This is a genomic window from Antiquaquibacter soli, from assembly GCF_030580675.1.
In the GTDB taxonomy this organism is placed as follows: domain Bacteria; phylum Actinomycetota; class Actinomycetes; order Actinomycetales; family Microbacteriaceae; genus Rhodoglobus; species Rhodoglobus soli.
In genome coordinates this window covers 504,149-728,908 of the sequence record NZ_JAUQUB010000001.1, presented here as the reverse complement: position 1 = coordinate 728,908, position 224,760 = coordinate 504,149, and the positions used below count along the sequence as shown (strand labels likewise).

Genomic DNA, 224,760 nt, shown 5'->3' with positions numbered 1-224,760 from the left:
ATGTGCGAGATGTCGAAGATGCCTGCCGCGGTGCGCACCGCGGCGTGCTCGGCGAGATCGGAGCTGTACCGCACCGGCATCTGCCAGCCTGCGAAGTCGGTGAAGCTCGCGCCGGCATCCACGTGGAGCTGGTGCAGCGGGGTCGAAGAAGCGGGCACGGAGTTCTCCTGGCTTGGGCGGCGGTAGAACTCCCCCTCTGTCATGGAGCCTGAGAGCTTCGCGCGTTGTTCGCGCTTTCACCATCGGCGGCGCTGCACGCAGCGCGCTTTCCAGAGTGGCCTTCTCGATGCGGTACGTAGACCTGAGAGATTGGCGGGGAGGCTTGCTCCTTCGGTGCCCCCTCCAGGAGGGAGCTCTCCCGCATCGTGTTTGCGGCCCGGTGTTCGGTTGTGCGGCCCAGCCTACATCGCCCGTGTTACCGGACGATGACGAATCCGCTTATGCGGCGCGGCGGCGACGGGATGCGACGAGCACGAGACCGGCGAGCGCGAGCATCCCGCCCGCGACGGCGATCGGCGTGGCGTCGAATCCGGTCGCGGCGAGCGCCGGCGGGGCAGCCGCGGGAACGAGGGCCACCCACCAACCGCTGAAGTCCTCACCGGTCGCTGCGTCGACGATGTTTCCGGAAAGCTGCGGGTCGACGCCGAAGGTGGCGAGCGGGGTGCTCCAGAGCGCGGTGTAGTTGTCGTCGCCCGGGTACTCGACCACCCAGGCGGTGCCGGCGCTGTCGATCGCCAGTCCCCAGGTGTTGGTGCCCTCGGTCGAGAATGTCCACGACGCGACGTAGGTCGCCGTCACGGCGACGGGGTCGACGAGGAAGAGGTCGCCGTTCTCCTGCAGCAGGTACAGGTCACCGGTGCTCGGGTCCACCGAGAAGCCGTAGCCATCGTCGGTGAGCGCGGCGAGCGGGCCGAGAAGAGTCGCGGCGCCGGTCGCGAGATCGAGGGAGTAGAGGTTCACGCCGCTGTTGAAGTACGCGTTGCCCTCGAGGTCGATCACAAGAGCATAGGGGTTGACCGGGGCGTCGCCCACGAGGATGTCGGCGACCTTGGTCGGAACACCCGTCTCGAGGTTCCACGTCACGAGTTCGGAGGTGCCGCTGTCCCAGACGCTTCCGTAGTAGGTGCTCGTCGTGCGGTCCCACGCGCCCTGATAGCTGCACACGAAGTCGAAGCTACCGGTGCCGATCGCGGTGCTCACCCCGGTCGCCGGGTCAACTCGGAAGACCTCAGCCGCGGGATAATCCTCCGTGCAGCTGGCGGCGAGCAGCGACTCGCCTGCCGGGAGCGCCGGGGCAGCGGCGTGCGCGGGCGCTGCGGCAAACGTCAGGGCGGCGGCAACGCCAAGGGCGGCGAGAATTCGGGCGGTCTTCACGGGGATGCGGCTCCTCGGACGGCGGAAGGGGTTGGGTCGAGCGTACAGGTATTTTTCAGGTTCCCGGAACGCCGCTCTCACGCGATCGTTCGGGCGACGAGCGTGCGTGCCGACGGGAGGGAGGCGACGGGGGCGAACCCGTGTCGCTCGAACATCGAGAGGGTTCCGGTCGAGAAGCCGGCCGGGAGCCGACCTCCGCGCTTCGATGCGTCGATCGGGTAGCCCTCGATCCCTGTGGCGCCATGAGCCTCGGCGTGGTCGATCGCGGCGGCGAGCATCCCGTCGGCCACGCCCTGTCGGCGGGCGGCGCGGGGAACCAGCATGCAGTACACGGACCAAACGCCTGGATCGTCGAGCGCGAACGGGCTCTCCTTGACGACGAGCCTGCTGGATGTCACGTGCCGGAGACGCACCCGCGGCTCGACGCCGCACCACCCCACCGGCTCGCCCTCACGCAGCGCGACGAGACCGCGAGGCGGATCGAGGGACTCGACCTGCTCGACGAGCAGTTCGCGGCGCGACTCGCGCGTCGTGTCGCGCCACTGCGCGTTCGACAGCACGTGGAACTGGCACCAGCAGTCGCGCGAGGTGGCCTCGTCCCGCAGCACGGCCTCGACCGCGGCGCGACCGGCGACGGCCGCGGGAACGATGTCGATGTCCATGGGGAGGAGCATCCCACAACCTGCCGACCATCGAGCCGTCAGCGGGTGGGGCCGTTGGCCGGCCCGGCTCTCAGCAGAGCTCGAAGCCGAAATCCCCCGTCGTGTTCGTCAGGGGAGGACTTCTCGACCGAGTGGTGCGAGCATGAAGGGCATGTCGATTCTCCGAACCATCCCCGAGGACGAGGCGACCGGGCTCGTCGCCGAACTCTACGCCGAGGACATCGCCGACCTCGGCTACGTGCCGACCTACACGAAGGCCATGGCGCTCAACCCGGAGGCGGTGAAGGCCTTCAGCGCTCTTGCGGGAGCGATCGCGCGGCCTCTCGGTATGCGCAACTACGAGCTCGTCACGCTCGCTGCGGCCGAGGCGCTCGGCTCCGACATGTGCCGGCTCGCCCACAGCCGCAAGTCGCTCAAGTACATGAGCGCCGACGAGGTCGTCGCGATCGCCCGCGACTACCGCGCTGCCGGACTCAGCGAGGCCGAAGTAGCGATGATGGACTACGCCGCGAAGCTGAGCCGCGACGCCGAGACAATGTCCGACGCGGACAGCGAACGGCTTCGTGAGCTTGGTTTCGACGACGCGCAGATCGTCAACATCACCCTCGCCGCGGGGCTGCGCAACCTCTACAGCCGCTCGCTGCACGCGCTCGCCGTCGAACTCGACGTGCCTCCCGGCCTCCCGGCGGGCGTACTTGAGGCGGTGCGCTCCTAGCGCCGCTTGACCGCCTTGCCGAAGCCCACGTAGCGCCAGTCCTGAGGCACTCGGTTGAAGACGGCATCGTCGGCCGCCGCGAGCGCCCCGCGCTGCGCCTCCGTCACACCGAAGAGCGAGAGGAAACCCGTCGAGCGGAACTCGTGGCGGTCGAAGACCGCGAGCATCCCGCGCAGTTCCTTCGGCGAGACGAAGCGCCAGGATGCCCGTCGGACGCGGTAGGCGACCGCCCGGGCCGCGCGATGAAGCCACGTGCCGCGAAGGTTCTCCGCGTAGAGGAGGGTTCCGCCGGGCTTGAGCGCGGCGTGGATCTGCCGGATGACTCCCGCCTGCGCCTCGACCGTGGACGCGGCCCCGCCGAGCACCGATTTGAAGATCACGATGTCGAACTCGCCCTCGTAGGGGATGTCGTTCGCATCGATGTCCTCGTAGGCGATCGAGCGGATGCCGAACCGCTCGTGCAGCGGGGACGCCTGCTCGCGCGTGTTCTGGAAGTTGGAGCACGTCACCTCGTGCCCCTGCAGCGCGAGCCACAGCGACGGGCCGCCCGGACCGGCGCCGATCTCGAGGCAGCGGAGCGGGGCGGCGGACGCCGGCAGCTCGGCGCGCCAGTAGTCGACTGCCTTCGACCAGGTGCGCACGTCCCACCCGACGATGTCCGCGGCGGTGATATCGACGACGGACTCCCCCATGCCTCCCAGGCTACCGGGGGTCGGTCTGGGCGGCTACCGGGTCAGTCGGTGAGCCCGGCGCTGTAGATCGCCGCGGCCCAGATGTTCGTGGCGATGACCGCGAAGCCGAGCACGACCGCGGCGAAGCCGAGCACCTTCGAGATCAGTGCGGGCGAACGCACGGAGATCGCCCCCATGACGATGCCGGTCGCCCAGAGGAAGCCGGTGCCGAAGGCTGGGCCGCTCAGGTTGCTGTAGCGGAGCCGGATGCCCGTGGCGCCGCTCTCGATGATCTGGCCGGGAAGCGCGACCACGCACACGAGGACGGCGACGACCGACACCGCGACAGCGGCGATCGCGAGGGGGCTGACGGGCCCGCGGGTGAGCGGGAGGCTTCGCGCGGTGCCAGCCGTGACGGCGAAGACCAGCAGGATGATCCCCGCGACGACCGCGGTCGCGGTGATCGCGAAGTTGATGAACATCTCAACGGGGGCATTGCTCGGGAAGCCCGCTCCGGCGACCTGACCGCCGATCCCCGCCGCGATCAGGGCGATGCCGATGACGCCGCGCCAGACCGCCTGCGGGATGCTCCGCGCGGCGAACAGCACGGGTGCGTCCGGCACGACGGGGATCGGCCCGTAGGCAGGGGGCGGCGGAACGGCGGAGGAGTCGGTCACGCTGTCAGGGTAGCCTGTGCATCCGTCGCCGTCGTGTCCGGCAGCACGACCCACACGCGCGCGCCTCCGAGCGGCGAGTCCTCGACCCCGATTCGGCCGCCGTGGGACTCCGCGATCCGACGGCACGTCGCGAGGCCGATGCCGAGTCCGGTGCCCTCGGTCGTGCTGCCCCGCTCGAGCAGCCCGAAGACGCGCTCGCGGTCATCGACGGGGATGCCCGGGCCGTTGTCGTCCACGGTGAGCCGCACCGCGTCCCCCACGTGCTCGGCGCGGATCGCGATGCGGGGAGAAACCCCGGCCGCGCTCGAGAACTTGATCGCGTTGGCGACGAGGTTCTGCAGGAGAGCGCGCAGGAGTGTGGGGTCGCCGACGACGACGGGGTCGGCCGCCTCGACGGCGACACTCGCCCCGGTGGATTCGATCGCGGCATCCAGATCTTCGATGACGGACGAGGCGAGCTCGGCGACGTCGGTCTCGACGCGGCGCGGCTGCACCCCCTCCGCTCTCGCGTACGCGAGGAGGTCCACGACCATGTCGGTCATGCGGGCGGCGACCGAGCGCGCGCGGGCGACCGACTCCGCAGCCATCGGGGCGTCGGTGAGTCCCGGGTCGTCCTCGGCGAGTTCGAGGAACCCGCCGAGCGCGGTCAGCGGGTTGCGCAGATCGTGACTCACCTGGCTCGCGAACTGGGCGAGCTGCTCGTTCGAGCGCCGCAACTCGGCGGCGACCCGGCGCAGTTCGAGGATCTCGACGACCTGCCGCGCGATCGTGTCGAGGGCCTCGCTCTGCTGAGCCGTCAGCTCGCCGACCTCGTCGTCGAACACGCACAGGGTGCCGATAGTGATGCCCGCCGGCGTCACGATCGGGCTCGAGGCGTAGAAGCGCACGGTCGCGATCTGTCCCGTGACGAAGGGGTTCTGCGCGAACCGCGGGTCCTCGCGGGCGTCGGTGACCCAGATGTGCCGCGATTCGTGCAGCACCGCGGCGCACATGGAATCCTCGCGAGCGCAGACGGCGGGCTCCAACCCGATGGCCGCGATCTGGTGCTGGTGGGTGTCATCGATGATGTTGACGACAGCGGTCGGTACTCCGCACACGGCCGCGGCGAGGGCGACGAGGCGCTCCAGGTGCGGCAGACGCTCGGCCCCGACAATGCGATAATCGGCAATCGCGTCGCGTCGCGCGACGTGTGCGTCAGTGCTCACGTTCTCCCCCAGGACAGTGTCTCCTCGGAAGTCTGGCATGGATGGCCGCTCCCCCGTGAGTGGCAAGGGCGGAAGCATCGCGGTCACAAGTCCCGCCCTGCCGACCAGAGCTCCTCGGCCGCGAGAGTCAGATCGATGGTCTGACGCAGCAGTCCGCCAAGCGTCGTCGACCTCAGCAGGGTGTACTTGTCGTACTCGCCCAGCGGGGCAATGGCCGCGAGCTGCCACGCGGCAGCGACGGGATCGTCGGACAGCTCGACGCCGGCATCCGTGTCGGGTTCCGCGACCCGGGCGACCACCCGCCGGACGATCGCTTTGGCCTCCGCGAGCAGGGGCGCGAGCGATTCGGACCACTCCAGATCCGGCAGCAGCGACAGTTCGGCCTGGGGGTAAGGATCGTCGTCGAGCCAGCGCTCTACCGTGAACCTCCGGGTGCCGACGCCGACGATGAGCAGGTTCTCGGCGCCCGCGGCGACGCTCACCAGTCGCGCCAACGTCCCGACCGATGCGCGCTGGTCGCCTCCGCCCGCCTCGGATCCACGCTCGATGAGGACGACACCGAACTCGAAGCCCGGTTCGTCCTCGTCCAGCAGCCGTCCGACCATCGTGAGATACCGGGGCTCGAACACCCGGAGCGGAAGCGGGACTGAGGGGAACAGCACGGACTGGAGGGGGAACATCGGCGAGCTGGCCATGACTCAGTGAATCACCGCTGACGTAGAGTGACCAGGTGCCCCGCCCCCGCCCCGAGAAGCCAGGACCCGGACAGGAGTCCGTGTGGGACTACCCGAGGCCGCCGCGCGTCGAGCAGGTCACGCCGCTCGTCACGATCCGCCTGGGTGGACAGGTCATCGTCGAGACCCGCGACGTGGTCCGGGTGCTGGAGACGAGTCATCCACCCGTCTACTACCTTCCGATCGGGGACTTCGTGGTCGGCGCGCTGATCGATGCCGACGGGTCGTCGTTCTGCGAGTTCAAGGGCACCGCTCGGTACCTCGACGTGCTCGGTGGTGGCGAGGTGCGGCGGGCCAGCGCGTGGAACTACCCCCAGCCGTCGCGCGGCTTCGAGCTGCTGCGAGACCGCGTCGCCGTCTACGCCCAGGCGATGGATGAGTGCACCGTCGACGGAGAGGTCGTCACCCCTCAGCCCGGCGGCTTCTACGGCGGCTGGATCACGAGCGCCGTCGCCGGGCCCTTCAAGGGGGTCCCGGGGTCGCTGGGCTGGTGAGGACGGCGAAGCGGAAGTTCACTAACTCCAGGGATTGACGAGATCGATCATTCGAACTCCGCCGACCGCGCGATATCGTCTCGATCCATCACGCCGAGTTCGTCCATGCCGCCCACTGCCTGGGCAGCGCGCAAGAGTTCCGCACCGATGTGCGGTGCACTTGTTGGGTTGGCCAGAATGTCGCTAATTCCGCCCTCCAGCACATCCTTGGCGATCCCAGGGAGGACCGATGCGAGTCGATGCCGGACGCTAGTGCGGCAGCAGCTGATCCAAGCGCGGGAGAGAACCCGGCATATCGTCAGTGAACCAAGCGTATTCGAAGGCACTGAGTCGCCCATCTTGGAGCCAGAAGAATGCGTGGCCGATGACGTTCTCGAGACGATCTAATGACGAGGGATCGCTGAGCACCAGGGCGCCCGGCCCAATCTGCCGACCCCCGCCCTGCGATAGCCCAGAAAAGTACTGGGGCGCCGCTGTGGGCGTGGCGATGTGACAGCTCTGCGATCCCTCGAACCACCAACCGTCGTGCTCGGCGACGTCGATCTGATCGAAGAGTACAGGAGCGTCCGGTCCGAACGAGGCAAGCCGCCGCAGCAGCTCCCTCTCAGCCTGGGTGAATGGTCGGGTCATACCGACGGTTCTTCCGTCGCGACGGAAAGCGTCGCCAGCCGCTGGCTCAGCAGCTCCGGCGTAGGCACACCGATCATCCAGCTCGCTCCCCGAGGTCACACGTTGAAGCGGAACTCCACCACGTCGCCGTCCTGCATGACGTAGTCCTTGCCCTCGATTCGGGCCTTGCCCTTCGCCCGGGCTTCGGCGATCGAGCCGGCCGCGACGAGGTCGTCGAAGCCGATGACCTCCGCCTTGATGAAGCCCTTTTCGAAGTCGGTGTGGATGACTCCCGCCGCCTGCGGGGCCTTCCAGCCCTTGCCGATGGTCCACGCGCGCGACTCCTTCGGGCCGGCCGTGAGGTACGTCTGAAGGCCGAGGGTGTCGAAGCCGATCCGGGCGAGCTGGTCGAGCCCGGACTCGGTCTGGCCGGTGGAGGCGAGCAGCTCGGCGGCGTCGTCCGGCTCGAGGTCGATGAGCTCGGACTCGAGCTTCGCGTCGAGGAAGACGGCCTGAGCGGGGGCGACGAGGGCGGCGAGCTTCGCCTTGGCGACGTCATCCTGGAGAACTGAGTCGTCCACGTTGAACACGTAGATGAAGGGCTTCGCGGTGAGCAGTCCCAGCTCGCGAATCGGTGCGAGGTCGAGGCCGGATGCCGAGAGCGGGGTGCCGTCGTTGAGCACCTTCTGCGCGGCGAAGGCCGTCTCAAGAACCGCGGGCTCGAGCTTCTTGGCCTTGACCTCCTTCTCGTAGCGGGAGATCGACTTCTCGAGGGTCTGCAGGTCGGCGAGGATGAGCTCGGTGTTGATGGTCTCCATGTCGCTCGCGGCATCCACCCGACCGTCGACGTGCACGACGTCGGGGTCGACGAACCCGCGGATGACCTGGGCGATCGCGTCGGCCTCGCGGATGTTCGCGAGGAACTTGTTGCCGAGGCCCTCGCCCTCGCTCGCCCCCTTCACGATGCCCGCGATGTCGACGAACGAGACCGGGGCGGGCAGGATGCGCTCGCTCCCGAAGAGCTCCGCGAGCACGGTCAGGCGCGGGTCGGGAAGGTTCACCACGCCCACGTTCGGCTCGATCGTCGCGAACGGGTAGTTCGCGGCGAGGACCGTGTTGCGCGTGAGCGCGTTGAAGAGCGTCGACTTGCCGACGTTGGGAAGACCGACGATCGCGATAGTGAGAGCCACGGTCGTCTAGCGTACCGGCGGCCGCGCGCTAGGCGGCGCGGTGTCGAGAGCGCATGCCGGAAAAAGTATGATGTAACCCTCAGCGAGGAGAGGATCTGCGTGAGCGAGACGACCCAGGCGAGCCGTGCGGATTTCCACTACGTCGAGCCGGCATCGGGCGGCCGGGTGGTCGCCGAACTTCGGTTCCCCCTGCACGACGCGAGCGTCCGCGTGTTGCACCCCTTCAGTTGGGATGCGAAGTTTCGAGGCCTCACGATCGACGAACTGGATACGGACGGCGGTCGCACGCTCGTCTCCGGTCCCTATGCTGCGGCCGACGCCGCGGCTCTCGGTGCGGGCGCCGACTTCGATCTCCGGCCGGACGACGGCACCGATATGACCCGGTACCTCGCGCACGGCCGGGTCTCCGAGCCCGGGGACCGGATCCAGGATGCCGCGGGCTGGTGCACCCTCGCCGGCGTCACCGACGACGGCTCGCCCCTCGCCGCCGCCCTCGCGCTCGACTACAGCGGCACAGCACTGACGGAGATCGAGCAGTACGACGACGGACTGCGCGTGCGGCTCGCCCTGCCGGCGCAGACATTCTCCCCCGTGGGCTCCGTCGAGCTTCCCGGCGCCTGGGTTCGCGTGGGCCCCGGCGGTCACGACGACGCGGAGGACTGGCTTCGGGAGCTCATCCGCCTCACTATCCCCGAGCGCGCGACCGGGCCGTTGCTGCCTCCCGTCATCGCCGACACCTGGGGGTTCGGCGAGGAGATCGACCCGAGGCGCGTCGAGGCCTTCTTCAATGCCGCGGCCGGGCTCGGCGTCGAAGTCGTCACCGTTGACAAGGGGTGGGAGCTCCACGTGGGCGACTGGGTCGCCCGGCCCGGATACGTCGACGGCGTGGCGGGCCTCGCGCGGCTCGCCCACGACCGCGGAATGGCGCTGGGCCTCTGGGTGGGGGCGGGCAACGCCTCGCCCGAGTCGACAGTCGCGCTCGAGCATCCCGACTGGCTGACGACCTGGCGCGGGCAGCGCCCCCTACTGTCGTTCCGGAACCACGCGCTCTGCCTGGGCCACGCCCCTGTCCGCGACTACGTTTTCGAACGGCTGGACTCGCTCGTGCGTGACGGGGTCGACTGGCTGCTCCACGACTTCGAGACGATCCCGCGCTGCGACGCGACCCTGCATACCCACGACCCCGGGGCGGGTGAGGATGCTGCGGTACGCGGGTGGTACTCGATCCTCGCCGAGCTGCGGCGCGAGCATCCCGCGCTCGTGATCGAGAACTGTTGGAACGGCGGTCGTCCGCTGGATCTGCAGATGATCGCCCACCACGACACGACCATCGGCGACGACTGGTGCCAGTCCGGCTTCAACCGGGTCGCGAAGCTCGGTCTGGGGCGCTACCTGCCCTCGAGCTGGTGCACCGCCTACATGTCCGACGAAGACCTCTCCGCCCGGGCGCAGCTCGCGACCTACGCCGTCGGCGGCCCGTGGGTCCTCATGGGCGACCTCCCCGGCTGGACCGCGGAGCACCGCGCACTCGTCTCGACCGCGATCGACGTGTACCGGCGCTGGCGGACGGCCGACATCGAGGCGCGGGCGATCGAGCCGCGCACGGTCGGGGAGGTGAGCGCCGTCGCCACGAGTCCGCGCTCGGACGGCTCGCAACTGCTCGCGGCGACCATCAGTGTCGACCAGGTCGGCGGTCCGGCCCGCTGGTACCCGGACGCGGCCGGCCCGGTGATGCTCACCGATGAGTGGACCGGGAGCCAGCGGCGCCTCACCGCCGACGAGGTCGCGGCGGGCATCCCGCTCGACACGTCGGAGCCGACCGGGCTTCTCTTGAGCGTCCGGCCGATAGCGACTCTCTAGCGCGACCACCCGACATCACAGCGGTGCGGCGTGCCCTCCGCGGCAGCGTCGGTGCCCCGTGTGACGATCGGCGTGTGCCGCTGAACTTCACCGCGATCGACTTCGAGACCGCCAACAACTCCGCTGCGAGCGCGTGCTCGGTCGGCATGGTGAAGGTCCGAGACGGCGAGGTCGTCGACTCGGCGTACTGGCTCATCAAGCCGCCGATCGGCTACGACTCGTTCCTCGAGTGGAACGTGCGCATCCACGGCATCATGGCCGCGGATGTCGTCGACGCGCCGTTCTGGAGCGAGCAGCTGCACGACTTCACGTCGTTCACGGAGAACGACGTCCTCGTCGCCCACAACGCGAGCTTCGACATGGGCGTGATCGACTCCGTGAGCCGCGCGAGCTTCGTCCCGACCCCCGTGCACGACTACCTGTGCAGCCTGCAGATCGCGCGCAAGACCTATCACCTCGACTCCTACCGCCTGCCGTCGGCGGCGATGGCCGCCGGCTTCGAGGACTTCGAGCACCACAACGCCCTCGCCGATGCCCAGGCGTGCGCGGCGATCATCGTCCACGCCGCGCGTCGCCACGGAGCCGACTCCATGCATGAGCTCGCCGAGCTCACCGGGGCGCGGATGAAGCGGCTCGGCGCCCTGGCAGCCGACGTGCCGCTCTCGGCGTAAGCGCCCCGGAGGGCTACCCGTTCTGCGGGAAGCCCAGGTTGATGCCGCCGTGGCTCGGGTCGAGCCAGCGGCTCGTGACCGCCTTCTCGCGGGTGAAGAAGTTGACCGAGTGCGGGCCATAAGCCTTGGCGTCACCGAACAGCGAGTCCTTCCAGCCACCGAACGAGAAGTAGCCGACGGGAACGGGGATCGGCACGTTGATGCCGACCATCCCGACGGTCACCTCGCGCTGGAAGCGGCGGGCCGCTCCCCCGTCGTTGGTGAAGATCGCCGTTCCGTTGCCGTACTGCGACCCGTTGATGAGCGCGAGCCCTTCCTCGTAGGTCTTCACTCGCACGACGGAGAGCACCGGGCCGAAGATCTCGTGGGTGTAGACGTCGGACGTCGTCGGCACCTTGTCGATGAGGGTGGGGCCGAGCCAGAAGCCGTTCGCTCCGCCGTCGGCCTTCACGCCGCGGCCGTCGACGACGACCTCGGCGCCGTCCGCGATCGCGACGTCGATGTAGCCCGCTACCTTGTCGCGGTGCTCCTTCGTGATGAGCGGGCCCATGTCGCAGCCCTTCGTGCCGTCGCCGACGGTCAGCCCCGACATGCGCTCGGTGATCTTCGCGATGAGGTCGTCCGCGACGGGCTCGACGGCGACGACGACGGAGATCGCCATGCAGCGCTCGCCCGCCGAGCCGAAGCCCGCGTTGACGGCGGAATCCGCGACGAGGTCGAGGTCGGCATCCGGCAGCACGAGCATGTGGTTCTTCGCGCCGCCGAGGGCCTGCACCCGCTTGCCGTTCTTCGACGCGGTCTCGTAGATGTACTTGGCGATCGGGGTGGAGCCCACGAACGAGATGGACGCGACATCGGGGTGCTCGAGCAGGGCATCCACCGACTCCTTGTCGCCGTGGACGACGTTGAAGACGCCGTCGGGCAGGCCCGCCTCCTTGAGGAGCTGAGCCATCCAGATCGCCGCCGACGGGTCCTTCTCGGAGGGCTTCAGGACGACCGTGTTGCCCGCCGCGATCGCGACCGGGAAGAACCACAGCGGCACCATCGCCGGGAAGTTGAAGGGGCTGATGATGCCCACCACTCCGAGCGCCTGCTTGACGGAGTAGACGTCAACGCCGGTCGAGACGTTCTGAACGATCTCGCCCTTGAGGAGATGCGGGATGCCCGTCGCGAACTCCACGACCTCCATGCCGCGCGCCACCTCGCCGAGGGCGTCGGAGGTCACCTTGCCGTGCTCGTTGGTGAGGATCGCCGCGACCTCGTCCTTGCGCGCGTTGAGCAGCTCGCGGAACGCGAACATCACCGCCTGGCGCTTCGCGACGGATGCCTCGGACCACTCCGGGAACGCGGCCTTCGCCGCCTGCACGGCGGTATCGACGTCGGCGACGGTCGCGAGGCGCACCTCGCGCGACACCGACCCCTCGGCGGGGTTGTACACGGGGGCGGTGCGGGTGGATGCTCCGGCGAACGACGCGCCGCTCACCCAGTGGTCGAGGATGTCAGTCATGGGCCCAGTCTGACCGGGTGTCGATCTGCGATCAAGGGCTGAACACGCACATGCAATCTGCGATTCTGCAGATTCTCAATCGCCGGGCACGAGCTCATGCCGGCGGGCGGCAACCTCCTCGACGAGCGCGTCGCGGACGAGGCGCACGGCATCCACGGCGAGAGCGTCGCGCCGCACCGACAGCGAGAACTGCACCCGGAAGTCCACGAGCTCGGGCAGCACCGGCACGAGGTCCGAGTCGCGGTCGGCCATGAACGCGTGCAGCAGGCCGATACCCGCACCCGCCTTCGTCGCCTCGAGCTGCGCGAACGCGTTCGTGGAGCCGAAGCGCACGTGCATCCCGCCGAGCACCGGCGCGAGATCCAGCTCGCGCACCGTGAGCAGCGCGTCGACGTAGAAGACGAGCGGGTGCCGCTCGAGGTCGCCGAGCGAGGAGATGGGCGGATGCTCGGCCACGTAGCCGCGAGACGCGTAGAGCCGCACCGAGTACGGCGCGAGGGACTCGCTCGCGAGCCGCGAGCTCGCGGCCGACCCGACCGTGACCGCGAGGTCGAACCCCGAGCCCCGCAGGCTCAGCGGACGGGTGGACGTCACGAGCTCGACGGTGACGCCGGGATGCTCCCGCTGAACCCGCGCGAGGGCGGGCACCGCGAAGAGCGTGCCGAACGCCTCCGGGGCGACCAGTCGCACCGTGCCGCGAACGGTGTCGCTGCCGCCGGACGCTGCGCCGAGCACCTCCTCGACGAGGTGCTCGAGCGGAGCCGCGCGCGCCGCGACGTCGCGACCGATCGCGGTGAGCTCCCAGCCGTCGGCGCCGCGATCGAGGAGCCGGACGCCGAGGGCCGCCTCCAGGCGGTCGAGCCGCCGGCGGACGGTGGTGTGATCGACGCCCAGGAGGGTCGCCGCGGAGACGAGACGGCCGGAGCGCGCCACGGCCAGGAGGTAGCGGAGGTCGTCCGTGCTGACGTCGAGCGGATCGGGAGCCGGGGTCGCCATGGGTTCACCCTATGCCGGGGTTGCGGCCCGACGATGTCCGAGGCTGCTGGCACACTGTCGGCATGGACCCTCTCCTCGCTCTCCTGGTCGGGCTGGCCGTCGGCGTCGCGCTCGGCGGGGTCATCGGCGTACTCGTGGCTCGCTCGCGCCGCGCCGACGGTGTGGATCCGGCAGTGCTCGAGGCCCGCCACGCCGCTGTCGTCGCCGAGGTGCGCGCTCAGGAGGCAGAAGCGCGGTCGGAGGTGCACGCTCGCCTGTCCGCAGCGCTCGCGAGCCTCGAAACGGTCCAGCAGCAGCTCGTCGACACGCAGGAGCAGTACCGCGGCCTGATCGACCGCCAGCGCGCGGATGCTCAGGCGCAAGCCGATCGCGAGCAGCGGGACTCGAAGGTGCTGCAGGCCCTCACGCCCGTGCAGGAGACCCTCCGGGCGATGCAGCTCAAAGTGGCCGATCTGGAGCAGCAGCGCAGCCAGCAGCACGGCGAGCTCACCCAGCAGCTTCGCGCGGCGACCGAGTCGGAGGAGCGGCTCCGGGCGACCGCCGAGTCGCTCGCGTCGGCTCTGCGCAACAACGCGACGCGCGGCGTGTGGGGCGAGACCCAGCTGCGCACGCTCGTCGAGTCGGCGGGCCTCATCAACCGCGTCGACTTCACGGAGCAGTCGACGATCCTGTCAGAGTCGGGCTCCCGCCGCCCCGACATGGTGCTGAACCTTCCCGGCGGCAAGTCGATCGCCGTCGACTCGAAGGTGCCGTACAACTCCTACATCGACGCGAGCGCGATCCCGGCTACGGCGACCGGCGAGGAGGCCGCACGACGCGCGACCCTGCTGTCCCAGCACGCCAAGCAGGTGCGCGCCCACGTCGACGCGCTCTCGGCCAAGAACTACTGGACCGGCCTCGAGGCGAGCCCCGAGTTCACCATGGCGTTCATCCCCAACGAGTCGCTCCTCTCGGTCGCACTCGAGCAGGATCCGTCGCTGCTCGAGCACGCGTTCTCCAAGCGAGTGCTGCTCGCCTCCCCGGTGAGCTTCTGGGCCGCGCTCAAGACAGTCGCCTTCACCTGGCAGCAGGACGTACTCACTGAGGACGCCAAGCGGCTCTTCGACCTCGGCAAGGAGCTGTTCGGTCGACTCGCGACTCTCGGCGAGCACGCGGAGAAGCTGCGCCGGTCGCTCGACTCGACCGTGTCGAGCTACAACCAGTTCGCGACATCCCTCGAATCGCGGGTCTTCGTGACGGCGCGCAAGCTCGACGCCCTCGACGAGTCGAAGGTCATCCCCGCCCCCGGCATCATCGAGAACCGGCCGAAGCAGCTCACCGCCGTCGAGCTCGAGCTCGCCGCGCTCGACGAGATCGAGGGCGTCGCTCGCCCCGAGCTCGACATCCCCGACCTGCCGGTCGCTCAGCCGAAGAAGTCGAGCAAGACGGCCTAGTCGCGGAGGTCCTCCGGGCGCGCCCTCACTCGAGTTGCGACTTACGCATCTTCCCGGCCCGATTCATGGTCACGGAAGATGCTTAAGTCGCAACTCGGCGGCTAGAGCGCTACTCCCCCAGCCACTTCTCGGCCTGGTGGTCGGCCGTCACGCGGCGGATCGTGCCCGAGTGCGAGCGCAGCACGATCGACTCGGTCCGGATGATCGGCCCCAGGCGCTTCACGCCCTGCACGAGCCCGCCGTCGGTGACCCCCGTCGCGACGAAGAACGTGTTGTCGCTGCGCACGAGGGTATCGGCGTCGTAGACGTGGTCGAACAGGAGCCCGGCATCCTGCCCTCGCCCGCGCTCGTCGTCGTCCTTGGGGTGCAGAACGGTCTGGATGACTCCGCCGAGAGCCTTGATCGCGCACGCCGTCGCCACACCCTCCGGGCTGCCGCCGATGCCCGCGCAGATGTCGATGCGCGTGCCGTACAGCGCGGCATTGATGCCTCCCGCCACATCGCCGTCAAGCATGAGGCGGGTGCCGGCGCCGGTGGCCCGGATGTCCTCGATGAGCTGGGCGTGGCGGGGGCGGTCGAGCACCGCGACGACGATCTCGTCCACGGGCTTGCCCTTCGCCTTCGCGAAGGCGCGGATGTTCTCGCCGATCGGCTTGCGGATGTCGATGACGCCGTGGCCCTCGGCGCCCGTGACGATCTTGTTCATGTAGAACACGCTCGAGGCATCCAGCATCGTCCCGCGGTCGGAGACGGCGATCATCGACAGCGCGTTCTGGCGGCCCGCCGCCGTGAGCGACGTTCCGTCGATCGGGTCGACGGCGATGTCGCACGCCGGGCCACGACCGGTGCCGACCCGCTCGCCGTTGAAGAGCATGGGCGCCTGGTCCTTCTCGCCCTCGCCGATGACCACGGTGCCCTCGAAGTCGACCGTGCCGAGGAACTTGCGCATGGCGTCGACGGCGGCACCGTCGGCGCCGAGCTTGTCGCCCTTGCCGATGAACGGCACGGCACGGATGGCCGCGGCCTCCGTCGCTCGGACGAGCTCGAGGGCGAGGTTGCGGTCGGGGTGGAGGAACAGCGTTCCCGTTTCGGTGGACAGCATGAGGACTTCCTGCGTGGAGGGTCGAAACGCTGTGGTGGCAGTTCGTTCGGTGAACCAGCCCGCCCAGCCTACCGGTCGGCGCCCGCCCGAATCCCGGATCGCTAGACTTTCACCGCCACCACCTGACTTCTTCGAGGAGACGCTCGCATGCCCGTTGCCACCCCAGACCAGTACGCCGAGATGCTCGACAAGGCGAAGTCGCGCGGCTTCGCCTACCCCGCCATCAATGTCTCGTCGTCGTCGACGATCAACTCGGTGCTCCAGGGCCTCACCGAGGCGGGCTCCGACGGGATCATCCAGGTCACGACGGGCGGCGCGGACTACTTCGCCGGCCAGAGCGTCAAGGCACGGGCATCCGGCGCTCTCGCGTTCGCCGCGTTCGTCACCGAGGTCGCCAAGAACTACCCGATCACGGTGGCCCTCCACACCGACCACTGCCCGAAGGACGCCCTCGATGGCTTCGTCATGCCGCTCATCGCGGCCTCGGAAGCCGAGGTCAAGGCGGGCCGCAACCCGATCTTCCAGTCGCACATGTGGGATGGCTCGGCCGTGCCGCTCGCCGAGAACCTCGAGATCGCGAAGGAGATCCTGCCTCGCATGAAGGCGATCAACGCGATCCTCGAGGTCGAGATCGGCGTCGTCGGCGGCGAGGAGGACGGCGTCAGCCACGAGATCAACGAGCACCTGTACACGACGCTGGATGACGCGATCCAGACCGTCGAGGCGCTCGGCCTCGGTGACAACGGCCGCTATATGGCGGCCCTGACATTCGGCAACGTGCACGGCGTCTACAAGCCCGGCAATGTGAAGCTTCGACCCGAGCTCCTGAAGGAGATCCAGGACGGAATCGCGGCGAAGTACGGCACGGGCCCGAAGCCGCTCGACCTCGTTTTCCACGGCGGCTCCGGCTCGACGGACGAGGAGATCGCGACGGCGGTGGCGAACGGCGTCGTCAAGATGAACATCGACACCGACACTCAGTACGCCTACAGCCGGTCCATCGCCGACACCGTGCTGCGCAACTACGACGGCTTCCTCAAAGTCGACGGCGAGGTCGGCAACAAGAAGATCTACGACCCGCGCGCGTGGGGCAAGCTCGCCGAGACCGCGATGGCGGCCCGTGTGGTCGAGGCCACGCAGCAGCTCGGCTCGGCCGGGCACTCCGGAAAGTAGCGGCCCCTCTCCCGCCGCGCACGGGTCAGTTGCGCGGCGGGATTCGGAACGTCAGCCGGTCCCGGTCGAACTCGAGGTCGTCGACGGCGGTCTTCAGCGTCAAGTAGTACGGGGCGAAGTGCATGATGCGCCTTCCCTCCGGGAGGGCGAGGTCCATGCTGATGGCTGCCGCCGTCGAGCCGTCCGGTGCTCGGCGCAACTCGATCATGAGCGAGTCGCTGTCCGCCTCGGGCGACTCGAGGATCGCGCGCAGCATCGCCAGCACCGCGGTGCGCTGCGCGTTCGTCATGAGTCGGGCGAGTCGATCCGGGTCCACCACGACGAGCCGTGAAGTCGATGCGATGGAGTCGAGCCAGCTTTCACTGGCCTGGGTGATCAGGTCGTCCCGCAGCCGCCGGGCCAGCTGCCCAGCGAGAGCGCGGTCCTCCGGGGTGACGCGTCCGGCGTCGGCGACGGATTCGAGGAAGGGTCGCGCTCGGCCGATAAGCCGCGCGACGGTCTTGTGTTCGAGCTCGGCCACCGCCTCGTCCCGCGCCTGCTGGCCGACGACCATGATGCGCGACGGACTCTCGAGCATCGGCAGCATGGTGCTCACCAGCGAGTAGGCGAACAGCGTGGAGGCCGCCGTCGCCATGACGACGGGGAAGCCGATCATCACCGCCGTCATCACCGGGCCGACATAGTCGTTGACCGGGTAGAGGATCGCCATGCTCGCCCCGACGGTGACGATCGTGGTCGCACTGCCGAGCACCCACATCGTGCGGGCGGGCAGATACGGTGACAGGCACAGCAGGATGATCGCGGGAGCCGCCGGCCCCCACCACAGGTTCAGGTTGAGCTCGGTACCGCGGTAGTCGAGCGCCGAGAGCACGAGGCCGAGGATCGAGGTCGCGAGGGCGAGGGTCCCCGTGCCCCAGCCGATCGGCCTCTGCAGGGGTCGCGTCCGCACGTGGATGAGCAGGGCGGCGATGACGTTGAGCAGCAGTCCGGCGAGCTGGAGCCAGGGATGCTCGCTCGTCGACCACGACGTCGCGGTGATGACCGCCCCGCTCACGAAGATGAGCCCGGAGAGCGCGAGCGGGAGGTACGGCCCGGTGAACCAGCTCAACGGGTCGACCTGCTGCGCCGAGAGCACCACGTAGCGGCTACGCGCCATGGCCGGCCTCCTCGTGCCGGGTGACCTGGTCGATGACGGGCACGCGGACGACGATCGAGGTGCCGGCGCCCGGGGCAGACCAGATGCGCGTCGACCCGCCGATGGCGCGGACCCGCTCGACGACGGAGTGCGTGAGGCCGAGCCGGTCCTCGGCGATCGTCTCGGGGTCGAAGCCGCGCCCCTGGTCGCTCACGACGAACGTGATCTCGCGATCGGTGCCCCCGAGGTCGACCTCGGCAACGGTCGCACCGGAGTGCTGCAGCACATTCTCGAGGCAGGCGCGGAGCACGTCGATGAGTACGTCGGGCACTCCGGCCGCGAGCCGATAGATTCCGCTGCCGCTGCCAGTGACGTGCACGGTGAGGCCGCGCCACTGCAGGTCGTTGAGGAGGGTGCTGATGCGGTTACGCAATTCGGAGTCCTGCGCGTCGACGACGATGTCGGCCGATTCGCGGAGCCAGTCGGGGCTCGAGAGAGTCGCGAGGTCCTCGCGAAGCCGCGAGCGCATCCGGTCGTCGAGCTCGTCGGGCGCGTTCATGACGAGGGCGAGGTCGTTGAGGAGGGTGTCGTGGACCGTCGCCGTCACGCGGTCCCGCAGCCCCTCCGTGTACGCACCACGGCGGGTCTGCTCCTCGAGCTGGTCGAGGTCGGGGACGCGCCGACGCAAGCTCACCTGGATGAGACCGAAGGCACCGTACACGACGACGACGAGAACGAGGGTGAGCACCGGACCGTAGCCGGAGGTGAACGGCGTGCCGGTGAGGACGGCCGTCGTCGCGGTCACGCCGGTGGAGAGTCCGAACCCCACGACCGCCCACAGGATGCCCGCCCGCACGGTCGAGGCTGTGACCCCGGCCAGCACGAGCGCGGTCGCGGGCCTGTTGAACAGGTACAGCGCCTCGTGCAGCACGTCCGGCCGGGCCTCGACGAGGGTGACCTGGAACACGATGGCGCCGGCCGTGCCGAGCACGAGGAACACGGCGAGCCCGACTCGCGATGGGCGGATGACCATCCCCACAGTGACAGCGAGCAGTACGACGAGCACGAGGTAGGGGATGACGGCGATCGCCCCGATGTCGTGCGTGGTCGCATACTCCGCGAGCATCGGGATGCTGAGTGCGAACAGCACGGCGTTGACCGCGCTGAACGAGCGCGCGGCCGCTCCGGTGATGACGCGCGCCGCGACATCCCGGGGCAGGACGGCGACGCGCACGTCAGCCTCCCGCGGTCCGCTGCGCGTACTCGAGGAACGCCGGGTCCTGCAGGATGATCGCGAAAAGGAAGCCGATGGCGACGATGCCGGCAAGGACCCCGCCCGCGAGCGGCACCCAGAAGGCGCGCTTGCGGCGCCCGATCCGCACGAGCGACCACGCGACGACGACCGCAAGGAGGCCCGCCCTGACGATGTTCAGCACCACGCCCATCGAATCAGCGAGTCCGATCGAGGTGAACTCGCCGATCCCCTGTACTCGATACGCCTCCTGCAACGCGGAGCCGAGGGAGGCGTAGAGGGGCCACTGCGCGACGACGTCGTACACGCCGACGAGCAGGAGCACCGTGGTGAGGACGATGTCGCCCGTGCGGCGCCGCTCCGGCTCGGGCGCGGGCTCCGGGATGCTCGGCGGCGGGTACTGCGGAGCCGGGGGCGGCACGTCCGCGTACTGCCCCCAGCGCGGCTGAGGCCGCGGGTCCGGAGTGGGCTCAGTCATCCTTCTGCCAGTCGAGGCGGCGCCTGCCTCCGAGGGCGCGCTCGTCGGGGTTGCCCTGCGCATCGGTGCGGAGCTCCTTCGGGAGCGAGAACATGAGGTCCTCCTCCGCGGTGACGACGGTCGAGACATCCGCGAATCCCGCGTCCGCGAGGTCGTCGAGCACCTGCTGCACGAGAACCTCCGGCACGGATGCCCCGCTCGTGACGCCGATCGTGGAGACCCCGTCGAGCCATTCCTGCTGGATCTCGCTCGCGTAGTCGACGCGGTGCGCGGCGCGCGCTCCGTTCTCGAGGGCGACGTCGACGAGGCGCACGGTGTTCGAGCTGTTGGCGCTGCCGACGACGATCACCAGCTCGGCCTCTTCGGCGACCTTCTTGATGGCGACCTGTCGGTTCTGGGTCGCGTAGCAGATGTCGTCGCTCGGCGGGTCCTGGAGAGTGGGGAATCGCTCGCGCAGCAGGCGGACGGTCTCCATCGTCTCGTCGACGCTGAGCGTGGTCTGCGAGAGCCATACGAGCCGGTCGCGGTTGTCGACCTCGATTGTCGCGACATCCGCGGGGCTGTTGACGAGAGTCGTGCGCTCGGGCGCGTGCCCCATCGTGCCCTCGACCTCCTCGTGTCCCGCGTGGCCGACCAGGAGGATCTGGTAGTCGTCGCGGGCGAAGCGGGTCGCTTCGCGGTGCACTTTGGTGACGAGCGGGCAGGTCGCGTCGATCGCCTGCAGGTTGCGGTCCTTGGCGCCCTGGACGACGGCGGGCGACACGCCGTGCGCACTGAACACGACGTGGGCGCCCTCGGGCACCTCGGCGACGTCGTCGACGAAGATCGCGCCCTTCTTCTCCAGGGTGGAGACGACGTGGATGTTGTGCACGATCTGCTTGCGCACGTAGACGGGCGCGCCGAAGTTCGTCAGCGCCTTCTCGACGGCGATGACGGCGCGATCCACACCCGCGCAGTATCCCCGAGGCGCTGCGAGGATCACCCTCTTGGGTCGGGGGGCCGGGGTATCCTTGAGCCGCTCGCGGCGGGAGGGAATCGTCGGCACGTCGAGCGACGTGACCGCTCCGTTGGAAATGGTGCCCACCCGTCAATTCTAGGAGACACAAGCGAAAGGTCCGGTGGCCGTGGCTGCAGACGACGCCCCGTCGACCGTCGACTCCCCGTGGCCGGTCGCGCTGCTCTCCAGCAAGATCAAGGGCTGGATCGACCGGCTCGGCACCGCGTGGGTCGAGGGGGAGATCACGCAGTGGGGCGTGTCGGGCGGCAACGTCTACGGCAAGCTGAAAGACCTCGAGGCCGACGCCACCATCTCCTTCACGATCTGGTCGTCGGTGAGGGCGAAGATCCCCGCCGACCTCAAGCAGGGCGACCGCGTCGTCGCGGCCGTCAAGCCCAACTACTGGGTCAAGGGCGGCACGCTCACGATGCAGGTGTTCGAGATGCGCCACGTCGGCCTCGGCGACCTGCTCGAGCGGCTCGAGCGGCTGCGCCAGACGCTGCGCGCCGAGGGGCTCTTCGACCGCAAGCGGCCGCTGCCGTTCCTCCCCCGCTGCATCGGCCTCATCACCGGCAAGGACAGCGACGCCGAGAAGGACGTGCTGCGCAACGCGCAGCTGCGCTGGCCCGCCGTGAGGTTCCGCGTCGTCCACGCCGCCGTGCAGGGCGATCGCGCGGCGGGCGAGGTGACCTCCGCCATCCGACTACTCGACGCGGACCCCGAGGTCGACGTCATGATCGTCGCGCGCGGCGGGGGCGACTTCCAGAACCTCCTCGTCTTCAGCGACGAGACCCTCGTGCGGGCGGCCGCCGCGAGCGGAACCCCGATCGTGAGCGCTATCGGCCACGAGGCCGATCGGCCTCTCCTCGACGAGGTGGCCGACCTCCGGGCATCCACCCCCACCGACGCCGCCAAGCGCGTCGTGCCCGACGTCGCCGAGGAACTCGCTCGAGTACAGCAGGCACGGGCATCCGTGCGACTGCGGGTCACCCAGCGGATCTCGACCGAGATCGACCGAATCGAGGCGCTCCGCTCGAGGCCGGCGCTCTCGAGCGCGACGTGGATCGTCGACTCCCGCGCCGAGGAGCTCGGCCGCTATGTGTCGCGCAGCCGCGACCTCGTGGAGCGCGTGCTCGAGCGATCGACGACGCGGGTCGGCGAGCTCGCCGGCCACTTGCGCGCGCTCTCTCCGCAGCGCACCCTCGCGCGCGGCTACGCCATCGCCCAGCTCCCGGATGGCCGTGCCCTGCGTTCGACGGCGGATGCGACCCCCGGCACCTCCCTCCTGCTCACCGTGAGCGACGGCAAGGTCGCGACCACGGTCGACCCCCGCCCCGCCAGTTAGGATCGAATCGTGGCCCCGGAATCGACCCCCGACGTCAGCGCCCTCAGCTACGAGCAGGCGCGCGACGAGCTCATCCGCGTGGTCAACGAGCTCGAGCAGGGGTCGGCGACCCTCGAGGATTCGCTGGCCCTGTGGGAGCGCGGCGAGGCCCTCGCCGCGCGCTGCGAGGAGTGGCTGAAGGGCGCGAAGGAGCGCCTCGACGCCGCCCGGGCCGCGGCGGAGTGATGGCCGAGAAGCAGCCCGCGGTCGTCGCCGAGCTCGGCCGACCGGAGACCCCCCAGGAGACCGCGGACCGTCGCGCGGCGGCCTCCGCCAAGCGGCGCGCCAACCAGACGCTCTTCAACCTCGTCGTCGCGACGATCGCCTCCCTCGGCATCGTGCTCTTCCTCGTCGTCGTCGTGGTGCGCCCCGACCCGGGACCCCGCCCGGCTGTGGACGTCTCGTCGACCGCCGCGGAGGCGCAAGCCGGAGCGGATGCCCCGCTCCTCGTCCCCGCCCTGCCCGACGGCTGGTCGGCCAATGCCGCTCGATTCGGCACCACGGAGCAGGTGCCCACGTGGTACGTGGGCTACCTGACCCCCGGCGAGGAGTTCATCGCCCTCAACCAGGGCATCGGCGCCAACGCCACCTGGCTCGCCTCGGTCGTCGACGACCTCGAGCCCACCGGGTCGACGACCATCGACGGGATCGAGTGGACGCTCTACGACAACCGAACCTCACCCGACCCCGGCAACCACGCCTTCGCGATGTCGACGACCGCCGGCGACTCGACGATCGTGCTGCACGGCACCGCCGCCGACGCCGAGTTCGACCTCATCGCCACCTCCCTCTCGACAGAACTGGCAGGACAATGACGACGACCCCCGCCCAGGCTTGGGCCGACATGCTCCGCGGCAACGAGCGCTTCGTCGCGGGAACCCCCGCGCACCCCCGGCAGGACGTCGAGCGCCGCACCGAGGTCGCCCCGGCCCAGTTCCCGGATGCCGCCCTGTTCGGGTGCAGCGACTCGCGGCTCGCGGCCGAGATCATCTTCGACAAGGGGCTCGGCGATCTCTTCGTCGTCCGCAACGCGGGTCAGGTCATCTCGGAATCGGTCGTCGGCTCGCTCGAGTACGCCGTCGGGGTGCTGCACGTGCCGCTCATCGTCGTCCTCGGGCACGACGAGTGCGGTGCGGTTCGCGCCGCCATCGACTCGCAGGGCCCCCAGGCACCCGAGCTGACGCCGCACATCACCAACCTGATCGCCCCGATCCTGCCCGCCGTGCGCCGTGTCGCGCAGTACCGGCGCGTTGACCCGGCCGCGATCGACGCCCACGCCGTCGGCCGCGAGCACCTCCGGGACACGATCACCGAGCTGCTCGAGGCATCCGAGCTCATCCGCGAGGCGGTCGCCGCCGGTACGCTGGGCATCGTCGGCGCCAACTACCGCCTCCTGGAGGGCCGCGCCGAGCCCGACGTGACCGTCGGCCTCGCGGACGCCCCCACCGGACTCTAGAACCCCGTCCCCACCCCTCAGCGAAAGATGCACAGCGAAGTGACCGAACCGCAGTACCGAATCGAGCACGACACCATGGGCGAGGTGCGGGTTCCCGCGAGCGCCCTCTACGGCGCGCAGACGCAGCGGGCGGTGGAGAACTTCCCGATCTCCGGCTCGGGGCTCGAGCCGGCGCAGATCATCGCGCTCGCGCGAATCAAGCGCGCCGCCGCCATCGTCAACGGCGAGTTCGGCATCATCGACGCCGGTATCGCGCAGGCGATCGTCGGAGCCGCGGACCGCATCATCGCCGGCGAGTTCCACGACCAGTTCCCGATCGACACGTACCAGACGGGCTCGGGCACGTCGTCGAACATGAACATGAACGAGGTGCTCGCGCACCTCGCGAGCGAGTCGCTCGGTTCAGCCGTGCATCCCAACGACCACGTCAACGCGTCGCAGTCGTCCAATGACGTCTTCCCCACCTCGGTCCACATCGCCGTCACGAGCGCCCTGCTCAACGACCTCATCCCCTCGCTCGAGCACCTCGCCGTCGCCCTCGAGGCCAAGGCGGAGCTGTGGAAGACGGCGGTCAAGTCTGGCCGCACACACCTCATGGATGCCACGCCCGTCACCCTCGGCCAGGAGTTCGCAGGCTACGCGCGCCAGATCCGCCTCGGCATCGAGCGCATCCGCTCCTCCGTCCCCCGCGTCGCCGAGGTGCCGCTCGGCGGAACCGCGACCGGCACCGGCATCAACACCCCGCTCGGCTTCCCTCAGCGCGTCATCGAGGTGCTCGCCGCCGACTCGGAGCTGCCGATCACCGAAGCACTCGACCACTTCGAGGCCCAGGGCGCGCGCGACGGCCTCGTCGAGGCCTCCGGCGCGCTGCGCGTCATCGCCGTCTCCCTCATCAAGATCTGCAACGATCTGCGCTGGATGGGCTCGGGACCCAACACGGGGCTCGGAGAGCTGCACATCCCCGACCTGCAGCCCGGCTCCTCGATCATGCCCGGCAAGGTCAACCCCGTCGTGCCCGAGGCCGTCCTGATGGTGTGCTTCCGAGTGATCGGCAACGACGCGACCATCGCGTGGGGCGGCGCCTCCGGTAGCTTCGAGCTCAACGTCGCGATCCCCGTCATGGGCACCGCTCTGCTGGAGTCGATCCGGTTGCTCGCGAGCTCCACTGTCGTGCTCGCCGACAAGACGGTCGTGGGTCTCGAGGCGAATCTCGAACGGGCCAAAGCTTTCGCCGAGTCGTCGCCCTCGATCGTGACGCCGCTCAACAAGATCATCGGCTACGAGTCGGCGGCGAAGATCGCCAAGCACTCCGTCGCGAAGGGAATCACCGTGCGCGAGGCCGTCATCGACCTCGGGTTCGTGGAGCGGGGCGAGGTCACCCTCGAGCAGCTCGACACCGCCCTCGACGTCATGTCGATGACGCACCCCGGCTGATCACGAGCGCGATCCAGTACCCCGCCAGCAGGTAGGGCCCGAACGGGATGCCCGCCCGGCGGCCACCCCGCAGCGCGGCCACGGCGCCCACTCCCCCGATCAGGAACGCGGTCACCGGCGCGACGACCGCCGCATCAACCGAGACCAGCCCGGCGGAGAGGCCGAGGACTCCGGCGAGTTTGACGTCGCCCATGCCCATGCCGCCGAGGACGGCGAGCAGCAGGAGCGCCGCACCATAGCCCGCACCCGCGATGAGCGCGACGAGGGGAAACACGCCGGAGACCGCCCACTGCCCCGCCGCGCCGACGAGTCCGACGGCGAAACCGGGGAGAACGAGTCGGTTCGGGAGACGGTGCTCGCGCACATCGATCGCGGCGAGAGCGGGCGACACCACGGCGAGATACAGGGCCGGGAGCGCGCGCGGCTCGATGCCCGTCGATGCGACCGCGAGCACCGCGAGCGTCGCGGCGGCGGGCAGTCCCCAGCCTGCGGTGGCGGTGCGCCAGGACACGGTCGATGTGGTGGCGTCGGCGGAGCGCATGAGCGCGAGGCTAGCCGGGGTCGCCGGATGCCGGGGGGCGGGCATCCACAGGCCTACTCCTCGATAACGGGGACCTCGGAGATCGGCGTCCCGTCGAGGGCGACGACGGGTCGCTCACCGAGCGGTGCCGCGAGCTGCAGCGGGATGAGGATCGAGCCGGTCACGGTCGAGTCGACGGGGCATCCCGCGACGCTGTCTCGCTCGGTGCCGTCGTCGGCCGTCGGCAGTCCGTAGTAGACGCCGACTCGCACCTCGGTGTCGGTCTGCACGAGCACGACCGCGCGCGGGATGCACAGGATGGGACCGCGCACGTTGATGACGATGTCGGCGAAGTCGAGGGCCCCATTGCCGACGGGCGGGAGATCACCCACCAGTCCGTTGGGGTCGGCATCACCGAGGAGCTCGAATTCGCGCAGGCGCGTGACGTAGCCGGGGATGTCGTCCTCGAAGTCCTGGTAGGCGGCGACCGGGATCTCCACGAGTCCGGGAGGCGCTCCCGGCGCCGAGGTGACGATGCGGTTGACGACCGTCGGGGCGACGGTGCCCCACATGGCCTGGAGGGGCGTCTCGGGCCGCTCCTGGGTGGGCGTGCGGGCGATCGCGCTCGAGGCCGACACTCCGACGACGGCGAGGAGACTCACGAGGGCCAGCCCCGAGACGAGGCGGCGCACACCGTAGGCGGTGCCGCCGGGCTCCGCGTCGTGCTCGTCGGCGACGCTCCAGCCGACCAGCGAGCGCCACTGACCACGCGGCGCGACGAGCCCCCACAGGAACAGCAGTCCCAGCGAGAACGCGACGATACCGAAGACCCACCCCACGACGTAGACCCTACGCGGTCAGCGCCGCGGGGTGGGAATCGACTCGATGCGAGCTGACGTATTGTCAGCGAGTTGTTATGCGAGCTCGTTGCCTTCGAGCATCTCGGTGACGAGAGCGGCGATGGCGGACCGCTCCGAGCGCGACAACGTGATGTGGCCGAAGAGCGCGTGGCCCTTGAGCGTTTCGATGACGGATGCGACGCCGTCGTGACGACCGACGCGGAGGTTGTCCCGCTGGGCCACGTCGTGCGTGAGCACGACGCGGGAGTTCTGACCGATGCGGCTGAGGACGGTCAGGAGCACGTTCCGCTCGAGCGACTGCGCCTCGTCGACGATCACGAACGCGTCGTGCAGGGAGCGACCCCGGATATGCGTGAGCGGCAGCACCTCGAGCATCCCGCGCTCGAGAACCTCGTCGAGGACGTTCTGCGAGACCACCGAGCCGAGGGTGTCGAACACCGCTTGGGCCCAGGGGTTCATCTTCTCGGCGGCGTCGCCCGGCAGGAATCCGAGCTCCTGGCCGCCGACCGCGTACAGCGGGCGGAACACCATGATCTTGCGGTGCTGCTGCTTCTCGAGCACGGCTTCGAGCCCCGCGCACAGCGCGAGGGCGGACTTGCCGGTTCCCGCGCGACCGCCGAGCGACACAATGCCGACCTCCGGGTCGAGGAGCAGGTCGATCGCGAGGCGCTGCTCCGCCGAGCGGCCGTGCAGCCCGAAGATGTCCCGGTCCCCGCGCACGAGCTTGAACTCGCCGCGTCCCGTCACCCGCCCGAGCGCCGAGCCGCGGTCGGAGTGCACGACGAGTCCGGTGTTGACGGGCAGATCCTGGACGAGTCGCGAGTGGAGCACCTCCTCGTCGTAGAGCTTGGCCATCTGCTCGGAGCTCAAGTCGATGTCGGCCTGCCCGGTCCAGCCGGAGTCGACGGCGAGCTCGGCCCGGTACTCCTCGGCGGCGAGGCCGATCGAGGCGGCCTTGACGCGGAGCGGGAGGTCCTTGGACACGACGGTGACGTCGAGCCCGTCGGCGGCGAGGTTCATCGCCACCGCGAGAATCCGCGAGTCGTTGTCGCCGAGCTGCAGGCCCGACGGGAGCACCGACATGTTGGAGTGGTTGAGCTCGACCCGCAGCGACCCGCCGTCACCCACCGCGATCGGGAAGTCGAGGCGCTCGTGCTGAACCCTCAGCTCGTCGAGGTTGCGCAGGGCCTGCCGCGCGAAGTAGCCGATCTCGGGATCGTTGCGCTTGGCCTCGAGCTCCGTGATGACGACGACCGGCAGCACGACGTGGTGCTCGGCGAAGCGGAAGACCGCCTTCGGATCCGACAGGAGAACCGAGGTATCGAGGACGTAGGTGCGCTCGGCTGTCGCCGCGCCTCCCGTCCGATCCTGCGTCTGCTTCGGCTGGGCTAGCTCGGCCACGTGCGCTCCTCACACCCGGGGTGACCCCCGGATCCACTCCGCGAGACGGCCGCTGTGGGTTAGCACAGATCGCGAGACGAACTTACGTGGCCGTCCCGATCAGGCGCCATACCTGATGAGTTGACGCTAGGCGCGATTGCCGACGGGATCGGCGCGACACGCCCGCGCGGCGTGTGTCGGGCAGGTTAACTATGCGGCGGTCGCGAACGAGATGAGGGCGGCACGGAGCATCCCGATCGTCTCGTCGTCCGTGGTCGCGTGAGGAGCGAGCCGAACGGCGCCGCCGCGGGTGGTCGCGGTGATGCCGTGGTTGTGCAGGGATGCCGTGAGGATCGTCAGCCGGTCGAGCCGGGGCTGCAGCACCACGATGCCGGCCCGCTCGCGCTCGTCGCGCGGCGAGACCACCTCGACACCGAACTCGTCGGCCAGATCGATGATCTGGGAGACGCGCTCGGCGACCCGCTCGAGAACGGCAGCGGAGCCGACCATCGCGAGCTCCTCGAGCGCGGCCGCGAGCCGGGCCTGGGCGACGGGGTCGGGATGGCTGATCTGGAACGCCGCGGCACCGCGCGTGGGCGGCAGGACCTCGTCGAGGGGCGTCTCTTCGGCGTCGGTGGCTGAGAACCCCGACAGGAGGGGCGACAGCCGCTCCGCCGCGCGATCGCTGAGGGCGAGGAATCCGGTGCCCCAGCCGGCGCGGACCCACTTCTGCCCGCCGGAGACGACGACGTCTGCGAGGTGCCACGGAGCGTCGACGAGCCCGAAGCCCTGCATCGCGTCGAGGACGAGGAAGCGGTCTCCCACGACCTCCCGCACTCCCTCGAGGTCGAGCAGGTAGCCGGTGCGGAAGTCCACGAGGCTCACGCCCACGGCGGTGATGTCGTCGGTGAGGCGCTCGCGGAGGGCGCCCGGGGTGACGCGTCCGTGATCGGGCTCCAGCCATACGGGCTCAAGCCTCCCCACAGCATCGTGGGCGCGCTGCGCTGCGAACGTGAGACTCGGGAACTCCGCGGGCGAGATCGCGATGCGGCCGTCGAGACCGAACAGCGCGTGCATGAGACCCTGGCTCGTGTTGGGCTGGAACACGACCTGCTCGTCGCGGGAGCGCAGAGTTGTCGCGACCGCCGCCCGCGCCCGCGCATCCTGCTCGGCGAGGGTCGCGAGGGTGCCGAACCGCGCCCGTCCCAGCAGGCTCGACTGCGCGCTCTCCTCGTCACGCACTGTGCGCCCGACCGGCCCGACGCGCGCGAAGTCGAGGTAGCCGGGCTCGTCGGTGAACCGTTCGAGGTAGTCGTCCAGGGATAGTTGCGCCGTCATTGGCCGAACCTCCGATGCCGTCGTCCGAAGTCGCGCAGGGCGCGGAGGAAGTCCACCTCGCGCAAGTCGGGGCCGAGGGCCTCGACGAAGTAGAGCTCGCTGTGCGCGCTCTGCCACAGCATGAAGTCGCTGATGCGCTGCTCGCCCGAGGTGCGGATGATGAGGTCGGGGTCCGGCTGTCCCCCGGTGTAGAGGTGCTCGCTGATGAGCTCGGGGGTGAGCAGATCGGCGAGGTCGTCGAGCGTGCCGCCCTTCTCCTGGTGCTTCTCCACGATGCTGCGCATCGCGTCGGCGATCTCGCGCCGGCCGCCGTAGCCGATGGCGAGGTTGACGTGGAGGCCGGTGTTCTCGGCAGTGCGCTTCTCGGCCTCGGCGAGCCTCTCCCGCAGCCCCGCCGGGAGACCCTCGACCGAGCCGACGTGCTGGATCCGCCAGTCGCGGAAGTGCGAGAGGTCCTCGGCGAGGTCTCCGATGATCTCGAACAGTCCCTCGAGCTCATCGCTCCCCCGCCCCGTGAGGTTGTCGGTCGAGAGCAGGTACAGCGTCGCGACCCGAATCCCGAGGTCGTCGCACCACTCGAGGAACTCGCGGTACTTCGCCGCTCCCGCGCGGTGCCCGTGCGCAGCGGTCTCGAGCTCCCTGAGCCGAGCCCATCGGCGGTTGCCGTCGATGATCATGGCGACGTGGTGCGGCAGGTCCCGAGCGGCCAGCTGTCGCCGAAGCCGGTTCTGGTAGAGGCCGTAGAGCAGTCCCCTGCCGAACGGAACCTGGCGCTCACTCACACGCCAACGTTAGTCCACCGGGCGCGCACAGCTTGCTGTAACAAAGCGGGCCTACAGTGGCGGGATGACCGTCGAGACGGAACCCGGTGCCGACCTGCCCAACGTCCCGCTGCTCGACGACGCGATCGCGTACCAGGCTGTCGACAAGAAGCCGACGTGGCGTGGCTGGATCCACGCGGGCACGTTCCCCGCGGCGATCGCGCTCGGCGTCATCCTCGTCGTGCTCGCCGACGGAGTCGCCGCCAAGGCGAGCTCGGCGGTGTTCTTCGCGAGCTCGCTCCTGCTCTTCGGCACGTCGGCCCTGTACCACCGCATCAATTGGAGCCCGAGGGTGAAGGCGGTCTTCAAGCGCATCGACCACGCCAACATCTTCCTGCTCATCGCGGGTTCCTACACCCCGCTGTCGGTGCTGTGCCTGCCCACCGACAAGGCGATCATCCTGCTCTCGCTCGTCTGGGGCGGGGCGCTGCTCGGCATCGGCTTCCGCGTCTTCTGGATCGGCGCCCCCCGCTGGCTCTACGTGCCTCTCTACGTGCTCCTCGGCTGGGCGGCGATGATGTTCATCGTCGACTTCTTCCAGGCCGCGTGGGTCTCGATGATCCTCATCCTCGTCGGAGGACTGCTCTACACCGTCGGCGCCGTCTTCTACGGCTTGAAGCGGCCCAACCCGTTCCCGGGACGGTTCGGCTTCCACGAGCTCTTCCACACGTGCACGCTGCTCGCGTTCCTGTGCCACTGGACCGCGATCTTCCTGATCGCGATCCACCCGCCGATCCTCGGCTAGTCTCCCGTCGCATCCTTCGGCTCGGATGCGGAGCGCTCGGCCTCGAGCTGCTCGGTCACCTCGGCGCGATACCGGATGCGGCGGACGCGCCGGGTCATGTCGATCACGAGCAGCACGGTCGCGACCGCGATGATGAAGGTGACGGCGAAGCCGACGACGCCGGGGGTGACGAGGTTCGGGTCGCCCTCGTACGCGGGCAGCGGGCTCGGGGTGGGGTCGAGCATCCAGAGAATGAGCATGTGCCGTCGATCTTCTTCCTGCTCGCGTAGCCTAGGTGTAAAGCCTAACGAAAGCCCGCCGTGACCAGCCCCCTCGACCCCGCCGACCGCGTGACCGACGCCCTCGCGGCACGCTACGGACGCACACCCCGCGACGCTCGGCGCACCCGGGTGGTTGTCGTGATCGCCGCCATCGCGTTCGCGGTGGTCTTCGTCCTCTGGCTGTGGTGGGGAGGGCTGCTCGGGGCGCCCGCGCAGTTCGAGGTGAAGGACACCGGCCACGACATCGTCGACGACTCGACGGTGACCGTCGAGTGGCAGTTCTCGGTCGACCCCGGCACCGATGCGCGGTGCGCGGTGCAAGCGCTCAACTCGACCTTCGCGATCGTCGGCTGGACGGTCGTCGATGTGCCGGCCTCGGATGCCCGCACCCGTGACTTCTCGCAGGAGCTGCGCACCACGGAGCGCGCCGTCACCGGGTTGATCTACCGCTGCTGGCTCACCTAGGCTGGTCGGAATCATTCCAGGAACCGGCCATGCGTGGCCGGTTTCGTTCTTGTAAGGAGACACCGTGGCTACCGACAACTCGGTCACGTGGCTGACCCAGGAGGCCTTCGACCGCCTGAGCGCCGAGCTCGAGCAGCTCTCGGGCGAGGGGCGCACCGAGATCGCGAAGAAGATCGAGGCGGCCCGCGAGGAGGGCGACCTCAAGGAGAACGGCGGCTACCACGCGGCCCGCGAGGAGCAGGGCAAGATCGAGGCGCGCATCCGTCAGCTCACCGAGCTCCTGCGCACCGCCACGGTCGGCGAGGCCCCGGAGTCCGACGGCAGCGTCCAGCCGGGCACTCTCGTCACCGCGACGATCCTCGGCGACGAGTCGACGTTCCTCATCGGCAGCCGCGAGATCGCGGGCGACACCGACCTCGACGTGTACAGCGAGCAGAGCCCCCTGGGCACGGCGATCATCGGTCTCAAGGCCGGTGACGAGACGAGCTACACGGCCCCCAACGGCCGTTCCATCGCCGTCAAGGTCCTGAAGGTGGAGACGTACGTCCCGTAGTCGGGGCTAGAAGTCGACGCGCGGCTCGAAGCCCTCGTCCCGGAGCCGCGCGAGCACCTGCTCGGCGTGCTCGGGGCCGCGGGTCTCGATGTGGAGTTCCAGCTCGACCTGGCTGATCGTCAGGCCGCCGTTGTGCCGGGTGTGCAGCACTTCCACCACGTTGGCGTTGCAGTCGGCGACGAGCGCGGACACCGTCGCGAGCTGGCCGGGCCGGTCGGGCAGCGGGATGCGCAGCTTGAGGTAGCGCTCGGATGCCGCGAGGCCGTGGCTGATGACCCGCTCCATGACCATCGGGTCGATGTTGCCGCCGGAGAGCACGACGACGGTCGTTCCCGAGGCGCTGATCTTGCCCGCGAGGATCGCGGCGACGCCCACCGCTCCCGCGGGCTCCACGACGAGCTTGGCCCGCTCGAGAAGCACGAGGAGGGCGCGCGCCATCTCGTCCTCGCTGACGGTGACGACTTCGTCGACGGTGCCCGCGATGATCTCGAAGTTGAGTGCACCCGGCCGGGACACCGCGATGCCGTCGGCGATCGTGGGCAAGATCGTGACATCTCGCGGCGACCCCGCCGCGAGGGACACGGGGTACGCGGCTGCGTTGGTCGCCTGCACGCCGACGACGCGAACCGTTCGGCCGTCGAGCGCGGCGCGCTGCTTGATGGCGCTCGCGACTCCTGAGATCAGTCCGCCGCCGCCGATCGGCACGACGACCGTTTCGACGTCGGGCCGCTGATCGAGGATGTCGAGCCCGAGCGTTCCCTGGCCGGTCACGACGTCGACGTGGTCGAACGGGTGGATGAACACGGCTCCCGTCTCCGCGGCGAACTCCGCGGCGGCGCGCAACGGCTCGTCCACGGTGTGCCCGCGCAGCACGACATCGGCGCCGTAGTCCTTCGTCGCCTGGAGCTTGGGCAGCGGCACACCCACCGGCATGAAGATCGTCGCCCGGATGCCCAACTCCCGAGCGGCGAGGGCGACGCCCTGCGCGTGGTTGCCCGCGGAGGCGGCGACCACCCCTCGAGCCTTCTCCTCGTCGGACAGCCGGGAGAGCCGGTTGTAGGCCCCGCGGATCTTGTAGGACCCCGTGCGCTGAAGGTTCTCGCACTTGAGGTAGACCGCATCACCGAGGACGTTGCTCAAGTAGTGCGAGCTCTCTAGCGGGGTCTGAGTGACGACGGCGGAGATGCGCTCGCGCGCCTCCTGGAACTCGGCAAGGGAGGGGCCGACGAGAACGGGATCAGGCATTCGGGAGGACATCCTGTGCGGTGGGATGGGGAGTGGTGCGCCACCCGCCGTCGGCGAGGTACTTGACCATGACGTTCAGCACGGCGACGACGGGGACGGCGAACAGGGCGCCTGCGATGCCGGCCGTGAAGCTACCCGCCGCGACGGCGAACACGACCGCGAGCGGGTGGACCTTGACCGCGGTGCCGAGCACGAGCGGCTGCAGTACGTGGCCCTCGACCTGCTGGACGAGCAGCACGATGCCGAGCATGATCACCGCGGGGATCGGCCCCAGGTAGACGAGGGCGACGAACACCGCGAGCGTGCCGGTCACGAGAGCGCCGACGACGGGGATGAACGAGCCGAGGAACACCGCGACGGCGATCGGGATGACGAGGGGGAATCCGCCGTAGAAGAGCCCGAGGATCCATGCCCCGAGCCCGATGCCGACGGCGTCGACGAAGGCGACGAAGATCTGCACCTTCACGAACGTCGTGAGGGTGATCCATCCCGCCTCTCCCGAGCCCGCGACCGCCTGCCGAGCGCGACGCGGGAACAGGCCGACGATCCACGTCCAGATTCGGCGGCCGTCGATGAGGATGAAGAGCGTCGCGAAGAGCGTCAGCAGGAAGCCGGCGAGCACATGACCCGCGGTGGAGCCAGCCTCGAGCGCCCCGGTCCAGAGCACGGAGCCATCGCGCTGCAGCGTCTCCCACAGCTGACCGATGTAGGCGTTGATGTCCGATTCGCTCAGGTGCAGCGGCGACTCCGCGAGCCATGCACGCAAGTCGTCGTACGCCTGCACGGTCTTGTCCTGGAGGTCCGGGTAGCCCGCACGCACCTGGGCTACGACGAGAACGATGAGCCCGGCCACGATGCCGAGCGTGCCGAGCATCGCGACGGCGACGGCGAGCCACTTCGGCCACTTGTGCCGCCGCAAGAAGTTGACGAAGGGCACGAGCAGCGCGCCGAGCAGGATCGCCACGAGGAACGGGATCACGATGTACCGGAACTGGATGACCAGGAACACGAGCACCGCCACCACCCCCAGCACCACGAGGATGCGCCAGGAGAACGCCGCGGCGATCTTCAGGGCGGGGGGCACGCTCTCCTCGGGGGTGAGGGGCGGTTCGGTCTTGCGGCGAAGGGGCACGCGGCCAGTCTAGATTCCCTGGCCGTGAGCCCGCTCAGGCGTGCGCGTCATCCCGCCGATCGCTGCCCGCCCCGGCCTACCGCGGGACGGCGCTCACGGGCGCGCCCTTGAGTCGCACGTGTACCGATTCCCCGGCCTGCGGCTTGAGGTCGACGTCGTGCTGGATCGAGATAAAACTGTCGTCGGCGAGCCGCACCCGAGTGCGGCGCAGGGAGCCGAGGAAACTGGAGGCGATGACCGTCGCGGGGATGCCCTCGCTCGCGAGCGCGACATCCTCGGGCCGGATGTAGACCGTGACGGGACCGTCTGGCTGGGGCTCGCCGAGCAGCTCGAGCGCGACGCCGTGCACGAGCGCCTTGCCCCCGACGACCTCGCCCGCGACTCGATTGCTCAGGCCGACGAAGTCGGCGACGAAGGCCGTCGCCGGAGTGGTGTAGAGCTCTTCCGGAGTGCCGATCTGCTCGATGACGCCCTCCCGCATCACCGCGACGCGGTCCGCGACGGCGAGCGCCTCCTCCTGGTCGTGGGTGACGAACACGGTCGTGATGCCGAGTTCGGTCTGGATGCGGCGGATCTCGTCGCGCAGCTGCACTCGCACCTTCGCGTCGAGCGCACTCAGCGGCTCGTCGAGGAGCAGGACTCGAGGGCGGGTGACGAGGGCTCGAGCGAGCGCGACGCGCTGCTGCTGGCCGCCGGAGAGCTGATGCGCGAAACGCTTGCCGAGGTGCGCGAGTCCGACCATGTCGAGCGCTTCGGCGGCGCGGCCCCGGCGCTCCCCCGGCGCGACGCGTCGCATCCGGAGCCCGAACTCCACGTTCTCCTGCACGGTCATGTGAGGGAAGAGCGAGTAGGACTGGAAGACCATGCCGATGTCGCGCTTATTGGTGGGCACGGCGGCGACGTCCGCGCCGTCGATGAGGATGCTGCCGTCGTCGATGCCCTCGAGACCCGAGAGGGCGCGCAGCGCGGTCGTCTTGCCGCACCCGGACGGGCCGAGCAGCGCGACGAACTCGCCGGGCTTGATCGCGAGGTCGATCGCGTTGAGGGCGCGGTGGCCCGCGAAGGACTTGACGACGCCGACGAGCTCGACGGTGGCACCCGAGCCCTCCGCGGTCGCGATCGCCGGGGCGACGGGGATGGAGTTGGTCACGAGCGGACCTTTCTGGAGACGGAGCCGACGCGGCCGATGACGACCAGCAGGACGAAGGCGAAGAGGAGCGACAGCAGGGCGAAGATCACCGCGATGTACGGGTCCGCCTTGTTGACGATGAGCAAGGCGGTCTGGAGGTTCACGCGATTCAGCAGCGACGCGACCGTGAACTCGCCGAGCACGACGGCGACCGCGATGAAGGATGCTGCGAGGATGCCGCGGCGCAGGTTCGGGATCAGCACTCGGAACAGCACCGTGCCCCACCCCGCACCGAGCGACCGCGCGGCCTCGCTGAGCGTCTTCACGTCGATCGAGTCGAGATTGGCCTGGATGGCACGGTACGCGTACGGCAGCACGAGGACGCCGTACGCGAAGGCGAGGGTCCAGACCCCCGAGCCGAACATCCGCGACACGACGGAGTAGACGGGTGCGAGGCCCACGACGAGCACGATCGCGGGGATCGTGATCGGCAGGAGGCAGATGAACTCGAGGCCGTGACGCAGCCGCGGAAACGACAGCTGCACGAGGATCATGGTCGGCACGAGGAGCACGAGCATGATCGCCACGGTGACCGCCGCGAGCAGCAGGGAGTTGCCGATGGCCAGCCACAGTTGCCGGAACTCGGGGCCGAGCTGGCCGGTGAAGACGGTGACCCAGCGGTCGATCGTGTAGCCGCCCTCGAGCCCGCCGCGCAGGGTGAACTCGACCATGCTGACGAGCGGGAGCGCAAAGAGCAGTCCGACGGCGCCGAGGATGATCCACCGCGTGGCGCGGCTCGGGGCCGGGGAGTGGGTGCGATTGAGCGACCGTGTCATCGTTGCTGCCACCTCGAGGCGCGTCGCTGGAGCCGTGAGTACAGCACCATGACGAGGGTCATGACCACGATCATCCCGAGCGCGAGCGCGCCCGCGAGGTTCTCGCGGCCGAGCACCGTCTCGCTCGTGAGCGCGGCACGGATCTGGAGCGGGACGATCCCCTGCCCCTGGCTGGTGAGCGCCGCCGCGGTCGCGTAGGACGAGAACGCGTTCGCGAACAGCAGCAGGAGGGAGCCGATGAACGACGGCATGAGCACGGGGATGCCGATGCGCCACCAGTAGGTCGCCCGTGTTCCGCCGAGGGTGGCGGATGCCTCGGCCCACTGCGGCTTGAGAGCCTCGAGCGCGGGCAGGAAGACGATGATCATGAGGGGTACCTGGAAGTAGATGTACGGCAGCACGAGCCCCGGCACCTCGTAGAGCCACACCCCGTCGGCGTAGATGTCGATGCCGAAGTTGTTCTGCAGGATGACTCTCAGCAACCCCTGGATGCCGATGAGGCTCACGAAGGCGAACGCGAGCATGACGCCGCCGAACTGGGCCAGGACGCCGCTCGCCGAGTCGACGATCGAGCGCAGTACGCCATCGGGGCGGGTCTCGAGGAGCGCGTAGCAGACGAGGGCCCCGAGGACCGCGCCGGTCACGGCGGTCAGGGCCGACAGCCAGATCGAGTTCCAGAACACGGTCAGGATGACGGGGTCCAGGAGCGCTTCGATGTTCGAGGCAGTGAGCGCACCGTCACCGTCGACGAATCCGGTCCCGACCGCGAGGAGCGTCGGGAGTGCGAGGAACAGCAGAACGTACGCGCCGAAGGGCGCGAGACCGAGGTACCGCATCAGCGGTGCCCCGCGACGCGAACGTCGCGGGGCACCGACTGCGGTGGTGTTACTGGACAGCTGCGGCCCACTTCTCACCGAGGAGCGCACCGGCTGCCTCGCTCTGCTCGGCGGTCGGAACGACCGTCTCGCCGTCGACGACGGGCAGGAGCGCGAAGAGGTCCTCGTCGATCGTGCCGGCCTCGGCCATGGCGTCGGCCAGAACCGGACGGGCGCCTCCCTTCAGCCAGAGGTTCTGCACCTCGTCGCTGTAAAGGAACTCCTGCCACAGGCGCGCGGCGGCGGGGTGCGGAGCATCCTTGTTGATGGCCTGGTTGTAGTAACCCGCGTAGGCGGTACCCGGGAAGACGACGACCTCCCAGTTGCGCTGGCCCTCGAGCGACGCGGCGTAGCCCGCGTTGAGGTAGTCCCAGTCGAAGACGACGGGGGTCTCACCCGAGGCGATGGTCGCGTCGGTCGGGTCGATCTTCAGGAAGTTGCCCGCGGCGTTGAGCTCCGAGAAGAAGTCGATGCCCGCCTGGAAGTCGTCGAGCGTGCCGTCGTTCTGAACCGTCGCCATGCCGACCGCGGCGAACGCGGCACCGGCCTGGGTCGGGTCACCGTTGATGGCGACCTTGCCGACGTAGTCCGGGCCGAGCAGGTCCTGGAGCGACTCGGGAGCGGGAACCGCATCCGGGTCATAGCCGACCGACATGTAGCCGCCGTAGTCGCCGACGAAGAGGCCGCTCGACTCCTTGAGCGCGTCCGGGATGCTGTCCCACGCCTGCACCTTGTACGGCGCGAAGTAGTCCGTGCTGCTGAGGGCGACCGCGAGACCCACGTCGAAGACGTCGGGGGCGGTGTCCTGGCCGGCGAGGTTCTCCGCCGCCTGGATCTCCTCAGCGCTCGACGCGTCGGGCGACGCCTCGGTGATGGTGATCTCCGGGTAGCGCTCGGCGAACAGGTCGAGGATCTCGCCGTAGTTGGCCCAGTCGCGCGGCAGCGCGATGACGTTGAGCGCGCCCTCGGCCTTGGCGGCGGCCTCGAGGCCGGCCAGGTCCCCGAACGCGGAGATGTCGGTCGCGGTGGCCGCGTCGACGTCGCCCGCCGGCGTCTCGGTGCCCGTCGAGCAGGCGGAGAGCGTGATCGCGGCAGCGGCGGCCAGCGCCACACCCGCGAAGATGCGCTTCTTGATCAAGGGGTTTCCTCCATCGGGCCGCCGGCCGTCCGCGCTGTGTGCGGGCAGTGGGTACCGGTGGCCTCGACGGGGAACGCTACGGACGCCCCCGGTCGAGACGGCATCACCTCGGTGAACGGATCGGGAACAGGTCGTGTCGGATGCGGTCACTAGGCTCGACCGCGTGGTGGACAGCTTCTCCGCGGCGCAGGCGAGGCGCATCGCTCTCGCCGCCCAGGGGTTCGGGCGCCCGCGCGGTCCAGTGGGCACGCGCCAGCTCAACCTCGCCCTGCAGCGCTTGGCGGTGCTGCAGCTCGACTCCGTCAACGTCTTCGAGCGCAGCCACTACCTGCCCTTCTTCGCGCGACTCGGTCCCTACGACAAGTCCCTCCTCGACCGCCTCACCTTCCGACCGAAATCGGGCTACACCGAGTACTGGGCGCATCAGGCAGCGGTCATCCCGATCGAGCACCGCCCCTTGTGGCACTGGTCGATGCAGAAGTGGCGCACGCACAAGAGCTTCCTGCCGTGGGCGAGCGAGCATCCGGAGATGCTCGACTTCCTGCGAGCAGAGCTGCGCGACAAGGGCCCCCTCACCTCCGGCCAGGTGGAGCACGACGCGAACAAGCGCAGCGGCCCGTGGTGGGGGTGGTCGGACGTCAAGACCGGCCTCGAGACCCTCTTCTTCTGGGGAGAGGTCGTCGTCGCCGGTCGCACCCGCTTCGAGCGCCGCTACGACGTCGCCGAGCGCCACGTGCCCCCGGAACTCCTCGGCCGTGAGATCCCGAAGGACGACGCTGTGCGCGAGCTCGTGCGACTCGGCTCACGGGCGCTCGGCATCGGCACGGTCTCCGACATCGCCGACTACTACCGACTCCTGCAGGCGCCGACGAAGGCCGCGATCCGCGACCTCGTCGACTCGGGCGAGCTGCTGCCGGTTCACGTACACGGCTGGGATGCTCCGGCCTACCTGCACCGCGACGCGCGCATCCCGCGTCGCATCGAGGCCGCCGCGCTCCTCTCCCCCTTCGACCCGATCGTCTGGGAGCGCGACCGTGCACTGCGCATGTTCGGCTTCCACTACCGGATCGAGATCTACACTCCCGCGCCGAAGCGAGTGTTCGGCTACTACACCCTGCCGCTGCTCATCGACGAGGCACTCGTCGGGCGCATCGACCTCAAGTCCGACCGGCAGGCGGGGGTGCTGCGGGTGCAGTCGGCGTGGCGGGAGGGCGAGGCATCCGTCGACCTCGACCGGGTCGTCGCCCTGCTCGACGAGACGGCGGCCTGGCAGGGCCTGGGGTCGGTGGAGTTCGCCGACCGCGGCGACTTGATCGCCGAACTCGCCGCCCACTACAGCGCCGCGAGGCAGCGCTAGAAGCCGCTGCCGATCTTCCCGAGGCGGGCGATGCGGTCCGGGATCGGCGGGTGGGTCGAGAAGAGGCGGTCCATGAGGCCCGGCTTCGTCGGATCGGCGATCCACATGTGCGCCATCGTCGAGTTCTGGCGCACCATCGGGCGGCCGTAGTCGGCGAGCTTCTGCAGTGCGCTCGCGAGGGCATCCGGATGACGGGTCGTGAGCGCACCCGTCGCATCCGCCAAGTACTCCCGCTGCCGCGACACCGCCGCCTGAACGACCGCGGCGACGAGCGGGGCGACGAGGAAGGCGACGAGCCCGAAGATGAGCACGATCGGGTTGTTGTTGTTGGAGTTGCGGCCTCCGAAGAACGCGAGCCGCAAGAGCATGTCGGCGATGAAGCCGACCGCGACGACCAGACCGAACACGATCATCGAGACACGGATGTCGTAGTTGCGCACGTGACCGATCTCGTGTGCCATGACGCCCTCGAGCTCGGAGTCATCCATGATCTCAAGGAGCCCCGTAGTCGCGGCCACCGACGCGTGCTCGGGGTCGCGCCCCGTCGCGAAGGCGTTCGGCGCCGGGTCATTGATGATGTAGACCTTCGGCATCGGGGTGCCCGTCGTGATCGAGAGGTTCTCGACGATCCGGTACAGCCGCGGGTTGTCCGCCTTCTGGATCTGGCGCGCGCCGCTGAGAGCGAGCGCTTGGCTCCCCGCCGCGAAGTACTGGATGAGCGCATACCCCGTCGCGATGACGAGCGTGATGATGACGATCGTCACATCCTGGTAGATCCACGCCGCGAGGGCCGCGAGGCCGCCGATGATGAGGATGAACAGCAGGATGATGAAGACGGTGTTGCGCTTGTTCTTCGCAATCGCGCGATACATCTAGTCTCCCGTCGCGGGTGACTAGAACTGCACGCGCGGGGGCTCCGCGATGGCCGCCGAGTCGGCGACCTCGAAGAACTCGCGCTCGGTGAAGCCGAGGCCGCGCACGAACAGCGTGTTGGGGAACACCTTGATCTTCGTGTTGAGCTCGCGCACTCCGCCGTTGTAGAAGCGACGGCTCGCCTGGATCTTGTCCTCGGTGTCGACGATCTCGGCCTGCAGCTGGAGGAAGTTCTGGCTCGCCTGCAGCTGCGGGTACGCCTCGGCGACCGCGAAGATCGACTTGAGCGCCTGCTGCATGTGGTTCTCGGCGACCGCCGCATCCGCCGGCGACTGGGCCGCGAGGGTCTCGGCGCGCGCCTTCGTCACGCTCTCGAAGACGCCCTTCTCGTGGGCGGCGTAGCCCTTGACCGACTCGATGAGGTTCGGGAGGAGGTCGGCTCGACGCTTGAGCTGGACGGTGATGTCGCTCCACGCCTCATCGACGCGCACGTTGAGCGTCACGAGGGAGTTGTAGGTCGACCAGAGGTAGATCCCCACGATGACGACCAGCAGGACGATGACGCCGATGATGATGAGCAGTTCCATGCCGACAACTATAGGGCGAGCGAGCATCACGTACGCCGAGAAAACGGCGTGAGGACTATGCTCACCGCCATGAGCAGCGATGCCGTCGTCACTGTCGATGCCCTCCGGGTCAGCCGCGGGCGACACGAAGTCCTGCACGGTCTCGGCCTGAGCATCCCACGCGGATCCCTCACGGGGCTGCTCGGTCCGAGCGGGTCCGGCAAGTCGACCCTCATGCGCTCGATCGTGGGCGTACAGGCCCGAGTGTCCGGAAAGGTGCTGGTACTCGGCTCTCCGGCGGGATCGCGCGCCCTCCGTGGGCGGGTGGGCTATGTGACACAATCAGCGAGCGTCTACGACGACCTCACCGTGCGCCAGAATCTCGCCTACTTCCGCGCCATCATGGGCGCCCCGCGGTCGGACATCGACCGCGCGCTCGAGCAGACCGGCCTCGAGGCGGAGGCCGACCGCCTCGTCGGCTCTCTCTCGGGCGGGCAGCGCAACCGCGCCTCCCTCGCCGCCGCGCTTCTCGGCCAGCCGGAGCTGCTCGTACTCGACGAACCGACCGTCGGTCTCGACCCGGTGCTGCGCAACGACCTCTGGGCGATCTTCCGGGAACTGGCAGCGGCGGGAACGACACTCATCGTCTCCAGCCACGTCATGGACGAGGCATCCCGCTGCGACCGACTGCTGCTGATGCGGGATGGCTCGCTCCTCTCCGATCTCTCCCCCACCGAGCTGCTCGCCTCCACGGGGGCGGCCGATGCCGAGGCCGCGTTCCTCGAGCTCATCCGAAAGTCGGACGCAGCATGAGCCCTCGCCGAACGCTCGCCACCGCCGGCCGCGTGCTCACGCAGATCCGGCACGACCCGCGCACCATCGGCCTCATGCTCGTCGTGCCGAGCCTGCTCATCGGCCTCATCGCCTGGATCTTCGTGGACACCGATGTCTTCGACCAGATCGGGCCGGCGATGCTCGCATTGTTTCCGTTCATCATCATGTTCCTGGTCACGAGCATCACCACGCTCCGCGAGCGGCGCACCGGCACGCTCGAGAGGCTCCTCACGCTGCCCATCGCGAAGCTGGACTTCATCCTCGGCTACACGATCGCCTTCGGACTGCTCGCGATCGCTCAAGCTGCGATCGCGACCGCCTTCGCCGTATGGGTGTGCGGCCTCACGATCGAGGGCTCGATCTGGCTGCTCTTCGCCGTAGCCCTCGCCGACGCCGTGCTCGGCACGACACTCGGACTGCTCGTGAGCGCGTTCGCGGCGACCGAGTTCCAGGTCGTGCAGTTCATGCCCGCGATCGTCTTCCCGCAAGTGCTGCTCGGGGGCATCATCGTGCCGCGGGCGCAGATGCCCGACGTGCTCCAGGCCGTCTCGGACTGGCTGCCGCTCTCCCACGCGATCGACGCCCTCAACGCCGTCGCACGGGACTCGGAGGACGCAGCCTACGTCGGCGGCAAGCTCCTCATTCTCGGCGCATTCGCGTTCGGCGCGGTCGTGCTCGGCTCCATCACGCTTCGTCGGCGTACGCCCTAGCGGCGACGGCCCGAGAGGATGCGGTCGCGGGTGCGGTCGGGGAGTCGGGCGAGGAGCGTCGCGCCGAGGAGCGCATCGGTGCCGACCGTGTACCGGGTGCGGGGCCGGCGCACCGTGAGCGCTTTCTCGATGGCGGCGGCGACCTCGTCGGGCGAGATGCCGGACTCGGCGGCCCGCTTCGCGTACTTGCGGGCGCCGGCGATCGCTCTGCCGTAGAGCTCGTGAGCCCGCCCGGGCATGCGCTCGAGCATCCGGTCGGCGCGGTCCGAGGCGGAGCTCCAGATCGGTGTCGCGATCTGTCCCGGTTCGATCGCGATCGCCTCGATCCCCCACGGCGCGAGCTCGTTGCGCAGGGCGTGGGTGATCGCCTCGAGGGCGAACTTCGACGCGTTGTAGGGGCCGAGCATCCCTCCGGCGATGATGCCGCCGATCGACGTGACGTTGACGATGCGCCCTCGAGCGGAGCGGAGGAGCGGCAAGACCGACTGGGTGACCGCGACCTGGCCGACGACGTTCACCTCGAGCTGGTGCCGGAGCTCGTCGAGGGGCACGAACTCGAGCGGCGCCGCGGCCGCGATCCCCGCGTTGTTCACGAGCCCGTCGAGGCCGGCGTCGCCGACCCGCTCGGCGATGAGCGCGGCGGCCTCGGCGATCTGGGTGTCGACGGTCACGTCGAGCAGGACCGGGACGAGTCGCTCCGAGCCGTCCGCGGCCAGGGCCTCGGCATCCTCGGACCGCCGGACGCCGGCGAACACGGCGAAACCGGCGCGGTCCAGTCGCAGTGCAGTCGCCCGGCCGATTCCCGTAGATGCTCCCGTGACGAGCACGCTCTTCACTTCGGTCACCGCGGCAGCAGCATGATGAGCAGATAGACCACGAGTGACACGACGGGTGCGACCACCGCGAGCACGAGCGCTATCACGCCCTGTCGCCGACCGCGGTTTGCAGCAATCGCGACGATCGACTGCACGATCACCCAGCCGCCTACAAGCGAGCCCAACAAGACATGGAGCGGGCTGAGCAACCCCAGCATCGAAACCACTGGGTCTGGATCGCCGGTTCGGAATTGGAATGACGGGATGCCTGAAGAACGGTCGACGTACGGTGCGCCGATGACGCCCAAGACGATCGAGAGGAGTAGCGACACGGCGAAGAGGACTATGGACGCAGTGAGAGCAACCTTGCCGACACCCTCGCGGGGCGATACCGGCGTTGGTGCCGATGGCGCAGTCGCGTCGACTGGCTCGAGAGTTTCCGTCATGAAGGGATGCTAGCAATGCGCGATAGCCTCGGATCATGCCGAGCACGTTCTCCATGAAGGCCATGCAGGCCGCCAACCGCGTCGCGATCGCCCTGACCGGGGGCCGATTCGGCTGGGACCTGAGGGGGATGCCCGTTCTCGAGGTCACCACGACCGGGCGACGCAGCGGCGAGCCCCGGGTCATCCTGCTCACCTCTCCCCTGCGCGTGAACGGCGACTACGTGGTCGTGGCGTCGCGAGGGGGCGATGACGCGCATCCGGCATGGTTCCTGAACCTCGAGGCCAACCCCGATGTGCTCGTCTCGGTTCGCGGCGGATCGCCCGAACCGAAACGCGCCCGCATCCTTGAGGATGCCGAGCGCCTCGACGTGTGGGAGCGGGTCGTCGAGCGGCACCCGCACTACGGCGGCTACCAGCTCAAGACCGCGCGCGAGATCCCCCTCGTCGTATTCGAGGCGCGATGACGACCTACCCGCCGGAACCCTGGTACCTCGGGGGCGAGCTGCTCGTCTCCGCGTTCCGGGTGCCGACGAAAGAGGTGCCGCACGCCCGACTGCCTGACGGTCGTCGCCCCGTGCGGTGGGGTAGTCATGCCATCGTCGGGGTCGCTTTCGTGCGATACGTCGCGGGCGGAGTCCTGCAGTACGACGAGTTACTCGTCGCCCTGCCCAGCCTCCCGGGCCCCCGCATCACGATCCCGCTTATCTGGGTGGACAGCCCCGAGTCCCGTGCCGGCGGGCGCGAGCTGTGGGGCATCCCGAAAGAGCTCGCCGACTTCACTCGCAGCGAGAGACCGGGCAGAGTGCAGATGTCGATGGGAACCACGGCTTCCATCGACGCAAGCTACGGCCGCCGCATCCTGCCCGGGATGACGCAGCTCCCGCTCACGACACTGCAGACCCTGGAGGGCCGACGGACGGTGTCGCGCAACTACGCCGTCGGTCGGGTGTGCGCGCTCGAGGCATCCTGGACCTTCGACCCCGCCGGGCCGCTGGGCTTTCTCGCGGGGCGCTCCCCCTTCTTCAGCGCCGCCATCCGCGACGCCTCGATCATCTTCGGAATGGACGTGCAGCGATGACCCCTCCTCTCGCCGTCATCACGGGCGCCGCCCGCGGCATCGGACGCCAGCTTGCGCAGGACCTCATCACCGAGGGCTACCGAGTCGTCATCGGCGACCTCGACCTCGCCGCGACGACGGCCACGGCGACGGAACTCGGGCAAGCCGCGACCCCGATCCGGCTGGACGTGACGGATGCTGCACTCCTCGCTGAGGCGATCGAGCGCATCGAGACCGAGATCGGCCCCATCGACCTCTGGATCAACAACGCCGGGATCATGCCGACGGGGCCGTTCGTCGGACAGGCGGGTGACGCGCAGCAGCGCATCATCGCGATCAACTATGCGGCTGTCGTGACGGCGAGCGCCCTCGTCGTTCCGCGCATGGTCGCTCGCGGGCGCGGCACTCTCGTGAACATGGCGAGTGCCACGGGCATCAAGCCTCTCGCCGGCGTCGCCGTCTACTCGGGCACGAAGGCGGCGGTGATCGCCTTCAGCGACGCCCTGCGCCGCGAGCTGCGGAAGACGGGGGTGCGCGTGACAGTCGTCATGCCCAACCTCGTGACGACCGCCATGGGTGCGGGCATCACTCCTCCGCGGCTCACGGGTGCCGTGTCGGCCGCCGACGTGAGCCGCGCAACGGTTCGGGCCATCGAGCGCGGGCGATTCTGGGTCGTCGTGCCGCGCGGGCTGGGTCCGGTGCTGCGCATCTCCAAGCTGCTGCCGTTCTCGTGGCAGGACTGGATTGACGACCGGGCCGGCAGCGACAACATCGGTCTCGGCGGCGACCCCGCCGTCCGCGACGCCTATGCCAAGGACGTACTCGGCGACTGACCCACTAGCGGGAGGTCGCCCGACGCCGAGCGGCGATGAGCGCGCCAGCACCGAGCACGGCGAGCACGAGCGCCGCGAGGGCTCCCGTCGCTGAGTCAGCCCCTGTCGCAGCGAGCTGGGGCGCCGCCGGAGGCTCCTCCGCGTCGCCGGGGATGCTCCCCCAGTTCACGACGTCGAGACCTTCGAGCCCGTCGGTCAGGCGTCCGTCGAACGAGTCGAACTCGCTCATCGCCGTGACGAGCGCGTCAGCGGCCGCCACCTGGCTCAGGTTGTCGTTCTGCGTGTAATCCAGGTCGATGAGGGTCTGCGGATTCCACAGCGCGAAGTAGGCGACGGCCCGCGACTCGCCTCGTGGGATCGAGAACGGCGCCACCGTCACCTCGTAGTCGTCTCCGTCGAGATCGCTGAGCCCGCTCGGCGTGCTCGCGCCTGCAGCCCCCCACGCGATCCCGCCCGGAGCGTCGTACTCCTGGTAGTGGACCGCCCACTGGGCGCCCGCGCCCACCAGCGCGGCTCGACTCGCCTCGTCCTCCGCCGCCGGGACGGGAAGCACCGAGTCGCTCTGACCCTGGTATCCCCAGAGCTCGCCGTCGCTGCCGAAGTTCGTATCGAACGTGACGGCGTCGACCGTGACAGCCGACTCGCCGATGTTGCTCAGGATCGAGGAGACCCGGATGAGGTCGCTGGCCGCGTAGATCCGGATCTGCGCCGTGACGAAGAGGTGCGCCTCGGCGAAGGCGAGCGGGTACACCGAGCACTGGAGCACGAGGTCGCCGGTCTCGGAGTCGACCGAGACATCCATGTCGGCCGCACTGCCGCAGTCCAGCGGTACGTCGTCGATGTTCGAGGCGGTCGCCGTGATGCGCTGGGACCCCATGCCGTCCCACAGGTCGGTGACCTCGAGGGAGCTGTTGGGGTAGCGGAGGTCGACGTCTTCCAGGGCGAAGGGGTTCACCGTGGGGTACCACTTGCCCAGACCGAAGTCGATCGCGTTGCCATCCCACGGGTCGGCCGAGGCCGGCATCGCGGTGACGGAGACGAGAACGACGGCGACCGCGGTAGTCGCGGCGGCGCGGCGGAGGAGATTCGGGCGCATCGGGTCATCCTTCGATCGGGTTCGCTCAGCCTATCGAGCGGGAGCCGGGCCCAAACGACGAAGGGCGCCGGAGCCGAAGCCCCGACGCCCTTCTGACTGGGTCGGACTAGCGAGCGGCCGAGCCGTCGACGTAGTCCTCGTCCTGCTGCTTCCACGCGAAGAGGGCGCGGAGCTCCTTGCCCGTCGCCTCGATCGGGTGCTGCTCGCCCTTGGCGCGCAGGGCCTTGAACTCGGGAGCACCGGCATCCTGGTCGTCGATGAAGCGCTTGGCGAACGCACCCGACTGGATGTCGGCGAGCACGGCCTTCATGTTCTCCTTGACGTGCGGGTCGATGACGCGCGGTCCAGAGACGTAGTCGCCGTACTCGGCCGTGTCGGAGACGCTCCAGCGCTGCTTGGCGATGCCGCCCTCCCACATGAGGTCGACGATGAGCTTGAGCTCGTGCAGCACCTCGAAGTAGGCGATCTCGGGCTGGTAGCCGGCCTCGACGAGCGTCTCGAAGCCGTACTGGACGAGCTGCGACGTGCCGCCGCACAGCACGGACTGCTCGCCGAACAGGTCGGTCTCGGTCTCCTCCGTGAAGGTCGTCTTGATGACTCCCGCGCGCGTACCGCCGATCGCCTTCGCGTACGAGAGGGCGAGGTCCCAGGCGTGGCCCGAGGCGTCGCGCTCGACGGCGATGATGTCCGGGATGCCCCGGCCCGCGACGTACTCGCGGCGCACCGTGTGACCCGGCGCCTTCGGGGCGACGAGGATCACGTCGACACCCTCGGGAGCCTCGATGTAGCCGAAGCGGATGTTGAAGCCGTGCGCGAAGGCGAGGGTCTTGCCCGCGGTGAGGTTCGGCTTGATCGAGTCGTTGTAGATGCCGCGCTGGTGCTGGTCCGGCGCAAGCATCATGATGACGTCGGCCCACTTCGTGGCGTCGGCGACGGAGAGCACCTCGAAGCCGTCCTCCTTGGCCTTCGGGATGGACTTCGAGTCATCCTTGAGCGCGATCGCGACCTCGACGCCCGAGTCCCGCAGGTTCTGCGCATGGGCGTGGCCCTGCGAGCCGTACCCGACGATGGCGACCTTCTTGCCCTGGATGAGCGAGAGGTCGGCGTCCTTGTCATACAGGAGTTCTGCCACTGTTTTCGTTTCCTTTTCTTGAGGGTGTTCTAGTTCTTGAAGACGCGCTCGGTGATCGACTTGGAGCCGCGGCCGATAGCGAGCAGTCCCGACTGCGCGATCTCCTTGATGCCGTACGGCTCGAGGACGCGGAGGAAGGCCTGGATCTTGCCCGAGTCACCGGTGGTCTCGATGACGAGGGCGTCGGTCGCGACATCCACCACGCGCGCGCGGAAGAGGTTCACGGCCTCGAGGATCTGCGATCGGGTGGTGTTGTCGACCTTCACCTTGATGAGCAGGTGCTCGCGGGTGACGGATGTCGCCGGATCGAGCTCGACGATCTTGATCACGTTGATCAGCTTGTTCAGCTGCTTCGTGACCTGCTCGAGCGGGAGCTCCTCCACGTCCACCACGACGGTGATGCGGGAGAGGCCCTCGATCTCGCTCTTGCCGACGGCGAGAGACTCGATGTTGAAACCGCGGCGGGCGAAGAGCCCGGCGACTCGGGTCAGCAGACCGGGCTTGTCCTCGACGAGGAGGGACAGGACGTGGCTCACGGGCTTACTCCTCTTCCCACTCGGGGGCGTGGTCGCGGGCGTACTGGACGCTCGAGTTGCCGACGCCCTGCGGAACCATCGGCCAGACCATCGCGTCGCGGCTCACGACGAAGTCGATGACCACGGGGCGGTCGTTCGTCTCGAGGGCGAGCGTGATCGCGGCATCGACTTCTTCCTCCTTCGTCACGCGGATCGCGAGGCAGCCGTACGCCTCGGCGAGCTTGACGAAGTCGGGGATCATCATCGTGTCGTGGCCCGTGTTGAGGTCGGTGAACGAGTGGCGGCCGTCGTAGAACAGCGTCTGCCACTGGCGCACCATGCCGAGCGACGAGTTGTTGATGATCGCGACCTTGATCGGGATGTTGTTGATCGTGCAGGTGGCGAGCTCCTGATTGGTCATCTGGAAGCAGCCGTCGCCGTCGATCGACCACACCACGCGGTCGGGCTGGGCGACCTTCGCACCCATCGCCGCGGGCACCGAGTAGCCCATGGTCCCGGCGCCGCCGGAGTTCAGCCACGCGTGCGGGCGCTCGTACTTGATGAACTGCGCCGCCCACATCTGGTGCTGACCGACGCCGGCCGCGTAGATCGCCTCGGGGCCGGAGAGCTCGCCGATGCGCTCGATGATCTTCTGCGGCGACAGCAGCCCGTCGTCGGGCATCGTGTAGCCGAGCGGATACTGCTTGCGGAGGGTGTCGAGCCGCTTCCACCATGCCGAGTAGTCCGGCTTGTGGTCGCGGGATGCCTCGGCGAACGCCGCGGTCAGGTCGACGATCACGTCCTTCGCGTCGCCAACGATCGGGACATCCGCGGCCCGGATCTTGCCGATCTCAGCGGGGTCGATGTCGACGTGCACGATCTTCGCGTGCGGGGCGAACTCGCTCGGCTTGCCCGTGACGCGGTCGTCGAAGCGCGCTCCGAGCGAGATGATGAGGTCGGACTCCTGGAGCGAGAGCACCGCGGGAACCGAGCCGTGCATGCCCGGCATGCCGAGGTGCAGCGGGTTCGAGTCGGGGAAGGCACCCCGGGCCATGAGCGTCGTGACGATCGGCGCGCCCACGCGGGTGGCGAGTTCGAGCAGCTCCGCCGACGCCTCGGCACGGATGACTCCGCCACCGACGTAGAACACCGGCTTCTCGGCCTCGACGAGCAACTGGGCCGCCGCCTGAACCTGCTTGCCGTGCGCCTTGATGACGGGTCGGTAGCCGGGCAGATCGACCTTGGGCGGCCAGATGAAGGGCGCCGTCTTCTGCTGGGCGTCCTTGGTGACGTCCACGAGCACCGGACCCGGTCGGCCGGTCGTCGCGATGTGGTACGCCGCGGCGAGCGTGGCCGGGACGTCCTCGGGGCGGCTCACGAGGAACGAGTGCTTCGTGATCGGCATCGTGATGCCGACGATGTCGACCTCCTGGAACGCGTCCGTGCCCATCGACGTCGAGAACACCTGGCCGGTGATCGCCAGCAGCGGTACCGAGTCCATGTGGGCATCGGCGATCGCCGTCACGAGGTTCGTCGCGCCGGGGCCGCTCGTCGCGATGGCGACGCCGACCTTGCCGGAGGCGGCGGCGTAGCCCTCGGCCGCGTGGCCGGCGCCCTGCTCGTGGCGGACGAGGATGTGGCGGATGGCCGTCGAGGCCATGAGCTCGTCGTAGAAGGGCATGATGGCGCCGCCGGGGAGGCCGAAGACGTCAGTGATGCCGAGGTGCTCGAGGGACTTGAGGATCGCGCCCGACCCGGTGAGGATCTCGGGCGCGGTCGACTTGGGCCTCGGGGCCTGGTCGCTTGACATGCAAGTTGTCCTTAGTACTGGAAATGGTGAGGAGAGCGCGGAGCTACCCCGTCACGGCACCCTCTGCGGCGGAGTGCACCAGACGCGAGTACTTCGCGAGAACGCCACGGGTATAGCGCGGAGGAAGCGGAGCCCAGCCGTTGCGGCGGGCTTCCAGCTCTGCTGGCTCGACAAGTAGGTCGAGGGAGCGAGCTGCGATATCGACCCGTATGAGATCACCATCGCGCACGAAGGCGATAGGACCTGCGTCTACCGCTTCGGGAGCTATGTGGCCGATGCACAGGCCGGTTGTGCCGCCTGAGAATCGTCCGTCCGTCAAGAGTAGTACATCTTTACCGAGGCCTGCGCCCTTGATGGCAGCGGTGATGGCCAGCATCTCGCGCATGCCCGGGCCGCCCTTCGGCCCCTCGTAGCGGATGACGACGACCTCTCCCGGGTTGATGGTGCCCTCGGTCAGAGCATCCAGGGCGGCGCGCTCGCGCTCGAAGACGCGGGCCGGGCCCTCGAAGACCTCGGCGTCGAAGCCCGCCGTCTTCACGACCGCGCCCTCGGGGGCGAGGGAGCCGTGGAGGATCGTCAGACCGCCCGTCTTGTGGATCGGGTTGTCGAGCGTGCGGAGCACCTGGCCGTCGAGCGGGTCGGGGTTCAGCTCGGCGAGGTTCTCCGCGACAGTCTTGCCGGTGACCGTGAGGCAGTCGCCGTGGATGAGACCCGCGTCCAGGAGCGCCTTCATGAGCACCGGGATGCCGCCGTGCCGGTCGACGTCGTTCATGACGTACTTGCCGAAGGGCTTCAGGTCGCCGATGTGCGGCACCTTCGAGCCGATGCGGTTGAAGTCGTCGAGGGTGAGCTCGACCTCCGCCTCGTGCGCGATCGCCAGGAGGTGGAGCACGATGTTGGTCGAGCCGCCGAGCGCCATGCCCACGGCAATGGCGTTCTCGAACGCCTCCTTCGTGAGGATGTCGCGCACGGTGTGACCGCGCTCGAGCATCCCGACCACAGCCTCTCCCGATCGGTGGGCGAAGTAGTCGCGGCGGCGGTCGGCGGATGCCGGGCTCGCCGATCCCGGAAGCGACAGCCCGAGCGCCTCCGCGACCGACGCCATCGTGTTGGCGGTGTACATGCCGCCGCAGGCGCCCTCGCCGGGGGCGAACGCGCACTCGATGCGCTTGGCGTCCTCGAGGCTCATCTTGCCGGCCTTCACCGCGCCGACCGCCTCGAACGAGTCGATGATGGTGATGTCCTTCTCCGTGCCGTCGGAGAGCTTCACCCAGCCCGGAGCGATCGAGCCGGCGTAGAGGAACACCGAGGCCAGGTCGAGACGGGCCGCCGCCATGAGCATGCCGGGGATCGACTTGTCGCAGCCGGCGAGGAGCACCGAGCCGTCGAGGCGCTCCGCCTGCATGACGACCTCGACGGAGTCGGCGATGACCTCGCGGGAGACGAGGGAGAAGTGCATCCCCTCGTGGCCCATCGAGATGCCGTCGGAGACGGAGACGGTGCCGAACTGGAGCGGATAGCCGCCGCCGGAGTGGACGCCCTCCTTCGCCGCCTGCGCGAGCCGGTCGAGGCTCAGGTTGCACGGAGTGATCTCGTTCCACGAGCTCGCAATACCGATCTGGGGCTTCTCCCAGTCCGCGTCGCCCATGCCGACGGCACGGAGCATTCCGCGGGAGGTGGTGGCTTCGATTCCATCGGTGACCGTGCGGGAGCGCGGCTTGATATCGGGCGTTTCCGGCATGTTACGAGGGTACCGCTTCCGCGGGAGGCACTCGCGCGGGCGGAAGAGAGGGGTCAACCGGGTCGCCCGTTACGGCCCCGTCTCCTTCGACGCCCGCTCGATGGCCTCGTCGAGCTCATCCGTGACGAGCAGATCCTCGCGGAAGTTGCCGGTGCGGTAGCCCGCCCGACCGACCATGTGCGCCGAGATCGGCGCCGTGAGCATCTGGAAGACGAGCACCGGCGCGAGCACGAGGAGCGTCGACCAGCTCCGCGCCTCAAGGGCGATGGCCGCGAGGATGAAGATGAGACCGAGTACCTGGGGTTTGGTCGCCGCGTGCAGGCGGCTGAGAGCATCCGGGAACCGCAGCAGACCGACGCCGGCCGCGAGCGAGAGGAATCCGCCGAGCACGAGAAGCAGGGCAGCGGCGAGGTCGAGCCAGTCGTCGAGCGTCATGGCTCCTCCCCCGGCGATCGGGCGGAGTCGGTCGAGCCGTCCCCGCGGTCCTGCTTGGAGACGTACCGGGCCACCGCGACGGTCGCGAAGATCGCGACGCCCGAGAGCACGAGCATCAGCGGCACCGTGCGGGTGTGCCCGTTGACGACCATCTCCGCGCCGACGACGAGGATGAGCGTCGTGAGCAGCACATCGGACGCGATCATGCGGTCGAGGATGCTCGGCCCCCGTACGACGCGCACGAGGGCGAGCGCCGCGGCCGCCGTGAACAGGCCTCCCGCCATCCAGTGCAGCACGGACTCGACGATCATGCGCGCGTCCTCTCCACATCGTCGGCCGAGCCGATGGCCCGAACGATCGCACGCTCGACACTGAGCACCTTCGACCGGACCCGCTCGGCCTCCTCGACGCTCTCGACGCCGATCGCGTGAAGGTAGAGGATCGAGCGGTCGCGGTCCACCTCGAGCACGAGCGAACCAGGGATGAGCGAGATGGTGATCGCGGTGAGGGTCGTGATGAAGTCCGACACCGTGACGAGGTCCACCGCGATGACGGCGTTCGATCGCACACCGCGCGGGCGGAACGCTTGGCCCGCGACCTGGAACGAGGCAACGACGACATCGAAGAAGAACCGGCAGAGGAAGACGAGGAGCCAGAACGGGTTGAGTCGGCCCGAGAGCTCCACCGGCGGGAGGTAGAAGACGCGGGTCACGGCGATCGCGACCACGACTCCGCTCAGGACGCTGATCCAGCTGACGGTGCCCCACAGGAGCATCCAGAGCACGACGAGCGCGACGAGCAGGGGGAGCTGCTGCCAGAGGCGCCAGCCGATGCGCTTGCGCACTTCGGAACCGCGGAGCTCAGTCATCGGCTCCCCCGTTCGGGAAGACCAGCTCGACGTACTGCCCCGGCCCCTCGAGGTTGTCGCCGGCGCGGGCGCTCACGTCGTAGAGCGGGCCGGCGAAGACGGTGAGGGCGACCGAGGCGGCGACCATCCCCGCGGTCGCTGCGGTCATGAGCCGCGGGATGGCGCGCTTCTCCTTCACCGCGGTGCGGCCCGGAGCCTCCGACACGTTGTCGAGCATCGTCGACTCGTAGCCCTCCACGTCCTCGGCGGGACGCCAGAAGGCCATGTTCCAGACGCGGATGAGCGCATAGAGCGTGAGGAGCGAGACGAGCGCTCCGGCGCCGATCAGCACGAAGGCGAGCGCCGTGCCCTGCTCCGCACTGGCCTGGAAGAGCGCGACCTTGCCGATGAAGCCAGAGAACGGGGGGATGCCCCCCAGGTTCAGGGCGGGGATGAAGAACAGAACCGCGATCACCGGCGAGGCCTTCAGAAGCCCTCCGAGCTTCGTGATCGACGTCGTGCCGCCCTGGCGCTCGATGAGCCCGGCGGCCAGAAAGAGGGTCGTCTGGACGATGATGTGGTGGACGATGTAGTAGATCGCCGCCGCCGTGCCAATCGCGGAGCCGAGGGAGACGCCCAGGATCATGTAGCCGATGTGGCTCACGAGCGTGAAGGAGAGCATCCGCTTGATGTCGGCTTGCGAGACTGCACCGAGCACGCCGACGACCATGGTCAGGAGCGCGACGATCATCAGCGCCGGATTGAGCTCGGTTCCGGGGAAGATCACCGTCTCGGTGCGGATGATCGCATACACGCCGACCTTGGTGAGCAGGCCCGCGAAGACCGCCGTGACCGGGGCAGGCGCCGTGGGGTAGGAGTCCGGCAGCCAGAACGAGAGCGGGAAGACCGCGGCTTTGATGCCGAAGGCCACGAGCAGCATGATGTGCAGGATGATCTGCACGTCGACGGGAATCTCCGCCATCCGCACCGAGATCTGCGCGATGTTGACCGTGCCCACCGCGCCGTAGATCATGGCGATCGAGGCGAGGAAGATCATCGACGAGACGAGGCTCACGACGATGTACGTCACGCCCGCGCGGATGCGGGGCTCGGTGCCCCCGAGGGTGATGAGCACGTAGCTCGACACCAGCAGGATCTCGAAGCCCACGTAGAGGTTGAAGAGGTCGCCCGCGACGAAGGCCGTGAAGACGCCCGCGGCGAGGATCTGGTAGGTCGGGAAGTAGATCGACACCGGCGTCTCCTCGTCACCATCGGCCAGACCCTGGCCGATCGAGAACACGAGCACGGCGAGCAGCACGAGAGCCGAGACGACGATCATGAGAGCCGAGAGCCGATCGACGACGAGGACGATTCCGAACGGCGCCGCCCAGCCGCCCACCTCCATGACGAGCGCGCCCTGCGTGTCCACAGCCCAGACGAGCACGGCGCCGATGGCGAGCACCACGGTGAGCGACAGCACCGTCACGATCCGCTGCGCGCGGGGCCGACGACCGAGGGTGAGCGCGGTCGCCGCGCCGAGCAGCGGGATGAGGACGACGAGGGGGACGAGGGCGGTCACGACGGGCGCTCCTCGAACTCGGTGTCGCCGGGAAGAGCATCCGTGTCCTCGCCCTGCATCGTGACGGCGCCCCCGCGCATCGCCACGTCGTCGGCGTCGTCGCCGAGGCTGTCCTCCTTGCCGAGCCGCCATGAGCGATAGATGAGGGCGAGGAGGAACGCGGAGACACCGAACGTGATGACGATCGCGGTGAGGATGAGCGCCTCGGGCAGCGGGTCGGTCATCTCCTCCGGCGCGACTCCCTCGGAGACGATCGGCGCGAGCCCCGCCTTCCCGGCCATCGTGATGATCAGGAGGTTCGTCGCGTTGCCGACGAGCAGAAAGCCGAGGAGCACCTTCGTCATGCTGCGCTCGAGCATGAGGTAGACGCCGCACGCGTACAGCACGGCCATGACGATGACGAGGACGAGGGAGACGCTCACGACGACACCCCCGCTTCCTCCTCCTGCTGGCGGTCCACCTCGGCGCCGAGGCTGCGCAGCACGTCGAGCACGAGTCCGATGACGACGAGGTAGACGCCGATGTCGAAGACCGTCGAGGTGACGAAGTCGAGGCTGCCCAGGGGGCCGAGCTCGATCGTGAACCACGTCGACGTCAAGGCGTCGACGCCGAAGAACAGCGGGGTGAGGGCGGTTCCCGCGGCGAGGAGCAGGCCCGCGCCGAGGAGCTTGCCCGCGTCGATCGGCGCGGCGGCGCCGAGCTCGACCCGTCCCCCCGCGAGATACCGGGCGACGAGCGCCATCCCCGCGACGAGTCCGCCGGCGAAACCACCGCCGGGCGCGTTGTGCCCGACGAGGAGCACATACAGCGAGACGACGATGAGCGCGTGGAAGATGAGCCGCACGACGACCTCGAGCAGGATCGAGCGGTTGCGCGCTGCCAGTGTGCGCCCCGCGAGCAGCCACGACGTGCGCTCCTGCTGGTCCCGGTCGGCGGTGAGCCGCGCGCGCAGATCCTTGCGAGCGGCCTTGCGCGGCACCCGCGGCAGGTTGTCGGTGCGCGTGGAGATGAAGATGAGGCTCGCGACGCCCGTGGCCGCGGCGATGATGACCGAGAGCTCCCCCATGGTGTCCCACCCGCGGAGATCGACGAGCGCGACGTTGACCACGTTGAGGCCGTGGGCGCCCTCGTAGGCGAGCTCCGGCCACTCGAGAGAGATCGGCAGGTCGTTTCGCGCACCGAGGGACACGACGGCGACGACCGCCATGAGCACGCCGACGCCGATGCCGATCGCTGCCCGGACGAGACGGTGCGTGCTCCCGTGCTTCTCCCCGAGGCGCGCGGGCAGTCGGCGCAGCACGAGCACGAAGGCGATGAGCGTGACCACCTCGACGAGGATCTGGGTGAGGGCGAGATCGGGGGCGCCCTGGAGGGCGAAGAGCGCGGACATCCCGAACCCGGTGATCCCCACGAGCACGACCGCCTGGAAGCGCTTCGTCGCTCGCACGGCGGCGACCGCCGCGACGACCATGAACGCGCCGATCGCGAGTTGGCCCGGGTAGTCCCACAGCCGCACCTCGCTCGGCCAGGAGCGGTTGAGCACGAGAGCGGCGGTGACCGCGCCTCCGAACACGAGGAAGACGACGCCGAGGTAGAAGGGCAGCGAGCCCCGCTGGGTGAGGCTCGTCGTGCGCGCCGCGAGACGGTCGATCGAGCGCATGGTCAGGCCGTAGCCCTCTGCGGCGGAGAAGCGCAAGGAGAGGGCATCCTGCGTCACGGCGAGCCGGGCGCGCGCCGCGAAGACCACGGCGCCGAGCGCGATCGTGAGTGCGGAGAGGCCGAGAGCGGGCTCCAGCCCGTGCCACAGCGCGAGGTGGTACGGATGCTCGACCTCCCCGAACTCGGCGGCGTACCCGCCGAGCCATCCGTCGACGAGCGGGGCGAGCAAGCCCAGAGCGAGGCCGCTCGCCGCGAGCAGCACGGGCGACACGAGGAAATCGGGATGCTCCCGCTCTCGCCGCACCGGATCGACTCCCGCCTTGGACCAGAACGCGCCCCAGAAGAACCGACCAGCGTAGGCGACCGTCAGCACCGACCCGAGCACGACGCCCCCGAGCGCGACCCACCCGATCGCCCCCAGCTCGAGGGCGCCGTCGAGGAGCGAGGTGAGCACCGCCTCCTTGGCGACGAAGCCCAGCAGGGGCGGGAGCCCGACCATCGAGGCGAGGGCGAGAGCCGTCACCGTCGAGACGACGGGCATCTCCCGACCGAGGCCGGAGAGCCGGCGGAGGTCGCGGGTGCCGGTGCGGTGGTCGATGATTCCCACGACGAGGAACAGGGTCGACTTGTACAGGGCGTGGGCCAGGAGCAGGGCGAGGCCGGCGAGCGCGGCATCCCGAGTCCCGAAGCCCATGACGACGGTGAGGAACCCGAGCTGGCTTACCGTGCCGTAGGCGAGCACGAGCTTGAGATCGTTCTGCTTGAGTGCGGTCCATCCGCCGAGGAGCATCGTCGCAACGCCGAGCACGACGAGCGACTCGCGCCACCCCGGCACATCCGCGAAGCCCGGCGCGAGCCGGGCGATGAGGTACACGCCGGCCTTCACCATCGCCGCCGCGTGCAGGTAGGCGCTCACTGGTGTCGGGGCCGCCATCGCCGCCGGCAGCCAGAAGTGGAACGGGAACACCGCCGACTTGGAGAGCGCCCCGACGAGCACGAGGAAGACGGCCACGACCGTCGCGGGCTGCGCGGCGTCGGCGCCCCCGATGATCGCCGAGAGGCTCGTCGTGCCTGCGTTCACCGACAGGATGACGAGGCCGACGAGCATGACGAGCCCGCCGAACGTCGTCACGAGAAGCGCCTGCAGGGCCGCTCCGCGGCTGGCCTTGCTCGCCGTGCGGTGCCCGATGAGCAGGTAGGAGAAGACGCTCGTCGCCTCCCACAGGATGAACAGGAGGAAGACGTCGTCGGCGACCACGAGGCCGAACATCGATCCGGCGAACGCGAGCAGCACGCCGGCGAATCGACCGAGCGAGGGCTCGTCGTCGCCGAAGTAGCGCACGCAGTAGACCATGACGAGCGCGCCGACGCCCGAGACCACGAGAGCCATCACCCAGGAGAGCGTGTCGAGCCGCACGTCGAGCGTGAGGCCGAGCTGCGGGATCCACGAGAAGGACTCCTCGACGACGCGACCGCCGAGAACCGCGGGCGACTGGGCGAGAGCCCACGCGAAGGACGCCGTGGGCACGATCGCCGCGACGAGGAAGACCCGAGTGCCGAGCCAGCGCGTGAGTGCGGCCACGAGGAGGGAGCCGAGGCCGAACGCGACGAGCAGGAAGATCATCGGTCCTCCCAGCGGTCGGGGCTGGATGCTCCGGCTCGAGTCCGGGGCAACGCAGCGGCGGCGCTACCTATTATACGGGTGCGCTGCCGACCATCGAGGGCTACTGCTCGTGGACGTCGCCCTCCCGGAGGTCCGCGAGCAGGGTGAGCGCGCGAGCGACCTCGGTGGGCCCCGGCAGCCGGTAGTTCGCGAGGGTCGCCCCCTCGCCGCTCTTGAGGCCCACGTCGTCCGCGCCGAGCGCCGCGAACGCATCCTCGTCGGTGACGTCGTCACCCGCGTAGAAGACGGCGTCGGCCTCCGTGTAGCGGCGCAAGTGCTCGACGGCCTCCCCCTTCGTCGTCGAGCGGACGGAGAACTCCAGGACGTTCTTGCCCTCCCGGATCGTCAGGTCCTCGATCTCCGCGCTCGCCTCGCTGCGGGCGACGAGGTGGGCGACACGGCTGTTGTGCTCGGTCGCCAGCCGTGTGTGCAGGGCGAAGCCGGCCGGCTTCGGCTCGAGCCAGACCTGGTCGACCGCGTCGGCGACCTCGCCGAGTACCGTGCTCAGCACGTCGACCTGCCGCAGCTCCGTGGTGTCGAGGCTCACCGCCGGCTCCGCGTCGAGGCGGAGTTCGATGCCGTGGGATCCGACGAGCAGCACGGTGTCCGGCAGGTCGGCGACGGCGGTGAGGCTCGCGAGGCTGCGACCCGAGACGAGGGCAACACGAGTGCGGGGCATCCGGAGCAGGCGCAGCACCGCTTCGCGCGCCTCCGGAAGGGCACGCGCCTGGGCGGGGTCGTCGACCTCCGGCGCGAGGGTGCCGTCGAAGTCGAGCGCGACGAGGAGCCGGCGCGAGCGGGCGAGCTCCCGCAGGGCGCCTACGAGAGGGTCAGGGATCCGGGAGTAGCGCGGCGGGGTGTCGATGTCGACCATGTGGAGCTCAGTCGGCCTTCCTTCTGTCGATGGTCCACTCGAGGTCGTCGGGCAGCTCCATCGGGGCGGTGCGCTCGAACCTGTCGTGCGCCGCCTGCCTCAGCGTATCGATGAACGCTTGCGACCAGCGGGCCACGTCGTGCTCGGTGACACGCTTGCGCAAGGCGCGCATCCGCGATCGGCGCTCCTCCCGCGGCATGCTGATCGCGCGCAGGATCGTGGACTTCAGCCCGTCGATGTCGTGGGGATTGACGAGCAGCGCGCGCTTGAGCTCGTCGGATGCCCCCGTGAACTCGCTCAGCACGAGCACGCCGTCCTCGTCGAAACGGGATGCTACGTACTCCTTCGCGACGAGGTTCATGCCGTCGCGCAGCGCCGTCACGAGCAGCACGTCGGCAGCGAGGTAGAGCGCGGCCATCTCGTCGCGGGGATAGCCCTGATGGTGGTAGCTGATCGGCTGGTGACTCATCGTCGCGAAGTCGCCGTTGATGCGGCCGACCGTGAGCTCGATCTCGTCACGGAGGTTCATGTAGGCCTCGACGCGCTCGCGGCTCGGACTCGCCACCTGCACGAGGGTGACGTCCTCGACCGCGAGCTCGCCGTCGGCGAGCAGCTCGCCGAACGCCTTCAGCCGGTGGCCGATGCCCTTCGTGTAGTCCAGGCGGTCGACACCGAGCATGACCGTCTTCGGGTTGCCGAGCGCCTCACGGATCTCACGGGCGCGACGCTGGATGCGCGGCTCGCGCGCAAGGGACTCGAAGCTCGCAGAGTCGATCGAGATCGGGAACGCCTTCGCGATCACCCGGCGAGTGGGGCTGCGCTCCCACCCGACCTCGATCACCGGGTTGCGGGTGGAGTGCGAGGTGAGCCGGCGCACGGCCCGGGAGAAGTTCGAGGCATCCGCCTGCCGCTGGAATCCGATGACGTCGGCGCCGAGCAGGCCCTCGACGACCTGGGTGCGCCACGGCAGCTGCGAGAAGATCCCGTACGGCGGGAACGGGATGTGGTTGAAGAAGCCGATCGTGAGGTCGGGCCGGATCTCGCGGAGCATGCGCGGCACCAGCTGGAGCTGGTAGTCCTGCACCCAGACGATGCCCTCGCGGGATGCCACGGCCGCGGCCGCCTCGGCGAAGCGCCGGTTGACGTCGACATACGAGTCCCACCACACGCGGTGGTAGCTCGGCGGCGCGATCACGTCGTGGTAGAGCGGCCACAGTGTGTCGTTGCTGAAGCCCTCGTAGTAGTCCTCGATGTCCTGCGCGCTCAGCTCGACGGGGACGATGTGGATGCCCCCGCTCTCGAACGGCGAGAGCTTCAGGTCGGGCTGGCCGGCCCACCCCACCCACGCACCGTCGGCGGCCCGCATGACGGGTTCGAGCGCGGTGACGAGGCCGCCCGGCGAGGTCGCCCAGCTCTCCGTGCCGTCTGCCGCCACCACCCGGTCGACAGGGAGGCGGTTCGACACCACGACGAAGTCGTATTCACGTGTTCCGTTGTTCGACATCTTCGTTCCACGGTATCAGCCGCCCGCGGGCGCCAGCGGCGCTGCCCCGAACGAGACGGCGAACTGGACGCACCACAGGTATACCGCCGGGTAGGCCGAGAGGTCGACGTCCGCGGGGATGTCGTACACCTGGTTGCCGAGGTTGCCCTTGATCGGTCCGAGGTCGACGACCGGGCCGTCGTCACCGAGGAACCAGCCGTCGACGCCTTCGACGACGGGCGTCGACGCGAGCCAGACGTGCACGTCGGGTCCGCTGCTCGTCGCGAGGTTCTCGAGCGCGAGCACGCGCGATCCGTCGGGATTCTCGATGATGCTCACCGTCCCCGTCGTGTCGTGCTCGTGACTGATGAGGGCACCGGTCGAGAGCTCGACCGCCACCGCGGGGGTCGGGGACGCGGAGGGCTCCGCGGGGGAGGTCGAGGTCGGCGCGGGGGCAGTGGCGACCGGGGGCAGCGCGTCATCCACCGCCACATTCACGAACAGCAGCCAGGGCTGGAACACGACCGCTCCCACGATGAGCCCCGCCGCCGCGACAACCGCGACACTCCCGACGATCCACCGGCGCATGATGCCTCCCTGGCGGGAGGATAGCGATCGAGGTCGGGACTCCCCTGAGATCGTCCCGACTCCCACCCGCCAGGAAGGCCGCCATGCCCATCGTCGACAACGCCATCTACCGCGACGGAGTCCGGCAGGCCCGGCCCGTCACGCTCGACCAGACGTTCGAGGAGCTCCGCGACGGGGGCGGATTCGCCTGGATCGGCCTGTACCGACCGACCGAGGAGGAGCTGCGCGCGGTCGCCACGGAGTTCACGCTGCACCCGCTCGCCGTCGAGGACGCCCTCACCGGCCACCAGCGGCCCAAGCTCGAGCGATACGGCGACGTCACCTTCATCGTGCTGCGCTCGGCCCGCTACCTGGATGCCCCGGAGGAGGTCGAGTTCGGCGAGGTCCACCTGTTCATCGGCCCCAACTTCGCGATCACCGTCCGGCACGCCGAATCGCCCGACCTCGGCCGGGTGCGCAAGCGTGTGGAGAACACGCCATCCCTCGTCTCGCTCGGACCTCAAGCGGTGCTCTACGCCGTCTTCGACGAGGTGGTCGACGAGTACGGCCCCGTCATGGCGGGACTCGAGAACGACATCGACGAGATCGAGGACCAGATCTTCCGCGGCGACCCCGCCGTGTCGCGCCGCATCTACGACCTCGCCCGGGAGGCGATGGCCTTCCAGCGCGCCACCCATCCGCTCGTCGGGATGCTCGACTCCCTCGAGCAGGGATTCGAGAAGTACGGCGTCGACCTCGAGCTGCGCCGCGACTTCCGCGACGTCGCCGATCACGCGCTCAAGACCGTCGAGCGTGCGGACGGCTTCCGCGCCGTCCTTCAGAACGCCCTCACCGTGCAGGCGACGCTCGTGACCCAGGCGCAGAACGAGGAGATGCGCACGCTCTCCCGGGCGAGCATTGAGCAGGGCGACCAGGTCAAGAAGATCTCGTCGTGGGCGGCCATCCTGTTCGTGCCCGGCCTCGTCGGCTCGATCTACGGAATGAACTTCGACCACATGCCCGAGCTGCACTGGGCCTTCGGCTACCCCTTCGCTCTCGGACTCATGCTCGTGTCGGGCACCGCGCTGTTCTTCGTCTTCAAGAAGCGCGGCTGGCTCTAAGGGCGGCGTGTCTACCCTCAACCCGTGATCGAGTCCCCCACACTGAGGACATGTCGGAGCGTCACGAGGCAGAACAGCCGGTCAACCCGACCGTCGACCAGCAGGCGGTCTTCGACCTGATCCGCGCGGAGCTCTCCCGCTTGTTCGGCCCCGGAGGCAGCTTCAGGATCACGTTGGGGCACGCCACCGGCGATGACGCCGTCTTCGTCTCGACCATTGCGGACTCGATCGCGTGGCACGTCGCCGCAGCGATGGAGCCGGAGCGCGCCCACGAACCGCAGCACGTCGACGTCACCGCCGCCGACCCCGTGCCGGAGCACGAGGTCTTCTGGAAGCACGTGGAGGCCGAGCTCCTCCGTCAGCGCACCGGCGACGCCGCCATCCCCGTCGCCGTTCGCGCCGCCTAGCGGGATCGCCCCACCTCCCGGCGACTACACGACCGACGGCACCAACCCGAGCGCCGTCGCGCGACGGGTCCGACGGATCGCGACGAGCGCGAGCAGCACGCTGACCACACCGAAGCCCAGCAGGATGGCCGCGGCCGACACGACGGACCCGGGCGAGCCGCCCGCGATGATGCCCTGCATCCCCTGCACCGCGTAGGTGAGCGGGAGGAACGGGCTGATCACCTGGAACGGCGTGGACAGCAGCTGGATCGGGTAGATACCGCCCGTGGATGTCACCTGCACCGCGAGGACGAACAGCGACACCACGAGCCCGCCACGACCGAGCCCGATCGTCAGCAGGTAGTGGAACGCGGTGAACGCGAGCGCGGTGAGCAGTGAGAATCCGAGCGTCGCGGGCAGCAGGTGCCACCCGACACCGAGTGCGCCGTGGAGGAGCGCGACCAGCAGGAGCGCCTGGGCCCCCGTCACGAGGCTTGCGCGACCGATGGCGGATGCCACGAGCCGACCGTTGCGCGCGGTCGACGTCAGGGCGCGCCGAGTGACCGGCCGCAGCACCAGGAACACCGCGAGGGCGCCGACCCAGAGCCCGAGCGGGATGAAGAACGTCGCGACGCCCTGGCCGACGTCGGTGACGGCGTTCTCGGTGCTCACGTTCAGCCCGACGGGGTCGGCCACAACCTCAGCGGCGTCGGCGGCAGCATCCGTGTCCGTCGAGGGGATCTGGTCGGCGCCGGACTGCAGGCCTGTCGCGAGCTGGCTGGCTCCGGTTGCGAGCCCGGTGGCTCCCGAGACGAGGGCGGGCCCGTTGTCGGCGAGGTCGGAGGCGCCCGACGCGGCCTGGGTGATGCCGTCGTGGAGGGCGGGGAGCCCGGCGGCGCCGGAGGCAAGGGCGGGGCCTTGAGCGGCGGTGGTCGCGAGCCCTCCGACGATCGCATCCAACTTCGCCTGCAGCTCGGGCGTCGGCGCTGACAGGTAGGGCGCGATCGCGGAGAGCCCGCTCGACAACTGGGATACCCCCGCCGTGTACTGGCTCACGCCGCTCGACAACTGGCCGAGCGCGGCGGTCTGGTCGCTCATCTGCCACAGCCCGCTCTCGAGGGATGACACGCCGTCCGAGTACTGCTGCAGGCCCGAACTCAGCTGAGTCGCGCCGTTCGACAGCTCGGTCGCGCCATCCGCCGCCTGAGTGAGAGAGGTGCCCAGGTCACCCATCGACGCGTAGATCCCGCCGATGTACTGCGCTGTGATCGCCTTGCCGAAGGTGTCGGTCATCGTCTGACCCACGACCTGGGCGACGGAGCCGGTGAGGTAGCTGTGGGAGTCGTCGGTCTTGATGGAGATGTCCGCCTTGACGGGGTCGCTCGACTGCAGGGACAGGATCGACTCCGAGAAGTCCTCCGGCACCGTGAGGATCGCGTAGACCTGCCCGGAGTCGAGGAGCTCCTGCGCGGACTCCGCGTTGGTGATCGTCCAATCGAAGCCGTCCGCGCCGGTGAGCTCCGTCACGAGCTGGCGGCCGGCGAAGACGATCTGGTCGTCTCCGTTCGCGTCGGTCGTCGTGATCATCGTGTCCTCGTTGACGATCGCAGCGGGGATGCGGTCGATCGCCGAGTCGGACTGGGCGAGCGCGCCGACGAACAGCCCGGCGAACGCGAGGGGCACGAGGACGACGGCGGCGAGGCCGGTCCACTTGAGGATGCGGGAGTTTCGGGGGCTCATCGGAGGAGTCCTTCCTGGCTGGGCGACCCGGCCTGGGAGAGGGAGTAGAGATCGACGTCGAGAATCGGGCGGCCGAGGTCGCCGAGATCGGTGACCCGAGCGGGCACCGGCGTTCCGAGCACGAGCGTCGTCGTGGCGGGAGCGAGCCGGGCCACGATGGTCGCGAACGCGGCCTCGTGGTCGGCGTCGCCGAAGGGGTCGAGCTGGTCGAGCATGACGACGGGGGTTCGCTCCGCGAGAGCGACCACGGAGAGCGCGACGGCGCGTTCGAGCTGAGGCAGCTCGACGAGGGTGCTGTCGAGACGAAGGGGCACGGCATCCCGGCCCACGACCTCGCGAAGGACGTCGTTCGCGCGCTCCAGCCACAGCCGCGCTCGGCGCCTGGCGCGGAAGACCCGGTACCAGGGCAGGGTCATCTCGAGCCGCTCGACGAGGAGCTCGCCGAGGGAGACGACGTGCTCGACGCGCTGGGCTCCCCCGACGTCGGCGAGCGCGACCAGCGAGCGCACGCGCGCCGCCTCCGAGGGAAGCGGATGCCCGCCCACCTGTGCCCGACCCGACACCGGGTCGAGGCGGCCGGAGAGCGTCGCGGCGACGAGCCTGCGGTCGACCACATCACCGCTCGCGAGCACGACCGCCCCGCGCGGCACGGAGAGCGATAGCGGGCCGACCTCGCGATCGGGCGATCCCGCGACGAGGTACTCGGCGCTCAGGGCGATGTCGCCCTCGGAGCGCGCCCAGTCGACGGCGTGACGGTGCTCGCGCAGCTGCTCGCCCTCGATGTCGACGTTCGGCAGAAGCCTGCCGAGCCACGTCGGCATCCACCACGCGGCGCGACCGAAGAGCGTCATGAGGGCGGGCACCAGGGTCATGCGGACGAGGAAGGCATCGAATGCGATGCCGGCGGCGAGCCCGAGGGCGATCGGCTTGATCATCCCGGAGCCTTCGGGCACGAATGCGAAGAAGACGAAGAACATGATGAGCGCCGCCGCGGTCACCACTCGGGCGGCACCCGAGAAGCCCTTCTCGACGGAGTGCCGCGCGTCGCCGGTGTGCACGAACTCCTCGCGCATCCCCGAGACGAGGAACACCTCGTAGTCCATCGCGAGTCCGAAGAGCACCGCCATGAGCAGGATGGGCAGGAAGCTCAGGATGGGGCCGGGGTTGTCGACGTGGAGCAGCTCGGCGAGCCATCCCCACTGGAAGATCGCGACGACGACGCCGAACGACGCGACCACCGACAGGAGGAAGCCGAGGGCGGCCTTGATCGGCACGAGCACCGACCGGAAGACCATCATGAGCAGCACGATCGAGAGGCCGACCACCACGAGCGCGAACGGCAGGAGCGCGTTCGTGAGGCGGTTGGAGATGTCGATCGCGACCGCCGTCGTGCCGGTCACCGAGATGGGGGTGTCGAACTCGTCCTCGATCTCCGGCGCCAGGTCGCGGATCGACTGGACCAGGGCCTTCGTCTCCGCCGAGTCGGGTGCGCTCTCGGGAGTGACCTGGATGATCGCGGTGTCGAGCCCCTCGTCGGGGAAGCCCTGCTGCACGTAGGCGACGTCGTCGAGCTTCTCGAGCTTGCCCCGGATCGCGTCGAGGTCGTCGAGGATGTCCGTGGTCTGGGTGATGTCGACGGCGACGATGAGCGGACCGTTGTAGCCGGGACCGAAGCCGTCGGAGATGAGGTCGTAGGCCTCCCGCTGCGTGGAGCCGGTCGGCTCGGACCCGCCGTCCGGCACATTCAAGTCGAGGCTCAGGGCCGGGATGGCGAGGGTGCCGAGGAGGGCGACGACGCCGAGGGTCGCGAGGACGGGCCGCTTCATGACGCCGCGGACCCAATGCTGCCCCATCGACCTCGGCTTGTCGCCGCCGTCCGTCGAGACTTGCGCGCGCTTCCAGGCTCGGGACCCTTCCTTCGGGATGAGCCGCCCCTTCGCGAGACCGAGGAGCGCGGGTAGGAGCGTCACGGCGACGCCGATCGCCACGAGCACCGCGAACGCGGCTCCGACGCCCATGACCGAGAGGAACGGGATGCCCACCACGAGGAGCCCGAGGAGCGCGATGATCACGGTGACCCCGGCGAACACGACCGCGCTGCCCGCGGTGCCGACGGCCATGGCCGCCGACTCCTCCGGGTCTTCGCCGTTGGCGAGCTGATTCCGGTGGCGCGACAGGATGAACAGGGCGTAGTCGATGCCGACGGCGAGACCGATCATGAGCGCGAGCAGCGGAGCCGTGCTGGAAACCGTCGCGAAGGCGGTGTACGCCGTGATGCCGCCGATCGCGATGCCCACGCCCACGAGTGCCGAGAGCAGGGGCATCCCGGCCGCCAGCAGCGATCCGAAGGTGATGAAGAGGACGATGCCGGCGAAGACCACTCCGAAGACCTCGGTGATCGTGATGCCGAAGCTCGTGTCCTGGAACACCTGGCCGCCGAACTCGATGCGATAGCCCGCGTCCTCGGCGATGGGCGCCGTCGCCTTGAGCTCGTCGAGCGTCTCGTCGGTGACCTCCGTCGAGGGGCCGTCGAACTGCACGCGCACGATCGCCATGTGCTCGTCGTCGGTCACTGCTTCGCCCGCATACTCGGAGAACGGCGAGACGACCGAGTCGACGCCGGGGATGCCCTCGATCTCGGTGACCAGGTCGTCGATCATCGCCTTGCTCGAGTCATCCGTCACGGACTCCCCGTCCGGCGCGACGAGGACGACGGAGGCACTCGCGCCCGCCACCGACGGGAAGACCGCTTCCAGGCGGTCGAGCGCGTTCTGCGACTCGGTACCCGGAATCGCGAACGACTCCTGCGTCTGCCCGCCGAGGGCGAAGCCGCCGCCGAGAATACCGAGGAGGAGCACGGCCCAGACGGCGATGACCCGCCAGGCGTGACGGTAGGAGAATCGGCCGAGCCGGTAGAGAAGGGTTGCCATGAGGGCTCCGAGGGGCTGCTAGGGGATTCGGACGGGGGTGAGCAGTTCGCTCATGATCGTCACGAGAGCAGCCCTGGTCTCGTCGATGGGGGGCGCGTCCAAGCCGCGGGCGTGGACGGTGCACAGCATGTAGGCGGCGCCGCCGAGGGCGATGCCGAAGCGCATCTTCTCCTCGACCGACGCGGTGTTCGCGGTGAGGAATTCCGCGAGGCGCAGGATGAGCGCGTTCGCCCGGTCGATCACCGGCACGTCTTCGAGCGACGGGCCCTGATTGATGAACATGTTGACCTCGAGCCGGTACTGCAGCAGGAAGTCGACGAACTCCTCGAGGAACTCCGTGCGGGACTCGCTGAGGCCGCCCCGCTCGAGCGGGGCGAGGATCTCGTCCATGCGGTCGATGGCCGGGCCGATGGCGGCTTCGAGGAGCTGCTCCTTCGAACCGTAGTGGTAGAGCACGCTCGACTTCGACAGGCCCGCGAGCTCGGCGATGCGCTGCAGGGAGGTCGCGCCATAGCCGGCCGAGGCGAACTCGGCGAGGGCGATGCGGCGGAGGTCTTCCTGGCTCGTGGACACGGACCTCACGCTAACTGACCGATCGGTCAGAAACTAACCGATCGGTCAGTTTGGCGGCGAACTCTCAGGGAGCGAGAGTCAGCACCGCCACAGCGCCGACAACGGTGAGCGGTGCCACCACCGCGCCGAGCGCGGCATACCGCCACCACGAGACCTCCACCCCGAGCCCCACGAGCCGAGAGTGCCAGAGCATCGTCGCGAGCGAGGCCCAGGGTGTGATGAGACTGCCCGCGTTGACACCGATCAGCAGCGCCGCCATCCGGTGGGGGCTCGAGGCCACCCCCTCGAGCGCGAGGTAGGCAGGCAGGTTGTTGATCGCGTTCGCGCCCGCCGCGGAGGTGCCCGCCAGCCGCAGCAGGTCGACGAACCCCTCCCCCGAGCCTGCGACCGCGTCCACCAGCCGGACGAGCCCGAGAGAGTTCGCCGCGTCCACCACGAGGAACAGCCCGGCCGCGAACACCACGAGCTGCCAGGGCACGAGCGAGAAGCGCAGCACCTCGCGGCGGCGCACCGCGAAGAACACCACCAGCACGATCGCGGCGACGACAGCCGGGATCCACACGTCCACGCCGGAGACGAGCGCCGGCAGCAGCAGGGCCAGGACGACGATGCTCGAACGGAACAGCACGGGATCCACGGCTACCGAGGGCTCGTCGGGGTGATACCTCGAGACGAGCATCCGGCGATGGAGCACCGCGATCACCGCACCAGGCACGAGGATCGCGACGAGCGCGGGCAGGGCCATGAGCGCCGCGAACTCGATGGGGCTCGGGCCGCCCAGCCGGTGCTGCGCGAGGAGGTTCGTGAGGTTCGAGACGGGGAGGAGCAAGGATGCCGTGTTCGCGAGCCACACCGTCGTGAGAGCGAAGGGCAGCGGAGGCACGCCGACGTGGCGAGCGAGCACGACGACCACCGGGGTGAGCAGCACCGCAGTGGTGTCGAGCGACAGGAACACCGTCGTGACCACCGCGATCACCACGACCAGCAGCCAGAGCACGAGCGTGCGACCGCGGCCCCACTCGGCGGCGCGATGCGCGATCGCCGCGAAGACCCCCGCCTCCGCGCACAACTCGGAGACGATCGTGATCGCAACGACGAAGAGCAGGATGGGCCACACGCGCTCGCCGACGGCCGCGGCATCCTCGAGGGGCAGCACGCCGGTGGCGATCAGCACTCCGCCGACCGCGAGCAGCACGGCGCCGACGATCGCTGATCTCACCAGGACAGTATTCCCCGTCCCGCGGGTGGGAACTGACAGGGTGAGCGGGTAGCGTGGTCGTGACGGACGACGGGAGCGGAGCATGCGGCGGTTCATCTTCAACACGAGCATCCTCAGTTCCGTCATCGGCGTGTGGGGGGTCGTCCAGGCGACCCGCCGCGGACCTCGGGACTGGCGGCTCGTCGCCATGTGGGTGAGCTGGGCGCTCACCGTCGCGGTCGCCGTCGGCACCGTCGCCAAGGAAGCTCAAGACGGCGACCTGCTGTCGGGCAACGAACTGGAGGATTGAGATGTTCTTTGACGGACCCGGGAACTGGTACGGCAGTGTGATGCACTTCTTCGGTGCGATCGTGTGGGGACTCTTCTCCTTCTTCCTCGTGCTCGCCGTAGTCGCGCTCATCTTCCTGCTCGTGCGCTTCCTGCTCGTCGGCACGCGCGCAGCGCAGATCTACGTCGCGAAGAACACCCCGGCCAAGCCGGCGGCCCCCACGACGGCGGCTCCCACGACCCCCGCGGCGCCGACAGCTCCGACGGCCCCGGCCGCCGCGCCCGCGCCGGCTGCCGCCGCGCCAGCTGCCGCCGCGCCCGCGCCGGCGACGAAGCCCGCCGCCACGACGAAGCCCGCCGCAGCACCGAAGCCGGCGACCGCCCCGAAGCCCGCGACGAAGCCGCGCACCCCGAAGACCCCGCCGACCGCCTGACGATGAGCGTCACGTTCACGACCACGCTCGACACCGGACCGGGGCCGATCGGCATCACCGTGCCCGAAGAGGCGATGGCGGCGCTCGGCCCCGCGAAGCGCTACCCCGTCGTGGTTACGATCGGCGGCTACACGTATCGCAACTCGGTCAGCTGGTACAAGGGCGCCTATCGCATCGCCTTCAGCGGCGAGCACGAGAAGGCCTCCGGAGTGACGCGCGGCGACACGGTCGAGGTGAGCCTCGAGATCGACGACGCTCCGCGGGTCGTCGAGATCCCGGATGCCCTGAAGTCTCGGCTCGCCGACGCGGGCGTGCTCGAGCGCTTCACGGCCCTCTCCTACTCGAAGCAGCGAGCGCTCGTCGACCCCTGGGTCGCGGCGAAGTCGGACGCGACGCGCGACAAGAACCTCGCGAAGATGATCGAGGCGGCAGGCTAGCCGAGGAAGCCGCGCAACAGCGCGGCCGAGCCGGCCAAGTGCTCGCTCATCGCGTCGGCGGCGCGATCGGCATTGCCGGTGAGGATCGCCACGACGATGTCCTCGTGCTGCTGGTTGGAGTGCTCGATGTTCCGCGCCAAGAGCGGGATGCCGTCGAGCAGCGCATTGACGTGGCTGCGGTTGTCCGCGAGCAGCGAGACGAGGGACGGCACGCCGACGACCTCCCCGATCGTGAGGTGGAGTCTCGAGTCCAGTCGACGGTAGTCCTCGACGGATGCTGCAGCCGTCTCCCGGAGCCGCGACCACAGCAGCTCGCGATCGGAGGCCGTGAGGTCCCGACGGGCGGCGGCCCGCGCGGCCCCGACCTCGAGGATCTCCCGCAGGCCCAGGACATCCTCGATCTCCACCGCCGTCGGCTGGGGTGCCTCGAGCGCGCCCGGCGCCGGCAGCGGGTCGCTCACGAAGGTCCCGCCGTAGCGGCCGCGTCGGGCGACGAGGTAGCCGGCGTCGGAGAGCGAGCGGATGGCTTCGCGCACCGTGTCGCGGCTCACCGAGAACCTCGTCGCGAGGTCGCGCTCCGGCGGCAGCGCTCCCCCGGGCTCGACGATGCCGAGGCGGATCGTCTGCAGCAGCCTCGAGACCGTGTCCTCGAACGCATTGCCGGACCGCACGGGACGGAAGATCACCTCGTCGGCGAGCCCGCCATCCCCCTCCGCCACGATCCCGACCCTACAGCGGCGTCACGTACGCCGAGCTGATGCCGCCGTCGACGAGGAACGTCGACGCCGTGATGAAGCTCGCGTCGTCGCTCGCGAGGAACGCGACCGCCGCCGCGAGCTCCTCGGGCTCCGCGAAGCGGCCCTTCGGGATGTGCACGAGCCGGCGTTGGGCGCGCTCAGGGTCCTTCGCGAAGAGCTCCTGCAGCAGAGGGGTGTTGACCGGGCCGGGGCACAGGGCGTTCACCCGGATGCCCTGCCTCGCGAACTGGACGCCGAGCTCCTTCGTCATCGCGAGGACCCCGCCCTTCGATGCGGTGTAGCTGATCTGCGACGTCGCTGAACCCATGACCGCCACGAACGAGGCCGTGTTGATGATGGATCCCGACTGCTGCGCGACCATGTGCCGCAGCGCCGCCCGCGAGCAGAGGTAGACGCTCTTCAGGTTGACGTCCTGCACCTTGTTCCACGCGGGGAGCTCAGTCGTCTCGATCGAGTCGTCATCGGGCGGCGAGATGCCCGCGTTGTTGAAGGCGATGTCCACCGACCCGTAGGTCGACTTCGCCGTGTCGAAGAGGTTGTTGACCTGCTCCTCGTCCGTCACATCCACCTGAACGAACAGTCCGCCGACGAGCTCGGCCGCGGCCTCGCCGGTCTCGGCGTTGAAGTCGCCGATGACGACGGTCGCTCCCTCGGCGGCGAAGCGCTTGGCGGTGGCGAGGCCGATGCCGCTCGCTCCGCCCGTGATGACGGCGACCTTGCCCTTCAGCCGCTGGGTGAGGTCGATCTTCTCGATGGTCATGGTGTCCCTTGATTAGTCGGTGAGGTCTAGTCGGTGCTGATGAAGACGTTCTTGGTCTCGGTGAACGCGTCGAGCGCGTCGGGCCCGAGCTCTCGGCCGAGACCGCTCTGCTTGAAACCGCCGAACGGCGTCGAGTAACGAACACTCGAGTGCGAGTTCACGGAGAGATTGCCGCTCTCCACCCCGCGCGCGACACGGATGGCCCGACCGACGTCGCGCGTCCAGATCGAGCCCGAGAGCCCGTAGATGCTCGAGTTGGCGAGGGCGATCGCATCCGCCTCGTCGTCGAAGGGCAGGACGGCGACGACCGGGCCGAAAATCTCCTCGGTGACCACTCGGTCGGTGCGCGACCCGGGCGTCAGTACCGTTGGCGCGAACCAGTAGCCGGGGCCCTCGGGGGCGGACCCGCGGAAGGCGACGGCCGCGTCATCCGGCACGAAGGCGGCGACCGAGTCGAAGTGCGCCTTCGACACGAGAGGTCCCATCTCGGTCCCCTCGTCGCCGGGATCGCCGACGCGCACCCCCTTCACGGCGGGTTCGAGCAACTCCATGAAGCGGTCGTAGACGCTGCGCTCGACGAGGATGCGGCTGCGCGCGCAGCAGTCCTGGCCGGCGTTCTCGAACACCGAGTACGGCGCGGTCGCCGCCGCCTTCTCGAGGTCCGAGTCGGCGAACACGATGTTGGCACTCTTGCCGCCGAGCTCCAGGGTGACGGGCTTGACCTGGTCCGCGCACCCTGCCATGACCTGCTTGCCGACCTCGGTGGAGCCCGTGAAGACGACCTTGCGCACGTCGCGGTGGGTGACGAAGCGGTTGCCGACCAACGACCCCTTGCCGGGCAGCACCTGGAACAGGCCGACCGGGAGGCCCGCCTCGAGAGCGAGCTCTCCGAGCCTGATCGCGGTCAGCGGCGTCCACTCGGCGGGCTTGAGCACGACGGCGTTGCCCGCGGCGAGCGCGGGCGCGAACCCCCAACTCGCGATCGTCATGGGGAAGTTCCACGGCACGATGACGCCCACGACGCCGATCGGCTCGAGGAAGGTGACATCCAGCCCGCCCGCGACGGGGATCTGCTTGCCGATCATCCGCTCCGGGGCGGCCGAGTAGTAGGTGAGAACGTCGCGCACGTGGCCTGCTTCCCACCGGGCCTGGCCGATCGGATGCCCGGAGTTGAGCACCTCGAGCTGGGCGAGCTCCTCGATGTGCTCCTCGACGACCCGGGCGAAGTCGCGCAGCGCGCCGCCGCGCTGCGCCGGGGTGAGCGCCCGCCACGCCGCTTGAGCGACGAGGGCTCGAGCGATCGCGTCGTCGACCTGCTCGAGGGTCGAGTGCTCGACGTCGCGGATCGGCGTCGCGTCGGCCGGGTTGATGAGGGTGGTGCTGGTCATGCCATCTGCTCCCGGTAGTCGCGGGCGGCCTCGACGAGGCCCTCGAAGAGCCGGGCATCCTCGGCGGCGTCCTCCTCGGGGTGCCACTGCACCGCGACGCCGAAGGGAACGCCCTCGAGCTCGACGGCCTGGACGATCCCGTCGTCGGATCGGGCCGTCACGACGAGACCGTCGCCGAGCTCATCTATGGCCTGGTGGTGGTAGCTCTTCACCTCGAGATCGTCGCCCACGAGCCGCGCGAGGCGGCTGCCGGACTCGACGGCGACCTCGTTCTCGGCGAAGACGCCGTTGCCGAGGTTGTAGCGGGTCGACCCGATCACGTCGGGAAGGTGCTGGATGAGCGTGCCGCCCCGCGCGACGTTGAGGAGCTGCGCTCCGCGGCAGATGCCGAGGAACGGGAGGCCGCGATCGATCGCGGCGGTGAGCAGAGCATCCTCCCAGGCGTCGCGGTCCCGGCGCGGGGCATCCGTCGTCGGATGCGGCTCCTGGCCATAGCGAGCCGGGTCGACGTCCTTGCCGCCGGTGATGATGAGCCCGTCGAGGCCGTCGAGGACGCGGGATGCCACCGCCTCGTCCACCGGCTGCGGCGGAAGCAGCACGGCGATCCCCCCGGCGCGGTTGACCGCGTCGAAGTACACCTTCGGCAGGAAGGATGCGGGCACGTCCCACACGCCGGTCTGCGCCTGCTCGAGGTAGGTCGTCAGGCCGATCACCGGCGCGCTGCGACGAGGCGCCGGCTTGGCCGAAGCCTCGTCGGCCGCGCGCCGGGTGGGGACCGGCGCGCCAGAAAACTCAGAGCCGCTCAAACCCACGCACCCGCTCCCAGTCGGTGATGGCGGCGTCGTACGCCGCCTGTTCGATTCGCGCGTTGTTGAGGTAGTGCGCGACGACGTCCTCCCCGAAGGCCGCCACCGCTACCTCGGACTCCTGGAAGAGCCGCGCCGCCTCGCGCAGCGACGAGGGGACGCGGGGGGCATCCGACGCGTAGGCGTTCCCCTCGAAGATCGGCTCGAGCTCGAGCTCGTGCTCGATGCCGTACAGCCCGCCCGCGATGAGCGCGGCGACCGCGAGGTACTGGTTGACGTCGCCGCCCGGCACGCGGTTCTCGGCTCGCAGCGAGTGGCCCTGCCCGACGACGCGCAGCGCGCACGTGCGGTTGTCGAGCCCCCAGGCCACAGCGGTGGGGGCGAAACTGCCCTCGACATAGCGCTTGTACGAATTGATGTTGGGGGCGAAGAACAGCGAGAGCTCGCGCATCGTGGCGAGCTGACCCGCGAGCCAGTGCTCCATGAGCTTCGAGAATCCGTAGGGGCGGTCCTTGTCGGCCATGACCGCCGAGCCGTCCGTGCCGCGCACCGACAGGTGGATGTGGCACGAGTTGCCCTCGCGCTCGTTGAACTTCGCCATAAACGTGAGCGACTTGCCGTGCTTGTCGGCGATCTCCTTCGCGCCGTTCTTGTAGATCGAGTGGTTGTCGCACGTGCCGAGCGCATCGCGGTACTTGAATGCGATCTCCTGCTGGCCGAGGTTGCACTCGCCCTTGACGCCCTCACAGTACATCCCCGCCCCGTCCATCGAGTTGCGGATGTCGCGCAGCAGCGGCTCCATGCGGGTCGAGGCGAGCAGCGCGTAGTCGATGTTGTAGTCGCTGCCCGGCGTCAGGTCGCGGTAGCCCTTCGCCCACGCCTCGCGGAAGCTGTCCTCGAACACGATGAACTCGAGCTCGGTGCCGACGAACGCCTCGAGGCCGCGCTCGGCGAGCCGCTCGAGCTGGCGCTTGAGGATCTGCCGGGGGTCGGGATTCACCGGGGTGCCGTCGAGCCACGTCAGATCGGCGGTGACGATGGCGGTACCGGGCAGCCACGGCGCGAGCCGCAACGTGTCGAGGTCGGGCATCATCGCCATGTCGCCGTACCCGCGCTCCCAGGAGGAGATGGCGTACCCGGCCACCGTGTTGTTCTCGACGTCGACGGCGAGCAGGTAGTTGCAGCACTCGGCACCGTGCTGCGCGAGCTCCTCGAGGAACAGGCGAGCGGATGCCCGCTTCCCGATCAACCGGCCCTGCATGTCGGTGAACGCGATGATGACCGTGTCGATCTCTTTCGCCGCGACGAGGGCCGACAGCTCCTCGACCGTGAGATTGCCCGTGCGTTCTTTCGCCACTTGCGACTCCTCCCGAGTGCCTGCCGACCATTACATCACGACGACGTAGGGCCGCTCGGGCCTACCGTAACGCGCAATTTACATCCAAAGGTAGACACCGAGTACCAATAGCCGACAAACTCATGGGAATTCCGCAGGCAATGGCGCCTGCACCCGAATCAGGCAACTTGGGCAACTTTGGAGGAAGCATGGCGGAAAGCAAGGACACCACCAAGGTGTCCGGCGTCACGTACACGAAGGCGGGTCAGGAGTACTTCGAGAAGCGGACGCTCAAGCGCTCCGCCGGGGTCTGGGGCCTGTGGGGCCTCGCCGTCGCCGCCGTCATCTCGGGCGACTTCTCCGGGTGGAACTTCGGCATCGACTTCGCCGGCTTCGGCGGGATGCTCATCGCGTTCGTCATCCTCGTCGCGATGTACTACGGCCTCATCTTCTCCATCGGCGAGATGGCGGCCGCGCAGCCCCACACCGGCGGTGCCTACTCGTTCGCGCGATCGGCGATGGGACCGTGGGGCGGTCTCGTCACCGGCCTCGCCGAGACGATCGAGTACGTCGCGACCACGGGCGTCATCGTGTTCTTCTCGGCGCAGTACGCCAACGGCATCACGACCGAGCTCCTCGGCTTCGACCTCTCGGCGAACATGTGGATCTGGTGGGTCGTGCTCTACGTGGTCTTCATCGCCCTCAACTCGGCGGGCGCGAACATCTCGTTCAAGTTCGCGATCGTCGTGTCGATCATCTCCATCGCAATCCTGCTCGTCTTCTCCGCGATGGCGCTCTTCACCGGCGCGTTCAGCTGGGACTCGCTGTGGAACATCCCGCCGGACGAGGGTCAGTCGACGTTCCTCCCCCACGGCGTGCTGCCGATCCTCTTCGCCCTGCCCTTCGCGATGTGGTTCTTCCTGGGCATCGAGGAGCTGCCGCTCGCGGCGGAGGAGTCCCACAACCCCACCCGGGACATCCCGAAGGCGGGTCTGTGGGCACGCGGCACGCTCATCGTGACGGGTCTGCTCATCCTCTTCCTCAACACCGGCGTGCTCGGCGCGGAGGCGACGGGCGTCTCCCTCGAGCCGCTGCTGGACGGGTTCCGCGCTATGGTCGGCGACGGGGCGGCGGCAGTGCTTGCGCTCTTCGCGCTCGTCGGGCTCCTGGCATCCCTGCAGGGCATCATGTTCGCCTACGGACGCAACATGTACTCGCTCTCGCGCGCCGGCTACTACCCGAAGTTCTTCTCCCTCACCGGCAAGCGGCAGACCCCGTGGGTCGCGCTCATCGTCGGGGCCGTGATCGGGTTCGTCGCCCTCGTCGTGCTCGATCTGCTGAGCAAGGCCGACCCGGAGGGCGCGGGTGCCGTCGCCGGGGCGATCATCCTGAACATCGCCGTGTGGGGCGCGGTGCTCGCCTACCTCCTGCAGATGATCTCGTACATCATCCTGCGCCGGAAGTTCCCGAACGCGAACCGCCCCTACAAGTCGCCGTGGGGCATCCCGGGCGCGGTCGTCGCTGCGGTGATCTCGGCCCTCATCTTCGTCGGCTTCCTGCTCAACTCGGCGTTCCAGCCGGCGATCGTCGCGATCGCGATCGTGTACATCGTCATCCTCATCGGCTTCGCCGTCTGGGGTCGCCACCGCCTCGTTCTCTCGCCCGAGGAGGAGTACGCCCTGAGCGGCGGTCTCCACGGCGACCCGCAAGTCGAGGGCTACGACGCGATGGAAGGCGAGGTCTTCGACGGGAAGGCGGAGGACCCGAAGAAGTAGCATCCATCGGCACCACCGGTCGGCCCTCGCCCCTCTCGGGCGGGGGCCGACCGCGTTAACGTTGCCGGTGCGTTGCGGGAGACCCACGGGCGGCGATGCAGCGGATGCCCGACCGTAGCGTCGGAGCATGCCCCGGCCCGTTCGCACTCTCCTTCCCGCGCTCCTCATCGCCGCTCTGCTCACCGGGTGCGTCCCGGCCGACCCGCTCGGCCCCGCCGCTCGCGAGGTGCTGGAGTCTCTCGAGGCGCTCGATCCGGCCGATCGTGAGGCCGCCGTCATCACGATCGCCGCGCGGGAGGAGTTGGCGGCCTGGAGCGAGTGGGGGGTCGACCCGTCGGGGGTGCCCGGTGCACTCGCGACCCTGTCGGACTGGGTCCTCGCGGAGCGAGAAGCGCCGCACGAGATGCAGCTCGCGAGCCTCTCGGCGAGCGCCACCGACATCGGCTCGGCCTTCGGCATCGGCTTCGTCGCGATCGGCTCACTCGGCAAGTCGGGTGTCGAATACAGCAACGAGGGAGCGCGAGGCACCGACACGACGGGCACGCCGGGTGGGTCGGCGACGGTCTCGGTCGGCGCGGACGGCACCGTCTCGACCACCTACACGGCAGGTGGTGCAGAGGGCGGCCTGTCCGTGGACATTTCCGCGGCCTCCGAGATCCAGCCCTGCCCGGATGCGGACGGCGTGGTCGAGCTCTCGGCCGAGGTGTCCGTGCGCGTCGGTGTCGGCAGCGCGGGCGGGTCCATCGAGCTCGAGGTCGAGACCACCGGTCGCCTCGATGAGACGGCGGCTCTCGCATCCAGCGAGTACAGCTACCGGCAGCAGCATTCCTCCACGGCCGACGGAACCGGCGAGTTCCTCGATCACAGCGGCAACTCGGCGGGCCAGGTGACGGTCAACCGCTGGAGCAGCAAGGCGACCGCCGAGTTCGCGAAGGGGGCGGCGGAGATGGCGGCGTCGCTCGCCTATCTCGTCTCGCACGACCTGCTCGCCGCAGCGGAGACCGGCTGGACGTCGGGGCGCTGCGTCGACGTGACCCTCACCCCCTCGGAGGACCCCGGCAGCCTCGAACCGGAGGCGAACATCACCATCGACGCGGATGCCCACGCCCGCCTCGACGGCCAGGCGACGGGGGGCACGCTCTTTCCGACCTTGTCGGGAGAGGGCGACCTCGGCTCGGACGGGAGCCGCGTTCCGGCGCCGGCGACCTTCGACTACCGGGCGGCGGACGAGGAGGGTCGCACCGGCGTGCTCACGGTCGAGTCGCGCTCGATCCGGGGAGTGGGGCGGGCGAGCATCCCGCTCACCACCGGCGGCGGCGCCTACATCGCGGATGTCACGGTCGACGAGTACACCGCCCACGACACCATCTGCAGCCTCACCGAGCCGTTCGAGATCACTGGATCGGGCTTGACGTTCTCCTTCACGCCCGCGGGCGAGGGCAGTGGCACGTTCCGGATGAGCGGGGCACGGTACGACCTCACGTTCGTGGGCGACGGCGACTACTCCGTGTCGCACGACGCGGACGGCGTGGCGACCGCGCTGCACGCGTCGGGAGACAGCACCCTGACCACGCCGGACGGCATCACCGCCGACTCCCCCGTCGACCTGCAGTACACGCTCACACCGACGGAGCCGTGCGAGTAGGTTGGTGCGGTGACCCCCGACGAACGCATCGAAGAACTCGAACGAGAAGTCGCCCGTCTGCGCGAGCAGGTCGGCGTGCTGTACAAGCACCTCGGCATCGGGCAGCTTGCGGCCGCGTCATCCGGGCCGAATCCGGCGATCGTCGATGCGATCCGCTCGGGTCAGATCATCGTGGCGATCAAGCTCTACCGGGAGCAGACCGGCGCGGGTCTCAAGGAGGCGAAGGACGCGGTGGAGGACTTGGCGCGCACGCTGCGCTGACGCGCCATCCGCGACTTCCGGCGGATTCCGGGTGCCCCGGCGTTCGGATTCGGCCGGAATCCACAGGTCGACTTCCTCCACGACCCCGATCGATGCCGCGACCGGCACCGGATGCCGAGCGCATGCTCTCGGGATGACGAACCTCGAGTATTACCTGTCGACTGAAGCAGCCCGGCTGGGTGCGGATCGGGACCTGCGCCGAGCGCACAGCCGGGGAGAGACTGTTCGGATCGCCCGGGGCATCTATGCTCCGCGCGCATCGTGGGAGGCTCTCGATCCCGATGCACGGTACCGGCTGCTGACCCACGCCGCCTTGAGCCGCTTTCCGGCAGGGCAGGCCTCCCACGACTCGGCTGCTGCGCTGTGGCGACTCCCGAGCCTGGGGGCGTGGCCCGCTCGCGCTCATGCGACCGTGTCAGAGAATCGGTCTCAGCGCCCGGCCGGACCACTGACTCGACATGAGTGGGGACTCGATCCTGACGCTGTTGTCATTGAGGGCCTCCCCGTGACGTCTCTCGCTCGGACGGTGGTCGACATGGCCCGGTCGACTTCGTTCGTGCGTGCAGTCGGCATGGCCGACGCCGCGCTTCGCGGACGTGTCGGCGACGAGATCGGATGGGAGCCGATAGATCCATCGGCGCTGCAGCTCCATCTGGCGCGGGCGTCCGGTCGAACCGGTGCCGTGCGAGCAGGGAGGGTGCTCGACTTCGCGGACGCGCGTGCAGAATCGCTAGGGGAATCTCTCTGCCGCGTGCAGTTCCACGCTCTGGGACTGCCTGCCCCGGAATTGCAGCGGGTGTTCGCCGATCGCCGGGGGCAGATCATCCCGGACTTCTACTTCGAACGCTGGGATCTGGCGGTTGAGTTCGACGGCGTCGGCAAGTATCTGAGAGGACGCGCGTTCCACCCAGAGCTATCGGAGGCCGAGCTCGTCCTGCGCGAGAAACGTCGAGAGAATCGATTGAGACGCCTTGTCTCTGACGTCATGCGGGTCGAGTGGGCCGAAGCCCTCGATCGGCGACGTCTGTCCGCACTGCTTCGTGAACACAGGGTCGTCCTCTGACCGACCTGCGGCTTTCGGCGGAATCCGGACGCCTCGGGGTGCGGATTCCGCCGAAACGAGCAGAGAGGCCGCGGGCTCAGTGGAGGGCGAGCATGAGGGCGAACCCGAGCGCGGTGACGGCGCCGGATGCCGCGCTCCCCCGCCACGACGAGCGCGAGCGCAGCGCGAGCGCGACGCGCCCCACCGCCCACGCCGTCACCACGGCGGCGTAGAGCAGGGCGCCGGGGGCACCCGCGCCGTGGTGGCCCGCCGCAGGGTGGACGACGAGGGCGAGCATCCCGAGGGCCATCGCCCACAGGTCGAGGCACTGGGCGCCGAAGTGTCCCGCGCGGCGCGAGAGCAGAGCGCAGACCACGGCGAGGACGATGAGCACTCCCGCGATCGCGAGCATCCAGAACGCCGAGCCGGCGACGAGGGCCGCGCCCATGAGAGCGATCATCAGCGTGTGGACCGGGGCCTCGCGGCGCAGCACTGCAAGACCCCGGTCGGTGGGACGCGCTACGCCGTCCACACCGTCTTCGCGTTGACGAATTCGCGGATGCCGAACTTGCCTAGCTCGCGGCCGTAGCCGGAGTCCTTGACCCCGCCGAAGGGCAGGCCGAAGAACGACGCGGTGTTGCCGTTGGCGAAGACGGCGCCGAACTCGAGCTCGCGCTGGAGCCGGTCGAGCTCGGCCGCGTCGGACGACCAGACGGAGGCGGCGAGACCGAACTCGGAGTCGTTCGAGAGTGCGATGGCCTCGTCGATCGACGCGACCTTGTAGACGCACGCCACGGGTCCGAAGCACTCCTCGCGGTAGATGCGCATCTCGGGGGTGACCCCGGTGAGCACGGTCGCCGGGTAGAACCAGCCGGGGCCGTCGGGCAGCTCGCCGCCGGTGTGGACGGTGACGCCCTTCGCGATGGCGTCGGCGACGAGCTCGTGCGCCTCGGCGCGCACCGACTCGGTAGCCATCGGCCCGAAGGAGGTCTCGGGGTCGAACGGATCGCCCGCCACCGTCGCCGTCATCGCCTGGAGGAACGCCGCGAACCACTCGTCGTAGACGTCCTCGTGCACGTAGAAGCGCTTCGCGCAGATGCACGACTGACCCGAGTTCTGGGTGCGGGAGTTCGCTCCGAACTGCGCCGACTTGGCGATGTCCGCCGACGGGGCGACGACGAACACGTCGGTCCCGCCGAGCTCGAGAACGCTCTTCTTGATGTTGCGCCCCGCCGCCTCGGCGACCGCAGCGCCCGCTCCGACCGAGCCGGTGAGGGTCACGGCGGCGATCCGCCGGTCGTCGATGAGCGCCGAGGCCGCGGCCCCTTCGATGAGCAGCGTCTGGAAGGCTCCCGCCGGGAATCCCGCCCGCTCGAAGAGCTCCCCGAGGTAGAGCGCAACCTGCGGAACGCTCGACGCGTGCTTGAGCAGGCCGGTGTTGCCCGCCATGAGCGCGGGGGCGGCAAAGCGGATCACCTGCCAGAACGGGTAGTTCCACGGCATGACCGCGAGCACGGTGCCGATGGGCTGGAAGATGACGCGAGCGACGGATGCCCCGACGGCGGATGCCTCGACCGGCGTCTCGTCGGCGAGATACTCCTCGGCGTGGTCGGCGTAGTGCCGCATGCCGTTCGCCGATTTCGTCACCTCGTACTTCGCGGTGCCGATCGTCTTGCCCATCTCGGTCGCGGCGAGCGCGGCGAGGTGCTCGAGGTCGGCGTCCATGAGGTCGGCCGCGCGATGCATCCACTCCCGGCGCTGTGCGAAGGTCGTCGCGCGCAGTGCGGCATTGGCGAGCCGCGCGCGCTCGAGGATCTGCTCGACCTGATCCGGCGAGTGCGGCTCGAACGTCTTCTCGACGAGACCGGTGGTGGGGTTGAGGGTGGCGATGGCCATGGTGAACTCCTTCGTTCGATCAGGAAAGCGCCCGGCGGGCGAGACGGACGGCGCCCTCGACGGGGGCGCGGGTCAGCAGGTCGACGGAGAGCGACGGATGCCGCTCCCCCACATATCGCGACAGCGCGTCGAACAGGCGCGGCTGCCGAGTGATCACGCCGCCCGCGGCGACGACCACGGATCCGACCGCTCCGCGGGCGAGGAGCTGGTCGACGAGCCGTGCGAGGTGGAGCGCGGCCCCGTCGATCACGGTCGCGGCCAGCGCCGACCCGGCGTCGGCGGCGGCGAACACCGCCGGGGCGCGCGGACCCCAGTTGTCCATGGTCGGCTCGTCGTTGACGGCGCGGGCGAGGCGTTCGGCGTCGTCCACGCCGAAGGCAGCGAGCAGGGCGCCGAGCAGCCCGTCATCGGGCATCCCGTCGTCGTGGGCGAGCAGGGCGGCCCGACTCGCCTCGCGGACGATGCCCGCGGCACCGGCTTCGTCGCCGATCACCCACCCCCAGCCGCCCGTGATGAGAGGAACGCCGGATGCCGCGCGCCCCACGCCGATCGCCCCGGTGCCCGAAATGAGGCCCATGCCGTCGTCGTGGCCGGCCGCGGGAACGAGCAGCGCGGCATCGTTGACGGCCACCGCCGGGTAGCCCGCCCCGAGTGCGCGCGCGAAATCGTCCGCGATCTCCGGGGTGTCGAGGCCCTGGGCACCGATCCCGACGGCGGCCACCGCGGCGTCGGACGGGAGCACCGCGGCGATGCGGTCGGCGACCCAGCGCACACCGTGGTGGAGGGGTTCGGCATCCCAGCCGTCCGACGGCAGCACGGTGTCGACGAGGCGATCCCCGTCCACGGTCTCGACGACGACGGCGGTCTTGGTGCCGCCGACGTCGAGACCCACGATGACCGAGACCATCAGCCGTCAGCCACCTTCGTGTCGGTGCCGTCGGACACCTTCGTGTCGGTGTGGAAGAACACGAACTCCTCGATCTCGACGCCCGCCTGGGTGGCGACCTCGCCGACGAGGATCTGCATGACGAGAGCCTCCAGGATCGCCCGCTGGTTCGGGGCGACCGAGGGGAGCGCGACGACCTGCAGCCGCTCCGCCTCCGGGACCTCGAGAGAGGTGATGAGGATGACGCTGTGCCCGGCATCCGCGAGCATGCGGGCCGCGTCGAGCTCGCGCTCCTCGCCGAAGAGCACGTGCACTCCGCCGCCCGCCGACTCCATCGACCCGTGGAGGTACTGCCGGGTGCTCATGCCCGCGGCGTGCACCCGGGCGACCTCGCGGAACAGCAGGGCGCCGGCCTCGGCCGATCCGACGGAGGGGCCGGCTCCGACGAAGTCGGCGGTGACGCGGCCGGCGAACGTCGCGGCGAGTTCCGCCGCCCGGGCGCCCACGGTCTGCTCCGTCCAGCGGAAGAGCTCCGGGAGCGACTGCCAGCCCGCGTCGAGCGCGCCGCCGTCCCACGCCTCGGCGAGCATCCCGAGTCCGGTGACCGTCGCCGTGTAGCCGATCGTCGACGCGTAGCTGTCGGGGATGTTGCCGAGCGACAGTGTCGTGGCCGCGAGCGTCGACACGGGCGACGGGTGCGTGTTGACGACGGCGTAGCGCAGCTCGGGGGCAATCGACTCGAACACCGCGAGGGTCTCCGTGCTCTTGCCCGACTGCGAGATGCCGACGATGGGATGCACGCTCAGGGGCCACGGCAGCGGGTAGTCGCCCGCGCCCAGCCGCCAGGAGTGGATGCCGCGCGAACGCAGCGTCCAGACCGGCGCGGATGCCGCGGCGAGGCTCGCTCCGATGCCGACGAAGATCGGCCCGGGGCCGCGGAGCCCGCCCGCGTCCTGCTGGCGAAGCACCTCCTCGGAGATCCGCGCGATGGCGGCCTCGAGCGCATCGGCCTGGGTGGCGCGCGCGCTCGCGTAGGTGATGTAGTCAGCGACCATGAGCCGCCCCCCTCTGTTCAGTTGTCATCAGTGCCCGTGTCCGTGGTGCTCGTGCCCGCCGTGCCCGCCGTGGTCGTGGTCCGCGGCGCCGCCCGGAGCGCAGTGGTCGCTCGTCGACGCAGGAATGTCCATGGCCGGATTCGCGCCGAAGAAGCCGTGCGGCTTGAGCACGAAGCCGCACGTGTCGACGGGCATGATCGGCCAGTCCTCGACGCGCGGGAAGTGCGTCAAGCCGAAGGTGTGCCACAGAACGATGTCGGTGGTGTCGACCGAGCGGTTCGCCGCCGTCCACGCCGGGAGGCCGGCGCCACCCGGGTGCATGTTGACGAAGTCGCCTGCCGGGTACAGCTCCGACGGCTCGTAGGGCGTGACCCACAGGTGCTTCGTGCAGAAGGTGGCGCGCTGGTAGATGTCGGACTCGGCGTCGGCGAGCAGCGTGGGCCGCCCCTCCGGGTAGAGCACCCAGCCGACATCGCGCCCGAGCCGGTTCTTGACGCCGGGGTTGGAGACGAGCCAGACACGGCCGGTCTCGGTGGAGGCCAGGCGCTGGGCATCCTGCTCGGTCCGCAACCGCGTGACGGTCTGGGTGAAGCCGGTGCCTGTCGGGTTCTCGGGTCCGCGGGGCACGAGCACCGCCTCGAGCTCGTCCACCGCGTTGTCGAGCCCGTCGACCATCATGTCGAGGCGGGCGCTGAACAGGTGCTGGTGGTACGGGGCTCCGAGGCCCGGCGCGAGTTCGGAGGCGAACTTGTAGCCCTCCCCCGGGTACGCCGACGTGAAGACGACACCCGTCGCCTTGACCTCGAACTCGATGGTGCCGTCGAGGCCGAAGTACCAGTAGAAGCCGTAGTCGTAGTTGCCGACGGTGACGAAGAACGACACCACGAGCCGGCGGTTGCGGCGGGATTCGCTCGACCCGTTCCAGTTGTCGAAGTGCTTCCAGAGGATTCCGGCGTCCTCCTCGTGGATGCAGATGGCCTGCGGGATGATCTTCGCCGCCCCGTCGTTGCCGGCGACGACCGCATCGAGATAGGTGATGTCGCCCACGCAGTCGCACCCGAGCTCGAGCGAGTTCGCGTAGCCGCCGAGCAGGTACTCGCCGCAGTCGAAGAAGTTCTGGAACCAGCGCTGGGGGCTCGGGTCGCCGTAGGGCACCATCATCTCGGCGATGGAGGCGCGGTAGATCACGGGCCGAGCCACTCCCTTGTCATCGATCGTGACGTTGTGGAACACGAGGCCCTCGCGCTGGTCGAAGCCGACCTGGAGGTTCCAGCCGAGCCACGACAGCGTGCCGTTCTCGTCGATCGTGAAGCTCGGCCCCTCGGGCTGGGTGATCTCGATGGGCTTGAGGCCCTGCCGGTCGGGCCCGCGCCACGACTCGAGGTGGAAGTTGCCGCTCTCGAGGGGAACCGGCAGCTCGACGTAGTCGACGACCTCGAGCACCTCCTTCGTCACGACATCGAACATGACGGTGACTCCGTCGACCGGGTGCGCCCAGCCGAGGTCGTCCGGCGAATCCATGACGAACGTGAAGCAGCGCTGGATGCGACGACCCGACTCGGCATCGCTCAGCACGCCCGCCGACAGGGGGTTGATCACGAGCTTGTCGAAGTCTGTGAGACCGCGCTTGACCATGGCCGCCTGCCACTCGGCGTTCTTCTTGATCTCGGCCACGACGATGAACTCGTCGACGACAACCGGCACCTGTCCGTCGACCGCGTGGTCGAGCACGCGGTCGGAGACGACGCGGTCCTCGGCGATCGAGACGACGACGTCGCGCGAGACATTGGTCGCCATGTCGACGAGCATCGACCGGATGCGCCGGTCCGCAACCCCCGACGCGAGAAGCTCGCGCTTGTCCGGCTCCTGCAGCCCCACGTAGGAGTACTGCACGGTCGGGCTGGCGATTCCCTCCCGCTCGAGGATGGCGCGGTTGGCGGCGATCTCGGCCGCGGTGATCGTCGAGAGGGCGGCGGCGATGCTGGGGCTGGTCATCGGTGGTCTGCTTTCTGTGAGCGGGCGAAGGCGGTGCGCAGGCGGTAGCGCTCGCCCGCGTAGCGGATGGTCGAGGCGAGCACGGGATGCTCGAGCGAGTCGACGACGAGCTGGTGCATGACGAGCACGGGGGTGCCCGGCTGCACGGAGAGGTGGGTCGCGAGGGAGTCGTCTGCGCTGCGCGCCTCGATGGTGGAGTCGGCACGGTGCGGGTCGACGCCCTCGGATGCGAGCCGCTCGTAGAGGGAGGCGAGCCCGAAGTCGATGTGCTCGATACCGGGGACGAGGGCGGCGGGCACGCGCGAGTCATCCATCGCCACCGGCACGTCGTCGAGGAGCCTCACGCGCTCGAGGTGGAAGAGCGGACTTCCCGGGGCCACGGAGAGCTCCTCGGCCTCGTCGATCGTCGCGGGCACGATCTCCTGTCGGAGGATCCGGGATGACGCGCGGAGCCCCATCCGGTCGGCGGTCTCGCTGAACGACTCGAGGCTGTTCGGCCAATCGGTTCCCCCACCGGACGCGACGAACCAGCCGCGGCCGTGCGACGAGCGCAGCACGCCCTCGTCGACGAGCCGGGCGAGCGCCTTGCGCAGGGTGACGCGGCTGATGCTGAGCGCCTCGCACAGCTCGCGCTCGGGCGGCAGCCGCGACCCGACCGGCAGCCGGCCGTCGGCGACATCGCGCCGGATGACGTCGACCGCCTGGAGCCACAACGGGTCCGGGTAGTCGGTTCGGACGAGAAGGGTCATCGCTCGTAGCTGACCTTCTCCCAGACGCCCGACGTCATCGAGGCGTAGCAGGCGTCGAGGATGCAGTTGACGATGAAGCCGTCCTGGAAGGTCTCCACCGGCTGCTCCCCCTTCTCGAAGGAGGTCACGAAGCTGCGGAACTGCTGCGAGAAGCCGTAGGCGCGGGCCTCCTCGGGCACCGGGTAGACCCAGCCGGTCTCCGCGTCCGACTTCTCGACGAGGTAGCCGACGGGATTCTGGATGAACCCCCACACGGGAGTCGCGGAGCTGTCGGTGTAGAGGCGCCCGGCCGTCCCCACGAACTCGTGGCGCAGCTGCATCCCGCCCTTCTCGATCCACGACGACTCGACGGTCGCGACCTGGCCGCCGGCGAACTTGAGGATCGCGGTCGCGACGTCCTCCCCCGTGGTCTTGTCGCCGTGCACGAGGGTCGCGCCCCACGCCCAGACCTCGGTGACGGGGTTGTCCTTGCCGAAGAAGTGGCGGGCCGACTCGACGGTGTGGCAGCCCATGTCGAGCAGCGCCCCGCCCCCGGCGGTCTCGGCGTCCCAGAAGTGGGGGGCGTGCGGACCGGAGTGACCCTCGCGGGCGCGCATGGTCAAGAGGTCGCCGATACCGCCGGCCTGGACCATGTCGTAGGCCTTGACGATGTTGGGCGAGAACACGGAGCACTCCGCGTAGGCGGCCCAGATGCCGCTCGACTCGACGATGTCGAGGATCTGCTTCGCCTCCGCCCCGGTGCGGGCGAGCGGCTTGGTGCAGATGACGCCCTTGCCGTACTTCGCCGCGAGGCCGACGGCCTCGACGTGCACCTCGTTGGGCAGGGCGATGATGACGAGCTCGACGGCGGGGTCGGCGCACAGCGCCTCCATGTCGTCGTACGAGGTCATGCCGCGCGAGAGGGAGACGACCGGCGACCACTTGGCGGCGAACTCTTGTGCCCGGTCGAGGTCGCGGGAGTAGTTGGCGACGATGTCGGCCGCGCGCACATCCTGCAGCCCGTCGACGTACTGGTCACTGATGAATCCAGATCCCAGAATTCCAATGCCAACCATGCGTCCTCCTCGGTGCTGTGCGCCCCGATCGGGCACGCACACCACATGATACTGATTGGTACACCTTTGGTCTACTAGGTTTCGAGTTTGTAAATACCTCTTGCTACCTCTCGATGACATCTATATGCTGACCAGCACACGCGCTCGGCACCCACAGAGCGGTGGCTTCACCCGAAGCACGTGGCTTCACCCGAAGCACAACAGCACGATGTGTACAGAGAGGACACAATGCGTTCACGACTTGCACCACTCGCAGCGCTCGCCGTCACCGCCATGGGCCTGACCCTCGCCGGTTGCGCGACGGGAGGCTCCGACAGCGGCGACACCGTCAAGCTCACCCTCGGCAGCTGGCGCACGGAGGACATCGCGATGTGGGAGGACGAGATCCTCCCCGCGTTCCACGAGAGCCACCCGAACATCGAGGTGGAGTTCGCGGCGACCGACACCAACGACTACAACGCGGCCATCCAGTCGCAGGTCGAGGGCGGCAACGCGCCCGACCTCATCACGTGCCGCCCGTTCGACGTCAACCGCGCGTGGATCGCCGACGGCTACTTCGACGACCTCACCGGTCTCGAGGCGCTCGACTCCTTCACTCCGACGGCCCAGGCCGCGTGGCAGGGCGCCGACGGCGCGACGTACTGCGTGCCCGTGGCATCCGTTCTCGCCGGCTTCTACTACAACAAGGCGATCTTCGACGAGCTCAGCCTCGAGGTCCCGGAGACGCAGGCGGACTTCATCGACGTGCTGCAGGCGATCAAGGACGACGGCACCTACACGCCGCTCGCCCTCGGCTCGGCCGACGGCTGGCAGCTCGCCTACAACGTGCTCTACAACCTGGGCCCGAACTACTGGAAGGGCGAGGAGGGCCGACTCGGCCTCATCGACGGCACCCAGAAGCTCACCGACCCCGGCTTCGTCGACGCGTTCGCGGCCACCGAGGCGCTCGTCCCGTTCCTCCCCGAGGGCTACGAGGCGATCACCTACGACGACATGGGGCAGCTGTTCAGCCTCGGCCAGGCGGCGATCATCCCCGACGGCTCGTGGAACATCAACCAGCTGACGAGCACCGGCCTCGATGTCGGCGTGTTCGGTGCCCCGGTTCCGGCCGCCGGTGACCAGCGCTACCAGCAGGAGATGCCCGACATGGCGATCGGCCTCAACGCGTCGAGCAAGAACAAGGACGCGGCGACCGAGTTCCTCAACTGGCTCGTCACCCCGGAGTTCCTGGAGCTGTACGTCAACAAGCTTCCCGGCTTCTTCGCGATGACGACGGATGCCCCGGCCTACGACAACCCGCTCGCGCAGGCGTTCAGCGACCTCAAGACGGACGCCGAGCTCACCCCGCGACTGGCCCTCGACCGCCTGAGCGCCGGAACCCCGCCGCTTGACGACGAGATCTGGGTCGCCCTGCAGCAGATGTACGCGGGCACCCTCACGCCGGAGTCGGCCACGGCCGAGCTCCAGGCGGGCCTGGACTCCTGGTACGTCCCGGCAGGCTAGTCCGCACACGACCGATGGGCCGCGTCTGGCGCACGCCGGCGCGGCCCATCGCCGTATCATCCGAACACCGCAACCGTAAGGAGCAGGCATGAAGCGCACGGCAGCCAGCTACCGCAACCTCATCCTCTTCGTGCTGCCCGCCCTCGCGATCTATGTGGCGTTCAGCGTGTACCCCCTCATCAGCTCGGTCGTCCTGAGCTTCTTCGACTCCGACGGCCCGGTGGGCAGTGTCTTCGTCGGCTTCGAGAACTACGTCTTCCTGTTCACGAACGAGGCCACGAGCGAGCGCTTCTGGAACGCGCTCGGCAACAACGTGGTGTTCTTCCTCATCCACCTCGTCGTCGAGGTCCCCGTCGGCCTGCTCATGGCGGCGCTGCTGACCTCCGGCGTCCTGCGCCGCTCGACGGGCGTCTACCGCACGCTCTTGTTCATCCCCGCGACCCTGTCGGTCGTCATCGTCGGCTTCATCTGGCGCCTCATCATCAGCCCGCTCTGGGGCATCGTGAGCTTCCCGCTGCTCGGCAACGAGGTGACCGCGCTGCCGACGATCTCCCTCATGTCGGTGTGGCAGTACGTCGGTATCCCGATGATCTTCCTCTACACGGCGCTGCTGGCGATCCCCGGCGACATCCTCGAAGCCGCGCGCATCGACGGCTCCACCGGATGGAGCACGTTCTGGCGCATCAAGTTCCCCCTCATCGCGCCGCAGTTCGGGCTCATCGCGATCCTCACCTACATCTGGACGTTCAACGGCTTCGACATCGTCTACGCGCTCAACGGCTCGGCGCCGGGCCCGAACTACTCGACGGACATCCTCGGCACCCTCTTCTACCGCACGTTCTTCGGATCGAGCGGGCAGGTCGCCAACCTGGACCTCGGCGCGACCGTCGCTTCCGTCATCTTCTTCATCATCCTCGTCACGACCGCCGCGTACTTCTGGGTGCTGCAGCGCCGACTCAAGACGTACGAGCTCTAGGAGCCACCATGACCTCGAATCGAGCCACCTCGGCCGGGCTGCCGAACGTCCTCCTCACGCACGGGCTGCTGATCGTCTTCGTGATCCTCGCGATCGGCCCGATCCTCACCGTCATCATGAACTCGTTCAAGACGACGCAGGGAATCTTCACCGGGCCGTTCGTGCCGCCGACCGCGGAGACCTTCAACCTGCAGGGCTACGAGAACGTCTTCAAGCGCGGCGAGTTCTTCCTCAACTACCAGAACAGCCTCATCGTCACGATCGCCACGACGCTCCTCGTCATCGTGCTCGCGACCGCGGCGGCGTGGGCCCTCACCGAGTACAAGGTGCGGATCGCGCCGCTGCTCGCCGGGTTCTTCATCATCGGGATCATGCTCCCGATCCGCCTCGGCACTGTGCCGATCCTCAAGACGATGATCTCGTGGGGCATCATCGACACGCTGCTCGCCCTCATCCTCGTGTACACCGCGATGACGCTTCCCCTGGCGGTCGCGCTCATGATGACCTACTTCCGCTCGGTGCCGACCGAGCTCAAGGAAGCGGCGCGCATTGACGGGGCCGGCGAGTTTCGCACGCTCGGTATCGCGGTACCGATCGTGCGGCCGGGCATCGCTGCCGTGGCATCCATCACGATGCTGCCGGTGTGGAACGACCTGTGGTTCCCGCTCATCCTCGCGCCGTCGCGCGAGAACCAGACCGTGACGCTCGGCGTGCAGCAGTTCGTGGGGCAGTTCCAGAGCGACTACCCCGCGCTCCTGGCCGCGCTTACGCTCGGGGCCGTGCCGCTCATCCTGCTGTTCACGGTGTTCTCGCGCCAGTTCATCCAGGGCCTCAGCGCGGGCTACGGCAAGTAGCGCGCTGGAGCGCTAGCGGCGGCCACGCGCGAAGAACGTGCGCAACCGGTACCGGTCTCCCGAGTACTGGATCTTGGATGCGAGCAGCGGCCGGTCCGAGGCATCCATCACCCGCTGGTTCATGACGAGCAGCGGCGCGCCGACGGCGAGATCGAGGTGCGTGGCGGCGTAGTCGTCGGCGGCGCGTGCCTCGATCGTCGAGTCGGCGCGCTGGGGTGCGACCCCCGCCGCCTCGAGCTCCTCGTAGAGCGATGCGGTCGTGAAGTCGGTGTCCACGAAGCGCGGCACGTAGTCGGCGGGGATGCGCGTGTAGTCGATCGCGGTCGGCACCCCGTTGAGCGAGCGCACCCGGTCGAGGTGGAAGAGCGGGCTGCCTGGCGCGATGAGGAACTCCTCGGCCTCGTCGATGGTCGCCGGCACGACCTCCGAGCGCAGGATGCTCGAGCTCGCTGTCAGCCCCATGCGGCGGGCCGTCTCGGAGAACGATTCGAGGCTGTTGGGCCAGTCCTTGCTCGTCGGGGTCGACGCGACGTACCAGCCGCGGCCGTGTGACGCGTTGAGCAGCCCCTCGTCGACGAGTTTCGTGAGCGCCTTGCGCAGCGTCACCCGGCTGATGCCGAGTTGCTCGCAGAGCTCGCGCTCGGGCGGCAGCCGCATCCCCGGCTTGAGCGCACCGCTCTCGATCTCCGCGGTGATGAGGTTCGCCGCTTGGATCCACAGCGGCTCGGGGTAGTCAGGCCTGATGGCGGGCGACTCCGACGCGGCTGACACGAGTCATGTATACCACCTAGACCACCTACGCCGATTGGGCACGATGCAGTGTTGCGTAACGTCCCTCGGCCGCGAGCAGCTCCTCGTGCGAGCCGACCTCGACGATGCGCCCGCGCTCGAGCACGACGATGCGGTCCGCCGAGCGAATGGTGGACAGGCGATGCGCCACGACGAGGGCCGTCCGGTCGGCCAGCAGGTGCGCGAGCGCGTCCCGCACGTACGACTCGGACTCCGGGTCGAGCGCCGAGGTCGCCTCGTCGAGGAGCAGCACCGCCGGGTCGCGGACGAGCGCGCGGGCGATCGCGAGGCGCTGCCGCTGACCGCCCGAGAGCCGCGCGCCGCGCTCCCCCACGACCGTGTCCCATCCATCGGCCAGCGACTCGACGATCTCGAGCGCGTTCGCTTCGCGCAGCGCACCGACGACGCGCTCATCGGGAACGCCCTCGAGCCCGTAGGTGACGTTCTCGCGGATCGTCCCCTCGAAGAGCACCGATTCCTGGGGCACCACCGAGACGGAGGAGCGGTAGGTGCGCATGTCGAGAGACTCCATGTCGGAGCCGTCGAGGAGGATGCGACCACTCGTCGGCCTCAGGAACCCGAGCACGAGGTTGAGAAGCGTCGACTTGCCGGAGCCCGACGAGCCGACGAACGCGACAGTCTCCCCCGGGTGGATGCTGAGGCTCACGCCGTCGAGCGCATCGCTGTCGGCACCGGCGTACCGCACGTGCACGTCGACGAGCTCGATCCCGCCCTCGACCGCGGACACCGGCGCCTTGCCCTCGTTGAGCTCGAGGTCCGGCTCGGCCATCACCTCGCCGATCGAGCGGGCCGACTCGAGCCCCTTCGCCACGACGGGCACGAGCATGAGCAGGTTCGTGATCCCGCCGGTGAGGAGGGTGAAGTAGGTCGAGAGCAGCACGACCTCGCCGGCCGTGATCGGGATGACCCCGCCGATGGACGCGAACGCCGCCCCGACGAGGGTGCCGAAGGCGAGGATCTGGAACACCACCCACGTGGCGGAGCCGAAGCGGCTGTTGAGCATGTCGAGCGTGAGCCCGGCATCCCGCACGCCCTCGGCGGCCCGGGCGACGCGGTCCTCGGCGACGCGCTCCAGCCCGTGCGCACGAGTGATCGGCATGAGGGTCGCCATCTCACCGACGCGGGCGGAGAACTGCTCGACCTCGCGGCGGAAGCGCTCGTTGCGACGGTTCGCCCGCACCCGCACGAGAGCGTAGAGCCCGACCGCGAACGGCACGGTGAGGGCGAAGACGAGGATGAACTGCGGTACCCGCAGCGCGGTCATCGTGAGGGCCCCGATGAGCACGAGGAGTGCCGAGAGGGCGGACGGCACGCCCTGCATCAGCATGAGCTCGACGTTCTCGACGTCGCGGACGACTTTCGACTGGATGACGGAAGCGCTCGCGCGCGAGTGGAATCCGATGGAGAGGTTCTGCAAGCGAGAGGCCAGTGCGTTGCGCAAGTCGGCTCCTAGGTGGCGCACGGCGCCGTGGAAGAGCCGTGTCCACAGGACGTGGACGGGGAAGTTCTGCAGGAGTACGACGGCCGCAACGATCACCCAGACCCAGAGCTGGCTCATCGGGCCGCCTGCGACGACGATGTCGATCACGGCCGAGGTGACGATCGGCATGACCCACAGCGGGCTGTCCTTGACAGCGAAGAGCAGCACGGAGGCAGCGACGGACGCTCGATACCGGCCGAGCAGACGACCGATCGAGCGAACGGGATGCTGGCCGTCGATCACCGGGGACACGGGAGTCAATTATCGCGCGCCCGGGACTTCGTTCAGTCGGTCGGGACGGTCTGAACGCCGCGCTCCAGGCAAGCCGTCGGTCGCGGGTCGTTCTTCGCGTCGATCGCGCTACCGACCGCCGAGATGCCGATGGTGAGCGCGAGGCCCGACCCCACGGCGAGGGTGACGAGGCGACGACGCGGCTGGAAGCGCTCCCCCTCGAGCGGCACGCGGCGCACCGGGTTCTCGACGAAGCGGGTGGTCGCCCACGACAGCACCACGGCACCGGCCAGGAGCAGGGCCATCACCCACGTCTCGCTCGGCACCCCCGTGATGTAGGGGGCGAACAGCAGCACGGGCCAGTGCCACAGATACAGCGCATAAGAGATGTCGCCGGTGAACTGGACCGGCCGCCAGGCGACGAGCCACTCGACGGAGGCCGGGACCCGCTCGTTCGCCGCCGCGATCATCGCGAGCGTGCCCGCGACCGGCAGAGTCGACCACGGTCCCGGGTTGTCCGTGAAGAGAGCGATCGAGGCGAGAACGACCACGAGTCCCGCCCAGAAGAGAGCATCCGCCCAGCGCCCCCGCAAGCGCAGGCCCGGGATCAGGGCGAGCATACCGCCGACGGCGAACTCCCACGCGCGGGAGAGGCTCGAGAAGTAGGCGAGCTGGTAGTCCGCGGAGCTCGCGGCGATCCAGTAGATCAGGGATGCCGCGGCGAGCACTCCCCCGCCGGCGAGCAGAACGGCGCGCTGCCGCAGGGCCGCTCGCGCGGCGAGCGCCACCCCGGCGATGATGAGCAGCGGCCAGACGAGGTAGAACTGCTCCTCGACCGACAAAGACCAGAAGTGCCTCACGGGGGTGTCGACGTCGGGGCCGTGCCCGGGGAGCAGAAGCACCCAGTTCTGGACGTAGAGCGCCGAGCCGGCGATCTGCTGGAAGACGGCCCCCCACTGGCGCTCCGGGATGACCGCGATCGTCAGCAGTGACACGGCGACGAGCACGATCGTGGCCGCGGGGAGGAGCCTGCGGGCGCGGCGCAGGTAGAACCGCCGCAACCGAATACGGCCCTCCCGCTCGCTCTCGCGCACGAGCTGCTGCGTGATGAGGAATCCGGAGACGACGAAGAAGATGTCGACGCCGAGGTAGCCGCCGGGGGCGAGGCCGGGCCACGAATGGTTGAGGACGACCGCGATGACGGCGAGGGCACGCAGCGCCTGGAGGTCCAGGCGCTTCCTCGTTCCCACGATCGCGTCAGTCATTCCGTCGTCCCCTCGGTGCAGGCTCGCCTCACCGGCACCGTTGGCGATCCGTCGATGCTTTCGCATCGACCTCCGAGCCGCCTGGGAGTCGTTGACGTGACATCCGTTCAGGGAATGTCGCGCGGACAAGCGGCAGCCCGCTACATTGTCCGCATGACCGCAGAGCAGCCCGACCCGCCGTCGCCCGCCGAGGAGGAGGTGGCGCCCGTCGTCGCGGTCGGGCGCACAGTGCTCGGCGTCGTGCTCGTGCTCGTCGGCCTCGTCCTCGGCATCGCCGGCGCGATCTGGTACTTCGTCATTCCGTGGTTCGGCTGGGCCCGCACCGACATCTGGTACGACCTCTCCGAGTGGGCCGACCTCGGCGGCGCCGTCGTCGGCATCGGCGGCTTCATCATCCTCATCGTCGGCGGAGCGCTCATCCAGCGCGCCCGCAAGAAGAAGCTCGAGATCTTCATGGATGCCTCGGCACTCGTACCCTCGGCCGAGGACCGCCGCACCCCGCCACCCGCGGCGCCCACGCCCCCGCCGATCGTGTGACGGCGACCCAACGACAAAGGCCCTGCATCGCCGGCGAGAGCGATCGGGGCCTTCAGTACACCCCCCGGGACTTGAACCCGGAACCCACTGATTAAGGGACTTCTGGGCCGAGGGACAGCGCGGGACACGTCGGGGGATCCGCGTAACTCGTGGGCGCAGAGTCACGGGAGACGCGCGGCGACCAAGGGACACCGGAGGATGTCGGCGGCTACCCGAAAGTCGGAGGGGTTATGAGGAGGGGTTGCCAGATCGTCGAGCGAGGACCCCCGAGGTGAACCACTGAACGAGCGGCACGGCGAGCAGAACGGCAGACTCGGCTTCCTCCTGAGTCGGCTTGCGGTAACCGTTGCCACCGTGACGACTCTCCTGTCCAGCCCAGAGCGCCTCCACCATCATGTAGGGCGCTGAGGCGGACGGATGCTTCAGGTCTTCCCCGAGCGGCAGGTACCAGTCACCCTGATTCTCCATGTCGCGAGCCATGGTGCCGAGAGTAGCCTTCCGGTTGTTGGGGCACACGGCATCCACTCCCGCTTCTTCGACTGCCTTGATCGCCTTCTCGTATGCCTCTTCATAGTCAGGCGATTGCCCGAAGAGCGCCCGCCATGCCTCCGACAGGAGAACACCCGCTGCACCCGAGGTGGTCATCACGTTCTCGGCAGCTTCGACCACGCCCTCCGGCACGCGTCGTTCCAAACCTGCATTGCCAAGTCGCTGACCGACCCGCCATGCGGATCCTGCATCGGCGAGGATCGTCTCTAGTCGATCATTGACGGCCCCAAGTTCGTTCTCTGCGTTCTTGTAGACGAGGAAGTCAACGAAGTGAATGAGACGGTCTCCGGTGCCCAGGAGCGAGAGCAGTTGTCCCGGCCCATAGGTCGAGAACTGACTGGTGAGCGGGGATTCGCTCCTGGTCCGGGTGTCGAACTCTTGAACCCAATCGGTTCGCTTGTGGCGGGAGTTCCCGGATACGTAGGTGGTGGCGCTTTGGAACCACGCGGCGAACGGGCGTTCCATCCACGCCGGGACACCTTCGTGAAGACTGGCTAGTTGCGCTGGATCTGCATTCGGGGGAATCCAATTCACAGTCGAATCTTGCCCTGTACAGATTAGACGCGACAACTTTTCATAGCGTGTCCGCTTCGCTCGGCTCGGCAGTCTGACGACGTCAGCAGGCTTCCCTAAACTCCACCTATGGCGGACAACAAGCTCTACTACGGCGACAACCTCGAAGTGCTAGCAAAACTCCCGGGCGAGTCCGTAGACCTTGTTTACCTTGACCCGCCGTTCAACTCGGCGCGCAACTACAACGTGATCTTCTCCCGCGCCGGACAGGTCACAAACGACGCCGGTGCCCAGATTCAGGCATTCGAGGACACCTGGACCTGGACCTACGCCACCGAGGAGGAGTACGGACGATACGTCAACGGCGGCTTACCGACTCGAGTCGCTGAAGCGTTGAGTGCATTCCGCTTGCTTCTCGGTGAGAATGACGCTCTCGCCTATCTCGTAAACATGGCTCCGCGCTTAGTGGAGTTGCATCGCACGCTCAAGCCGAGCGGCTCACTCTACCTGCACTGCGACCCGACAATGAGCCACTACTTGAAGGTGCTCCTGGATGCGATTTTCGACCCGAGGCACTTCCGGAACGAGATCGTCTGGAAGAGGGCAACGACAGTCAAAGGCAATCATGGACAGGGACAGAAGGCGTTCGGCAGCAACACCGACGTGATCCTGTACTACGGCAAGACTCGAGAGTCGGAGCACAACCCAATCTTCACCCCCTACTCTCAGGCCTACATCGATAGCGCCTACAAGTACGTGGAGCCCGAGACGGGTCGACGTTATCGCTTGATCTCAATGATCGGGCCGGGCGGTGCGGCGAAAGGCAACCCCTACTACGAAGTGATGGGGGTCAGCCGGCACTGGAGGTACTCCCAGAAGCGTATGCAGGAACTCATCGATGCCGGAATGGTCGTCCAAACGAAGCCGGGCACGGTGCCCAACCGCAAGCAATACCTCGATGAAGGCAAGGGAGTCCCAGTCCAGTCGTTGTGGGACGACATCCCCAACCTGCAAGCGGCGAGTGCAGAAGCGCTGGGCTACCCCACGCAGAAACCCCTCGCGCTCCTAGAGCGAATCATCGAGACCTCCACAAAGCCGGGCGATGTCGTGCTCGACCCGTTTTGCGGTTGCGGAACTACGGTCGATGCGGCTCAGAAGCTCGGGCGACGGTGGGTGGGCATCGACATTACGTACATTGCAATCGACCTGATCGTCAAGCGCCTGCTGCACACATACGGTCCGGGCATCGTCAAGACATTCGATATCGACGGCATCCCGCGCGACACCGCAGGTGCGCAAGCGCTGTTCAATCGCAATCCTTTCGACTTCGAGCGCTGGGCGGTCTCGCAGCTCAACGCCCAGCCGAACGAGAAGCAAGTCGGTGACAAGGGCATCGACGGCGTGGCCCGATTCCTCCTCGGCGGCAAGAATGAGTTTGGTCGCATTCTCGTCAGCGTCAAGGGTGGGAAGCAGCTCAATCCTGCAATGGTGCGTGACCTGCGCGGCACTATCGAGCGACAGAAGGCCGAGCTTGGAGTGCTGATAACCCAAACGGACCCAACCGCCGGAATGATAGATGAAGTCAACCATTCTGGAAGCTACACTCACCCCGCGAGCGGACAGATTTACCCGCGACTGCAGATCATCACAACGGCTGAGCTCATGTCCGGGAAGCGCCCACAGCTACCGCCTACAGTTCTGCCCTACATCGCCGCGTCCCGGTCGGCCGGACCCGACACAAGCGTCGCACTGTTCTAGGCCCGTCGACGCGAGTTGACCTCCTCCAAGGCGGGCACGGCGACGCCCGTAACCGAGTGGACTGGTCGCGCCCTTTCGACGTGTCCTCGGTGTACAGGTACCACTTCAAGCCGACCCTCGCGAAGCTCGGCATCCGCCCGGCGCGGTGGCACGACCTTCCACACTTCTACGCGAGCGCTTGTGCCGCGCAGGGCATCGACATTCGCAAGGTCAGCCGGTGGATGGGCCACGCGAACATCAACACCACGGACTCGATCTACACCCAGCTGTTCAACGGCTCGTCCACGGAGGACATGGACCGTCTCGACAGCCTCGCCGCACGACCGCCAGCGGTACCGATCCCGCGCATCGGCTAGACGAACAACTGTCACTACTCTGGTCCCATGGATGCAAACGAGGTCACGGCTGTAGCGACGGTAGTGGCTGTCGCTGTCTCGGCTCTGTTCGGCTTAGGCGGCCTCGTGGTTGGAATCATCGGGCTTGCGCAGGCACGAAGCGCGAAGAAGACGGCAGGCAAGGCGAACACACTTGCAAAGGGCGCGAACAAACTCGCGAAGCAAGCCAACAAGCTCTCGAAGGAAGCTAACGGCCTCGCAGAATCGGCGAACACGGTCGTGCAAGAGCAAGCGGCGCGCGAGACCGAACGAACCGACGTCGACTGGGAGTGGTTCTGGGACCAGACCTTGCCGAACGTCGTCGTGGTTAAGAACATCGGCAAGGCCTTGGCGAAGGAGGTCGTCGTGCAGTTCTTCTTCGAAGGGCTCACCGAGGCGGCAGGTCCGCTCGACGTCGAAGGCCGACACGAAGTGCGCTTGCAGATTCCGCGGCTGGCCGAGCGCCGCAAGGATGCAATCGATCACGACGAGCTCGATCAGCTCGGTGGGGCAGCCGGATGGGAACTCAGCGACCATGCACTCAAAGCGCGAGTGCGACTGCGTGTGACCTGGACAACGCCGAGGGGCACCCCGAAGCTGCACGACACCGGCTACTTCGAGGGTTCACTCTCGCCGAAGCATCCGTGACCCGAGGGGTTCCGGAGGGGATCGCTCATTGACCCGAGAAGCAGAACGGCCTGGAGTCGCGAGACATCCCACGTTTTCCGGGCCGGAATGAAGTACACCCCCCGGGACTTGAACCCGGAACCCACTGATTAAGAGTCAGTTGCTCTGCCAATTGAGCTAGAGGTGCATGGCCCTGACGGGCCGAGGAACAAGATTAGCATGAGTCGAGACCGAAGGAGAGACCACATGTCCGATCGCCTCGAGGCCGGAGCATCCGCCCCCGATTTCACGCTCGTCGACCAGGACGGCGCACCCGTCTCGCTCCACGACTACCGGGGTCAGAAGGTCATCCTGTACTTCTACCCGGAGGCGCTCACGGAGGGCTGCCAGAAGCAGGCGTGCGACTTCCGCGACAACCTCAACTCGCTGAAGGCGTCCGGCTACACGGTGCTCGGCGTCTCGCGCGATGACCCGGCCAAGCTCACGAAGGCGGTGGAGACCGACCACCTCAACTTCACGCTCCTCAGCGACCCCGACCGCACCGTGCACGAGGCGTACGGCACGTGGGGTGAGAAGAGCATGTACGGCAAGACGGTTGTCGGAGTGCTGCGCTCGACGTTCGTGATCGACGAGCAGGGTGTCATCCAGCAGGCGCTCTACAACGTCAAGGCGACCGGGCACGTCGCGATGCTGCGCAAGAAGCTCGGGCTCGCGGCCTAGACCACAGGCGGGTCATCCCGCCGCGTCGTCGCGGCGAGAACCGGCCGCGTGAAGAGCAGCGCGAGCACCACGAGCGAGGGGATCAGCAGCGCCCAGCCGATGTCGGGCCGCGCGAAGATGCCCTGGAACGCGCCCACCGCGACGGCGATCTGCAGCACCTGCCACGTCACGATGGCGCCGCGGACCCAGGATGCCCCGCGCAGCGTATTGACCCCGGTGACGCCGAGCCACACCGCCGCGATGACGACGAGCACCGTGAGGGCGATCGCACTGGCGAATGACGCCGGGACGTCGATCAGCAATTCGACCACGAGGTAAACGGCGGCGATCGACATGAGTGCGCATTCGGCGAACACCAGGATCGCAAGGATGATCAGAAGCGGGTGCCGGCGAGGCTCGTCCACAGCGTTCTCCCGCAAAAAATCATTGATTTGCATCTAACCGTATGCGATTCTAGTTGAGGTTGATTTCACGCTCCCAGTGTCGCGAGCGGGTCCCCCGGATTTCTTCTCACCCCGATCCAGCAGGTCTACTGCCATGCGCTCTGACCTGTCCGCGGCCCCCTAACCGCGACCACTAAAGGAGTACCACCATGGACTGGCGCGACAAGGCTGCCTGCCTCACTGCCGACCCCGAGCTCTTCTTCCCCGTCGGCAACACCGGCCCCGCCGTCGACCAGATCGACAAGGCGAAGGCCGTCTGCGCGCGCTGCTCCGTCACCGAGATGTGCCTCCAGTACGCCCTCGACACCTCGCAGGACTCCGGCGTGTGGGGCGGACTCTCCGAGGACGAGCGCCGCGCCCTCAAGCGCCGGGCCGCACGCGCCCGCCGCGCCTCCTAAGCCGCTCGGCGCGGCAGTATACGCCGCGCTCCCGGGCTGCCCCAGCCCCGTGCGCTCGCCGCGATCGGCGCCTAGCGTGAGGGGATGACTCAGCCCATCGACCCCACGCGGGTGCGCGATCAGCCGTCCCTCCGCAACTCCAGCGGAACGATCTGGCTCGTGGTCGGCGGCCTCCTCACCGTAGTCTCGGCCATCCTGCTGTCGTTTCTCACGACCCTCGACACCGCCCTCGCGATTACCGGGCTCGTGGTCGTGCTCGCGCTCTCCGTGGCCATGGTCGCGGTTCGAGTACTCGTCCCCGAGGGGCGACGACGGCTCGCCCTCATGGCGGGATGCATGATCGGCATCGCCGCCGCATCCCTCCTCTTCATCGGGATCATCGCGGCGACGCAGTGGGAGGCTCTCGGCCGCTAGCCGGCCGCCCGGCGCCGCTCGCGTCGCACGACAATCACGTACGCGATTCCGGCGAGCACGCCGATAACCGCGCCGAAGATCCACTGACCGAGCCATGCGGTGAGGAGAACGGATACCGCGACGCTCCCGACGACGAGTGCGACGCTCTCCGCCGGTAGCGACGACGTGGCCAGCCTCGTGAGCTGGGCGATTGCGATCGCACCCACGGCGCCAGCAACGCCCATGACAGCGCCGAGTGCGGCGATCATCACCACCGCGGTGAAGAGGCTCCACCCTTGACCACCGGATTGCACGAGCGACCAAGTGAAGAGCGCGACGGCGATCGCGGTCGCACCGAGCGCGCCACCGAAGAAGCCGGTCATGAAGACGGCAGCCCACGGAAGCGGCGCTCGCTTCACGACTAGTCCCGTGTGCCTCGGAGCCAGGTGAGCGGCACCTCGATCGTGACCTCCGTGCCGCTGCCCATGAGGGTGTGCCAGTCGATCGTGCCGCCGAGCTCGCCCTGGATGAGCGTGCGCACGATCTGAGTGCCGAGGCCCGACCCGACCTGGCCCTCGGGCAGCCCGACGCCGTTGTCGCGCACCTTCACCCGCAACTGGTCGTCGGTGCGCTTGGCGACGATCTCGACCTCGCCATCGGCGCGGCCCGCGAGGCCGTGCTCCACGGCGTTGGTGACGAGCTCCGTGAGCGCGAGCGCGAGCGGGGTCGCGTACTCGCTCGGCAGGTGCCCGAAGCTGCCGCTGGACTTCGGATGCACGGTCGTGTTGTGGCTCGAGGCCACCTCGGCGATGAGCATGAGCACGCGGTCGAACACGACGTCGAAGTCGACGTTCTGCGTGAGCCCCTCCGAGAGCGTGTCGTGCACGACGGCAATGGCGGCGACGCGCCGCATCGCCTGCCCGAGGGCCTCGCGCGCGACATCCGAGTGGGTACGACGGGCCTGGATGCGCAGGAGGGAGGCGACGGTCTGGAGGTTGTTCTTGACGCGGTGGTGGATCTCGCGGATCGTCGCATCCTTCGTCAGCAGCTCGCGCTCCTGGTGGCGCACCTCGGTGACGTCGCGGCACAGCACCATCGCGCCCACCCGCTCGCCGCGGTTGCGGATCGGGATGGTGCGCAGCGACACGGTGACGCCTCGGGACTCGATGTCGGTGCGCCACGGCGCCCGACCGGTGACCACGAGCGGGAGCGACTCGTCGACCGTAAGCCTGCCGTGCAGCAGGGCGGTGGTGACTTCCGCGAGGGACTCGCCCTCGAGCTCGCCCGCGAAGCCCATGCGGTTGAACGCGGAGAGCGCGTTCGGGCTCGCGAAGGTCACGATACCGTCCACGTCGAGGCGGATGAGGCCGTCGGATGCTCGGGGCGCGCCACGGCGCGGTCCGCTCGGAGCCCCGAGGTCGGGGAAGTCCCCTGAGGCGATCATCGCGAACAGGTCGTTCGCGCACTCGTTGAACGTGAGCTCCTGGCGGCTCGGCGTACGGGCCTCGCTCAAGTTGGTGTGCCGCGTGATGACGGCGATGGGATGCTCGGTCGTCGCGCTCCCGCTCGGGCTCAAGCGGCGCAGCACGGGCACGGCGCGCACGCGCGTCGGCGTCTCCTCGTACCAGTCCGGGGTGGCGGTATCGACGATGCGGGAGGTCTCGAAGGCCTCAGTGACCTGCGCCTTCCACTCCGGCTTGATCGCTTGGCCGACGAAGTCACGGTAGAAGAGTGTCGCCGAGCTCGACGGGCGGGCGTGGGCGACGGCGACGAAGCTGCCCTCCGCGCTCGGCACCCACAGCACGATGTCGGCGAACGCGAGGTCGGCGAGCAGCTGCCAGTCGCCGACGAGCAAGTGGAGCCACTCGATGTCCTCATCGGTCGAGCGGCCCTGCGCCTGGACGAGGTCACTGAGGGTCGACACCCCTCCAGGCTAGCCGCTGCTCGCCGCTACTTCTTGCGGCGGGAGCGCACCCGGCGGGGAGGAGGGGGCAGGATGCTCGCGGCGAGATCACGGAGCACGACGCGCGCGGGCGACCGGGGCGCGGCATCCGTCACGGTGCGCCCGGCGAGCACTGCGCTGTCGAAGGCGTGTTGGTCGTACGGCACGAGAACCGCGTCGTGGATGCCCCCGAACCGGGCCAGAGCCTGGCGTACTTGGGCCGCGGCGCCGAGGCCCATCGCGCTCGACCGCACGCGGTTCATCACCACGACGGCATCCGTCCGCTCGGCCGCCTCGAGCATGTCGGCGTGACTGCGGAGCAGCCGAGACAGCCCCACGGGGTCGGCCGACCCGACGACGACGAGGTGATCGGCTGAGCGCAACGCGGCGAACGTGGCGGCGTTGCGGCGCGGCGCGAAGAAGTCGCTCGAGATCTCCTCGTCCGCCTCGAGGCTCGACGCCGTGTCCACGACGACGACGTCGGCCCACGATCGCGCCCGCTCGAGGGCGGCTGACACCTTCTCTGCCGACAGCTCGGGCCAGCGGCTCGCGCGCCCGATGCCGGTCAGCACGCGGAACCCGCCCGCGGGCGACTCGTAGAACTGGGCGATCCGATCGAGCTCGTCGTGCGTGAGGCTGTCGGTGCCCGCGAGCCGGCAGGCCGCGGCGAACCCGGGCGCTTCGTCGAGCAGGCCGAGCGCGGGCGCGACCGAGGCGCCGTGCGTGTCGACGTCCGCGAGCACGACGCGATGGCCGAGCGCGGCGAGCTCCGCGGCGATAGAGATGGCGACGGTCGTGCGGCCGGGGGCACCACCGGGCCCCCAGACCGCGATGACCGTTCCGTGTGCGGCGGGCGCCGGGGTATCGGATCGGCCGAACCCCCCGAGGAGTGGCTCGAGGCCCGCCCAGTCCGACTCGGTGTCAGCGGTCTCGCGGACCCCGAGCCGCGCTGCGAGTCCGCGCTCCGACGAGGTCCCGGCGAGCGCGACGAGGCGCACCCCCACCGCGTCGGCCGAGGCGAGCACGTCGGCATCGAGGTAGCGCGGGTCGGCGAGGACGAGGGCGCAGGACGGGCGCAGCAGTTCCATGGCCTCGCGCAGTTCGCCGCCGTCGATGCAGTCGGCGACCACCTCATGACCGTGGCGCGACGCGTCGTGCGCCAGTCGCTGGGCGAGCGCATCGGGGAGCGCGAGGGCAACCCGCGCCACGTCAGCGCCCCGCCGGCATGCTCGTCGGCACGATCGAGAGGGCGGCATCATTCGCGATCGCCTCGAGCAGGCGGGCGATGGATGACCGGGACACGAGCACCTCGACCGCCGTGACCTCGCCGCCCGCGACGATCGTCTCTGTGGAGACGAGCCGCACCACGATCGCCCCGTCGACGAGCACGGTCGGCGTCGCATACTTGCCCGACTCCTCGTCCTCGGCCGCCGACCACACGTCCACCTCGGCACCCGCACCGACCGATTCGGGCAACGCGCCCGACGTGGAGATGACGACGGAGGCGAGAGTCGAACTGCGACGAGAGCCGACCGCCGTCGCGGGCACGAGCTCGCCGTCGGCGACCGCACGGGTCACGATGAGACCGCCTTCGGGGATGTCGCCGGGCACGAGGTAGTGCTCGCCCGCCGACGGCAGACCGACGCCCTGGATGACGAGGTCGGATTCGTCGAGGGGCTGACCGGGGAGGAGAGCACCCTCCGCGACGTACACCGGGGTCGTCTCGTCGGCCGTCGCGACGAGAGCGACCACGCCCGCGGTCGATCCCGCGACGAGGAGCACACCGACGAGGAGACGGGGATCGACAAGCGCGGCCCGCAGTCGGCGGAGAACGGGAGAGGTCGCGGGGGTCGCATCGCGGGAAGCCATGCCGCTATCGTCGGGCACGCTGCGGTACTCACTCCTGGAGTTATCCACATGCGGGCCACGGCTGCGGGAGCGCGCTCATAATCGAGGCATGAAGGAGTCGAATCCGCCCGAGCACCTGGGCAGGTTCCTGACCCTCGCAGATACCGCCGAGCTGCTCAACATCACGCCCCGTCAGGCCTACGCGCTCGTCCGATCGGGCGAGCTGCCCGCCATCAAGGTGGGCGCGAGCGGCCAGTGGCGCATCGAGCGCAGCGTGCTGGAGTCGTACATCGAGGCCATGTACGAGGAGACGCGCCGCATGAGCCTCTGGAACCAGTCCGATCTCGCGAGCGTCACGGAAATCAGCTTCGACCGACGCCGCCCGTAGCGAGGCGACCTCGCTCTAGGCGAGTCGCACGAGTTGAACCTGTTCGAGCGGGATGAGTCGCACCTCGGAGACGGCTGACTCACGACGCGGGGCGTCCGGAGGGTGCACCGCGAGGTCGAGGTGGTCGCGGCCGACCCGGTCGATGGTTCCGGCGAGCATCCCCGATGCCGTCTCGATGCGCACGAAGCGCCGTCGACGAGCGAGATCGCGGAGGACGAAACCGAGTCCCAACCTTTCCGTGAGCGATGGCTGGCCCGAGCCACCACCGTCGGCCAGCGGCCCGCCGCCCAGGGTAGACCGGGCCAGGACGGCCGGCATCCCGACGGAATCGACCGAGCCGAGCGGCACGATCCCCGACCAGGCGGGCGGCCCCTCCGCATCGACGGCCGCCCAGTCGCGCCCGACGTCGGCAATGCGGACGCGGTGGTGCCCCACGCCCAGGTGGAGCACTACGGCATTGCCGCCCGCGGCGAGGAGTCGATCGCGCATCCCAAGCCGCGCCAGACGGAGCCGTTCGTCCTCTCGCTCGAGGTCGAGCTCCTCTGCCGTCAGCTCCCGCTCCAACTGGGACTCGAGATCGTCGAAGAGGCTGTCCCACCGCATGCCGCGAGGTTACTCACAGGGCCGTCCCTGTCGGGAGCGTTCTCCACATGTCCTCGATCGTCATGGATCGACAGCCTCCGACTCTGCTTAGGTGTGGACACCGCAACGTTCACTAGACAGCTGGGTCTACCTGAATCGAGGCGGCTTTGACTCCCACCACGGCACTCTCCCCCGCTCCCCTGCCGACGCACGACGACGTCCCGGAAGGCCTCCGGCTCGACTCCCGAGTGCTGCGTCACCGGTTCGCGAGCGACGACTTCTTCGGCCACCAGCCGACGTCGACCTCGTCGCTGCCCGACCCGCAGCCCCTCATTCAGAACCTCGCGCGCTGCGTGATCGAAATCCTCGCGGGAGCGCGCGACCTCGAGCAGATCTCTCGCTGGGTCACCGACGACGTCTACCGCCACCTGCTCAAGCGGGTCGTGCTCTCAGCCCGAGCCCGTCAGGCGAAGGGGCAGAAGCCGGCGCGACCGGCGTTCGTTATCGGCTCCACAACGATGTGCGAGCCCGCCGACGGAGTGGTCGAGGCTGTCGTCGTCGTCCACGGCAGAGCGCGCACCCGAGCCGTCGCCGTGCGTCTCGAGGGCATGGACCGCCGGTGGCGCGCGAGCGCCATCAACGTGCTCTAGACCTCGATCTCACCGCCGACCGAGCGCAAGTGCTCGCGGAACGTCAGAGTCGGCGTCGCCGCGCGCGACGCGAGGTAGTCGGAGAACCGGACCTGCTCACGCAACGACGTGCCCGCGGCGATGCGTTCCGCTTGTGCGCGCTCGGTGTCGCGGATGCCCTCCGCCGCCGTGAGGACGTCATCGAGCCGATCGAGCGCGACGAAGAGGGCTCCGTCATCGTCGGCGAAGACGGCATCCTCGGCGGTGACCTCCTGCTCGCCGACGGTCGCGGCCTCGAGGGCGTCTGGCGCGCGGGGATCTACTCGCACCGGACCCGGCGGAGTGGATCCCAGGCTGAATACGGGCAGGCCGATCGCGCGAATGTCCGCCGTGTCGCGGTGCAGGCCCCAGATCAGGATGCCGGCGAGCCCGGCCTCCCGAACCTCGAGGGCGACGAGGTCGCCGACGCACGCCTCATCGGTGCGCCCCTCGTTGTCCACGACGAGCACATCCCCCGGGATCGACCCCTCCAACGCCTCGAGGTAGAGGTCGACGCTGCCGACGTGCCGGACCGGCAGCACTCGGCCGGCGAACCTGTCGCCCGGCGACACCGCTCGCAGGCCCGGCGGTGCGACCCTCAGGGGCACGCCGAGCCGAACGCACGCGTCGGCGATGTGCGCCGTCGTGAGGGTCGCGAATCGATCCATCTCAGAGCTCCTTCTCGAACCAGTGGTGGGCGTACGGCTCCGCATTGAACGCGGTGACCTCGTGGTAGCCGGCGGACCGGTACAGGGCGATGGCCTCGACGAGGGCGCGGTTGGTGTCGAGCCGCACGACGGATCGCCCGTGCTCGCGCGCGACGGATTCGAGCTCGGTGAGCATCCGCCTACCCAGACCCAGTCCGCGTGCGGTGGGCGACACCCACACGCGCTTGATCTCGCCCACCCCGTCGCCGAGCAGCTTGACGCCCCCGACCGCTACTGGCTCGCCGTGCAGCCGCGCGAGGAGCATCGCGCCCGACGGGAGCTGAAGTGACTCGTCGCTGAGAGGTAGCGTCGTGCCCGCGTCGAAGCCGCTCTCGAATCGAGTGGCGAGCTCGGCGAAGTAGTGGCCGACTGCGGCTCGCGCGTCGGGATGCGACGGCGCCACCACCTCGACGGTGACGGCCGACACGGCCAGGAGCCGCTCTACCTCGCCCATGGCTTCCACGAGGCGGGCGCGCTGGGTGGCGTCGAGGGGCGCGAGCATCGACTCGGCCTGCGCGTCGGAGAGGCGATCCAGCTCGCGCCGTTCGGCCGCGCCGGCGGGGGTGAGCCTGGCGACGCGCACCCGTGCATCTCCGGGCTCCGAACCGACGCTGGCGAGGCCCGCCGCGTCGAGCGCCTGAAGCATTCGCGTGAGGTAGCCGGAGTCGAGGTCGAGCCGCGCGCGCAGCTCCCTGAGCTCGGCGCCGGACTCCCCGATCTCCCAGAGCAAGCGCGACTGACCGAGGCTGCGGCCCCGAGCAAGGAAGGCGTCGTCCAGAGCGCCGACCCGCTGGGTGACGGCGCGGTTGAATCGGCGCACTCGCGCAACGGCGTCGGGATCCATTCTCTGACTCTAGTCAGAGAATGGATCGAGCGCTAGCGGAGCGGCGGCGTCTCCCAGCCCGCGAGGGCGACATCCAGTGCGGTCGCCAGCGAGACGAGCAAGTCGGCTCCATCGGTGCACGACTCCCCGGGGCTGAAGTCGCAACCCGAGTCGCTGAAGGCCTCGGCCGCAGCGGCCGCCTCCGCCGACCGGCTTGCCGCCTCCGGGAGGTCGGCCACGAGGTCCTCAGAGCCGGGAGCGATGTCCACGACATCGACCAGGTAGGACTGAACTGCCAGCACTTGCTCCTGGATGCCGGCGATGTGGATGCTGCAGTTGAAGTCGCCGTCGATCACCTGCTGGTACGTGCACTTCTGTGTGTTCCACCAGCCGACGTACTCGCCCAGTCCGTTGCGGGCCTCATCGAGACCGGCGAACCATTCCTCGTCGGGAACGAAGTCGCCCGTGCCGACCGGCGTCTCCGCGGTGGGCGTGGCCGACGGCTCGGGAGCGGGGCCCGCCGACGGGGTGGTGCACGCCGCGAGAGCAGCGGCAAGCGCGACGGCGGGCAGGACTGCGGCGAGGCGAATGCGCGAGAACATGTCACTACTGTAGGGCCGCGCGCCTACCCCGGACCGCCGTCTAGCGACCCTTCTCCCGCGCGCGGCGCTGGGCGCGGTTGAGGGGCGCCTGGTCGCCCGAGCCGCCCTCGCGCTGCCCGAAGGCACCGCGCTGTCCGCCCTGCTGCTGCGGCTGAGCCGCCTGCGGCTGCACCCGACCGAGTCCGGCGTTCTGCTGGGCCTGCTGGGCGCGAGCCGTTGCGGCGCGCTCGACCTGCCCCCGCTGGTTGCGCACCTCGACGTCGCCCGACGCGTCCTCGCTCGGTGCGGAGTAGCTGAGCTGGTTGGTCGGAGCTGCCGGAGCCGAGAGGCCGCGAGCCTCGACGGTGGCGCCGCCTCCGGCCGCGCTCGTCACCTCGACCTCGAGGTTGAAGAGGAAGCCCACGGCCTCCTCGCGGATCTGTCCCATCATCGACTGGTAGAGCGCGAAGCCCTCGCGCTGGTACTCGACGAGCGGGTCGCGCTGGGCCATCGCGCGCAGTCCGATGCCGTCCTTCAGGTAGTCCATCTCGTAGAGGTGGTCGCGCCAGCGGCGGTCGATGACCGAGAGCACAACACGGCGCTCGAGCTCGCGCATCGCCTGCTCGCCGAGCTTCTCCTCGCGGCGCTGGTAGGCGATGCGGGCGTCCGACAGCACCTCCTTCTTGATGAAGGAGGGAGTGACCTTGCCCCGCGCCTCCGAGAGCACCTCGTCGACGGTGATCGAGACGGGGTAGAGCGTCTTGAGCTCGGTCCACATGACGTCGAAGTCCCAGTCCTCCGAGCTGCCCTCGGCGGTGTTGACGTCGACGACCTCGCCGATGACATCCTCGAGGAAGCGCTCGACGCGATCCTTGAGGTCGTCGCCCTCGAGGATGTGCCGACGGTCGGAGTAGATCGCCTCGCGCTGGCGGTTGAGCACGTCGTCGTACTTGAGCACGTTCTTGCGGATCTCGGCGTTGCGCGCCTCGACCTGCGCCTGAGCGGAGCGGATGGCCCGGCTCACGATCTTCGAGTCGATCGCGAGATCGTCCGGAACGTTGCTGCGCCCCATGAGGGCCTCGGCCGCGCCCGAGTTGAAGAGTCGCATGAGGTCGTCCTGCAGCGACAGGTAGAAGCGGCTCTCGCCGGGGTCGCCCTGACGGCCCGATCGACCGCGGAGCTGGTTGTCGATGCGGCGCGACTCGTGTCGCTCCGTGCCGAGCACGTAGAGGCCTCCGACCTCGCGCACCTTCTCTGCCTCGGCCTCGACCTCGGCTTTGACGGCCTCATACACCGAGTCCCACTCGGCCTCGTACTCGTCAGGGGTGTCGACCGGGCTCAGGCCCTTCGCGTTCATCTGCGACACCGCGAGGAACTCGGCGTTGCCCCCGAGCATGATGTCCGTACCACGGCCGGCCATGTTCGTCGCGACCGTGACGGCACCGAGGCGGCCCGCCTGGGCGATGATCGCCGCCTCGCGGGCGTGGTTCTTGGCGTTGAGCACCTCGTGACGGACGCCCTTCTTGGCGAGCATCCGCGAGAGCAACTCGCTCTTCTCCACGCTCGTCGTGCCGACGAGCACCGGCTGCCCCTTCGAGTGGCGGGAGACGATATCCTCCACGACCTGCTCGAACTTCGACTGCTCGTTCTTGTAGACGAGGTCGGACTGGTCGACGCGCAGCATCGGCTTGTTGGTCGGGATCGGGACGACGCCGAGCTTGTAGGTGCTCATGAACTCGGCCGCCTCGGTCTCGGCGGTACCCGTCATGCCCGACAGCTTGGAGTACAGCCGGAAGTAGTTCTGGAGCGTCACCGTCGCGAGGGTCTGGTTCTCGGCCTTGACCGCGACGCCCTCCTTGGCCTCGATGGCCTGGTGGATTCCCTCGTTGTAGCGACGGCCCATGAGGATGCGGCCGGTGTGCTCGTCGACGATGAGCACCTCGCCGTTCATCACGACGTAGTCCTTGTCCTTCTTGAAGAGCGCCTTGGCCTTGATCGAGTTGTTGAGGAAGGAGATGAGCGGCGTGTTCGCCGACTCGTACAGGTTGTCGATGCCGAGGTAGTCCTCGACCTTCTCGATGCCGGGCTCGAGAACGCCGACGGTGCGCTTCTTCTCGTCGACCTCGTAGTCGACGTCCGGGATGAGCTTGGTGGCGATCGACGCGAACTCGGTGAACCAGCGGTTCGCCTCGCCCGACGAGGGACCGGAGATGATGAGCGGCGTGCGGGCCTCGTCGATGAGGATGGAGTCCACCTCGTCGACGATCGCGAAATAGTGTCCGCGCTGGACCATGTCGGATGCCTGCCAGGCCATGTTGTCGCGCAGGTAGTCGAAGCCGAACTCGTTGTTGGTGCCGTACGTGATGTCGGCGGCGTACTGCTCGCGGCGCTCCGCGGGGGTCTGACCGGAGAGGATGCAGCCGGTGGTCATTCCGAGGGCGCGGTAGACGCGGCCCATGAGTTCCGACTGGTAGCTCGCGAGGTAGTCGTTGACCGTGATGACGTGCACGCCGCGGGACGCGATCGCGTTGAGGTACGCGGCGAGGGTCGCGACGAGAGTCTTGCCCTCACCCGTCTTCATCTCGGCGATGTTGCCGAGGTGGAGCGCAGCGCCGCCCATGAGCTGGACGTCGAAGTGGCGCATGCCGAGCGTGCGGACCGCCGCCTCACGGACAGCCGCGAAGGCCTCGGGAAGCAGGTCGTCGAGCGACTCGCCATTGGCGTAGCGCTCGCGGAGCTCCACGGTCTCGTGCTTGAGCTCGTCGTCGGTGAGGTCCTTGAAGTCCTCTTCGAGCTGGTTGACCGCATCCGCATAGCTCTTGAGGCGGCGCAGCAGTCGCCCCTCGCCCACCCGGAGAACGCGTTCGAGAACGTTGGCCACGAAAGACTCCCTATTTACGGCACGCGGAACGTGCTGTTACAGACTCGTAATCGTAGCAACACGGCGCTGGGAAACCCCTGCCCGCACCGGGCGGACAGGGGTTTCCCGACGCTGGACGATTACGCTCTGCGGGAACGCTTGGCGGGCGCGACCGCCTCTTCCTCGAGGGAGATGACGCCGTAGTCCCAGCCCTTGCGGCGGTAGACCACGCTCGGCCGATCGGTCTCGGCGTCGATGAAGAGGAAGAAGTCGTGACCCACGAGCTCCATGTGGTCCACCGCTTCGGACACCCTCATGATGCTCGACGGGAAGACCTTCTGCCGGATGACGACGGGGGTGTAGTCCTCGTCCGAGTCATCCGTCGCCTGAACCGGGATGCTGCCGGTCGTCACCTTCTCGATGACATCGGGACTCACGGGCGTGATGTCGATGACGCTGAAGCCATCGGCTGACGCCTCGCGCAGGGAGACCGGCCGGTGCTGACCGCGGTGCACCTTGCGGCGGTCCTTCGACTGACGGATGCGCTCCACGAGCTTGGCCATGGCCAGGTCGAACGCGACGTACTTGTCGGAGCCGGCGGCCTCCGCGCGAACGAGCGGCCCGGGACCGATGAGGGTCAGCTCGACGCGATCGTCACCGCTCGAGCCGCGCGTCTCGTGGTGGCGGCTGACCTTGACCTCGAAGGCGATGGCTCGCTCGGCGAGATGATCGATCTTCTCGGCCTTCTCGGTGGCGTATTCGCGGAAGCGGTCCGTAACCCCCAGGTTGCGTCCGGTGATAGTGATGTCCATATCGACCTCCCAGCCCTCGTCGACGCGATCTTGCGCTCCGCCAAGTTCCTCCCAGGCGGTCGATTCGCGCCTTTAGACCCCACCGTAGTCCTCGGCCCCAGGGATGTCACGGCTTCTGTGCAACCTCGGAGTGAACGCCATGGTGGCGGCCCCCACGACCTCCCCGCCGGCCGCAGCTACTGCCCTCGCCGCCTCCTCGAGGGTCGCTCCGGTCGTGAGGATGTCGTCGATGAGAAGCACCCGCCGACCCCGGATTCCGGGCCGCGCGCCGAGCGCGTCACGGAGGTTGTCGGCCCGCTCCACGCGGCCGAGCGACTTCTGCACCCCTGTCGCGCGGGTCGGTGCGAGCACCCGCTCGAACCGACGCCCGGTGCGCCGCAGCAGCAGCCGCACCGGATCGAAGCCGCGGCGCCGGTAGCCCGCTCGGCTCGAGGGAACGGGCACCACGACCGCGTCGGGATACTCGGCGAGCGCCGCGCGGATCGCCTCGCCCAGGGGCCACGACAGCTGCCGCGCGAGGTCGGTGCGCCCTTCCTCCTTGAAGGTCAGGATGATGCGCCGCACCTCCGACTCGTACCGCAGGGCCGTGTAGACGACGAGGCCGCCCGGCGTCGACCGCGGGGTGACCGCGGGGCGCAGGAGGGCGGCGCAGTCGTCGCACAGGCCGCGATCGGGAGCGCCGCAGCCCGCGCAGTCAAGGGGGAAGAGCAGGGCCCGGGCATCGCGGAGCGCGTCGATGATCATCCGTCGACCCTGCCAGGGAGCGCGCCGACGCATGAGCGCTCAACGCGCGCCCTGTGGAGAACTCCTACTGCTTGCTCGCGAGGAAGGAGGCGGTGAGACCCGAGGCGACCCACCCCCCGGACCCACGCGCCTGCCAGATGCTCCCGTCGGGAGCGAGCACTCGCAACCCGTCCGTGCCGTTGTTGCCGCCGGCGATCGTGGTGGCATCGGAGACCTGGCTGAGCGGACTGCTCGGACCGCCGATCTCGACCGTGGTGATCGGCGAGGCCTCGGCACCGTGGGAGACGGTGGCGACGACACGGTCGCTCACCCACGTCGCGTCGACCGGGGTGCTCGACGGGGCCGGGAGGGGCAGGAGCTCGCCGAGCTCCGTCGGGATGTTCGTCCCCTGCTGGCGCACGATGCCCGCCACGCCGAGTTGCGGCCCGGCGCTGGTGGCGAGGTAGACGAGCAATCGGGTGCCGTCGCGGGAGACGTCGGCGGCGACGATGCGGGCGTCCACCGGGAGGCCCGTCGCGATCGGATGCTCCGTGCCGTCGACCTCGAAGACCTTGAGCGACCCCGCACTCGAGCCCTGCACCGACCACACGAAGCGGAAGGGATCGAGCGACGGGGCGATGAGGCCGGATCGGGCGTCCACGACGAGCGGCTGGTCGGCGCCGGCCCTCGCGACCGAGACCCCGGCCGGGCTGAGGAAGGCGACCGTCTGCTGGTCGTTGCTGAGGGTCGCCGCGGTCGCGCCCGCGGCGGCGACCTGTGCGCCGAGGGCGCCGAGGCCCGTCGGCCCCTCGCCGGTGTCGAAACCGAATCCCTCGTCGGTACCCACGAGGACGGCGGACTCGACGCCCGGGTTGCGCACCGCGGGAGTGCCGGTCTCGGGCGCGACGATCTCGAGGCCGCCGACCGTCATGATCACGCTCGACACGTCGAGGCTCGCGGCGAGCTGCTGCTGCATCCGCTCCCGGTCGGCGGGGCTCGCCGTGAGCGCCTCGGAGCTCAGCTCGACCGTCGCCGTGCCCGACACCACCTCCGAGCTCACGACGCTCGTCGCGATGGGGAACGAGCTCAGCACGACGCCCTGCTGAAGCCACGACGCGGGACCCTCGAGCAACTCGCGCACGATCCGGCTCGTCACCGTCGCACGCGCGGGGAACCACCGGACGTCGGGGACCAGGTACTGGTAGCTGGGGTCGAAGAAGTAGAGAGCCTGCTCGGTGAACACGACGTTGAAGCTCGACTGGGAGAGCACGATCGCGTCGGGCGCGTCGCTGATGCGCCACTCGCCGTCCTCCTGCACGAACGAGTAGCTGAGCGTCTGCGACGCGGGAGGCGTCTCCTGGTAGCGGCCGTCGGCGTCGACGACGGCCTTGCTCGTCACCGTGTAGTCGATCGAGTTCTCGGCCGCCCCGGGCGTCATCGCGGGGATGCCCGTGCGGATGATCGCCTCGGCGTCGGGGTTCCAGTCGTCCGCGATCGAGTCGGCGAGGAACTGCCGCGCGATCGCGTACTGGGACTGCGGACCGCGCAGCGCGAGCATGAAGTCCGACAGGATCTCCTCCTGAGTCGAGCCCGGTCGGGGGCCCGACGGCAGCACGAAGAAGTCGGGCTCGAGCCGGTCGTCGATGATGCCGCCCGTCACGACGCCGCCCGACGTGGGGATGCCGACGCACCCCGACAGCGCGAGCACGACGGCGACGAGCCCGATCGCCCTAGTCCTCATCGCGGCTCACCTCCAGGGCGGGGGCGTCATCGGGCGGCAGCTCGAGGGGGGAGCCGGTGAGGACCGCTCCCCGACGGCGCGGCAGCGTGAGGCGGAAGCACGACCCCTCGCCGGGTGAGGACCACACCTCGAGCCAGCCGCCGTGCAGGGCGGCGTCCTCGAGCGAGATGGCCAGACCGAGTCCGGTGCCGCCGGTGGTGCGCTGGCGCGACGGGTCGGCGCGCCAGAAGCGGTCGAAGACGCGGTCGACGGCGGCCGGAGTCATCCCGACACCGTAGTCCCGTACGGCGATCGCGACCGCCTCGCGATCGCTGTCCACCCACAGCACGATGGGCTTGCCCTCGCCGTGATCGATCGCGTTGCCGAGCAGGTTGCCGAGGATGCGCCGGATGCGGCGCGCATCGACGTCGGCCTCGAAGTATCCCCCCGGCGCGACGATGCGCAGGTCGCTGCCTTTCTGCTCGGCGAGGGCGGAGACGGACTCGATCGCCTCCTCGGCGAGGCGGACGAGGTTGGTGGGTTCCGTCTCCATATCGACGGCGCCGGCGTCGTAGCGGCTCATCTCGAGGAGATCGGCGAGGAGGAGCTCGAAACGCTCCACCTGCGTGTGCAGGAGCTCGGCGGTGCGCGCGGTCGCGGGCGGGAAGGTGTCCCGCTGGTCGTACAGCACGTCGCCCGCGAGGCGGATGGTCGTGAGGGGCGTGCGCAGCTCGTGGGACACGTCGGAGACGAACCGCTGCTGCACCTGCGACAGGTCGGCGAGCCGGGTGATCTGGCTCTGCAGGCTGTCGGCCATGCCGTTGAAGGAGCGCGCGAGGGTCGCAATGACGTCTTCGCCCTTCTCCGGGATGCGCACCTCGAGGTCACCGGCCGCGAGGCGCTCGCTCGTCTCGGCCGCGAGCTGCACGGGACCGACGACGAGTCGCACGACCGTGAAGGTCACCGCGCCGATGAGGACGATGAGCGCCAGCCCGCCGACGACCAGGGTCTGCTGCACGAACCCGAGCGTGTCGGAGGCGTCGACGATGTCGTAGACGAGGTAGAGCTCGTACTGCGCCCCGCGGATGTCGAGTTGAGTGCCGACGACGAGTCCGGGATGCACGCCCCCGTCCACCGGCAGCGCGACGGACTGGGAGTGCGTGCGGGGCTCGCTCTCGTCCTGGACCGCCGCGCGCAGCTCGGGGCTGATGAGGGTGGTGCCCGCGTCGAGGCCCCGCGACGCGATGTCCTGGGGAGTCGGCGACCCGGGCTGACCGGGGGTGCGCAGAATGGCGTACTGAGTTCCCGTCGGGGTCGACGCGGCGGCCGCGATGTCCCGCGCGGCGTCGTAGATGAGCACGTCGAGGTCGTCGGTGCCGAGCTGCTCGACGGACTCGTCGAAGAAGCGCTGACCGGTGAGTGTCGCGTTCGCGCTCGTCGCCTCCAGCTCGGCGCGGCGCGCGTCGAAGAGGTTCGTGCCCACACTCACCGACATATAGCCGCCGATGATGAATACCGCGATGGCGGACAGCACGACCGTGATGGCGACCGTGCGCACCTGCAGCGAAGACCGCCACAGGGTGGCGAGCCGGGCGGCCCAGGCGCGCCAGTCGACGTAGCGCATCGTCCTACGTGGAGCTGCCAGCGCGATAGCCGACCCCGCGCACGGTCATCACGATCTTCGGGTTGTCCGGATCCTCCTCGACCTTCGCGCGCAGTCGCTGCACGTGGACGTTCACGAGGCGGGTGTCGGCCTTGTAGTGGTACCCCCACACCTGCTCCAGGAGCATCTCCCGCGTGAACACCTGCTGCGGCTTGAGGGCCAGCGCGAGAAGGAGCTCGAACTCGAGGGGGGTGAGGCTGATACGGGCATCCCCTCGCTTGACCTCGTGACCGGCGACGTCGATGACGAGGTCGCCGATCGTGAGCGAGCCGGTGCTCGTCTCGGGCGTCGGGCGCAAGCGCGTGCGGATGCGGGCGACGAGCTCCTTGGGGTTGAAGGGCTTCACGACGTAGTCGTCGGCACCGGACTCGAGCCCCTTGACCACGTCGGCGGTGTCGCTCTTCGCGGTGAGCATGATGATCGGAACGCCGGACTCCTCGCGGATGCGCGAGCACACCTCGATGCCGTCGATGCCCGGGAGCATGAGGTCGAGCAGCACGAGGTCGGGTCGGGTCGAGCGGAACGCCTCGAGAGCACCGGTGCCGTCATCGCAGAAGGACGGCTCGAAGCCCTCCGTCCTCAAGACGATGCCGATCATCTCGGCGAGCGCGGTGTCATCGTCGACCACAAGAATTCGCGCGTTCACTGATCCTCGCAACTGGGGTCATCCCCGGCCTGAGCAAGGCTCGGGAGCTTTGGCACAAGAGTAGTCGAGTGTGAAAGCATGAGTGCGAAAGATGCCTGGGAATGGCCGGAGTCGGCCGGATGGCGAGAGGGGACTGCCGTGTCCGATACCGGCTCGTGGGCGCCTCCGGGCGGAACTGCTCCCGGCGCGACGCCCCCGCCCGACGCGTTCCCGCCGCCGAGCGGTGCTCCGTCGCCCGCCGCGTTCCCGCCACCCGCCGGCTTCCCACCGCCCACGGTCGCGCCGGGCACCCCTGCCGCGCCGTTCGGTCCCGGGGCCGGCGTCGCGCCGGTGCACCCGGGCTGGACTCCCCCGCCCAAGCCCGGGCTCATCCCCCTGCGACCGCTCACGCTCGGCACCATCCTCGGCGCCTCGTTCCAGGTGCTGAGGCGCAACCCGCGGCCCATGTTCGGCTTCTCGCTCCTCCTGACCGCGCTCGTCTTCGTCGCCACCCTCCTGCTCGTCGGGGTCGTCACCTTCCTGAGCATCGCGCGCCTGAGCACGGCGACCGGAGCCGACGCCGACGCGATTGCGGCCGGCTCGGTGGCGGGCATCATCCTCAGCGCGCTCATCCCGATCGCCTTCTCGATCGCCGTGGTCGCCGTGCTCCAGGGCATCGTCGTCCTCGAGGTCGCGCGCGGCACCGTCGGCGAGAAGCTGCGGCTCGGCGGCCTGTGGCGCGCCGCTCGCGGCCGCATCGGCGCGCTCATCGGCTGGTCGCTCCTCGTGACCGCCATCGTCGTGGTGGCCGTCGTGATCGTCGTCCTCCTCATCACGGTGCTCGTCACCTTCGGCGGCGTCGGAGGGCTCGGCGGGGGCATCATGCTCGGCATCCTGTCGGCCCTCGCGGCGGTCGTGCTCGGCTTCTGGCTGGGAACACGGCTGTGCCTCGTGCCGAGTGCGCTCGTCCTCGAGCGGCTGCCGTTGCGCTCTGCCATCCGGCGCTCCTGGTCGCTCACCACCGGGTACTTCTGGAAGGTCCTCGGAATCCAGCTGCTCGTCTCGGTCATCCTGTCGACGGTGTCGTCGATCGTCTCGACGCCGCTGTCGCTCATCATGTCCCTCAGCATCGGACTGTTCAGCCCCACGGGCGACATGGAGTCGGCGATCTGGGTCGTGCTCATCGTCTACCTGCTCTCGATCGTCGTCTCGATCGTCGTGGGCGCGATCAGCGCTGTCGTCCAATCGGCGACGACAGGGCTGCTCTACATCGATCTGCGTATGCGCAAGGAGGGGCTCGACATCGAGCTCGCGCGTTTCGTCGAGGCGCGCCAGGCCGGCGACTCGAGCGTGCCGGACCCGTACGCCGTGCGCCAGCCGGAGCCTGCCGCCTGACATGCTCCTGCTGCCCTTCGACGTTCCCGTCGACCCCGACGCCGACGAGGCGCGGGAGCTGCTCATCCAGGAGCTCAGCAAGCCGCAGTACCAGGCGGCGAGGCCGACGCTGTTCGATCAGATCGCGCAGGCCTTCTGGGAGTGGTTGACGGGCCTGCAGGTCGGCGGGCTCGAGGGGCCTCCCGCGCTCGGTCTCGGGCTCGTGCTGCTGCTCGTCGCCGCTGCCGTGGTGGTGGGCATCCTGATCTTCGGCCTTCCGCGACTGAATCGCCGCAGCGCGGTGCGCGGTTCGATGTTCGGAGAGGACGACGACCGCGACGCCGACTCCATGCGGCGGGATGCCCGGGCCGCCGCAGCCGCCGGTGAATGGTCGACCGCGGTCGCCGAGATGTTCCGAGCCACCGCGCGCGGTCTCGCCGAGCGCACGCTCGTCACGGTCACCCCGGGCACGACGGCGTCGGGGTTCGCGGCTCGAGCAGGGGCGTCCTTCCCGAGCCTGGAGTCGGAGTTCGAGTCATCCGCACGCTCCTTCGACGGGGTGCGGTACCTCGGGCGGGAGGGCACCCGCGAGCAGTTCGAGCAGATCGCCTCGCTCGACGAGCGAGTCCGCGGCCAGTCCCCCGTGATCGAGAAGGTGGACGCGTGAGCACCGAGGTCGTGACGCCACGGCTGAGGTCGACGGCGAAGCGGGCGGCGTTCTGGGTGGTGGGCGCGGTCGTCGTGGTCACGATCGCGGTCATCACCCTCGCCACGACAGGCGGAGCGCAGGATCGGGCGCCACTCGATCCCCAGAACGCGGCGCCCGCGGGCGCCATGGCGGTCGCGGAGGTGCTGCGCCAGCAGGGGGTGGAGGTGATCGCGACCTCCTCGCTCACGGAGACCCGCGACGCGATCGACTCGCCGTCGACGACGACGCTCTTCCTCTTCGACCCGGGCCTCTACCTGACCGACGAGCAGCTCGAGGACGCTGTCGGGCTCGCCGACACCGTCATCGTCGCGGAACCCGACTTCGGCCAGCTGCAGGCGATCGCGCCGGGAGTCGCTCAAGCGGGCGTCGTCGACGGCCCGCTCGAGGCGGACTGCGAGCTCGGTGCGGTCGAGCGCGCGGGCGTCGTCTCGGGCGAGAGCCAGGGCTACCGGGTGATCGACGACGACGCGGCCGCCCTCACCTGCCTGGGCAGCGGCGACGGCGTCTACTCGCTCGTGGGGCTCGAGGACGACGGCCGGCAGCTCTTCGTGCTCGGGGCGACCGCGCCGCTCACCAACGAGCTCGCGATCGCCGACGGCAACGCGGCCTTCGCCCTCGGCCTGCTCGGCAGCAGGGAGACCCTCGTCTGGTACTTGCCCTCCTTCGCGGACGTCGAGTCCACCGAATCGCTCGCGGAACTCACTCCCGGGTGGGTCACCCCGCTCGTGGTTCTCCTCGCACTCGTGTTCGTGGCGGCGGCGATCTGGCGGGGTCGGCGGCTCGGCCCCCTCGTCGTCGAGGCACTGCCCGTCGTCGTCAGGTCGAACGAGACCATGCTCGGCCGCGCCCGGCTCTACGAGAAGTCCTCGGCACGACTGCGGGCGCTCGACGCGCTGCGGGTGGGCACGGTTCAGCGCCTCGCCGCGCTGTGCGGGCTGCCCAGCACGGCCACCGTCGATGACGTCGTCGGAGCCGTGAGCTCCCTCACCGGCGCGCAGCCGCACGAGGTGCGTCGTGTGCTCGTCGACGCCGACCCGGGGTCCGACCGGGAGCTCGTCGAGCTGTCGGATGCCCTGCTCACCCTTGAGCGAGGCGTCGCCGATCGTCTGCGACCCTGACACCGATCCCCGCCGCCATCCCCCGCCGCCCGCACGCAACCGACCGCACGCCCCCGACAGGAGAGAATCGAGACATGACAGAGAGCCAGCTCCGCGAGGCGTTCGCCGCCCTCCGCACCGAGGTCGGCAAGGCCGTCGTCGGCCAGGACGCCGCGGTCACCGGACTGACCATCACGCTTCTCGCCGGGGGCCACGCGCTCCTCGAGGGCGTTCCGGGCGTCGCGAAGACCCTCCTCGTGCGGACCCTCAGCCACGCGCTCGCCCTCGAGACCAAGCGCGTGCAGTTCACCCCCGATCTGATGCCTGGCGATCTCACGGGCTCCCTCGTCTACGACTCGAAGTCGGGCGAGTTCGAGTTTCGCGAGGGACCGGTGTTCACGAACATCCTGCTCGCCGATGAGATCAACCGGACGCCACCGAAGACGCAATCCGCGCTCCTCGAGGCGATGGAGGAGCGGCAGGTGTCGGTGGACGGCGTCACGCGCAAGCTCCCGGTGCCCTTCCTCGTGGCGGCGACGATGAACCCGATCGAGTACGAGGGCACCTATACGCTCCCGGAGGCCCAGCTCGACCGCTTCCTCATGAAGCTCACCCTCGAGCTGCCCGAGCGCGATCACGAGGTCGAGGTGCTCCAGCGGCACGCGAGCGGATTCAACCCGCGCGACCTCGCCGCCGCGGGCGTCACCCCCGTACTCGGCGCCGATCAGCTCGCCGCCGCGCAGGCTGCCGTCGCTTCGGTGGGGGCGAGCGCCGACGTGCTCGCCTACGCGGTGGACCTCGCGCGGGCGACGAGGCAGAGCCCGTCCGTGAAGCTCGGCGTGAGCCCCCGTGGGTCGACGGCGCTCCTCGCCGCCTCGAAGGCGTGGGCCTGGCTCAACGGGTTCGACGCGATCACCCCCGACCACGTGCAGGCGATGGCGCTGCCCGTCCTGCGGCACCGTATCCAGCTCCGGCCCGAGGCCGAGCTCGAGGGCGTCTCCGCCGACACGATCCTGCGGGCCATCCTGCAGCAGGTGCAGGTGCCGATCTAGACCATGGCGATCTCCGGTTGGTTCGTCCTCCTCGTGCTCGCGGGGGCCGTGCCCCTCGTCATCACGGGGGACGGCGCGGTGCTCGCGTGGTGGCTCCTCGGCGCCCTCGCGCTCGGGCTCGTCGATCTCGCACTCGCCGGGTCGCCTCGGCGGCTGGACGTGCAGAGGGATGTGCCCGGCCGCGTGCGGCTCGGCGAGTCCGCGGCAGCCACGCTGCTCATCACCAACCGCGGTCGACGGACTGTGCGCGGGATCGCCCGCGACGCCTGGCCGCCCTCCGCTGGCGCGACCCCGACCCGCCATCGCGTGACCGTGCCGGCCGGCGAGCGGCGCTCCTACTCGACCGTCCTGACCCCCTTCCGTCGCGGCGAGCGCCGGGCCTCCGCCGTCACGGTGCGCTCCTTCGGACCGCTGAGGCTCTGGGCCCGCCAGGCGACTCTGCTCGCCCCCGCGTCCCTACTCGTGCTCCCGCCGTTCAACTCGCGCAAGCACCTCCCTTCTCGGCTCGCGCGCCTCCGCGAGCTCGATGGCGCGACGAGCGTGATGGTGCGCGGGCAGGGCACCGAGTTCGACAGCCTGCGCGACTACGTGCGCGGCGACGACGTGCGATCGATCGACTGGCGGGCGACGGCCCGGCGCAACGACCCCACGAGCCCCTCGGGCCGCCGGCTCGTGGTGCGCACCTGGCGCCCGGAGCGCGATCGCCGCGTCGTCATCGTCATCGACTCCGGTCGCACGTCAGCCGCGCGCATCGACGACGAGCCGCGGATCGACACGGCCTTCGAGTCGGCCCTGCTGCTCGCGGCCCTCGCGTCGGGAGCGGGCGACCGCGTCGACGTCGTGATCTTCGACCGGCGCGTGCGCGGTCGCGTGCAGGGCGCGACGGGCGCCGAGCTCCTGTCGCGCATGGTGTCGACGATGGCCCCGGTGGAACCCGAGCTCATCGACATGGACTGGTCGGCGGTGCCCGGGCTCGTTCGCTCGGTGACGGCGCACCACGCGCTCGTCGTGCTCGCCACGACCGCCGACGCGCCGGGCGCGTCCCGCGGTCTCCTGTCGGTTCTGCCGCAGCTGACGCGCAAGCACACGGTGCTCGTGTCATCCGTCACCGATGCGACGGTGCTGGATGCCACCCGCTCCCGCACCGACCGCGACGAGGTGTACCGCGCCGCCGCCGCGGAGCGCGCGCTCCTCGACCAGGCCCGCGTCGCGGCGGCCGTCCGTCAGCTCGGGGCGGACGTCGTCACCGGCGCTCCCGCCGATCTGCCGCCCGCTCTCGCGGACCGGTACATCGCGCTCAAGGCGGCGGGGCGGCTGTAACCGGCTGAGCCCCGTCGCTAGGCTCGGAGAGTCCCAGCTCCTTCACAGAAAGGTCTCCGGCCGTGGCCAAGACTGTTGCCAATGCGGACGTCGACGTCGACTCCGCCTCCTCGCTCGCCCAGCGCGTCACCGCCGAGCTCTTCGGAACCTTCCTGCTCGTCGGCGGCGTCATCGGCACGGCGCTGTTCTCCTCGCCGAACACCGGCTGGCTCGGTGTCGCCCTCGCGGTCGGCCTCACCGTCATCGGCGGCGCCTACGCGGTCGGTCACATCTCGGGCGGTCACTTCAACCCGGCGGTGACGCTCGGCGCCGCGGCATCCGGTCGCTTCGCGTGGCGCGACGTGCCGTACTACGTGCTCGCGCAGATCATCGGCGGCGCGCTCGCCACGACCGTGCTCTTCATCGTTGCCAGCAACGGCCCGGAGGGCTTCCTCGCGAGCGCGGTCGAGAGTGGATTCGCCTCGAACGGCTTCGGCGAGCACTCCCCCGCCGGCTTCAACCTGCTCGCGGTGATCGTCACGGAGGTCGTCCTGACGGCGGTGTTCCTCTACGTGATCCTCGGGGTCACCGATCGCCGCGCGCCGAGCGGTTTCGCGCCGCTCGCGATCGGCCTCACCCTGACCCTCCTGCACCTCGTGGCGATCCCGGTGTCGAACGCGTCGTTCAACCCGGCCCGCTCGATCGCGACCGCCATCTACGGCGGACCGGACGCGCTCATCCAGCTGTGGGTGTTCATCGTCGCCCCGATCGTGGGCGCCCTCATCGCGGGCTTCACCTACTCGGCGCTGTTCGACTCCAAGCGCGCCAAGTAGCGCTCGGCAGCACGACTGCACGGATGCCCGGGGCCGATCGGCTCCGGGCATCCTGCGCTTGATCGGTGCCTAGGCGACTACGGCGAGGGCGTCGATCTCGACGAGCATGCCCTCGAGGGGCAGCCCGACCATGAGCGTCGTGCGGGCTGGCTTCGCCGTCGGAGCGTGCTCCGCGATGAACGACTCGTACGCGGCGTTCATGAGCGGGAAATGGGCGCGGTCGGTCAGGTAGACGCGCACCATGAGCACGTCGGCGAAGCTCGCCCCGCCCGCCGCGAGGATGGCGCGGACGGTCTCGAGCGTCGCCGTCACTTGCGCGCCCACGTCGCCGAGGTTGATCACCTGACCCGTCCCCGGGTCGAGGGAGCCGCAGCCGGAGACCTGCAGGAAGGGTCCGGATCTCGCGCCCTGGGCGAAGCTCGACAGCGGAGTCGGCGCTAGCGGAGTGTGGATCTCGGTGTTCATTCGGGGGACCTTTCTCTGGGGGTGGCCGGCTCACTGCCGTGCCGGATGGTTGCGCGAAGGCTCTCGCCGGGTCCGTACAGTCGAACGTGGCCTTTGGCGGTCTCCGCCGCCAGACCGTCGGCTTCGGCGGTGGCGGGCAGCGCGAACCCGAAGGCGTCGTCGTCGGCCGAGCGCCGCAGCCATCGGATCGTGTGGGTGAGGTCGCCGTGCTCGAAGGAGACGATGTCGGTGTGCCCGGTGGGATGCACCTGTCGAACGGTCGACCACCCGCCGGGATGCGCGACCGGGACTGTCTGCACGAGCTCGGGCTCGACCCGCACACCGGGCGCGAGCAGCTCCTCGATATCGACGGCGCCGGAGTCGAGGTCGGCTGCCGGCACCGGTCGCCCGCCGACGAGCACGTCGCCGCGCGCTACCGGCCTCCGGCCGGGCTCGTACTCCTCGACGAGACGGCCACCGACCGCCGGCAGCATGTTGATGTGGGCGAGGTACATGAGCGGGCGGGGCTCAGCACTGAGGTTCGTGAGCTCGGCGTGGGACTCGATGAGCGTGTCACCCACCCGAACACGGAGCGACAACGCGGCACGGAAGTAGGCACCGAACGCGACCCGCGAGGTGAACCCGCCGCGGAGCCGCAGCTCGTGGCCCTCGAGCTCGAGCGCGACATCGCCCAGCCGCGCGCTCGGCAGCTCGCCGTGCAGCGGGTGCTCGTCCCCGCGGCCGGGGTTGCCCATCGCACTCCCGCCGCAATGGATGAAGTAGGCCCCGTTGCTCTCGAGGTACTCGCGCGACGCGACGGGCTCCTCGAACGTCGACCGCATCGTGAGATCGCGCCCCCCGATGCGAGCGCGCCAGATCTGCTGTCCGGTGAACGGGAGGACGTCGAGCTCGAGGGCCTCGCTGCGGACCGTCATCCCCTCGATACCGGAGCTGTAGCGGAAGCCTTCGACCACGATCCCGTCGGCCTCGAGCAGGGTGCGCCGTCCGCTCTCCGGGAACTGGGCGGGAACGAGCGGGATGACGGTGCTCATACCCTCCGCCCCAGGTCGTTGGGCCCCACTGTGTAGCCCATGCGCCGCAGCAGTCCCACGGAGCGCTCGCTCGCCCGCCGCAGGAGAGCCTCCTCATCGAGGTGCGGGAACATTCCACCGCGCAGCACGACGCGGCCCTCGATGACGACCGTGTCGACCGTGCTCGAGCCCGCCGAGTAGACGAGGTTCCGTACCGGGTCCGTCAGCGGCAGGAGCTCTGGCCGGCGCAGTGAGTGGACGACGAGGTCGGCTCGTTTGCCGATCTCGATTGAGCCCGCCCGATCGGAGATCCCCGCGGCCCGAGCCCCACCGCGAGTCGCCATCGCGAACCCGTCCTCGGCGACGAGGTAGGTGCGATCGCGGTGCGACTCGCGAGCCGTCAGCACTGCGAGGGATGCCTGGCGGAAGAGGTCGAGGCTGTTCGACCAGTTCGGCGAGTCGGAGCCGAGAGCGACTGACGCGCCCGCCCTGTGCAGTTCTGCATGTCGGCCGTCGAGCGTCGAGCCGTGCCCCCACATCATCGACGCGGCCGGCGCCCACGCGACGGTCGCACCCGACTCCACGAGCGCGTGGAACTCCGCGTCGGACACGTGGTTGACGTGCGCCATCGTGGTCGATCGATCCACCACGCCGAGGTCGCGCAGCGCGACGATCGGGTGGGCACCGAGTCGCTGGTGGTCGCGTGCGGTGTCCCCCGGGCTGTACGACTGGTGGAAGTTGAGTACAACACCCGCGTCGTCCGCGACCCTTTTGGCCTCGATCATGAGTTCGGTTGACGCCGTGCCGAGTCCGAGCACGGCGACGTGCCCCGTGACGAGGGACCCGGGTGGCGACTGGCGCACGGCCATGCGGCCGAGGCGGGAGCGAACCGACGCGCGATCGCTCGCCGCCCGCGGGATCATCGATGTGTTGCGCTCGGGGTGGGCGTTCTTGCCCATCGCGAGGCCCTCCGGGTCGTCCCAGATGAACGAGTCGGCGAGCACCGCACGGATGCCCACTAGCTCGGCAGCGGTGGCGGCGGCCTCGACCTCCAGGACCGTGCCGGGCTCCAGGAAGGCAGTCGTGCCGTGGCGGATCATCTCGAGGGCCGCAATCACCGCAGAGGCGTGCTCGTCCTCGTCGTCGACCGCGCGGTAGAAGTGACCCTCGAACTCGCGAAAGGCGTCCTCCTCCTGGAGCTGGTCAGGCAGGGCGCCGCGGAACAACTGGTACGAGCAATGCAAGTGCGCCTCGACCAGACCGGGGTGGACGGGAGCCCCCGCCGCGTCGATGACCTCCGTGGCACCCCAGCGCGCGACGACATCGGCGTCCGGGCCGAGGTCGACGATCGCCCCGTCGACGATTGCGATCGCAGCATCCGGGATGATGCTGCGTTCGTCGTCCATGGTGATCAGGTGGGCGTGCCGCACCAGCAGATCGGCGTTACCAGACATCGACCGGCGCTCCCTTCTGCTCCATCGAGGTGCGGACCGCGTCGGCCGCTGCCACCGCGCGGGCCGCGTCCGCGAGCACGAGGCGGTCGGAGGGTGCGCCCAGCGCGGCGCACTCGACGAAGTGCGCGAGCTCGGCCTCGAGCGCACTGTCGTAGACCGCCGCGTCGGCGGAGCCGAGGGACAGGCTCGACTCGCGGCCGTCGGCGGCGACGATGCTTGCGTCATCCCGCTGATCGGCGTCGCTGCCTTCCCACGCCGCGTGCACGAACCACCGGGAGCCATCGGCCATCGTCAGTTCGGCGTCGCTCGCGATCCAGCGCTCGTCGTCCGCCCTCCCCGTGGCCCGCACTGTCGCGATGCTCGAGCCGGCAAGCCACGCGACGGCGTCCAGGTCATGGATCATGGTGAGCCCCACGACGTCGTCTGCGGGATGACGCGCAGCGTGTGCGGCGGACCGGAGCCGACCGAGGGTTCCGCCCGAGAGACGCCCGAACGCGCGCGCCCGCTGCTCGAGCCGCACGTACGGCTCCGCGAATCGGAGCAGGTGACCGACCATGACCGGTAGCCCGCCGCCCAGTCGAACGATCTCTCGCGCCTCCTCCACGGTCGCGGCGAGCGGCTTCTCGATGAGCACCGCACGGCCCGCCGCGATGCTGTCGGCGACGAGCGTGCCCCGCGATGCGGCCGGCACGACGACCGAGACGGCGTCGGGGTGACCGAGCGCCCCTCCCCGATCGACCCCGAGCTCGGCGGCGAGGGAGTCGGCCCGCGCAGGATCGGCGTCCACGATCGACACGAGCCGGGCAGTGGGAAGCTGCGAGTACGCGAGTGCGTGCTCGCGCCCGAAGGCGCCGGCACCGATCACTCCAACCCGCACACTCACGCGAACTCCTCGAGGGCGAGCACCAGGTCGCGGATGACGCGCGCCGCGGTGACCACGTCGTCGAGCGCGACCGACTCCTCGTCGCCGTGGGCGTCGGCGATCGAGCCCGGTCCGAAGACGACGGTCGGTATCCCGGCCCGGGCGAGCTTGCTGCCGTCGGTTCCGTAGGGTACGCGGACGGCCTCCACCGGCAGCTGATGGAGGCCGGCCGCGCGCTGGGCGGCCAGGACGACGCGACTCGTCGGGGCCGTGCTCAGTCCGCCGTCCGCGAGCAGCACGCGATCGACGCGGGCGTCCACGGGCAGCGACGCGAGAAGCCCGTGGAGCTCGTCGAGGACGCCCTCGGGATGCTCGGCGGGCCGAATGCGAAGATCGACGCCGAGCCGGCAGGAGTCCGGCACGATGTTGATCGCCGACCCGCCCGCGATCGTCGTCACCGCGAGGATGCGACCGGTGTCGTCGCCTTCGAGGGTGTCCCGGGCGATCCATTCCTCCAGGGCGCGGACCACCTCGAGGGCGTCGACGATCGCGTTGCGCCCCTCCTCGGGACGTGACGTGTGGGCCGCGCGCCCGGTGACCAGGATCTCCGAACGGAGCACCCCGTTGTGCTCGGTCACGATCGCGAGGTCGGTGGGCTCGAGAACGATCGCGGCGTCGCCTCGCTCACCTCCCGCGATCGCCGCCGTGATCCCCCGGAAGGCGAGCTCCTCGTCGATCGCGCCGAGCAGCACCACGTCCGTCCGCTCGAGCCCACGCTCGGCGAGCTCGGCGATGGCGAGGAGGGCGGCGGCGATGCCGCCCTTGGTGTCGCACGCGCCTCGGCCGTGCAGCCGTCCGCGTTCGACTCGCGCCTGCGTTCCGGATCCGGGTGAGAGGCCGACGGTGTCGAGGTGGCCCTCGATGAGCAGGGTGCGCTCGGATCGCGACGCTGCGAGTCGCGCGCGGATGTTCCGGCGGCCGTCGACGACCGGCTCGCGGGAGCCTTCGAGCCCCAGCCCGGCCGTCCACTCGAGGATGGCGTCGCCGAGAGCGTTCTCGCCCGGGGACGCGGGATCGTAGGCCGGATTGACCGAGGGGATGCTGACGAGGGCGGTGAGCAGCTCGCGGGCGGAATCCGCATCCGCTCGGCGCACGGGCGGCAGAGTCATGCTGCCGCCCGGTATGCAGCGAGCGCCGCGTCGATGTCGTTGGCGGTGTTGAACGCGTGCACCGAGAAACGAACGCGGCCGTCGCCGCCCCAGACGCGCACGCCCGATTCGAGCATCCGCGCCGCGACGGACTCGCCATCTGCCGCGACGACGCTGATGTTCGTGCCGCGCTCCGCGGGGTCGAGGGGCGAGAGCAGGCGGGCGCCGGCGCCGAGCAGCCCGTCCACGAGCTGCGCGGTGAGCGAGTTCACGTGGGCTTCGACGGCGGACTGGTCGGCATCGAGGATGAGGGCGAGGGACTCGGTGAGGAAGTAGGCGCCGAGGAAGCTCGGGAATCCGAGCTCGAGGCTGCGGGCATCCGGGCGAAACCGAACCGTGCTGAGGCGATCGGGCGCGAAGACGTCGGGCACGGATCGCCAGCCTGCGGCGGCATGACCGAACGCGGCCGGATTGGTGAGGTGCACGATCCCGAGGCCGTGGGGCCCCAGGACCCACTTGTAGGAGCTCGAGACGATCGCGTCCGCCGTGGCTGCGACCACCGGCAGAACCCCGAGCGACTGAGTGACATCGAGGATGAAGGCGGCACCGACGCGCCGAGCGAGAGCATGAACGGTCGCGGGGTCGATCCGCGCCCCGCTGACGTAGCTTGTGTGGCTCGAGACCACGAGCCGGGTGCGCTCGTCGATCATCGGCTCGAAGTCGGCCGCCGAGAGGTGTCCTTCGCGGCCGCGCGCGAAGCGCACCTCCACTCCTCGGTCGCGCAGCAATAGGAGCGACTGGACGCCGGAGGGGAACTCGAGGTCGCTCGTCACGACGTTGTCGCCAGGCTCGAGCCGGACGGCGCCGACGAGTCGGTTGATGGCATCCGATGCGTTGCCGAGGATGGCGATCGAGTTGGCCGACCCGCCCATCAGCCTCGCGAGCTGCTCCCTCGTCGTGTCGAGCACTGCTTCACTGCGACGGCGGCCCTCCTCGCCCGCGGACTTGTCGACGACGTAGCGAGCCGCCGCTTCGCGATGCGCGCGCAGGGCCGGCCCCTCGGCTCCGGAGTAGAGGTGCACCACGTCGTCGACGCCGACGAGGTGATCGCGGTAGAACGGGCCCAAGGCGGTCGGCGACGTCATGCTGGCACTCCGAGATAGTGGTGGTACAGGCGGTCGGCGGTGCTGAAGAGGATGGCGTCCCGCTCGGTGGGGCTCGCCCCCGACGGCAGGACGCAATCGACGGCTTCGGCGAAGGCGACGTGCTCAAGGCACGGCGAGAAGTCGGAACCCCACGTGAGCCGGAGTCCGCCGAAGCGATCGGCGACGAGATCGACGATCGGCTGAACGTCGGGATGCGGGTAGCCGAGCGAGCTCGCGGCGTACTGGCCCGAGAGCTTGACGGTCACGTGGTCGGCGGCGGCGAGCGAGAGGAGCGGCTCGAGCCGCTCGATCGCCGCCAGGAGAGAGGGTGCCGGGCCGGGCAGTCCGAGGTGGGAGACGAGGATCCACGTCCCCCCGGCGGCGCGGAGGGCGGGTGCGGCTGCGGCGAGCGCCTCCGGTCTGGCATTGAGGGAGAGGAGGGAGGGGGCGTCCCGCCGACCGAGCTCCGCCGCGAGCCACTGGCCGTCGTCCGCGGTCGAGACGTAGGCGCAGGCGGCGCGGCCGCGCAGCGGGGAGCCCACCGCGACGAAGGGCACGGGGATGAGCCAGGGCCGCCCGACGGAGAGGCTCTCGAGGTAGGCGTTAGATCCGAGGTAGCCCGCCTCCCCCTCGAAACCGATGACGAGGCTACGCTCGATGGCGAACTCCGAGCGGTAGCGCTCGTAGGCGTGGAGCTCGGCGTGGCGCCCCCGCAACAGCACACCGGTCGAACCGGAGAACCCCCGCTCGAACAGGTGGCAGTGCGTGTCGAAGAGCCGATCGGTCACGTGTCGAGCCCCGGGTAGAACGTGAGAGCCGGCCAGGGCACTCCGGTTCCGCTGAACCGAGCGCCCGCCTCGGCGAACCGCTCCGCGAACTCTGAGCCGCCGTCGTCCTCGACGATGTCCAGGCGCGCGCCAGGCGACTGCACGCCCATCGTCCCGTCGTCGAGGCACTCCTGCCAGAGGTGGTTGATGGAGGCGTAGTCCCGGGATGCGCCGTCCGGCCGCCGGAACACGAGTATCGTGCGGGGCAGTTCCACGCGGTAGTCGTCACCGACCCGGTACCGCTCCACCGCTTCCTCGTCGATGGTGACGCCGAGGCCTGGAGCGGTCGGGATCGCCAGGAGGCCCAGAGTGGGTTCCATCGACTCGGTGACGAGGGTGGACTCGAAAACGTTGAGAGCCGTCACCGAGGGCCACCGGGCGTGCGTCAGCACCGCGCTCAGCTGCAGGGCGAATGCCGTGGTGATGCCGGTCCCGACGATCTGGAGCCAGAACTCCTTGTTGAAGGCCGCGCACGTCGCGCCCATATGGAGGAAGCGCGAAATGCCACCGGTGTCGACGACGAAACCGTCGAGGGCGTTCTCGGTCATCCAGGTCGGGAACAGCGCGGCGTCGTAGTGTTCCACGAGAGGCGTCGTGAAGCGTCCGCGGAGGTCCTTCTGGTCGGCGATCTGAGCGCGGCCCACGGCGCCCTCGAAGAAGTGCACGCGAGAGTTGCCGTCGAGCCGTTCGAGCACCGGGCGGGCGCCCGCCGAGCTCAGGAGCAGAGAATTCCAGTCGATGCCGAACGAGTAGTCATCGGGCGTCGCGGCGGACGCCTGCGCGACCTGGTCGTCGACGTCGAACCACGGCCTCGCCTTGAACTTGTGGGCGCGGTATCCGCGGCTCGCCGCCTCCGCCGCCTCCTCGGCGAGTACCTCCGGAGGCATCTTCGTACTCCACCAAGCGAGCGGCATGGACTGCCGAACCTGGGGCAGACCGAGCAGCCGGTGCGCAGGCACGCCGAGGGCTTTGCCCGCGGCGTCCAGCAGGGCTAGCTGCAATCCGGCACCGAGCGAGTCGTCCCAGAGGTGGTCGAAGAGGGGCTTGCCGGTCACTCGTGCGACCGCCGCATCGTCGACGAGCTTCCACGTGTACGTGAGCAGGGTCTCGCCCCAGCCCACCACGCCAGAGCTCGTCGTCACCTTGCACAGCTCGATGTGGCCCCATCCGCCTACGAGCACGTTGTTCCACGGGCGACTGCGCTCCGTGAAAGGAACGTGCACCCGGATGCGCTCCACCGAGGCGATCGTCAGTGGTGTCGTCATCGACTCTCTCCTGTTCTGCGCGCGGCATCGAGCCGCGCGACCTGCTCCACCATGGCGTCGGCGATTCGCGACGCGATCTGTTCGAGGTCGGCGGCGCCGGCCTTGGCGTCGGCTCCCGCGGCGTTGTCGGTCACGCCCGCGCTCGATCGCCAGGCTTCCGGTCGCACATCGTGCAGGCCGGTCACGACGTCCGTCGCGAGGTCGAACTGCACGAGCGGGCCTGTGGGAACGGCTCCGACGAGCTCGGGTCGGAGAGCGAGCATCGCGCTCGTTTCGAAGCCCCCCGCGTGCCCCGGGGTAGGAAAACGGTGCCCGACTGCGTCGCCCGCGAACGCCCAGTAGGAGAGCGCTGCCGTCGACTCGCCGCCCGTCGCCGTGACGGCGAGTCGCTCGACCGCGACCCGCATGGCCGCGTCGTTGCCGCCGTGACCGTTGACGAAGAGCGAGCGCGAGAATCCCTGGGTGCGCAGGGCAGACACGAGGTCCACCAGTACCCGGATGAACGTCTCCGAGCCGACCGTCAACGTGCCGCCGAACGGGACATGGTGCCCCGATATCCCCACCCTGACGGTAGGGGCGATCAGCACGTCGATTCGCTCTCCCGCGATCTCGCCCGCTCGCTCGGCGAGGTGGGTGATGATGGCCGCATCCGTCATGACCGGCAGGTGCTCGCCGTGCTGCTCAGTCGCCCCGAGCGGCACCACCACGAGATCTCCGGTCCGCTCGCGGAGCGCCTCGCGCGTGAGCTCGTCGAATCGGCGCAGGGTCATCGGAACGTGCCTCCCATCGAGACCCCTCGACTGATCGTCTTGTTGAAGACGAAGTAGACGATGAGCACCGGCACGGTCGCGAGGCTCAGTCCGGCGAAGATCGGACCGAGGTCGCTCATGAAACTCGATTGGAATGTGAGAACACCGACGGGGATCGTCTGACTCGTGGCCTTCTGCAGCAGCACGATGGCCACCTGCGTCTCTCCCCAGACCCAGATCAGGTTGAGCAGGGAGACCGCGAGCAGTGACGGCTTCGAGAGCGGCACGACGATCGTGAAGAACGTGCGCACGTGACCGAGTCCGTCGAGGGCGGCGGCCTCGCGCAACTCACCGGGGAAGTCGACGAAGAATGCGTGCAGGATGAGCACGGTCATCGGCAGGCACAGCCCGGCGTACAGGACCCCGACTGCGACGGGACTGTTCATCAGCCCCCACGCACTGAACATTTGGAAGAAGGGGATGAGCAGCGCGATGGTCGGGACGATCGTTGCGATGAGCGGGATCATGAGCACCCGGGAGCGCCACCGGGCCGGCAGCAGCGACACGAAGTAGGCGGCAAGCGCGCCGAACAGCGCGGCGATCACGACCGCCACGAGCACGACGAGCACCGAGTTGACGAAGTAGTTCGAGAATCCGGTACCTCCGGGCGGGCCGTTCCAGGCCCGGACGAAGTTCCCGGGGACCCAGTTGCCGGTGAACCCGAGCGGGTTGCGGTAGATGTCCGCCATCGAACGGAACGAGAGCAGGAGGATGAAGACGAACGGCAGGATCACGAGCGCCGTGATGCCGAGCTTGAGCGCCGTCCAGGCACCGTTCGACACGCGCGCGGCGCTCATTCTCCGGCCGCCCGGGAGGCAGACCCGCGAAGCGTCACAGCGCCGAGCGCGATCAGCAGAGCGCTTGAGATGACACCCATCGCCGCAGCCGTGCCGAAGTCGCCGTTCTTGAACCCCTCCTGGTAGAGGAGCACAGGCAGGATCGTGGTCGATCCCGCCGGGCCGCCCTTCGTCATCGCCCAGACGAGGGTGAAGGCATTGAAGTTCCAGATCAACTGGAGGGCCACCACCATGGTCAGCACGGGGCGGATGAGCGGGATCGTGAAGTACCAGAACTGCTGGGCGTCGCCGGCACCATCGATTCGCGCGGCCTCGTAGACCTCCGCGGGGACGCGGTCGATCGCGCCCGCGAGGAGGAGGAAGGGGAAGGCCGTGCTCGTCCACGCCGCGACACCCACGATCACCCACAGAGCCGTCTCAGGGGACGCGAGCCAGGCGTGACCGTTGCCGAGACCCAGGAAGCCGAGCACCGCATTGACCACCCCCGACTGGGGCTGCACCGAGATCGACCAGAAGACCGCCGCGGCCGTGCCGGGCACGATCGCGGGGAGGAACCAGATCGCCCGGAACGCCGGGTCGAAGCGCTGACCCCGGGTCGCCGCCACCGCGAGCAGGAGCGCGGCGGCGACAATGCAGATCGTCGCACCGAGCGCGAACACCACGGTGTTGCGCAGGGCGTCCCAGAAGGCGTCGCTCGACAGGACGTCGGCGTAGTTGTCGAGTCCGGTCCACTCCATCGGCCCGAAGCCCCGCCACTCCGAGAGGGAGAGCTGGACGGTCTGCACGATCGGGTAGGCGAACACCACGAGGAGGAGGAGCAGCGCCGGGAGCGCAGCGAGCAGGACCAGGCGAACCCGCACCTGCATCCCCGCGCCCCCGGACACCGTTCGCGACACTGCGGTCATGCCCGACCGTTCGCCGCGGGGCCTGAGCTGAACCTAGCCATCGGTGCGGATCTCCTCGAGCAGCGCGTCGAGCTCGACGCCGATCTCCTCGGCGGTCGTCTCGCCGAGCAGGAGCTTCTGGATGAGAGGGTCGGTCGTGCCGAGCTTGGCGGGGACAAGGGATGCCCACCCCGCGACGTTGCCGTACTCGGACTCGAACTCCAGCAGCTCGCGCACCGAGTCCGGCGCCGTGGCGATCGCGCTCTCGTCGACCGCGACACCAGGGAACGCGCCGCCCGTGGCTTCGATCGCCGCGATCTGCATCTCGTCGGACATGAGCAGCACGAGGAATTCCTTGGCGAGGTCCGGGTGCTGGGCGTTCTTCGGGATCTCGAGCAGGTTGCCCGCGTAGAAGTTCGGGAGCGTGACATCCGTGTTGATCGGGGGCAGGAAGAGGAAGCCCATGTCGACATCGGACTCCTTGTTGGCGACACCGGCCGGTGTCTGGTTGTGCCCCATCATCATCCCGGCCTGCCCCGCGGCGAAGAGCGCGAGCCCCGCGTCCTGGTCCATGCCGAGAACGCCGTCCTGGAAGGTGTTGGAGTCGTACATCTCCTTGATGCGCTCGAGGGCGTCAGTGAAGGCTGCGTCGGTGTAGGACGCCGTCACGTCGACGTCCGGGTCGAAGCTCGTCACGTAGTTGGTGAGCTCGTCCGCCGTCGCGGAGGTCGCGAGGAGGTTGTCGAGGATCCACGTCAGGTGGTAGTTGGAGCTGCCGCCGATGGAGAGAGGCTGGTAGCCGCCGGCGCGGAGCTTTGCGACCATTTCGGCGAGATTGTCCATCGTGCCGATCTGGTGGTCTTCGGGCACTTCGATGCCGACCTCCTCGAACATCGCCTTGTTGTACCAGGCGATGCCATAGAGCACTTTGCTGAACAGGACTCCGACCTGCTGGCCACCCGGGCGGATGGCGTCAGCGAGCGACTGGCCGTAGCGCGCCTCGAGGTCAGCTTCCTCCCAGACGTCGTCGAGCGGCACGAACTGGTCGGCCGCGAGCATCTCCGTGAAGACGGTCGTGTTGAAGGGCGCGCTCGCGATGTCGGGGGCGTCGGCGGAGGTGAGCGTCTGCAGGTTGGTGGTCGACTGCTGATCCGGCGTGAGCACCTGGAACTCGACCGTCACGCCCGGGTGGTCCGCCTCGAACTGGTCCGCCACGAGCTGGAAGCCCGGCAGCGCGTAGGAGTCGGTCTGAACGGTGAGCGTGATCTCCTCGGAGCCGCCGTCACCGGCGGCACAGCCGCCCAGTACCAGGGCTACGGGAAGCGTCAGGGCGAACCCGACGCGGAGGGCTGTTGCTTTCATCGATCCTCGTCTTTCAGGTCAGTGATGCAGAACAGAACCGTCCGGGGCGTGCCTCTTTCACCATTGAGTGATGGTCAAAGACCCTTTTGGTGCTTATGTTGTCGACAGCAAAGCGCACCGCTCCTGCCGCTGTCAAGCGTTTCTCTGTGACGGAGTAATAACCAAACTGTTTGACGCTGCTTATCGCGGCGAGTATGTTGCTGCTAGCCGGCCGGAGGTGGCCGCAACGACGGGACACACATGAACGGTCACGACTGGCGCGATCTCGAGCACGTTCTCGGCACCATCACCGCGCTCATCAACACCGGCACCCCCGCGGCGGACTCCGAGGAGCTCGGGACGGCGGAAGCCTTGCGCCGCTTCGTGCTCGACCGCGTGATCACGGAGGTCGAGGAGCCGACGGCGCGCGACCTCGAGCCGATCCACCTGGTTCGCTCCCAATTGCGGGCGGTCTTCGTTGCTCCCGACGAGTCGGCCCGCACCGACATCGTCAACCGACTCCTGGCGTCGGCGCGCATCACGCCGCGGCTGTCCGATCACGACGGTCTCGGCCTGCACCTGCACTACTTCCCGCCGTTCGCGACTCTCGAGGAGCATCTCGTGGCCGACTGCGCGATGGCCCTCGCAGTGATGCTGACCTCGGGCGAGGGCGACCGGCTTCGCGTCTGCCGTGCTCCGGACTGCTCCCGCGTGATGGTCGACTACTCGAAGAACCGCTCGCGCACGTTCTGCGACAGCGGCCGATGCGGCAACCGCGTCAACGCCGCCGCCTATCGCGAGCGGCAGAGGGTGACGGCGGGTCAGTGAGCCTCCTAGGCCTCCCCCGCGTGATCAACGCGGGGGCTGCGCAATCGCGGCTCGGCGGCTCGACGCTCTCCCGGAGGGTTCTCGAGGCGATGGCCCGGGCGTCGACCGAATACGTCGACATCGAGGCGCTCCACGACGAAGTCGGTCGTCGCCTCGCCGAGGCGACGGGCAACGAGTCAGCGTGGGTGAGCGCGGGCAGCGCCGCCGGAGTCATGGTCGCCGTCGCCGCAACGATCGCCGGACCGGATCCAGAGCGGGCCGCAGCTCTCCCCCGCAGCAGCGAGCGACCCGACGTCGCGGTCTGGTCCGGCCATCTCGGCGGCCAGCTCGCGGGGGCCGACGCCTGGCACCCCAACGACTACCTCAACAGCATCGCCGCGGGCGGCGGCGCCGTGCGCGTCGTCGAGCACCCCCGCGAACTCGACCGCGCCGACGCGGCATTTGTCTGGTTCCCGGGGATGTTCCCCCATGAGGACGAGGACGGGATGCTTCGCCTGTTCGCCGACGCGGCACGGCAGCTGGGCATCCCGGTCGTCGTCGACGCTGCCGATCAAGTACCGCCGCGCTCGCGACTCACCGACTACACGCGCGTGCTGGGAGCGTCGCTCGCCGTCTTCAGCGGGGGCAAGGGCATCGGCGGCCCCACCAGCAGCGGGCTCGTCGTCGGCACCGCAGAGCTGGTCGCCGCATGCCGAACCAACAGCGGCACCGAACACGGGGTCGGACGTACGGCGAAGATCGGCCGCGAAGAGCTCCTCGGTCTTCTCGCCGCAGTCGAGGAGTTCCTCGAACGGGACGAAGACGACGAGTACGCCGAGAGGCTCGCCGTCGTCAACGAATGGTCGACGGCATTCGTCGCTCATCGCCTCGCCGTCTACGCGGATCCGTCCGGGCACTGCGGGCAGCTCGTGCCGCGGCTGCTCGTGCGGGTGCCGAGCGGATTGCGCGACTGCCGCGACGACGTCATCGGCCGGCTCTGGGACCGATCCCCACGCGTGGCCGTTCTCCCGGCGCCCGGTGCCCGGATCGCTCTGAGCCCTCAGCTTCTTGCGCCCGACGAGCCCCCGGAAGTCGCGCGGGCGGTACTCGAGTCGATTGCGGCGCACCGGTCGGGCTGCTCGGACTGCTCCGCCGACTCCGCTTAGTCCCGCACCTGCTCCCGAGGCAGCTCGCGCATCCCCGTGAGCGGCGAGAACAGCACGAAGGCCGCCCCCAGAAGCCCGCCGACAGTGCCGATCCACATCGTCGGCACGATTCCGAGCCCGGTTCCGAGCGCGCCCCCGGCGAGGCTCCCGAGCGGCATGACCCCCCAGACGACGAAGCGTATCGAGGCGTTCATGCGGCCGAGCAGGCGGGGCGGGCAGAGCCGCTGGCGCATCGTGACCTGGGTGATGTTGTAGACCAGGACGAAGAACGACTGCAGGAGCATCCCGCCGATCAGCACGGGGAGCGCGGCAACCCCGGCGAGGGAGGCGAGCGGGTAGGCGGCGGTGGCGATGCCGAAGCCGATCGCGGACACGGTGATCGCCGTCCCCTCGCCGATGAGGCGCGTGAACCACGGCGTCGCGACGGCACCGAGCAGTCCCCCGACCGAGCCGACGGAGTACATCAGGCCGAGCGAGGCCGGACCGAGGTCGAGCTCGCGGAGCACATAGAGCGCCTCGAGGGTCGTGATGAAGAAGCCGAAGAAGTTCGTCGCCGCGGTCGTGAGGACGATCGCACGGAGAAGTCGGTGCCGGAACACGAACGCGATGCCCTCGGCGATCTCGGTCGCCAGCGGTCGCCGCTCGTGACGTGGCGGAGTGGTCTCGGTGTCCCGGACTCTCCAGATGGCGAAGGCGGAGACGACGTAGGAGATCGCGTCGACGACGAGCAGCACCGGCGCGCTCACGATCGTGAGGAGCGCCCCGGCAAGACCGGGGCCGCCGATGCTGGCGATCTGCGACGTCGTCTCCAGCCGGGAGTTGCCGGAGCCGATCTGGCTCGACGGCAGCAGGATCGGAACGTAGCTCTGGTAGGCGACGTCGAAGAAGACGGTAGCGACGCCCACGACGATGCCGACGACGTAGAGGTGCCACATCTCGAGATGTCCCGCGAACCAGAGCGCGGGCAGCGTCGCCAAGGCGGCGGCGCGGACGATGTCGGCCGCGATCATGGCCCGGCGCTTGAGCATCCGGTCGAGCCACGCGCCGGCGGGGAGTCCGACGAGGAGGAACGCCGCGGTCTGGGCTGCGCCGAGGAGTCCCACCTGCCACTCGGTCGCGCCGAGGAAGGTCACGGCGAGCACGGGGATGGCGAGCAGGGTGAACTGGGCGCCGAGCTGGCTCACCGCCTCGCCGCCCCAGAACCACAGGAAGTTCCGGTTGCGGCGAAGCGGGAGGTCGAGGGGGGTCACGGTCCCCATCCTGCGCTAGCGATTGGCTTTCGTCAATCACTCAGTAGGATAGGGTCATGGATGCCTCGCCCGACGACGGCGCCCGAGCCCGGGCGCTCGCCTCACCACTGCGTATGCGCATCCTGCGCCTGTGCCTGCACGAGCCGCGCACCAACAAGGAGCTCGCCGAGGAACTCGGCCTGAACCCCGGCAGCATGCTGCACCACGTCCGCTCCCTCGTCGCGACGGGCTTCCTCGAGGCTGCCGAGCCGCGACGCGGTGCCCGCGGAGCGCGAGAGGTGCCCTACCGGGCCACGCGACGGTCGTGGCGCACCCCCGTCCCCGGGGTCGGCCCCATCCTGCTCGAGACCTTCCTGCAGGAGATCGAGGGGCTCGCGCCCGACGACATCAGCGCGACGCGGCTCGGCCTCAAGCTCACCGCCGAGAACCGGGCGGAGATGCTCGCGGAGTTCGAGGCGGTCTTCCAGCGCTGGGCGTCGCGGCCCGCGGACCCCGACGGCGACCCGATCTCCCTGTTCTTCGCCGAGCATCCCGACCTGCCGCGCCGCGATCGCGGACGGGACCGGGGCTAACCCGCGACGAGCTGCCGCGCCCCCGCCTCGAACTCGTCCAGGTCGCCGGTCTGACCCGCGCGGAAGGCGCGACGGCCCACCACCCACTGATAGGCGAGGAACGCTCCGAGCGCGACCGTGCCGATGCCGATCTTGATCACCCACGGCCAGTCCTGCCGGGTCACGAAGCCCTCGATGATCCCCGAGACGAACAGGGCGAGAATCAGGCCGACCACGATGGTGAACATCGCCCGACCCTCCTCCGCAAGCGCCCGGGCCCGAGTGCGCGCTCCGGGCGCGATCCACGCCCAGAACACGCGCAACCCTGCCGCGCCGGACACGAAGAGCGAGTAGAGCTCGAGCTGGCCGTGCGGGGCGATGTAGAGGAAGAAGACGTCGAGCGCGTCGACCGAGTCGAGGGCGGCGGCGGCCATCCCGAGCCCTTGGGCGTTCGAGAAGAGCAGGTAGACCGGGTACAGGCCGGTGATGCCGAACGCGATGCACTGCGCCGCGAGCCACGCGTTGTTGGTCCAGACGACCGACGTGAAGGACCCGCCAGAGAACTCCGAGTAGTAGTTCACGAAGTCCTCGCGGTACTGCTCGAACTCGGCCTGCGTGCCCATCGTCGCCAGAACCGCCGGGTTCGATGCGGCCCACCAGCCGAACAGCACCGCCACGAGCACGAAGGCGGCCGCAACGACCGCGCTCAGCCAGCGCACTCGGTACAGGGCCGCCGGCAGCTGAGCGACGAAGAAGCGCGGCAGCAGGCTCAGCACGTTCGCCGACGCCCCGGTGAAGCGCAAGCGGGCACGGCTCAGAGCGAGAGAGAGACGATCGCCCGGGACGGACTGACCGGCCGAGGTCTGGATGGCGGAGAGCTGGCTGGCCCCCGACTGGTACGACTCGATGAGCTCATCCGCCTCCGCGCCGGAGAAGCGCCGTTGCGAGCCGAGCCGGGCAAGCCTGTCCCACTCATCGCGGTGGGCGGCGGAGTAGGCGTCGAGGTCCATCTGCTTAAATGATGGCATGAGCACCCCCGCGGCGGTCCCCCGCACGGATGCCGTCGCCCACGACGAGGCGGCCAACGGGCTCATCATCGGAGAGGCCGTCGCGCTCGACCTCAGGCCCGCGGCCTTCGTGCTGCGCGCGGCGGGAGCCGCGATCGACTTCGTCGCCTACTTCGGCACCTACCTGCTCCTGTTGTGGCTGCTGCTCACCTACGCGGGTCAGCTCGGCCTCGACGAGGCGCTCACGAGGGCGATCTCGGTCGTGGGCCTCGTGATCGCCATCGTCGTCGTGCCGACCGCCGTCGAGACGCTCTCGCAGGGCAAGTCGCTCGGCAAGCTGGCAGTCGGGGCGCGCATCGTGCGGGACGACGGCGGTTCCATCGGGTTCCGGCACGCCTTCATCCGCGCGCTCACCGGCGTGTTCGAGATCTTCGGCACCCTCGGCGGCGGGGCGGCCATCATCGCTCTCCTGAACAGCCGCTCGCAGCGGCTCGGCGACCTCGTCGCGGGCACCTACAGCCAGAACGAGCGCGTCCCGCACGCCGTCACCCCGGTCTTCGGCGTGCCCGTAGTCCTGCAGGAATGGTCGCGCACCGCCGATGTGGCCCGGATGCCCGACGGCCTGTCCCGGCGGATCGCGCAGTTCCTGGCGCAAGCCACCGCGCTCACCCCGCAGACCCGGTCGCGCCTCGCGGCAGGGCTCGCCAACGAGGCATCCGTCTTCGTCTCGCCCGTGCCCGCCGTCGACCCCGAACTCTTCCTCGCCGGAGTCTCCGCGATCCGACGGGATCGGGAGTTCGCCGCCCTCGAGCTGCAGAAGCGCGGTCTGGAGCGACTCGCCCCGGCCTTGCGGGGCATGCCTCGCGGCTTCCCCGACCGCGGGTAGCCGGCGGAGGCGCCTTCCGGAGCCTCAGTCAGCGAGGCACTAGAGGCGACGACCCTAGTACCGGTAGTGGTCCACCTTGTACGGGCCCTCGACCGGAACCCCGATGTACGCGGCCTGCTTCGGCGTGAGCTGCGTGAGAACGACGCCGAGGGCGTCCAGGTGCAGTCGCGCGACCTTCTCGTCGAGGTGCTTGGGCAGCACGTAGACGCTGTTCTCGTAGCGACCGTCGCCGTTGTTCGCCCACAGCTCGATCTGCGCGAGCACCTGGTTGGTGAACGAGTTGCTCATCACGAACGACGGGTGCCCGGTGGCGTTGCCGAGGTTCATGAGACGGCCCTCCGAGAGCACGAGGATGCTGCGCCCGTTCGGGAGCCGCCACTCGTGCACCTGCGGCTTGATCTCGACCTTCACGGCTCCCGGCAGCGCCTCGAGCCCCGCCATGTCGATCTCGTTGTCGAAGTGCCCGACGTTCGCGACGATGGCCTGGTGCTTCATCCCCTGCAGGTGCTCGACGGTGATGACGTTCTCGTTGCCCGTGCTGGTCACGAAGATGTCCACCTGGTCGAGGACGTTCTCGATCGTCGTGACCTGGAAGCCGTCCATCGCGGCCTGCAGCGCGCAGATCGGGTCGATCTCGCTCACGATCACTCGGGCGCCCTGACCGCGGAGCGCCTCCGCCGACCCCTTGCCGACATCGCCGTAGCCCGCGACGAACGCGACCTTCCCGCCGATGAGCACGTCGGTGGCCCGGTTCAGTCCGTCCGGCAGCGAGTGGCGGATCCCGTACTTGTTGTCGAACTTCGACTTCGTCACCGAGTCGTTGACGTTGATCGCCGGGAACAGCAGGTCGCCCGACTTCGCGAGCTCGTAGAGGCGGTGCACGCCCGTCGTGGTCTCCTCGGTGACGCCCTGGATGCCCGCCGCGATCGTCGTCCAATAGCCCGGCTTCTCGGCGAGCGACCGACGCAGCAGGTCGAGGATGACCCCCCACTCGTGGCTGTCGCCCGGCTGCGTCTCGGGCACGGCGCCGGCGAGCTCGAACTCGCGCCCCTTGTGCACGAGGAGCGTCGCATCCCCGCCGTCGTCCAGGATCATGTTGGGCCCGTCGAAGCCCTCCGCCGACCAGTCGAAGGCCTGCTCGGTGCACCACCAGTACTCCTCGAGCGTCTCGCCCTTCCACGCGAACACGGGGACGCCCGCGGGGTTGTCGACGGTGCCGGTCGGGCCGACCGCGATGGCGGCCGCCGCGTCATCCTGCGTCGAGAAGATGTTGCAGCTCACCCACCGCACCTGCGCACCGAGCGCGACGAGCGTCTCGATGAGTACCGCCGTCTGCACCGTCATGTGCAGCGAGCCCATGATGCGCGCACCCTTGAGCGGCTGAGTGGGACCGAACTCCTCGCGCAGGGCCATGAGCCCCGGCATCTCGTTCTCTGCCAGTCGGATCTGGTGGCGCCCCGCCTCGGCGAGGGACAGGTCGGCGACCTTGAACGGGAGTGCGGTGGTGAGGGTCATGCCCTCTATTCTCGCACCTGGGCGAGCGGAGTCATCGTCTCCAACGGGAACGGGCCGCCCTCGTCGATCCACTCGCTCACGGCCGTCACCGTCGCGAGCGTGTCCCGCCAGCCGTGCACCGGGATGGATGCGACGCCGAACTCGAAGACCGGGTAGTCGTTGCCCGCCTCATCCAGGCGGTCCCCGATGAACAGCAGGTTCTCCTTGGCGACGTCGAGCTCGGCGAGGAGCTTGGCCACCCCGTACGCCTTGTCGATCCCCTTGCGCGTCACGTCGATCGACGTCGACCCGCCACCGCGCACCTCGAGATCGGGGAGGCGAGGAGCCGCCCACTCGCCGAGCGCGCGCTTCTTCGAGCCATCCGGGTCCCACGCGGTCTTCGCCTCGACGGGGGCCCGCTGGCCGAGCGCGGAGAAGGTGATCTGGCTGCCCCGGTCCTCGATGATGTCGCCCCAGGGCTCGGGCTCCCAGAGGCCGAGCTCACGAGCGCCCGCCTCGAGGGTCGCTATGGTGCGGGCCTTCTCGTCATCGGTGAGGTCTTCGGCGTATTGCAGCGACCATCCGCCCGACTCCCACCGGTAGTAGCGGGTGCCGCACGTCGGCATCAGGTGAAGCCGGTCCATGGCGTCCTCGGGGGCGCTGAACGCCCGCAGCGCCTGGGACTGGAACTGCTCGAAGCGACCCCCCGAAATGATGCAGACCGCCGTGCGCTCGAGGAGCCGCGCGAGCGCCTCGCTCATCGCCGGATCCATCACCGACTTCGACGGGGCGAGGGTGTCGTCCAGGTCGAAGACGACGGCGGCCAGATCGGCCGGGGAGGAGAAGCTCATGCCCCCAAGACTACGTGGCGCACGACCTGCCAGCCCTGAGGAGCAGACAGCCGCTCGGCGTGACGCTCGCACAAGTCGTAGGAGTGCGGCTCGGCCGAGAGGCTCAAGGGGCCGAGGACGGCCATCGAGTCGGCGTAGACGTAGGTGAGGGTGGACACGGCCTCGTCGTTGCAGGCGACCTTGCTGCACGGGCGGCCGGTGATCTCGCTCATCTCACGCACAGCCTACGACCGGCCACCGTCCCGGCCTGCGCGGCACGCGGAAAGCTAGGATGGGGTCGTGCCCAGGTCTCCCCGGCGCGTGAGCGCACCTTCAGCCCGTCGCGGCTGGCGGGACCGCCACGGGCGCGGAATGCGCTCCGCGGTCACTGGACCGCACCTGCCGCTGCTGCACACCCGCGTCGACGACTTCGATATGACCGTCGCGTCGACCGCCGAGTACTTGCGCGACCTCTGGCCGGACGAGCTCGCCGACGTCTCCTTCGAGGTCGCCGGCCTCCCCGCGCAGTTGGGCGGGGGCCGGTCGGTCGACCGCTGGCGCGTGCTCCCGCAGCAGGGCCGCGTCATCCTGTACCGGCTCCCCATCGAGCGACTCTCGAAGCTGCACCGCGACGACGAGCTGCACCGCCGGATGATGATCGAGAGCTGCGTGTTCCGAGCCGTGGCGGAGCTGCTGGGCAAGGACCCCTGGGACCTCGCCCCCGAGCGCTTCCGGCACCTGTAGCCGGGCCCCTACGGGTAGATCAGGATCGGGCTCGATCCCACGCCCGGCGGTCGCACGACGTACCCGGCGATCTGGGCGCCGTCCACGAGGGAGACCGACGCGAACAACCGGTCGAAACCGGACAGCACGTAGCTCGCGCCGGGGTCGACAGACACGCTCACCGCGGCGCCGGCCGCGACCTCGACCTCGGAGTCGTCGCCGCCGTCCGCGCCGACGAGCTCGACCGTCACGGGCGCCGTCGTAGGGTTCGCGAGGTGCAGCCTCGGAGAGGGCCCCGGCGCGATCGTGACGGCCGCGACCTCGCCGAGAGCCGGGGCGGCGGGGAGCCAGACGACGTCGGTGCCGTCGCCCGACGCGGCCGACGCGCGAGCCGCAGCGAGGAGGGGCACCTCGGAGTCCACCCGGACGGTGTAGGTGCCATCCGCGAGGTCGGGGATCGGGACATCCTGGACGAGCCCGGCATCGAACTCGAACTCGAACGATGTCCCGGTGCCGACGCCGTCCTCGGGAATGACTCGGATCGTCGCCTGCGCGGGCTCCTCCCCGGGCACGAAGACGCGCAGGACCGTCTGCAGATCTTCGAAGCCGGGCCCGAGGCCGAGGTTCTCCTCGATGTCCGCGCCGCCCGAGATGACGAGTCCCGGGATGACCGTCTCCAGGGACGGCGACTGGGTGGGTCCGACGATTTCGGCGCCGCCGGCGACGAGGCCGCGCACGATCGACTGCTGGAGCTCGGCGACGACCTGGCCGCCGGCGCTCGTCACGTGCACGACGGGCGATTCGACATCCGGGGCGAAACCTGCGAGCGAGAGCACGCGCTGCCCGCTGGGGGGCACGACGATGCCGCTCGTACCGGGAGCCACGATCGGACCGTTCTCACCGAATAGCTCGAGGTCGACGGTGGCGGGCACCTCGGTCGGGTTGTTGAGCGTGAGCAGGGTGGTCCGGCCGACCGTCGTCGCACCGCCCGCGAGCCAGACGTCGGCCGAGGCGACGCCGCAGTCGGCCGCCGCGAGGCCGACGAAGTCGCCGTCGGAGACGCTCTGCGACTGAGCACCCGAGAGGAGGATGCGCTCGCTCGGGTCGGCCTCGTTCGGCGGCGTCGAGATCACGCGAGGTGCGGCATCCGTTCCGCCGGAGCCCGCGTCGGACTGGTCGAGCGGGTCACTGGTCACGGCACCGGAGCTCGAGTCGGAGGCGAGCTCCGGGACCCCGATCGGCGACGCCTGGGTGGCCTCCTGTCCCGACTCGTCGGAGAGCCGCAGGAGCGGGCCGGCGCACACGAGCTGCTGCGCCGTCGGAACGGGAACCACGAGCTCGCTCGGGGCCTGCGAGGCGACGCGGGGCAGGGGCACGAGCGCGGCGACCGCGATGGCCGCGGCAGCGACCCCGATGCCGATCGCCCCCGTGACGACGCGCGCTCCGACGATCGCGACTCCGCGGACGGTGACCGGGGCGCGGCTCTCCCGGAAGTCCTCGTCGGGCTGGTCGACGAAGGGGTCGTCGCGCTCGACGGCGTCGCCGGTGGGCTCGATATCAGTCATCGACGGCCTCCTCGCCCGAGGCGGACTCGGACTCGTCGCTGTCGGAGCCGCGGGCCGAGCGAACGCGGCGGCGGCGCGTCGTCGGGATCGCGAGCAGGAGCGTGAGGCCGAACACGATCCCCTGGCCGATGAGGATGCCGAGTCCCCACGGCGAATCCGTCGGCCGCGGGCCGCTCGGCGCCTCACCCTCGGCGAGGCCCTCGAACGCCCACAGATAGCCCGCGCTCGTGGCACCGACCGGGGTGAGCAGCCGGTTGCCGTCGAGCGACTCGGCCGTGCGCAACTGCGTCGCCTCCGCCTCTTCGGTCGCGGCCGGCGCGGGGAGGACGACGAACGCGATCTGCAGCGCGTCGAGCTCGGCCGCGATGTCGAAGCCGCTGCGCGAGGCCAGGTTGCCCGCCAGCTGCGCGAGTCGGACGTCGTCGTCCGTGAGCTCGGTCGCGGTCGCGGCGAGAGTCGACTGCTCGTCGAGGGTCGTCCCGACTCCGCGGTGGAGGGTGACGGCGAGTCCGCCGTCCGGCTCCGCGCGCAGTTCGAGTGTGCCGAGATCGGGCCGCGACGAGGCCTCGGCCGTGACGAACGCCGGGAGGAGCCGCCCGGAGGACTCCACGACGGCGGTCGACCCCGACGAGCCGGAGACCACGGCGGGCACTGCGACGGCGACCAGGGCGAGCCCGGCGACCCAGGCAGGGACGCCCGCCCGCGACCCGAGTGCGTCGAGGGCGACGACGGCACCGCCCACGAGCCCCAACCAGTAGAGGCTCAGCCCGGCCCCCGCCCAGATCGGCGTCGCCTGCGAGCCCACGAGGGTCACGGCGATGTGCGTGCTCGCCACGGCGGTGGCGAACCCGAGGAGCGCGACGAGGAGGATCGGGATCGAGCGGGTCGACCCGGGAAGGAAGAGCGACAGCAGCGAGAGCACGGCGAGGGGCGCGAGCAGCACGAGGACGGCCACGTGCGGGACGAGTCCCGGCAATCCGAGCGGGGCGAGCAGGGCATCCCAGCCGTGCAACTGCCCGGTGGGGGCGCCGAGCGCCAGCTGCCAGCCCGAGGGGGCCGCCTGCAGCACGGGCACGCCCGGCTCCGCGAGGAGCGCGAGCCACGAGCCGCGACCGAGCTGGTCCACGACGAGCGGAGCGAAGAGCGCGGCGGCGGGGATCGGGATGCCGAGGAGACGGGGGATGCCGCGGGGGCGGGCGAGCATCCAGGCGACGAGCATGACCGCGAGCGCCGGGACGAGAACGGGAGCGGAGGCCGCGACCGCCGCGAAGAGCAGCGCGGCGACGGCCGCCATGGCCCAGCTGCGCGCGGCGCGAACGATCGCGAGCACGAGGGTGGGCAGGAGGATGTGCGCGATCACCGCGCCGAGGTGGCCGCCGGCGAGCGACGCGAGGAAGGGCGGCGCGAGCGCCCACGCGATGGCGGCGACGGAGGGTCCCCACCCCCGGCGGGAGAACGCGGCGGCGCACCACCACGCCCCGAGGGCGGCAAGCGGGAGGGCCGCCAGGTAGAGCAGAACGATCGAGAACGAGGGCGACCAGAACGTGATCGAGCCGAGCACGGCCAGGACGACCGCGAACGGATCCGCGGCACCCAGGAATCCGAGGCCGATGTCATGCCAGCCGTAGCCGACGTGGGACCACAGCTCGGCGACCGTCGACGACAGCGGAACGAGTCCGCCGCCGGAGAGCGCGCCGACCCCGAGGAAGCGACCGAACGCGATAAGTCCGATGACCAGGGCGACGAGCACGACCCACGCGCCCCCTCCCCCGAAGAACCCGGGGCCCTCGCGATGACCCGAGAACGCGACAGCGGCGGCGGCCCGCTCCTGCGCGCGGCGCTCGCGCACCTGCCCGGTCGACATCCGGAACGCGTCGACAGCCGGCCAGCCCAGCACCCGGGACCGACGGATGCTCCGGCGGGCGCTCGGCACGGAGCCGTCGAACGCCGCCCCGATCCCCGCCGCGAGCTCGCCCCCGACCGACCCGGGTCGTTTGGCGACGAGGTGCACGAGCGAGCGCAGGACGGCGAGCGGCACGAGGGTCAGCCAGTGCAGCGGCACGGCGATCGTCGGAGCCCACGCGAGGCGGCGGTGGAGCTGCGCGGCACGCCGGACGCGGTTCTGGGCGCCCGCCGACAGGGAGCGCCTACCGAACAGTTCGGGAGGTCCCGCGGTCGCGACGCGCGCGGCCGGGACACCGACGACCCGGTGGCCGGCGAGTCGCGTGCGAGCGCAGAAGTCGAGTGCGGCATCCACCGAGGGCAGCCCGGGGTCGAAGCCGCCGAGCGCCACCCACACGGAGCGGCGCACGAGCATCCCCCCGGCCGCGACGGCGAGGAGATCGCTCTGCACGTCGTACTGGGCCTGGTCGAGCTCATCGCTGACGAGCTGCACCGATCGGCCGAAGGTCGTGATGGTCTCGCCGAAGGCTGCGATCGTGTCGGCCGCGTCCCAGCGCATGAGCTTGGGACCGGCGACGGCCACCGACGGGGCGACCTCGACAGCGCCGAGCAGCGCCGCGAGCGCACCCGGCTCTGGCGCGTTGTCGTGACCCAGCAGCCACAGCCAGTCGTTCTCCGCGGAGCCGCCGCCGCTCACCTGCAGCGCGTGGGCGATGGCGTCGCCGAAGGAGCGGCGACCCGGGGTGGTGATCACCGCGCCGCCGAAGTCGGAGAGCAGGCTGCCGGTCGAGTCGGACGAACTGGAGTCGACGAGGAGCAGCGAATCGGGTCGCCGAGTCTGCGCCGCAATAGCGGCAAGGGTTCGGGGCAGGTAGTCGGCGCCGTTGCGGGCGACGAGAACTGCGGTGACTCTCGGCTGCATCGAATCGAGACTATGCGGCGGGTGCGCTCAGCCCCGGTGTGACACGGCCGTTAGGCCCTTTTGCGCAGCTTGCGGCGCTCGCGCTCGGACAGTCCGCCCCAGATACCGAAGCGCTCGTCGTTCTCGAGCGCGTACTCGAGGCACTGGGCGCGGACCTCGCACGAGGCGCAGATCTTCTTCGCGTCGCGCGTCGAGCCGCCCTTCTCGGGGAAGAACGCCTCCGGGTCGGTCTGCGCGCACAGCGAGTCCGACTGCCAGGCCAGCGGGTTGTCGTCGTCCTCGACCGGCTGCCGGACCCCCGGAACCCCCAGGCGGATCGGGTCTACGAACCAGTCGTCGGGCACCCCGGGGCCGTGCGGCGCGCGACTGACATTGCTCGCCATGCTCATCTCCCCTCCGGCGGACGCCCAACTGCCATCCGCCGCTAGGGATAATTACATCGGTGTAGTTACCCTCGCGTCAAGTCGCGGATCATATGGGCTTCAACTTCACTCGGAGGGTTGTGCGGCCCCGCGTGTCGCTATCCATTGCGTCTCGACCATCTCGCGCAGCGAGTGCCGCATCCGCCAGTCGAGGTCGCGGGCCGCGAGGTCGCCCGCGGCGACGATCCGGGCGGGGTCGCCCGGCCTGCGGGGCGCGATCTCCGGCGTGAACGGGATGCCCGTGACCTCCGCGACCGTCGCCATGATCTCCCCCACCGACGAGCCCGACCCGGACCCGAGGTTGTACGCCGGCTCGAGCTCGTCGCCCGCGTCGAGCCGCTGGGCGGCGACGACGTGAGCGAGGGCGAGGTCGGAGACGTGGATGTAGTCGCGCACGTTCGTGCCGTCCGGCGTCGGGTAGTCGTTTCCATTGATGCGCGGCGTCCGACCCTCGACGAGCGCGGTGAACACGAGCGGGAGGAGGTTGTGCGGGCTCGAGTCGTAGAGCGAGGCATCCCCGGATCCGACCACGTTGAAGTAGCGCAGGGAGGTGTGGCGCAAGCCGCGCGCCACCGCCTGGTCGCGCAGCAGCCACTCTCCGATGAGCTTGGACTCGCCGTAGGGCGACTGCGGGTTCTTGGGCGTCTGCTCGGTGACGAGATCGGTGTCAGGCGTGCCGTAGACCGCAGCGCTCGAGGAGAACACGATCCGGTCGACCCCGTGGGATTCCATCGCCGCGAGCAGCCGCTGCGTGCCGGTCACGTTCTGCTCGTAGGTGTGCAGCGGCTGGGTGACCGAGACGCCCGCGTACTTGAAGCCGGCGACGTGGATGACCCCGGTGATCCGGTGGTCCTCGAGGACCTGGAGCAGGAGCGAGCCGTCGAGGATCGAGCCGCGGACGAACGGCACGTCGCCGGGCACGAAGGACTCGTGCCCGCTCGAGAGGTCGTCGAGCACCACCGACGGCAGCCCGGCTGCCCCGAGAGCCCGGACGACGTGCGATCCGATGTAGCCAGCACCACCAGTGACGAGCCAGGTCATGGCTCCCAAACTACCGCGATCGGGTAGGCACCCGTCGGTACCCGTCGCTGAGGGTGGTACGGATGCTCGCCACGGCGCCCGCAAGGGCGAGGCCTGCCAGTACGAGAGTGAAAGCGATCATGGCAGTAACGCTACGGATTGCAGATTTCCGCCACGACTGGCAGCATGGACATACTTCGAACAGTTCCTGCCAAGGAGGCCCCATGCTGCGCAGCGTCGTCGCCCTCGCGATCCCGGGCGTCGCCCCCTTCGAGTTCGGCGTCGTCTGCGAGGTGTTCGGCGTCGACCGCAGCGACAGCGGCGGACCGAAGTTCGACTTCCGCATCGCCACCGCCGATCCGGGTCCGGTGACTACGAGCCTCGGCTTCGACATGCACATCGCCGACGACCTCTCCATCGCGGCCGACGCCGACCTGCTCGCCGTCCCCGCCCACGTGATCGAGGACGTCGACCCCCGCTACCTCGAGGCGATCCGCGCCGCCGAGGCCCGCGGCGCGTGGGTGCTGAGCGTCTGCAGCGGCGCCTTCACACTCGGCCAGGCGGGCATCCTCGACGGCCGGAAGTCGACGACGCACTGGATGCACACGGACAAGCTCTCGGCGATGTACCCGAAGACCGAAGTAGACCCCGACGTGCTCTTCGTCGAGGACCGCAAGGTCGTCACGAGTGCCGGGACCGCCGCCGGTATCGACGCGGCCCTGCACATCGTGCGCAAGGAGCACGGCGCCGCTGCCACCAACGTCATCGCCCGTCGGATGGTCGTGCCCCCGCAGCGCGACGGGGGCCAGTCCCAGTACATCGACGCGCCGATCGCCGAGTGCAAGAGCGACTCGTTCGCGCTCGTCGCCCAGTGGATGCTCGAGAACCTGCACGAGGACCTCACCGTCGACCAGCTCGCCCGCAAGGCCCTCATGTCGAGCCGGACATTCGCGCGGCGCTTCCGCGCCGACATGGGCACGACTCCGGCGGCGTGGCTCAACCGGCAGCGGATCATCCGTGCCCAGCAGCTTCTCGAGGAGACCGACCTCGGGCTCGAGCAGATCGCTCAGGAGACGGGCTTCGGCACCGCCGCCGTCATGCGGCACCACTTCGTGCGGGTGCTGCAGACCTCTCCGATGGCGTACCGGCGGGCGTTCGGGGCGCGCGAAGCGAGCTGACTCAGCCCTCGATCGTGAGCGAGGCCGCGAAGAGCACGAGCGAGAGGACGAGCAGCGGGACCTGGACCCAGCGGCGGCGCTGGAACAGAAGGGCGACGCACGCGAAGGCGATCGGGACGATCGACATGCCGTAGCGCGGCACGAGCGGCACGAATTCCCCCGCCACGATCACCGTCACGAGGGCCAGGATCGGTGCCGACAGCGCGGAGACGACGAGTGTCGCGACGCCGAGGTTGCTCGCCGCGGACAGGCCGCGGCGGGCACCGATGACCCCGATCACGCCTCCGACGACGAGGAGCGCCGTCACTCCCCCGATGAACACGGCGGCGAGACCGAGCGCCTCCGGGGCGCTCGCCCCGGTCGCCGCACCGGGCAGGAACTTGAAGAACTCGCGCGCGATCGCCGTCGCGCTCAAATCGCTGTCGACCCCCTGGCGAACGCCGAGGTCCACCGCGAGAACCCGCCGCAGAACCACCCAGCCGATCTGGGCGAGCGCTGCCACGACGACAGTCAGGGCCGATGCCCAGACCCAGCGGTGGCGCAGCCAGGCGCTGACGGGCCGCTCGGCGCCCCGCACCTCCCGGATGGCGCACAGCATGAGGAAGAGGCCCACGGCCAAGACCGCGACGATGTTCTGGAGCTTGAACAGCACGAACAGGACCGACAGCGCACCGAACCACCACGGCGATGCGGACCCCTCACGCACGCGGACGGCGGTGAGGAGGAGCACCGATCCCGCTGCGAGGGCCGTGGCATCCGTGCTGATGTAGGTGTTCGACCAGTAGGCGGCGAGGGACCCGACGAGGAGCACCGGCAAGGCGGCGGCGAGCGCGCGCGGGATCGCGAGCCGGCGCAAGGCGAGGAAGAGGGCGACCGCCGCGAGCGCGAGCCAGAGCGCGCCGACCGAGCGCCCGGCATCGACGAGGTCGACGCCGAACCAGGTCAGCGGCTGCGCGAGCAGCCAGGTCGTCGCGAAGTAGAGCGGCACGTAGATGTCGGCCGTCGTGCGGCCCTCGTTGGGGTACTCGGCGTCGTCGTCGGTCGTGGGGGCCGCGCACAGCGACTCGGGGTAGATCCCGATGAGCCGCACGCTGTGACAGGCCAGGTACCGTCGAGCGAAGTCGCCCACCTCCTCGCCCTGGCGGACCACGAGCTGAGTGGGGACCTTGGCGACGGCGTCGATGTAGACGTACTCGTCGATCGGCGAGACCATCGAGTGCTTCGGTACCTGGACGATGCCGACGAGGAGGCTCGCGAGCACGAGCCCGACGCAGATCAGGGCGTCGGCGTGCTTGCGGAGCGTCGGGCCCAGCTCGCGTCGGATCGGCTGCCCGGGTGCCGGGACCGCTGCTTCACTGGGCACCGGCATAGGCTAGCACGCAGCAATTCGGCCGGATCGAGCAGCCCTAGCCGTCGAGCGCGGCGAGGTCGGCATCCACCATGGCGTCGACGATCTCGCTGAAGCCGAGCGTCGGCGACCAGCCGAGCACGTCCCGCGCGTGGGTCGCGTCGCCCACCTGCTGGGGCGCATCGCCGGGCCGCAGGAGTCCCTCCGAGGTCGTGACGACGCTGCGCCAGTCGTCGATTCCCACTCGGGAGAAGGCCGCGGCGACGAAGTCCTCGACCGAGTGCGAGACACCGGTCGCGATGACGTAGTCGTCGGGCTCGTCGGCGCGCAGGGCGAGCCGCAGCGCGTCGGCGTAGTCCGGAGCCCAGCCCCAGTCGCGGCGGGCCGAGAGGCTGCCGAGCTCGAGTCGCTCCTGCAGGCCGCGCGCGATGCGGGCTGCGCTCGCGGTGATCTTGCGCGTGACGAACTGCTCCGGTCGGCGCGGCGACTCGTGGTTGTACAGGATGCACGACGCCGCCCACACCCCTGCCCCGCGGTACACGTTCACGAGCGAGTGCGCGTACGCCTTGGCCGCGCCGTAGGGCGAGGTGGGCCGGATCGCCGTGGACTCCGTCTGCGGGATCTCCGACGGGACGCCGAAGATCTCCGCGCTCGACGCCTGGACGAAGCGCACGGGATGCCCGGCCTCGGTCAGATCCCGGCACGCGGCGAGCATTTCCGCGGCCGCCACGCCATTGACTGCCGCCGTGAGCGCCGGCTGCTGCCAGGACTGGAAGACCGAGCTGACGGCGGCGAGGTTGTAGACCTCATCGGGCTCGACCGATCTGACGAGGTCGCCGATTCCCGGCTGGGCGAGATCGACGACGTGCACCTCGGCGCCGGCGACAGCGTCATCCGACCGCAACGCCGTTCCGTGGACCTCGTGACCCTCGGCCACCAGCTGCTCGGCGAGGTAGGAGCCGTCTTGGCCGGTGATCCCCGTGATGAGGACCCGGCTCATGAGAGACCGGCGAGCTTCTTCTGCTCCGCGAGATCCGACTCGACCATCATCGTCACGAGCTCGGTGAAGCTCACCTTCGGCTTCCAGCCGAGCTTGCGCTCCGCCTTCGCCGAGTCGCCAATGAGCAGGTCGACCTCGGCAGGGCGCATGAACGCCGGGTCCTGGCGGACGAAGCCCGACCAGTCCTCGACCCCCACGGCACCGAACGCCGCGTCGAGGAGCGCGCGGATCGTGTGGGTCTCCCCGGTGGAGATGACGTAGTCGTCGGCCTCGTCCTGCTGGAGCATGAGCCACATCGCCTCGACGTAGTCGCCCGCGAAGCCCCAGTCGCGCCGCGCGTCGAGGTTGCCGAGCACGAGCTCGTCCTGGAGGCCGAGGTGGATCCGCGCGACGGCCTGGCTCACCTTGCGGGTCACGAACTCGGGCCCGCGACGCGGCGACTCGTGGTTGAAGAGCACGCCCGACGAGGCGTGCATGCCGTACGACTCGCGGTAGTTGATCGTCATGTAGTGGCCGTAGACCTTGGCGACCCCGTACGGAGAGCGCGGCCACAGGAGCGTGTCCTCGTTCTGCGGGACCTGCTGGACCTTGCCGAACATTTCCGAACTCGACGCCTGGTAGAAGCGCACCTGCTTGCCCGTCGTCCCTTCATACAGGCGCACCGCCTCGAGCGCGTTGAGCACGCCCATGCCGGTCACCTCGCTCGTGAGGTGCGCGTTCTCCCACGAGTACGCGACGAACGAGATCGCCCCCAGGTTGTAGAACTCGTCGGGCTGGGACGCGTTGAGCGCGCGGAGCAGGCTCGAGAGGTCGGTGAGGTCCCCGGTCAGGATCTTCACGTCGGGGACGGTCTCCTCGAGGAGAGCCCGCTTGGGGTTGTTCTGGCCGCGCATGAGCCCGTAGACCTCGTAGCCCTTGGAGAGCAGCAGCTCGGCGAGGTAGAGGCCGTCCTGCCCGGTGATTCCCGTGATGAGTGCGCGTGCCATGCGTGATGTCCGTCCGTCGAAAGGCGTCGGCCGTGTGATCGGCCGCAAGCTACGGTACTAGATCAGCCTTGCGCGGCGATCTCGGGCGAGGCGGGAGCCGGACGCCGGTCAGCCGACGACGGTGGCGACGACGAGCTGCCCGGTGCCGCCCACGGCGAGGTCGCCCTCGTCGGGAGTGATGTAGAGCACGTCGCCGCGGCTGAGCATCGCCGAGCCGAGCCCGCCCGTGAGCTCGAAGGACCCCTCGAGGCACAGCGCGATGGCGGGACCGTCGAGGGGCAGCAGTCCGGACGCCTCGAATTCGACGAGCTCGAAGTCCGTGCCCTCCGGGTGGAACACCCGCACGTCCGGCACCGGGACCTCCGGCACCAGGTAGGGGGCGGGAAGCGGTCGGAAGTCGAGGACCGACAGGAGCTCGGCGACGTCCACGTGCTTGGGAGTGAGTCCGCCGCGCAGCACGTTGTCGGAGGAGCTCATGAGCTCGATGCCCACGCCATGGAGGTAGGCGTGGATGTTCCCCGCCGGGAGAAACAGTGCCTCGCCCTTCGCGAGCGTGACCTCGTGCAGGAGGAGGCTGATGACGAGGCCGGGATCGCCGGGGTAGGTCTCCGCGATCGTGCGCTGAGTCGCGAATCCCGGACCCGTCGCGACGACACGCGCGACCGCGGCGACGAGCTCGTCGACCCCCTCGCCGCGCGAGATGAGCCATTCGAAGACCGACTGGATCGAGTCATCCCCGCTGAGGCGCTCGAGCCAGTCGGTGAGCGGTCCCCGGGCATCCGGCTCCGACTGCTCCGCGAGCTCGAGGAGTCGGGCGATCGCGCGGCGCGACTCGGCGGCGGGACGGAAGCCGCACAGCGCCCCGAACTCCTCGCTCACGGCGAGGATGAGCTCCGGCTTGGCGTACGGGTCCTTGTAGTTGCGGTGCGCGGCGTCGATCGGGATGCCCGCCGCATCCTCCCGGGCGAACCCGGCCGCCGCCTGCTCCGGTGTGGGGTGAGCCTGGAGCGAGAGCGGGGAGCGCGCGGCGAGCACCTTGAGGAGGAACGGCAGGGTCGCGGCATCCTCGTCGCCGGTCGCCGTCGCCGGGTCGGCGGCGATCCACTGGGCGAGGTCGCCCGCGCCGTCCGTCGCGGTGGGGTCGAGGATGCGGCTGGGACTGCCGTGGTGAGCCCCGAGCCAGAGCTCCGCCTCCACGGCGTCGGTCGCCGGCGCTCCGAGGAGCTCGGAGATCGCACCCGAGGAGCCCCACGCGTAGTCGCGCGGTGTATTGGTGATGGCTACAAACATCCGGCGAACTCCTCCGTGCGCATTGGATCACCCTAACAACCGTCTGGAACCGGCGACCGGGGCCCTGGTTGAGTATCGCCCATGCCCTTCGAGACCCTTCCCAGTGACTTCTACGGCTTCGAGAGCCGCCTGACCCCGACGGAGCAGGATGCCCTGCTCAGGCTGCGCGCCTGGCTCGACGAGACCGTGCGGCCGGTCGCCAACGGCCTCTGGGAGCGCGGCGAGATGTTCGGCCCGGAGGTGCACCGCGGACTCGCCGAGCTCGGCATCTACGGCCTCGCGTGGGACGAGACGCGCCGGTTCGAGAACTCGGCCGTCTTCCGCGGCTGGGTCGCCCTCGAGCTCGCGCGGGTGGACGCGAGCGTCGCCACGCTCGTCGGCGTGCAGAACGGGCTCGCCATGGGCGCGATCGCCCAGTGCGGCTCGGCCGAGCAGCGCGCGGAGTGGCTGCCGAGGCTCGCCTCCGCCGAGTTGCTCGGGGCGTTCGGGCTCACCGAGCCGCTCTCGGGCTCCGACTCGGCGCAGGGCCTGCGTACGGTCGCCCGCCGAGACGGCGACAACTGGGTGCTCAACGGTGCGAAGCGCTGGATCGGCAACGGGTCGATCGGCGACATCACGGTCATCTGGGCGAAGGACGCCGACGACGGGCAGGTCAAGGGCTTCATCGTCCCGCAGGACTCCCCCGGGTACTCCGCGACGGCGATCGCGGGCAAGGGGTCGCTGCGCATCATCCAGAACGCGGACATCACCCTCACCGATGTCGTCGTGCCGGAGTCGAACCGGCTGCAGAACGCGAACTCGTTCCGCGACACCGCGGCCGTGCTCCGCCTCACTCGCGCCGAAGTCGCCTGGGCGGCGGTCGGCAACTCGGTGCAGGCGTACGAGGCCGCCGTCGCCTACGCGAAGGACCGTGTGCAGTTCGGCAAGCCGATCGCCTCGCACCAGCTCATCCAGGAGCTCCTTGCGAAGAGCCTCGGCAACATCACCTCGTCCATCGCGCTCGTCACGCGCGTCTCGGAGATGCTCGACGAGGGAGTGCAGCGCGACGAGCACTCGGCGCTCGCCAAGGAGTTCGCGACGAGCCGCATGCGTGAGACCGTTGCGTGGTGCCGCGAGGCTCTCGGCGGCAACGGGATCGTCTTCGACTACGGCGCGATGCGGGCGTTCGCCGACGCCGAGGCCCTCTACTCGTACGAGGGCACCCGCGAGATGAACACCCTCATCGTGGGCCGAGCGATCACCGGCTCGGCGGCGTTCGTCTAGGGATGGATCCCCGACCCGGTTCGGTCGGGCGCGGCGCAGCCGCACCGTCTAGCCTTACGGGATGCGACTGATCTCGAGCGCCCGCGCCCGGCACGCGATCCTCGTGCTCGTGCTGAGCCTCGCCCTCGCGGGAGACGCATGGCGGTACAGCGCCGGGTGGTGGGTGTACGGAGTGCTCGCCGTGCTCACGGCACTCGCATCCGTCGCCCTGCTCGTCGTCGAGCGCCGGCGGTGGTCGATCGGGTCGCTGCCCTATCCTCTGCTCGCCTTCCTCCTCCTCGCGACCGCGTCGATCGCGTGGTCCGCCTACCCCGGCGCGACCGCCCTCGGTCTGCTGACGACGTGGATGCTCGCCGTCACGGGCATCGCGCTCGCAGTGACGTACAGCTGGGCCGAGCTGCTGCGCGGACTCGGTACCCTGTTGCGCATCGTGCTCGCGGCATCCCTGCTGTTCGAGTTGTTCGTGTCGCTCGTGCTGCGCCGCCCGATCCTCCCGCTGTGGGTGCAGCCGGGGGTGGACTACTCGCAGTACGAGACGATTCCGAAAATGCTCTACTGGTCGCGCGACGAGCTGTTCGACGTGCTCGACGAGGGCCGCATCCAGGGGATCGTCGGCAACGCCAACCATCTCGGGTTCCTCGCGCTGCTCGCCGCGATCGTGTTCGCGATCGAGCTCGCCGATCGCCGTCTGGCGCGGCGGTGGCACTCGATCGCATGGCTCGGCGTCGCCGCCGTCACGCTCGTCTGCACCCGATCCGCGACCGTCACCGTGGCGCTCGTGGCCACCGCAGCAGTGGTCGGCGTCGTGCTGCTCCTGCGACGCGCGACGACCCCGCGCGCGCGGGGCTGGACCTTCGCTGCACTGATCGCTGCCGCCGCGGTCGCCGCCGCGGTCATCGTGTTCGCCCGGGGCACCCTCCTCGAGCTGCTGGGGAAGAGCTCCGACCTCACCGGGCGTCTCGGCATCTGGGAGAAGGTCACCGAGCTCGCCGCGCAGCGCCCCGCATTCGGCTGGGGGTGGGTGAGCTACTGGGTCCCGTGGGCCGAGCCGTTCGACACTCTCGCCTTCCGCAACGGCGTGCGGATGCTTCAGGCCCACAACGCGTGGATCGACGTGTGGTTCCAGCTCGGGGCCGTGGGGCTCGTCGTCTTCGGCGCGCTCGTGCTCTCGACCGTCGTGCGCACGTGGCTCGCCGCGCTCGACCGGCCCCAGCACCTCCCCGACCGACCCCTGCCGTATCGCGCGCTGCCCCTGCTGCCGCTCGCGATCATGACCGCCCTCGTCGTGCAGAGCCTCGCTGAGAGCCGGCTCCTCGTGGAGTTCGGGATGCTCTTCCTCGTGCTCATCTCGGTGAAGTCGAAATACGGCGATACCGCCGGGGAGCTGCGATGACCCTCGGTCGCGATGAGCTGCTCGCGGCGGGACTGTCGTTCCTCGGTCATCCGCGCCTCGTCACCGCGATCACGTCCGTCGCTATCGGCATCGCGGTCTTCGCCCACCCGATCCGCCAGCTCAGCGGGTGGGCGGGCCTTGTCGGGGCGCTCGCAGTCCTCGTCGTCCTCGCCGCGGCATCCATCGTCGCCCGCTGGCGCAGCATCGAGTGGCGCGGACTGCTGCCGGTCTCGCTCATCGTCTACATCGCCTGGGCCGGGCTCACACTCCTGTGGAGCCAGTACCAGTGGGCGACGCTGTGGTCGCTCCTGTACCTCGGGGCCTTCACGGTGCTCGCGCTCTACGTCGCGCTACTCCGGGACACGATCCAGATCGTCCGCGCGTTCGGCGATGTGCTGCGCGCCGCCCTCGGGCTCTCGATCGCGCTCGAGATCCTCTCGGGGCTGCTCCTCGACACCGAGATCCGGCTACTGGGCATCCTCGGAAATCTGGAGGCACTGGGGCCGATCCAGGGAATCGCCGGCACGCGCAACCAGCTCGGCATCCTCGCGGTGCTCGCGCTCATCACGTTCGGCACCGAGTACCGCACCAAGTCGGTGCCGCGCGGGCTCGCGATCGGCTCGCTCGTCGCCGCCGCCATCGCCCTCCTGCTGACCCGCTCCCCCGTCGCGATCGGCGGCTTCGCGGTCGTGTGCGTCGCAGCAGCGGCACTGTACGGGCTCCGTCGCGCGCCCGACGAGCGGCGGCGCTACTGGCAGATCGCCATCCTCGTGATCGCCGTGATCGGTGCGGGGGTGACGTGGATCTTCCGCTCCGCCATCATCGACTTGCTCAACGCGGGAGGCGAGCTCAGCTACCGGCTCGCGATCTGGTATCAGGCGTGGAGCCTTATCGGCTTGCACCCGCTGGAAGGGTGGGGGTGGATCGGCACGTGGCAGTCCGAACTGCCTCCGTACAGCCTCTTCCAGGGACTCTCGGTGCGCAGTGAGACCTCCGCGTCGAACACGTACCTCGACGTATGGCTCCAGCTCGGACTCGTCGGCCTCGTGATCTTCCTCGGACTGGTCGGCCTCGCGTTCGCCCGCTCCTGGCTGCTCGCGTCGCGACGGCGCAGCGTCGTGTTCGCGTGGCCGGCGCTCGTTCTCGTCGCCCTCCTCACGACCGCCCTCGCCGAGAGCTCGCTCCTCGTCGAGTTCGGCTGGTTGACCTTCGTCGTCTGCGCCGTCAAGGCCGCCGAGCAGCTGAGCTGGCGCCAGGCCTTCAGCCGCACGGGTCAGCCTCCCCGACCGTGAGCATCCGTCCAGGCGGGGCTTGGTAAGCTCGGCCATCATGCCGCTCGTGCTCGTCGACCTCCTCTCGTACACCGGGACGAAGGGCGGCATGGAGACCTACACCCGCGAGCTCTACCGGAGCATCGGTGACCAGCCGGGCGAGTTCACCTTCGTCGGGCTCGCGTCACGGGAGGGCTTCGAGCTCGACACGTCGTGGTTCCCCGGCGAAGTGGTGCCCTCCGGCATCAGCGGCGAGAACCGCGTGCAGTGGGCACTCGGCGAGCTCTTCGCCGTGGGACGTTGGGCGTCCCGGCTCGGCGCCGACCTCATCCACGGGCCAGCGACCCTCGGCCCGGCGCGCACCCGAATCCCGGTGGTGCTGACGATGCACGACATGCTCTACTTCAGCCACCCGGAGTTCATGTCGACGCCGTTGTACACGGAGCCGGTCAAGTGGATGGAGAAGGTCGCGTCGCGGAATGCGTCCTGGGTCGTCACCGACAGCGAGACCTCCGCTTCCGAGATCGTCAAATACCTGGACTACCCGCGGGAGCGCCTCCAGGTCGTGCTCCTCGCCGGGGCATCCGATCCCACCCGAGCGGAGCACCACGAGCGGCGCGGCGATCTGATCCTGGCGATGGGCAACCGGCGGCCGCACAAGAACTTCGACAACCTCGTCAGGGCGCTGGCTCTCGTGGACCCCGCGATCCGCCCGACCCTGACCATCACCGGCAGCCGCGGGGACGACCCGCTCCGCCCGCTCGTCGCCGAGCTCTCCCTCCAGCAGTGGGTGGACCTGCGCTCGTGGGTCTCGCAGGAGGAGCTCGAGGAGCTCTACGGCACGGCGAGCGCCCTCGCGGTCCCCTCGTACGCCGAGGGCTTCGGGCTCCCCATCCTCGAGGCGATGGGGGCGGGCCTTCCCGTGATGATCTCCGATCTGCCGGTCTTCCGGGAAGTCGCCGCGGACTCGGCGGTGTACTTCGACCCAGCCGACCCCGTCTCGATCGCCGCGGCGATCACGAGGATCGTGTCGGAGCCGGGCCTGCGCGAGAAGCTCGAACGGGTCGGCGCCGAGCAGGCGGCACTGTTCAGCTGGTCGGCGACGGCCGCCCAGACGCTCGACGCGTTCCGATCCGCCCTCGCGAACCCGCGGCGCTGACATGACCGCCGCCCTCGACATCATGATGCCGTTCTACGGCGACGTCGGCCTGTTCGTGCTCGCCGTGGAGAGCGTGCGTCGCCAGGAGGGCGACTGGCGGCTCGTCGTCATCGACGACCGCTACCCCGATCCGGAACCGGCCCGGTACATCGCCGCTCTCGACGACCCCCGCATCGAGTATGTCCTCAACGACGAGAACCTCGGTATCAGCGGCAACTTCCAGCGGGCGATCGACCTCGCAAGCGCCCCGTACACGGTCATCATGGGGTGCGACGACATCATGCTCCCGGGGTTCGTCTCGCGGGTGCTCGCCCTCGCCGAGCGCTTCCCGGATGCCGCCTACCTGCAGCCGCGCGTCCGCACGATCGATTCCGCGGGCGCCCCCGCGGTCGGACTCACCGACCGCATCAAGTCGATCCTCGAGCCCCGGGGCGAGCGCCCCCTCGTTCTCTCCGGCGAGGAGCTCGCGACGAGCCTCCTCCGCGGAAACTGGACCTACTTCCCGTCGCTGTGCTGGAAGACGGAGGTCCTCCGAGAGCACGGGTTCGACCCGGGGTACGACATCGTCCTCGACCTCGCTCTGCAGATCGACATCATCGTCGGCGGGGGTTCGCTCGTGCTCGACGGAGAGCTCGTCTTCGAGTACCGCCGTCACCGCGCGAGCGCGTCGTCGTGGACGAGCAGCGACAACAAGCGCTTTATCGAGGAGCGCCGATTCTTCCTCGAGACGGCCGACCGCCTCGACCGGCTCGGGTGGCGTCGGGCCGCGCGCACCTCGCGCGCGCACGTGCTGTCGCGGCTCAACGCCGGCATCCGCGCACCCGGGGCGCTGGTGCGCCGTGACTGGCGCGGGGTGTCGAGCCTCGGCAAGCACCTCTTCTCCCGCCGCTGAGCCGGGCCGGGACTGCGCGAGAAGGTACTATTTACCCCATGCCCGCTGAGTTCTCGTCGACGCTCGTCGTGCTGCCCGCACTCAATGAGGAGGAGGCCATCGGCGCTGTCATCGCCGAGGTGCTCGAGACTCTCCCCGGTGTCGGCTGCCTCGTCGTCGACGACGGATCGTCGGATGCCACGGCCCTCGTTGCCGCCCGCGCCGGCGCCCGCGTGGCGCAGCTGCCGTTCAACCTCGGCGTCGGCGGGGCCATGCGGCTCGGGTTCAAGTACGCCCTCGAGCACGGATTCGACAACGTCGTGCAGATCGACGCCGACGGCCAGCACGACCCGCGGAACGTTCCGCGACTCCTCGAGGCGCTCGACGGCGCCGACCTCGTCATCGGAGCCCGGTTCGCCGGCGAGGGCGACTACTCGGTCCGCGGCCCGCGACGCTGGGCGATGTGGTTCCTCGCGAAGATCCTCAGCCGCACCGCGGGGACCACGCTCACGGATACCACGTCGGGGCTCAAAGCGAGCGGGCCCAAGGCCGTTCGCCTGTTCGCGGCCCACTACCCCGCCGAGTACCTCGGCGACACCATCGAGGCGCTCGTGATCGCCGCGCGCGCGGGCTGCGTGGTGCGGCAGGTTCCGGCATCCATGCGGGTGCGGCAGGGCGGCACTCCCTCGCACAGCCCCATCAAGGCCGCCCTCTACCTGGGCCGCGCCATGGTCGCGCTCGCCTTCGCGCTCATCCGGCCGCCGGCCGCGACCGGATCGGAGGTCACCCCGTGACGCTGACGAGCTACATCTTCGGGATCTGCGCGGCGCTCCTGACGCTGATCGTGGTCATCGACATGCTGCGTCGCCGCCGATTGCGGGAGCGGCATGCGGTGTGGTGGCTCATCGCCGGTATCCTCGCGCTCGTAGTCGGGATCTTCCCTGGCCTCCTCGAGTGGGCTGCGAAACTCGTAGGAGTCGGGCTGCCCGTCAACCTGGTGTTCTTCGTGAGCATCGCCGTGCTCTTCCTCGTCTGCATCCAGCACAGCACCGAGTTGACCAAGCTCGAGACCCAGTCGCGCACTCTCGCCGAGGAGGTGGCGCTACTGGACCTCCGGGTCCGCGAGCTCGAGGCGGCGACGGCGCCTCAGCAGGGCGAGGATGTGGACGGCCAGTCCCACTAGAGGCGCGATGCCGAGCGCGAGCGTCGATCGCACGAGCAGGTCGATCGGGAGCATCATGATCACGACGGCGACGATCGCCGTGAGCACCCACCCCGCGGAGTAACCGCCGTGCAGGCCGCGCGCGAGGGCGGCCGTGCCTGCGACCATGATCCACCCGGTCGCGACGGATGTGCCCACGAGAGCCGCGACGTACCAGCCGGGGAGGCGGAAGTCCTCGCCTGCGAGCCACACGATCGCATCCGCGCCCAGCCACCACGCGAGTGCTGCAAGCAGGACCGCGGCGAGGAGCAGTAGCGCGAAGAGGCGGAGCATGAGCCGCGTCGCCGAGGCCCGGTGATCGCGGAACTGGACGAGCAGGTAGCCCTGCAGCGAGAGCGTCGAGACAACGATCGGCGCGCGGGTGAGCGTGAGGGCGAACACGACGGCGCTGACCATGCGGGCGTCATCGCCCGCAGAGGAGAAGCCGATGAGGAGGGGGAAGCCGCTGACGATGACCGCGGTCGAAGCGGCCGCCGCGACGGTCCGGACGACGTTCGCCGTCACGGCCCGGTAGCTGACGTCGAGCTGGCTCGATGCGAACAGGGTCCGCCAGGCGGGGAGCACCACCACCAGGAGCACCAGCCCGTACGGCACTACGGCCGCCCAGGCGAGGCCGACCACGCCCACCCCGAGCGGGAGGAGGATGCAGACGAGCAGCAACCGGAAGGCGACATCCAGCACGATGAACGCGGCGAGGACGCGCCACGAGTGGGTGCCGTACATCGTTCCCGCCGCCGCGGTCATGAGCACGAAGCACCCGGCGCCGGCCGTCAGCGGGGGCAGCAGTGCCCACCCCTCGCTCCCGAGCGCGGTCGGCACCCAGAGGGGGCTCGAGACGAGGACGAGGACCATTGCGGCCGCGGCCGCGCCGAGGGCCAGCACGATCACGCTCGCCGGCCGCCGGGGCGTCACGGTGCGCGGCTGCGTGGCTCGAGCGACCTCCTGCTGGATGCCCGAGAGTGCGCCCGCAACCAGGTAGAGGGCCGACCAGAAGATGGCGAACAGGCCATAGGACTCGCCCAGCCCTCGAGCCAGGATCGTGGTGATGGCGTACCCTCCGACGCCCGCCACGATCGTCGCGCTCGTGACGAGCACGAAACCGCGACGAGAGCCGGTGACGTCAGCGGACGACAACGGACACACCCCCCGAGGGGCACGCCGACCCGACCTCGGCAGCCAGGGCGGGGTCTCGCGTCACGACGACGAGCGCATCCCCGGCCTCGGCGGCGAGCGAGCAGAGCTGTGCGGGGTCTGAGGCATCCAGCAGGTATCCGAACAGCCGGATGGGGTCGAGTCCGCCATCCGCGGACTGCTGGATGAGCCAGTTGTTGATGAACGCGTCCTCGGTAGGGGTGACGTCCCGGGACACGACGGTGAGGGTCTCCTCCGGGTCCGAGTGCGCGAAGAGCTCGTGGGCAGCCTCGGTCGACACGACGAGCGGCACCGGCAGTACGGCCGAAGCGAGAGAGGCGAGGGATCCGCTCGTCGGCCGCGGCACGAGCGTGAGCCCGATGACGACGACCGCCGTGGCCGCGACGAGCAGAGCGCGAGTGCGCCCCCTACCCGCCCGCACGGCGAGCGCGACGCCCCCGATCGCGATGAGCACCAGGAGGAATGCGGCGATGAGCCAGGCGAGTTTCGCGGGGTAGTACCCCCACAGCGACGCCTCGCCGAGGCGGCGCGACACGAGGTAGCCGAGGGCCACACCCGACGACAGCAGGATGACGACCACCCCGACGACCGTCGTCCCGGAGCCCGTCGCCCGGCGCTGCGCGAAGGCCACCGCTAGCGCCACCGCGTAGACGAGGGCGACGTGATAGGGCTGGATCGCCATGATCGCGCCGTCCGCGCCGAGCGCCCCGCCCTCCCGGAGCACGTCGGGGAGGGTGATGCCCAGCACATAGGCGGGGAGGACGCCGAGGCTTCCCACGAGGACGACGAGGCGGCTACCCCGCACCCCGGCCCACCACGGGCGCGGTGCGGTGACGAGCACGAGGGCGCCGAGCGCGAGAGGGACGATCGCGAGGGGCGCCCACGTGGCGAGCAGCACGACGCTCCCGGCGGACAGTCCCCCGATTGCCGCGAGGCGGTGCTCGGCCACCTCGAGCCAGAACAGCCAGCACGCGAGCAGGGCGATCAGCACGACCGTCGCGTTGAAGAAACCGAACTGGAACGAGTATCCCGCGACGTACGGCAGTGCCGGGATCGCCGAGACCGCGAGCGCGGAGGCCGACCTCCCGCGGGGTCCGAGCGAGCGCAGCGAGCGCCAGGCGACCGCGGCCGCGAGAATGCACGTCGTCAGGACGAGCAGCAGCCAGAGCTCGGACTGCCGGGTGACGTCGTGCAGCAGCAGATCGCCGCTCGCGACCGACAGCCTGCCGGGAGCATACGATCCGGCCAGAAGCGCCGGGATGAGCGGCGAGACGTTCGGATGCTCCGGCCCGAGCCCGCCGTCCGCCCACAGGAACCTCGACATCATCGTGTTCCACACCGCGTCGTTCTGCATCGACCAGGCGACTCGTGCGCCACCGGAGAGAGCCACCCCGACGACGGCGGCCAGGACGACGGCGGTAGCCGGGAGCACGGCCGCCCCGAAGCCGATCGCCGGGCGACGGGCCGGGAGGCGCAGCGGTCGACGGCTGACCGCGAGGACCACGACCACCACGATCACAACCGCCGCGAGCACGACCCGGTTCTTCGTGGCGAGGTCACCGGGCAGCGGTTGCACGAGTCGGACGACGAGGGAGTACCCGGCGAGGAGGAGCATCGTCCCCAGCGCCGCGGACATCGTCCACGGCAGCCTCTGACCGGCGGCGACGACGACCGCGCAGAGCGCCGTCGCCGCGAGCACCCACGGGGCGCCGCCGGCGATGTCTACGGCGAGCCCGACGACGAGACCGAGCACGAGCGCAACGATGACGACGCGCCGGATGCGCCGATCACTCAGGTCCATCGGGAACGCACCCCTCGCGTGATTGTGCCTGCGTCAACCTATCACGCAGCCACCGTCGAGCCACCCTCAGGAACACCGGCGCGGCTCGCCGGTACTATCGGCATCATGCCCCGCGCCACGAGCACACCCGCACCCTCGACGACGCCCGCTCGGGCATCCCGGCCGCTCGCGGTCTTCGCGGTCGTCACCGTCGCGATGTCCCTGCTCTCGGCGCTCTGGGCGCTCGCGACACCGCTCGCGGGAGCGCCGGACGAACCCGCCCACGCGATCCAGGCTGCGGCGGTCGTCCGCGGCCAGGTCGCCGGCGCGGCGACGATCGACGGCTCGAGCGTGCAGGTGCCGCAGTACGTCGCCTGGATGCACGCCCAGACGTGCTACGCGATGAATGCGGATGCGACGGCCGCGTGCATCCCGCCCGTGCCGGGCGACCCCTCCGCGATCGTCGCCTCCGCGACCACCGCGGGCCTGTACAACCCCATCTACTACGTGCTCGTCGGGTGGCCGTCACTGATCTTCTCGGACTCCACCGGGATCTACGCGATGCGCATCGTGAGCGGCCTTGTCTCGAGCGTGTTCCTCGGTCTCGCCGCCGCCGTGATCGCGAGCTGGCGCTCGGTGCGCCTCCCCGTCGTCGCCGGGGCAGCGGCGGTGACGCCGATGGTGCTGTTCCTCGGGGGCTCCGTCAATCCGAACACGCTGGAGATCACCGCCACGCTCGCCGCATTCGTCGCGATGCTCAGCATCGTGGCCTCTCCCGACCGGTCGTTGCTCCTGCAGCGCGCGATCATCCTCACGGTGTCCGCGTCGATCGCGGCCAACGTGCGCGGACTGTCGGTGCTGTGGGTCGCCGTCGCGCTCCTCGTGCCGCTCGTCTTCTTGCGGCGCGGTCAACTCCGCGAGCTCCTGCGCTCCCGCCCCATTCAGATCGCGATCGGAGTCACCGCCCTCGCTGCAGCGTTCGGCGCCGCATGGGTGCTCCTGACGGGGTCGCTGACCCCGCAGGCCATCCCCAACCCCGACCGTCCGACCGCCCCCCTGCTCGGGGAGTCGCCCCTCGTCGGCTTCGTGACGATGCTCGCTCGCGGCGGGGGCAATCTTCAGGAGATGATCGGAATCTTCGGCTGGCTCGACACCTTCGCTCCCGACGAGGTCTACCTGATCTGGTCCGTCCTCATCGGCAGCCTCGTCGCCTGGTCGTTCATCATCCTGAGAGGACGCGCCCTCCTCGTCGTCGCGGCGCTGGCGGCCGCGACGGTGCTCTTGCCCGCCTTCGTCCAGGCCGCATTCATCACGAGCGGTGGCTGGATCTGGCAGGGGCGCTACGGGCTCCCGCTGCTCGTCATGCTCCTCGTCGGAGCGGGGTTCGTCCTGAGCGAGCGCGCCGAGCGACTGTCCGAGACGGCGCTGCGCCGGATGCTCGCGCTCGTGCTCGCGGCCTGGGCCGTCGGTCAGACCCTCGCCTTCGTCGGAGCGCTGCACCGCTACACGGTGGGAGACTCCGGCTCCTGGGTCGACGTCGTGCTCGCGCCCGCCTGGGCACCGCCCGGAGGCGCTCTCCTGCTCACCGCCCTCGTCGCAGTGACGGCGACCGCCTTCGCGGTCGCGGGCTACTGGTTCGCGCGCGGTGCCGGGTCGCACCCTGCGCTGCGGGATTAGCGGTCCACCACACTCACGTCGGCATCGGAGCACAGCGCATCGAGCTCGACCGCCAGTCCCGGGTCACGGGTCGCGACCATGATCGGCCCCGGTGCCTCGTCCGCGAGGCGGCAGACCTCGGCCGCGTCACCGCTGTCGAAGTCGTAGGCGAACGACCGGATCGGGTCCCGCGCCGATGACGCCGACTGCTGGATGAGCCACCCGTTGATGAATCGGTCCTGATCGGCGCCGAGGTCGCGCGACACGACCGTCAGCTGATCCGGGTCGGAGAGGGCGAAGAGCTCCCGGACCGCATCGGACGAGACCGGCATCGCCGTGCCGAGGTACGCGCCCGACCACGAGCGCAGCGAGCCCGGCGTGGGGAGCGGCGTCACCATGACGGAGACCACGACAGTGACGACAGCGACCACCCCGACGACCCGGAGAGGCAGCGATCGAGCCCGCGACACGATGGCGATGAGCCAGACGCTCGAGACGATGATGGCGAACACGACGAGCAGCCAGGCGAACTTCGCCGGGTAGTAGCCCCAGTAGCCGAACGCCCGCCGTTGGAGCATCAGGTACGCCAGCACGACTGCGGACGCGGCGAGCACCGCGGCGGTCCCCCACACCTCGGTGCTGCGCCAATCGAAACGGCTGCGCACGACGGCGACTCCGAGCATCCCGGTGAGGACGAGCGCCACGAACACCGGTTGGACGCCCACAGTCGCACCCTCCGCGCTCAGTGCGCCGTTGTCGCGGAGCACGTCCGGCACGGTCACCGCGAGAAGGTAGGCGGGGATGCCCGCGAGACTCACGATCACGGCGGTCAGCTCCCGCCGCGCGAGGGAGGCCCACCACGACCGCGGCGTGGTGACGAGCAGCAGCACGCCGAGCGCCAAGGGGACTGCCGCGAGGGGAGCCCACACGGCGAGGAGGGCGATGGACGTCGCCGCCATCCCGATGACGCCGAGCACCCGGTGCCGGTCGGCCTCGCGGAAGAGCATCCACCCGCACAGCAGGAGAAGGACGACCACGATCGCGTTGTAGAAGCCGAACTGGAACGAGTAGCCCGCAACGTACGGCGATACGGGTACGAGGGAGACCGCGAGCGCTGCGGCGGCGCGCCCCGTCGTCGAGAGCCTGGGCAGCTCGCGCCACGCGACGACGGCCGCGAGGATGCCCGTGGCGGCGACGAGCAGGATCCACAGCTCGGCCTGGCGCACGAGGTCGTGCTCGAGCAGACCAAGGGGGGCGGTCGCGGCGCGACCCGGCGCGAACGCCCCCGCGAGCAGCCCGGAGACGAGTGGGGACACGTTGGGCCGGTCGACCGCGACACCGCCGTCCTCCCAGAGGAACCGCGCGACCATGGTGTTCCAGATCGCGTCGTTCTGCATCGACCACACGAGCCGCTCCCCCGCGCCCACCGCGACCGTCACGAGCGCGCCCGCGCTCAGAGCCACGACCGGCAGGGTCGCCGTGCCGAGCGCCAGCGTGGAGCGCAACGGAGGAAGACGGAGCGGCGTCGAGCGCGCAACCCGCACGATGGCGAGCGCCGCGACCAGGGTCAGGAGCACGGCGTTCTTCTCGGCGAGTCCCGCGGGGATCGGCTGGAGCAGTCGCAGGGTCACGGCGTACCCGGCCAGCAGCACGGAGACACTGAAGACGATCGCGACCGCCCAGGACGCCCGCTGACCGACGGCGATGACGAGGGCGCACACCGCGACCGCGCCGAGCACGAACGGTGCGCCTCCCGCGACGTGGATGGCGACGCCGATCGCCGTGGCGACGGCCAGTGCTCCGACGACGACCCAGCGCCGGCGGGATGCTCGTGCCGGCGGGCCGGAAGGTGAATCACTCATACCCGCGCCAGGCTAGCATCCTCGAGTATCACTCGCCTCCGACGCCGGGGAGAACTCCAGCGGGTTGCAGGAGATCGCGCAGGACGTCGCCCCAGCCCCGGCTGTAGCGGGCGTAGCGGCCCGTCCGGACCTCCCGCAGGACCGGACGGATGCGCCGCCAGCGCGACCGCGCGAAGGTCGCCCGGACGGACAGGTGCTCGAGCTTCTCATCCACGCGGCGAACCGCATCCGGACGCACGGCATCGCCGAGCGCGTGCAGTCGATTGGCAAGGACGCGCGCGCGGGCCTCCAGGTAGACGTTGCGGCCATTGCGGGGTTCGAGAATGCGACCGATCTTGCCGCGCAGGCCCAGTCGCGTCACGCCGATCTGGTTGGAGCCGTGCTGCCGGTAGTCGACGAGGGACTCATCCAGAAGGATGCCCGTGCCGGCACTCACCGCGATCATGGCGAGCCACTCGTCGTGGACCCAGTGCTCGGGGAACGGCATCGCGAGGTCGACTGCCCGGCGGCCCACCATGGCCGTCGCGCCCGTGACGAGATTCCGGCGCAGGAGGACTGCGAGCTCGTCCCCGGAGGCCGCCTCCGCGCGCTCCTGCGGCGAGAGGCCGAGGGCGTCGAAGAGGGTGTGCCCGAGCGGCACGCCGTCGGCATCGACGAGGCGAGCGTCGGAGTGGACGAGGAGCAACTCGGGGTCGGCCTCGAAGAGCTCGAGGGCGCGCTCGATCCTGTTCGGGTGCCACACGTCGTCCTGGTCGCACAGCGCGACCAGGTCGCCGGTCGTCGCAGCGAGGGCCTGTTCGAAATTGGCGACGTAGCCGAGGGCGGTCGGGTTGCGCAGCACGACGAGGTGGACGCCGGTGCCCGCCACTGCGCGCTCGACGATGTCGACCGAGTCATCCGTCGACGCATCGTCCGACAGGACAATCTCCTCGGGCACGCGGGACTGCAAGAGGATGCTCTGAACCTGCGCTCCGACGAACCGCGCCCCGTTGTGGGTGCAGAGCGCGACCGAGACGCGGGTCACCTCACCCGCGCCCGAGCCGACGGCGGATCTTGGAGAGCACCAGCCGCGGTCCGCCGTTCTTCAAGTAGTGGGCAACGAGCCCGAGGTCGCGCCGCAGAGCGGACTTGTGGCGGTTGGGTCGCTGGCGCGGCCGCGCGGGCTTGGTGATGCCTGCGGCGAGGCCCGCGTTGTCCTGGGCGTGGTGCGGCGCCGCGACGAAATCGAGAAGCGGAGCGAGTGCAGCCTCCCAGTAGTACTGCTCGCGCACGCGGCGGATGTTCTTGCGCGCCTGCTCGATGAACTTCTCGTCGAAGAGCACCTTGTCGAGGGCGGCGGCGAGCGCCTTCACATCCTCCGCCGGCACGACGATGCCCAGCTTCTCGCGGGCGACGAGCTCGGCGAAGTGGTCGCCCTCGGTGACCACCATCGGGAGCTCCGCCCACAGGTAGTCGAGGATACGGGTGCGGAAGGAGAACGTCGTCTCGATGTGCGAGAAGTGCGTGCTCACCCCGGCGTCGGCCTCGAGCAAGTAGTTGCCGCGATCGGCGTAGTCCACCCACGAGGCGTTAAAGAACACCGAGCTGTCGAGCACGTCGAGCTCCCGCGCGAGGGAGCGGGACTGGCCGACGATCTCCATCTCCGGTACACCGGGGTGGGGATGCTTGGTGCCCTGGAAGAACAGGCGGACGTTGCCCCGCTTCTTCGAGAGGGCCGCGACGGCTCGGATGAGCGTCTTCGGGTCGAACCAGTTGTACAGCCCCCCGCTCCACAGCAGGACCTTGTCATCGCGGGAGATTCCCGGGAGGACTCCCTTGAGCACGTCGCGCGAGTGGGTCGGCGGGGTCGACGAGAGGCCGAAGGGCGCGACAGCGATGAGCCCCTCGAGATCGGGGTCGCCGATGTAGTTCTGCGGATTGATCCGACCGAGCCCCGCGAGCTGGCCGAGCCAGAACAGCCGCTGCCGCTCCGAAGCGCAAAGGAAGAAGTCTCCGCGCGCGATCTGGTCGTTGAGGGTGTCCGTCGCGTCGCTCACCTGGCGGTCCCACTGGGCGGGGGGAAGCTCTCGGCCCTGCTCGAGCTGCTCGAGGTGCATCGGGTCGTACAAGTCGACGACGAGGATCTTCTTCGACTTGCGAAGGGAGTCGAAGACGGCCATCGCGTGGCCCTGGAAGACGATGATGTCCGCGGCGGCCTCGAGCTTGGAGAATGCCCGGTCGTCGCCGATCGGCACATGGACGACGTCGAAGGGCGCGTCGACGTCCTCGACTCCGGTGAGGCTCACGAGCGTCACCGCGGTCGTGCGGGAGAGCAGCTCGGCCATGTTCCAGGCGCGGATGGCGGGGCCGGCGAGCTTCGCGCCGATCGGGTCGCCCGTGACGATCACGACCTTCGTCGTGACCGGCGGCTCGGAGACGTCGAAGGTGGTGACGATGTTCTCGTAGCCCACGAGGTAGTCGTGCTCCTGGTAGACCGGCGCATCCGGCATCTCGAAGAGCTTCCAGATCCGCGCCTCCGACACCTGGCGGTCCGCCTGGATCTTCTCGCGAGTCTCGGTGAACGACGGCAGGTTCTCGACGAACTGGTCGATCGCATAGGCCGTCGCCACGAGCTCGGACGAGGTCTCGACCCGCGGCTCGTTGCTGCCCGTGCCCCGCAGGTCGAACTCCGTGGAGTCCAGGCCGCCCTTGGTGACCGCGCGACGGATCGCGAGCGACATCGCCGCCTGGACGGCGGTGCCGACGGACTCCTCCCCGATGTTCTTGTACAGCGTGTACAGGGCATTGCGCTCGAGGAGGTAGGTCTCCTTGTGCGCGCCGAACGAGCTCATCGACGCGTGGTGCTTGTGGAAGGCGAGGGAAGCGGGCTCGTAGACGACGCGGTAACCGGCGAGGTTGATCCGCCAGCCGAGGTCGACGTCGTCGAAGAACATGAAGTAGCGCTCGTCGAAGCCGCCGACCTCGTCGAAGACCGACCGGCGGACGAACATGGCCGATCCCGTGCCGAACAGGACGTCCTTGACCGTCTGGGCGCCCGAGGGCACGCGCTCGGCAGTGTGCGGCTTGAAGCCCATGCCGTACCACGTCATCGCCGAGCCGATGTAGTCGACGTGCTTGCCGTCCCAATCCAGGACCCGGCTCGCGATCGCGCCGATGCGGCTCGACTTGCCGAACCGTGCCACCGCGGTCTTGATCCACGCAGGGTCCGGCTTGGCGTCGTTGTTGAGGAACGCGACGAACTCCCCGCGCGAGCGGGCGACGCCGAGGTTCGACCCACCCGTGAACCCGAGGTTCTCGTTCGACACGACGAGCGTGATGCCCTCGGCCTCGCGGGCGAGGCGCTCGGCGCTGTCATCCCCGGATCCGTTCTCGACGACGACGATCTCGAGCCTCTCGGCCGGCCAGTCGACTCCGCGCAGGACGCGGACCGCCTCGAGGGTGTCATCCGTGCCGCGGAAGTTGACGAGGACCACGGAGACGAGTCCGGGGATCGTGTGAGACATGAAAGCCGATACTCCTTATGCACCCCGAGGGAGGTTCGGAGGACTGGGCTATCGTAGCAATGCTCTCCCTGAGCTATCCCGGTGAGTCAGCGCTTGAGGAAATCGCGCACCGCGCGCACAGGGCGCGTCACCCGCCAGGAGAACGACTTCTGGTAGGACTCCTCGATTCGCACCGCGCGATCGCGCTCGTCGGCGAGCCGCTCTTGGAGCTCGCGGATGAGGTTGTCCCTCTCACCCACTTCAGCCAGCGGGATCCGCAGCGCGCGGGAGAAGCTTCCGCGGGTGAGCGACCAGTTCCGGTTGTTGTGGACGGGCCACTCGTGGAAGTCGGACTCAGCGTTGTCGACCTCGATGACGCGGATCTCGAACGGGGCATCGGCGAGAACGAAGTTCACCGACAGCTGATCGCGACGTGAGTACCGCAGCAGATGGTCGTACCAGAGTTCCATTCTGTCGAGAACCGGGGCCGCATGGCGCCGGGCGATGAGAGCCGTCCAGAAGGGAACATCGTGGAGAACCCGCTCGTTGAGCTGCGTGTAGTGGATGAGCTGCTCATAGACGCGAGCCGAATCGTCGTAGCCGAGCGTTGCCACGGCCTCGAACTCGGCGATGACGCTGCCCCGCAGACTGTGCCGGGGGACAGCCAGATCGGCATCCGAGAGCCAATCGTCGAAGAGCCGGCTCGGATCGCGCTTCAACCTCACGCTGTTGTCGATCCACAAAGACTCGTCGTAGTCCGAAAGCAGCTCGGTTCCGCGGCACTTGAGGAATCGTGCGCTGCGGATGGGATCGAGCGGAAACCGGGGCTCGATCACACGCAACTGCCACGTATCGCTTCGAAGATCCGGGTCGTCCGTGAAGCACACGAAATCGGTGCCGCTTTCTTTCGCGACTGGCTGGTCGTTGAGTTGCTCGTAGCCACCGACGACGGCCGTGTACACGACTCGTTTGGGAGCCGTCGAAGTGCGGGCTTCGGTGCCTCGGGTCATTGCCAGAATCTATCGGGAGCCGGAATACGGCAGCAAATCCCCTAGCGCCCCAGGTCGAGCGACTTCTCGTACGCAGCAATGGTGGATGCCGTCTCCCCCACCTGCATGATGTGCCCCTTGTTCAGCCAGGCGACCTGGTCGCACATGGCCCGAACAGACCCCATCGAGTGACTCACGAGCACCACAGTTCGCCCCTGTTCGCGGTAGTCGCGGAACTTCGCGAAGCACTTCTCCTGGAACTCGGCATCCCCCACGGCGAGCACCTCGTCGACGATGAGGATGTCCGGCTGGACGCTGATGGCGACCGAGAATCCCAGCCGCACATACATGCCTGACGAGTAGTTCTTCACCGGCTGGTCGATGAACTTCTCGACCCCCGAGAAATCGATGATCTCGTCGAATTTGCGGTCGATCTCCTTCTTCGACATGCCGAGTATGGAACCGTTGAGATAGATGTTCTCTCGGCCCGACAACTCGTGGTGGAACCCGGAGCCCACCTCCAGGAGCGCCGCCATCCGGCCGTCGTAGGCGATGCTCCCCTTGTCGGGCCAATAGATTTTCGCGAGGCACTTGAGCAGTGTCGACTTGCCGGACCCGTTGCTGCCGATCAGGCCGAAGGTCGAACCCTGCGGAACGGAGAAGCTCACGTCCTGAAGGGCCCAAAAATCCTCATGCACAGACCTGCGGCGACGCATGATCGCCGACTTCAGGGTCTGATTCCTCTCGTGGTAGAGCCGGAACTTCTTGCTCACATCCTCGATTCGGACTGCTTCGCTCATAGCGCCTCCGCCAGTCCCTTCTCATTGCGCCGGAAGATGATCAGACCGAGGGTGAAGGATCCGATCGCCCACAGCACGCACGCGAGCATCGCATCGCCGGACGGCCACCGGTTGTCATACAGGAGCTCGCGGAAGACCTGCACGAAGTGCACCATGGGGTTCAACGAGTACAGATCGAGAACCGTGATCGGCGTCCCGAATATCCCGCCGACGTTGTGGGACTGCGTTTCCACCAACGAGATCGGGTAGATGATCGGAGTCAGGTACATCCAGATCTGAAGGATGATCGTCAGGAAGTGCTCGGTGTCGCGGAAGTACACGTTCATCACGGCGAGGGCGAGGGCGACCCCCGCTGCAAAGAGAGCCAAGAGGAGCATCACTACCAGCACTAGCGGCAGCCACGGCCAGACGAAGGAGCCGACGATCGCCAGCGCCACCACGAGGACTCCCATCTCGAAGAGCCACGTGAACGCGCGGGCCGCGACCTGCGACAGCGGCAGAACGACTCGCGAGAAGTAGACCTTCTGAATGAGCGCGGCGTTGGACACCAACGAGCTCACGCCCAGACTGAGCACGTTCGAGAAGAAGAGCCAGGGGAGCAGCCCGCACAGCAGCCACAGCGCGAAGATGTTGAGGCCGCTCGGATCGCCCTTGTCCGGACGAATCTGGAAGATGAACGAGAAAACGAAGGTGTACACGAGCATGGCGGCCAGCGGATTCGCCAACGACCAGAGCTGACCAAAGATCGTACGCCGGTACTTGCCTTTGACCTCGCGAAGCGTGAGGTTGACAAGGAGTTCGCGCGAAGCGAGCAATTCCTTGATGTAGTTCATCGATCCTCGGGTGGTAAACGCGTCGCGGTGCGACGACACATGCCCCCTAAGACTAGTCCGCCTCTGAAGAACTCCGAGTCGGCATCAGCACGGCATGAAGTACTCGACATTTCGCGACAGCGATGCCGGTCCGCCCAGGAGGGTCACCTTCGTCACACCCATTGCCTTGAGAGCGGCCCGTGTTTCGGAGGGCACGCAGGAACCCGGAACGACGATGAGGGGGGCGGATCTCTTAGCCGCGAGCACCGCTCCCGCCAGCGCATCCGGGAAGTTGTACCCCGTCGCGATGAACGCTTCTGTCGAGCCCGTCGAGCCGAACGCGTCGACCGCTATATTGCGCGAGGCCTCCATTCGGTCTGCTCCACTCAGCCTGGTTGTCGGCGCGATCGTGGCGAGCGAGGTCTGCATTGCCTGCGACACCGAGTTGGGCCCTCCGACGATGGTGATCTGGGTCACCCCGAGTCCGATCAGGAACTCCCGAGTGGCGTCATCGACGGCGCTGTCGGTGCCCCGAACCAGCACGGTCGGAACCCCGAAGACTCCACCCGGACTACCCGCGCTCAGCGCGTCGGGGAAGTTCGCGCCTGTGGCGACATACACCCGGGTAGCGGAGTCGAACGCATAGTCGACGATTGCCCGCGACGCCTCGTAGCGGTCGGCGCCGCCGAGGCGCACCGTCTGGCCCGCAGGCGCGAGCGCGCTCAGCTGGGTGAACATGCCCTCCGACACGGAGTCCGGGCCCCCGACCACGACGATCTTGCCGGGCCTGAGCCTCTGGATCTCTGCCGCGATCGGTGCGGGAAGCGCGGTCCCCGGCGGCACCAGGAGGAGGGGGCCGCCTTGACGGAACGCGGCGGGGGCAGCGGACAGTGCATCCGGATAGTTCGTCCCCGTGGCTACGTAGACAACCGGGGCAGTCGCGGGTGAGGGGAAGGACTGCTGAGAGATCGACACCGCTACCTCGTATCGATCGATGCCGCTGATCCGGGTCACGGTGGCCCCGTCGAGACCCGCTGTGGGGTCTCCGAACCACCGGTTGTAGTAGTCCCAGAAGTTGCGGTTCCCGTACGAGGAGCAAGCATCGCCGATTCCGCCGAGATTGGCGAGCGCAGCGGCATTCGGCGTGTACGGCGTGTAGATGTACAGGCTCGCGGTCGGCTGGTTGCGAATGGTCACCGACTTCGTGCCGCAGGCCGTGTTCGGGTTGTACTGGATGTCGACCGTCCGGCCGGGCGCAAACTTCCACGCGAAGTTCGTGGACCACGGGGTGCCCGGACCGGTACCCGGCGGGTTCCCGTACCTGATCAGGTACCACGCACCGAAATAGACCTGCTGGAAGAAGCCAGCCTGGGCGGGGTCGCAACCCGCAGTATCGGGGCATCCCGCGCCCATCGCCGCTCGATACTGCCCTGCCGTCGGCCAGTCGTCGGTGACGAGGCTCTGCTCCTTCTGCAATGTGACGAGGATGACGCGAGGGCTGATGCCGCAGGCTTGAGCAACCTTGTAGATGATCCGGGAAGCGCGCTCATTGGCCGCTCCGGTGTAGGCGGTGCACATCGGGTCGGCGCCCTTGGACTGGGTGGTCTGGGTGAAGTCCTTCAGGCACACGTAGCCCACCCGGCACGTCGGAACCTTCGACTCGAGGAATGCCTGGATCTCCGACTCGGTCATCGCGTCCGAGTCGTAGAACTGGGCATCACTGATGATGTAGCCGGGATCGAACGTCGCCGCGGCGTCCACCCGGGTGGCGGGGGCGACACCCACCAAGAGGGTCGACAGCACGGTAGCGGGCAGCAACAGGGCGAGCACGGCCCTGAGGCCCACTCGACGTGCCCGTGGTTCGCGGCCGGTCATCTGTACCCCCAAGTCGACACCAGTTCTTCTAGGGTAACTGGCGACCGGCCGTCGTCGACGGTTCTAGCGGGTCGTGTCGGTCTCGCCCTCAGGGTACAAGTAGCGGAAGAACTCGTCCTTGAGCGGATTGAGGTGGTGCTGATTCGTCTCGGGGAGAACGAAGTCGATCTCGACATCGAGCTTGCGGAGAGCGAGCCCGCGGCTCTTGGCGAAGTACGTCAGCCAGAGATCGTCGAGCAACCAGTACTTCTGGGGGAGCTCGGTGAAGAAATCGTCGTCGAGGAAGAGCGCTGCGGAGCAGACCATTCCCCCGGGACCGATGTGATCGACCCTTCCGCCCGGCCGCGAGGGGGAGCGATCCCAGTATGCGTCGTTGACCTCGAACGCCCACCAGGCCGTGATCGCCTCGGCGTCGTACTCCTCGAGAGCCCGGCTCAGGAAGTCACTCCGAATCTCCTCGTCGTCATCGAGCACGACGATGGGACCCGAATACCCGCTCGCCGCGAGCTGCCGTACCGGGTAGAAGCGGGCGATCGAACCCAAATTGAAGGGTGACCGGATGAGGCGGACCGATCGCAGTGCCCCGGTGCTGCCAAAGTCGCGAACGGCCCGCTCGTACACGGCGTGATCGCGTCGGTTGTTGTTCCACAAGTGGAGGTCGACGCCCTCCACGTTCGATTGTCCCGCAAGGAGCTCCAGCACCCGGTGAATCCGGTCGGGCCTGTTGTACAGGCACATGAAGACTTGAGCGCGGCGCGGGTCGCGAGCGCCGATCGTCACGGTCGGCGAGAACTCCCCCGCCAGCATCCGGCGTTTGAGCACTTCTTTGACCGGTCGCTTGGCGATAGAGAGCAGGGAGGAGGTCGCGGACACCGATCAAGCCTAACCGTGGTCGAGAGAGCCCGACCGCGGGAGCAGCCCACCAAGATCGAGTGATGCTGTGGGCGCGAACGCGATCATCCGCTGCGCCCGGCCGATGTCGGCGACGCTCGTCGTCGTCGGGCCGCCGACGTCTGTCCAGTGCACCTCGCAGTATTGCGACAGCTCATCAAGCAGCTCGCGGTTGCTGCGCGGCACTCCACTGCCAATGTTCATCGCTACGAAGCCATCTTGTGGCTCGACGAGCGCGGCCGAGGCGACCGCTCTGGCCACGTCCGCGGCGGAGACGTAGTCACGAACAAAGCCCCCGAGGCCCCGAAGCTCAACAGGGCGGTCCGGGGTCGACGCGACGAGCCGGTTGACGAGAGAGTCATCGAAACCCGTGCCGTACACATTGAAGACCCGCAGCACGACGGCGGGAACGCCGCTACTCGCGAGCGCCCGCTCAGCTGCAGCCTTGGACCGGCCGTAGTCCGACGAGGGCTCGAGCGCCTCGGACTCGACGAGCGGCCAGGTGCGCCGATCTCCGTACACCGCCGCGGAGGAGATGAATACGAGAAGTCGCGCCCCGGCTTCGGCGGCGGCCGCCGCGAGCTCCGCGGTGACCGACTCGTTCTCCTCGAAACGCCGCCCCCGTCCCGGAACCGCACCAGCTAGGTGGACGACGATCTCGGGCTGACTGGCGAGGACCGCTGCACGCGAGCCGCCGGGCGAGGCCAGATCGACTCGAGCGGGCATCCCCGCGAGGCCGGGCGCAATGAGCTCGAAATCCCGCGATTGCAGCTCGGGAACCACATGACTTCCCAGCCGGCCTGACGCGCCTGTCAGAAGGAGGCGGCGGGTCACTGAACCGGGAACCCCATCGCACGGAGCTCTGCGACCAGCTCGTCGTCGCTGAGAGCGAACGATCTCGATCGGGCCAGCAACTCCTCGATTCGGGAGAGGAACTCATTCGGATCGTCGTTGACAGCATCGCGAACGACGAAGATCTTGCCGTTGGCGGTCCGCCCGATCGAGTCTGGCTCGTAGCTGAGCTCTTCGAACATCTTCTCACCGGGTCGCAATCCGGTGATCTCGATGGGGAGGGTCGGATCCACGAGCCTCACAAGAGCCTTCGCGAGGTCGAGGATCCGTACCGGTTGGCCCATGTCGAGGACGAACAGGTCTCCGTTTTCGCCAACGAAGGCAGACTGGATGACGAGCTGGGCGGCCTCGTCGAGGGTCATGAAGAATCGAGTCACCTCAGGATCGGTGACCGTGAGCGGCTGCTTCCGAGCGATCTGACGACGGAAGGTCTGCATCACGCTTCCGCTGCTCTCGATCACGTTGCCGAACCTCACCGCCGTGAACCGCGTCGGTCCGGACTGGGCCAGCGCATCGAGGATCATCTCCCCGATCCTCTTCGTCGCCCCCATCACGTTGGCAGGATTGACGGCCTTGTCGGTGGAGACGTACACGAGGGCTCCGACCGAGACCTCGCGGGCAGCCCGCATGACCTCCAGCGAGCCTCCGACGTTGTTGTTGAACGCCTCTACCGGGTTGCTTTGCATCAACGGGACGTGCTTGTAAGCCGCGGCGTGGAATACGACATCCGGCCGGTAGCGCTCGAAGTGCTTGCGTAGCACGAGCGGGTCCCGCACATCAGCGACGTGGAGCTGCAGCTGGGGGCGATCCGGGATATCTGACGCGAGGGTGAAGATGCCGGCCTCGCTGAAGTCCAACCCGACCACTGTTCTCGCGCCGAGCTCCAGGAGCTGGCGGACCAGGCGCGAACCGATCGACCCGGCCGCCCCCGTGACCAGGACGACCTTGCCGTCAATGAAGTCACGAGCCTCGACCAGATCATGTTTGACGGGCTCGCGACCGATCAGGTCGAGCACGTCCACGTCGGTGAGATCGTCGATGCTCACCTGCTCCTTGGCGAGGATTCCGTAGGTTCTCGGAATGATGGCGATGTCGACCCTGTCGGTCTCGATCCTCATCAGGAACTCACGGACGGTCGCCGCGTCCACGGAGGGAATGGCGAAGTAGACGACGTCGACGTCGTGGGAGACGATCGCATCGTTCACGTCCGCAAGGGTGCCGATGACGTCATCAGCACGAACGCGGTCATCCAAGAAACCTACGACGGTGTCGCCCTTGCTCTCGACCGCTGCGGCGAGGGACGTGCCCGCGACTCCGCGGCCCACGATGAGCGCGCGTCGCGGCTCAGGAGTCATCGCGACCCGCGAGCAGTCGTTGGAGGTAGGTCCCGTAGCCGCTCTTCTGCAGCGGGGCGGCGAGCACGGCGAGCTGCGTGTCATCGATCCAGCCGGCTCGCCAGGCGATCTCCTCGATGCAGCCGATCTTGAACCCCTGGCGGTCCTCGATGACGCGGACGTACTCCGACGCCTGCATCATCGACTCGAAGGTCCCCGTGTCGAGCCACGCCGTTCCACGGTCGAGCACCTGCACCTGCAGTCGGCCCGACTGCAGGTAGCGCTCATTGACCGTCGAGATCTCGAGCTCGCCGCGAGCGCTCGGCTCGATCGTCTTCGCGATCTGCACGACCTCGTTGTCGTAGAAGTACAGACCCGGCACCGCGTAATTGCTCTTGGGCTTCGCGGGCTTCTCCTCGATCGACACCGCCACGTTGTTCTCGTCGAACTCGACGACGCCGTACGCGGTCGGGTTGGCGACCTGGTAGGCGAAGATCAGCCCTCCCTCGATCTCCCCGTTCGAGCGCAGCGAGCTGCCGAGCCCGGTGCCGTGGAAGATGTTGTCGCCGAGCACGAGCGCGACCGACTCGTCGCCGATGAACTCCTCGCCGATGATGAACGCCTGCGCGAGGCCGTCGGGGCTCGGCTGCACCGCGTACTCGAGACGGATGCCCAGGTCGGAGCCGTCCCCGAGGAGGGCGCGGAACTGGTCGTTGTACTCGGGGGTTGTGATGATCAAGATTTCGCGGATGTCCGCCATCATGAGCGTCGACAGGGGGTAGTAGATCATCGGCTTGTCGTAGATGGGCATGAGCTGCTTCGAGATGCCCTTGGTGATCGGCCAGAGCCGCGTGCCGGACCCGCCGGCCAGGATGATGCCGCGCATCGCTACTTCCCCTCGTTCAGCGTCGCGTAGAAGGCCCGCACGGCCTCGTAGTCGGGGAGGAGGCCCTGCTCCGCAGCCTCGGCGAGAGTCGGGGCATCCGTGTCCTTCGGGCTGAGCAGCGGCTCTCCCGCCTCCGGCGGGAAGACCAGGCCGATCTGCGGGTCGAGCGGGTCGATCCCGTGCTCCGCGGTCGGGTTGTAGGTGTCCGTGACGAGGTAGCTCACGACCGCGTCATCCGTCAGCGCGACAAAGGCGTGGCCGAGCCCCTCGGAGAGGTAGATCGCACGACGGTCGACGTCGTCGAGAAGCACCGAGTCCCAGGTACCGAACGTCGGCGAGCCGACGCGGATGTCGACGACGTAGTCGAGAACCGCGCCGTGGGTCACCGTCACGTACTTGGCCTGCCCGAGTGGGACGTCCGCGAAGTGGATGCCTCGCACGACGCCCTTCTTCGACACCGAGGTGTTGGCCTGCCGCAGCACGATGGGGTGCCCCGTCACCTCCGCGAGCTTGTCGAACCGGTACCACTCAAGGAAGACCCCGCGGTCATCGGAACGGATGATCGGGGTGATCTCGTACGAATCGGGGACGGAGAGCTCGCGAATCTGCACCGGGTGAGTCTACCGGGCTGCCACTAGCAGGAGCGCAGCGCCTGGACGTCGGGCGTCAGGGAGGCCGGCCCACCCAGGAGCGTGATCGAGCTCGTCCCGAACTGCGCCAGAACCGACATCGTCCCGGCGGGGATGCATGTCGTAGGGACGACGATGAGCGGAGACGAGGTGCCCCCCGCGAGCGGCGCTCCGGCGAGCGCGTCGGGGAAGTTGTAGCCGGTAGCGATGTACGCCTGGGAGGGGCTCGTTGCACCGAAGGCGTCTAGCGCGATGTTCGCTGACGCCTCGAAGCGGTCAGCCCCGGAAAGGCGAGTGGGCGTGGGGTCGATCACCTTGAGGCTGTTCAGGATGCCGTTGCTGACGGAGGCGGGGCCGCCGGCGATCTTGATCTCCGTGACACCAAGGCTGTTCAGCAGTTCCAGGGTGGCGGAGTCGACGCCGGACGCGTTGCCCGGAACGAGGATGACAGGGTACCCGAACGCTCCGCCCGCACCGCTCGCGCTCAGCGCGTCCGGGAAGTTGTATCCGGTCGCGATGTAGGCGGTCGACGGATTGAGCCCCGTGAAGGCATCCGCGACGATGTTGCGCGAGGCCTCGAAGCGGTCCGACCCACCGAGTCGACGGATGTTGGGCTGGATGGTGCGCAGGTCGTTGTAGACCGCCGTGGAGACGGAGTTCACCCCGCCGACCACGATGATCTCGCCGGGAGCCTGCCGGACGATCTCGGCGCGGACGTTAGCCGGAAGCCCGCCGTTCTCGGTGAGAAGCAGCAGCCCCTCCTGGATGGCCGCGGCGGGCGCGGCGGACAGCGCGTCGGGATAGTTGTTACCGGTTGTGACGTAGATGACGGGCGCGCCGCCGCTGGGGTAACGGGCCTGGGCGATCTTGACGCCCACCTCGAAGCGGTTCGCACCGTCGATGCGCGTCACCGTCATGGAGCGCTTGATGATGCCCGTCGTCGCGGTCGACTTCGACCAGGTGCCGTAGCGCGCGACGGCGCTGAACGAGTGGATGCCCGCCGGGAGCGATGTCGTGCTGACGCTCCACTGGCCGCTGCTCGCGTTCACCGTCGCCGTGGCGAATGCCGTCGTGCTGCCGTCGATGAAGACGTCGACCTTGTAATTGCGGCCGGCGTTCGCGACGGTGCCGTTGATCGCCGTCTGGTCGGTGGACGACCCCGAGATCGAGGTGATCGTGGGCGCCGAGACGGTCGCCGCCATCTCCCACGTGTTGCCGTACACGCTCGCGACGCTCTCCTGCGATCCGGGAGACACCATCTGGAAGTACCCGGAGTAGGCGACGTTGGCGCACGTCCGCGATTCGATGGGGGGCAGCGTTCCCGAGTTCCAGCTCACCCACGAGGTGATGCCGATCCCCTTCGAACCCATGATTCCCGTGCCGCCGGAGTCGCCGGGCATGACGCACGCCGTCGTCACGACGGAGTTGACGAGGTTCCCGCTCACACTCGTCTCGAAGTCGACGTCCACGATCTCGCCGCAGCGCCATCCGGTGCGGCTGCCGGACTTGCACACGTCGGCGCCGACGATCGGAGCCGCGTCGCCGGTGAGGATCCGGGGGGTGCTCGAGAGCGGTGCCCCCGTGCCGAAGCCCCATGTGACGGCGCTGGCCTTCTGCACGTTCGCGCCGGTGTCGATGCGACCCACGTCGATACCGTTGCCGAAGGTGATGGTGCCGGCGATCTTCTGGCCGAGCGTCGCGCCCAGGGAGCCCGACTGGCCCGGAGCGGACTGTGTCCAGATCCGAGCGGTGCCCGTCATGTCTTCCGTGCAGTGCCCCGCCGTCGCGAACTGCTTGGCGCCGGTGGACACGAGGTAGCCGGTGTAACCGACGGAGCACTGGTGGAGGTAGGTGCCGTCGCTCCACACCCAGCCGAGCCCGTCGTACACGTCAGCAGCCGGCTCGGCGACGAGGTCCGTCGGATCCCACGCCGGGGCCGGCTCACCGTATTCGGCGACGCCGCCGGCAGACTCGACGAGAGCGGCGTCAGCGCCGTCCTCGACGTTGACGACGAGCTCCGTCCCCTCGAGTCGCGAACCGAGAACCGTGACTCCGGCGCCCTCGAGGGAGGACACGACCTCGACCGCCTGCACCGCTGCCGCGCCTTGGGCGAGGTACTCCTCGGGGGAGATGCCCAGATCGCGAGCGACGGCATCCGCGAGCTCGATCGGGAGCTCGGCCGCCTCGGCCGCATAGTCCGAGGGAGAGAACTCGTCCATCGACTCGACAGGAGCAGGCGCCGGATCCTCCGCGAAGGCGATGGCGGGGGCGCTGAGCAGGCCCGCGCTGAGCAGAACGGCGGCTCCCGCCGCACAAGAACGCATGATGATCGACACGTTGTGACCCCCGATTTGAGCTGCACTCGGTTTTCGAGCCCGCAGCGATCCTACGTCCCCGGCACTATCATGGTCAGTCATGCGCGAGGCTCGCAACCACTCCGCGGGAGCGTCCCGGGTCGTCGTGCTCCTCGCCACCCACAACGGGCTCCGCTTCCTCCCGCAGCAGGTCGACAGCATCCTGGCTCAAGAAGGAGTCGCGGTGTCGATCGTCGCCCTCGATGACGCCTCCACGGACGGCACCGCGCAGTGGCTCGTCGATCGCGCGGCGGACGACGCGCGCATCACGGTGCTCCCCGATGACGGCACGGGCGGCAGCTCCGCGAAGAACTTCGCGCGGCTCATCCAGCGCGTCGACGTGCCCGACGACACTCTCGTCGCCTTCGCCGATCAGGACGACGTCTGGCTCCCCGGCAAGCTCGCCCGCCACGCCTCGCTCATCGCCGAGGGCGTCGACGGCGTGTCGTCGAGCGTCACCTCCTTCACCGCGGAGGGCGATCGCACCCTCGTGCGCAAGGACTACCCGCAGCGGGAGCTCGACTACCTCCTCGAGAGCCCGGGCCCCGGATGCACGTTCCTCATCACCCCGCGACTGCTCCGCCTCACTGCGGAGGTGCTCCGGGACTCCCCCGACGCGCGCGCCGTCGACTTCCACGACTCGCTCATCTACGCGGTCGCCCGCGGTCGCGGCTGGCGCTGGCGCATCGACGGCTGGCCGAGCGTCGACTACCGCCAGCACGGGGGCAACGTCATGGGCTCGAACGTCGGTCTCGCGGCGGCTCGCGAGCGGTTGCGACTCATCCGCGAGCACTGGCTGCGCCAGCACTCCACGCACTTGACGCGCGTCGCACTGCACGTCGCCCCGGAGGGGCCGGGGCGGGCGGAGCTCGCGCGCATCCTCTCCCTCCTGACCACTCCGGGGGCGCGATCCCGCTTCGCTCTCGCCCGAGAGAGCCGCCGGTTGCGGCGGCGGCCGCGCGATCAACGGATAATTGGACTGCTCATAACGATTGGTATCTGGTAACTCATGAAAATCCTCGTCACCGGCGGTGCCGGCTTCATCGGCTCCAACTTCGTCCGCCGCACTCTCCAGGACGCCTACCCCGGCCTCGAGGGCGCCGAGGTCGTCGTGTACGACGCGCTCACCTACTCGGGCAACCTCGAGAACCTCGCACCCGTCGCGGACTCCCCGCGCTACAGCTTCGTCCAGGGCGACATCCGCGACGCGGCGAAGCTCGACGACACCCTCCCGGGCGTCGACGCGATCGTGCACTTCGCGGCCGAGTCGCACGTCGACCGCTCGGTCCGCGACTCCGGCATCTTCGTCGAGACGAACGTGCTCGGCACCCAGCGGCTCCTCGACGCCGCGCTGCGCCACGGCACCGCCCGCTTCGTGCACGTCTCAACCGACGAGGTGTACGGCTCGATCGCGGAGGGATCGTGGGACGAGAACCGCCCCCTCGAGCCCAACTCCCCCTACTCGGCCTCGAAGGCCGGCAGCGACCTGCTCGCCCGGAGCTACTTCCGCACCCACGGCCTCAACCTGTCGATCACGCGCTGCTCGAACAACTACGGCCCCTACCACTTCCCCGAGAAGGTCATCCCGCTCTTCGTCACCAACCTCATCGACGACAAGCACGTGCCGCTGTACGGCGAGGGCAACAACATCCGCGACTGGCTGCACGTCGACGACCACACGCGCGGCATCGCGATGGTGCTCACGCGCGGCCGCGCGGGCGAGATCTACAACATCGGCGGCGGTACCGAGCTCACCAACAAGGAGCTCACCGAACTGCTCCTCGAGGCCACGGGCAAGGACTGGTCGTACGTCGACCGGGTGGCCGACCGCCTCGGACACGACTTGCGCTACTCGGTGGACATCTCGAAGATCCGGGCCGAGCTCGGCTACGAGCCGCAGGTGCCGTTCGAGCAGGGCCTCGCCGACGTCGTGCAGTGGTACCGCGACAACCGCGCGTGGTGGGAGCCGCTGAAGGCGCGCGCCGCACTGTGACCCGCTACCTCGTGACCGGCGCGGGCGGGATGCTCGGCGCCGACCTCTCCCGGGCCCTCGAGGGCCGGGACGCCACCCTGCTCGCGCGCGCCGACCTCGACATCTCCGACGCCGCGGCGGTCGACGCCGCGGTCGCCGGGCACGACGTCGTCATCAACGCCGCCGCCTACACGAAGGTCGACGACGCGGAGTCGGACGAGGATGCCGCGACACTCATCAACGGCACGGCGGCAGGCATCCTCGCGGAGGCCGCCGCGCGGCATGGCGCCCGCATCGTGCAGGTCTCGACCGACTACGTGTTCGACGGCACGGCGACGAGCCCCTACCGCGAAGACGCCCCGCGCCACCCGGTGTCGGCCTATGGGCGGTCGAAGGCGCTCGGCGAGGAGCTCGTCGAGCGCGCTCACCCGGATGGCCACTACATCGTGCGCACGGCGTGGCTCTACGGGGCGGACGGCCCGAACTTCGCGAAGACGATGCTGCGCCTGGCCGCCGACCGCGACACCATCGGCGTCGTGACCGATCAGGTGGGACAGCCGACGTGGACGGGCGATCTCGCCCGTCAGATCGTCGCTCTCCTCGACTCCGACGCGCCCGCGGGCGTCTACCACGGCACGAACTCGGGCGAGGCGAGCTGGTTCGACTTCGCCCGCGCGGTGCTCGAGTCCCAGGGCCTCGATCCGGAGCGGATCACGCCCACCGACAGCTCCGCCTTCGTGCGGCCGGCGCCCCGACCCGCGTACTCTGTTCTGGGACACGATCGATGGGCCGCCGCAGGCCTTCCCCCCTTGCGCCCGTGGCGCGAGGCCCTCGACGCCGCCGCGGCGTCCGGGGCCCTCCGACTCCCCTAAGGTGAATCCGTGACAACTCTTCGCGTCATCATCGATGACATGCTCTCGCCGACACCGGGTGGAACGGCGCGATACACCGAAGAGCTCGCCGCCGCCCTCATCCGCACCGCGCCGCGCGGATGCACCGTCGAGGGGTTCGTCGCAGCCTCTCCCGAGCCCGACTACCAGCGCATCGCGGAGCGCCTCCCCGGCCTCGCCGCGCTGCACAAGAGCGCCCTGGCCCGCCGCGAGCTCCTCGCGGCCTGGCAGCACGGCTTCACCCGCCTCCCCGGCACCGGGATGCTCCACGCGACGAGCCTGTTCGCCCCGCTGAGTCGTCACGATCGGCTCAACGACGGAGACCAGATCGCCGTCACCGTCCACGACACGATCGCCTGGTCGCACCCCGAGTCGCTGAGCCCGCGCCAGGTCTCCTGGCACAAGTCGATGCTGAAGCGAGCAGAGAAGTACGCCGACGCCATCGTGGTGCCGAGCCACACGGTTGCGGCGCAGATCGCCGAGATCGCCGACCTCGGCGATCGGGTGCGCGTGATCGCCGGTGCCCCGAGCTCCTCGCTCGAGCTGCCGGCCGACGCCGACGACCGCGCCGCCGCCCTCGGCCTCCCGGAGAAGTACGTGCTCGCCGTCGGCGGCATCGAGCCCCGCCGCGGGATCGACCAGCTCATCAAGGCGATGACCCGGGTCCACGACTCGATCCCGCTCCTGCTCGCCGGCCACGGCTCGACCGACGAGGCCGTCGCGGCCGCCGCAGCGGACGCCGGCCTCGGCGAGGGCCGCGTCCGCAGCCTCGGCACGCTCAGCGATCCCGATCTCGCGGTGGCGCTCTCCCGAGCGACCGTCTTCGCCTACCCGAATCTCGAGGAGGGGTTCGGGATGCCCATGCTCGAGGCCTTCGCGCACGGCACACCGGTCATCCACTCCGACGCTCCCGCGCTCGTGGAGCTCGCCGCCGACTCCGGCCTCACGGTCGAGCGGGACGGGGACGAGTACCCCGTACGCATCGCGGACGCCATCAACACGGTGCTCTCGGACGACGCGCTCGCCGAGCGACTCAAGTACATCGGGCTCGACCGGGCCAAGGCGTTCACGTGGCGGGGCGCCGCCGAGCAGGTGTGGCAGCTGCACGCCGACCTGTAACTAGCCGGCCGGGGTCTCCTCGACCTCGATCGGGGCGGTCGCGTCCGCCACGAGCTGGTGAATATAGGGGTAGTCGGGGTACTCGGGGTCCACGTCGTTGACGGGCGTGAGCTCGAGCTGCGCGATCGGCAGTTCGCGCGTCTTGCCCGCGAGGTCGACGAAATAGCCGAGCGCGGACTGCGGGATGTCCGTCTCCACGAGCCGCGCCCCGGCCGCGGCCACGGCTTGGAACTTGCTGAGCACGTTGGCGGGGCTGAACTGCTCGATGATCGCCTGCTGCAGCTGATGCTGGCGCTGCATCCGGTCGTAGTCGGTGGTGTCGTGCCGCGATCGGGCGTACCACAGCGCGTGGTAGCCGTCGAGGTGCACCACACCCGGGCCGATCCACTCGGCCACTTCCGTGAAGGTGTCATCGGTGTGGATCGGCACGGCGGTCTCGACGGTGACGTCGACGCCGCCGAGCGCGTCCACGAGGTCGATGAACCCCTGCATCTCGATGAGCGCGTAGTACTGGATGGTGAGGCCGGTGACCCCTTCGACGGCATCCCGCACGGCCTCGATGCCGGGGTCGCTGCCCTCCGCCGTCGCGTTCGGGTACATCTCCGGGCTCGTGAGCGTGACCTCGGTGTAGACCGAGTTGATGTAGCAGACGTCGACTTCGCACCCGTCGTCGGCGCCGTAGCCGTTCGGGTACTTCGCGTAGAGCGGCGAGTCCTCAGGGAAGGGCACGTTCTCGAGGTTGCGCGGAATGCCGATCATCGTTGCGGCACCGGTCGTGGCATCCACGCTGACCACGGTGATCGAGTCGGGTCGGAGTCCCTCGCGGTCCGGACCGGAGTCGACACCGAGCAGCATGAAGTTGTAGCGACCGTCGACGGGCTCCTTCGGCGGGGCGACGACGAACACGTCGGAGACGAATCCGCCCGCCGTGCTCGCGAGGAAGGCGGCGTAGCCGGCGCCGCCCGAGAACAGGACGAGGCTGATGGTCGCGAGTCCGGCGATCCACCCGCGGGCGGAGGGCGTCGTGCGCACGAGCCGGACGAGGCGCAGGGTATCGAGAGTCAGCACCACCCAGAGGGCGGCGTAGAAGACGAGCGCTGCGGCGAGAATCCACAGGCTCGCGCTGAAGGTGACGACGGTGAGCAGGGCGGTGGGCCACACGAACCAGACGAGGATCGCGACCGCGACGACAGCCCACAGCACGAACGTCGCACCGACCCCGAACCGGCCGAGACGGCGGGAGCCTGCCAGGAGCTGGGCCGAGCCGGGGATGAGAATGTTGAGGCCGACGAGCCACCACGCCCGCTTCGTCATTCCGTGCGGGTTCGCGGCATCCGGGGTGCGGACCGGAGAGGCGCTCACGCCGTAGCTGCTCACTGGCCCTTGATGCTCCGCAGCAGGGCGTCGTTCTTCTGCTCGACGAGCTCCGCGAGTCCGGCAGCGAAAGCGTCGAGTCGGGCGGTGAGCTCCGCATCGCCGGAGCCCAGGATGCGCGCAGCAAGGAGCCCGGCGTTGCGAGCCCCCCCGATGGAGACGGTGGCGACCGGGATGCCCGCGGGCATCTGCACGATGGACAGGAGCGAGTCCAGTCCGTCGAGCTTCGCGAGCGGAACCGGCACCCCGATGACGGGGAGCGAGGTGACCGACGCGAGCATGCCAGGAAGGTGCGCGGCCCCACCCGCACCGGCGATGATGACCCGGATGCCGCGCGCCGCGGCTGCCTTGCCGAAAGCGATCATCTTCTCCGGGGTCCGGTGCGCGGAGACGACCTCGACCTCGAACGGGATGCCGAACTCCGCGAGAGCCTCGGTCGCGGCCGACATGACGCTCCAGTCGGAATCGGAGCCCATCACGACGGCGACGGTTGCGGGTTCAGTCACCCGACAAGGGTATGGGTCAATCCTCAAAGAACGCTGCTGCGGCGCGCGCCCGGAACACGACGTCCTCGAGCTCCTCGCCGCCCGCCGTCACGTGGCCCGCCTTGCGACCGGGCCGCGGTTCCTTGCCGTAGCCGTGCACCTTGACCGCGGGCTGGTCGGCGAGGGCGAGCGGCACGCGCTCGGGGGCGAGGCCGCCGAAGACGTTCACCATGACCGACCAGGGGTCGCGGCATCCCGTCGCCCCCAGCGGGAGGTCGAGCACCGCCCGGAGGTGCTGCTCGAACTGGCTCGTCGTCGAGCCGTCGATGCTCCAGTGACCGCTGTTGTGGGGGCGCATGGCGAGTTCGTTCACGAGCACACGATCGTCAGTGGTCTCGAACAGCTCGACGGCGAGCACCCCCGTCACGCCGAGGTTCTCCGCGATGGACGTGGCGACGTCGGCCGCGACATCCGCGATCCGACCGGCGGAGCCCGGTGCCGGAGCGATGACCTCGGCACAGACGCCATCACGCTGGATCGACTCGACGACGGGCCACAACGCGATCTCTCCCGAGGGCCGGCGCGCGAGCACCTGCGAGAGCTCCCGACGGAATTCCACGAGCTCCTCGACGAGGAGCGACTCGCCCGCCACGAACCAGTCCGAGACATCGGAGGCTGCGGAGACCACGCGCACTCCCTTGCCGTCGTAGCCGCCTCGGGGCGTCTTGACGACGCCCCGGCCGCCGTGCCCGGCGAGGAACGCGTCGAGTTCGGCGGGGTCTGTCACGCGGGCCCACTCGGGCACGGGCAGTCCCAGGTCGCTGAGCCGCTCGCGCATGAGCAGCTTGTCCTGCGCGTAGAGCAAGGCATCGGGGCCGGGATGCACGGCCACCCCCGCCGCGAGGAGGGCGCGGAGCACATCCTGTGGCACGTGCTCGTGGTCGAACGTGATCACGTCGACACCGCGAGCGAACTCGAGCACGGTCTCCGCGTCTCGGTAGTCGCCGACCGCCGTCGCGGCGATCGAGGCGCTCGAGCCCTCCGACTCGGCGAGCACGGCGATGCCGAGCCCGAGCTCGACGGCCGGGGGAACCATCATGCGGGCGAGCTGCCCGCCCCCGATCACTCCGACAGTAGGGCTCATGACCCCGCTCTCCTATCCCCAGCGCGAACGCGCGCGGCGAACTCGTACAGTAGCATTTGGTGTCCCTTCCCCGCCGCGGCCCGCGCGGCCGTCGACAGGCAGGTCCGTGAAGCTCTCGGTCGTCATCCCGTGCTACAACGAAGCGAAGACCATTGAGGAAGTGCTTCTCGCGGTACGAAACTCTCCGTACCCCGACAAGGAGATCATCCTCGTCGACGACTGCTCGACGGACGGCACCGGTGACAAGATCCGCGCCGACCTCAGCCACCTCGTCGACGTCTTCGAGTCCCACTCGGTCAACCAGGGCAAGGGTGCCGCACTCCGCACCGGCATCGGCCTCGCCACGGGCGACCTGGTGATCATCCAGGATGCCGACCTCGAGTACGACCCGAACGAGTACCCCAAGCTGCTCGCCCCGATCCTCGCCGACCGGGCCGACGTCGTGTACGGCAGCCGCTTCATGGGCGGCGACGCCCACCGCGTCCTCTACTACTGGCATTCCGTCGGCAACGCCTTCCTGACCCGGCTGTCGAACATGTTCACCAACCTCAACCTCACGGACATGGAGACCTGCTACAAGGTCTTCCGCCGCGAGATCATCCAGGGCATCACGATCCAGGAGAACCGCTTCGGGTTCGAGCCGGAGATCACCGCGAAGATCGCGCGAACCGACTCACGGATCTACGAGGTCGGAATCTCGTACAACGGACGCACCTACGCCGAGGGCAAGAAGATCGGGTGGAAGGACGGCTTCCGCGCGATCTACTGCATCCTCAAGTACAACCTGGGTCGGCGGTAGGGATGTCCCCGCGAACCCGGATGGCGGCGGCGATCAGCGCCGTCGCACTGGGGTTCTCCCTGCTGCTCTTCGGGCCCGCCCTCGGCCAGATCACGCTCTCGCCCTACACGGGCGGCTTCTTCTCCCGAGTGATGGTGCGCTATACGCCGGAGGAGAGCGGCAGGCTGCGGGTCATCGAGTGCTACGAGGCGGTGGTCAGCACCGTCCCGACCGGCTCGACGGTCACCGTGGATGTCGACGGCGACGACTCCTTCTCCTATCAGCGGATCGCCGAGATCGCCTATCCGAGGCTCGGTGTCTCGGAGGAGCCCGCGGCGAGCGACTACATCGTGAGGGTCACCGATGATCCCCCGAGCGACTCCGACGACGCGCTCATCGAACAGGTCTGCGGGGGTCGCGTGATCTGGGTGGTCGAAGGATGATCGGCATCCTCGGGCTCGTCCTGTTCGTGCTGCTCGTCCTGCCCATCGCGCTGCTGGTGTGGGACTGGGTTCCTGCACTCTTCGCGAGCGCCCTCCTCGCCGGCCTGATCGCCATCGTCGCGGTGCCTCTGCACCTCACGACGGGGATGCCTATGGTCGCGGCGTGGATCCTGCTGGTCGCGGTCGCGTACGCGGCAATCGCCGCGATCCCGCGTCTGCGCCGCACGCTCGTGTCCCGGGTGCGCACGCGTCCGACGCAGGGCCAGTTCGTCCAGCTCGCCGTCACAGCGATCATCGTGATGTTCCTCGTGGCGCTGCCCGGCCCGCCGACGGAGTGGGATGCCCGCAGCATCTGGTTGTTCCACGCGTCGTGGCTCGACGCCGCGCCATCGGCGTACCTCGACGCGCAATCGAATCCGGCCCTGCTCTTCTCCCACCCGGGCTATCCGCTGCTCGCACCCGCGGCGGTGGCGACGGTGTGGAGCGCCACCGGCGGAGAGAATCTCGTACTCGGCCTGCGCGTGATCGCGATCCTCACGACGCTGACGGGGGCTCTCGCCGCATCGACGGCGCTCGAGCGGCTGGCGCCCCGAGCGCGGCCGGGCGCCGCCATCCCCGCCTTCGCGCTCTTCGTCGGCGCGACCGTCTCGGTGGGGGGCGGCCTCGCGTCGAGCGGGTACGTGGACGCGCTGCAGGCGGGGACCGTCATCCTGCTCCTGGCCCTGCTCATACCGGGGCTCGGGCAGCCGCTCGGCTGGCGGTGGGCGTCCCTCGCGGCCGTCGCGGCCGTCGCCGCGGTGTCCGTCAAGCAGGAGGGGGTGTGGTTCGCCCTCGCGGTGCTGCTCTGGTTCGCCGTGGCAAGCTTCCGCCAGTACTCCTGGCCCACCGCACTTCCCTTTGCCGGCCTCGGGCTCGCCTTCGTTGCCAGCAGGGTGTTCGCGAGCGCAGTGGGCGCACCCGGCGAGTCCGATTCCGCGGGAGTCGTCGACCGGCTGCCTGAACTGCTCGACCCGTCGAGCGCGGGTTGGGCGACTCTGCAGGAGCTCGCCGCTCTCAAGCTCGGCACGGCCTTCATCCCGGCGATCGTGGGGCTCGCCCTGCTGGTCGCGCTGCTGCTCATCGTCAGCCCCACGGGGCGATCGGTTCGCCAGTCAGTCGTGCTCGCGGGGAGCTGGGTGTCGATCGTGGCGATCATCGCCCTGACCTATGTGCTGGGCGCTTCGAGCAGCCGGCTGGAATGGTGGCTCGGCACGAGCTATGACCGCATTACCGCCACGCCCGCGCTCATCCTGTGGTTCACTGCATTCTCGGTGATCGTGATAACGGTCTCCTTCATCCCCCGGAAGGCGCACACGGAATGAGCCAACGCGTACTGGTCACGGGGGGCGCGGGCTTCCTCGGCTCCCACCTCGTCGACCGGCTGCTCGACGAGGGGCACGAAGTGCTGTGCGTCGACAACTTCTACACGGGGCGCCGGGACAACATCGCCCACCTGCTCGGGCATCCGCGGTTCGAACTCCTGCGTCACGACGTCACCTTCCCCCTCTACGTCGAGGTGGACAGCATCTACAACCTCGCCTGCCCCGCCTCGCCGGTGCATTACCAGCGCGACCCCGTGCAGACGACGAAGACGAGCGTGATCGGCGCGATCAACATGCTCGGCCTGGCTAAGCGACTGGGGGTGCCGATCGTCCAGGCGTCGACGTCCGAGGTCTACGGCGACCCGGAGGTGAACCCCCAGGACGAGTCATACTGGGGCCGAGTCAACCCGATCGGGGTGCGCAGCTGCTACGACGAGGGCAAGAGGGCCGCGGAGACGCTCTTCTTCGACTACCGCCGCCAGCACGATCTCTCTATCAAGGTCATGCGGATCTTCAACACCTACGGACCGCGGATGAACCTCGACGACGGTCGAGTGGTGAGCAACTTCATCGTGCAAGCGCTGCGCGGCGAGCCGCTGACGATCTACGGCGACGGATCGCAGACTCGCAGCTTCTGCTACGTCGACGACCTGATCGACGGCATGGTCCGGCTCATGTCGACACCGCACGAGGTCACGGGCCCGATCAATATCGGCAACCCGGGCGAGTTCACGATGCTCGAACTCGCCGAGCAGATCATCTCCATGACGGGGAGCGCATCGACGATCACCCACCTTCCCCTGCCCCCGGATGACCCGCAGCAGCGCCGCCCCGACATCTCGCTCGCCCGGGACGTCCTCGGTTGGGAGCCGTCGGTGCCGCTCAGCAGCGGTCTCGCGCGCACGATCGACTATTTCCGCGAAGCACTCGCCCATGCCGACTCCTGACAGGGGCACGCTGCGCGATCGGGCGCTGGGTGCCCTCACCACGTTGTGGGTGAGCCTTCTCCGGTACGCGCTCAAGTTCGGCGTCGTGGGCATCGTCGGCTACGTCGTCGACGTGGGCGTCTTCAACCTGCTCCGCGTCACGGTCATGGGCGACAACCCGATCGGCGCGAAGGCCGTCGCGGTCGTCTTCGGCACCCTCGTGACGTGGCTCGGCAGCCGCTACTGGACGTTCCGCGAGAATCGGCGCGACAACTACTTGCTGGAGCTTCTCGAGTTCATCGTCGTGTCGGCTGGCGGACTGCTCGTCGTGCTGCTGTGCTTGTGGGTCTCGCACTACGTGCTCGGCTTCCGCACTCTGCTGGCGGACAACATCTCGACCAACGTCATCGGCTTCGTGCTCGCGACGGCGTTCCGGTTCTTCCTGTTCCGGTTCTGGGTCTACGGACATCACCGTCGCGACGGCCTGCACGCTCGGACCCACAAGGCCGAGGCGGCGGCACTCGTGCTCTTCGAGGACGAGAGCGCCGCGAGCCGAGACGCGGACTCGGACTAGCTCAGGGACGACCGGGGGCGCTGTAGGTCCACCCCGCATCACGCCACTGCTTCGGATCGAGGCAGTTCCGGGCGTCAACGATACGTCGCGCCGTCGTGATCCGTCCGAGGCTCTCCGGGGTGAATTCGCGGTACTCGCGCCACTCGGTCAGCACGACGATGCACTCGGCCCCGTCGACCGCCTCCTCCACCGTGGGCGCGTAGTGGACGTCGGGCTTCGAGCGCCGCGCCGTCTCAATGGCCTCGGGATCCGTCGCGACCACGGCGGCACCGAGCTCGGTGAGACGCTGCACGACCTCGAGAGCGGGCGAGTCACGGACGTCGTCGGAGTCGGGCTTGAAGGCGAGGCCGAGCGCCGCAATCCGACGACCGGCGACATCCCCGTCGAGCGCAGCGGCCACAAGGTCGACCACTCGCGTGCGGCGGCGCAGGTTGATGGCGTCCACTTCGCGGAGGAACGCCAAGGACTCTCCCACCCCGAGCTCGTCGCCGCGAGCCATGAACGCGCGGATGTCCTTCGGGAGGCAGCCACCGCCGAAGCCCAGGCCGGAGTTGAGGAAGCGCCGACCGATCCTGGCGTCGTGACCGATCGCGTCTGCGAGCTGGGTCACATCGGCGCCCGTCGCCTCGGCGACCTCGGCCATGGCGTTGATGAACGAGATCTTGGTCGCGAGGAAGGCGTTGGCGGCGACCTTGACGAGCTCCGCCGTCGCGTAGTCCGTGACGAGTCGGGGGGTGCCGGCGGCGAGCGCGGCGCTGTACACCTCGTCGAGCGCGGCGACGGCCGCGTCATCCCCGGCGCGCACTCCGTAGACGAGGCGGTCCGGGCTCAGGGTGTCGCCGACGGCGAAGCCCTCCCTGAGGAACTCGGGGTTCCACGCGAGGCTCGCGCCGGTGGCCTCGACGAGCTCCGAGAGGCGCGCCGCGGTGCCGACCGGTACGGTCGACTTCCCCACGACGAGGTCGCCGGGGGCGAGGTGGGCGGCCAGCGCGGAGAACGAGGCGTCCACGAATCGGAGGTCGGCGGCGTCGCTGCCGACAACCTGGGGGGTGCCGACGGCGACGAAGTGCACGGATGCCCCGGCGGCCTCGGCGATGTCGGTCGTGAACCGCAGCCGACCGCTGGCTATGGCGCGATCGAGCACTTCGGGAAGGCCGGGCTCGAAGAAGGGGGCGCGCCCCGCGGACAGCTGGGCGATCTTGTTCTCGTCCACGTCGACGCCGACGACCTCGTGGCCCAATTCCGCCATGCATGCCGCGTGCACGGCGCCCAGGTAACCGCAACCGATGACCGAGATTCTCACCGCACAACCCTATCCGAACCGGTTAACGTCTCCGGTCGGTCGGGTGGCGTCCATGAGCTCGTGCAGAGCGTCGGCGACGAGGTCCGGTGAGGGGATGTCCCGCAGCACGACGGGGCGGCCGGCGCCGACGCCGAGAAGAACGTCGCCGCTGCCCACGAGGGACTGCATCGCGGACTTGCGAACCGTCACCTCGTAGATGCGACTGTGCAGCACCTCCTGGCGCGTGCGCACGACTACTCCGCTGCGCAGCACCGCGCGGCGGCTCGTGATCGTGACGGTGCGCGCGAGCCAGCGCACGAGGGGAACCAGCCAGCCGACCACGACGAGGAGCGCGGCGAGACCGAGTACCGCGAGGTTCTGCCACGCCTCCGGCAGTCTGCCGCCGATGTAACCGAGACCGGCGCACACCGCCAGGAGGAACAGGCTCGGCAGCACCATCGCGCGGGCGTGCGAATGGACCCTCGCGAGGACCCGCTCGGGTTCGGCGGAGGGCAGGACGCTCACCGGTGCCTCAAGTGCGTGACATCCCCGGCCGCAACCGCGCGACGGCCGGACTCGTCGCCGACGACGAGTCGTCCCTCGGCGTCGATCGCCTCGGCCACGCCGAACAGTTCCGACCCGTCGGGCAGTTCCACCCTGACGTCCCGGCCGATCGTGCCGCAGACGGCCGAGACGGATGCCCGGAGGCCGGCTTCGGGGTCGAAGCCGGCCTCCTCGAACGCGCGCCACGCGGACTCGAGCTCGGAGAGGTAGGCGGACGCGGCACGCTCGACGAGGTCCTCGGGTCCGGCACCCTCGAGGGTGAGTGAGGTGGCGGTCGCGACCGGGAGCTGCTCCCGCGACATCGTGAGGTTGAGGCCCGCGCCGAGCACCGCGCCCGCCGCGGGCACGATCTCGCCGAGGATGCCGGACACCTTGAGTCCGTCGACCTGCACGTCGTTCGGCCACTTGAGGGACACGGGTCGCCCCGGCAGCAGGGACCGCACCGTCCGGGTCATGGCGAGCCCCGCGGCGAGGGGGAGCCACGCCATCCGGGTGGCGAAGGCGGGGGCATCCGGCCCGCCCGCGATGAAGACGGACACGGCGATCGTGGTGCCGGCCGGGGCCGTCCACGTGCGACCGAGGCGGCCTCGACCGGCCGTCTGGTTGGTCGTCGCGAGCGCCGTCAGGTGCTCGACGCCCCCCAGCGCGGCGAGCCGCACGAGTTCGCGATTGGTGGAGTCGATCTCGGGAAGCCACTGGACGCGCACGCCCCCCAGGCTACTCACCAGCGGTTGTGCACGTCCTCCGCCCAGCCGAGGAGATCACGGAAGGGCACGCGCATCCCGTGCTCGTCGAGCATCCAGCCGGCGAAGGTGCCGAAGCACTGGTCCGTCCTCGTGCTGATCACGCCCAGCCGGGTGCGGGAGGCCTTGTCGTGGAAGGGCGTGAAGACGATGTCCGCCGTCTCCCCTCGGATGGTCCACGGCTCGAGCCACGCCGAGGGGTCGTAGTCCCAGCGGAGCTCTTCACTGTTCTTGGTGAGGCGCCCGTCGACGACGAGGGCGTTCTCGGTCGCTCCCGTTCCGTGGGTCCAGCGGGAGCCGAGCTGGAGGCCGATCGTGCGGCCATCGCTCCGGCCGCTCGCCGCAGCCCAGTTCCACTCCACGTCGTAGGGCCAGCGGCCGCGACCGTGGTCGAGGATTGCCCAGTTCTCGCCCGCCGCGAGCTCATGCCGTACCCCGTCCACCTCGATCGAGCCGCTCGCCGGCCGCGCGACATCCTTCACGGTGTACTGGAACGTGCGATCGCTCCAGGGCACGACGACGCCGAGGCGTTCGTGTCCGGCGGGCAGCGGCACCAGGATGTCCACGGCGGCGCCCGCGATGGCGGCCCGCAGGCGGGAGGAGCCGTCCGCAGCATCCTCGATGTCGATCTCCAGCCCCGCGGCTCGCGCTCTCGCCGGTCCGTCGCCGAGGCTCGGCGGCAGCTCCACCCCGCGGCCGAAGGGGCGGATGCCCGACCGGCCCCACTCTCGACCGGTCGCGCGCTCGAAGACCCACACCTCGCTCACCGCGGCGTAGTCGACGGATGCCACCGTCAGCCCGACGAGGAAGTCGGGGCCGACGACGCCCCAGTACTCCCAGCGCTTGTTGCGGCCCCAGCCCGTGCGGGCTCCCACCCCGGAGGTGTCGTGGAACGGGGTGCGGGTGAAGCCCACGGCCGCGGGGTTGAGTAGGCCGTCGGCGGTGACGAGCTCGACGGGAGCGGTGAGCTCCGACTCGGTCAGGATCATGCTGCCAACCTAGGCCAGCGACCAATAAAACGGCGGCAGCCCTGTAGATGTGCACGAGGAGCGACGGCGGGGCGGTGGGTAAAGTGGCAGGCGTGACCGACTCCACGCACTCGCCCGACCTCTCCACGACTGCCGGCCGGATCGCCGACCTCAAGGCGCGGTACCACGAAGCCGTCACCGCGAGCGGCCAGGCCGCGATCGAGAAGCAGCACGCGAAGGGCAAGAAGACCGCTCGCGAGCGCATCGAGGCGCTCCTCGACCACGGATCGTTCGTCGAGCTCGACGAGTTCGTGCGGCACCGCACCCACGCCTTCGGCATGGAGAACAAGCGCCCCTACGGCGACGCCGTCGTGACGGGTCTCGGCACGATCCACGGACGCCAGGTCGCGGTGTACTCCCAGGACTTCACGATCTTCGGCGGCTCGCTCGGCGAGGTGGCCGGCGAGAAGATCATCAAGGTCATGGACCACGCCATCAAGACCGGCGTTCCCATCATCGGCCTGCTCGACTCGGGTGGCGCGCGAATCCAGGAGGGCGTCGTCGCGCTCGGCAAGTACGGCGAGATCTTCCGCCGAAACACCCAGGCGTCGGGGGTGATCCCGCAGATCTCGATCATCATGGGCCCGGCCGCGGGCGGTGCCGTGTACTCCCCCGCTCTCACCGACTTCGTGATCATGGTCGACAAATCGAGCCAGATGTTCGTCACCGGTCCCGACGTGATCAAGACAGTCACCGGCGAGGACGTCGGCATGGAGGAACTCGGCGGCGCACTCACCCACAACAAGGTTTCCGGGGTAGCGCACTACCTGGCCAGCGACGAGGACGACGCCCTCGACTACGCCCGCACGCTCATCAGCTTCCTGCCCGACAACAACCTGTCGGACCCGCCGGTGTACGACAGCGAGATCGAACTCGAGATCACCGATGAGGACCGCAAGCTCAACACGATCGTGCCCGACTCGCCCAACCAGCCGTACGACGTGACGAGCATCATCGAGCACATCGTCGACAACGGCGACTTCCTCGAGACCCAGCCGCTCTTCGCCCCGAACATCGTCGTGGGCTTCGGGCGAGTCGAGGGCCGCACGGTCGGCGTCATCGCCAACCAGCCGCAGTCGATGGCGGGCACTCTCAACATCGACGCCGGTGAGAAGGCGGCCCGCTTCCTCCGTTTCTGTGACGCGTTCTCGATCCCCATTCTCACTCTCGTCGACGTCCCGGGCTACCTGCCCGGCACCGACCAGGAGTGGACGGGAGTCATCCGTCGCGGTGCGAAACTCCTCTACGCCTACGCCGAAGCGACCGTCCCGCTCGTGACGGTCATCACGCGCAAGGCCTACGGCGGCGCCTACATCGTCATGGGCTCGAAGCAGATGGGGGCCGACCTCAACTACGCGTGGCCGACCGCGGAGATCGCGGTGATGGGCGGCCAGGGTGCGGTCAACATCCTCTACCGCGGCGAGATCAAGGCTGCCGAGGAGGCGGGCGAGGATGTCGCGGCGGTACGCACCCGCCTCGCCAACGAATACACCTACAACGTCGCATCCCCGTTCCTCGCGGCGGAGCGCGGGGAGCTCGACGGAGTGATCGAGCCGGCGGCGACCCGCGTCGCGGTGATCAAGGCTCTGCGTGCGCTGCGCACGAAGCGCGCGAGCCTCCCGCCGAAGAAGCACGGGAACATCCCCCTGTGACCGAGCAGACGCCGCCGGAGATCCGGGTTGTGTCGAAGGGCGCGACGGCGCTGGAAATCGCCGCAGTGACCGCGGTCGTTTCCGCGACCCTCGAGGAGCTCGCGGACGCACAGAGCGCCGAGCCCGCGGCCGAGTCGGCCTGGATGCGCAGCCGCCGGTCGCTGAGGCAGCCGCTGAGCCCCGCACCGGGTGCCTGGAGGGCGTTCTAGAGCGATCACGGCGGTCGTGTGGCACCCCGCACACGGTTGCGTTCGCCCTGCCGCATATTCGACCACTGAATCCGCACCCCCGACGGCTGAAACAGACCGTTCTGGCCCCCGCACGCAGACGGATTCGTCTGCCCACCGCCGGGTGTACCCCGAAAATACGGCAGTCAAGGTCCGAGGCACCGCAACTGGCCCGGTATATTGACCCTCGAGGAAACGGGGGACAATCCGGTGTCCCCCAAAGTGATGACTAGCGTCCCCCACACAAAGGGGGCACTATAGATAGTGCTAGGTGTCTCACTGAGTACACCGCCTTGCATTGGACGACTAGGGTAAGCGGTCCAATGTCTTGGGGGCGGGTCAGGGCGATATTCGGGTTATCGCCCTGACCCGAGTCAGTTTCGAGGACCGGATGAGATTACTCTCCGGTCCTCGGCTGATCTAACCCGCCGCTCGCGCTCGGGCCGCCGTCACCGGGCCGCTCAGACGGTGCGCGGGATCTCGAGCCAGAGATCGACCTCGTCATCCTCGAGGGAATCCTGGCCGAGAGCCAGGGCGTCGTCGTCTACCGTACGCAGACCGACGACGGTCACCGCGATATCGGACCCCTCGGGCACAGTCCGGGCGATGACCTTGTCGGCCGTCGTCTCGTGGATGGCGAGGGCGAGCCGGTTGAGCACGCGCTCCAGGTTGTCGTCGGAGAGGTCGTCGATTCCGCCCTCGTCGAGCAGGGTGACCGTAGCGCCCCGGCGACGCGCGTTCATGACCTCCTCGCGAACGGCGTCGTTGAGCAGCTTCCTGCCCCGGATCTCGTCGCGGATCGCTCCTTCGAGATGCAGGCACTCGAGGCGTTGCTCCTCCGTGAGGTCGCCGCCGGACTCTTGGATCGTGCGCAGCATCGAGAGCGCCATCGCGCTCGTCTGACCGAGGCGGAACTGCCTCTCATAGACGTGCGCCTCCTGGGCGGCCTGCCAGTCGGTCGCCTCGCGCTCCGCGAGGGCGAAGCGGTGGGCATCCTTCGACGCCTTCGCGAGGGCGCTGCTCAGCACGTGCGAGACGGCCACCCACGTGACGCACCCGGTGATGCCGAGGGCGAACAGCCCCGGACCCACGACCGCAGCGCTCTGCACCACGAGGAACCCGATGCCGAGCCACGCGAACGTGTGCCTTTGGCGCGTCGACGTGATGGTGAGGAGCGTGCCGCTCGCCGCCACGTACCAGCTCGAGTAGCCGACTCGCCCCGGGTCGGAGAAATCCAGCTCATTTGAGACGAGGAATGTGATGGCCACGACGATCGCGAAGTTGAACGCCGCCATCCACACCGGCATGCGGGTGGGACCGACCGGGAGCAGGCTGATGATCGTCGCGATCGCGTAGAGGGCCATCGCTACGAAGACAGGCACGGGATTGCGCGGCACATCGATCGTGTAGAGCGCGAGGATGAGGTGGTACGTGGAGAACAGCGCCGCCATGCCGACGATCAGATACCGGGGTACTCCGATGCTCATCGCGCACCCCCGTCGCCCGGCTCCAGCACTTGAAGGACTTCGCTGGGGACGCCGTTGTCAGAGGTTCCGGACCCGTGCGGCCAGCGGATGCTCACGATCGTGCCCTCCCCCGGTGCGGATTGGATGACCGCGCGCCCGCCCGCGTTCGCGACCCGCTCCACAATCGAGACGCGAACGCCGAGTCGCTCCGTGGGAATCTCGGAGAAAAGGAACCCGCTACCCGTATCGCCGACCACGATTTCGATCCCGTCGGGTCGGATCCCTCGAATCGCCACCCACCTCGACACACCCGACTCGCCGGCGTGTTGGAGGCTGTTGACCATCGCCTGGACCGCCGCGGAGTACAGGGTCTCGGCGGCGTGGACGGGAAGCGATCGAGTGCCGACGCTGCGGACGCGGATCTCGTAGGGGCTCGAGAGGGCGGCCGCGGCATCCGTGATCCGGTCGACGAGCGTCGTGAACCGCACCATCGTTCCGTCGTCGGGGGATGCCGCCGCCGCATCCCGCAGGTGGCCGATCGCGTTGCCCGCCATGACGGCGGCGAGCTCCTTCGCCTGCGGCGTGTATGCCCGCGCTGCTGAAAGCAAGGTCGTAAGCACGCTGTCGTGCACGATCGAGTCCACTTGCACGCGCTCGACCTCGGTCGCATGCTGGCGCACCGCGTGGCCGTACCGGTCGAGCGCGGTTGCCTGCGCGTTGTCGACCGACGACGCCGCCTGGCGGAGCATCGTGACGATGATCATCACGGCACCGCCCAGGATGATCGAGTAGACGGACTCGAGGGTCGCGAGCTGCCACCCCGCGCTGCCCCCGGCGGGCGATGCCCGGATCACGAGGTAGACGAGCGGGGCGAGGAACAAGTAGATGGTGCCGAACACGGTGTTGAAGCCGATCGACGCCATCGCTGTCGCCACGGTGATCAAGTAGTACAGCCAGTGGGGACCGGTGTAGACCTCTGCCCCGGGGGCGATCGTGAAGGGCCAACTCACGAGGGCGATGAGGAAGATGATGGCGAACGTGCTGTGCGCCTGCCTGACCCACACCTTCGCGAACGAGAGCACGAGCACGACGACCAGGGTGCCGAACAGGGCGGGAACGACCACCCACAGCCACACCGGGTAAGCCTCGTCGAGCTGGCCGAGCAGCCACGGGATCGTCTGGGCGCCGAAAACGATGCCGAACACCGCGACAGAGCGCGAGATGACATTCTCGACCTGCTTGCGGCTGATCGGGTTCCTGGGCTGCTTGCCCTGCGGAACGGCGGGGATCGCGGTCGCCCTAGCGACCATCTCCGCCATCCGGATCGAGACCAGGCAGGATCCCGTCCTCCACGGCACGGCGCAGCAGGTCCACCTTGGTGGGCGCTGGCCGGCCTACCTCCACATACTTGGCACGGATGCGGTCGAGGTACTCGCGTGCGGTGGAGAACCCGATGCCCAGCTGCTGCGCTGCGAGCTTGAGCGGAAGGCCGGAGGCGTACAGGTGCAGGATCTCGCGCTCGCGACGGCCGAGCTGGGCCTTCGCGAAGTCGCGGTCCGCGTCGATGGCGGTCGCCCACTCGAGGTTGTTGAGAACCTCGCCGCGAGCGACCGTAGCGGCCGCCGCGAGAACGGTCTTGGTCGCCGACGACTTGGGGATGACTCCCGCCGCTCCCGCGGCGAGGGCCTCGCGGACACTGGCCACTCGGTCGGCGATCGAGTGCACGAGCACGGCCGCTCCGGTGGCTTGTACCCGCTTGACGTTGTCGGTCACCGTCGAACCGTCGCCGAGGGAGAGGTCGAGGACGACGACGTCGACGCGCTTCGCTCCGAGCCCGTCGATGAGCTCCTGGACGGTGGGGGCGGCCAGCACGAAGTCGTAGCCCTCATCGAGGAACGCGGCCTTGAGACCGAGGCGCACGGATTCGTGGTCGTCGACGACCGCGACACGCACCGTCGACGACCCGATCGGGTTGTCGGCCTGGGTGGCTGCCTGTTGGGCCATGGGCATCCTGTCTCGTAGCTCTCCCCAATTGTAGTCAAGCACTCCGCCTGGGCGGCGAGACATCCCCGACCTGTGGACTCAGGATCGGCGGAGGGTTCCGACCGCCTCGACATGGTGCGTGTGGGGGAACAGATCGAAGGCGCGCACGGCGTCCAGCCGGTAGCCGTGGGAGGCGAAGAAGTCAACGTCGCGCGCGAAGGCCACCGGGTCGCACGCCACGTAGACGACCTGCTCCGGGTCGAGGGAGGCGATCGACTCGACCACCTCACGGCCGGCCCCTGAGCGGGGAGGGTCGAGCACGATGGTCCCGCGCGCGAGCCGTTCCCGCTCCGATGCGGACGCCGACGCGGAGAGCGCCGCGATCCAGCGCTCCACCCGACCGGTCTCGGCGCGGGCGCCGACCCACTCGCTGAGGTTCTCCGAGGCGAAATCGGTGGCCGTCGGGTCGCTCTCCACGCTCGTGATCCGAGTCGTCGGGCCGAACCGGTCAGCGACCGCCGCCGCGAGGAGCCCGACTCCACCGTAGAGGTCGAGATTCATCGCCGTCGGGTCGAAGGCGTCCGCGTCGATCGCCGACTGCACCGCGGCGGACAGGACGGATGCCGCCCCCCGGTGCACCTGCCAGAACCCCGTGTCGGCGAGCCGGAACTCCCGCGCCCCCACGACCTCGGTGATGGTGGACGGCTTCTGCGCGCCGACCACGAGCCGCACGCCGCCCGTCGACGGGGCGATGACGTCGACCGACGTGTGACCGGCGAACGACTCGGCGAGCGGCGCGGCCTGAGCCAGCTCGTCCACGGCGAGCGGAAGCGAGGAGACCGGGATGACACGGTGGCTGCGCGCGGCAAAGGGACCGGGGCGCCCGTCGGGGCCGACGTGCAGCCGCACCCGAGTTCGCCAACCCGTGCCATCCTCGGTCTCTGCGGGGACCGGCTCCACCTCGACGGCGGACTCGATCCGGGCCATGCGCGCGAGCGAGTCGGCGACGACCTGGCGCTTCAGCTCGCGCTGATGAGCGAGCACGATGTGCCCGAACTCGGCACCACCCGCCCGGTCGGCAGGGTCGCGCTCGACTGCCGCCTCTGCCCACACGTGCGGCTGCCGGTGAGGGCTCGGCTCGACCACGGCGAGCGTGTCGGCCCGCAGGAACGACTTCTTCGAATCGTTCGAGACCCGAACGCGCACCCGTTCGCCGGGGATCGCATCGGAGACGAACACCACCCGTCCCTCGTGGCGGGCGACGGCGACGCCGCCGTGCGCGATGTTGGTAACGTCGAGTTCGAGCTCTCGGCCCAGTAGTTCACCCACCTCTCGAGCATAGGAGTGCCGTTGCGGTTCTACCTCGCGTCGACCTCCCCCGCCCGGCTCGCTACGCTGCGCGCCGCGGGAATCGAACCGATTCTCGTGCCGTCGAACGTCGACGAGGACGCCGTCGCCGCGGCGGCGGGACCGCTCCCGGCCGCGGAGGCCGTGCAGGTGCTCGCGCGGGCGAAAGCCGAGGCCGTCGCCGGTTCGCTCGTCGGCGGCGAGCCCATCGACGGCATCGTCCTCGGCGGCGACTCCTTGTTCGAGCTCGACGGCGCGATCTACGGCAAGCCGCACCGGGCCGAGGTGGCCCGCGAGCGGTGGGACGGCATGCGCGGGGCATCCGGGCTCCTGCACTCGGGGCACTGGGTGATCGACCACCGCGGCGGGGTCGCCGGAAATGCCCGGGGCGGGGTGTCGACCGCGCGCGTGACCTTCGCCGCCGACATCGACGACGACGAGCTCGACGCGTACATCGCGACCGGTGAGCCGCTGCAGGTCGCGGGCGCCTTCACGATCGACAGCCTCGGCTCCGCGTACATCACGGCCGTCGACGGCGACCCGCACGCGGTCGTCGGCCTGTCCGTGTCGCTCACCCGCTCACTGGTGCGGGAGCTGGGCATCCCGTGGCACTCGCTGTGGAATCGAACAGCCCACTGACGTCCTTGTAGGCACCCACAGCTTCGGCCGCTCGTTTTTGTCCGGCGCCCCCACAGCGGGTCGACGGCGCGCCCCTAGGCTAGGGAGCTATGGCTCGCATCACGAAGGTCCTGATCGCCAACCGCGGGGAGATCGCAGTGCGGGTCATCCGCGCCGCCAAGGACAGCGGCATCGCGTCCGTCGCGATCTACGCCGACCAGGACCGGGATGCCCGGCACGTCAAGCTCGCCGACGAGGCCTACTCCCTCGACGGCACGACGAGCGCCGAGACTTATCTCGTCATCCCGAAGATCCTCTCGATCGCCAAGCGCTCCGGCGCCGACGCGATCCACCCCGGTTACGGCTTCCTCGCCGAGAACGCCGAGTTCGCCCAGGCCGTCATCGACGCGGGCATCATCTGGATCGGCCCCTCCCCCGCAGCGATCGAGGCGCTCGGCGACAAGGTCAGTGCGCGGCACATCGCCGAGAAGGTGGGGGCGCCGCTGGCCCCCGGCACCCTCAACCCCGTCTCAGGCGCCGACGAAGTGCTCGAGTTCGTCGACGAGCACGGCCTCCCCGTCGCCATCAAGGCGGCCTTCGGCGGAGGCGGTCGCGGCCTCAAGGTCGCCCGCACGCGCGACGAGGTCCCCGAGCTCTTCGAGTCCGCGACCCGCGAGGCGGTCGCGGCGTTCGGTCGCGGCGAGTGCTTCGTCGAGAAGTACCTCGACCAGCCGCGTCACGTCGAGACCCAGTGCCTCGCCGACAGTCACGGCACCGTCGTCGTCATCTCCACGCGCGACTGCTCGCTGCAGCGCCGTCACCAGAAGCTCGTCGAGGAGGCGCCGGCGCCGTACCTGACCGAGGAGCAGAACCGCGCGCTCTACGAGGCATCCAAGGCGATCCTCAAGGAGGTCGGCTACGTCGGCGCCGGCACGTGCGAATTCCTCGTCGCCAAGGACGGCACGATCTCGTTCCTCGAGGTCAACACCCGGCTCCAGGTGGAGCACCCGGTGTCCGAGGAGGTCACCGGCATCGACCTCGTGCGCGAGCAGTTCCGCATCGCGGAGGGCGGCGCGATCGAGTACGGCGACCCGGTGCCCCAGGGTCACTCGTTCGAGTTCCGCATCAACGGCGAGGACCCCGGGATGAACTTCCTCCCCTCCCCCGGACCGGTCAACGCACTCCGATTCCCCGGTGGCCCCGGCGTGCGCGTCGACAGCGGAGTCACCACGGGCGACGTCATCTCGGGCGCGTTCGACTCCCTCCTCGCGAAGCTGATCGTCACCGGCTCGTCGCGCGAGGACGCGCTCGAGCGCTCCCGCCGTGCGCTCGACGAGTTCGAAGTCGCCGGCCTGCCCACGGTGCTGCCCTTCCACCGCAAGATCGTGCGCGACCCTGCGTTCACCGGCGAGCCCTTCGGCGTCTACACCCGCTGGATCGAGACCGAGTTCGACAACGACATCGAGCCGTGGAGCGGGTCGCTCCCGGACAGCGCGCCGGCGGCCGCGCGCCACAACGTCGTCGTCGAGGTCGACGGCAAGCGGGTCGAGGTGTCCCTCCCGACGAAGCTCGTGCCGTCGACGGGTGGCGGAACGGCCCTCGCCGCACCACCGCGCCGGCGTGCCGCGTCATCCGTCTCAACCGTCACCGGTGACTCGGTAGCCGCGCCGATGCAGGCGACGATCGTCAAGCTCGCCGTCGCCGAGGGCGACGTCGTCGTGAAGGGCGACCAGCTGCTCGTGCTCGAGGCCATGAAGATGGAGCAGCCGATCGTCGCCCACAAGGACGGCACCGTCACGGGCGTGAACGCCACGGTCGGCGCCACGGTCTCCTCGGGCCACGTGCTGCTGTCGATCACCGACTAGGTCCGGTCTTTCCCGCAAGGGCACACCGCAGTTGCACAGGCGCGGGGTCTCCTCGACGCTCGTGCAACGGGGAGGCGCCCTAAGGGGAGCAGTTCTAGCGGAGTCCGGCGCGGCGCAGGTGTGCCGTGATCGCCGGAATCGACCGAGCCACCGACCACCCCCAGCGCACCATCCCTATTCCCGTGGCTCGCATGCGGTCCTCACGGACCTTCTCGGCGATGACGACCTCGGCAGGTGATCTGCCGTCGCGCAGGTCCTCCCGGAGGTACTTTCCGTGGCCGTCGAACTCCCCGGCCAGCCCGAACTCTGGCCACCAGAAATCGGTGATCCCGATGAGCCCCTCGCCGTCATAGACCGGATGCTGCAACTCCGGCCGCGGCAAGCCCGCGACATGCATGGCCACACGGCTGAGCGACTCCCCCGGCGAGCCGGACCGCCCGTCGGCGAAGTCGATCGCGGTCCTGCAGCGGCGCATACCCCGTTTCGACTCGACCGACGCCACTTCCGTCGCAAGGACGGCCTCGGACAGGCAGATGCCACGAACCCCGACTTCCGAGTCATCCTTCGCCGCGAGCACACGGTCCACCATCGCGACAGCTACGCTCATCGGCGAGGTGCGGCCCACATCCACGAGCGTGCGGGCAAGCGGGGTGACCAGTACTCCGTCAATGTTCTCGAGCTCCGATGGCAGAGGGTACTTGCGCGAGGTGTACGCCCGTCTGGTCTGACCGCCAGGGGTCGCGCCAACCGTCACCTCCGGTAGCAGGGGCCACGACCCGATGATGGGGAGTCGCCACAATGCTGCGGCCGACGTGTGCGAGAAGACAAGATCATCCCTCCCGGATAACACAAGGCCATGAATTCGGGCGAGGAAACGGTCGTCGGGCCCGAGTGTCGCCCACGTCGAGGCCGGAAGGTAGACGCCCTCAGCGAGTCGCTCGTACGCACCGCGCGCAGCCGAGCGATACAGCTGGGAGGAGGTGCCCGACCGACGTGCAGCGGACGCAAGGACGACGCGGTGGAGCCAGGGCGGGTTCTCGGAGAACGGCATGGTCGAAGCATCCCGAATCGACGCTCGGTCCATCCATGCCCGGGGTCAATTTGTGGATCCAGCGAGGGCGCGCGTGAGTGTGGATGGCGCGCGGTGTCACCCGCGCCGCCGCGAGGGAGGTGTGCCCTTGCGGGAGGGAACGGTGGCGCTAGTTCACGATGTGCATCGCGCGCGCGGCATCCGTGATGCTGCCCGTCAGCGACGGGTACACCGAGAAGGCGCGGGCCAGCTGGTCCACCGTGAGGCGGTGCTCGACCGCGAGGGAGACCGGCAGGATGAGCTCGGACGCGTGTGGGGCGACGATGACGCCGCCGATGACGGTGCCGGAACCGGTGCGCGCGAACAGCTTCACGAAGCCGTCCTTGATGCCCATCATCTTGGCGCGCGGGTTCGAGGCGAGCGGGAGCTTGTAGATGTCTCCCTGGGCGATGCCGTCCTCGATCTGCTTCTGCGACCAGCCGACGGTCGCGATCTCCGGCTGGGTGAAGATGTTGGACGTCACGTTGCGCAGCTCGGTGGGGTTCACCGCGTCGCCCATCGCGTGGAAGACAGCCGTGCGGCCCTGCATCGAAGCGACGGATGCGAGGGGCAGGAAGTCGGAGCAGTCACCCGCCGCGTAGATCGAGGGCACCGAGGTGCGCGCGACTCGGTTGACCCGGATGTGACCGGATTCGGTCAGCTGGACGCCCGCCTCCCGGAGCCCGATGTCCTCGGTGTTGGGCAGCGACCCGACGGCCATGAGGCAGTGGGATCCCTCGACGGTGCGCCCGTCGGAGAGGGTCGCCACCACTCCGGTCTTGGTGCGCGTGACGGAGTCGGCGCGGGACTTCGAGAGCACGGTCATCCCGTTGCGCTTGAAGACGTCCTCGATGACGCGGGCCGCATCGGCGTCCTCGCCGGGAAGCACCTGGTCGCGCGAGGAGATGAGCGTGACCTCGGCGCCGAGCGCGCGGTACGCCGAAGCGAACTCCGCACCGGTCACGCCCGATCCGACGACGATGAGGTGCTCGGGGACCTCCTGCAATGCATAGAGCTGAGTCCAGGTGAGGATGCGCTCGCCGTCCGGCTTGGCCGTGTCGAGGATGCGGGGCCGAGCGCCGACGGACACGACGATGGTGTCGGCGTCGCACTCGTCGAAGTCGACGGCCGACTTGCCCTTGCCGGTCGACACCACCACGCGGTTCGGACCGTCGAGGCGGCCCTCGCCCGTGATGACCTTGACGCCCGCCTTGATGAGCTGCGACTTCATGTCCTCGGACTGCTGGCGCGCGAGCCTCAGGAGTCGGGCATTGACCGCGGCCAGGTTCACGGTGATCTCGGGGCGGACTGCGCGGCCCTCTTCGGTGCGGCTGAAGAACTGGACGCCCAGGTCGGCGGCCTCACCCACCGCGTTGGTCGCCTCCGCCGTCGCGATGAGGGTCTTCGAGGGGACCACGTCGGTCAACACCGCCGAGCCGCCGACGCCGGCACGCTCGACGAGTGTCACCTCGGCGCCCAGCTGAGCCCCCGCGAGCGCTGCTTCATAGCCGCCCGGGCCGCCTCCGAGTACCGTGATCCGCTGCTTGCGCTCGAACTCGTAGGCCATGCGTAAATTGTGTCACGCCTGGGACGTGCGACCGGGCGGCTAGACGTCGAGGTAGTCGCTGTCAACGATCACGAGGGGAGGCATCCGAACGCGCGAACGAGCGCGACTGCTCCGTTCCGTTTCGCACCCAAATCGTTAGGCTGGGGAAATGTCGCAGTTGACCACGCCCCACCCCCTCGACGACCCCGCCGTCGACCCCTTCGAGATCGCTCGAGTCGCCGCCTCCGAGCTCGCTGATCGCACCGGTGTCGAGCGCCACGACATCGCCCTCACGCTCGGTTCGGGCTGGGCCAAGGCGGCGGACCTCATCGGAGAGACGACAGCCACGATCCCCGCGTCGGAGATCACCGGATTCTCGAAGCCCGCGCTCGAGGGCCACGTTGGGACGCTGCGCTCGGTCCTGCTGCCGAGCGGCAAGCGCGCGCTCGTCATCGGGGCCCGAACGCACTACTACGAGGGGCACGGCGTTCGACGCGTCGTGCACTCGGTGCGGACCGCGGCGGCGGCCGGGGCATCCACGATGATCCTCACCAACGGAGCGGGCGGCATCAAGGAGCACTGGAAGCCGGGTACGCCCGTGCTCATCAGCGACCACATCAACCTCACCGCCGACTCGCCGCTCGAGGGCGCGACATTCATCGACCTCACCGACCTGTACTCGAGTCGCCTGCGCGATCTCGCCCGCACCGTCGACTCGAGCCTCGACGAGGGCGTGTACTGCCAGTTCCGGGGGCCGCACTACGAGACCCCCGCCGAGGTGCAGATGGCCAAGACGATCGGCGGTCACATCGTCGGTATGTCCACGGCGCTCGAGGCGATCGCGGCGCGGCAGGCCGGCATGGAGATCCTCGGGATGTCCCTCATCACGAACCTCGCTGCGGGCATCCAGAAGACTCCCCTCAGCCACGAGGAGGTCATCGAGGCCGGCCGCGAAGCCGAAGGGCGCATCAGCGCGCTCCTCGCCGAGATCGTGGGGAAGTTGTGACAGGCGCGTTCGAGGTGGAGAAGGGCTGGGCTGCCCAGGACCCGGATGCCACCACCCGCGAGCAGCTCGAGACCGCGATCGCGGCCGCCGAGGCGGGAGACGCCGGGGCGCAGTCGCAGCTCGCCGACTGGTTCGCCTCGCGCCTCGAGTTCGGCACGGCGGGACTCCGCGGCGAGCTCGGCCCCGGCCCCAACCGCATGAACCGCGTCCTCGTGAGCCAGGCCGCGGGTGGGCTCGCCGCCTACCTGCTGTCGCGCGAGCCGAGCCCGAGCATCGTCATCGGCTACGACGGCCGCACGAACTCCGAGGTCTTCGCCCGCGACACCGCCGTCATCATGGCGGGCGCGGGAGTGCGCACGACCCTGCTCCCCCGGCACCTGCCGACCCCGGTGCTCGCGTTCGCGGTGCGCCACTTCGACGCGAGCGCGGGCGTCATGGTCACCGCGTCACACAATCCCGCCCGCGACAACGGGTACAAGGTGTACCTCGGCGGGGCCGACCGAGGCTCGCAGATCGTGCCGCCCGCGGACGCCGACATCGCCCGGGCCATCCACCAGGTGGCGCTCGCCCCGATCGACGAGCTGCCCCGGTCCACCGACTTCGTCGTGGCGGATGACTCGGTCGTCGACGAGTACGTGCGGCTCACGGCATCCCTCGGCAACTCCCCCGCCCCGCTCACGTTCGCGTACACGCCCATGCACGGCGTCGGTTGGGAGACCGCACGAGCCGTCTTCGCGGCGGCGGGATTCGGCGAACCGGCGGTCGTGCCGGAGCAGCTCGAGCCGGATGCCGCGTTCCCGACGGTCGCGTTCCCCAACCCCGAGGAGCCCGGTGCCATGGACCTCGTACTCGCGAAGGCGGCGGAGATCGGGGCCGATCTCGCGATCGCCAACGACCCCGACGCCGACCGTCTCGCGGTCGCGATCCCCGCGTCGACGGGCTGGCGGCGGCTCAGCGGCAACGAGGTGGGCTGGTTGTTGGGGTGGCGCGCCGCGGAGCGTGCGGGCGTCGACGGCGTGCTCGGAGCATCCATCGTCTCGTCGCCGGGCCTGCGGGCCGTCGCCCAGCACTACCGACTGGACTACAAAGACACGCTCACGGGCTTCAAGTGGATCTCGCGAGTACCGGGCCTGAGCTTCGGCTACGAGGAGGCCCTCGGCTACCTCGTCGACCCGGCCAAGGTGCTCGACAAGGACGGCATCTCGGCCGCCGTCGACTTCCTCGCTCTCGCCTCCGAGCTCAAGGCCACCGGATCGACCGTAGAGAAGCACCTCCTGGCGTTCGCCGAGAAGTTCGGGGGCTTCGCGTCTGGTCAGATCTCCCTGCGCGTCGACGACCTCGCGGACATCGGGCGGATGATGGCGGGGCTGCGCTCGGCTCCCCCGGCCGAGGTCGGCGGCATCGCGGTCGAGCGCATCGACGACTTCATCGATGGCTTCGAGGAATACCCGCCCGGGGACATCCTGCGCGTCCACCTCGCGGGGGGCGCTCGGGTGATCGTGCGGCCGAGCGGCACCGAACCGAAGCTCAAGGTGTACATCGACGCGTCGTCGAGCGACGGCGACGGCGCGGCGCGCATCGCAGCGGCGACCGCGATCGTGGCGGAGCTGGATGCGGGGATGCGAGAGCTGCTGGCTTAGCAGCCCCTCGCTCGCTACCCCAGCGCGGCGTCGAGCTTCTCGGTGAGCTCCGCGGTGTCGAAGTAATTGTCGATGACGATGACGTCGGCGAAGGTCTTTCCGATCGCGTCGACGAATTCGATCGACGTGAGGATGACCTGCGCGTCCGCCGCCGCCTCCGCGACCGAGGAGATGTCGGCCGCGACGACGGTCGCCGGGATGTCGAGCTTGCGCAGCACCCGCTCCGCGTTGACTTTGAGGATGCCCGAGCTGCCGATACCGGCACCGCAGATCGTCACGATCTTCACGCGGTGCCCATGATCCGCTGCACCTCGTCGACGGTGGTCGCCGCCGCCAGATCGGCGATCGCCGAGGAGTCGTTGAAGACGTTGGCGACGGCCGCGACCGCCGCGAGGTGGGCATCCGGGGTCGCGATCGCCAGACCCAGGATCACCGACACGGGGTCGTTGTAGGGATGCCCGAACCGCACCGGCTCCCGCAGGGTGACGATCGACAGCCCATCCTGCAGCACAGTCGGCCCGGGGCGCGCGTGGGCGAGCGCGAGGCCCGGAGCGATGACGACGTACGGGCCGTGCTCCTCGATCATCCGGATCATCTCGCGCGCGTACTCGGGCTTCGCCGCGCCGCTCGCGGCGAGGGCCTCAGCCGCGAGGGTCACTGCGGAGCGCCAGTCGTCGGCGGTGGCGCCGATGACGATCGCGCTCTCCGGGAGCGGGGGCAGGCTCATGCTCAGGCCTCGTCGAAGCCCGTGGCGATGCGATCGGCGAGCTCCTCGCGGTCCTCGAGCGGCAGGAAGGTCGACGCGGCCGCATTGAGCTGGAAGACGGCGAGGTCGGTGAGGTCGTAGCCGAACGTCTCGGCGAGCAGGAACAGCTCGCGACTCAGCGAGGTCGCGCTCATGAGTCGGTTGTCGGTGTTGACCGTCACGCGGAACCCGAGCTGGTACAGCAGGTCGAAGGGGTGGTCGACGAGGTCGTCGCCCCACTGCTCGATGGCGCCCGTCTGCAGGTTCGACGACGGCGAGAGCTCGAGGGCGATCTCGCGATCCTTGACCCACTGCGCGAGGGGGCCGAGGGTGACGTACGTGTTCTCGTCGTCCTCGCGAGCGGTGTGCACGTCCTCGGCGAGACGCACCCCGTGTCCGAGCCGAAGCGCGCGGCCGTCGAAAAGGGCTCCCCGGATGCTGTCGAGCCCGTCGGCCTCACCGGCGTGCACGGTCGCGGGGATGTAGTGCTGCGCGAGGAAGTCGAACGCGTCGCGCAGGTTTCCGGCGGGGAACCCCGCCTCCGCCCCGGCGATGTCGAAGCCGACCACGCCGCGACCGTAGTGGCGGGACGCGAGCTCCGCGATCTCGAGGCCGCGGTCGGCGTGGCGCATAGCGCTGACGAGCTGGCCGACGCGGATGCTGTGGCCGGCGGCACGGGCATCCTCGACGCCCTGATCCAGCCCCTCCTGCACCGCCTCGACGGTCTGGTCGAGGGTGAGACCGCGCGCGACGTGCTGCTCGGGCGCCCAGCGGATCTCGCCGTAGATCACTCCGTCGGCGGCGAGGTCCTGGACGAACTCGCGGGCCACGCGGGCGAGACCGTGCTGAGTCTGCATGACCGCGGTCGTGATGTCGAACGTCTTGAGGTACTCGACGAGCGACCCGGAGTCGCTCTTCTCGGCGAACCACTCGGCGAGCGCCGGAGCATCCGTCGCGGGCAGCTCGAGGCCGATCTCCTCGCCGAGCTCGATGATCGTCTGCGGCCGCAAGCCGCCGTCGAGGTGGTCGTGCAGGGACACCTTGGGCAGGGCGGTGATGCTCGCTCCGCCCCCCGGCATCAGGTACTCGTCGGCAGCCGCGTTCATGGCTCCAATCTACCGGGGTTCGCCCCGGAGAAGTCGGGAGATCGCTGAGGCGGTCGCGGTGGCGGCGGCGACCACGTCGCCCTCCGGGGTGGCGCTGAAGGTGGTCGCGACGTAGGGCACGGTCAGCGCGGCGACGGTGCCGGATGCATCGCGCACCGGCACCACGACATCGGTGATCCCGGGCTGCAGGGCGTCGGGCCGCACCACCGCCTCGCCCGAGGTGAGCACTGCGCCAGTCGCCGTCGACTCGACGTCGAAGAGGGCGCCGACGCGCACCCGGTAGCCGAAGTCCGCCGGGCTCTCCACCTGCGCGATGACACGCACTCGACCGGCGTCGAGCACGCTCAGGTTGCACGACTGGCGGACGCGCTCAGCGAGGTCGCGCATCGGCGCCGTCGCCACTGCGATCAGCCCGCGCAGCGGTGGGTGCCGGTGGGCGAGGTCGAAGAGCTTCATCGAGAACGAGTACAGTCCCGACTGCCGATCCCGCGCCACGTAGCCGCGGCGCTCGAGGGTAGCGAGCACTCGGAAGATCTGGCCGACGCTGCGACCCACCGCCTCGGCGATCTCCGACTGGCTGAGCCCGCCCGGCTGGTCGGCGAGCAACTCCAGGATGTCGAGGCCCTTGTCGAGGGCGGGGGCGGAGTACTCGGGCTGGTTGGGTGCGGCGGCCTCGGCCATCAGCGGTGCGCGGCCATCGCGGCGAGCATCCGGCGGGCGATCTCGCGGTCGATGTCGTCGGGCACGGGCTGGGCGCCCGGAACGAGGCTGCCCGGATCCGTGGCGACCCGCTCGAGCGAGAGCGACTGGAGGAGGAAGCCGAGATCCATCGACTCGAGGGAGTTGCCCTTGGGCTCGCGGCCGGCGAGGTTGAACATGCGCCCGTCGGCGATGAGGATCACGTGGCGGCCGTCCGGCAGGTCGATGCGCTCGATCGCGTCATCCAGCTGCGTGGCTCCCGAGGAGTAGGCGCGGAGGGCGGCGACGTCGATCTCCCAGGGGAAGTGTCCGCAGTTCGCGAGCACCGCGCCATCGGCGACCCTCCGGAAGAACGCCTCAGTGAGGACGCCGGGGTGACCGGTAGCGGTGATGAACACCTCGCCCCACTCGGCGAGGTCGTCGAGGCTGCCGACCCGGAAGCCGTCCATCGCCGCCTCGAACGCCTTGAGCTCGTCCACCTCGACGACGGCGACCTTGCCGCCGAGCGCCCGCAAGTAGTGGGCAACGCCGCTGCCGCACCAGCCGTAGCCCGCCACCACGAAGCGACGACCCGGGATCATCAGATTCGTGATGCGCATGAAGCTCTCGACGACGGACTGGCCGACCGCGTGCCGGTTCTCGCCGATCGCCTTGAGCCGCGAGTCGTTGATGACGATGACCGGGAACGGGATGCGCCCCTCGAGCTCGTCGCGGAGACGCAGGCCTCCGGAGGTCGTCTCCTCGGTGCCGCCGACGATGGGCCACGGATCCGCTGCGGCGAGCGCGGCGAGGTCCGCACCGTTGTCGAGGAGGATGTCGGGTCGCGCCGCGGCCACCGCGGCCACGTTCGCGTGGTGCTGGTCGAGCGAGTCATCCCGGGTTCCGTGCACCTCCATGCCCTGGCTGCGCAGAAACGCGACGATGTCGTCCTGGGTGGAGCCGTGGTTGCCGGTCGCGACGATGTCGGCGCCCCCCGCGGCGAGGGTCTCGAGCAGCACTGCGGTCTTCGGCTCGAGGTGCAGCGACATGCCGATGCGGTGGCCCGCGAACGGGCGGGATGCCGCGAACTCGGCCCGGGTTCGGGCGAGCAGGGGCATTCGAGAGCGGATCCATTCGACGCGAGCGGCTCCGCGGGAGACGAGGTCTGACATGGCAGCACTCTACACATACGAATCCTGATTTCATATATGCAGGGATGCACTACACTCGCCTCATGGCTCGAAAGATCATCCTCGACTGCGACCCCGGACACGACGACGCCATCGCGATGCTGCTCGCCTGGGGAAACCCGGAGATCGACCTCGTGGGCGTGACGACGGTGATGGGCAACCAGACGATCGAGAAGGTCACGCGCAACGCGCTCGCCGTCGCGCGAGTCGCCGGCATCACGGGCGTGCCCTTCGCCCGGGGCGCCCACCGCCCGCTCGTACGGCAGGTCGAGGTGGCCGAGTCCATCCACGGCGAATCGGGACTCGACGGGCCCGCGCTGCCCGAGCCGACCCTCGAACTCGACGCGCGGCACGCCGTCGACTTCATCATCGACACCGTCATGGCGTCTGAGCCCGGCGAGATCACCCTCGTGCCGACCGGCGCGCTCACGAACATCGCTCTCGCCGTGCGCAAGGAGCCGCGCATCGCCTCCCGGGTGCGCGAGGTCGTGCTGATGGGCGGCGGGGTCAATGTCGGCAACTGGTCGGCGACGAGCGAGTTCAACATCGTCATCGATCCGGAGGCCGCTCACATCGTCTTCAACGAGGCCTGGCCGCTCACGATGGTCGGGCTCGACCTCACCCACGAGGCGCTCGCAACGCCGGAGGTCGCCGCCTCGATCGCTGCCGTGGGCACGGCGCCCGCCCGGTTCGTCGGCGAGCTCCTCGAGTTCTTCGGCGAGACCTACAAGGATCAGCAGGGGTTCGAGCATCCGCCCGTCCACGACCCGTGCGCCGTCGCCTACGTCATCGACGACTCGGTGATGGAGACGGTGAGGGTGCCGCTCGACGTCGAGCTCTCGGGCACGTTGACACTCGGGATGACCGTCGCCGACTTCCGGGCCCCCGCTCCGGATGATTGCACCACCCAGGTCGCCCGAAACCTCGACCACGCCAAGTTCTGGGGCCTCGTGGTCGACGCTCTGGAGCGCATCGGCGCGGTGGAGCCCTGAGCTAGCTCAGTCCACACGACCCGCGATGAGGGGACCGTAGTCGTGGGCTGACGCGCCGATCGAGTAGGCGCCGTCGAGCGCCTCCAAGGCGCGCTCGAAGCGAGCCGGCTCGTCGGTGTGCATCGTGAAGAGGGGCTGGCCCTGGGTCACCGCGTCGCCCGGTTTGGCGTGCAGGTCGATTCCCGCGGCGTGGTGCACCGGGTCCTCCTTGCGCGCGCGGCCGGCTCCCAGCCGCCAGGCCGCAATACCGAAGGGCAGTGCCTCCTGAGTGGCGAGGATGCCGTCCGCCTCCGCGACTACCGTGTGCGACTCCTTCGCGGTCGGGAGCGGGGCATCCGGGTCGCCGTCCTGCGCCTCAATCATCCGGCGCCACGTGTCCATCGCCTGACCGTTCGCGAGCGCGCCCTCGACGTCGGCGTCGGGCTGCCCGGCGAGCGCGAGCATCTCCCGCGCGAGGGACAGCGTGAGCTCGACGACATCGGCCGGGCCGCCGCCGGCGAGCACCTCCACCGATTCGCGGACTTCGTTGGCGTTGCCGATCGCGAGCCCGAGCGGCACGTTCATGTTGGTGAGGAGCGCAACCGTCTTCACGCCGGCGTCCTTGCCGAGCTGCACCATCGTCTCGGCGAGCTCCTTGCTGCGCGCCGGGTCCTGCATGAACGCGCCAGAGCCGAACTTGACGTCGAGCACGAGCGCGGCCGTGCCCTCGGCGATCTTCTTGGACATGATCGACGAGGCGATGAGCGGGATCGCCTCCACGGTCCCGGTGATGTCGCGTAGCGCGTAGAGCTTGCCGTCGGCCGGGGCGAGGCCCGCTCCCGCCGCGCACACCACGGCGCCGACGTCGCGCAACTGCGCGTAGAACTCGTCATTCGACAGCTTCGCCCGCCAGCCGGGGATGCTCTCCAGCTTGTCGAGCGTGCCGCCGGTGTGACCGAGTCCGCGACCCGAGAGCTGCGGCACCGCTACGCCGAAGGAGGCCACGAGCGGGGCGAGCGGAAGGGTGATCTTGTCGCCCACGCCCCCGGTGGAGTGCTTGTCGCTCGTCGGCTTGCCGAGCCCCTCGAACGAGAGCGTCTCGCCCGAGGCGATCATCGCGAGCGTGAGGTCGCGGATCTCGTCGCGCGTCATCCCGTTGAGGAAGATCGCCATCGTCATCGCGGACATCTGCTCGTCCGCGACGTAGCCGCGAGTGTAGGCGTCGACGAGCCACGACAGCTGCTCCGTCGACAGCGTCCCCTTGTCGCGCTTGGTGCGGATGAGGTCGACGACGTCGAAGGGTTCGACGGCCATCAGTCCGCGGCTCGGTAGGCGGCGAGGGTGCGCGGACCGAACGCGTCGGGGATGACCTCGTCGATCGTCTTGATGCCGGAGACCGTCTCGAGGAGCATTCCCTCCGCCGAGTGCTCGAAGAGCAGCTGGCGGCAGCGCCCGCATGGCATGAGGGCATTGCCGTGCCCGTCGACGCACGTGAACGCCACGAGCTTGCCGCCGCCGGTCATGTGCAGGGATGACACGAGCGCGCACTCCGCGCACAGGGTGAGCCCGTACGAGGCGTTCTCGACGTTGGCGCCGGAGATGACACGACCGTCGTCCACGATCGCGGCGACACCGACCGGGAAGTTCGAGTACGGCACGTAGGCGTGGGCGAGGGCTTCCTTGGCGACGCCGCGGAGGGCATCCCAGTCGGCGTCGGACTGCGGAGTGTACGGCGACGTCATGACTTCACGTAGGGCTTTCCCGCGGCAGCCGGGCCGCGCACGTATCCGACGAGACCCGCGACGGCGAAGATCGTCACGAGGTAGGGAACCATGAGCATGAACTCGCTCGGCACCGGCGAGCCGATGACGGAGAGCGCGTACTGCAGGTTGAGCGCGAACCCGAAGAGGAGCGCTGCGAGGGTCGCGCGGATGGGGTCCCAGCGACCGAAGATGACCGCCGCGAGCGCGATGAAGCCCGCCCCCGCCGTCATCTCCTTGTTGAAGGCCCCCACCGAGCCGAGCGTGTAGTACGCGCCACCCAGACCGGCGATCGCCCCCGCGAGGGAGACGTTCCAGAAGCGAGTGCGCGCGACGTTGATGCCCACGGTGTCTGCCGCCTGCGGGTGCTCCCCCACGGAGCGCAGGCGCAGGCCCCACCGGGTCTTGAAGAGCGCGAACCACACCACGAAGACCGCGATGTAGACGAGGTACACGATGATCGTCTGCCGGAAGAACACCGGACCGATGATGGGGATCTGGCTCAGCAGCGGGATCTCGATGCGGTCGAACCGCGGCGGGCTGTTCAGCAGTGCGGCGTTCGGCGCGAGGAGGGTCGAGAAGAGGAAGCTCGTGAGTCCCACGACGAGCACGTTGAGCACGACGCCGACGATGACCTGGTCGACGAAGTACTTGATCGAGAACGCGGCGAGCACGAACGAGACGAGCACTCCCGCCACCATGGCGGCGAGCAGTCCGAGGAACTGCATTCCCGTCGCGGACGCCACGAGCGCCGAGACGAACGCGCCCGCGAGCAACTGCCCCTCGATGGCGACGTTCACGACGCCGACGCGCTCGGAGATGACGCCGCCGAGGGCGCCGAACACGAGCGGGACGGACAGGCTGACCGCGCCGACGAGCAGGCTCGCGATCTGCACCGGCAGGGATGCCCCGGCCGCCGCCCACGTGAGGAACCCGAACATGAACAGCGCCGCGAACACCGCGATGAGCCAGATCGGCGTGCGCCGCGCGCGGTAGGCGAGGAACGCGGAGACGGCGGCGATCGCGATCAGCAGGATCGTGACGACGATGTAGACCGCACCGGCGTCGACGACCCAGATGGGGATCTGGATCTGGTCGCCGTCCGTGGAGAAGCGGAACGAGGTTGCGCCGGGCCGGGCGAACACAACGAACAGGAGGATGCCGATGAGGGCGAAGATACCGAGGCCGATCGGCGGCTTCCAGTTGCGGACGACAGCCTTCTCGAGCTCGATGGGAGCCGAGGACGGGGTCACGGAGCCAGTTGCGACGCTCACTTGGCGACCTCCAGCTTGCGGGTACGGGATTTCGGCGCGGTGCCGGGAACGGGCAGTCGGAAGATCGCCCGCACGAGCGGCGGCGCGGCGATGAACAGCACGATGAGCGACTGCACGACGAGGACGATGTCGATCGGCACGCCCTGCGCCGCCTGCATGGAGTAACCGCCGGCCTTGAGGGCGCCGAACAGCACTCCCGCGACGAAGACGCCGACGGGTCGCGAGCGGCCGAGCAGCGCGACCGTGATGGCGTCGAATCCGATCGACGCATCGATGGTCGCGGTGAACCCTGACGTCACGGTGCCGAGCACCTGGTTGACGCCCGCGAGGCCGACGAGTGCACCGGAGAACACCATCGCCCAGACATAGACGCTCTTCACCTTGATGCCGGCGACCTGTGCGGCGTTCGGGTTCTCCCCCACCGCCCTGAAACGGAAGCCCATGCTCGACCGGTTGATGAAGTACCAGAACCAGATCGTCGCGGCGATGGCGACGATGAAGCCGAGGTGCAGGTTGAACTGCTCGCCGAGGATCTTCGGGAACACCGCGGTGGGCAGCATCGCGGCCGACTTCGGGTTCGTCGATCCCGGTGCCTGCAGCGCCCACTGCTGCGTCAGCAGGTAGGAGATCAGGTAGAAGGCGACGTAGTTGAGCATGATGGTCACGATGACCTCGTGCGCACCGGTGCGGGCCTTGAGGAGCCCCACGATTCCGCCCCAGATCGCGCCGGCGAGCATCCCGACCAGCACCGCGACGACGAGATGGATGCCCGGCGGCAGCGGCACGGCGAAGCCGATGTAGCCGGCCGCACCGGCGGCGACGAGCATCTGCCCGCGGCCACCGATGTTGAACAGCCCGACGCGGAACGCGAGCGCGACGCCGAGACCCGCCGTGATGAGCGGGGTGGCGAACTTGAGCGTCTCCGTGAGCGGCCGGATGCCCCGCACGAAATCGTCCGCGCGGAAGTTGTAGATCGACCCCTGGAACAGGGCGACGTAGGCACCGGCGACGGCGTCCCAGATCGCGCGGAAGGTGTCGGCCGGGCGGGAGAAGAAGTATCCGGCTGCCGCCTGCACGTCTTTGTCGGTGAGGGCGATGAGGATGCCGCCTGCGAGGAGGGCGAGCACGACCGCGAGCACCGAGATCATCGCACTGCCGCCGAGGATGTCGCGGAGCACCTGCTGGGACCGCGACGGCGGGGCGACCTCGTTGCGGGCCTGGCCCGGCTCGAGCTGGGTGTCGGTCGAGCCGGGGGCCGGCTCGCTCTGGGTGACCTTCGGGTCGGTCATGCCGCTTCTCCTGCCGTGTCGGGGTGCTCGCCGGCCATCATGAGGCCGAGCACTTCGCGCGGGGTATCGCCGGGCACGATGCCGACGATGCCGCCGCGGTACATGACCGCGATGCGGTCGGCGAGCGCGACGACCTCGTCGAGCTCGGTCGAGACGACGATGACCGGCACCCCCGCATCCCGGGCCTCGACGATCCGGGTGTGGACGAACTCGATGGAACCGACGTCGAGGCCGCGCGTCGGCTGCGCCGCGACGAGCAGGCGCAGCTCGCGGCTGAGCTCGCGCGCGAGCACGACCTTCTGCTGGTTGCCGCCGGACAGCCGCCCGACGTGGGTGTCGATGCCTTGGGCGCGGATGTCGAACTCCCGCACCTTCTCCTCGGCGAACTCCGAACGGAACTTCAGCTGGAGAGTACCCGCCTTGACGAAGGGCTCGCCCTCCGAGCGGTCGAGCATGAGGTTCTCGGCGATCGTCATCTCCGCGACGAGGCCGTCGATCTTGCGGTCCTCGGGAACGAAGCCGACGCCCGCGTCGAGGGTCTGGCGCACGCTCAAGCCGCGCAGCGACCGACCGCCGAGGCTGATCGACCCGGTGACCTTGGGCTGGAGGCCGACGATCGCCTCGGTGAGTTCGGTCTGGCCGTTGCCCTGGACTCCGGCGATCGCGAGCACCTCGCCCTCTCGCACGTCGAAGCTCACGTTGTTGACGACGAGCTGGTTGCGGTGGTCGATGACGGAGAGTCCCTCGACGCGGAGCGCGACCTCGCCCGGTTTCGCCGGCCCCTTGTCGATCATGAGGTCGACGGCGCGGCCGACCATGAGGGACGCGAGCTCTTCGTTCGTGTCGGTCGGGGATGCCTCGCCCACGACCTTGCCGAGTCGGATGACGGTGATGCGGTCCGCGACCTCCCGCACCTCGCGCAACTTGTGGGTGATGAAGACGATCGACGTGCCGCTCTGCTTGAGCTGGCGCATGATCGCCATGAGCTCGTCGGTCTCCTGAGGCGTGAGCACGGCGGTCGGCTCGTCGAACACCAGGACGCTCGCGTCGCGCGAGAGCGCCTTGATGATCTCGACGCGCTGCTGGACGCCGACGGGGAGGTCCTCCACGAGAGCATCCGGGTCGACGTCGAAGCCGAATCGTGCGGAGATCTCGCGCACCTTCGCGCGGGCGTCGTCGAGGTTGAGGAGGCCGCCGAACTTCGTCTGCTCGTGCCCCAGCATGACGTTCTCCGCGACCGTGAACACCGGGATCAGCATGAAGTGCTGGTGCACCATACCGATGCCCGCATTCATCGCGTCACCGGGGCCGGAGAAGTGCTGGACCTCGTCGTTCAGCAGGATCTCGCCCTCGTCGGCCTGGTAGAGGCCGTAGAGCACGTTCATCAGGGTGGACTTTCCTGCGCCGTTCTCGCCCAGGAGGCAGTGGATCTCGCCCGGTTCGACCGTGAGGTCAATGTGGTCGTTGGCGACCAGCGAACCGAACCTCTTGGTGATCCCGCGAAGTTCGAGCTTCATATGAACCAATCTAATCGGCGGACTTCGTCGGCCGCGTCTCGCTTCTCATTGTGGGTTAAGAAAGGTCGGGGAGACCAGCACTGAGCTGGCCTCCCCGACCGAGTACTGCTGGTGACTAGCCCGCGAGGTACGAGGTCACCGTGATGCTGCCATCGATGATGCCAGCCTGGATCTCGTCGAGCTCACCCTGCAGGTCGGGCGAGACGAGCGACTCGAAGTTGTGGAACGGCGCGTAGCCCACACCCTCGTTCTCGAGCGTGCCCACGTAGGCCTCGTTCGTGAAATCATCGGCGGCCGCCGCCGCGACGACGTCGTGGGTCGCGTTCTTGATGCCCTTGAGGATCGACGTAAGGATGATGTCAGCGGTCGACGGGTCGGTCTCGAACAGGTCGGCGTCGACACCGAGCAGCGCGATGTCCTTGCCGGAGTCCGCGATGGCCGCGACGGCGCTCTGGTAGATCGGGCCGCCGACGGGGAGCAGGATGTCTGCTCCCTGGTCGATGAAGCCCTGCGCCACGGCCTTCGCCTGGTCGTTCGCCTCGAAGCCACCGGTGAACGACGAGGTCTCGCCGTCGCCGGTCCAGCCGAGCAC

The 224,760-nt window shown here is 69.2% G+C and carries 222 protein-coding genes, 1 tRNA gene and 2 riboswitches (2 of these 225 only partly in view); of the genes, 77 read left to right on the top strand and 146 right to left on the bottom strand.

Annotated elements, in window-relative coordinates; all coding sequences use genetic code 11:
- The 3 genes from gcvT to Q5716_RS03535 all read right to left on the bottom strand — a co-directional run.
- Positions 1 to 203, bottom strand: partial view of a glycine cleavage system aminomethyltransferase GcvT gene (gene gcvT / locus Q5716_RS03545; RefSeq protein ID WP_305001709.1) — the 5' end (the start) only. The gene continues 979 nt to the left of window position 1, outside the view; 203 of the gene's 1,182 nt are visible here — the first part of the coding sequence; the start codon lies at positions 201 to 203; its stop codon lies beyond the left edge, outside the window.
- Positions 190 to 278: riboswitch (glycine riboswitch) on the bottom strand. (Overlaps the previous gene by 14 nt.)
- A 1-nt stretch (position 279) precedes the next feature.
- A riboswitch (glycine riboswitch) is annotated at positions 280 to 371 on the bottom strand.
- 67 nt (positions 372 to 438) lie between these two features.
- The gene (locus tag Q5716_RS03540) at positions 439 to 1,374 is read right to left on the bottom strand and encodes an NHL repeat-containing protein (RefSeq protein WP_305001708.1); all 936 of its coding nucleotides are present in this window, start codon (positions 1,372 to 1,374) and stop codon (positions 439 to 441) included.
- Between the two features lie 77 nt (positions 1,375 to 1,451).
- Positions 1,452 to 2,036, bottom strand: coding sequence for a GNAT family N-acetyltransferase (locus Q5716_RS03535; protein WP_305001707.1), 585 nt, complete (start codon positions 2,034 to 2,036; stop codon positions 1,452 to 1,454).
- Positions 2,037 to 2,187: 151 nt separating this feature from the next.
- On the opposite strand from Q5716_RS03535, the gene Q5716_RS03530 reads away from it, so the two are divergent.
- Entirely contained in the window at positions 2,188 to 2,751 is a 564-nt protein-coding gene (locus Q5716_RS03530; RefSeq protein WP_305001706.1) for a carboxymuconolactone decarboxylase family protein, read from the top strand.
- On the opposite strand, the gene Q5716_RS03525 is transcribed toward Q5716_RS03530, so the two are convergent.
- The 4 genes from Q5716_RS03525 to Q5716_RS03510 form a co-directional block, all read right to left on the bottom strand.
- Positions 2,748 to 3,443 carry a class I SAM-dependent methyltransferase gene (locus Q5716_RS03525; protein WP_305001705.1) on the bottom strand — a complete coding sequence of 232 codons (696 nt, stop codon included), beginning with the start codon at positions 3,441 to 3,443 and terminating at the stop codon, positions 2,748 to 2,750. The two genes, Q5716_RS03530 and Q5716_RS03525, sit on opposite strands and share 4 nt — an antisense overlap.
- A 41-nt stretch (positions 3,444 to 3,484) precedes the next feature.
- Positions 3,485 to 4,099, bottom strand: a complete 615-nt coding sequence (locus tag Q5716_RS03520) for a hypothetical protein (RefSeq protein WP_305001704.1) — start codon at positions 4,097 to 4,099, stop codon at positions 3,485 to 3,487.
- Entirely contained in the window at positions 4,096 to 5,304 is a 1,209-nt protein-coding gene (locus Q5716_RS03515; RefSeq protein WP_305001703.1) for a sensor histidine kinase, read from the bottom strand. The genes Q5716_RS03520 and Q5716_RS03515 overlap by 4 nt, the downstream gene beginning before the upstream one ends.
- Positions 5,305 to 5,387: 83 nt before the next feature.
- Complete coding sequence (locus Q5716_RS03510) at positions 5,388 to 5,999, bottom strand: LON peptidase substrate-binding domain-containing protein (RefSeq protein WP_305001702.1); 612 nt, start codon at positions 5,997 to 5,999, stop codon at positions 5,388 to 5,390.
- 35 nt (positions 6,000 to 6,034) lie between these two features.
- Here Q5716_RS03510 and Q5716_RS03505 point away from each other — a divergent pair, with 35 nt between their 5' ends.
- Positions 6,035 to 6,532 (top strand): DUF427 domain-containing protein, encoded by a 498-nt coding sequence (locus tag Q5716_RS03505; protein WP_305001701.1) that lies wholly within the window; start codon positions 6,035 to 6,037, stop codon positions 6,530 to 6,532.
- A gap of 249 nt (positions 6,533 to 6,781) precedes the next feature.
- Here Q5716_RS03505 and Q5716_RS03500 read toward each other — a convergent pair whose 3' ends face one another.
- Positions 6,782 to 7,162, bottom strand: a complete 381-nt coding sequence (locus Q5716_RS03500; RefSeq protein WP_305001700.1) for a hypothetical protein — start codon at positions 7,160 to 7,162, stop codon at positions 6,782 to 6,784.
- Between the two features lie 95 nt (positions 7,163 to 7,257).
- The gene (gene ychF / locus Q5716_RS03495; protein WP_305001699.1) at positions 7,258 to 8,331 is read right to left on the bottom strand and encodes a redox-regulated ATPase YchF; all 1,074 of its coding nucleotides are present in this window, start codon (positions 8,329 to 8,331) and stop codon (positions 7,258 to 7,260) included.
- A 99-nt stretch (positions 8,332 to 8,430) separates the two neighbouring features.
- Between ychF and Q5716_RS03490 the strand changes: the two genes are divergently transcribed.
- Positions 8,431 to 10,191: a glycoside hydrolase family 36 protein gene (locus Q5716_RS03490; RefSeq protein WP_305001698.1), complete on the top strand. Its 1,761-nt coding sequence runs from the start codon at positions 8,431 to 8,433 to the stop codon at positions 10,189 to 10,191.
- A gap of 74 nt (positions 10,192 to 10,265) precedes the next feature.
- On the top strand, positions 10,266 to 10,862 hold the full coding sequence (locus Q5716_RS03485; RefSeq protein ID WP_305001697.1) for an exonuclease domain-containing protein: 597 nt from the start codon (positions 10,266 to 10,268) through the stop codon (positions 10,860 to 10,862).
- A gap of 13 nt (positions 10,863 to 10,875) precedes the next feature.
- Here Q5716_RS03485 and Q5716_RS03480 read toward each other — a convergent pair whose 3' ends face one another.
- Together Q5716_RS03480 and Q5716_RS03475 are read right to left on the bottom strand one after the other, a co-directional pair.
- Positions 10,876 to 12,369, bottom strand: coding sequence for a CoA-acylating methylmalonate-semialdehyde dehydrogenase (locus Q5716_RS03480; protein WP_305001696.1), 1,494 nt, complete (start codon positions 12,367 to 12,369; stop codon positions 10,876 to 10,878).
- A gap of 75 nt (positions 12,370 to 12,444) precedes the next feature.
- Entirely contained in the window at positions 12,445 to 13,365 is a 921-nt protein-coding gene (locus tag Q5716_RS03475; protein WP_305001695.1) for a LysR family transcriptional regulator, read from the bottom strand.
- A gap of 62 nt (positions 13,366 to 13,427) precedes the next feature.
- Between Q5716_RS03475 and Q5716_RS03470 the strand changes: the two genes are divergently transcribed.
- On the top strand, positions 13,428 to 14,798 hold the full coding sequence (locus Q5716_RS03470) for a DNA recombination protein RmuC (protein ID WP_305001694.1): 1,371 nt from the start codon (positions 13,428 to 13,430) through the stop codon (positions 14,796 to 14,798).
- 109 nt (positions 14,799 to 14,907) lie between these two features.
- Here the strand turns inward: Q5716_RS03470 and glpX are convergent, their stop codons facing one another.
- On the bottom strand, positions 14,908 to 15,900 hold the full coding sequence (gene glpX, locus Q5716_RS03465) for a class II fructose-bisphosphatase (RefSeq protein ID WP_305001693.1): 993 nt from the start codon (positions 15,898 to 15,900) through the stop codon (positions 14,908 to 14,910).
- 147 nt (positions 15,901 to 16,047) lie between these two features.
- On the opposite strand from glpX, the gene fbaA reads away from it, so the two are divergent.
- Positions 16,048 to 17,073 (top strand): class II fructose-bisphosphate aldolase, encoded by a 1,026-nt coding sequence (gene fbaA / locus Q5716_RS03460; RefSeq protein ID WP_305001692.1) that lies wholly within the window; start codon positions 16,048 to 16,050, stop codon positions 17,071 to 17,073.
- A 25-nt stretch (positions 17,074 to 17,098) separates the two neighbouring features.
- On the opposite strand, the gene Q5716_RS03455 is transcribed toward fbaA, so the two are convergent.
- From Q5716_RS03455 to Q5716_RS03440, 4 genes are read right to left on the bottom strand one after another with little or no spacing between them, the layout of a single operon-like run.
- The gene (locus Q5716_RS03455) at positions 17,099 to 18,229 is read right to left on the bottom strand and encodes a hypothetical protein (RefSeq protein ID WP_305001691.1); all 1,131 of its coding nucleotides are present in this window, start codon (positions 18,227 to 18,229) and stop codon (positions 17,099 to 17,101) included.
- Complete coding sequence (locus Q5716_RS03450; protein ID WP_305001690.1) at positions 18,219 to 19,442, bottom strand: sensor histidine kinase; 1,224 nt, start codon at positions 19,440 to 19,442, stop codon at positions 18,219 to 18,221. Before Q5716_RS03450 ends, Q5716_RS03455 begins: the two co-directional genes overlap by 11 nt.
- Position 19,443: 1 nt before the next feature.
- Complete coding sequence (locus Q5716_RS03445; RefSeq protein WP_369523967.1) at positions 19,444 to 19,938, bottom strand: DUF6264 family protein; 495 nt, start codon at positions 19,936 to 19,938, stop codon at positions 19,444 to 19,446.
- Complete coding sequence (locus Q5716_RS03440) at positions 19,931 to 21,022, bottom strand: 4-hydroxy-3-methylbut-2-enyl diphosphate reductase (RefSeq protein WP_434056582.1); 1,092 nt, start codon at positions 21,020 to 21,022, stop codon at positions 19,931 to 19,933. Before Q5716_RS03440 ends, Q5716_RS03445 begins: the two co-directional genes overlap by 8 nt.
- Positions 21,023 to 21,056: 34 nt before the next feature.
- On the opposite strand from Q5716_RS03440, the gene xseA reads away from it, so the two are divergent.
- The 5 genes from xseA to Q5716_RS03415 are packed head-to-tail and all read left to right on the top strand — an operon-like array spanning position 21,057 to position 25,209.
- Positions 21,057 to 22,280, top strand: coding sequence for an exodeoxyribonuclease VII large subunit (gene xseA, locus Q5716_RS03435; RefSeq protein WP_434056581.1), 1,224 nt, complete (start codon positions 21,057 to 21,059; stop codon positions 22,278 to 22,280).
- 9 nt (positions 22,281 to 22,289) lie between these two features.
- Positions 22,290 to 22,505, top strand: a complete 216-nt coding sequence (locus tag Q5716_RS03430; RefSeq protein ID WP_434056580.1) for an exodeoxyribonuclease VII small subunit — start codon at positions 22,290 to 22,292, stop codon at positions 22,503 to 22,505.
- Entirely contained in the window at positions 22,505 to 23,134 is a 630-nt protein-coding gene (locus Q5716_RS03425) for a DUF4245 domain-containing protein (RefSeq protein WP_305001687.1), read from the top strand. Before Q5716_RS03430 ends, Q5716_RS03425 begins: the two co-directional genes overlap by 1 nt.
- A complete protein-coding gene (locus tag Q5716_RS03420) occupies positions 23,131 to 23,775 on the top strand; it encodes a carbonic anhydrase (RefSeq protein ID WP_305001686.1) in 645 nt (214 codons plus the stop codon). Before Q5716_RS03425 ends, Q5716_RS03420 begins: the two co-directional genes overlap by 4 nt.
- Positions 23,776 to 23,814: 39 nt before the next feature.
- Positions 23,815 to 25,209, top strand: a complete 1,395-nt coding sequence (locus Q5716_RS03415) for a class II fumarate hydratase (protein WP_434056579.1) — start codon at positions 23,815 to 23,817, stop codon at positions 25,207 to 25,209.
- On the opposite strand, the gene Q5716_RS03410 is transcribed toward Q5716_RS03415, so the two are convergent.
- The 5 genes from Q5716_RS03410 to Q5716_RS03390 form a co-directional block, all read right to left on the bottom strand.
- Positions 25,184 to 25,750 carry a prepilin peptidase gene (locus tag Q5716_RS03410; RefSeq protein ID WP_305001684.1) on the bottom strand — a complete coding sequence of 189 codons (567 nt, stop codon included), beginning with the start codon at positions 25,748 to 25,750 and terminating at the stop codon, positions 25,184 to 25,186. The two genes, Q5716_RS03415 and Q5716_RS03410, sit on opposite strands and share 26 nt — an antisense overlap.
- Positions 25,751 to 25,803: 53 nt before the next feature.
- Entirely contained in the window at positions 25,804 to 26,568 is a 765-nt protein-coding gene (locus tag Q5716_RS03405; RefSeq protein WP_305001683.1) for a hypothetical protein, read from the bottom strand.
- 75 nt (positions 26,569 to 26,643) lie between these two features.
- A complete protein-coding gene (phoH2, locus tag Q5716_RS03400) occupies positions 26,644 to 27,990 on the bottom strand; it encodes an RNA 5'-3' helicase PhoH2 (protein WP_305001682.1) in 1,347 nt (448 codons plus the stop codon).
- 189 nt (positions 27,991 to 28,179) lie between these two features.
- Complete coding sequence (locus Q5716_RS03395; RefSeq protein ID WP_305001681.1) at positions 28,180 to 29,307, bottom strand: aminotransferase class V-fold PLP-dependent enzyme; 1,128 nt, start codon at positions 29,305 to 29,307, stop codon at positions 28,180 to 28,182.
- Positions 29,304 to 30,089, bottom strand: coding sequence for an isoprenyl transferase (locus Q5716_RS03390; RefSeq protein WP_305001680.1), 786 nt, complete (start codon positions 30,087 to 30,089; stop codon positions 29,304 to 29,306). Before Q5716_RS03390 ends, Q5716_RS03395 begins: the two co-directional genes overlap by 4 nt.
- A 64-nt stretch (positions 30,090 to 30,153) precedes the next feature.
- Between Q5716_RS03390 and trhA the strand changes: the two genes are divergently transcribed.
- Positions 30,154 to 30,873, top strand: a complete 720-nt coding sequence (gene trhA, locus Q5716_RS03385) for a PAQR family membrane homeostasis protein TrhA (RefSeq protein WP_305001679.1) — start codon at positions 30,154 to 30,156, stop codon at positions 30,871 to 30,873.
- Here trhA and Q5716_RS03380 read toward each other — a convergent pair.
- Complete coding sequence (locus tag Q5716_RS03380) at positions 30,870 to 31,112, bottom strand: hypothetical protein (protein ID WP_305001678.1); 243 nt, start codon at positions 31,110 to 31,112, stop codon at positions 30,870 to 30,872. The two genes, trhA and Q5716_RS03380, sit on opposite strands and share 4 nt — an antisense overlap.
- 60 nt (positions 31,113 to 31,172) lie before the next feature.
- Between Q5716_RS03380 and Q5716_RS03375 the strand changes: the two genes are divergently transcribed.
- Together Q5716_RS03375 and greA are read left to right on the top strand one after the other, a co-directional pair.
- Positions 31,173 to 31,598: a DUF4307 domain-containing protein gene (locus tag Q5716_RS03375; protein ID WP_305001677.1), complete on the top strand. Its 426-nt coding sequence runs from the start codon at positions 31,173 to 31,175 to the stop codon at positions 31,596 to 31,598.
- Positions 31,599 to 31,662: 64 nt separating this feature from the next.
- Positions 31,663 to 32,151 carry a transcription elongation factor GreA gene (gene greA / locus Q5716_RS03370; protein ID WP_305001676.1) on the top strand — a complete coding sequence of 163 codons (489 nt, stop codon included), beginning with the start codon at positions 31,663 to 31,665 and terminating at the stop codon, positions 32,149 to 32,151.
- A gap of 6 nt (positions 32,152 to 32,157) precedes the next feature.
- Here greA and ilvA read toward each other — a convergent pair whose 3' ends face one another.
- From ilvA to Q5716_RS03340, 6 genes are all read right to left on the bottom strand, one after another.
- Positions 32,158 to 33,396 (bottom strand): threonine ammonia-lyase, encoded by a 1,239-nt coding sequence (gene ilvA / locus Q5716_RS03365; RefSeq protein WP_305001675.1) that lies wholly within the window; start codon positions 33,394 to 33,396, stop codon positions 32,158 to 32,160.
- On the bottom strand, positions 33,389 to 34,528 hold the full coding sequence (locus Q5716_RS03360; protein ID WP_305001674.1) for an AI-2E family transporter: 1,140 nt from the start codon (positions 34,526 to 34,528) through the stop codon (positions 33,389 to 33,391). Before Q5716_RS03360 ends, ilvA begins: the two co-directional genes overlap by 8 nt.
- 76 nt (positions 34,529 to 34,604) lie before the next feature.
- Positions 34,605 to 35,678 carry an ABC transporter ATP-binding protein gene (locus Q5716_RS03355; RefSeq protein ID WP_305001673.1) on the bottom strand — a complete coding sequence of 358 codons (1,074 nt, stop codon included), beginning with the start codon at positions 35,676 to 35,678 and terminating at the stop codon, positions 34,605 to 34,607.
- Positions 35,675 to 36,493, bottom strand: coding sequence for an ABC transporter permease (locus Q5716_RS03350; RefSeq protein WP_305001672.1), 819 nt, complete (start codon positions 36,491 to 36,493; stop codon positions 35,675 to 35,677). The genes Q5716_RS03355 and Q5716_RS03350 overlap by 4 nt, the downstream gene beginning before the upstream one ends.
- Entirely contained in the window at positions 36,490 to 37,329 is an 840-nt protein-coding gene (locus Q5716_RS03345) for an ABC transporter permease (protein ID WP_305001671.1), read from the bottom strand. The genes Q5716_RS03350 and Q5716_RS03345 overlap by 4 nt, the downstream gene beginning before the upstream one ends.
- Positions 37,330 to 37,378: 49 nt before the next feature.
- Positions 37,379 to 38,506: an ABC transporter substrate-binding protein gene (locus Q5716_RS03340; RefSeq protein ID WP_305001670.1), complete on the bottom strand. Its 1,128-nt coding sequence runs from the start codon at positions 38,504 to 38,506 to the stop codon at positions 37,379 to 37,381.
- 163 nt (positions 38,507 to 38,669) lie between these two features.
- Between Q5716_RS03340 and Q5716_RS03335 the strand changes: the two genes are divergently transcribed.
- Complete coding sequence (locus Q5716_RS03335) at positions 38,670 to 39,863, top strand: winged helix-turn-helix domain-containing protein (RefSeq protein ID WP_305001669.1); 1,194 nt, start codon at positions 38,670 to 38,672, stop codon at positions 39,861 to 39,863.
- Here Q5716_RS03335 and Q5716_RS03330 read toward each other — a convergent pair.
- Positions 39,860 to 40,735: a M48 family metallopeptidase gene (locus Q5716_RS03330; RefSeq protein ID WP_305001668.1), complete on the bottom strand. Its 876-nt coding sequence runs from the start codon at positions 40,733 to 40,735 to the stop codon at positions 39,860 to 39,862. The genes Q5716_RS03335 and Q5716_RS03330 overlap by 4 nt on opposite strands.
- Before the next feature lie 21 nt (positions 40,736 to 40,756).
- Positions 40,757 to 41,323 carry a LemA family protein gene (locus tag Q5716_RS03325; RefSeq protein ID WP_305001667.1) on the bottom strand — a complete coding sequence of 189 codons (567 nt, stop codon included), beginning with the start codon at positions 41,321 to 41,323 and terminating at the stop codon, positions 40,757 to 40,759.
- Positions 41,324 to 41,392: 69 nt separating this feature from the next.
- On the opposite strand from Q5716_RS03325, the gene Q5716_RS03320 reads away from it, so the two are divergent.
- Positions 41,393 to 42,115: an ABC transporter ATP-binding protein gene (locus Q5716_RS03320; RefSeq protein ID WP_305001666.1), complete on the top strand. Its 723-nt coding sequence runs from the start codon at positions 41,393 to 41,395 to the stop codon at positions 42,113 to 42,115.
- Positions 42,112 to 42,846 (top strand): ABC transporter permease, encoded by a 735-nt coding sequence (locus Q5716_RS03315; RefSeq protein WP_305001665.1) that lies wholly within the window; start codon positions 42,112 to 42,114, stop codon positions 42,844 to 42,846. The genes Q5716_RS03320 and Q5716_RS03315 overlap by 4 nt, the downstream gene beginning before the upstream one ends.
- Here the strand turns inward: Q5716_RS03315 and Q5716_RS03310 are convergent.
- Positions 42,843 to 43,691, bottom strand: a complete 849-nt coding sequence (locus Q5716_RS03310; RefSeq protein WP_305001664.1) for an SDR family oxidoreductase — start codon at positions 43,689 to 43,691, stop codon at positions 42,843 to 42,845. The two genes, Q5716_RS03315 and Q5716_RS03310, sit on opposite strands and share 4 nt — an antisense overlap.
- Positions 43,688 to 44,107, bottom strand: a complete 420-nt coding sequence (locus Q5716_RS03305; protein WP_305001663.1) for a hypothetical protein — start codon at positions 44,105 to 44,107, stop codon at positions 43,688 to 43,690. The genes Q5716_RS03310 and Q5716_RS03305 overlap by 4 nt, the downstream gene beginning before the upstream one ends.
- 35 nt (positions 44,108 to 44,142) lie before the next feature.
- Here Q5716_RS03305 and Q5716_RS03300 point away from each other — a divergent pair, with 35 nt between their 5' ends.
- Genes Q5716_RS03300 through Q5716_RS03290 form a run of 3 tightly spaced genes read left to right on the top strand, consistent with a single transcriptional unit; the run spans position 44,143 to position 45,997 of the window.
- Positions 44,143 to 44,571, top strand: a complete 429-nt coding sequence (locus Q5716_RS03300) for a nitroreductase/quinone reductase family protein (RefSeq protein WP_305001662.1) — start codon at positions 44,143 to 44,145, stop codon at positions 44,569 to 44,571.
- Positions 44,568 to 45,185 carry an acetoacetate decarboxylase family protein gene (locus Q5716_RS03295; RefSeq protein ID WP_305001661.1) on the top strand — a complete coding sequence of 206 codons (618 nt, stop codon included), beginning with the start codon at positions 44,568 to 44,570 and terminating at the stop codon, positions 45,183 to 45,185. The genes Q5716_RS03300 and Q5716_RS03295 overlap by 4 nt, the downstream gene beginning before the upstream one ends.
- Positions 45,182 to 45,997 carry an SDR family NAD(P)-dependent oxidoreductase gene (locus Q5716_RS03290; protein WP_305001660.1) on the top strand — a complete coding sequence of 272 codons (816 nt, stop codon included), beginning with the start codon at positions 45,182 to 45,184 and terminating at the stop codon, positions 45,995 to 45,997. Before Q5716_RS03295 ends, Q5716_RS03290 begins: the two co-directional genes overlap by 4 nt.
- A 4-nt stretch (positions 45,998 to 46,001) precedes the next feature.
- Here the strand turns inward: Q5716_RS03290 and Q5716_RS03285 are convergent, their stop codons facing one another.
- The 14 genes from Q5716_RS03285 to Q5716_RS03220 all read right to left on the bottom strand — a co-directional run bounded on the left by Q5716_RS03285 (position 46,002) and on the right by Q5716_RS03220 (position 61,419).
- Complete coding sequence (locus Q5716_RS03285) at positions 46,002 to 47,093, bottom strand: LPXTG cell wall anchor domain-containing protein (protein ID WP_305001659.1); 1,092 nt, start codon at positions 47,091 to 47,093, stop codon at positions 46,002 to 46,004.
- Between the two features lie 106 nt (positions 47,094 to 47,199).
- Positions 47,200 to 48,225: a ketol-acid reductoisomerase gene (gene ilvC / locus Q5716_RS03280; protein WP_305001658.1), complete on the bottom strand. Its 1,026-nt coding sequence runs from the start codon at positions 48,223 to 48,225 to the stop codon at positions 47,200 to 47,202.
- A 29-nt stretch (positions 48,226 to 48,254) separates the two neighbouring features.
- The gene (ilvN, locus tag Q5716_RS03275) at positions 48,255 to 48,761 is read right to left on the bottom strand and encodes an acetolactate synthase small subunit (protein WP_305001657.1); all 507 of its coding nucleotides are present in this window, start codon (positions 48,759 to 48,761) and stop codon (positions 48,255 to 48,257) included.
- Between the two features lie 4 nt (positions 48,762 to 48,765).
- Positions 48,766 to 50,550 carry an acetolactate synthase large subunit gene (locus tag Q5716_RS03270; RefSeq protein WP_305001656.1) on the bottom strand — a complete coding sequence of 595 codons (1,785 nt, stop codon included), beginning with the start codon at positions 50,548 to 50,550 and terminating at the stop codon, positions 48,766 to 48,768.
- Between the two features lie 43 nt (positions 50,551 to 50,593).
- Positions 50,594 to 52,291 carry a dihydroxy-acid dehydratase gene (gene ilvD, locus Q5716_RS03265; protein WP_305001655.1) on the bottom strand — a complete coding sequence of 566 codons (1,698 nt, stop codon included), beginning with the start codon at positions 52,289 to 52,291 and terminating at the stop codon, positions 50,594 to 50,596.
- A 69-nt stretch (positions 52,292 to 52,360) separates the two neighbouring features.
- On the bottom strand, positions 52,361 to 52,726 hold the full coding sequence (gene mnhG, locus Q5716_RS03260) for a monovalent cation/H(+) antiporter subunit G (RefSeq protein ID WP_305001654.1): 366 nt from the start codon (positions 52,724 to 52,726) through the stop codon (positions 52,361 to 52,363).
- Positions 52,723 to 53,037: an MrpF/PhaF family protein gene (locus tag Q5716_RS03255; RefSeq protein WP_305001653.1), complete on the bottom strand. Its 315-nt coding sequence runs from the start codon at positions 53,035 to 53,037 to the stop codon at positions 52,723 to 52,725. Before Q5716_RS03255 ends, mnhG begins: the two co-directional genes overlap by 4 nt.
- The gene (locus Q5716_RS03250; RefSeq protein ID WP_305001652.1) at positions 53,034 to 53,594 is read right to left on the bottom strand and encodes a Na+/H+ antiporter subunit E; all 561 of its coding nucleotides are present in this window, start codon (positions 53,592 to 53,594) and stop codon (positions 53,034 to 53,036) included. The genes Q5716_RS03255 and Q5716_RS03250 overlap by 4 nt, the downstream gene beginning before the upstream one ends.
- Positions 53,587 to 55,152 carry a Na+/H+ antiporter subunit D gene (locus Q5716_RS03245; RefSeq protein ID WP_305001651.1) on the bottom strand — a complete coding sequence of 522 codons (1,566 nt, stop codon included), beginning with the start codon at positions 55,150 to 55,152 and terminating at the stop codon, positions 53,587 to 53,589. Before Q5716_RS03245 ends, Q5716_RS03250 begins: the two co-directional genes overlap by 8 nt.
- Entirely contained in the window at positions 55,149 to 55,574 is a 426-nt protein-coding gene (locus tag Q5716_RS03240; RefSeq protein ID WP_434056578.1) for a Na(+)/H(+) antiporter subunit C, read from the bottom strand. The genes Q5716_RS03245 and Q5716_RS03240 overlap by 4 nt, the downstream gene beginning before the upstream one ends.
- The gene (locus tag Q5716_RS03235) at positions 55,571 to 58,435 is read right to left on the bottom strand and encodes a Na+/H+ antiporter subunit A (protein WP_305001650.1); all 2,865 of its coding nucleotides are present in this window, start codon (positions 58,433 to 58,435) and stop codon (positions 55,571 to 55,573) included. Before Q5716_RS03235 ends, Q5716_RS03240 begins: the two co-directional genes overlap by 4 nt.
- Positions 58,436 to 58,535: 100 nt before the next feature.
- A complete protein-coding gene (gene otsB, locus Q5716_RS03230) occupies positions 58,536 to 59,348 on the bottom strand; it encodes a trehalose-phosphatase (protein WP_305001649.1) in 813 nt (270 codons plus the stop codon).
- Between the two features lie 7 nt (positions 59,349 to 59,355).
- Entirely contained in the window at positions 59,356 to 60,852 is a 1,497-nt protein-coding gene (gene otsA / locus Q5716_RS03225; RefSeq protein ID WP_305001648.1) for an alpha,alpha-trehalose-phosphate synthase (UDP-forming), read from the bottom strand.
- Positions 60,853 to 60,867: 15 nt separating this feature from the next.
- On the bottom strand, positions 60,868 to 61,419 hold the full coding sequence (locus Q5716_RS03220) for a DM13 domain-containing protein (RefSeq protein WP_305001647.1): 552 nt from the start codon (positions 61,417 to 61,419) through the stop codon (positions 60,868 to 60,870).
- An 83-nt stretch (positions 61,420 to 61,502) separates the two neighbouring features.
- On the opposite strand from Q5716_RS03220, the gene Q5716_RS03215 reads away from it, so the two are divergent.
- Positions 61,503 to 62,519 carry a magnesium and cobalt transport protein CorA gene (locus Q5716_RS03215; RefSeq protein WP_305001646.1) on the top strand — a complete coding sequence of 339 codons (1,017 nt, stop codon included), beginning with the start codon at positions 61,503 to 61,505 and terminating at the stop codon, positions 62,517 to 62,519.
- 50 nt (positions 62,520 to 62,569) lie between these two features.
- Entirely contained in the window at positions 62,570 to 62,926 is a 357-nt protein-coding gene (locus tag Q5716_RS03210; protein ID WP_305001645.1) for a hypothetical protein, read from the top strand.
- A 24-nt stretch (positions 62,927 to 62,950) separates the two neighbouring features.
- Here Q5716_RS03210 and Q5716_RS03205 read toward each other — a convergent pair whose 3' ends face one another.
- From Q5716_RS03205 to Q5716_RS03190, 4 genes are all read right to left on the bottom strand, one after another.
- The gene (locus Q5716_RS03205; protein WP_305001644.1) at positions 62,951 to 64,645 is read right to left on the bottom strand and encodes a YhgE/Pip family protein; all 1,695 of its coding nucleotides are present in this window, start codon (positions 64,643 to 64,645) and stop codon (positions 62,951 to 62,953) included.
- Entirely contained in the window at positions 64,642 to 67,575 is a 2,934-nt protein-coding gene (locus Q5716_RS03200) for an MMPL family transporter (RefSeq protein WP_305001643.1), read from the bottom strand. The genes Q5716_RS03205 and Q5716_RS03200 overlap by 4 nt, the downstream gene beginning before the upstream one ends.
- Positions 67,576 to 67,593: 18 nt before the next feature.
- A complete protein-coding gene (locus tag Q5716_RS03195) occupies positions 67,594 to 68,148 on the bottom strand; it encodes a TetR/AcrR family transcriptional regulator (protein ID WP_305001642.1) in 555 nt (184 codons plus the stop codon).
- A gap of 64 nt (positions 68,149 to 68,212) precedes the next feature.
- The gene (locus tag Q5716_RS03190; RefSeq protein ID WP_305001641.1) at positions 68,213 to 69,367 is read right to left on the bottom strand and encodes an SLC13 family permease; all 1,155 of its coding nucleotides are present in this window, start codon (positions 69,365 to 69,367) and stop codon (positions 68,213 to 68,215) included.
- Between the two features lie 82 nt (positions 69,368 to 69,449).
- Here Q5716_RS03190 and Q5716_RS03185 point away from each other — a divergent pair, with 82 nt between their 5' ends.
- The 3 genes from Q5716_RS03185 to Q5716_RS03175 are packed head-to-tail and all read left to right on the top strand — an operon-like array spanning position 69,450 to position 70,505.
- The gene (locus tag Q5716_RS03185) at positions 69,450 to 69,656 is read left to right on the top strand and encodes a hypothetical protein (RefSeq protein WP_305001640.1); all 207 of its coding nucleotides are present in this window, start codon (positions 69,450 to 69,452) and stop codon (positions 69,654 to 69,656) included.
- Position 69,657: 1 nt separating this feature from the next.
- A complete protein-coding gene (locus tag Q5716_RS03180) occupies positions 69,658 to 70,068 on the top strand; it encodes a hypothetical protein (protein WP_305001639.1) in 411 nt (136 codons plus the stop codon).
- Positions 70,069 to 70,070: 2 nt separating this feature from the next.
- Positions 70,071 to 70,505 (top strand): YdeI/OmpD-associated family protein, encoded by a 435-nt coding sequence (locus Q5716_RS03175; protein WP_305001638.1) that lies wholly within the window; start codon positions 70,071 to 70,073, stop codon positions 70,503 to 70,505.
- Here the strand turns inward: Q5716_RS03175 and Q5716_RS03170 are convergent.
- The 5 genes from Q5716_RS03170 to Q5716_RS03150 form a co-directional block, all read right to left on the bottom strand.
- Positions 70,502 to 71,224, bottom strand: a complete 723-nt coding sequence (locus tag Q5716_RS03170; protein ID WP_305001637.1) for a FadR/GntR family transcriptional regulator — start codon at positions 71,222 to 71,224, stop codon at positions 70,502 to 70,504. The two genes, Q5716_RS03175 and Q5716_RS03170, sit on opposite strands and share 4 nt — an antisense overlap.
- 10 nt (positions 71,225 to 71,234) lie before the next feature.
- Complete coding sequence (locus Q5716_RS03165; protein WP_305001636.1) at positions 71,235 to 72,023, bottom strand: 3-oxoacyl-ACP reductase; 789 nt, start codon at positions 72,021 to 72,023, stop codon at positions 71,235 to 71,237.
- A 26-nt stretch (positions 72,024 to 72,049) separates the two neighbouring features.
- The gene (locus tag Q5716_RS03160; RefSeq protein WP_305001635.1) at positions 72,050 to 73,411 is read right to left on the bottom strand and encodes an aldehyde dehydrogenase family protein; all 1,362 of its coding nucleotides are present in this window, start codon (positions 73,409 to 73,411) and stop codon (positions 72,050 to 72,052) included.
- Positions 73,408 to 74,124 (bottom strand): gamma-glutamyl-gamma-aminobutyrate hydrolase family protein, encoded by a 717-nt coding sequence (locus Q5716_RS03155; protein ID WP_305001634.1) that lies wholly within the window; start codon positions 74,122 to 74,124, stop codon positions 73,408 to 73,410. The genes Q5716_RS03160 and Q5716_RS03155 overlap by 4 nt, the downstream gene beginning before the upstream one ends.
- 79 nt (positions 74,125 to 74,203) lie before the next feature.
- On the bottom strand, positions 74,204 to 75,574 hold the full coding sequence (locus tag Q5716_RS03150; RefSeq protein ID WP_305001633.1) for a glutamine synthetase family protein: 1,371 nt from the start codon (positions 75,572 to 75,574) through the stop codon (positions 74,204 to 74,206).
- 188 nt (positions 75,575 to 75,762) lie between these two features.
- Between Q5716_RS03150 and Q5716_RS03145 the strand changes: the two genes are divergently transcribed.
- The 4 genes from Q5716_RS03145 (at position 75,763) to Q5716_RS03130 (ending at position 80,297) form a co-directional block, all read left to right on the top strand.
- The gene (locus Q5716_RS03145; RefSeq protein WP_305001632.1) at positions 75,763 to 77,328 is read left to right on the top strand and encodes an amino acid permease; all 1,566 of its coding nucleotides are present in this window, start codon (positions 75,763 to 75,765) and stop codon (positions 77,326 to 77,328) included.
- A gap of 127 nt (positions 77,329 to 77,455) precedes the next feature.
- Positions 77,456 to 78,973, top strand: a complete 1,518-nt coding sequence (locus tag Q5716_RS03140; protein WP_305001631.1) for a hypothetical protein — start codon at positions 77,456 to 77,458, stop codon at positions 78,971 to 78,973.
- 9 nt (positions 78,974 to 78,982) lie between these two features.
- The gene (locus tag Q5716_RS03135) at positions 78,983 to 79,234 is read left to right on the top strand and encodes a ribosomal L7/L12 family protein (protein ID WP_305001630.1); all 252 of its coding nucleotides are present in this window, start codon (positions 78,983 to 78,985) and stop codon (positions 79,232 to 79,234) included.
- A 526-nt stretch (positions 79,235 to 79,760) separates the two neighbouring features.
- Positions 79,761 to 80,297 (top strand): hypothetical protein, encoded by a 537-nt coding sequence (locus Q5716_RS03130; RefSeq protein WP_305001629.1) that lies wholly within the window; start codon positions 79,761 to 79,763, stop codon positions 80,295 to 80,297.
- A gap of 76 nt (positions 80,298 to 80,373) precedes the next feature.
- On the opposite strand, the gene Q5716_RS03125 is transcribed toward Q5716_RS03130, so the two are convergent.
- The 7 genes from Q5716_RS03125 to Q5716_RS03095 are packed head-to-tail and all read right to left on the bottom strand — an operon-like array spanning position 80,374 to position 87,912.
- On the bottom strand, positions 80,374 to 80,769 hold the full coding sequence (locus Q5716_RS03125; protein ID WP_305001628.1) for a hypothetical protein: 396 nt from the start codon (positions 80,767 to 80,769) through the stop codon (positions 80,374 to 80,376).
- 26 nt (positions 80,770 to 80,795) lie between these two features.
- Positions 80,796 to 82,172 (bottom strand): aldehyde dehydrogenase family protein, encoded by a 1,377-nt coding sequence (locus tag Q5716_RS03120; protein ID WP_305001627.1) that lies wholly within the window; start codon positions 82,170 to 82,172, stop codon positions 80,796 to 80,798.
- A 19-nt stretch (positions 82,173 to 82,191) separates the two neighbouring features.
- Positions 82,192 to 83,079: a BadF/BadG/BcrA/BcrD ATPase family protein gene (locus tag Q5716_RS03115; RefSeq protein ID WP_305001626.1), complete on the bottom strand. Its 888-nt coding sequence runs from the start codon at positions 83,077 to 83,079 to the stop codon at positions 82,192 to 82,194.
- On the bottom strand, positions 83,079 to 84,113 hold the full coding sequence (locus Q5716_RS03110; RefSeq protein WP_305001625.1) for an SIS domain-containing protein: 1,035 nt from the start codon (positions 84,111 to 84,113) through the stop codon (positions 83,079 to 83,081). The genes Q5716_RS03115 and Q5716_RS03110 overlap by 1 nt, the downstream gene beginning before the upstream one ends.
- A gap of 27 nt (positions 84,114 to 84,140) precedes the next feature.
- Entirely contained in the window at positions 84,141 to 86,108 is a 1,968-nt protein-coding gene (locus Q5716_RS03105; protein ID WP_305001624.1) for a primary-amine oxidase, read from the bottom strand.
- A complete protein-coding gene (locus Q5716_RS03100; RefSeq protein ID WP_305001623.1) occupies positions 86,105 to 86,857 on the bottom strand; it encodes a GntR family transcriptional regulator in 753 nt (250 codons plus the stop codon). Before Q5716_RS03100 ends, Q5716_RS03105 begins: the two co-directional genes overlap by 4 nt.
- Positions 86,854 to 87,912: a Gfo/Idh/MocA family protein gene (locus tag Q5716_RS03095; protein ID WP_305001622.1), complete on the bottom strand. Its 1,059-nt coding sequence runs from the start codon at positions 87,910 to 87,912 to the stop codon at positions 86,854 to 86,856. The genes Q5716_RS03100 and Q5716_RS03095 overlap by 4 nt, the downstream gene beginning before the upstream one ends.
- Before the next feature lie 228 nt (positions 87,913 to 88,140).
- Here Q5716_RS03095 and Q5716_RS03090 point away from each other — a divergent pair, with 228 nt between their 5' ends.
- The 3 genes from Q5716_RS03090 to Q5716_RS03080 all read left to right on the top strand — a co-directional run bounded on the left by Q5716_RS03090 (position 88,141) and on the right by Q5716_RS03080 (position 91,245).
- A complete protein-coding gene (locus Q5716_RS03090) occupies positions 88,141 to 89,415 on the top strand; it encodes an ABC transporter substrate-binding protein (protein ID WP_305001621.1) in 1,275 nt (424 codons plus the stop codon).
- Between the two features lie 88 nt (positions 89,416 to 89,503).
- A complete protein-coding gene (locus Q5716_RS03085; RefSeq protein WP_305001620.1) occupies positions 89,504 to 90,391 on the top strand; it encodes a carbohydrate ABC transporter permease in 888 nt (295 codons plus the stop codon).
- A gap of 8 nt (positions 90,392 to 90,399) precedes the next feature.
- The gene (locus tag Q5716_RS03080; RefSeq protein ID WP_305001619.1) at positions 90,400 to 91,245 is read left to right on the top strand and encodes a carbohydrate ABC transporter permease; all 846 of its coding nucleotides are present in this window, start codon (positions 90,400 to 90,402) and stop codon (positions 91,243 to 91,245) included.
- Positions 91,246 to 91,257: 12 nt separating this feature from the next.
- Here the strand turns inward: Q5716_RS03080 and Q5716_RS03075 are convergent, their stop codons facing one another.
- From Q5716_RS03075 to Q5716_RS03065, 3 genes are read right to left on the bottom strand one after another with little or no spacing between them, the layout of a single operon-like run.
- Positions 91,258 to 92,016 (bottom strand): GntR family transcriptional regulator, encoded by a 759-nt coding sequence (locus Q5716_RS03075; RefSeq protein WP_305001618.1) that lies wholly within the window; start codon positions 92,014 to 92,016, stop codon positions 91,258 to 91,260.
- Between the two features lie 25 nt (positions 92,017 to 92,041).
- Entirely contained in the window at positions 92,042 to 93,787 is a 1,746-nt protein-coding gene (locus Q5716_RS03070; RefSeq protein ID WP_369523966.1) for an ABC transporter ATP-binding protein, read from the bottom strand.
- Positions 93,788 to 93,819: 32 nt separating this feature from the next.
- Positions 93,820 to 95,031, bottom strand: coding sequence for an acyltransferase family protein (locus Q5716_RS03065; RefSeq protein WP_305001616.1), 1,212 nt, complete (start codon positions 95,029 to 95,031; stop codon positions 93,820 to 93,822).
- 153 nt (positions 95,032 to 95,184) lie between these two features.
- Here Q5716_RS03065 and Q5716_RS03060 point away from each other — a divergent pair, with 153 nt between their 5' ends.
- Positions 95,185 to 95,568, top strand: coding sequence for a hypothetical protein (locus Q5716_RS03060; protein ID WP_305001615.1), 384 nt, complete (start codon positions 95,185 to 95,187; stop codon positions 95,566 to 95,568).
- Positions 95,569 to 95,796: 228 nt separating this feature from the next.
- On the opposite strand, the gene Q5716_RS03055 is transcribed toward Q5716_RS03060, so the two are convergent.
- Positions 95,797 to 96,582 carry a hypothetical protein gene (locus tag Q5716_RS03055; RefSeq protein WP_305001614.1) on the bottom strand — a complete coding sequence of 262 codons (786 nt, stop codon included), beginning with the start codon at positions 96,580 to 96,582 and terminating at the stop codon, positions 95,797 to 95,799.
- A 177-nt stretch (positions 96,583 to 96,759) separates the two neighbouring features.
- Here Q5716_RS03055 and Q5716_RS03050 point away from each other — a divergent pair, with 177 nt between their 5' ends.
- The 3 genes from Q5716_RS03050 to Q5716_RS03040 all read left to right on the top strand — a co-directional run bounded on the left by Q5716_RS03050 (position 96,760) and on the right by Q5716_RS03040 (position 99,410).
- Complete coding sequence (locus tag Q5716_RS03050; RefSeq protein WP_305001613.1) at positions 96,760 to 98,388, top strand: DNA methyltransferase; 1,629 nt, start codon at positions 96,760 to 96,762, stop codon at positions 98,386 to 98,388.
- A gap of 89 nt (positions 98,389 to 98,477) precedes the next feature.
- Complete coding sequence (locus Q5716_RS03045) at positions 98,478 to 98,744, top strand: tyrosine-type recombinase/integrase (protein ID WP_305001612.1); 267 nt, start codon at positions 98,478 to 98,480, stop codon at positions 98,742 to 98,744.
- Positions 98,745 to 98,771: 27 nt separating this feature from the next.
- Positions 98,772 to 99,410 (top strand): hypothetical protein, encoded by a 639-nt coding sequence (locus Q5716_RS03040; protein ID WP_305001611.1) that lies wholly within the window; start codon positions 98,772 to 98,774, stop codon positions 99,408 to 99,410.
- Between the two features lie 93 nt (positions 99,411 to 99,503).
- Here Q5716_RS03040 and Q5716_RS03035 read toward each other — a convergent pair.
- Positions 99,504 to 99,576, bottom strand: a tRNA-Lys gene (locus Q5716_RS03035).
- A gap of 59 nt (positions 99,577 to 99,635) precedes the next feature.
- On the opposite strand from Q5716_RS03035, the gene bcp reads away from it, so the two are divergent.
- Positions 99,636 to 100,109 (top strand): thioredoxin-dependent thiol peroxidase, encoded by a 474-nt coding sequence (gene bcp / locus Q5716_RS03030; RefSeq protein ID WP_305001610.1) that lies wholly within the window; start codon positions 99,636 to 99,638, stop codon positions 100,107 to 100,109.
- Here the strand turns inward: bcp and Q5716_RS03025 are convergent.
- The gene (locus Q5716_RS03025) at positions 100,106 to 100,513 is read right to left on the bottom strand and encodes a hypothetical protein (protein ID WP_305001609.1); all 408 of its coding nucleotides are present in this window, start codon (positions 100,511 to 100,513) and stop codon (positions 100,106 to 100,108) included. The genes bcp and Q5716_RS03025 overlap by 4 nt on opposite strands.
- Positions 100,514 to 100,701: 188 nt before the next feature.
- On the opposite strand from Q5716_RS03025, the gene Q5716_RS03020 reads away from it, so the two are divergent.
- Entirely contained in the window at positions 100,702 to 100,950 is a 249-nt protein-coding gene (locus tag Q5716_RS03020; RefSeq protein ID WP_305001608.1) for a WhiB family transcriptional regulator, read from the top strand.
- Positions 100,951 to 101,034: 84 nt separating this feature from the next.
- Positions 101,035 to 101,364: a hypothetical protein gene (locus tag Q5716_RS03015; RefSeq protein WP_305001607.1), complete on the top strand. Its 330-nt coding sequence runs from the start codon at positions 101,035 to 101,037 to the stop codon at positions 101,362 to 101,364.
- Here the strand turns inward: Q5716_RS03015 and Q5716_RS03010 are convergent.
- Genes Q5716_RS03010 through Q5716_RS02995 form a run of 4 tightly spaced genes read right to left on the bottom strand, consistent with a single transcriptional unit; the run spans position 101,361 to position 105,154 of the window.
- Entirely contained in the window at positions 101,361 to 101,762 is a 402-nt protein-coding gene (locus Q5716_RS03010; RefSeq protein WP_305001606.1) for a hypothetical protein, read from the bottom strand. The genes Q5716_RS03015 and Q5716_RS03010 overlap by 4 nt on opposite strands.
- A 2-nt stretch (positions 101,763 to 101,764) precedes the next feature.
- Complete coding sequence (locus Q5716_RS03005; protein WP_305001605.1) at positions 101,765 to 103,267, bottom strand: sensor histidine kinase; 1,503 nt, start codon at positions 103,265 to 103,267, stop codon at positions 101,765 to 101,767.
- 26 nt (positions 103,268 to 103,293) lie between these two features.
- A complete protein-coding gene (locus Q5716_RS03000; protein WP_305001604.1) occupies positions 103,294 to 104,493 on the bottom strand; it encodes a CpaE/TadZ family protein in 1,200 nt (399 codons plus the stop codon).
- 1 nt (position 104,494) lies between these two features.
- The gene (locus tag Q5716_RS02995) at positions 104,495 to 105,154 is read right to left on the bottom strand and encodes a hypothetical protein (RefSeq protein ID WP_305001603.1); all 660 of its coding nucleotides are present in this window, start codon (positions 105,152 to 105,154) and stop codon (positions 104,495 to 104,497) included.
- A gap of 88 nt (positions 105,155 to 105,242) precedes the next feature.
- Between Q5716_RS02995 and Q5716_RS02990 the strand changes: the two genes are divergently transcribed.
- Positions 105,243 to 105,521, top strand: coding sequence for a helix-turn-helix domain-containing protein (locus tag Q5716_RS02990; RefSeq protein ID WP_305001602.1), 279 nt, complete (start codon positions 105,243 to 105,245; stop codon positions 105,519 to 105,521).
- A gap of 15 nt (positions 105,522 to 105,536) precedes the next feature.
- Here Q5716_RS02990 and Q5716_RS02985 read toward each other — a convergent pair whose 3' ends face one another.
- Positions 105,537 to 106,124 carry a hypothetical protein gene (locus Q5716_RS02985; protein ID WP_305001601.1) on the bottom strand — a complete coding sequence of 196 codons (588 nt, stop codon included), beginning with the start codon at positions 106,122 to 106,124 and terminating at the stop codon, positions 105,537 to 105,539.
- Positions 106,125 to 106,270: 146 nt separating this feature from the next.
- Here Q5716_RS02985 and Q5716_RS02980 point away from each other — a divergent pair, with 146 nt between their 5' ends.
- Positions 106,271 to 106,753, top strand: a complete 483-nt coding sequence (locus tag Q5716_RS02980) for an Rv3235 family protein (protein ID WP_305001600.1) — start codon at positions 106,271 to 106,273, stop codon at positions 106,751 to 106,753.
- On the opposite strand, the gene Q5716_RS02975 is transcribed toward Q5716_RS02980, so the two are convergent.
- The 9 genes from Q5716_RS02975 to mtrA all read right to left on the bottom strand — a co-directional run bounded on the left by Q5716_RS02975 (position 106,750) and on the right by mtrA (position 117,306).
- Complete coding sequence (locus tag Q5716_RS02975) at positions 106,750 to 107,439, bottom strand: RraA family protein (protein ID WP_305001599.1); 690 nt, start codon at positions 107,437 to 107,439, stop codon at positions 106,750 to 106,752. The genes Q5716_RS02980 and Q5716_RS02975 overlap by 4 nt on opposite strands.
- A 1-nt stretch (position 107,440) precedes the next feature.
- The gene (locus Q5716_RS02970; RefSeq protein WP_305001598.1) at positions 107,441 to 108,322 is read right to left on the bottom strand and encodes a helix-turn-helix domain-containing GNAT family N-acetyltransferase; all 882 of its coding nucleotides are present in this window, start codon (positions 108,320 to 108,322) and stop codon (positions 107,441 to 107,443) included.
- A 32-nt stretch (positions 108,323 to 108,354) separates the two neighbouring features.
- Positions 108,355 to 108,903 carry a hypothetical protein gene (locus Q5716_RS02965; protein ID WP_305001597.1) on the bottom strand — a complete coding sequence of 183 codons (549 nt, stop codon included), beginning with the start codon at positions 108,901 to 108,903 and terminating at the stop codon, positions 108,355 to 108,357.
- A 40-nt stretch (positions 108,904 to 108,943) separates the two neighbouring features.
- Positions 108,944 to 111,763, bottom strand: coding sequence for a preprotein translocase subunit SecA (secA, locus tag Q5716_RS02960; protein WP_305001596.1), 2,820 nt, complete (start codon positions 111,761 to 111,763; stop codon positions 108,944 to 108,946).
- Between the two features lie 119 nt (positions 111,764 to 111,882).
- A complete protein-coding gene (hpf, locus tag Q5716_RS02955; protein WP_305001595.1) occupies positions 111,883 to 112,554 on the bottom strand; it encodes a ribosome hibernation-promoting factor, HPF/YfiA family in 672 nt (223 codons plus the stop codon).
- A 72-nt stretch (positions 112,555 to 112,626) separates the two neighbouring features.
- Complete coding sequence (locus Q5716_RS02950) at positions 112,627 to 113,298, bottom strand: ComF family protein (protein WP_305001594.1); 672 nt, start codon at positions 113,296 to 113,298, stop codon at positions 112,627 to 112,629.
- Positions 113,299 to 113,362: 64 nt separating this feature from the next.
- On the bottom strand, positions 113,363 to 115,018 hold the full coding sequence (locus Q5716_RS02945; protein ID WP_305001593.1) for an LpqB family beta-propeller domain-containing protein: 1,656 nt from the start codon (positions 115,016 to 115,018) through the stop codon (positions 113,363 to 113,365).
- Positions 115,008 to 116,621 carry an MtrAB system histidine kinase MtrB gene (gene mtrB, locus Q5716_RS02940; RefSeq protein WP_305001592.1) on the bottom strand — a complete coding sequence of 538 codons (1,614 nt, stop codon included), beginning with the start codon at positions 116,619 to 116,621 and terminating at the stop codon, positions 115,008 to 115,010. Before mtrB ends, Q5716_RS02945 begins: the two co-directional genes overlap by 11 nt.
- Before the next feature lie 4 nt (positions 116,622 to 116,625).
- Positions 116,626 to 117,306, bottom strand: coding sequence for an MtrAB system response regulator MtrA (gene mtrA / locus Q5716_RS02935; RefSeq protein WP_305001591.1), 681 nt, complete (start codon positions 117,304 to 117,306; stop codon positions 116,626 to 116,628).
- A gap of 138 nt (positions 117,307 to 117,444) precedes the next feature.
- Here mtrA and Q5716_RS02930 point away from each other — a divergent pair, with 138 nt between their 5' ends.
- The 6 genes from Q5716_RS02930 to aqpZ all read left to right on the top strand — a co-directional run bounded on the left by Q5716_RS02930 (position 117,445) and on the right by aqpZ (position 123,649).
- Positions 117,445 to 118,680, top strand: a complete 1,236-nt coding sequence (locus tag Q5716_RS02930; RefSeq protein WP_305001590.1) for a glycerophosphoryl diester phosphodiesterase membrane domain-containing protein — start codon at positions 117,445 to 117,447, stop codon at positions 118,678 to 118,680.
- A 1-nt stretch (position 118,681) separates the two neighbouring features.
- Positions 118,682 to 119,326, top strand: coding sequence for a DUF4129 domain-containing protein (locus Q5716_RS02925; protein WP_305001589.1), 645 nt, complete (start codon positions 118,682 to 118,684; stop codon positions 119,324 to 119,326).
- Positions 119,323 to 120,486 (top strand): DUF4350 domain-containing protein, encoded by a 1,164-nt coding sequence (locus tag Q5716_RS02920; RefSeq protein WP_305001588.1) that lies wholly within the window; start codon positions 119,323 to 119,325, stop codon positions 120,484 to 120,486. Before Q5716_RS02925 ends, Q5716_RS02920 begins: the two co-directional genes overlap by 4 nt.
- A gap of 74 nt (positions 120,487 to 120,560) precedes the next feature.
- Positions 120,561 to 121,517 (top strand): AAA family ATPase, encoded by a 957-nt coding sequence (locus Q5716_RS02915; RefSeq protein ID WP_305001587.1) that lies wholly within the window; start codon positions 120,561 to 120,563, stop codon positions 121,515 to 121,517.
- Positions 121,518 to 121,520: 3 nt separating this feature from the next.
- Positions 121,521 to 122,837, top strand: a complete 1,317-nt coding sequence (locus Q5716_RS02910) for a DUF58 domain-containing protein (protein WP_305001586.1) — start codon at positions 121,521 to 121,523, stop codon at positions 122,835 to 122,837.
- A 62-nt stretch (positions 122,838 to 122,899) separates the two neighbouring features.
- Positions 122,900 to 123,649 (top strand): aquaporin Z, encoded by a 750-nt coding sequence (gene aqpZ, locus Q5716_RS02905; protein ID WP_305001585.1) that lies wholly within the window; start codon positions 122,900 to 122,902, stop codon positions 123,647 to 123,649.
- A gap of 69 nt (positions 123,650 to 123,718) precedes the next feature.
- Here aqpZ and Q5716_RS02900 read toward each other — a convergent pair whose 3' ends face one another.
- From Q5716_RS02900 to Q5716_RS02845, 12 genes are read right to left on the bottom strand one after another with little or no spacing between them, the layout of a single operon-like run.
- Positions 123,719 to 124,114 (bottom strand): RidA family protein, encoded by a 396-nt coding sequence (locus tag Q5716_RS02900; protein ID WP_305001584.1) that lies wholly within the window; start codon positions 124,112 to 124,114, stop codon positions 123,719 to 123,721.
- Positions 124,111 to 125,145, bottom strand: coding sequence for a DUF4432 family protein (locus tag Q5716_RS02895; RefSeq protein ID WP_305001583.1), 1,035 nt, complete (start codon positions 125,143 to 125,145; stop codon positions 124,111 to 124,113). The genes Q5716_RS02900 and Q5716_RS02895 overlap by 4 nt, the downstream gene beginning before the upstream one ends.
- A complete protein-coding gene (locus Q5716_RS02890) occupies positions 125,142 to 126,530 on the bottom strand; it encodes an amidohydrolase family protein (protein ID WP_305001582.1) in 1,389 nt (462 codons plus the stop codon). The genes Q5716_RS02895 and Q5716_RS02890 overlap by 4 nt, the downstream gene beginning before the upstream one ends.
- 37 nt (positions 126,531 to 126,567) lie before the next feature.
- Positions 126,568 to 127,461, bottom strand: a complete 894-nt coding sequence (locus Q5716_RS02885; RefSeq protein ID WP_305001580.1) for a Gfo/Idh/MocA family protein — start codon at positions 127,459 to 127,461, stop codon at positions 126,568 to 126,570.
- Complete coding sequence (locus tag Q5716_RS02880) at positions 127,458 to 128,609, bottom strand: M20 family metallopeptidase (protein ID WP_305001579.1); 1,152 nt, start codon at positions 128,607 to 128,609, stop codon at positions 127,458 to 127,460. The genes Q5716_RS02885 and Q5716_RS02880 overlap by 4 nt, the downstream gene beginning before the upstream one ends.
- Entirely contained in the window at positions 128,606 to 129,733 is a 1,128-nt protein-coding gene (locus Q5716_RS02875) for an aminotransferase class V-fold PLP-dependent enzyme (protein WP_305001578.1), read from the bottom strand. Before Q5716_RS02875 ends, Q5716_RS02880 begins: the two co-directional genes overlap by 4 nt.
- A complete protein-coding gene (locus tag Q5716_RS02870) occupies positions 129,730 to 130,521 on the bottom strand; it encodes an amidohydrolase family protein (RefSeq protein ID WP_305001577.1) in 792 nt (263 codons plus the stop codon). Before Q5716_RS02870 ends, Q5716_RS02875 begins: the two co-directional genes overlap by 4 nt.
- Entirely contained in the window at positions 130,518 to 131,825 is a 1,308-nt protein-coding gene (locus tag Q5716_RS02865; RefSeq protein ID WP_305001576.1) for a mandelate racemase/muconate lactonizing enzyme family protein, read from the bottom strand. Before Q5716_RS02865 ends, Q5716_RS02870 begins: the two co-directional genes overlap by 4 nt.
- A complete protein-coding gene (locus Q5716_RS02860) occupies positions 131,822 to 132,595 on the bottom strand; it encodes a creatininase family protein (protein ID WP_305001575.1) in 774 nt (257 codons plus the stop codon). The genes Q5716_RS02865 and Q5716_RS02860 overlap by 4 nt, the downstream gene beginning before the upstream one ends.
- Positions 132,592 to 133,431: a carbohydrate ABC transporter permease gene (locus Q5716_RS02855; RefSeq protein WP_305001574.1), complete on the bottom strand. Its 840-nt coding sequence runs from the start codon at positions 133,429 to 133,431 to the stop codon at positions 132,592 to 132,594. The genes Q5716_RS02860 and Q5716_RS02855 overlap by 4 nt, the downstream gene beginning before the upstream one ends.
- Complete coding sequence (locus tag Q5716_RS02850; RefSeq protein ID WP_305001573.1) at positions 133,428 to 134,336, bottom strand: carbohydrate ABC transporter permease; 909 nt, start codon at positions 134,334 to 134,336, stop codon at positions 133,428 to 133,430. Before Q5716_RS02850 ends, Q5716_RS02855 begins: the two co-directional genes overlap by 4 nt.
- Positions 134,337 to 134,369: 33 nt before the next feature.
- The gene (locus Q5716_RS02845; protein WP_305001572.1) at positions 134,370 to 135,677 is read right to left on the bottom strand and encodes an ABC transporter substrate-binding protein; all 1,308 of its coding nucleotides are present in this window, start codon (positions 135,675 to 135,677) and stop codon (positions 134,370 to 134,372) included.
- Positions 135,678 to 135,917: 240 nt separating this feature from the next.
- Between Q5716_RS02845 and Q5716_RS02840 the strand changes: the two genes are divergently transcribed.
- Both Q5716_RS02840 and Q5716_RS02835 read left to right on the top strand, forming a co-directional pair.
- Entirely contained in the window at positions 135,918 to 136,484 is a 567-nt protein-coding gene (locus Q5716_RS02840; RefSeq protein WP_305001571.1) for a CGNR zinc finger domain-containing protein, read from the top strand.
- Complete coding sequence (locus Q5716_RS02835; RefSeq protein ID WP_305001570.1) at positions 136,481 to 137,629, top strand: hypothetical protein; 1,149 nt, start codon at positions 136,481 to 136,483, stop codon at positions 137,627 to 137,629. Before Q5716_RS02840 ends, Q5716_RS02835 begins: the two co-directional genes overlap by 4 nt.
- Here Q5716_RS02835 and Q5716_RS02830 read toward each other — a convergent pair.
- The gene (locus tag Q5716_RS02830; RefSeq protein WP_434056577.1) at positions 137,626 to 138,888 is read right to left on the bottom strand and encodes an MFS transporter; all 1,263 of its coding nucleotides are present in this window, start codon (positions 138,886 to 138,888) and stop codon (positions 137,626 to 137,628) included. The genes Q5716_RS02835 and Q5716_RS02830 overlap by 4 nt on opposite strands.
- 47 nt (positions 138,889 to 138,935) lie before the next feature.
- On the opposite strand from Q5716_RS02830, the gene Q5716_RS02825 reads away from it, so the two are divergent.
- Complete coding sequence (locus Q5716_RS02825; RefSeq protein ID WP_305001568.1) at positions 138,936 to 139,451, top strand: winged helix-turn-helix domain-containing protein; 516 nt, start codon at positions 138,936 to 138,938, stop codon at positions 139,449 to 139,451.
- Here Q5716_RS02825 and Q5716_RS02820 read toward each other — a convergent pair.
- The gene (locus tag Q5716_RS02820) at positions 139,448 to 140,440 is read right to left on the bottom strand and encodes a stage II sporulation protein M (RefSeq protein WP_305002956.1); all 993 of its coding nucleotides are present in this window, start codon (positions 140,438 to 140,440) and stop codon (positions 139,448 to 139,450) included. The two genes, Q5716_RS02825 and Q5716_RS02820, sit on opposite strands and share 4 nt — an antisense overlap.
- Before the next feature lie 16 nt (positions 140,441 to 140,456).
- Between Q5716_RS02820 and Q5716_RS02815 the strand changes: the two genes are divergently transcribed.
- Entirely contained in the window at positions 140,457 to 141,323 is an 867-nt protein-coding gene (locus Q5716_RS02815) for an RDD family protein (protein ID WP_305001567.1), read from the top strand.
- A gap of 54 nt (positions 141,324 to 141,377) precedes the next feature.
- Here Q5716_RS02815 and ahcY read toward each other — a convergent pair whose 3' ends face one another.
- The 3 genes from ahcY to Q5716_RS02800 are packed head-to-tail and all read right to left on the bottom strand — an operon-like array spanning position 141,378 to position 143,880.
- On the bottom strand, positions 141,378 to 142,838 hold the full coding sequence (gene ahcY / locus Q5716_RS02810; RefSeq protein WP_305001566.1) for an adenosylhomocysteinase: 1,461 nt from the start codon (positions 142,836 to 142,838) through the stop codon (positions 141,378 to 141,380).
- A gap of 5 nt (positions 142,839 to 142,843) precedes the next feature.
- Positions 142,844 to 143,668: an HAD-IIB family hydrolase gene (locus Q5716_RS02805; protein WP_305001565.1), complete on the bottom strand. Its 825-nt coding sequence runs from the start codon at positions 143,666 to 143,668 to the stop codon at positions 142,844 to 142,846.
- The gene (locus tag Q5716_RS02800) at positions 143,665 to 143,880 is read right to left on the bottom strand and encodes a DUF3499 family protein (RefSeq protein WP_305001564.1); all 216 of its coding nucleotides are present in this window, start codon (positions 143,878 to 143,880) and stop codon (positions 143,665 to 143,667) included. The genes Q5716_RS02805 and Q5716_RS02800 overlap by 4 nt, the downstream gene beginning before the upstream one ends.
- 67 nt (positions 143,881 to 143,947) lie before the next feature.
- Between Q5716_RS02800 and Q5716_RS02795 the strand changes: the two genes are divergently transcribed.
- The gene (locus Q5716_RS02795) at positions 143,948 to 144,391 is read left to right on the top strand and encodes a metallopeptidase family protein (protein WP_305001563.1); all 444 of its coding nucleotides are present in this window, start codon (positions 143,948 to 143,950) and stop codon (positions 144,389 to 144,391) included.
- An 8-nt stretch (positions 144,392 to 144,399) separates the two neighbouring features.
- On the opposite strand, the gene Q5716_RS02790 is transcribed toward Q5716_RS02795, so the two are convergent.
- The 4 genes from Q5716_RS02790 to galE form a co-directional block, all read right to left on the bottom strand.
- The gene (locus Q5716_RS02790) at positions 144,400 to 145,935 is read right to left on the bottom strand and encodes a DUF5719 family protein (RefSeq protein ID WP_305001562.1); all 1,536 of its coding nucleotides are present in this window, start codon (positions 145,933 to 145,935) and stop codon (positions 144,400 to 144,402) included.
- Complete coding sequence (locus Q5716_RS02785) at positions 145,928 to 148,759, bottom strand: glycosyltransferase (RefSeq protein ID WP_305001561.1); 2,832 nt, start codon at positions 148,757 to 148,759, stop codon at positions 145,928 to 145,930. The genes Q5716_RS02790 and Q5716_RS02785 overlap by 8 nt, the downstream gene beginning before the upstream one ends.
- 50 nt (positions 148,760 to 148,809) lie before the next feature.
- Positions 148,810 to 149,142, bottom strand: coding sequence for a WhiB family transcriptional regulator (locus Q5716_RS02780; protein ID WP_305001560.1), 333 nt, complete (start codon positions 149,140 to 149,142; stop codon positions 148,810 to 148,812).
- A gap of 105 nt (positions 149,143 to 149,247) precedes the next feature.
- A complete protein-coding gene (gene galE / locus Q5716_RS02775) occupies positions 149,248 to 150,222 on the bottom strand; it encodes a UDP-glucose 4-epimerase GalE (RefSeq protein ID WP_305001559.1) in 975 nt (324 codons plus the stop codon).
- A gap of 203 nt (positions 150,223 to 150,425) precedes the next feature.
- Here galE and Q5716_RS02770 point away from each other — a divergent pair, with 203 nt between their 5' ends.
- Complete coding sequence (locus Q5716_RS02770) at positions 150,426 to 151,379, top strand: GlxA family transcriptional regulator (protein WP_305001558.1); 954 nt, start codon at positions 150,426 to 150,428, stop codon at positions 151,377 to 151,379.
- A 1-nt stretch (position 151,380) separates the two neighbouring features.
- Here the strand turns inward: Q5716_RS02770 and Q5716_RS02765 are convergent, their stop codons facing one another.
- The 4 genes from Q5716_RS02765 to manA form a co-directional block, all read right to left on the bottom strand.
- Positions 151,381 to 152,742, bottom strand: coding sequence for a hypothetical protein (locus Q5716_RS02765; RefSeq protein WP_305001557.1), 1,362 nt, complete (start codon positions 152,740 to 152,742; stop codon positions 151,381 to 151,383).
- A 43-nt stretch (positions 152,743 to 152,785) separates the two neighbouring features.
- Positions 152,786 to 153,727, bottom strand: coding sequence for a GDP-mannose 4,6-dehydratase (locus tag Q5716_RS02760; RefSeq protein WP_305001556.1), 942 nt, complete (start codon positions 153,725 to 153,727; stop codon positions 152,786 to 152,788).
- Complete coding sequence (locus Q5716_RS02755; RefSeq protein ID WP_305001555.1) at positions 153,724 to 154,713, bottom strand: GDP-mannose 4,6-dehydratase; 990 nt, start codon at positions 154,711 to 154,713, stop codon at positions 153,724 to 153,726. The genes Q5716_RS02760 and Q5716_RS02755 overlap by 4 nt, the downstream gene beginning before the upstream one ends.
- Before the next feature lie 108 nt (positions 154,714 to 154,821).
- A complete protein-coding gene (manA, locus tag Q5716_RS02750; RefSeq protein WP_305001554.1) occupies positions 154,822 to 156,003 on the bottom strand; it encodes a mannose-6-phosphate isomerase, class I in 1,182 nt (393 codons plus the stop codon).
- 81 nt (positions 156,004 to 156,084) lie between these two features.
- On the opposite strand from manA, the gene Q5716_RS02745 reads away from it, so the two are divergent.
- The 7 genes from Q5716_RS02745 to Q5716_RS02715 all read left to right on the top strand — a co-directional run bounded on the left by Q5716_RS02745 (position 156,085) and on the right by Q5716_RS02715 (position 163,143).
- A complete protein-coding gene (locus Q5716_RS02745) occupies positions 156,085 to 157,266 on the top strand; it encodes an acyl-CoA dehydrogenase family protein (RefSeq protein WP_305001553.1) in 1,182 nt (393 codons plus the stop codon).
- 61 nt (positions 157,267 to 157,327) lie between these two features.
- The gene (locus Q5716_RS02740; RefSeq protein WP_305001552.1) at positions 157,328 to 158,659 is read left to right on the top strand and encodes an O-antigen ligase family protein; all 1,332 of its coding nucleotides are present in this window, start codon (positions 157,328 to 157,330) and stop codon (positions 158,657 to 158,659) included.
- Positions 158,656 to 159,951 carry an O-antigen ligase family protein gene (locus Q5716_RS02735; protein ID WP_305001551.1) on the top strand — a complete coding sequence of 432 codons (1,296 nt, stop codon included), beginning with the start codon at positions 158,656 to 158,658 and terminating at the stop codon, positions 159,949 to 159,951. Before Q5716_RS02740 ends, Q5716_RS02735 begins: the two co-directional genes overlap by 4 nt.
- 37 nt (positions 159,952 to 159,988) lie before the next feature.
- Positions 159,989 to 161,089, top strand: coding sequence for a glycosyltransferase family 4 protein (locus tag Q5716_RS02730; RefSeq protein ID WP_305001550.1), 1,101 nt, complete (start codon positions 159,989 to 159,991; stop codon positions 161,087 to 161,089).
- Position 161,090: 1 nt separating this feature from the next.
- Positions 161,091 to 161,981: a glycosyltransferase family 2 protein gene (locus tag Q5716_RS02725; protein ID WP_305001549.1), complete on the top strand. Its 891-nt coding sequence runs from the start codon at positions 161,091 to 161,093 to the stop codon at positions 161,979 to 161,981.
- Between the two features lie 38 nt (positions 161,982 to 162,019).
- Positions 162,020 to 162,754 (top strand): glycosyltransferase family 2 protein, encoded by a 735-nt coding sequence (locus Q5716_RS02720; protein WP_305001548.1) that lies wholly within the window; start codon positions 162,020 to 162,022, stop codon positions 162,752 to 162,754.
- Positions 162,751 to 163,143: a DUF2304 domain-containing protein gene (locus Q5716_RS02715; RefSeq protein WP_305001547.1), complete on the top strand. Its 393-nt coding sequence runs from the start codon at positions 162,751 to 162,753 to the stop codon at positions 163,141 to 163,143. The genes Q5716_RS02720 and Q5716_RS02715 overlap by 4 nt, the downstream gene beginning before the upstream one ends.
- Here the strand turns inward: Q5716_RS02715 and Q5716_RS02710 are convergent.
- Positions 163,063 to 164,316, bottom strand: a complete 1,254-nt coding sequence (locus Q5716_RS02710) for a hypothetical protein (RefSeq protein WP_305001546.1) — start codon at positions 164,314 to 164,316, stop codon at positions 163,063 to 163,065. The genes Q5716_RS02715 and Q5716_RS02710 overlap by 81 nt on opposite strands.
- Positions 164,303 to 166,135, bottom strand: coding sequence for a hypothetical protein (locus tag Q5716_RS02705; protein ID WP_305001545.1), 1,833 nt, complete (start codon positions 166,133 to 166,135; stop codon positions 164,303 to 164,305). Before Q5716_RS02705 ends, Q5716_RS02710 begins: the two co-directional genes overlap by 14 nt.
- 105 nt (positions 166,136 to 166,240) lie before the next feature.
- Between Q5716_RS02705 and Q5716_RS02700 the strand changes: the two genes are divergently transcribed.
- Positions 166,241 to 167,791, top strand: coding sequence for a DUF2142 domain-containing protein (locus tag Q5716_RS02700; protein ID WP_305001544.1), 1,551 nt, complete (start codon positions 166,241 to 166,243; stop codon positions 167,789 to 167,791).
- Here Q5716_RS02700 and Q5716_RS02695 read toward each other — a convergent pair.
- The 13 genes from Q5716_RS02695 to Q5716_RS02635 form a co-directional block, all read right to left on the bottom strand.
- Positions 167,788 to 169,632: a hypothetical protein gene (locus Q5716_RS02695; RefSeq protein WP_305001543.1), complete on the bottom strand. Its 1,845-nt coding sequence runs from the start codon at positions 169,630 to 169,632 to the stop codon at positions 167,788 to 167,790. The genes Q5716_RS02700 and Q5716_RS02695 overlap by 4 nt on opposite strands.
- 28 nt (positions 169,633 to 169,660) lie before the next feature.
- Positions 169,661 to 170,656: a glycosyltransferase family 2 protein gene (locus Q5716_RS02690; RefSeq protein WP_305001542.1), complete on the bottom strand. Its 996-nt coding sequence runs from the start codon at positions 170,654 to 170,656 to the stop codon at positions 169,661 to 169,663.
- Position 170,657: 1 nt separating this feature from the next.
- On the bottom strand, positions 170,658 to 173,135 hold the full coding sequence (locus Q5716_RS02685) for a glycosyltransferase (RefSeq protein ID WP_305001541.1): 2,478 nt from the start codon (positions 173,133 to 173,135) through the stop codon (positions 170,658 to 170,660).
- A gap of 86 nt (positions 173,136 to 173,221) precedes the next feature.
- Positions 173,222 to 174,124, bottom strand: coding sequence for a glycosyltransferase domain-containing protein (locus tag Q5716_RS02680; RefSeq protein ID WP_305001540.1), 903 nt, complete (start codon positions 174,122 to 174,124; stop codon positions 173,222 to 173,224).
- 41 nt (positions 174,125 to 174,165) lie between these two features.
- A complete protein-coding gene (locus Q5716_RS02675) occupies positions 174,166 to 174,903 on the bottom strand; it encodes an ABC transporter ATP-binding protein (protein WP_305001539.1) in 738 nt (245 codons plus the stop codon).
- Positions 174,900 to 175,736, bottom strand: a complete 837-nt coding sequence (locus Q5716_RS02670) for an ABC transporter permease (protein WP_305001538.1) — start codon at positions 175,734 to 175,736, stop codon at positions 174,900 to 174,902. The genes Q5716_RS02675 and Q5716_RS02670 overlap by 4 nt, the downstream gene beginning before the upstream one ends.
- A gap of 84 nt (positions 175,737 to 175,820) precedes the next feature.
- Positions 175,821 to 177,545, bottom strand: a complete 1,725-nt coding sequence (locus Q5716_RS02665) for a cell wall-binding repeat-containing protein (protein ID WP_305001537.1) — start codon at positions 177,543 to 177,545, stop codon at positions 175,821 to 175,823.
- Between the two features lie 108 nt (positions 177,546 to 177,653).
- Positions 177,654 to 178,463 (bottom strand): glycosyltransferase family protein, encoded by an 810-nt coding sequence (locus tag Q5716_RS02660; RefSeq protein WP_305001536.1) that lies wholly within the window; start codon positions 178,461 to 178,463, stop codon positions 177,654 to 177,656.
- 9 nt (positions 178,464 to 178,472) lie between these two features.
- Complete coding sequence (locus tag Q5716_RS02655) at positions 178,473 to 179,315, bottom strand: NAD-dependent epimerase/dehydratase family protein (protein ID WP_305001535.1); 843 nt, start codon at positions 179,313 to 179,315, stop codon at positions 178,473 to 178,475.
- The gene (locus Q5716_RS02650; RefSeq protein WP_305001534.1) at positions 179,312 to 180,658 is read right to left on the bottom strand and encodes an SDR family NAD(P)-dependent oxidoreductase; all 1,347 of its coding nucleotides are present in this window, start codon (positions 180,656 to 180,658) and stop codon (positions 179,312 to 179,314) included. The genes Q5716_RS02655 and Q5716_RS02650 overlap by 4 nt, the downstream gene beginning before the upstream one ends.
- Before the next feature lie 19 nt (positions 180,659 to 180,677).
- Positions 180,678 to 181,553, bottom strand: coding sequence for a glucose-1-phosphate thymidylyltransferase RfbA (gene rfbA, locus Q5716_RS02645; protein WP_305001533.1), 876 nt, complete (start codon positions 181,551 to 181,553; stop codon positions 180,678 to 180,680).
- Between the two features lie 2 nt (positions 181,554 to 181,555).
- Positions 181,556 to 182,164 (bottom strand): dTDP-4-dehydrorhamnose 3,5-epimerase family protein, encoded by a 609-nt coding sequence (locus tag Q5716_RS02640; protein WP_305001532.1) that lies wholly within the window; start codon positions 182,162 to 182,164, stop codon positions 181,556 to 181,558.
- Positions 182,165 to 182,187: 23 nt separating this feature from the next.
- Positions 182,188 to 184,518: a cell wall-binding repeat-containing protein gene (locus Q5716_RS02635; protein WP_305001531.1), complete on the bottom strand. Its 2,331-nt coding sequence runs from the start codon at positions 184,516 to 184,518 to the stop codon at positions 182,188 to 182,190.
- Positions 184,519 to 184,597: 79 nt separating this feature from the next.
- On the opposite strand from Q5716_RS02635, the gene Q5716_RS02630 reads away from it, so the two are divergent.
- Genes Q5716_RS02630 through Q5716_RS02615 form a run of 4 tightly spaced genes read left to right on the top strand, consistent with a single transcriptional unit; the run spans position 184,598 to position 188,517 of the window.
- A complete protein-coding gene (locus Q5716_RS02630; protein ID WP_305001530.1) occupies positions 184,598 to 185,542 on the top strand; it encodes a glycosyltransferase in 945 nt (314 codons plus the stop codon).
- A 3-nt stretch (positions 185,543 to 185,545) separates the two neighbouring features.
- Complete coding sequence (rfbB, locus tag Q5716_RS02625; protein WP_305001529.1) at positions 185,546 to 186,529, top strand: dTDP-glucose 4,6-dehydratase; 984 nt, start codon at positions 185,546 to 185,548, stop codon at positions 186,527 to 186,529.
- Positions 186,526 to 187,380, top strand: coding sequence for a dTDP-4-dehydrorhamnose reductase (gene rfbD / locus Q5716_RS02620; protein ID WP_305001528.1), 855 nt, complete (start codon positions 186,526 to 186,528; stop codon positions 187,378 to 187,380). Before rfbB ends, rfbD begins: the two co-directional genes overlap by 4 nt.
- A gap of 9 nt (positions 187,381 to 187,389) precedes the next feature.
- Positions 187,390 to 188,517, top strand: a complete 1,128-nt coding sequence (locus Q5716_RS02615) for a glycosyltransferase family 4 protein (protein ID WP_305001527.1) — start codon at positions 187,390 to 187,392, stop codon at positions 188,515 to 188,517.
- On the opposite strand, the gene Q5716_RS02610 is transcribed toward Q5716_RS02615, so the two are convergent.
- From Q5716_RS02610 to Q5716_RS02600, 3 genes are read right to left on the bottom strand one after another with little or no spacing between them, the layout of a single operon-like run.
- Positions 188,518 to 189,879, bottom strand: coding sequence for an LCP family glycopolymer transferase (locus Q5716_RS02610; protein ID WP_369523965.1), 1,362 nt, complete (start codon positions 189,877 to 189,879; stop codon positions 188,518 to 188,520).
- 11 nt (positions 189,880 to 189,890) lie between these two features.
- Positions 189,891 to 190,367, bottom strand: coding sequence for a 5-(carboxyamino)imidazole ribonucleotide mutase (gene purE, locus Q5716_RS02605; protein WP_305002954.1), 477 nt, complete (start codon positions 190,365 to 190,367; stop codon positions 189,891 to 189,893).
- Between the two features lie 46 nt (positions 190,368 to 190,413).
- Positions 190,414 to 191,520 carry a 5-(carboxyamino)imidazole ribonucleotide synthase gene (locus Q5716_RS02600; protein ID WP_305001526.1) on the bottom strand — a complete coding sequence of 369 codons (1,107 nt, stop codon included), beginning with the start codon at positions 191,518 to 191,520 and terminating at the stop codon, positions 190,414 to 190,416.
- A gap of 106 nt (positions 191,521 to 191,626) precedes the next feature.
- On the opposite strand from Q5716_RS02600, the gene Q5716_RS02595 reads away from it, so the two are divergent.
- From Q5716_RS02595 to Q5716_RS02575, 5 genes are read left to right on the top strand one after another with little or no spacing between them, the layout of a single operon-like run.
- Positions 191,627 to 192,319, top strand: coding sequence for a glycosyltransferase family 2 protein (locus Q5716_RS02595; protein ID WP_305001525.1), 693 nt, complete (start codon positions 191,627 to 191,629; stop codon positions 192,317 to 192,319).
- 2 nt (positions 192,320 to 192,321) lie between these two features.
- Positions 192,322 to 192,741 carry a hypothetical protein gene (locus tag Q5716_RS02590; protein ID WP_305001524.1) on the top strand — a complete coding sequence of 140 codons (420 nt, stop codon included), beginning with the start codon at positions 192,322 to 192,324 and terminating at the stop codon, positions 192,739 to 192,741.
- Positions 192,738 to 194,102 carry a hypothetical protein gene (locus tag Q5716_RS02585; protein ID WP_305001523.1) on the top strand — a complete coding sequence of 455 codons (1,365 nt, stop codon included), beginning with the start codon at positions 192,738 to 192,740 and terminating at the stop codon, positions 194,100 to 194,102. Before Q5716_RS02590 ends, Q5716_RS02585 begins: the two co-directional genes overlap by 4 nt.
- The gene (locus Q5716_RS02580; RefSeq protein ID WP_305001522.1) at positions 194,099 to 195,049 is read left to right on the top strand and encodes a UDP-glucuronic acid decarboxylase family protein; all 951 of its coding nucleotides are present in this window, start codon (positions 194,099 to 194,101) and stop codon (positions 195,047 to 195,049) included. The genes Q5716_RS02585 and Q5716_RS02580 overlap by 4 nt, the downstream gene beginning before the upstream one ends.
- Positions 195,036 to 195,602 (top strand): GtrA family protein, encoded by a 567-nt coding sequence (locus tag Q5716_RS02575; RefSeq protein WP_305001521.1) that lies wholly within the window; start codon positions 195,036 to 195,038, stop codon positions 195,600 to 195,602. The genes Q5716_RS02580 and Q5716_RS02575 overlap by 14 nt, the downstream gene beginning before the upstream one ends.
- 1 nt (position 195,603) lies before the next feature.
- Here the strand turns inward: Q5716_RS02575 and Q5716_RS02570 are convergent, their stop codons facing one another.
- The 4 genes from Q5716_RS02570 to Q5716_RS02555 are packed head-to-tail and all read right to left on the bottom strand — an operon-like array spanning position 195,604 to position 199,180.
- Positions 195,604 to 196,905: a UDP-glucose dehydrogenase family protein gene (locus Q5716_RS02570; RefSeq protein WP_305001520.1), complete on the bottom strand. Its 1,302-nt coding sequence runs from the start codon at positions 196,903 to 196,905 to the stop codon at positions 195,604 to 195,606.
- A gap of 9 nt (positions 196,906 to 196,914) precedes the next feature.
- A complete protein-coding gene (locus tag Q5716_RS02565) occupies positions 196,915 to 197,409 on the bottom strand; it encodes a PH domain-containing protein (protein ID WP_305001519.1) in 495 nt (164 codons plus the stop codon).
- Entirely contained in the window at positions 197,406 to 198,155 is a 750-nt protein-coding gene (locus tag Q5716_RS02560; protein WP_305001518.1) for a biotin--[acetyl-CoA-carboxylase] ligase, read from the bottom strand. Before Q5716_RS02560 ends, Q5716_RS02565 begins: the two co-directional genes overlap by 4 nt.
- Before the next feature lie 14 nt (positions 198,156 to 198,169).
- Positions 198,170 to 199,180, bottom strand: a complete 1,011-nt coding sequence (locus Q5716_RS02555) for a DUF2804 domain-containing protein (protein WP_305001517.1) — start codon at positions 199,178 to 199,180, stop codon at positions 198,170 to 198,172.
- Between the two features lie 92 nt (positions 199,181 to 199,272).
- On the opposite strand from Q5716_RS02555, the gene Q5716_RS02550 reads away from it, so the two are divergent.
- Positions 199,273 to 200,871 (top strand): acyl-CoA carboxylase subunit beta, encoded by a 1,599-nt coding sequence (locus Q5716_RS02550; RefSeq protein WP_305001516.1) that lies wholly within the window; start codon positions 199,273 to 199,275, stop codon positions 200,869 to 200,871.
- On the top strand, positions 200,868 to 201,080 hold the full coding sequence (locus Q5716_RS02545; protein WP_305001515.1) for an acyl-CoA carboxylase subunit epsilon: 213 nt from the start codon (positions 200,868 to 200,870) through the stop codon (positions 201,078 to 201,080). The genes Q5716_RS02550 and Q5716_RS02545 overlap by 4 nt, the downstream gene beginning before the upstream one ends.
- A gap of 479 nt (positions 201,081 to 201,559) precedes the next feature.
- On the opposite strand, the gene Q5716_RS02540 is transcribed toward Q5716_RS02545, so the two are convergent.
- The 4 genes from Q5716_RS02540 to Q5716_RS02525 all read right to left on the bottom strand — a co-directional run bounded on the left by Q5716_RS02540 (position 201,560) and on the right by Q5716_RS02525 (position 205,876).
- The gene (locus Q5716_RS02540; RefSeq protein ID WP_305001514.1) at positions 201,560 to 202,585 is read right to left on the bottom strand and encodes a DUF8320 family protein; all 1,026 of its coding nucleotides are present in this window, start codon (positions 202,583 to 202,585) and stop codon (positions 201,560 to 201,562) included.
- Positions 202,582 to 203,874: a sensor histidine kinase gene (locus Q5716_RS02535; RefSeq protein ID WP_305001513.1), complete on the bottom strand. Its 1,293-nt coding sequence runs from the start codon at positions 203,872 to 203,874 to the stop codon at positions 202,582 to 202,584. Before Q5716_RS02535 ends, Q5716_RS02540 begins: the two co-directional genes overlap by 4 nt.
- A complete protein-coding gene (locus Q5716_RS02530) occupies positions 203,864 to 204,568 on the bottom strand; it encodes a response regulator transcription factor (protein WP_305001512.1) in 705 nt (234 codons plus the stop codon). Before Q5716_RS02530 ends, Q5716_RS02535 begins: the two co-directional genes overlap by 11 nt.
- 78 nt (positions 204,569 to 204,646) lie before the next feature.
- Complete coding sequence (locus tag Q5716_RS02525; protein ID WP_305001511.1) at positions 204,647 to 205,876, bottom strand: class I SAM-dependent RNA methyltransferase; 1,230 nt, start codon at positions 205,874 to 205,876, stop codon at positions 204,647 to 204,649.
- Between the two features lie 21 nt (positions 205,877 to 205,897).
- On the opposite strand from Q5716_RS02525, the gene Q5716_RS02520 reads away from it, so the two are divergent.
- Both Q5716_RS02520 and Q5716_RS02515 read left to right on the top strand, forming a co-directional pair.
- Entirely contained in the window at positions 205,898 to 206,533 is a 636-nt protein-coding gene (locus Q5716_RS02520) for a Maf family protein (RefSeq protein WP_434056603.1), read from the top strand.
- Between the two features lie 89 nt (positions 206,534 to 206,622).
- Complete coding sequence (locus tag Q5716_RS02515) at positions 206,623 to 208,377, top strand: acetyl/propionyl/methylcrotonyl-CoA carboxylase subunit alpha (protein ID WP_305001509.1); 1,755 nt, start codon at positions 206,623 to 206,625, stop codon at positions 208,375 to 208,377.
- 94 nt (positions 208,378 to 208,471) lie between these two features.
- On the opposite strand, the gene Q5716_RS02510 is transcribed toward Q5716_RS02515, so the two are convergent.
- Positions 208,472 to 209,428: a hypothetical protein gene (locus Q5716_RS02510; protein ID WP_305001508.1), complete on the bottom strand. Its 957-nt coding sequence runs from the start codon at positions 209,426 to 209,428 to the stop codon at positions 208,472 to 208,474.
- Between the two features lie 148 nt (positions 209,429 to 209,576).
- The gene (locus Q5716_RS02505; protein WP_305001507.1) at positions 209,577 to 211,013 is read right to left on the bottom strand and encodes an NAD(P)H-quinone dehydrogenase; all 1,437 of its coding nucleotides are present in this window, start codon (positions 211,011 to 211,013) and stop codon (positions 209,577 to 209,579) included.
- A gap of 148 nt (positions 211,014 to 211,161) precedes the next feature.
- Between Q5716_RS02505 and Q5716_RS02500 the strand changes: the two genes are divergently transcribed.
- A complete protein-coding gene (locus Q5716_RS02500) occupies positions 211,162 to 211,998 on the top strand; it encodes a purine-nucleoside phosphorylase (RefSeq protein ID WP_305001506.1) in 837 nt (278 codons plus the stop codon).
- Entirely contained in the window at positions 211,995 to 213,638 is a 1,644-nt protein-coding gene (locus tag Q5716_RS02495) for a phospho-sugar mutase (protein WP_305001505.1), read from the top strand. The genes Q5716_RS02500 and Q5716_RS02495 overlap by 4 nt, the downstream gene beginning before the upstream one ends.
- A 14-nt stretch (positions 213,639 to 213,652) precedes the next feature.
- Here Q5716_RS02495 and Q5716_RS02490 read toward each other — a convergent pair whose 3' ends face one another.
- The 5 genes from Q5716_RS02490 to Q5716_RS02470 are packed head-to-tail and all read right to left on the bottom strand — an operon-like array spanning position 213,653 to position 217,339.
- Entirely contained in the window at positions 213,653 to 213,925 is a 273-nt protein-coding gene (locus Q5716_RS02490; RefSeq protein ID WP_305001504.1) for a PTS sugar transporter subunit IIB, read from the bottom strand.
- The gene (locus Q5716_RS02485) at positions 213,922 to 214,365 is read right to left on the bottom strand and encodes a PTS sugar transporter subunit IIA (protein ID WP_305001503.1); all 444 of its coding nucleotides are present in this window, start codon (positions 214,363 to 214,365) and stop codon (positions 213,922 to 213,924) included. The genes Q5716_RS02490 and Q5716_RS02485 overlap by 4 nt, the downstream gene beginning before the upstream one ends.
- 2 nt (positions 214,366 to 214,367) lie before the next feature.
- Positions 214,368 to 215,489, bottom strand: coding sequence for an adenosine deaminase (locus tag Q5716_RS02480; protein WP_305001502.1), 1,122 nt, complete (start codon positions 215,487 to 215,489; stop codon positions 214,368 to 214,370).
- 9 nt (positions 215,490 to 215,498) lie between these two features.
- Positions 215,499 to 216,170 (bottom strand): IclR family transcriptional regulator, encoded by a 672-nt coding sequence (locus Q5716_RS02475; protein WP_305001501.1) that lies wholly within the window; start codon positions 216,168 to 216,170, stop codon positions 215,499 to 215,501.
- Positions 216,170 to 217,339 (bottom strand): adenosylhomocysteinase, encoded by a 1,170-nt coding sequence (locus Q5716_RS02470; RefSeq protein ID WP_305001500.1) that lies wholly within the window; start codon positions 217,337 to 217,339, stop codon positions 216,170 to 216,172. The genes Q5716_RS02475 and Q5716_RS02470 overlap by 1 nt, the downstream gene beginning before the upstream one ends.
- Positions 217,340 to 217,401: 62 nt before the next feature.
- Between Q5716_RS02470 and uriH the strand changes: the two genes are divergently transcribed.
- Positions 217,402 to 218,349, top strand: coding sequence for a uridine-preferring nucleoside hydrolase UriH (uriH, locus tag Q5716_RS02465; protein WP_305001499.1), 948 nt, complete (start codon positions 217,402 to 217,404; stop codon positions 218,347 to 218,349).
- 6 nt (positions 218,350 to 218,355) lie between these two features.
- Here uriH and Q5716_RS02460 read toward each other — a convergent pair whose 3' ends face one another.
- The 6 genes from Q5716_RS02460 to Q5716_RS02435 form a co-directional block, all read right to left on the bottom strand.
- Entirely contained in the window at positions 218,356 to 219,642 is a 1,287-nt protein-coding gene (locus Q5716_RS02460; protein ID WP_305001498.1) for a thymidine phosphorylase, read from the bottom strand.
- The gene (locus tag Q5716_RS02455) at positions 219,642 to 220,070 is read right to left on the bottom strand and encodes a cytidine deaminase (protein WP_305001497.1); all 429 of its coding nucleotides are present in this window, start codon (positions 220,068 to 220,070) and stop codon (positions 219,642 to 219,644) included. The genes Q5716_RS02460 and Q5716_RS02455 overlap by 1 nt, the downstream gene beginning before the upstream one ends.
- Positions 220,067 to 221,362, bottom strand: coding sequence for an ABC transporter permease subunit (locus Q5716_RS02450; protein ID WP_434056576.1), 1,296 nt, complete (start codon positions 221,360 to 221,362; stop codon positions 220,067 to 220,069). The genes Q5716_RS02455 and Q5716_RS02450 overlap by 4 nt, the downstream gene beginning before the upstream one ends.
- On the bottom strand, positions 221,359 to 222,651 hold the full coding sequence (locus tag Q5716_RS02445; protein ID WP_305001496.1) for an ABC transporter permease: 1,293 nt from the start codon (positions 222,649 to 222,651) through the stop codon (positions 221,359 to 221,361). The genes Q5716_RS02450 and Q5716_RS02445 overlap by 4 nt, the downstream gene beginning before the upstream one ends.
- Positions 222,648 to 224,168, bottom strand: a complete 1,521-nt coding sequence (locus Q5716_RS02440) for an ABC transporter ATP-binding protein (RefSeq protein ID WP_305001495.1) — start codon at positions 224,166 to 224,168, stop codon at positions 222,648 to 222,650. The genes Q5716_RS02445 and Q5716_RS02440 overlap by 4 nt, the downstream gene beginning before the upstream one ends.
- 115 nt (positions 224,169 to 224,283) lie before the next feature.
- Positions 224,284 to 224,760, bottom strand: partial view of a BMP family lipoprotein gene (locus tag Q5716_RS02435; protein WP_305001494.1) — the 3' end only. It continues 621 nt past the right edge of the window; the window shows 477 of its 1,098 coding nt (coding positions 622-1,098); its start codon lies off the right edge, out of view — the gene reads right to left on this strand; the stop codon is at positions 224,284 to 224,286.

What these genes read in the sequence shown, in the direction of transcription:
- Q5716_RS03535 (WP_305001707.1), bottom strand. Translation starts at nt 2,036, where the DNA reads ATGGACATCGACATCGTTCCCGCGGCCGTCGCCGGTCGCGCCGCGGTC.
- Q5716_RS03530 (WP_305001706.1), top strand. Translation starts at nt 2,188, where the DNA reads ATGTCGATTCTCCGAACCATCCCCGAGGACGAGGCGACCGGGCTCGTC.
- Q5716_RS03525 (WP_305001705.1), bottom strand. Translation starts at nt 3,443, where the DNA reads ATGGGGGAGTCCGTCGTCGATATCACCGCCGCGGACATCGTCGGGTGG.
- Q5716_RS03510 (WP_305001702.1), bottom strand. Translation starts at nt 5,999, where the DNA reads ATGGCCAGCTCGCCGATGTTCCCCCTCCAGTCCGTGCTGTTCCCCTCA.
- Q5716_RS03500 (WP_305001700.1), bottom strand. Translation starts at nt 7,162, where the DNA reads ATGACCCGACCATTCACCCAGGCTGAGAGGGAGCTGCTGCGGCGGCTT.
- Q5716_RS03480 (WP_305001696.1), bottom strand. Translation starts at nt 12,369, where the DNA reads ATGACTGACATCCTCGACCACTGGGTGAGCGGCGCGTCGTTCGCCGGA.
- Q5716_RS03475 (WP_305001695.1), bottom strand. Translation starts at nt 13,365, where the DNA reads ATGGCGACCCCGGCTCCCGATCCGCTCGACGTCAGCACGGACGACCTC.
- Q5716_RS03470 (WP_305001694.1), top strand. Translation starts at nt 13,428, where the DNA reads ATGGACCCTCTCCTCGCTCTCCTGGTCGGGCTGGCCGTCGGCGTCGCG.
- glpX (WP_305001693.1), bottom strand. Translation starts at nt 15,900, where the DNA reads ATGCTGTCCACCGAAACGGGAACGCTGTTCCTCCACCCCGACCGCAAC.
- fbaA (WP_305001692.1), top strand. Translation starts at nt 16,048, where the DNA reads ATGCCCGTTGCCACCCCAGACCAGTACGCCGAGATGCTCGACAAGGCG.
- Q5716_RS03455 (WP_305001691.1), bottom strand. Translation starts at nt 18,229, where the DNA reads ATGGCGCGTAGCCGCTACGTGGTGCTCTCGGCGCAGCAGGTCGACCCG.
- Q5716_RS03445 (WP_369523967.1), bottom strand. Translation starts at nt 19,938, where the DNA reads ATGACTGAGCCCACTCCGGACCCGCGGCCTCAGCCGCGCTGGGGGCAG.
- Q5716_RS03425 (WP_305001687.1), top strand. Translation starts at nt 22,505, where the DNA reads ATGGCCGAGAAGCAGCCCGCGGTCGTCGCCGAGCTCGGCCGACCGGAG.
- Q5716_RS03420 (WP_305001686.1), top strand. Translation starts at nt 23,131, where the DNA reads ATGACGACGACCCCCGCCCAGGCTTGGGCCGACATGCTCCGCGGCAAC.
- Q5716_RS03410 (WP_305001684.1), bottom strand. Translation starts at nt 25,750, where the DNA reads ATGCGCTCCGCCGACGCCACCACATCGACCGTGTCCTGGCGCACCGCC.
- Q5716_RS03395 (WP_305001681.1), bottom strand. Translation starts at nt 29,307, where the DNA reads ATGACGGCGCAACTATCCCTGGACGACTACCTCGAACGGTTCACCGAC.
- trhA (WP_305001679.1), top strand. Translation starts at nt 30,154, where the DNA reads ATGACCGTCGAGACGGAACCCGGTGCCGACCTGCCCAACGTCCCGCTG.
- Q5716_RS03380 (WP_305001678.1), bottom strand. Translation starts at nt 31,112, where the DNA reads ATGCTCATTCTCTGGATGCTCGACCCCACCCCGAGCCCGCTGCCCGCG.
- ilvA (WP_305001675.1), bottom strand. Translation starts at nt 33,396, where the DNA reads ATGCCTGATCCCGTTCTCGTCGGCCCCTCCCTTGCCGAGTTCCAGGAG.
- Q5716_RS03350 (WP_305001672.1), bottom strand. Translation starts at nt 36,493, where the DNA reads ATGACACGGTCGCTCAATCGCACCCACTCCCCGGCCCCGAGCCGCGCC.
- Q5716_RS03345 (WP_305001671.1), bottom strand. Translation starts at nt 37,329, where the DNA reads ATGCGGTACCTCGGTCTCGCGCCCTTCGGCGCGTACGTTCTGCTGTTC.
- Q5716_RS03330 (WP_305001668.1), bottom strand. Translation starts at nt 40,735, where the DNA reads ATGTATCGCGCGATTGCGAAGAACAAGCGCAACACCGTCTTCATCATC.
- Q5716_RS03325 (WP_305001667.1), bottom strand. Translation starts at nt 41,323, where the DNA reads ATGGAACTGCTCATCATCATCGGCGTCATCGTCCTGCTGGTCGTCATC.
- Q5716_RS03320 (WP_305001666.1), top strand. Translation starts at nt 41,393, where the DNA reads ATGAGCAGCGATGCCGTCGTCACTGTCGATGCCCTCCGGGTCAGCCGC.
- Q5716_RS03315 (WP_305001665.1), top strand. Translation starts at nt 42,112, where the DNA reads ATGAGCCCTCGCCGAACGCTCGCCACCGCCGGCCGCGTGCTCACGCAG.
- Q5716_RS03305 (WP_305001663.1), bottom strand. Translation starts at nt 44,107, where the DNA reads ATGACGGAAACTCTCGAGCCAGTCGACGCGACTGCGCCATCGGCACCA.
- Q5716_RS03300 (WP_305001662.1), top strand. Translation starts at nt 44,143, where the DNA reads ATGCCGAGCACGTTCTCCATGAAGGCCATGCAGGCCGCCAACCGCGTC.
- Q5716_RS03295 (WP_305001661.1), top strand. Translation starts at nt 44,568, where the DNA reads ATGACGACCTACCCGCCGGAACCCTGGTACCTCGGGGGCGAGCTGCTC.
- Q5716_RS03290 (WP_305001660.1), top strand. Translation starts at nt 45,182, where the DNA reads ATGACCCCTCCTCTCGCCGTCATCACGGGCGCCGCCCGCGGCATCGGA.
- Q5716_RS03285 (WP_305001659.1), bottom strand. Translation starts at nt 47,093, where the DNA reads ATGCGCCCGAATCTCCTCCGCCGCGCCGCCGCGACTACCGCGGTCGCC.
- Q5716_RS03270 (WP_305001656.1), bottom strand. Translation starts at nt 50,550, where the DNA reads ATGTCAAGCGACCAGGCCCCGAGGCCCAAGTCGACCGCGCCCGAGATC.
- ilvD (WP_305001655.1), bottom strand. Translation starts at nt 52,291, where the DNA reads ATGCCGGAAACGCCCGATATCAAGCCGCGCTCCCGCACGGTCACCGAT.
- mnhG (WP_305001654.1), bottom strand. Translation starts at nt 52,726, where the DNA reads ATGACGCTCGACGACTGGCTCGACCTCGCCGCTGCCCTGCTTCTCGTG.
- Q5716_RS03255 (WP_305001653.1), bottom strand. Translation starts at nt 53,037, where the DNA reads ATGATCGTCGAGTCCGTGCTGCACTGGATGGCGGGAGGCCTGTTCACG.
- Q5716_RS03250 (WP_305001652.1), bottom strand. Translation starts at nt 53,594, where the DNA reads ATGACTGAGCTCCGCGGTTCCGAAGTGCGCAAGCGCATCGGCTGGCGC.
- Q5716_RS03235 (WP_305001650.1), bottom strand. Translation starts at nt 58,435, where the DNA reads ATGATCTTCCTGCTCGTCGCGTTCGGCCTCGGCTCCCTCCTCGTGGCC.
- otsB (WP_305001649.1), bottom strand. Translation starts at nt 59,348, where the DNA reads ATGGTCGACATCGACACCCCGCCGCGCTACTCCCGGATCCCTGACCCT.
- otsA (WP_305001648.1), bottom strand. Translation starts at nt 60,852, where the DNA reads ATGTCGAACAACGGAACACGTGAATACGACTTCGTCGTGGTGTCGAAC.
- Q5716_RS03220 (WP_305001647.1), bottom strand. Translation starts at nt 61,419, where the DNA reads ATGCGCCGGTGGATCGTCGGGAGTGTCGCGGTTGTCGCGGCGGCGGGG.
- Q5716_RS03215 (WP_305001646.1), top strand. Translation starts at nt 61,503, where the DNA reads ATGCCCATCGTCGACAACGCCATCTACCGCGACGGAGTCCGGCAGGCC.
- Q5716_RS03210 (WP_305001645.1), top strand. Translation starts at nt 62,570, where the DNA reads ATGTCGGAGCGTCACGAGGCAGAACAGCCGGTCAACCCGACCGTCGAC.
- Q5716_RS03205 (WP_305001644.1), bottom strand. Translation starts at nt 64,645, where the DNA reads ATGAGCCCCCGAAACTCCCGCATCCTCAAGTGGACCGGCCTCGCCGCC.
- Q5716_RS03200 (WP_305001643.1), bottom strand. Translation starts at nt 67,575, where the DNA reads ATGGCAACCCTTCTCTACCGGCTCGGCCGATTCTCCTACCGTCACGCC.
- Q5716_RS03185 (WP_305001640.1), top strand. Translation starts at nt 69,450, where the DNA reads ATGCGGCGGTTCATCTTCAACACGAGCATCCTCAGTTCCGTCATCGGC.
- Q5716_RS03180 (WP_305001639.1), top strand. Translation starts at nt 69,658, where the DNA reads ATGTTCTTTGACGGACCCGGGAACTGGTACGGCAGTGTGATGCACTTC.
- Q5716_RS03175 (WP_305001638.1), top strand. Translation starts at nt 70,071, where the DNA reads ATGAGCGTCACGTTCACGACCACGCTCGACACCGGACCGGGGCCGATC.
- Q5716_RS03165 (WP_305001636.1), bottom strand. Translation starts at nt 72,023, where the DNA reads ATGACCATCGAGAAGATCGACCTCACCCAGCGGCTGAAGGGCAAGGTC.
- Q5716_RS03160 (WP_305001635.1), bottom strand. Translation starts at nt 73,411, where the DNA reads ATGACCAGCACCACCCTCATCAACCCGGCCGACGCGACGCCGATCCGC.
- Q5716_RS03145 (WP_305001632.1), top strand. Translation starts at nt 75,763, where the DNA reads ATGGCGGAAAGCAAGGACACCACCAAGGTGTCCGGCGTCACGTACACG.
- Q5716_RS03140 (WP_305001631.1), top strand. Translation starts at nt 77,456, where the DNA reads ATGCCCCGGCCCGTTCGCACTCTCCTTCCCGCGCTCCTCATCGCCGCT.
- Q5716_RS03120 (WP_305001627.1), bottom strand. Translation starts at nt 82,172, where the DNA reads ATGGCCATCGCCACCCTCAACCCCACCACCGGTCTCGTCGAGAAGACG.
- Q5716_RS03115 (WP_305001626.1), bottom strand. Translation starts at nt 83,079, where the DNA reads ATGGTCTCGGTCATCGTGGGTCTCGACGTCGGCGGCACCAAGACCGCC.
- Q5716_RS03110 (WP_305001625.1), bottom strand. Translation starts at nt 84,113, where the DNA reads ATGGTCGCTGACTACATCACCTACGCGAGCGCGCGCGCCACCCAGGCC.
- Q5716_RS03105 (WP_305001624.1), bottom strand. Translation starts at nt 86,108, where the DNA reads ATGACCAGCCCCAGCATCGCCGCCGCCCTCTCGACGATCACCGCGGCC.
- Q5716_RS03100 (WP_305001623.1), bottom strand. Translation starts at nt 86,857, where the DNA reads ATGACCCTTCTCGTCCGAACCGACTACCCGGACCCGTTGTGGCTCCAG.
- Q5716_RS03095 (WP_305001622.1), bottom strand. Translation starts at nt 87,912, where the DNA reads ATGGTTGGCATTGGAATTCTGGGATCTGGATTCATCAGTGACCAGTAC.
- Q5716_RS03090 (WP_305001621.1), top strand. Translation starts at nt 88,141, where the DNA reads ATGCGTTCACGACTTGCACCACTCGCAGCGCTCGCCGTCACCGCCATG.
- Q5716_RS03085 (WP_305001620.1), top strand. Translation starts at nt 89,504, where the DNA reads ATGAAGCGCACGGCAGCCAGCTACCGCAACCTCATCCTCTTCGTGCTG.
- Q5716_RS03080 (WP_305001619.1), top strand. Translation starts at nt 90,400, where the DNA reads ATGACCTCGAATCGAGCCACCTCGGCCGGGCTGCCGAACGTCCTCCTC.
- Q5716_RS03065 (WP_305001616.1), bottom strand. Translation starts at nt 95,031, where the DNA reads ATGACTGACGCGATCGTGGGAACGAGGAAGCGCCTGGACCTCCAGGCG.
- Q5716_RS03060 (WP_305001615.1), top strand. Translation starts at nt 95,185, where the DNA reads ATGACCGCAGAGCAGCCCGACCCGCCGTCGCCCGCCGAGGAGGAGGTG.
- Q5716_RS03055 (WP_305001614.1), bottom strand. Translation starts at nt 96,582, where the DNA reads ATGGAACGCCCGTTCGCCGCGTGGTTCCAAAGCGCCACCACCTACGTA.
- Q5716_RS03050 (WP_305001613.1), top strand. Translation starts at nt 96,760, where the DNA reads ATGGCGGACAACAAGCTCTACTACGGCGACAACCTCGAAGTGCTAGCA.
- Q5716_RS03040 (WP_305001611.1), top strand. Translation starts at nt 98,772, where the DNA reads ATGGATGCAAACGAGGTCACGGCTGTAGCGACGGTAGTGGCTGTCGCT.
- bcp (WP_305001610.1), top strand. Translation starts at nt 99,636, where the DNA reads ATGTCCGATCGCCTCGAGGCCGGAGCATCCGCCCCCGATTTCACGCTC.
- Q5716_RS03020 (WP_305001608.1), top strand. Translation starts at nt 100,702, where the DNA reads ATGGACTGGCGCGACAAGGCTGCCTGCCTCACTGCCGACCCCGAGCTC.
- Q5716_RS03015 (WP_305001607.1), top strand. Translation starts at nt 101,035, where the DNA reads ATGACTCAGCCCATCGACCCCACGCGGGTGCGCGATCAGCCGTCCCTC.
- Q5716_RS02995 (WP_305001603.1), bottom strand. Translation starts at nt 105,154, where the DNA reads ATGGCTTCCCGCGATGCGACCCCCGCGACCTCTCCCGTTCTCCGCCGA.
- Q5716_RS02990 (WP_305001602.1), top strand. Translation starts at nt 105,243, where the DNA reads ATGAAGGAGTCGAATCCGCCCGAGCACCTGGGCAGGTTCCTGACCCTC.
- Q5716_RS02985 (WP_305001601.1), bottom strand. Translation starts at nt 106,124, where the DNA reads ATGCGGTGGGACAGCCTCTTCGACGATCTCGAGTCCCAGTTGGAGCGG.
- Q5716_RS02975 (WP_305001599.1), bottom strand. Translation starts at nt 107,439, where the DNA reads ATGGATCGATTCGCGACCCTCACGACGGCGCACATCGCCGACGCGTGC.
- Q5716_RS02970 (WP_305001598.1), bottom strand. Translation starts at nt 108,322, where the DNA reads ATGGATCCCGACGCCGTTGCGCGAGTGCGCCGATTCAACCGCGCCGTC.
- Q5716_RS02965 (WP_305001597.1), bottom strand. Translation starts at nt 108,903, where the DNA reads ATGTTCTCGCGCATTCGCCTCGCCGCAGTCCTGCCCGCCGTCGCGCTT.
- hpf (WP_305001595.1), bottom strand. Translation starts at nt 112,554, where the DNA reads ATGGACATCACTATCACCGGACGCAACCTGGGGGTTACGGACCGCTTC.
- Q5716_RS02950 (WP_305001594.1), bottom strand. Translation starts at nt 113,298, where the DNA reads ATGATCATCGACGCGCTCCGCGATGCCCGGGCCCTGCTCTTCCCCCTT.
- Q5716_RS02945 (WP_305001593.1), bottom strand. Translation starts at nt 115,018, where the DNA reads ATGAGGACTAGGGCGATCGGGCTCGTCGCCGTCGTGCTCGCGCTGTCG.
- mtrB (WP_305001592.1), bottom strand. Translation starts at nt 116,621, where the DNA reads ATGCGCTACGTCGACTGGCGCGCCTGGGCCGCCCGGCTCGCCACCCTG.
- Q5716_RS02925 (WP_305001589.1), top strand. Translation starts at nt 118,682, where the DNA reads ATGCTCCTGCTGCCCTTCGACGTTCCCGTCGACCCCGACGCCGACGAG.
- Q5716_RS02915 (WP_305001587.1), top strand. Translation starts at nt 120,561, where the DNA reads ATGACAGAGAGCCAGCTCCGCGAGGCGTTCGCCGCCCTCCGCACCGAG.
- Q5716_RS02910 (WP_305001586.1), top strand. Translation starts at nt 121,521, where the DNA reads ATGGCGATCTCCGGTTGGTTCGTCCTCCTCGTGCTCGCGGGGGCCGTG.
- Q5716_RS02900 (WP_305001584.1), bottom strand. Translation starts at nt 124,114, where the DNA reads ATGAACACCGAGATCCACACTCCGCTAGCGCCGACTCCGCTGTCGAGC.
- Q5716_RS02895 (WP_305001583.1), bottom strand. Translation starts at nt 125,145, where the DNA reads ATGAGCACCGTCATCCCGCTCGTTCCCGCCCAGTTCCCGGAGAGCGGA.
- Q5716_RS02890 (WP_305001582.1), bottom strand. Translation starts at nt 126,530, where the DNA reads ATGGACGACGAACGCAGCATCATCCCGGATGCTGCGATCGCAATCGTC.
- Q5716_RS02880 (WP_305001579.1), bottom strand. Translation starts at nt 128,609, where the DNA reads ATGACTCTGCCGCCCGTGCGCCGAGCGGATGCGGATTCCGCCCGCGAG.
- Q5716_RS02875 (WP_305001578.1), bottom strand. Translation starts at nt 129,733, where the DNA reads ATGACGTCGCCGACCGCCTTGGGCCCGTTCTACCGCGATCACCTCGTC.
- Q5716_RS02865 (WP_305001576.1), bottom strand. Translation starts at nt 131,825, where the DNA reads ATGACGACACCACTGACGATCGCCTCGGTGGAGCGCATCCGGGTGCAC.
- Q5716_RS02860 (WP_305001575.1), bottom strand. Translation starts at nt 132,595, where the DNA reads ATGACCCTGCGCCGATTCGACGAGCTCACGCGCGAGGCGCTCCGCGAG.
- Q5716_RS02855 (WP_305001574.1), bottom strand. Translation starts at nt 133,431, where the DNA reads ATGAGCGCCGCGCGCGTGTCGAACGGTGCCTGGACGGCGCTCAAGCTC.
- Q5716_RS02850 (WP_305001573.1), bottom strand. Translation starts at nt 134,336, where the DNA reads ATGACCGCAGTGTCGCGAACGGTGTCCGGGGGCGCGGGGATGCAGGTG.
- Q5716_RS02845 (WP_305001572.1), bottom strand. Translation starts at nt 135,677, where the DNA reads ATGAAAGCAACAGCCCTCCGCGTCGGGTTCGCCCTGACGCTTCCCGTA.
- Q5716_RS02840 (WP_305001571.1), top strand. Translation starts at nt 135,918, where the DNA reads ATGAACGGTCACGACTGGCGCGATCTCGAGCACGTTCTCGGCACCATC.
- Q5716_RS02830 (WP_434056577.1), bottom strand. Translation starts at nt 138,888, where the DNA reads ATGGGGACCGTGACCCCCCTCGACCTCCCGCTTCGCCGCAACCGGAAC.
- Q5716_RS02825 (WP_305001568.1), top strand. Translation starts at nt 138,936, where the DNA reads ATGGATGCCTCGCCCGACGACGGCGCCCGAGCCCGGGCGCTCGCCTCA.
- Q5716_RS02820 (WP_305002956.1), bottom strand. Translation starts at nt 140,440, where the DNA reads ATGGACCTCGACGCCTACTCCGCCGCCCACCGCGATGAGTGGGACAGG.
- Q5716_RS02815 (WP_305001567.1), top strand. Translation starts at nt 140,457, where the DNA reads ATGAGCACCCCCGCGGCGGTCCCCCGCACGGATGCCGTCGCCCACGAC.
- ahcY (WP_305001566.1), bottom strand. Translation starts at nt 142,838, where the DNA reads ATGACCCTCACCACCGCACTCCCGTTCAAGGTCGCCGACCTGTCCCTC.
- Q5716_RS02805 (WP_305001565.1), bottom strand. Translation starts at nt 143,668, where the DNA reads ATGAGCTTCTCCTCCCCGGCCGATCTGGCCGCCGTCGTCTTCGACCTG.
- Q5716_RS02800 (WP_305001564.1), bottom strand. Translation starts at nt 143,880, where the DNA reads ATGAGCGAGATCACCGGCCGCCCGTGCAGCAAGGTCGCCTGCAACGAC.
- Q5716_RS02790 (WP_305001562.1), bottom strand. Translation starts at nt 145,935, where the DNA reads ATGACTGATATCGAGCCCACCGGCGACGCCGTCGAGCGCGACGACCCC.
- Q5716_RS02785 (WP_305001561.1), bottom strand. Translation starts at nt 148,759, where the DNA reads ATGCAGCCGAGAGTCACCGCAGTTCTCGTCGCCCGCAACGGCGCCGAC.
- Q5716_RS02780 (WP_305001560.1), bottom strand. Translation starts at nt 149,142, where the DNA reads ATGGCGAGCAATGTCAGTCGCGCGCCGCACGGCCCCGGGGTGCCCGAC.
- galE (WP_305001559.1), bottom strand. Translation starts at nt 150,222, where the DNA reads ATGACCTGGCTCGTCACTGGTGGTGCTGGCTACATCGGATCGCACGTC.
- Q5716_RS02770 (WP_305001558.1), top strand. Translation starts at nt 150,426, where the DNA reads ATGCTGCGCAGCGTCGTCGCCCTCGCGATCCCGGGCGTCGCCCCCTTC.
- Q5716_RS02760 (WP_305001556.1), bottom strand. Translation starts at nt 153,727, where the DNA reads ATGAGCCGGGTCCTCATCACGGGGATCACCGGCCAAGACGGCTCCTAC.
- Q5716_RS02755 (WP_305001555.1), bottom strand. Translation starts at nt 154,713, where the DNA reads ATGGCACGCGCACTCATCACGGGAATCACCGGGCAGGACGGCCTCTAC.
- manA (WP_305001554.1), bottom strand. Translation starts at nt 156,003, where the DNA reads ATGTTTGTAGCCATCACCAATACACCGCGCGACTACGCGTGGGGCTCC.
- Q5716_RS02745 (WP_305001553.1), top strand. Translation starts at nt 156,085, where the DNA reads ATGCCCTTCGAGACCCTTCCCAGTGACTTCTACGGCTTCGAGAGCCGC.
- Q5716_RS02740 (WP_305001552.1), top strand. Translation starts at nt 157,328, where the DNA reads ATGCGACTGATCTCGAGCGCCCGCGCCCGGCACGCGATCCTCGTGCTC.
- Q5716_RS02735 (WP_305001551.1), top strand. Translation starts at nt 158,656, where the DNA reads ATGACCCTCGGTCGCGATGAGCTGCTCGCGGCGGGACTGTCGTTCCTC.
- Q5716_RS02730 (WP_305001550.1), top strand. Translation starts at nt 159,989, where the DNA reads ATGCCGCTCGTGCTCGTCGACCTCCTCTCGTACACCGGGACGAAGGGC.
- Q5716_RS02725 (WP_305001549.1), top strand. Translation starts at nt 161,091, where the DNA reads ATGACCGCCGCCCTCGACATCATGATGCCGTTCTACGGCGACGTCGGC.
- Q5716_RS02720 (WP_305001548.1), top strand. Translation starts at nt 162,020, where the DNA reads ATGCCCGCTGAGTTCTCGTCGACGCTCGTCGTGCTGCCCGCACTCAAT.
- Q5716_RS02705 (WP_305001545.1), bottom strand. Translation starts at nt 166,135, where the DNA reads ATGGACCTGAGTGATCGGCGCATCCGGCGCGTCGTCATCGTTGCGCTC.
- Q5716_RS02700 (WP_305001544.1), top strand. Translation starts at nt 166,241, where the DNA reads ATGCCCCGCGCCACGAGCACACCCGCACCCTCGACGACGCCCGCTCGG.
- Q5716_RS02695 (WP_305001543.1), bottom strand. Translation starts at nt 169,632, where the DNA reads ATGAGTGATTCACCTTCCGGCCCGCCGGCACGAGCATCCCGCCGGCGC.
- Q5716_RS02685 (WP_305001541.1), bottom strand. Translation starts at nt 173,135, where the DNA reads ATGTCTCACACGATCCCCGGACTCGTCTCCGTGGTCCTCGTCAACTTC.
- Q5716_RS02680 (WP_305001540.1), bottom strand. Translation starts at nt 174,124, where the DNA reads ATGACCCGAGGCACCGAAGCCCGCACTTCGACGGCTCCCAAACGAGTC.
- Q5716_RS02675 (WP_305001539.1), bottom strand. Translation starts at nt 174,903, where the DNA reads ATGAGCGAAGCAGTCCGAATCGAGGATGTGAGCAAGAAGTTCCGGCTC.
- Q5716_RS02670 (WP_305001538.1), bottom strand. Translation starts at nt 175,736, where the DNA reads ATGAACTACATCAAGGAATTGCTCGCTTCGCGCGAACTCCTTGTCAAC.
- rfbA (WP_305001533.1), bottom strand. Translation starts at nt 181,553, where the DNA reads ATGCGCGGCATCATCCTGGCCGGCGGGTCCGGCACGCGGCTCTGGCCG.
- Q5716_RS02630 (WP_305001530.1), top strand. Translation starts at nt 184,598, where the DNA reads ATGCGCGAGGCTCGCAACCACTCCGCGGGAGCGTCCCGGGTCGTCGTG.
- rfbB (WP_305001529.1), top strand. Translation starts at nt 185,546, where the DNA reads ATGAAAATCCTCGTCACCGGCGGTGCCGGCTTCATCGGCTCCAACTTC.
- purE (WP_305002954.1), bottom strand. Translation starts at nt 190,367, where the DNA reads ATGGGCTCCGATTCCGACTGGAGCGTCATGTCGGCCGCGACCGAGGCT.
- Q5716_RS02600 (WP_305001526.1), bottom strand. Translation starts at nt 191,520, where the DNA reads ATGAGCCCTACTGTCGGAGTGATCGGGGGCGGGCAGCTCGCCCGCATG.
- Q5716_RS02590 (WP_305001524.1), top strand. Translation starts at nt 192,322, where the DNA reads ATGTCCCCGCGAACCCGGATGGCGGCGGCGATCAGCGCCGTCGCACTG.
- Q5716_RS02585 (WP_305001523.1), top strand. Translation starts at nt 192,738, where the DNA reads ATGATCGGCATCCTCGGGCTCGTCCTGTTCGTGCTGCTCGTCCTGCCC.
- Q5716_RS02580 (WP_305001522.1), top strand. Translation starts at nt 194,099, where the DNA reads ATGAGCCAACGCGTACTGGTCACGGGGGGCGCGGGCTTCCTCGGCTCC.
- Q5716_RS02575 (WP_305001521.1), top strand. Translation starts at nt 195,036, where the DNA reads ATGCCGACTCCTGACAGGGGCACGCTGCGCGATCGGGCGCTGGGTGCC.
- Q5716_RS02555 (WP_305001517.1), bottom strand. Translation starts at nt 199,180, where the DNA reads ATGATCCTGACCGAGTCGGAGCTCACCGCTCCCGTCGAGCTCGTCACC.
- Q5716_RS02540 (WP_305001514.1), bottom strand. Translation starts at nt 202,585, where the DNA reads ATGAGCATCGGAGTACCCCGGTATCTGATCGTCGGCATGGCGGCGCTG.
- Q5716_RS02535 (WP_305001513.1), bottom strand. Translation starts at nt 203,874, where the DNA reads ATGGTCGCTAGGGCGACCGCGATCCCCGCCGTTCCGCAGGGCAAGCAG.
- Q5716_RS02530 (WP_305001512.1), bottom strand. Translation starts at nt 204,568, where the DNA reads ATGGCCCAACAGGCAGCCACCCAGGCCGACAACCCGATCGGGTCGTCG.
- Q5716_RS02515 (WP_305001509.1), top strand. Translation starts at nt 206,623, where the DNA reads ATGGCTCGCATCACGAAGGTCCTGATCGCCAACCGCGGGGAGATCGCA.
- Q5716_RS02510 (WP_305001508.1), bottom strand. Translation starts at nt 209,428, where the DNA reads ATGCCGTTCTCCGAGAACCCGCCCTGGCTCCACCGCGTCGTCCTTGCG.
- Q5716_RS02505 (WP_305001507.1), bottom strand. Translation starts at nt 211,013, where the DNA reads ATGGCCTACGAGTTCGAGCGCAAGCAGCGGATCACGGTACTCGGAGGC.
- Q5716_RS02500 (WP_305001506.1), top strand. Translation starts at nt 211,162, where the DNA reads ATGTCGCAGTTGACCACGCCCCACCCCCTCGACGACCCCGCCGTCGAC.
- Q5716_RS02485 (WP_305001503.1), bottom strand. Translation starts at nt 214,365, where the DNA reads ATGAGCCTGCCCCCGCTCCCGGAGAGCGCGATCGTCATCGGCGCCACC.
- Q5716_RS02480 (WP_305001502.1), bottom strand. Translation starts at nt 215,489, where the DNA reads ATGAACGCGGCTGCCGACGAGTACCTGATGCCGGGGGGCGGAGCGAGC.
- Q5716_RS02475 (WP_305001501.1), bottom strand. Translation starts at nt 216,170, where the DNA reads ATGGCCGAGGCCGCCGCACCCAACCAGCCCGAGTACTCCGCCCCCGCC.
- Q5716_RS02470 (WP_305001500.1), bottom strand. Translation starts at nt 217,339, where the DNA reads ATGTCAGACCTCGTCTCCCGCGGAGCCGCTCGCGTCGAATGGATCCGC.
- uriH (WP_305001499.1), top strand. Translation starts at nt 217,402, where the DNA reads ATGGCTCGAAAGATCATCCTCGACTGCGACCCCGGACACGACGACGCC.
- Q5716_RS02460 (WP_305001498.1), bottom strand. Translation starts at nt 219,642, where the DNA reads ATGGCCGTCGAACCCTTCGACGTCGTCGACCTCATCCGCACCAAGCGC.
- Q5716_RS02455 (WP_305001497.1), bottom strand. Translation starts at nt 220,070, where the DNA reads ATGACGTCGCCGTACACTCCGCAGTCCGACGCCGACTGGGATGCCCTC.
- Q5716_RS02445 (WP_305001496.1), bottom strand. Translation starts at nt 222,651, where the DNA reads ATGACCGACCCGAAGGTCACCCAGAGCGAGCCGGCCCCCGGCTCGACC.
- Q5716_RS02440 (WP_305001495.1), bottom strand. Translation starts at nt 224,168, where the DNA reads ATGAAGCTCGAACTTCGCGGGATCACCAAGAGGTTCGGTTCGCTGGTC.